This window comes from Rhodanobacter sp. FW510-R10 (genome assembly GCF_058781105.1).
Genome location: NZ_JBYSWL010000001.1, coordinates 2,006,481 through 2,237,166, shown reverse-complemented (window position 1 = coordinate 2,237,166; position 230,686 = coordinate 2,006,481). Strand labels below are relative to the sequence as shown.

The 230,686-nt window shown below is 65.2% G+C and carries 186 protein-coding genes, 4 tRNA genes and 1 other RNA gene (2 of these 191 only partly in view); 57 read left to right on the top strand and 134 right to left on the bottom strand.

From position 1 onward, the window contains the following. The 5 genes from moaCB to AC3WJB_RS09640 form a co-directional block, all read right to left on the bottom strand. On the bottom strand, positions 1 to 727 hold the 5' portion of the coding sequence (gene moaCB, locus AC3WJB_RS09660) for a bifunctional molybdenum cofactor biosynthesis protein MoaC/MoaB (RefSeq protein WP_492681001.1). The gene continues 197 nt to the left of window position 1, outside the view; 727 of the gene's 924 nt are visible here — the first part of the coding sequence; it begins with the start codon at positions 725 to 727; its stop codon lies beyond the left edge, outside the window. 100 nt (positions 728 to 827) lie between these two features. Next, on the bottom strand, positions 828 to 1,082 hold the full coding sequence (locus AC3WJB_RS09655) for a hypothetical protein (protein WP_492680999.1): 255 nt from the start codon (positions 1,080 to 1,082) through the stop codon (positions 828 to 830). Between the two features lie 777 nt (positions 1,083 to 1,859). Further along, positions 1,860 to 4,001: a formate dehydrogenase subunit alpha gene (gene fdhF, locus AC3WJB_RS09650; RefSeq protein ID WP_492680997.1), complete on the bottom strand. Its 2,142-nt coding sequence runs from the start codon at positions 3,999 to 4,001 to the stop codon at positions 1,860 to 1,862. Then, positions 3,998 to 4,708, bottom strand: coding sequence for a 2Fe-2S iron-sulfur cluster-binding protein (locus tag AC3WJB_RS09645; RefSeq protein WP_492680995.1), 711 nt, complete (start codon positions 4,706 to 4,708; stop codon positions 3,998 to 4,000). The genes fdhF and AC3WJB_RS09645 overlap by 4 nt, the downstream gene beginning before the upstream one ends. Continuing rightward, a complete protein-coding gene (locus AC3WJB_RS09640; protein WP_492680993.1) occupies positions 4,708 to 6,390 on the bottom strand; it encodes an NAD(P)H-dependent oxidoreductase subunit E in 1,683 nt (560 codons plus the stop codon). The genes AC3WJB_RS09645 and AC3WJB_RS09640 overlap by 1 nt, the downstream gene beginning before the upstream one ends. Before the next feature lie 330 nt (positions 6,391 to 6,720). Between AC3WJB_RS09640 and AC3WJB_RS09635 the strand changes: the two genes are divergently transcribed. Then, positions 6,721 to 8,706: a sigma-54-dependent Fis family transcriptional regulator gene (locus AC3WJB_RS09635; protein WP_492680991.1), complete on the top strand. Its 1,986-nt coding sequence runs from the start codon at positions 6,721 to 6,723 to the stop codon at positions 8,704 to 8,706. Positions 8,707 to 8,804: 98 nt separating this feature from the next. On the opposite strand, the gene AC3WJB_RS09630 is transcribed toward AC3WJB_RS09635, so the two are convergent. The 18 genes from AC3WJB_RS09630 to AC3WJB_RS09545 form a co-directional block, all read right to left on the bottom strand. After that, positions 8,805 to 10,946: a TonB-dependent receptor family protein gene (locus AC3WJB_RS09630; RefSeq protein ID WP_492680989.1), complete on the bottom strand. Its 2,142-nt coding sequence runs from the start codon at positions 10,944 to 10,946 to the stop codon at positions 8,805 to 8,807. Between the two features lie 276 nt (positions 10,947 to 11,222). Then, entirely contained in the window at positions 11,223 to 13,574 is a 2,352-nt protein-coding gene (locus AC3WJB_RS09625) for a TonB-dependent receptor (protein WP_492680987.1), read from the bottom strand. A gap of 237 nt (positions 13,575 to 13,811) precedes the next feature. Beyond that, the gene (locus tag AC3WJB_RS09620; RefSeq protein ID WP_492680985.1) at positions 13,812 to 15,008 is read right to left on the bottom strand and encodes a porin; all 1,197 of its coding nucleotides are present in this window, start codon (positions 15,006 to 15,008) and stop codon (positions 13,812 to 13,814) included. A gap of 106 nt (positions 15,009 to 15,114) precedes the next feature. After that, a complete protein-coding gene (gfa, locus tag AC3WJB_RS09615; RefSeq protein WP_492680983.1) occupies positions 15,115 to 15,690 on the bottom strand; it encodes an S-(hydroxymethyl)glutathione synthase in 576 nt (191 codons plus the stop codon). A 34-nt stretch (positions 15,691 to 15,724) separates the two neighbouring features. After that, positions 15,725 to 16,849 (bottom strand): S-(hydroxymethyl)glutathione dehydrogenase/class III alcohol dehydrogenase, encoded by a 1,125-nt coding sequence (locus AC3WJB_RS09610; RefSeq protein WP_492680981.1) that lies wholly within the window; start codon positions 16,847 to 16,849, stop codon positions 15,725 to 15,727. A 411-nt stretch (positions 16,850 to 17,260) separates the two neighbouring features. Next, positions 17,261 to 18,076, bottom strand: a complete 816-nt coding sequence (locus tag AC3WJB_RS09605; protein ID WP_492680979.1) for an ABC transporter permease — start codon at positions 18,074 to 18,076, stop codon at positions 17,261 to 17,263. A gap of 130 nt (positions 18,077 to 18,206) precedes the next feature. Continuing rightward, positions 18,207 to 18,938 (bottom strand): ABC transporter ATP-binding protein, encoded by a 732-nt coding sequence (locus AC3WJB_RS09600; RefSeq protein WP_492680977.1) that lies wholly within the window; start codon positions 18,936 to 18,938, stop codon positions 18,207 to 18,209. 133 nt (positions 18,939 to 19,071) lie between these two features. After that, positions 19,072 to 19,872 carry an ABC transporter ATP-binding protein gene (locus AC3WJB_RS09595; protein WP_492680975.1) on the bottom strand — a complete coding sequence of 267 codons (801 nt, stop codon included), beginning with the start codon at positions 19,870 to 19,872 and terminating at the stop codon, positions 19,072 to 19,074. Then, positions 19,869 to 20,585: an ABC transporter permease gene (locus AC3WJB_RS09590; RefSeq protein WP_492680973.1), complete on the bottom strand. Its 717-nt coding sequence runs from the start codon at positions 20,583 to 20,585 to the stop codon at positions 19,869 to 19,871. The genes AC3WJB_RS09595 and AC3WJB_RS09590 overlap by 4 nt, the downstream gene beginning before the upstream one ends. Before the next feature lie 131 nt (positions 20,586 to 20,716). Then, entirely contained in the window at positions 20,717 to 21,757 is a 1,041-nt protein-coding gene (locus tag AC3WJB_RS09585) for an ABC transporter substrate-binding protein (RefSeq protein WP_492680971.1), read from the bottom strand. A 619-nt stretch (positions 21,758 to 22,376) separates the two neighbouring features. Continuing rightward, entirely contained in the window at positions 22,377 to 23,117 is a 741-nt protein-coding gene (locus AC3WJB_RS09580; RefSeq protein WP_492680969.1) for a c-type cytochrome, read from the bottom strand. 78 nt (positions 23,118 to 23,195) lie between these two features. Beyond that, positions 23,196 to 24,188: a PQQ-dependent catabolism-associated beta-propeller protein gene (locus tag AC3WJB_RS09575; RefSeq protein WP_492680967.1), complete on the bottom strand. Its 993-nt coding sequence runs from the start codon at positions 24,186 to 24,188 to the stop codon at positions 23,196 to 23,198. Continuing rightward, positions 24,185 to 25,429, bottom strand: coding sequence for an ABC transporter substrate-binding protein (locus tag AC3WJB_RS09570; protein WP_492680965.1), 1,245 nt, complete (start codon positions 25,427 to 25,429; stop codon positions 24,185 to 24,187). The genes AC3WJB_RS09575 and AC3WJB_RS09570 overlap by 4 nt, the downstream gene beginning before the upstream one ends. Then, positions 25,426 to 27,288 (bottom strand): ankyrin repeat domain-containing protein, encoded by a 1,863-nt coding sequence (locus AC3WJB_RS09565; RefSeq protein WP_492680963.1) that lies wholly within the window; start codon positions 27,286 to 27,288, stop codon positions 25,426 to 25,428. Before AC3WJB_RS09565 ends, AC3WJB_RS09570 begins: the two co-directional genes overlap by 4 nt. A 149-nt stretch (positions 27,289 to 27,437) precedes the next feature. After that, positions 27,438 to 29,297, bottom strand: a complete 1,860-nt coding sequence (locus AC3WJB_RS09560) for a PQQ-dependent dehydrogenase, methanol/ethanol family (RefSeq protein WP_492680961.1) — start codon at positions 29,295 to 29,297, stop codon at positions 27,438 to 27,440. Between the two features lie 1,130 nt (positions 29,298 to 30,427). Next, on the bottom strand, positions 30,428 to 31,276 hold the full coding sequence (fghA, locus tag AC3WJB_RS09555; RefSeq protein WP_492680959.1) for an S-formylglutathione hydrolase: 849 nt from the start codon (positions 31,274 to 31,276) through the stop codon (positions 30,428 to 30,430). Between the two features lie 402 nt (positions 31,277 to 31,678). Then, on the bottom strand, positions 31,679 to 32,848 hold the full coding sequence (locus AC3WJB_RS09550) for an OmpA family protein (protein WP_492680957.1): 1,170 nt from the start codon (positions 32,846 to 32,848) through the stop codon (positions 31,679 to 31,681). Between the two features lie 340 nt (positions 32,849 to 33,188). Next, a complete protein-coding gene (locus tag AC3WJB_RS09545; RefSeq protein WP_492680955.1) occupies positions 33,189 to 34,640 on the bottom strand; it encodes a bifunctional 2-methylcitrate dehydratase/aconitate hydratase in 1,452 nt (483 codons plus the stop codon). Positions 34,641 to 34,918: 278 nt separating this feature from the next. On the opposite strand from AC3WJB_RS09545, the gene AC3WJB_RS09540 reads away from it, so the two are divergent. Together AC3WJB_RS09540 and AC3WJB_RS09535 are read left to right on the top strand one after the other, a co-directional pair. Next, positions 34,919 to 35,620, top strand: a complete 702-nt coding sequence (locus AC3WJB_RS09540; protein ID WP_492680953.1) for a TerC family protein — start codon at positions 34,919 to 34,921, stop codon at positions 35,618 to 35,620. 148 nt (positions 35,621 to 35,768) lie between these two features. Then, a complete protein-coding gene (locus AC3WJB_RS09535) occupies positions 35,769 to 36,377 on the top strand; it encodes a glutathione S-transferase family protein (RefSeq protein WP_492680951.1) in 609 nt (202 codons plus the stop codon). A gap of 93 nt (positions 36,378 to 36,470) precedes the next feature. Here the strand turns inward: AC3WJB_RS09535 and prpC are convergent, their stop codons facing one another. Further along, a complete protein-coding gene (prpC, locus tag AC3WJB_RS09530; RefSeq protein WP_492680949.1) occupies positions 36,471 to 37,622 on the bottom strand; it encodes a bifunctional 2-methylcitrate synthase/citrate synthase in 1,152 nt (383 codons plus the stop codon). A 61-nt stretch (positions 37,623 to 37,683) separates the two neighbouring features. Next, entirely contained in the window at positions 37,684 to 38,574 is an 891-nt protein-coding gene (gene prpB / locus AC3WJB_RS09525; RefSeq protein ID WP_492680948.1) for a methylisocitrate lyase, read from the bottom strand. Between the two features lie 174 nt (positions 38,575 to 38,748). On the opposite strand from prpB, the gene AC3WJB_RS09520 reads away from it, so the two are divergent. From AC3WJB_RS09520 to ahpF, 3 genes are all read left to right on the top strand, one after another. After that, positions 38,749 to 40,068, top strand: coding sequence for a dicarboxylate/amino acid:cation symporter (locus AC3WJB_RS09520; protein WP_492680947.1), 1,320 nt, complete (start codon positions 38,749 to 38,751; stop codon positions 40,066 to 40,068). Between the two features lie 161 nt (positions 40,069 to 40,229). Continuing rightward, entirely contained in the window at positions 40,230 to 40,793 is a 564-nt protein-coding gene (gene ahpC / locus AC3WJB_RS09515; protein WP_492680946.1) for an alkyl hydroperoxide reductase subunit C, read from the top strand. A 121-nt stretch (positions 40,794 to 40,914) separates the two neighbouring features. After that, a complete protein-coding gene (gene ahpF / locus AC3WJB_RS09510; protein ID WP_492680945.1) occupies positions 40,915 to 42,522 on the top strand; it encodes an alkyl hydroperoxide reductase subunit F in 1,608 nt (535 codons plus the stop codon). Between the two features lie 93 nt (positions 42,523 to 42,615). On the opposite strand, the gene AC3WJB_RS09505 is transcribed toward ahpF, so the two are convergent. The 4 genes from AC3WJB_RS09505 to AC3WJB_RS09490 form a co-directional block, all read right to left on the bottom strand. Continuing rightward, a complete protein-coding gene (locus tag AC3WJB_RS09505; protein WP_492680944.1) occupies positions 42,616 to 43,602 on the bottom strand; it encodes a malate dehydrogenase in 987 nt (328 codons plus the stop codon). Positions 43,603 to 43,717: 115 nt separating this feature from the next. After that, a complete protein-coding gene (locus AC3WJB_RS09500; RefSeq protein WP_492680942.1) occupies positions 43,718 to 44,917 on the bottom strand; it encodes an aminotransferase class I/II-fold pyridoxal phosphate-dependent enzyme in 1,200 nt (399 codons plus the stop codon). A 90-nt stretch (positions 44,918 to 45,007) separates the two neighbouring features. Then, positions 45,008 to 45,517: a peptidylprolyl isomerase gene (locus tag AC3WJB_RS09495; protein ID WP_492680940.1), complete on the bottom strand. Its 510-nt coding sequence runs from the start codon at positions 45,515 to 45,517 to the stop codon at positions 45,008 to 45,010. Positions 45,518 to 45,620: 103 nt separating this feature from the next. Beyond that, a complete protein-coding gene (locus tag AC3WJB_RS09490) occupies positions 45,621 to 46,856 on the bottom strand; it encodes a M28 family metallopeptidase (RefSeq protein ID WP_492680938.1) in 1,236 nt (411 codons plus the stop codon). A 254-nt stretch (positions 46,857 to 47,110) separates the two neighbouring features. On the opposite strand from AC3WJB_RS09490, the gene AC3WJB_RS09485 reads away from it, so the two are divergent. Then, complete coding sequence (locus AC3WJB_RS09485) at positions 47,111 to 49,252, top strand: S9 family peptidase (protein WP_492680936.1); 2,142 nt, start codon at positions 47,111 to 47,113, stop codon at positions 49,250 to 49,252. On the opposite strand, the gene tadA is transcribed toward AC3WJB_RS09485, so the two are convergent. Then, a complete protein-coding gene (gene tadA, locus AC3WJB_RS09480; protein WP_492683154.1) occupies positions 49,224 to 49,709 on the bottom strand; it encodes a tRNA adenosine(34) deaminase TadA in 486 nt (161 codons plus the stop codon). The genes AC3WJB_RS09485 and tadA overlap by 29 nt on opposite strands. 182 nt (positions 49,710 to 49,891) lie before the next feature. Here tadA and AC3WJB_RS09475 point away from each other — a divergent pair, with 182 nt between their 5' ends. Together AC3WJB_RS09475 and AC3WJB_RS09470 are read left to right on the top strand one after the other, a co-directional pair. After that, positions 49,892 to 51,142, top strand: a complete 1,251-nt coding sequence (locus AC3WJB_RS09475; protein WP_492680934.1) for a diaminopropionate ammonia-lyase — start codon at positions 49,892 to 49,894, stop codon at positions 51,140 to 51,142. Between the two features lie 55 nt (positions 51,143 to 51,197). Beyond that, complete coding sequence (locus tag AC3WJB_RS09470) at positions 51,198 to 52,421, top strand: PQQ-dependent sugar dehydrogenase (RefSeq protein WP_492680932.1); 1,224 nt, start codon at positions 51,198 to 51,200, stop codon at positions 52,419 to 52,421. Positions 52,422 to 52,436: 15 nt separating this feature from the next. Here the strand turns inward: AC3WJB_RS09470 and guaA are convergent, their stop codons facing one another. From guaA to ndk, 10 genes are all read right to left on the bottom strand, one after another. Continuing rightward, a complete protein-coding gene (gene guaA / locus AC3WJB_RS09465) occupies positions 52,437 to 54,032 on the bottom strand; it encodes a glutamine-hydrolyzing GMP synthase (RefSeq protein WP_492680930.1) in 1,596 nt (531 codons plus the stop codon). Between the two features lie 148 nt (positions 54,033 to 54,180). Continuing rightward, entirely contained in the window at positions 54,181 to 55,641 is a 1,461-nt protein-coding gene (gene guaB / locus AC3WJB_RS09460; RefSeq protein ID WP_492680928.1) for an IMP dehydrogenase, read from the bottom strand. Between the two features lie 70 nt (positions 55,642 to 55,711). Continuing rightward, complete coding sequence (folD, locus tag AC3WJB_RS09455) at positions 55,712 to 56,581, bottom strand: bifunctional methylenetetrahydrofolate dehydrogenase/methenyltetrahydrofolate cyclohydrolase FolD (protein ID WP_492680926.1); 870 nt, start codon at positions 56,579 to 56,581, stop codon at positions 55,712 to 55,714. A gap of 100 nt (positions 56,582 to 56,681) precedes the next feature. Then, positions 56,682 to 58,085, bottom strand: coding sequence for a ribosome biogenesis GTPase Der (der, locus tag AC3WJB_RS09450; protein WP_492680924.1), 1,404 nt, complete (start codon positions 58,083 to 58,085; stop codon positions 56,682 to 56,684). A gap of 156 nt (positions 58,086 to 58,241) precedes the next feature. Further along, complete coding sequence (bamB, locus tag AC3WJB_RS09445) at positions 58,242 to 59,459, bottom strand: outer membrane protein assembly factor BamB (protein WP_492680922.1); 1,218 nt, start codon at positions 59,457 to 59,459, stop codon at positions 58,242 to 58,244. Beyond that, positions 59,456 to 60,124, bottom strand: coding sequence for a YfgM family protein (locus tag AC3WJB_RS09440; RefSeq protein ID WP_492680920.1), 669 nt, complete (start codon positions 60,122 to 60,124; stop codon positions 59,456 to 59,458). Before AC3WJB_RS09440 ends, bamB begins: the two co-directional genes overlap by 4 nt. Before the next feature lie 174 nt (positions 60,125 to 60,298). Continuing rightward, positions 60,299 to 61,294 carry a helix-turn-helix domain-containing protein gene (locus AC3WJB_RS09435; RefSeq protein ID WP_492680918.1) on the bottom strand — a complete coding sequence of 332 codons (996 nt, stop codon included), beginning with the start codon at positions 61,292 to 61,294 and terminating at the stop codon, positions 60,299 to 60,301. A gap of 5 nt (positions 61,295 to 61,299) precedes the next feature. Beyond that, the gene (gene pilW / locus AC3WJB_RS09430; protein ID WP_492680916.1) at positions 61,300 to 62,088 is read right to left on the bottom strand and encodes a type IV pilus biogenesis/stability protein PilW; all 789 of its coding nucleotides are present in this window, start codon (positions 62,086 to 62,088) and stop codon (positions 61,300 to 61,302) included. Next, positions 62,078 to 63,223, bottom strand: a complete 1,146-nt coding sequence (rlmN, locus tag AC3WJB_RS09425) for a dual-specificity RNA methyltransferase RlmN (protein WP_492680914.1) — start codon at positions 63,221 to 63,223, stop codon at positions 62,078 to 62,080. The genes pilW and rlmN overlap by 11 nt, the downstream gene beginning before the upstream one ends. Before the next feature lie 66 nt (positions 63,224 to 63,289). Further along, positions 63,290 to 63,715, bottom strand: coding sequence for a nucleoside-diphosphate kinase (gene ndk / locus AC3WJB_RS09420; RefSeq protein WP_492680912.1), 426 nt, complete (start codon positions 63,713 to 63,715; stop codon positions 63,290 to 63,292). A 232-nt stretch (positions 63,716 to 63,947) separates the two neighbouring features. On the opposite strand from ndk, the gene AC3WJB_RS09415 reads away from it, so the two are divergent. The 3 genes from AC3WJB_RS09415 (at position 63,948) to AC3WJB_RS09405 (ending at position 68,286) form a co-directional block, all read left to right on the top strand. Next, a complete protein-coding gene (locus AC3WJB_RS09415) occupies positions 63,948 to 64,622 on the top strand; it encodes a TetR/AcrR family transcriptional regulator (RefSeq protein ID WP_492680910.1) in 675 nt (224 codons plus the stop codon). After that, on the top strand, positions 64,619 to 67,006 hold the full coding sequence (locus AC3WJB_RS09410) for a 3-hydroxyacyl-CoA dehydrogenase/enoyl-CoA hydratase family protein (protein WP_492680908.1): 2,388 nt from the start codon (positions 64,619 to 64,621) through the stop codon (positions 67,004 to 67,006). Before AC3WJB_RS09415 ends, AC3WJB_RS09410 begins: the two co-directional genes overlap by 4 nt. A gap of 74 nt (positions 67,007 to 67,080) precedes the next feature. Then, positions 67,081 to 68,286: an acetyl-CoA C-acyltransferase gene (locus AC3WJB_RS09405; RefSeq protein WP_492680906.1), complete on the top strand. Its 1,206-nt coding sequence runs from the start codon at positions 67,081 to 67,083 to the stop codon at positions 68,284 to 68,286. A 158-nt stretch (positions 68,287 to 68,444) separates the two neighbouring features. On the opposite strand, the gene AC3WJB_RS09400 is transcribed toward AC3WJB_RS09405, so the two are convergent. The 4 genes from AC3WJB_RS09400 to AC3WJB_RS09385 form a co-directional block, all read right to left on the bottom strand. Then, entirely contained in the window at positions 68,445 to 69,005 is a 561-nt protein-coding gene (locus tag AC3WJB_RS09400) for a cytochrome b (RefSeq protein WP_492680904.1), read from the bottom strand. Continuing rightward, positions 69,002 to 70,093, bottom strand: a complete 1,092-nt coding sequence (locus AC3WJB_RS09395; protein ID WP_492680902.1) for a catalase family peroxidase — start codon at positions 70,091 to 70,093, stop codon at positions 69,002 to 69,004. Before AC3WJB_RS09395 ends, AC3WJB_RS09400 begins: the two co-directional genes overlap by 4 nt. 151 nt (positions 70,094 to 70,244) lie before the next feature. Further along, entirely contained in the window at positions 70,245 to 70,901 is a 657-nt protein-coding gene (locus AC3WJB_RS09390; RefSeq protein ID WP_492680900.1) for an NrsF family protein, read from the bottom strand. Between the two features lie 4 nt (positions 70,902 to 70,905). Then, positions 70,906 to 71,487 (bottom strand): RNA polymerase sigma factor, encoded by a 582-nt coding sequence (locus AC3WJB_RS09385; protein ID WP_492680898.1) that lies wholly within the window; start codon positions 71,485 to 71,487, stop codon positions 70,906 to 70,908. Between the two features lie 209 nt (positions 71,488 to 71,696). Here AC3WJB_RS09385 and AC3WJB_RS09380 point away from each other — a divergent pair, with 209 nt between their 5' ends. From AC3WJB_RS09380 to AC3WJB_RS09360, 5 genes are all read left to right on the top strand, one after another. Next, positions 71,697 to 73,418 carry a cytochrome c biogenesis protein DipZ gene (locus AC3WJB_RS09380; protein WP_492680896.1) on the top strand — a complete coding sequence of 574 codons (1,722 nt, stop codon included), beginning with the start codon at positions 71,697 to 71,699 and terminating at the stop codon, positions 73,416 to 73,418. A gap of 39 nt (positions 73,419 to 73,457) precedes the next feature. Further along, entirely contained in the window at positions 73,458 to 74,060 is a 603-nt protein-coding gene (gene msrB / locus AC3WJB_RS09375; protein ID WP_492680894.1) for a peptide-methionine (R)-S-oxide reductase MsrB, read from the top strand. A 53-nt stretch (positions 74,061 to 74,113) separates the two neighbouring features. Further along, on the top strand, positions 74,114 to 74,821 hold the full coding sequence (gene msrA, locus AC3WJB_RS09370) for a peptide-methionine (S)-S-oxide reductase MsrA (RefSeq protein ID WP_492680892.1): 708 nt from the start codon (positions 74,114 to 74,116) through the stop codon (positions 74,819 to 74,821). Between the two features lie 141 nt (positions 74,822 to 74,962). Further along, the gene (locus AC3WJB_RS09365) at positions 74,963 to 75,517 is read left to right on the top strand and encodes a hypothetical protein (RefSeq protein ID WP_492680890.1); all 555 of its coding nucleotides are present in this window, start codon (positions 74,963 to 74,965) and stop codon (positions 75,515 to 75,517) included. Positions 75,518 to 75,621: 104 nt separating this feature from the next. Beyond that, positions 75,622 to 76,752 carry a trans-sulfuration enzyme family protein gene (locus tag AC3WJB_RS09360; RefSeq protein ID WP_492680888.1) on the top strand — a complete coding sequence of 377 codons (1,131 nt, stop codon included), beginning with the start codon at positions 75,622 to 75,624 and terminating at the stop codon, positions 76,750 to 76,752. A gap of 77 nt (positions 76,753 to 76,829) precedes the next feature. On the opposite strand, the gene AC3WJB_RS09355 is transcribed toward AC3WJB_RS09360, so the two are convergent. From AC3WJB_RS09355 to AC3WJB_RS09345, 3 genes are all read right to left on the bottom strand, one after another. Then, positions 76,830 to 77,912, bottom strand: coding sequence for a prephenate dehydrogenase/arogenate dehydrogenase family protein (locus AC3WJB_RS09355; RefSeq protein WP_492680886.1), 1,083 nt, complete (start codon positions 77,910 to 77,912; stop codon positions 76,830 to 76,832). A 216-nt stretch (positions 77,913 to 78,128) separates the two neighbouring features. Beyond that, positions 78,129 to 81,065, bottom strand: a complete 2,937-nt coding sequence (locus AC3WJB_RS09350; protein WP_492680884.1) for a TonB-dependent receptor domain-containing protein — start codon at positions 81,063 to 81,065, stop codon at positions 78,129 to 78,131. Between the two features lie 308 nt (positions 81,066 to 81,373). Beyond that, the gene (locus AC3WJB_RS09345; RefSeq protein ID WP_492680882.1) at positions 81,374 to 83,395 is read right to left on the bottom strand and encodes a gamma-glutamyltransferase family protein; all 2,022 of its coding nucleotides are present in this window, start codon (positions 83,393 to 83,395) and stop codon (positions 81,374 to 81,376) included. Between the two features lie 225 nt (positions 83,396 to 83,620). Here AC3WJB_RS09345 and AC3WJB_RS09340 point away from each other — a divergent pair, with 225 nt between their 5' ends. Beyond that, positions 83,621 to 84,568, top strand: a complete 948-nt coding sequence (locus AC3WJB_RS09340; protein WP_492680880.1) for an MBL fold metallo-hydrolase — start codon at positions 83,621 to 83,623, stop codon at positions 84,566 to 84,568. Between the two features lie 45 nt (positions 84,569 to 84,613). Here AC3WJB_RS09340 and AC3WJB_RS09335 read toward each other — a convergent pair whose 3' ends face one another. The 10 genes from AC3WJB_RS09335 to cmk all read right to left on the bottom strand — a co-directional run bounded on the left by AC3WJB_RS09335 (position 84,614) and on the right by cmk (position 94,563). Further along, positions 84,614 to 84,970: a tRNA-binding protein gene (locus AC3WJB_RS09335; protein WP_492680878.1), complete on the bottom strand. Its 357-nt coding sequence runs from the start codon at positions 84,968 to 84,970 to the stop codon at positions 84,614 to 84,616. Beyond that, positions 84,967 to 86,256, bottom strand: coding sequence for an NAD(P)/FAD-dependent oxidoreductase (locus AC3WJB_RS09330; RefSeq protein WP_492680876.1), 1,290 nt, complete (start codon positions 86,254 to 86,256; stop codon positions 84,967 to 84,969). The genes AC3WJB_RS09335 and AC3WJB_RS09330 overlap by 4 nt, the downstream gene beginning before the upstream one ends. A 66-nt stretch (positions 86,257 to 86,322) precedes the next feature. Continuing rightward, positions 86,323 to 87,207: a UTP--glucose-1-phosphate uridylyltransferase GalU gene (gene galU, locus AC3WJB_RS09325; RefSeq protein ID WP_492680874.1), complete on the bottom strand. Its 885-nt coding sequence runs from the start codon at positions 87,205 to 87,207 to the stop codon at positions 86,323 to 86,325. After that, positions 87,208 to 89,103 (bottom strand): polysaccharide biosynthesis protein, encoded by a 1,896-nt coding sequence (locus AC3WJB_RS09320; protein ID WP_492680872.1) that lies wholly within the window; start codon positions 89,101 to 89,103, stop codon positions 87,208 to 87,210. Next, on the bottom strand, positions 89,090 to 90,109 hold the full coding sequence (locus AC3WJB_RS09315; RefSeq protein ID WP_492680870.1) for an MraY family glycosyltransferase: 1,020 nt from the start codon (positions 90,107 to 90,109) through the stop codon (positions 89,090 to 89,092). Before AC3WJB_RS09315 ends, AC3WJB_RS09320 begins: the two co-directional genes overlap by 14 nt. Position 90,110: 1 nt before the next feature. Then, positions 90,111 to 91,283 (bottom strand): lipopolysaccharide assembly protein LapB, encoded by a 1,173-nt coding sequence (lapB, locus tag AC3WJB_RS09310; protein ID WP_492680868.1) that lies wholly within the window; start codon positions 91,281 to 91,283, stop codon positions 90,111 to 90,113. Next, positions 91,280 to 91,540 (bottom strand): lipopolysaccharide assembly protein LapA domain-containing protein, encoded by a 261-nt coding sequence (locus AC3WJB_RS09305; RefSeq protein ID WP_492680866.1) that lies wholly within the window; start codon positions 91,538 to 91,540, stop codon positions 91,280 to 91,282. Before AC3WJB_RS09305 ends, lapB begins: the two co-directional genes overlap by 4 nt. A 109-nt stretch (positions 91,541 to 91,649) precedes the next feature. After that, positions 91,650 to 91,949 carry an integration host factor subunit beta gene (locus AC3WJB_RS09300; protein WP_492680864.1) on the bottom strand — a complete coding sequence of 100 codons (300 nt, stop codon included), beginning with the start codon at positions 91,947 to 91,949 and terminating at the stop codon, positions 91,650 to 91,652. Between the two features lie 73 nt (positions 91,950 to 92,022). Continuing rightward, complete coding sequence (gene rpsA, locus AC3WJB_RS09295) at positions 92,023 to 93,705, bottom strand: 30S ribosomal protein S1 (protein ID WP_492680862.1); 1,683 nt, start codon at positions 93,703 to 93,705, stop codon at positions 92,023 to 92,025. Between the two features lie 168 nt (positions 93,706 to 93,873). Further along, positions 93,874 to 94,563 carry a (d)CMP kinase gene (gene cmk / locus AC3WJB_RS09290; RefSeq protein ID WP_492680860.1) on the bottom strand — a complete coding sequence of 230 codons (690 nt, stop codon included), beginning with the start codon at positions 94,561 to 94,563 and terminating at the stop codon, positions 93,874 to 93,876. A gap of 134 nt (positions 94,564 to 94,697) precedes the next feature. On the opposite strand from cmk, the gene ykgO reads away from it, so the two are divergent. Further along, positions 94,698 to 94,823, top strand: a complete 126-nt coding sequence (gene ykgO / locus AC3WJB_RS09285; protein ID WP_492680858.1) for a type B 50S ribosomal protein L36 — start codon at positions 94,698 to 94,700, stop codon at positions 94,821 to 94,823. A gap of 243 nt (positions 94,824 to 95,066) precedes the next feature. Here the strand turns inward: ykgO and greA are convergent, their stop codons facing one another. Genes greA through carA form a run of 3 tightly spaced genes read right to left on the bottom strand, consistent with a single transcriptional unit; the run spans position 95,067 to position 99,896 of the window. Beyond that, positions 95,067 to 95,543 carry a transcription elongation factor GreA gene (gene greA, locus AC3WJB_RS09280; protein WP_492680856.1) on the bottom strand — a complete coding sequence of 159 codons (477 nt, stop codon included), beginning with the start codon at positions 95,541 to 95,543 and terminating at the stop codon, positions 95,067 to 95,069. Continuing rightward, the gene (gene carB / locus AC3WJB_RS09275) at positions 95,540 to 98,767 is read right to left on the bottom strand and encodes a carbamoyl-phosphate synthase large subunit (RefSeq protein ID WP_492680854.1); all 3,228 of its coding nucleotides are present in this window, start codon (positions 98,765 to 98,767) and stop codon (positions 95,540 to 95,542) included. Before carB ends, greA begins: the two co-directional genes overlap by 4 nt. Continuing rightward, positions 98,760 to 99,896: a glutamine-hydrolyzing carbamoyl-phosphate synthase small subunit gene (gene carA / locus AC3WJB_RS09270; RefSeq protein ID WP_492680852.1), complete on the bottom strand. Its 1,137-nt coding sequence runs from the start codon at positions 99,894 to 99,896 to the stop codon at positions 98,760 to 98,762. The genes carB and carA overlap by 8 nt, the downstream gene beginning before the upstream one ends. Before the next feature lie 212 nt (positions 99,897 to 100,108). Between carA and AC3WJB_RS09265 the strand changes: the two genes are divergently transcribed. Further along, on the top strand, positions 100,109 to 100,804 hold the full coding sequence (locus AC3WJB_RS09265; protein WP_492680850.1) for a 2OG-Fe(II) oxygenase: 696 nt from the start codon (positions 100,109 to 100,111) through the stop codon (positions 100,802 to 100,804). A gap of 19 nt (positions 100,805 to 100,823) precedes the next feature. Here the strand turns inward: AC3WJB_RS09265 and pdxY are convergent, their stop codons facing one another. From pdxY to hrcA, 6 genes are all read right to left on the bottom strand, one after another. Then, on the bottom strand, positions 100,824 to 101,729 hold the full coding sequence (gene pdxY, locus AC3WJB_RS09260) for a pyridoxal kinase (RefSeq protein ID WP_492680848.1): 906 nt from the start codon (positions 101,727 to 101,729) through the stop codon (positions 100,824 to 100,826). Further along, on the bottom strand, positions 101,729 to 102,544 hold the full coding sequence (gene dapB, locus AC3WJB_RS09255; protein WP_492680846.1) for a 4-hydroxy-tetrahydrodipicolinate reductase: 816 nt from the start codon (positions 102,542 to 102,544) through the stop codon (positions 101,729 to 101,731). The genes pdxY and dapB overlap by 1 nt, the downstream gene beginning before the upstream one ends. A 51-nt stretch (positions 102,545 to 102,595) precedes the next feature. Next, positions 102,596 to 103,717 (bottom strand): molecular chaperone DnaJ, encoded by a 1,122-nt coding sequence (dnaJ, locus tag AC3WJB_RS09250; RefSeq protein WP_492680844.1) that lies wholly within the window; start codon positions 103,715 to 103,717, stop codon positions 102,596 to 102,598. 131 nt (positions 103,718 to 103,848) lie between these two features. After that, entirely contained in the window at positions 103,849 to 105,771 is a 1,923-nt protein-coding gene (gene dnaK / locus AC3WJB_RS09245) for a molecular chaperone DnaK (RefSeq protein ID WP_492680842.1), read from the bottom strand. Between the two features lie 127 nt (positions 105,772 to 105,898). Beyond that, positions 105,899 to 106,435, bottom strand: coding sequence for a nucleotide exchange factor GrpE (gene grpE / locus AC3WJB_RS09240; protein WP_492680840.1), 537 nt, complete (start codon positions 106,433 to 106,435; stop codon positions 105,899 to 105,901). A gap of 82 nt (positions 106,436 to 106,517) precedes the next feature. After that, positions 106,518 to 107,579: a heat-inducible transcriptional repressor HrcA gene (gene hrcA, locus AC3WJB_RS09235; RefSeq protein ID WP_492680838.1), complete on the bottom strand. Its 1,062-nt coding sequence runs from the start codon at positions 107,577 to 107,579 to the stop codon at positions 106,518 to 106,520. 143 nt (positions 107,580 to 107,722) lie between these two features. Between hrcA and recN the strand changes: the two genes are divergently transcribed. Next, complete coding sequence (recN, locus tag AC3WJB_RS09230) at positions 107,723 to 109,396, top strand: DNA repair protein RecN (protein ID WP_492680836.1); 1,674 nt, start codon at positions 107,723 to 107,725, stop codon at positions 109,394 to 109,396. Between the two features lie 42 nt (positions 109,397 to 109,438). Here the strand turns inward: recN and fur are convergent, their stop codons facing one another. Further along, entirely contained in the window at positions 109,439 to 109,861 is a 423-nt protein-coding gene (fur, locus tag AC3WJB_RS09225; RefSeq protein WP_492680834.1) for a ferric iron uptake transcriptional regulator, read from the bottom strand. A 74-nt stretch (positions 109,862 to 109,935) separates the two neighbouring features. On the opposite strand from fur, the gene AC3WJB_RS09220 reads away from it, so the two are divergent. Next, the gene (locus tag AC3WJB_RS09220) at positions 109,936 to 110,400 is read left to right on the top strand and encodes an outer membrane protein assembly factor BamE (RefSeq protein WP_492680832.1); all 465 of its coding nucleotides are present in this window, start codon (positions 109,936 to 109,938) and stop codon (positions 110,398 to 110,400) included. A gap of 17 nt (positions 110,401 to 110,417) precedes the next feature. Here AC3WJB_RS09220 and AC3WJB_RS09215 read toward each other — a convergent pair whose 3' ends face one another. Then, positions 110,418 to 110,699, bottom strand: coding sequence for an RnfH family protein (locus AC3WJB_RS09215; protein WP_492680830.1), 282 nt, complete (start codon positions 110,697 to 110,699; stop codon positions 110,418 to 110,420). Continuing rightward, positions 110,692 to 111,123, bottom strand: a complete 432-nt coding sequence (locus tag AC3WJB_RS09210) for a type II toxin-antitoxin system RatA family toxin (RefSeq protein WP_492680828.1) — start codon at positions 111,121 to 111,123, stop codon at positions 110,692 to 110,694. Before AC3WJB_RS09210 ends, AC3WJB_RS09215 begins: the two co-directional genes overlap by 8 nt. Before the next feature lie 105 nt (positions 111,124 to 111,228). On the opposite strand from AC3WJB_RS09210, the gene smpB reads away from it, so the two are divergent. Continuing rightward, positions 111,229 to 111,720, top strand: a complete 492-nt coding sequence (smpB, locus tag AC3WJB_RS09205) for an SsrA-binding protein SmpB (protein WP_492680826.1) — start codon at positions 111,229 to 111,231, stop codon at positions 111,718 to 111,720. Positions 111,721 to 111,740: 20 nt separating this feature from the next. Here the strand turns inward: smpB and AC3WJB_RS09200 are convergent, their stop codons facing one another. Both AC3WJB_RS09200 and nadA read right to left on the bottom strand, forming a co-directional pair. Next, the gene (locus AC3WJB_RS09200; RefSeq protein WP_492680824.1) at positions 111,741 to 113,201 is read right to left on the bottom strand and encodes an L-aspartate oxidase; all 1,461 of its coding nucleotides are present in this window, start codon (positions 113,199 to 113,201) and stop codon (positions 111,741 to 111,743) included. Continuing rightward, on the bottom strand, positions 113,198 to 114,223 hold the full coding sequence (gene nadA / locus AC3WJB_RS09195) for a quinolinate synthase NadA (protein ID WP_492680822.1): 1,026 nt from the start codon (positions 114,221 to 114,223) through the stop codon (positions 113,198 to 113,200). The genes AC3WJB_RS09200 and nadA overlap by 4 nt, the downstream gene beginning before the upstream one ends. Positions 114,224 to 114,555: 332 nt before the next feature. Between nadA and AC3WJB_RS09190 the strand changes: the two genes are divergently transcribed. After that, the gene (locus AC3WJB_RS09190) at positions 114,556 to 115,842 is read left to right on the top strand and encodes an O-acetylhomoserine aminocarboxypropyltransferase/cysteine synthase family protein (protein WP_492680820.1); all 1,287 of its coding nucleotides are present in this window, start codon (positions 114,556 to 114,558) and stop codon (positions 115,840 to 115,842) included. 20 nt (positions 115,843 to 115,862) lie between these two features. Here the strand turns inward: AC3WJB_RS09190 and yut are convergent, their stop codons facing one another. Then, on the bottom strand, positions 115,863 to 116,861 hold the full coding sequence (gene yut / locus AC3WJB_RS09185) for an urea transporter (protein WP_492680818.1): 999 nt from the start codon (positions 116,859 to 116,861) through the stop codon (positions 115,863 to 115,865). 75 nt (positions 116,862 to 116,936) lie between these two features. Next, positions 116,937 to 117,291: a transfer-messenger RNA gene (gene ssrA / locus AC3WJB_RS09180) on the bottom strand. Positions 117,292 to 117,591: 300 nt separating this feature from the next. Here ssrA and AC3WJB_RS09175 point away from each other — a divergent pair. Both AC3WJB_RS09175 and AC3WJB_RS09170 read left to right on the top strand, forming a co-directional pair. Next, entirely contained in the window at positions 117,592 to 117,915 is a 324-nt protein-coding gene (locus tag AC3WJB_RS09175; protein ID WP_492680816.1) for a c-type cytochrome, read from the top strand. A gap of 18 nt (positions 117,916 to 117,933) precedes the next feature. Next, positions 117,934 to 118,290 (top strand): c-type cytochrome, encoded by a 357-nt coding sequence (locus AC3WJB_RS09170; protein WP_492680814.1) that lies wholly within the window; start codon positions 117,934 to 117,936, stop codon positions 118,288 to 118,290. Positions 118,291 to 118,368: 78 nt separating this feature from the next. On the opposite strand, the gene AC3WJB_RS09165 is transcribed toward AC3WJB_RS09170, so the two are convergent. Next, positions 118,369 to 118,977: an NfuA family Fe-S biogenesis protein gene (locus AC3WJB_RS09165; protein ID WP_492680812.1), complete on the bottom strand. Its 609-nt coding sequence runs from the start codon at positions 118,975 to 118,977 to the stop codon at positions 118,369 to 118,371. 126 nt (positions 118,978 to 119,103) lie between these two features. Here AC3WJB_RS09165 and AC3WJB_RS09160 point away from each other — a divergent pair, with 126 nt between their 5' ends. Continuing rightward, the gene (locus tag AC3WJB_RS09160) at positions 119,104 to 119,445 is read left to right on the top strand and encodes a 4a-hydroxytetrahydrobiopterin dehydratase (protein ID WP_492680810.1); all 342 of its coding nucleotides are present in this window, start codon (positions 119,104 to 119,106) and stop codon (positions 119,443 to 119,445) included. Here AC3WJB_RS09160 and AC3WJB_RS09155 read toward each other — a convergent pair. Further along, entirely contained in the window at positions 119,402 to 120,433 is a 1,032-nt protein-coding gene (locus AC3WJB_RS09155) for an RluA family pseudouridine synthase (RefSeq protein WP_492680808.1), read from the bottom strand. The two genes, AC3WJB_RS09160 and AC3WJB_RS09155, sit on opposite strands and share 44 nt — an antisense overlap. Before the next feature lie 336 nt (positions 120,434 to 120,769). Here AC3WJB_RS09155 and AC3WJB_RS09150 point away from each other — a divergent pair, with 336 nt between their 5' ends. After that, positions 120,770 to 123,913, top strand: coding sequence for a ribonuclease E/G (locus AC3WJB_RS09150; RefSeq protein WP_492680806.1), 3,144 nt, complete (start codon positions 120,770 to 120,772; stop codon positions 123,911 to 123,913). 98 nt (positions 123,914 to 124,011) lie between these two features. Here the strand turns inward: AC3WJB_RS09150 and AC3WJB_RS09145 are convergent, their stop codons facing one another. The 7 genes from AC3WJB_RS09145 to orn form a co-directional block, all read right to left on the bottom strand. Further along, positions 124,012 to 124,665, bottom strand: coding sequence for a response regulator (locus AC3WJB_RS09145; RefSeq protein WP_492680804.1), 654 nt, complete (start codon positions 124,663 to 124,665; stop codon positions 124,012 to 124,014). Positions 124,666 to 124,954: 289 nt separating this feature from the next. After that, a tRNA-Leu gene (locus AC3WJB_RS09140) sits at positions 124,955 to 125,039 on the bottom strand. 14 nt (positions 125,040 to 125,053) lie between these two features. After that, positions 125,054 to 125,518 (bottom strand): preprotein translocase subunit SecG, encoded by a 465-nt coding sequence (secG, locus tag AC3WJB_RS09135; protein ID WP_492680802.1) that lies wholly within the window; start codon positions 125,516 to 125,518, stop codon positions 125,054 to 125,056. A 24-nt stretch (positions 125,519 to 125,542) separates the two neighbouring features. Next, positions 125,543 to 126,292, bottom strand: coding sequence for a triose-phosphate isomerase (gene tpiA / locus AC3WJB_RS09130; RefSeq protein WP_492680800.1), 750 nt, complete (start codon positions 126,290 to 126,292; stop codon positions 125,543 to 125,545). Positions 126,293 to 126,442: 150 nt separating this feature from the next. Next, the gene (glmM, locus tag AC3WJB_RS09125; RefSeq protein WP_492680798.1) at positions 126,443 to 127,810 is read right to left on the bottom strand and encodes a phosphoglucosamine mutase; all 1,368 of its coding nucleotides are present in this window, start codon (positions 127,808 to 127,810) and stop codon (positions 126,443 to 126,445) included. A 67-nt stretch (positions 127,811 to 127,877) separates the two neighbouring features. Next, positions 127,878 to 128,789, bottom strand: a complete 912-nt coding sequence (folP, locus tag AC3WJB_RS09120; RefSeq protein WP_492680796.1) for a dihydropteroate synthase — start codon at positions 128,787 to 128,789, stop codon at positions 127,878 to 127,880. Between the two features lie 30 nt (positions 128,790 to 128,819). Next, on the bottom strand, positions 128,820 to 129,386 hold the full coding sequence (orn, locus tag AC3WJB_RS09115; protein WP_492680794.1) for an oligoribonuclease: 567 nt from the start codon (positions 129,384 to 129,386) through the stop codon (positions 128,820 to 128,822). Between the two features lie 72 nt (positions 129,387 to 129,458). Here orn and sbcB point away from each other — a divergent pair, with 72 nt between their 5' ends. Then, a complete protein-coding gene (gene sbcB, locus AC3WJB_RS09110) occupies positions 129,459 to 130,925 on the top strand; it encodes an exodeoxyribonuclease I (protein WP_492680792.1) in 1,467 nt (488 codons plus the stop codon). Positions 130,926 to 131,019: 94 nt separating this feature from the next. Continuing rightward, positions 131,020 to 131,706, top strand: a complete 687-nt coding sequence (locus AC3WJB_RS09105; RefSeq protein ID WP_492680790.1) for a DUF2461 domain-containing protein — start codon at positions 131,020 to 131,022, stop codon at positions 131,704 to 131,706. A gap of 30 nt (positions 131,707 to 131,736) precedes the next feature. Here AC3WJB_RS09105 and epmA read toward each other — a convergent pair whose 3' ends face one another. The 3 genes from epmA to rnk are packed head-to-tail and all read right to left on the bottom strand — an operon-like array spanning position 131,737 to position 135,532. Then, a complete protein-coding gene (gene epmA, locus AC3WJB_RS09100; RefSeq protein ID WP_492680788.1) occupies positions 131,737 to 132,687 on the bottom strand; it encodes an EF-P lysine aminoacylase EpmA in 951 nt (316 codons plus the stop codon). Beyond that, positions 132,684 to 135,068, bottom strand: a complete 2,385-nt coding sequence (ligA, locus tag AC3WJB_RS09095) for an NAD-dependent DNA ligase LigA (RefSeq protein WP_492680786.1) — start codon at positions 135,066 to 135,068, stop codon at positions 132,684 to 132,686. The genes epmA and ligA overlap by 4 nt, the downstream gene beginning before the upstream one ends. 53 nt (positions 135,069 to 135,121) lie before the next feature. Further along, the gene (gene rnk / locus AC3WJB_RS09090) at positions 135,122 to 135,532 is read right to left on the bottom strand and encodes a nucleoside diphosphate kinase regulator (RefSeq protein WP_492680784.1); all 411 of its coding nucleotides are present in this window, start codon (positions 135,530 to 135,532) and stop codon (positions 135,122 to 135,124) included. A gap of 225 nt (positions 135,533 to 135,757) precedes the next feature. On the opposite strand from rnk, the gene AC3WJB_RS09085 reads away from it, so the two are divergent. Continuing rightward, entirely contained in the window at positions 135,758 to 137,149 is a 1,392-nt protein-coding gene (locus tag AC3WJB_RS09085; protein WP_492683152.1) for an MFS transporter, read from the top strand. Between the two features lie 104 nt (positions 137,150 to 137,253). Further along, positions 137,254 to 138,630: a sodium:proton antiporter NhaD gene (gene nhaD / locus AC3WJB_RS09080; RefSeq protein WP_492680782.1), complete on the top strand. Its 1,377-nt coding sequence runs from the start codon at positions 137,254 to 137,256 to the stop codon at positions 138,628 to 138,630. 102 nt (positions 138,631 to 138,732) lie between these two features. Here the strand turns inward: nhaD and AC3WJB_RS09075 are convergent, their stop codons facing one another. The 12 genes from AC3WJB_RS09075 to AC3WJB_RS09020 form a co-directional block, all read right to left on the bottom strand. Then, positions 138,733 to 139,296 carry a lipid-binding SYLF domain-containing protein gene (locus AC3WJB_RS09075; RefSeq protein WP_492680780.1) on the bottom strand — a complete coding sequence of 188 codons (564 nt, stop codon included), beginning with the start codon at positions 139,294 to 139,296 and terminating at the stop codon, positions 138,733 to 138,735. Between the two features lie 179 nt (positions 139,297 to 139,475). After that, positions 139,476 to 139,715: a DUF167 domain-containing protein gene (locus AC3WJB_RS09070; RefSeq protein ID WP_492680778.1), complete on the bottom strand. Its 240-nt coding sequence runs from the start codon at positions 139,713 to 139,715 to the stop codon at positions 139,476 to 139,478. A gap of 2 nt (positions 139,716 to 139,717) precedes the next feature. Beyond that, positions 139,718 to 140,368: a pyroglutamyl-peptidase I gene (gene pcp, locus AC3WJB_RS09065; protein ID WP_492680776.1), complete on the bottom strand. Its 651-nt coding sequence runs from the start codon at positions 140,366 to 140,368 to the stop codon at positions 139,718 to 139,720. 4 nt (positions 140,369 to 140,372) lie between these two features. Continuing rightward, complete coding sequence (locus AC3WJB_RS09060; protein WP_492680774.1) at positions 140,373 to 141,341, bottom strand: 5-oxoproline transporter, DUF979 family subunit; 969 nt, start codon at positions 141,339 to 141,341, stop codon at positions 140,373 to 140,375. A gap of 1 nt (position 141,342) precedes the next feature. Then, positions 141,343 to 142,044 (bottom strand): DUF969 domain-containing protein, encoded by a 702-nt coding sequence (locus AC3WJB_RS09055; RefSeq protein ID WP_492680772.1) that lies wholly within the window; start codon positions 142,042 to 142,044, stop codon positions 141,343 to 141,345. Continuing rightward, the gene (locus AC3WJB_RS09050) at positions 142,038 to 142,808 is read right to left on the bottom strand and encodes a LamB/YcsF family protein (protein ID WP_492680770.1); all 771 of its coding nucleotides are present in this window, start codon (positions 142,806 to 142,808) and stop codon (positions 142,038 to 142,040) included. Before AC3WJB_RS09050 ends, AC3WJB_RS09055 begins: the two co-directional genes overlap by 7 nt. Next, a complete protein-coding gene (locus AC3WJB_RS09045; protein ID WP_492680768.1) occupies positions 142,805 to 143,773 on the bottom strand; it encodes a 5-oxoprolinase subunit C family protein in 969 nt (322 codons plus the stop codon). Before AC3WJB_RS09045 ends, AC3WJB_RS09050 begins: the two co-directional genes overlap by 4 nt. After that, positions 143,770 to 144,489: a 5-oxoprolinase subunit PxpB gene (gene pxpB, locus AC3WJB_RS09040; RefSeq protein WP_492680766.1), complete on the bottom strand. Its 720-nt coding sequence runs from the start codon at positions 144,487 to 144,489 to the stop codon at positions 143,770 to 143,772. The genes AC3WJB_RS09045 and pxpB overlap by 4 nt, the downstream gene beginning before the upstream one ends. A gap of 160 nt (positions 144,490 to 144,649) precedes the next feature. Further along, on the bottom strand, positions 144,650 to 145,258 hold the full coding sequence (locus AC3WJB_RS09035; RefSeq protein ID WP_492680764.1) for a hypothetical protein: 609 nt from the start codon (positions 145,256 to 145,258) through the stop codon (positions 144,650 to 144,652). After that, complete coding sequence (locus tag AC3WJB_RS09030) at positions 145,255 to 145,872, bottom strand: SCO family protein (RefSeq protein ID WP_492680762.1); 618 nt, start codon at positions 145,870 to 145,872, stop codon at positions 145,255 to 145,257. The genes AC3WJB_RS09035 and AC3WJB_RS09030 overlap by 4 nt, the downstream gene beginning before the upstream one ends. Then, on the bottom strand, positions 145,844 to 147,343 hold the full coding sequence (locus AC3WJB_RS09025; protein ID WP_492680760.1) for a cbb3-type cytochrome c oxidase subunit I: 1,500 nt from the start codon (positions 147,341 to 147,343) through the stop codon (positions 145,844 to 145,846). The genes AC3WJB_RS09030 and AC3WJB_RS09025 overlap by 29 nt, the downstream gene beginning before the upstream one ends. Before the next feature lie 2 nt (positions 147,344 to 147,345). Then, positions 147,346 to 147,891, bottom strand: a complete 546-nt coding sequence (locus AC3WJB_RS09020; protein ID WP_492680758.1) for a cytochrome oxidase — start codon at positions 147,889 to 147,891, stop codon at positions 147,346 to 147,348. Between the two features lie 191 nt (positions 147,892 to 148,082). On the opposite strand from AC3WJB_RS09020, the gene AC3WJB_RS09015 reads away from it, so the two are divergent. The 5 genes from AC3WJB_RS09015 to AC3WJB_RS08995 all read left to right on the top strand — a co-directional run bounded on the left by AC3WJB_RS09015 (position 148,083) and on the right by AC3WJB_RS08995 (position 153,902). Next, positions 148,083 to 148,292 carry a hypothetical protein gene (locus tag AC3WJB_RS09015; protein WP_492680756.1) on the top strand — a complete coding sequence of 70 codons (210 nt, stop codon included), beginning with the start codon at positions 148,083 to 148,085 and terminating at the stop codon, positions 148,290 to 148,292. Continuing rightward, on the top strand, positions 148,262 to 149,320 hold the full coding sequence (locus AC3WJB_RS09010) for a DMT family transporter (RefSeq protein ID WP_492680754.1): 1,059 nt from the start codon (positions 148,262 to 148,264) through the stop codon (positions 149,318 to 149,320). Before AC3WJB_RS09015 ends, AC3WJB_RS09010 begins: the two co-directional genes overlap by 31 nt. A 241-nt stretch (positions 149,321 to 149,561) precedes the next feature. Further along, positions 149,562 to 150,593, top strand: coding sequence for a YncE family protein (locus tag AC3WJB_RS09005; protein WP_492680752.1), 1,032 nt, complete (start codon positions 149,562 to 149,564; stop codon positions 150,591 to 150,593). Between the two features lie 106 nt (positions 150,594 to 150,699). Continuing rightward, positions 150,700 to 152,028: an aspartyl/asparaginyl beta-hydroxylase domain-containing protein gene (locus AC3WJB_RS09000; RefSeq protein WP_492680750.1), complete on the top strand. Its 1,329-nt coding sequence runs from the start codon at positions 150,700 to 150,702 to the stop codon at positions 152,026 to 152,028. Between the two features lie 17 nt (positions 152,029 to 152,045). After that, positions 152,046 to 153,902, top strand: a complete 1,857-nt coding sequence (locus tag AC3WJB_RS08995) for a tetratricopeptide repeat protein (protein ID WP_492680748.1) — start codon at positions 152,046 to 152,048, stop codon at positions 153,900 to 153,902. A 93-nt stretch (positions 153,903 to 153,995) separates the two neighbouring features. On the opposite strand, the gene AC3WJB_RS08990 is transcribed toward AC3WJB_RS08995, so the two are convergent. From AC3WJB_RS08990 to AC3WJB_RS08940, 11 genes are all read right to left on the bottom strand, one after another. Continuing rightward, positions 153,996 to 154,586 (bottom strand): group II intron maturase-specific domain-containing protein, encoded by a 591-nt coding sequence (locus AC3WJB_RS08990; protein ID WP_492683150.1) that lies wholly within the window; start codon positions 154,584 to 154,586, stop codon positions 153,996 to 153,998. Further along, positions 154,573 to 155,004: a hypothetical protein gene (locus AC3WJB_RS08985; RefSeq protein WP_492678548.1), complete on the bottom strand. Its 432-nt coding sequence runs from the start codon at positions 155,002 to 155,004 to the stop codon at positions 154,573 to 154,575. The genes AC3WJB_RS08990 and AC3WJB_RS08985 overlap by 14 nt, the downstream gene beginning before the upstream one ends. A 451-nt stretch (positions 155,005 to 155,455) precedes the next feature. Further along, positions 155,456 to 158,350 carry a TonB-dependent receptor domain-containing protein gene (locus AC3WJB_RS08980; protein WP_492680746.1) on the bottom strand — a complete coding sequence of 965 codons (2,895 nt, stop codon included), beginning with the start codon at positions 158,348 to 158,350 and terminating at the stop codon, positions 155,456 to 155,458. A 760-nt stretch (positions 158,351 to 159,110) separates the two neighbouring features. Beyond that, positions 159,111 to 159,869 carry an SDR family NAD(P)-dependent oxidoreductase gene (locus AC3WJB_RS08975; RefSeq protein WP_492680744.1) on the bottom strand — a complete coding sequence of 253 codons (759 nt, stop codon included), beginning with the start codon at positions 159,867 to 159,869 and terminating at the stop codon, positions 159,111 to 159,113. Positions 159,870 to 160,287: 418 nt separating this feature from the next. Next, a tRNA-Ser gene (locus AC3WJB_RS08970) sits at positions 160,288 to 160,377 on the bottom strand. A 27-nt stretch (positions 160,378 to 160,404) separates the two neighbouring features. Next, on the bottom strand, positions 160,405 to 160,803 hold the full coding sequence (locus AC3WJB_RS08965) for an LrgA (RefSeq protein WP_492680742.1): 399 nt from the start codon (positions 160,801 to 160,803) through the stop codon (positions 160,405 to 160,407). A gap of 67 nt (positions 160,804 to 160,870) precedes the next feature. Continuing rightward, complete coding sequence (serS, locus tag AC3WJB_RS08960) at positions 160,871 to 162,151, bottom strand: serine--tRNA ligase (protein WP_492680740.1); 1,281 nt, start codon at positions 162,149 to 162,151, stop codon at positions 160,871 to 160,873. A 362-nt stretch (positions 162,152 to 162,513) separates the two neighbouring features. Continuing rightward, positions 162,514 to 163,863: a replication-associated recombination protein A gene (locus AC3WJB_RS08955; RefSeq protein ID WP_492680738.1), complete on the bottom strand. Its 1,350-nt coding sequence runs from the start codon at positions 163,861 to 163,863 to the stop codon at positions 162,514 to 162,516. A 171-nt stretch (positions 163,864 to 164,034) separates the two neighbouring features. Continuing rightward, positions 164,035 to 164,700, bottom strand: a complete 666-nt coding sequence (gene lolA, locus AC3WJB_RS08950; protein WP_492680736.1) for an outer membrane lipoprotein periplasmic chaperone LolA — start codon at positions 164,698 to 164,700, stop codon at positions 164,035 to 164,037. 115 nt (positions 164,701 to 164,815) lie between these two features. Next, the gene (locus tag AC3WJB_RS08945; protein ID WP_492680734.1) at positions 164,816 to 166,528 is read right to left on the bottom strand and encodes a SulP family inorganic anion transporter; all 1,713 of its coding nucleotides are present in this window, start codon (positions 166,526 to 166,528) and stop codon (positions 164,816 to 164,818) included. Between the two features lie 59 nt (positions 166,529 to 166,587). Further along, entirely contained in the window at positions 166,588 to 168,909 is a 2,322-nt protein-coding gene (locus tag AC3WJB_RS08940) for a DNA translocase FtsK (protein WP_492680732.1), read from the bottom strand. A 215-nt stretch (positions 168,910 to 169,124) separates the two neighbouring features. On the opposite strand from AC3WJB_RS08940, the gene trxB reads away from it, so the two are divergent. Next, positions 169,125 to 170,084, top strand: coding sequence for a thioredoxin-disulfide reductase (trxB, locus tag AC3WJB_RS08935; protein WP_492680730.1), 960 nt, complete (start codon positions 169,125 to 169,127; stop codon positions 170,082 to 170,084). A 659-nt stretch (positions 170,085 to 170,743) separates the two neighbouring features. Here trxB and AC3WJB_RS08930 read toward each other — a convergent pair. Further along, positions 170,744 to 172,690, bottom strand: a complete 1,947-nt coding sequence (locus tag AC3WJB_RS08930; protein WP_492680728.1) for a formylglycine-generating enzyme family protein — start codon at positions 172,688 to 172,690, stop codon at positions 170,744 to 170,746. Between the two features lie 115 nt (positions 172,691 to 172,805). Here AC3WJB_RS08930 and AC3WJB_RS08925 point away from each other — a divergent pair, with 115 nt between their 5' ends. Together AC3WJB_RS08925 and AC3WJB_RS08920 are read left to right on the top strand one after the other, a co-directional pair. Then, positions 172,806 to 173,921, top strand: a complete 1,116-nt coding sequence (locus AC3WJB_RS08925) for a ribonuclease D (protein ID WP_492680726.1) — start codon at positions 172,806 to 172,808, stop codon at positions 173,919 to 173,921. A gap of 68 nt (positions 173,922 to 173,989) precedes the next feature. Continuing rightward, positions 173,990 to 174,065, top strand: a tRNA-Ala gene (locus AC3WJB_RS08920). A gap of 48 nt (positions 174,066 to 174,113) precedes the next feature. On the opposite strand, the gene ppk1 is transcribed toward AC3WJB_RS08920, so the two are convergent. The 5 genes from ppk1 to amaB all read right to left on the bottom strand — a co-directional run bounded on the left by ppk1 (position 174,114) and on the right by amaB (position 180,538). Further along, positions 174,114 to 176,234, bottom strand: a complete 2,121-nt coding sequence (gene ppk1, locus AC3WJB_RS08915; RefSeq protein WP_492680724.1) for a polyphosphate kinase 1 — start codon at positions 176,232 to 176,234, stop codon at positions 174,114 to 174,116. Positions 176,235 to 176,390: 156 nt separating this feature from the next. Beyond that, positions 176,391 to 177,416, bottom strand: a complete 1,026-nt coding sequence (gene murB, locus AC3WJB_RS08910; RefSeq protein ID WP_492683148.1) for a UDP-N-acetylmuramate dehydrogenase — start codon at positions 177,414 to 177,416, stop codon at positions 176,391 to 176,393. A gap of 52 nt (positions 177,417 to 177,468) precedes the next feature. Next, on the bottom strand, positions 177,469 to 178,530 hold the full coding sequence (locus tag AC3WJB_RS08905; protein WP_492680722.1) for a quinone-dependent dihydroorotate dehydrogenase: 1,062 nt from the start codon (positions 178,528 to 178,530) through the stop codon (positions 177,469 to 177,471). A 5-nt stretch (positions 178,531 to 178,535) separates the two neighbouring features. Then, positions 178,536 to 178,826, bottom strand: a complete 291-nt coding sequence (locus AC3WJB_RS08900) for a DUF4190 domain-containing protein (protein ID WP_492680720.1) — start codon at positions 178,824 to 178,826, stop codon at positions 178,536 to 178,538. Between the two features lie 116 nt (positions 178,827 to 178,942). Then, complete coding sequence (amaB, locus tag AC3WJB_RS08895) at positions 178,943 to 180,538, bottom strand: L-piperidine-6-carboxylate dehydrogenase (RefSeq protein WP_492680718.1); 1,596 nt, start codon at positions 180,536 to 180,538, stop codon at positions 178,943 to 178,945. A gap of 168 nt (positions 180,539 to 180,706) precedes the next feature. Here amaB and AC3WJB_RS08890 point away from each other — a divergent pair. Further along, a tRNA-Arg gene (locus tag AC3WJB_RS08890) sits at positions 180,707 to 180,783 on the top strand. 53 nt (positions 180,784 to 180,836) lie between these two features. Here the strand turns inward: AC3WJB_RS08890 and AC3WJB_RS08885 are convergent. The 9 genes from AC3WJB_RS08885 to AC3WJB_RS08845 form a co-directional block, all read right to left on the bottom strand. Continuing rightward, a complete protein-coding gene (locus AC3WJB_RS08885) occupies positions 180,837 to 182,396 on the bottom strand; it encodes a protein adenylyltransferase SelO (RefSeq protein WP_492680716.1) in 1,560 nt (519 codons plus the stop codon). Between the two features lie 53 nt (positions 182,397 to 182,449). Further along, the gene (locus AC3WJB_RS08880) at positions 182,450 to 183,151 is read right to left on the bottom strand and encodes a pseudouridine synthase (RefSeq protein WP_492680714.1); all 702 of its coding nucleotides are present in this window, start codon (positions 183,149 to 183,151) and stop codon (positions 182,450 to 182,452) included. Continuing rightward, on the bottom strand, positions 183,148 to 184,221 hold the full coding sequence (locus AC3WJB_RS08875; protein ID WP_492680712.1) for a class I SAM-dependent methyltransferase: 1,074 nt from the start codon (positions 184,219 to 184,221) through the stop codon (positions 183,148 to 183,150). The genes AC3WJB_RS08880 and AC3WJB_RS08875 overlap by 4 nt, the downstream gene beginning before the upstream one ends. Before the next feature lie 19 nt (positions 184,222 to 184,240). Then, positions 184,241 to 185,107, bottom strand: a complete 867-nt coding sequence (locus AC3WJB_RS08870; RefSeq protein ID WP_492680710.1) for an AcvB/VirJ family lysyl-phosphatidylglycerol hydrolase — start codon at positions 185,105 to 185,107, stop codon at positions 184,241 to 184,243. Positions 185,108 to 185,124: 17 nt separating this feature from the next. Continuing rightward, positions 185,125 to 187,731: a bifunctional lysylphosphatidylglycerol flippase/synthetase MprF gene (gene mprF, locus AC3WJB_RS08865; protein WP_492680708.1), complete on the bottom strand. Its 2,607-nt coding sequence runs from the start codon at positions 187,729 to 187,731 to the stop codon at positions 185,125 to 185,127. 349 nt (positions 187,732 to 188,080) lie between these two features. Beyond that, positions 188,081 to 190,078 carry an OPT family oligopeptide transporter gene (locus AC3WJB_RS08860; protein ID WP_492680706.1) on the bottom strand — a complete coding sequence of 666 codons (1,998 nt, stop codon included), beginning with the start codon at positions 190,076 to 190,078 and terminating at the stop codon, positions 188,081 to 188,083. Between the two features lie 104 nt (positions 190,079 to 190,182). Continuing rightward, positions 190,183 to 191,070, bottom strand: coding sequence for a pseudouridine synthase (locus AC3WJB_RS08855; RefSeq protein ID WP_492680704.1), 888 nt, complete (start codon positions 191,068 to 191,070; stop codon positions 190,183 to 190,185). A 41-nt stretch (positions 191,071 to 191,111) separates the two neighbouring features. Next, positions 191,112 to 192,338 (bottom strand): MFS transporter, encoded by a 1,227-nt coding sequence (locus tag AC3WJB_RS08850; protein WP_492680702.1) that lies wholly within the window; start codon positions 192,336 to 192,338, stop codon positions 191,112 to 191,114. 228 nt (positions 192,339 to 192,566) lie between these two features. Beyond that, positions 192,567 to 192,872 carry a hypothetical protein gene (locus tag AC3WJB_RS08845; protein WP_492680700.1) on the bottom strand — a complete coding sequence of 102 codons (306 nt, stop codon included), beginning with the start codon at positions 192,870 to 192,872 and terminating at the stop codon, positions 192,567 to 192,569. 184 nt (positions 192,873 to 193,056) lie between these two features. On the opposite strand from AC3WJB_RS08845, the gene AC3WJB_RS08840 reads away from it, so the two are divergent. Further along, on the top strand, positions 193,057 to 193,305 hold the full coding sequence (locus AC3WJB_RS08840; RefSeq protein ID WP_492680698.1) for a hypothetical protein: 249 nt from the start codon (positions 193,057 to 193,059) through the stop codon (positions 193,303 to 193,305). Between the two features lie 30 nt (positions 193,306 to 193,335). Beyond that, on the top strand, positions 193,336 to 194,328 hold the full coding sequence (locus tag AC3WJB_RS08835; RefSeq protein ID WP_492680696.1) for an NAD(P)H-quinone oxidoreductase: 993 nt from the start codon (positions 193,336 to 193,338) through the stop codon (positions 194,326 to 194,328). Between the two features lie 49 nt (positions 194,329 to 194,377). Here the strand turns inward: AC3WJB_RS08835 and AC3WJB_RS08830 are convergent, their stop codons facing one another. Together AC3WJB_RS08830 and AC3WJB_RS08825 are read right to left on the bottom strand one after the other, a co-directional pair. Continuing rightward, complete coding sequence (locus AC3WJB_RS08830) at positions 194,378 to 195,970, bottom strand: M20/M25/M40 family metallo-hydrolase (protein WP_492680694.1); 1,593 nt, start codon at positions 195,968 to 195,970, stop codon at positions 194,378 to 194,380. Positions 195,971 to 196,164: 194 nt separating this feature from the next. After that, a complete protein-coding gene (locus AC3WJB_RS08825) occupies positions 196,165 to 197,637 on the bottom strand; it encodes an amidohydrolase family protein (protein ID WP_492680692.1) in 1,473 nt (490 codons plus the stop codon). An 86-nt stretch (positions 197,638 to 197,723) separates the two neighbouring features. Here AC3WJB_RS08825 and AC3WJB_RS08820 point away from each other — a divergent pair, with 86 nt between their 5' ends. After that, positions 197,724 to 198,218, top strand: a complete 495-nt coding sequence (locus AC3WJB_RS08820; protein WP_492680690.1) for a PH domain-containing protein — start codon at positions 197,724 to 197,726, stop codon at positions 198,216 to 198,218. Between the two features lie 87 nt (positions 198,219 to 198,305). On the opposite strand, the gene AC3WJB_RS08815 is transcribed toward AC3WJB_RS08820, so the two are convergent. Continuing rightward, entirely contained in the window at positions 198,306 to 199,145 is an 840-nt protein-coding gene (locus AC3WJB_RS08815) for an endonuclease/exonuclease/phosphatase family protein (RefSeq protein ID WP_492680688.1), read from the bottom strand. Between the two features lie 263 nt (positions 199,146 to 199,408). Here AC3WJB_RS08815 and AC3WJB_RS08810 point away from each other — a divergent pair, with 263 nt between their 5' ends. Both AC3WJB_RS08810 and AC3WJB_RS08805 read left to right on the top strand, forming a co-directional pair. After that, positions 199,409 to 200,665, top strand: coding sequence for an aminotransferase class I/II-fold pyridoxal phosphate-dependent enzyme (locus AC3WJB_RS08810; protein ID WP_492683146.1), 1,257 nt, complete (start codon positions 199,409 to 199,411; stop codon positions 200,663 to 200,665). A gap of 205 nt (positions 200,666 to 200,870) precedes the next feature. Next, positions 200,871 to 201,614, top strand: a complete 744-nt coding sequence (locus AC3WJB_RS08805; protein WP_492680686.1) for a DUF4097 family beta strand repeat-containing protein — start codon at positions 200,871 to 200,873, stop codon at positions 201,612 to 201,614. Positions 201,615 to 201,662: 48 nt separating this feature from the next. On the opposite strand, the gene AC3WJB_RS08800 is transcribed toward AC3WJB_RS08805, so the two are convergent. Beyond that, complete coding sequence (locus tag AC3WJB_RS08800) at positions 201,663 to 203,462, bottom strand: amidase (protein ID WP_492680684.1); 1,800 nt, start codon at positions 203,460 to 203,462, stop codon at positions 201,663 to 201,665. 253 nt (positions 203,463 to 203,715) lie between these two features. Between AC3WJB_RS08800 and AC3WJB_RS08795 the strand changes: the two genes are divergently transcribed. Next, positions 203,716 to 204,558 (top strand): class I SAM-dependent methyltransferase, encoded by an 843-nt coding sequence (locus AC3WJB_RS08795; protein WP_492680682.1) that lies wholly within the window; start codon positions 203,716 to 203,718, stop codon positions 204,556 to 204,558. A gap of 466 nt (positions 204,559 to 205,024) precedes the next feature. Here the strand turns inward: AC3WJB_RS08795 and AC3WJB_RS08790 are convergent, their stop codons facing one another. Further along, on the bottom strand, positions 205,025 to 206,866 hold the full coding sequence (locus AC3WJB_RS08790; RefSeq protein WP_492683144.1) for an ABC transporter ATP-binding protein: 1,842 nt from the start codon (positions 206,864 to 206,866) through the stop codon (positions 205,025 to 205,027). 216 nt (positions 206,867 to 207,082) lie between these two features. Here AC3WJB_RS08790 and AC3WJB_RS08785 point away from each other — a divergent pair, with 216 nt between their 5' ends. From AC3WJB_RS08785 to AC3WJB_RS08760, 6 genes are all read left to right on the top strand, one after another. Continuing rightward, positions 207,083 to 207,340: a type II toxin-antitoxin system Phd/YefM family antitoxin gene (locus AC3WJB_RS08785; protein ID WP_492680680.1), complete on the top strand. Its 258-nt coding sequence runs from the start codon at positions 207,083 to 207,085 to the stop codon at positions 207,338 to 207,340. Positions 207,341 to 207,354: 14 nt separating this feature from the next. Next, positions 207,355 to 207,816, top strand: a complete 462-nt coding sequence (locus AC3WJB_RS08780) for a type II toxin-antitoxin system VapC family toxin (RefSeq protein ID WP_492680678.1) — start codon at positions 207,355 to 207,357, stop codon at positions 207,814 to 207,816. 116 nt (positions 207,817 to 207,932) lie between these two features. Continuing rightward, on the top strand, positions 207,933 to 209,630 hold the full coding sequence (locus tag AC3WJB_RS08775) for an N-acyl-D-amino-acid deacylase family protein (protein WP_492680676.1): 1,698 nt from the start codon (positions 207,933 to 207,935) through the stop codon (positions 209,628 to 209,630). Positions 209,631 to 210,639: 1,009 nt separating this feature from the next. Beyond that, a complete protein-coding gene (gene hsdR, locus AC3WJB_RS08770) occupies positions 210,640 to 213,111 on the top strand; it encodes an EcoAI/FtnUII family type I restriction enzme subunit R (protein WP_492680674.1) in 2,472 nt (823 codons plus the stop codon). Positions 213,112 to 213,220: 109 nt separating this feature from the next. Further along, on the top strand, positions 213,221 to 214,702 hold the full coding sequence (locus AC3WJB_RS08765; protein WP_492680672.1) for a class I SAM-dependent DNA methyltransferase: 1,482 nt from the start codon (positions 213,221 to 213,223) through the stop codon (positions 214,700 to 214,702). Then, positions 214,699 to 216,438, top strand: coding sequence for a restriction endonuclease subunit S (locus tag AC3WJB_RS08760; RefSeq protein ID WP_492680670.1), 1,740 nt, complete (start codon positions 214,699 to 214,701; stop codon positions 216,436 to 216,438). The genes AC3WJB_RS08765 and AC3WJB_RS08760 overlap by 4 nt, the downstream gene beginning before the upstream one ends. Before the next feature lie 916 nt (positions 216,439 to 217,354). Here the strand turns inward: AC3WJB_RS08760 and AC3WJB_RS08755 are convergent. Beyond that, the gene (locus tag AC3WJB_RS08755) at positions 217,355 to 220,165 is read right to left on the bottom strand and encodes an HsdM family class I SAM-dependent methyltransferase (protein ID WP_492680668.1); all 2,811 of its coding nucleotides are present in this window, start codon (positions 220,163 to 220,165) and stop codon (positions 217,355 to 217,357) included. Between the two features lie 218 nt (positions 220,166 to 220,383). Next, positions 220,384 to 220,830, bottom strand: a complete 447-nt coding sequence (locus AC3WJB_RS08750; RefSeq protein WP_492680666.1) for a PIN-like domain-containing protein — start codon at positions 220,828 to 220,830, stop codon at positions 220,384 to 220,386. Between the two features lie 255 nt (positions 220,831 to 221,085). Here AC3WJB_RS08750 and AC3WJB_RS08745 point away from each other — a divergent pair, with 255 nt between their 5' ends. Further along, a complete protein-coding gene (locus tag AC3WJB_RS08745; protein ID WP_492680664.1) occupies positions 221,086 to 223,332 on the top strand; it encodes a prolyl oligopeptidase family serine peptidase in 2,247 nt (748 codons plus the stop codon). Positions 223,333 to 223,428: 96 nt separating this feature from the next. On the opposite strand, the gene AC3WJB_RS08740 is transcribed toward AC3WJB_RS08745, so the two are convergent. Genes AC3WJB_RS08740 through AC3WJB_RS08730 form a run of 3 tightly spaced genes read right to left on the bottom strand, consistent with a single transcriptional unit; the run spans position 223,429 to position 226,007 of the window. Next, positions 223,429 to 224,037 (bottom strand): peroxiredoxin, encoded by a 609-nt coding sequence (locus AC3WJB_RS08740; RefSeq protein WP_492680662.1) that lies wholly within the window; start codon positions 224,035 to 224,037, stop codon positions 223,429 to 223,431. A 57-nt stretch (positions 224,038 to 224,094) separates the two neighbouring features. Then, a complete protein-coding gene (locus tag AC3WJB_RS08735; protein WP_492683142.1) occupies positions 224,095 to 225,270 on the bottom strand; it encodes a DmpA family aminopeptidase in 1,176 nt (391 codons plus the stop codon). Beyond that, entirely contained in the window at positions 225,270 to 226,007 is a 738-nt protein-coding gene (locus tag AC3WJB_RS08730) for an oxygen-binding di-iron domain-containing protein (RefSeq protein ID WP_492680660.1), read from the bottom strand. Before AC3WJB_RS08730 ends, AC3WJB_RS08735 begins: the two co-directional genes overlap by 1 nt. Before the next feature lie 291 nt (positions 226,008 to 226,298). Here AC3WJB_RS08730 and AC3WJB_RS08725 point away from each other — a divergent pair, with 291 nt between their 5' ends. Beyond that, positions 226,299 to 226,769, top strand: coding sequence for a carboxymuconolactone decarboxylase family protein (locus AC3WJB_RS08725; RefSeq protein ID WP_492680658.1), 471 nt, complete (start codon positions 226,299 to 226,301; stop codon positions 226,767 to 226,769). 84 nt (positions 226,770 to 226,853) lie between these two features. After that, positions 226,854 to 227,345 (top strand): peroxiredoxin family protein, encoded by a 492-nt coding sequence (locus AC3WJB_RS08720; protein ID WP_492680656.1) that lies wholly within the window; start codon positions 226,854 to 226,856, stop codon positions 227,343 to 227,345. Between the two features lie 181 nt (positions 227,346 to 227,526). Here AC3WJB_RS08720 and AC3WJB_RS08715 read toward each other — a convergent pair whose 3' ends face one another. Beyond that, on the bottom strand, positions 227,527 to 229,584 hold the full coding sequence (locus tag AC3WJB_RS08715; RefSeq protein WP_492680654.1) for a S9 family peptidase: 2,058 nt from the start codon (positions 229,582 to 229,584) through the stop codon (positions 227,527 to 227,529). 304 nt (positions 229,585 to 229,888) lie between these two features. Between AC3WJB_RS08715 and AC3WJB_RS08710 the strand changes: the two genes are divergently transcribed. Then, a protein-coding gene (locus AC3WJB_RS08710) for an NTP/NDP exchange transporter (RefSeq protein WP_492680652.1) crosses the window boundary here: on the top strand, positions 229,889 to 230,686 show its 5' portion. 555 nt of this gene lie beyond the right edge of the window; 798 of the gene's 1,353 nt are visible here — the first part of the coding sequence; it begins with the start codon at positions 229,889 to 229,891; the stop codon falls past the right edge of the window.

The window sequence follows — 230,686 nt, the reverse complement described above, 5'->3', positions numbered from 1 at the left end:
GTGCGGTTTCCGCCACGCCCGGTAGTTTCCGCTCCAGTATGCCTTCAATGGCATCCACGGTCGTGTCGCGCGGCGAGATCCCGGTCCCGCCGACCGTCAACACTAGATCGGCGTTCTTGCACTGCTCGCGCATGACGCGCTGCAGCTGGGCCGGCTCATCCGGCAACAGGATGGGCCCGGTGACATCAAATCCGGCAGCAACCAGACGCTCGCACGCACGTGCACCGGAGACGTCCTGGTTTGTCCCGGCAGAGACCGAATCCGACAGCAGCACCACGGTCGCCCTGCGTGGCCGCGTCAGACGGCGGAGATATTGCGATTTGCCGCCGGTCTTCTCGATCAGTTTCACCTCTCCAATCACGATGCTGGTACCTGCGTGCGGCTTGAGCATGTCGTACAACGTGATCGCGGCCACGCTGGCCGCAGTGATCGCCTCCATCTCGGCGCCGGTGGCGGCGATGGCCTGCACATGGGCGATGACGGTAACCTTGGTTGCCGCGAATTCGTAGTCAATGGTCACCACCGACATCGCAATCTGGTGACAGAGCGGTATCAGTTCCCAGGTGCGTTTGGCCGCCATCGTGCCGGCAAACCGCGCTGCCTCAAGCGCATCGCCTTTTTCGGTCAGGCGCTTTTCGAGCAGCTCAATGTATTCCGGCGCAGATTCCAGTACGGCCTGGGCAGTTGCACTACGCAACGTCTCCGGCTTCGAGGTGATGTCTTTCATTCAGGCTGCATCCCTTGACGTAACTATGGATACCATTCCAATCGCTCGGCATGAGCGTTCCGCACCCAGGGTCCAGCCACAGGGTGTCTGTCCCATGGGCTCAACCGCCGATCTGCCACATTTCCGGTCGCTTGGACAACATATGACAACGGGTGATCCGCGTAATCTCCTCAAACGTCAGCAATTGCATCGACGGCATGAATTTGTATGACGCGCCGAACACTTCTTTCGGCATCCAATAGCGACAGCGCAGGTTGCAGCGATCGGTGACCGAGATCCTGAGATCATGCAGAACCCTCCCGTAGCGGTCAGCAACGGCGCCGTGCCGATCGGCCGATGCTTGTGACAGTTGCATAGGAACCGTCCTGCCCATTTGGTACACCTCGGATATTCGACCTTGGCATTGCAGACGATGAGCTCAAGCTGACGAGCTCAGAAACATGTTCGATGCGCTGTTGCAGCTGAAATAGGCGTGTGGCGACGAATGCTTGCCTGGCCATTCACCAAACTTCGGACCACGCCAGCCGACCGCATTTTTTTGCGTACAGCCAAGAGTGTACGCGGCAGTGCCGAGCGCGGCGAAGTCAAGCGGCGCGGTAGGCCGCCATCAATTGCCTACGCGCAAGGCGACCATGGCGATCAAGGCTATGTTGTCCGGCCTGTTCGGTATCCCCCTGGCGTGGCTGGCATCGCAGTGCTGTTCGCATGCGTCGGTGGGGCTGCTGGGTGACCCGCTGCTAGAGATGTTCGGCATCAGATTCCGGCGCTCACCCCCCCTGGCATCGTCGTGGCGATGCTTTTCGTCAGCGCCCTCTCTGGCGCGGCGCGCATCGCCTTCGACGGCGTCGACCGACGCCTGGAAAAGGTGGCCCGCAGTCTGGGCACGGCCCCGTGGAGCGCGCTGTGTCGCATGGTCTTGGCCATGAGCTGGCGCGGCCTGCAGGGCAAAGGTTGGACCCAGTCTATCGGGAGATTTCAACGTGATGTGTCGGCAGCGCCGGACCCACTCGAATTGATGGGTCGGGCCCGGAACCATGCGGCGCCTCCACGCTGCACGCAGTTGGTGGCGGGGACTCTATTCAGCGTCTTGCACACGGCCACCACATGTCGCCCACTCGATTTCCCGGCCCGTTTACACCACGGCTTCACTCGGCAAGACTGCCTGCGTCGCGAACCCCGTCCGCGTTGCTGGAACTCCGCCCGCTTTCACGCGCACGCCACAGTACTTGAGACTCGGAATTTTCGCCTCCGGATCCAGCGTCGGGTTGGTCAGCAGATTAGCCGCCGCCTCGTAAAAGCAGAACGCCATGAACACCTGCCCCCTGGCGACCTTCGAGTCGGCGCGTGCGTAGGCTACGATCGTGTTGCGGCGGGTTTCCAGCGTGATTGGGTCCCCCGGTGCAATGCCGGCTTCCTGCAAGTCCTGCGGGTTCAGGTGGCATACGGGATCCGGTTCAATGGCATCGAGCACCCTGGAGCGCCGGGTCATGGTGCCGGTGTGCCAATGCTCCAGCTGACGACCTGTCAGTAGCACAAACGGATACTCGGCATCCGGACGTTCATCCGGCTCGACGATCTCACAGGGCACGAACAGCCCTTTTCCACGCGGGAAATCGTTGACGAAGGTTACGGCCTCGCCGGGATCACCTTCATGCAGGCACGGCCAGACGACGGAGCCCTCACGCTCCAGCCGTTCCCAGGTGATTCCGGCCATATTGGCCGACGCCTTGCGGATCTCCCCAAACACATCGGCGGGCCCGGCGTAATGCCAATCCAGTCCGATGCGATGGGCAAGTTCCTGGATGATCCACAGATCCTGCCGCGCTTCCCCCGGTGGATCCAATGCCTGGCGCCCAAGCTGTACCCAGCGGTCCGTATTGGTGAAGGTGCCGGTCTTCTCGTAATACATGCTGGAGGGCAAAACGACATCGGCGTTGTAAGCCGTCTCGGTCAGGAAAATGTCCTGCACGACCAGATGCTCCAGGTGTGCAAGCCCCATGCGCGCGTGGTACGCATTGGCATCTGACATGGCTGGGTTCTCGCCCATGATGTACATGCCCTGGACGTGTTCGGCAAGGATCTCGTCCATCATCTCCATCGAGGTCAAGCCCTTCTTCGGATCCAGCTTGCAACCCCAGAGCTGCTCAAACCGTTGGCGCTGCTCAGGGTCCTCTACGCTCTTGTAATCCGGGAAGCGGCTAGGCATCAATCCCATATCGGAGGCGCCCTGCACGTTGTTCTGGCCGCGAATCGGATGCAGGCCGGCGCCAGGACGCCCAACCTGACCGGTCAGCAATGCCAGCGTGATGATGCAACGGACGTTGTCCGAGCCGTGCTGGCTCTGGGAGGAACCCATGCCCCAGATGATCATCGACGCCCTGGACTTGGCGTAAGTCCGTGCCGCCTTCTTCAGATCCTCCGCCGGTATGCCACAAATCGGGGCCATCGCCTCCGGACTGTAAGCCTGAATGTGGCGTTTCAACTCCTCAAAGCCTTCGGTGCGATCGCGGATGAACGCATCGTTGGTCAGGCCCTCATCAATGATGGTGTAGATCATCGCGTTGAGAAGAGACACATCGGCGTCGGGCGCAAACTGCAGATGCATGAAGGCGCGCCGTGAAAGGGCCTGCAGACGCGGATCGACAATGATCAGCTTCGCGCCATTTTGATCGATCGCATTCTTTATCCAGGTCGCGGCGACCGGATGATTGATGGCCGGGTTGGCGCCAATGAGCAAGACCGTTTCAGCCTTCATGACATCACGCACCGGCAGCGATACCGCGCCAGAACCCAGACATTGCATCAACGCCACCACCGACCCGGCGTGGCACAACCGCGTACAGTGGTCGATGTTGTTGCTGCCGAAGCCTGTACGCACGAGCTTCTGCACCAGATACGCTTCCTCGTTGCTGCCTTTGGCACAGCCCAGGGCGACCAGTGACTTCGGGCCATGCTGGTCGCGAATGCGCTTGAGACCTCCCCCGGCAAAGTCCAACGCTTCGTCCCAGCTGGCCTCGCGGAATGCCTCCAGGGGATTTGCCGGATCCAACACCAGATCGGCTGATTTGGGTACGTCATGTCGTCGGATCAGTGGTTTGGTCAGCCGATTCGGATGTCTGTAAAAGTCGAAGCCGTAGCGCCCCTTGACGCATAGGCGGCCTTCATTGGCAGGGCCATTCGCACCATTGACCGCAATGATGTGGTTGTCCCGAACGTCCAGCTTGACCCGACAACCGACACCGCAGTACGGGCAGACCGTAGTGACTTGTTTCATCTTTCCACCTCCGATTCCTGCCCCTGCCACGCCCACTGCTGACGCGGATCGACATTGGTAATCGACAACGCACCGGTCGGGCATGCGGCCACACACTCGCCACAACCGACGCAGGTACTTTCGCCCATGGGGTCATCCATGTCGAACATGATGTGGGAGTCACCGCCACGCAGCGCATAACCAATCACGTCGTTGCCTTGCACTTCGCGGCACGCACGCACGCACAACGTGCACTGGATGCACGCTCCCAGATTTACGGCAATCGCCGCGTGCGAAAGATCCGGCTTCGGCTCCTCGCGCCGGCTGAACCGGGGCTTGCCTACCTCAAGCTGTCGCGCCCAAAAGTCCAGACGCGAATCTGCCACATAGGATTCATCCGGCATGTCGGCCTCCAACAGCTCCAACACCATCTTCTGGGCGTGGACGGCGCGCTCATTGCGGGTGTTCACTTTCATGCCTTCGCTTGGCTTGCGCCAGCACGACGGCTGCAGCTGGCGTTCGCCTTCGATTTCACACATGCAGACGCGACAGTTGCCGTCCGGACGCAAACCCACTTGATCCGGCTTGAAACATAAGTGCGGGATCACGACGCCATGCCGGCGTGCCGCCGCCCAGATGGTTTCTTCCTCGTATGCACCAATCGGCTGTCCATCGAGCGTGAAGTGGACAGTCTCGGCGCCTGGCACATCTTGCGGTTGGGCCGCCATCACATCACCTCATTCGGAAAGTACTTGAGCACGCAGTTCATGGTGTTCGGTGCCGCCTGACCCAGACCGCAAATCGATGCATCCACCATGACCCGCGACAAGTCCGTCATCAGTGCCGCGTCCCAGTGTTCGGCGCCCATCAACTCCGTCGCCTTGACCGTGCCCACGCGGCAGGGGGTGCATTGGCCACAGGATTCGTGCGAGAAGAAGCGCATGGCGTTGCGCGCCAGGTCGCGCGCCTTGTCATGTTGTGAAAACACGATGATCGCGGCCGACCCGATGAAGCACCCGTAGGGCTGAAGCGTATCGAAGTCCAGCGGCACATCCGCCTTCGAGGCTGGCAGCAGGCCGCCGGACGCGCCGCCTGGAAAATAGCCGTACAACTCGTGGCCATCCTGCATGCCGCCACAGTACTCGTCGATCAATTCGTGTAACGTTATGCCGGCTGGTGCCATGTATACGCCGGGCTTCTTGACCCGCCCGCTCACCGAAAATGTGCGCGCCCCCTTGCGACCGTGACGCCCCTGCGAGGCGAACCACGCACCGCCCTTCTCCAGAATGTCGCGCACCCAATGCATGGTTTCCATGTTGTGCTCAAGCGTCGCCAACCCAAACAGCCCGTTTCGCGCAACATAGGGAGGGCGCAAGCGCGGCATGGCCCGCTTGCCCTCGATGGACTCGATCATCGCTGACTCTTCGCCTGCGATATAGGCACCTGCACCACGGCGCAGGTAAATGGCCGGCAATGCCGCAGGTGGGTCAGCCTGCAACGCAGCAATCTCGCGCTCCAGCATCAGGCGGCACGCCGGATACTCGTCGCGCACGTACAGGTAAACCTCATGGCTCTCAATCGCCCACGCAGCGATCAACGTGCCTTCAAGAAAGCGGTGCGGGTCGCGTTCGAGGAAATAGCGATCCTTGAACGTACCTGGCTCGCCTTCGTCGATATTGATCGCGACCACGCGCAGACCAGGCTCCTTGCCAACAAGGCGCCACTTGCGCCCGGCCGGGAATCCGGCACCGCCCAGCCCGCGCAGGCTGGAATCTTCCATCGCCTTGATCACCGACTCGCGGGTGCGCGTGCCGTTCACGCACTCAAGCCACGTCGCGTAGCCCCCATTCCGGCGATACGCGGCATAGTTCACTGGGGTCAGGGACTCCGGAAGCACCTCGTGTGCCGCCACGGCCGCGGCCACACGCTCGGCAGTGGCTGCCAGAACCGGTTTCTGGCCACAGATCGCGACCGGCGCCTCTGCGCAGCGCCCGACGCAGGGCACGCGCTGAACACGCACGCTGGACCCCAGCGTGCCCTCCAGCGATTCAATAAGGCTGTCCGCACCGCACATCGCGCAGGTCACCGAGTCGCAGACACGTACCGTAATCGCGGGCGGTTCCGTGGCAGGGTCCCTGACAATATCGAAATGGTGGTAAAACGACGCGACCTCGTACACCTCGGTCAGCGCCAGCCGCAACTCGTCGGCCAGCGCGGTCAGATGCTCGACACGCAGGCAACCATAGCGGTCGTTGATGCGATGCAAGCCTTCGAGCAGCATATCGCGCCGGCGTGGCATCCCGCCTAGTACCTCCTGCACCGCCGCCAGCGAAACTGGATCCACCTGTCGGCCCTTGGGCTGCGCGCGTCTACGTTTGCGACGACGCATGGATACCTCTGGTGTGTTCACGGCCCCCACTCCTCGCGACCTACGGCAGTGCGTAGCGTGCGCATGCGCAATACATGAATCGGCACTGCACCACCAATCTTGTTTTCATATACCGTTATACGAAAACTTGCAACGCCGAGCGGCTCGAAGTTTCTTCAACTCCGATTCTCACAGGGCGTCGCGCCAAGTACGGTAACGAAGTACTAACGCGGAGGCCCCGATGCTTGGTTGGGACGTGCCTGCTCAACACGAACTGAGAAGGCCGCCGCATATTTGCATGTGGATACAACGCGGCGCACACTTGGTGTTGATGGGGTGTCCCAAGCCAGCTGATGTATGGGGAGGGCCGTGATGCCAGACATATCAGGCGATACGCCGCACGCAACGCAGGTGATGCGGATGGTGCGAACCGGCCTTGATGCTGCTGGTATCACCCCGGAAATTGGCCGGTCGTGGAATCGATGCGTCAACGAGTTCGGCATCTACCCGCACAGCCGCCGCGATACCGCTGTGCTGACGGCGAGTCAATTGCGCGAGAGCCAGCAGCGGCTCGGTAACGTGTTCGGCGTCGCACACTGTGAGATAGAAAACCTCTACGAACTCATCGCCGGTACCGGCTATGCGGTAGTTCTATCCGACGCAAGCGGGGCGATCCTCGACGCCATTGCCGATCCGACTTTGAAGCGCGAATTCCGGCAGTCCGGGCTATGGCTTGGAGCATTGTGGGACGAGCGCCACGAAGGCACCAACGGCGTCGGGACTTGCCTCGCAGAATGTAGCCCGACGACTGTGCACCGCGAAGAACACTTCCGCGATTGCCACATACGTCTTTCCTGCTCCGGCGCGCCCGTGTTGGATGCATATGGCGCGTTGCTCGGAGTACTGGACGTCTCCTCGCTCAACAGTTCCGACACTCGCGAGATCCAGCGGCATACCATGGCGCTGGTCAACATGTCGGCCAGCCTGATCTCGCGCTACCAGTTTCTCGCCGAATTCCCCGAAGCGTGGATTCTGCGTTTTCACAGTCGCCCCGAATTCGTGGGGCTGCTGCATGAGGCGTTGGTCGCCGTCGATGGCGGTGGTCAGGTGCTGGCAGTGAACGAGAATGTGTTATGTCAACTGGGGCTGAACGCGCGTGCACGGGTGGTGGGGCACTCCATCGGCGAAGTCTTCCGCTTCACGGCGGGCACGCTCCGCCAACGCGGCATGCGCGACGCCGCGACGATCTGGCCGATCCGCGATGTGGCGCGCGGGCGGCGTTACTTTGCGCTCGTGCAGCCGCCATGTGCACCGCACTCGGCCGCGCCAGCGAAGAAACCCGCCGTGCACACCAATGCGCGCGCCACTGCAGCGTCGGACACCCAGGTCGATGCAGATGATTCACAGATGCGCCGCAACCTGGCCAGCGGCCACCAGTTATTCGCCAAGCAGGTGCCGATCTTGCTGTTTGGCGCAACCGGCACCGGCAAGGATGTATTTGCGCACGCACTGCACACCGCTAGTCTGTGGTCGGATCGTGCCTTCGTCGCCGTCAACTGTGCGGCCATCCCCGAGAACCTGATCGAGAGCGAGCTGTTTGGCTACCGCCCCGGCGCATTTACCGGTGCCACGCGCGAAGGCCGAGTCGGCAGGATCCTGCAATCAAGTGGCGGCACCCTCTTCCTGGATGAAATCGGCGACATGCCGCTCTTGCTGCAGGCGCGATTGCTGCGCGCACTTGAGGCACGCGAAATCTTGCCGGTGGGAAGCGATGAACCCGTCGCAGTCGACTTGCACATCATCAGCGCGACGCACCACGACCTGCGTCAGATGGTTGCCCGGCGCGAGTTCCGCGAGGATTTGTATTACCGCATTGCCGGGATCACTCTGGAGCTTCCACTGCTCCACGACCGCCAGGACAAGCGGCAGTTGATACATTCGATTCTGCGCGAGGAATGTGGGGAAGGTGAGCTGGTCGACATTGCCGAAGATGCCTTCGAGCGACTGCTGGCCTACCGCTGGCCGGGAAATATTCGTCAGCTACGCAACGTGTTGCGCACTGCGGCCGCGCTGTGCAACAACTCTGTCATCCGCCTTTCCAACCTGCCACAAGAGATAGTGGATCCTGAAGAGCCCGCCGCTTCGGCAGCTGCAGCCGGCATCACCGCTGCGATTCCCGAAGACCCACCCATCGCAGCCGGAGCGGCGCTGCAGACTGCCGAGCGTGTTGCGCTGCTCCAGGCGCTTGCGCAACAAGGTGGCAACATAACCCATACCGCCCGTGCTCTCGGCGTGAGTCGCAACACCCTGTATCGCAAGATGCGCAAACGCAGCATTGACGTGCGGCGTGAGCACTGACACTCCGCGCATCAAACACGTTCCCACGGCGCGCGCCACAAGGCCGGCGGTCACGCAAACGACTCCCACCGGCAACCACACACTGCCTGGCGGGCAGATCAAAACGCGTAACTGGCGCTCAAACCGAGCAAGAAATTGCGACCCGGTTCGGGCTGAAAGTACCGGCCGTTACTGGAATTAACTATAACGGCGCCAATGTAATGGCGATCGAAAAGGTTGTTGACGCCTGCAAACTCGCTGAATTGCCAACTACCGGCGTTCTGTTTGAACTCCAGGCGATAATTCGCCACGACATAGCTGTCTGCAAAGTCCGTGTTTTCGTTGTTGACATAAACGCGATCGCGCCACTGCGCGCTTAGCGAGGTCGTAAAACCGAGCGGACGATACTGCCAATCGAGTTCGCCGTATAGCATTTGCCGCGGCACGCCAGGCATGCGGTCACCATCGAGTACCCCGCCGTCGAAATGCGCTTGCAGATAACTGTAGGCCAGGTAGGTGCTGAAGCCTCCAGAGAACGCTTGCTGCACGTTCAGTTCCAGGCCATGCCGCTTCGTGCTCCCGGCGTTAACAAAACTGTCGCGACCTTCGTTGGATACGCCAACGACAATATCGTTCGTGGTCGCTATGTTAAACAGGGCCAACTCGAATGTTGTCGAGTTCCAGCCTCCTTTGAGCCCCGCCTCATAGTCGCGGCTCTTGCTTGGCTGCAAATCCAGATTGAAGCCAGCCTTGCCATCCGGCCGATAGGCGAATTCGGAGAGCGTCGGGGTTTCGAAACCCTGGCCATAATTCGCGTATAGATTCAGATTCGGATTGATCTTGTAAAGCACGCCTACGACTGGGTTGGTGCTCGAAAAATTCTGCTTGCCGCTATCGTCGGGATCTTCGGCTGTCACGTAGTGGTCGTCACTTCCGAACTTGACGCGCGAATGACGCAAGCCGGCAACGATGCTCCAGCGACCGGGTTTCCATTCGGCCTGGACGTATTCCCCCGCCTGGCTGGAGACGTCATTCTCGTTGCGACGCAGGTCGCCCTCCACGCCCATAGCATTGACCCAACCCTCGCGCAGCTCGTGCAGGTGGTCGTACTCGACACCTGCAATCAAGTCGAGCGGTGTCGAGGCGAGCGAAAAGCTGTGGGTCCAGCGCGCATCACCACCCTTGGACCGGTTTTTGAGGTCGACGACCGCGCCGCCGCCATTCGGAGAACCGCCGGGAAACGGCAGGAACTGGACTACGCGTCGGGTGCCGGCGTAGCCTGTGACGTGCAGGTGGTCGTCTTCGCCGAACTGCTGCTCGTATACGGCTCCGAGTTGACGATCACGGTGGCTTTCGCCCGAGCCGAACTTGAAAACGCCCGGCACCGCGAAGCGCGGATCTTCCCGTGCCTGTTCCTTGGTCAGGCCCGAAGGGTCCTCCGCGTACGGTTGGTTCTCGCCGTTGAAGAGCATCGTCAGCGAAGAATCCTTGCTGATGTCGTAACGGAATTTCGCGCGCAGATTGTTGCGTTCGGCTGCGCTGTGCTCGCGGTAGCCGTCGGTACGAAAATGCGTGCCATCCACCACGTAGTTGAAGTTACCCGAAGTGCCGCCAGCGTCAAGCCGTTGGATACGGGTGCCATAGCTTCCGAACAGCGTGGAAGCCCCGAACGTTGGCTGCGCTGGCCCGTCCTTGGTGAAAACCTGGATTACACCACCTGCGGCATTGCCGTACAGTGCCGAAAACGGCCCGCGCAACACTTCGATGCGCTGGGCGGTGGCGAGATCGAAGATATCGGTCTGCCCTTGCCCATCGGGTCCGGATACCGGGATGCCGTCCACCAAAAGGCGGATGCCGCGTACGCCAAAGGAGGCGCGCGAACCGAAGCCGCGAATGGAAATCTGCGAATCCTGCGCGTAGCTCTGGCGATTCTGCGCAACGACACCAGGTATCCGCGCGAGCGACTGCGAAAGACTGAATGCCGGCGCGCCGTCGACGATGTCATCTTGCGCGACCGCCCCAACGGCAGCAGGCACGTCAAAGTTGGCTTGCGGTATGCGGGTCGCGGTCACCACAATCGTAGGCAGTGTTGCCTGCTCAGTATCATCCGGTTCAGCCTGTTGCGCGTGAACAACAGGCAGGACGAGGAGAGCAAGCGCCAGCGCCGCCGGGAGATCGCGCCACGCGTAGGCTTGCGCAACACAATTCCTGTTCGTGCCAAAGACGGTCTGGTCGCCGCGGTTTTCAAAGTGCCCGATCATCGACATCACTCCTCAAGACAAAAATCACCGCGCAGAATGAAAAGTAGCCACACCTTGCACGTGAGGTATCGAGCGTTGCCATAGCGCGCTCACCATCGTCGGCTTAAACGAATCGGCGTATCAAACAAATACGCTGCGGGTTACGCGATAAAAGATAGCAGCTGTATTCGCCTGCCATACAGACCTAGATCAAGCCCGCAAGCACAGCAACATTATGTTGCGTTCCGGACCATCACCGACTCCGCCGGGCTGGCGATTGCAAACCCAGATGTTTGCTCACCCGTCCACCGCGCCGAACTCGTAGCGAAGACCGACGAAGTAGCCACGCGGCGCGCCCGGCGCCACGAACAATGTGGAAGCGCCACGGCCGCTGATATTGATCAGGCGGTTCGGCGTATTGAATACGTTGTTACTCAACGCGCCGCTGATGAAATAGCGATGATCGAACACGTTGTGGATTTCGGCAAAGAATGACAGAGCGCGGGTCGGCCGATAATGCAGATCCAGATCGAGGATTACATACCCAGGTACGGCACCGTGACGGTCCTGATTATTCTCGTCTCCGATCGCGTACTGGTTTGAATAGGCACGCACGTTGCCGCCAAACGACCAAGCGTCGGTGAGGTGGTATCCACTGGCAAAGGTGAATGCATTGCGTGGCACGCCGGGCATGCGGTCTCCCTTGCGCACCTGGATCGCGCCTTCATCGCCGGCGCTGGAGTTGTCCGCGGCCAATTCCTCGAACGCGGCGTCGTAAGTGGCGGCGACGTGACTGTAATTTGCCTGCCATTCGAGCCGGCCAAGCTGGCCGCCGAGGCCCAGATCCACGCCCTTACGCAAGGTCTTCGGGACGTTGGCGAAGTAGCCCTGAGAGCTGCCGCCGGTGAAAATGGTCAGGATGTCGTTATCGACGCGGCTTGCATAGAGCGAAACGTTCCAGCGCAACCGACCGCCAGCAAGAGCGCCGCGCAGCCCCCCACTCAACGTGTGCACGACCACAGGCTTCAGCGGTGGATCACCGGTAAAATCGTTGGGCAGCGCACAGGGAGCCTCGGGGTTGGCGCATTCGACCTCGATCGGCGTCGGCGTGCGCATGCCTTCGTCGTAGTTGATGTAGGCGCCGAGCTGCTTGCTGACCGCCCAGGTAAAGCCCAGGCTGGGATTGAAGCGGCTGAAGCTTTGCCGACCGTTGATGTCCGGTGCGCGGCCTGACAGGTCGCTGACGCTCAGGCGGTTCTGGTTGTAACGCCCGCCAGCGCTCATGTGCACGGTGTCGGCCAATGCCACCACGTCCATGAAATACACGCCGTAGCTGCGACTCACCGAGCCCGCATTGGTCATCGGATCCTGGGCAAATGGCTGCAACCCCAGCGCGACACCGCGCAAGTCCACCTCGTAGGGGAAAAACGCCGGCTGGCCAGACTGATTGAATACACTGTCGCCTACATCCAGGCTCACTCCCAGGGCGAGCTGGTTGGCGTGGCCCGCCAAGCTGCCGTTGACGACTGCCTGCAAGGATCCCCCGAAGCCGCGCGTGTACACGTTGCCCAGTACGTTGGAAGCAACCACGTTGTTGATCGTCGCCGCCGGGTTATGTGGATCGTAAGCCGGGCTCAGGCCGACGTAGTAATACCGGCCCAGCGAGTGCGGATCGAATGGCCCCCCTGGCATGTAGCCCAGGGGTCCATCCTCGTCAGCGTCATATTCGTCAAAATCATTGGTGTTGCTGTTGAAGCTGCGGCTTTGGGAGATGCGCAGATAGGCATTGGCCTGGAGCGCCCAATCTTCATTGAGCTGACGCGAGCCCTGCAGATTGAACTGGCTGAGATTGTTGACGAAGAAGTCTGGCCAGGTAAAGGCAGCCGCAGGTTTACTCGCCCATTCGATCGGAAGGGCCTGGGTGCCATACAGCTTGGCGTGCGCGCCGGTGTAGCTCAGCGCGATGCTGGTGGCCTCATCCGGCCGCCAGTCCCCACGCAGGAATGCCTGCTGCACGCGGCTTGACGAGTAGTCGCGCCAGCCGGTCTCGTAGCTGCTGCCAATACCAGCATAAAACCCAAGATTTCTGCCGTGAACACCGAAGTCCGCGTCGGTCTGGATGCGTCCCCAGGATCCGCCTGAAACGTCAAGCGAACCACCCTTATCCGTAAAGCCGTTCTTCGTCGTCAGCAACAGCGCGCCACCAAGTGTGTTCAGGCCATACAGTGGGCTGGAACCAGGAATCAGCTCGACGTTGCGGATGGCAAAATCGGGGATCGCCTCCCAGTTCATCGTCCCGGCAAAGGGTTCGTTCTGGCGCACCCCGCCCATGTACACGGATATGCCCGAGGGCGAGCCGAGCAGCGGCGACAACGTGAAGCCACGGAAGAACAAGTTGCCTTGCCAGGGATTGCCCTGCGATTGGGTGACATTCACTCCCTGGAAGTTGCGCTGCAGCAAGTCGGTCACGGACTGACCGTGTATTTGCTCGACGTCGTCGGCCTGTGCACTTTGCACATTCAACGGCACTTGCCCCGGCGGCACGTTCAAGCCGGGCAACGGCGTAACCCCGATCACCATGATCTCGCCCAGCTGCTGCACTGGTGGGGTGGCAAGCACCACAACCGACACCATCGAGAGAATCGTCATTCCCAGCGCGCCACCGATCGATCCGACCCGGCAACGAGTACGGTGCGAATCCAGGATATTCAGCGACACATCTACACGCTCCGCGCCACCAGAAAACGGACGGAGTTTGCGATACCTACAATACCGACCCAAAGCAACATTACTCTATGCGAACTTCGCTTTGCGACGTGCATTGCCTATGTGCCGTGAACTCTCCTGGTTGGACAATCCAATTGACCGATGGAAATACTGCAATCATCAGAAAAAGATGATACCGCCGAGGGATATGCCGTTCATGCGTGCGTTGCCGCCGAGATAATCCTTGGATCGGGTCTGGCTCAGCTCAAGGTCAAGCGTCACGCTCTTGGTCAGCGCGTAGTAGCTGCCGGCAGTAATGTTGCTGTTGGATTTGAAGTCGCCGGCGGCCGGCAGATCGTCACGATTGCGGCTGAGTCCTCCACTCAAGCCGAGCTTGAGCTTTTCCGTTGCCTGCCAAGTGCCCTGCAACAAATAGTTGACGCCCTTCGCGTCACCTTGGTCGCCGTCGGTCAGGATGCCGATGCCGCGGCCGGCCTGTACGTTCGCGAGCAGGCCGAATTGGCCAAGCTTGAAGCTCGCGCCGACTTCGGCGGCGGACATGGTGAAACTAGCCGGATCGAGTTCCGAACCGGCTGGTGCATAGAACCTCTGGGTCTTGGCGCCCACCCAGCCCTTGAAGTTGCCGCTGGAATACGACAACTGCAAATGGATTTGCGGATCGGTGCGTGAGTCGTACATGGCGGTGTTGTTCACCGGACTGAAAACGCCGCCGGTAAAGCTGAAGCCGGACATGTCGGGAGATGTATACGTAATCTGGCCGTAGCTGCCCAGGTAGGTATAGCCCGCTCCGATATGCCCCAACGCCACGCGTCCGCGCTGCGTCGCCTGTACCGGCATGCCGACACCAAGCAAGGTCATGTCGGTGAGAATTGCGTTGGAACCGAATACACCGTAATCACGGCCCAGCTTGACGGTACCGAAATCCGGCGTGCCCACGGTGAAAAAGGCCTGCCGCACATCCACACCGCTGTTTGCCGAAAGTGCATCCGAAGTGGCGGTATGCACCATGATGCCAACCTGCGCATTGATGTCAAAGCCTTCCTGGTTCGTGGTGAACTTGGTGATGAGGGCATTCGGCAACAGGCCGTTGCCGATCGTCGTGCGATCCTTCTGGCCCCCGCAGCCGAGCGCCTCTCCGGCGAGCGCGGTACCGCCGACCGGACCACCCGAACAACTCGTGGTGGTATAGAAAGCATTGACGTATCCGCTCAGGTCCACCGTCCAGCCATTGCCGCTGAACGAGGTCGCGTCCGCAGCCAGCGGGCACCCGGTCACCAGCGCGAGTGCGAGAGCAGCTCGCTGCAGCCTGGCTGTCCGGCGACACGTCGGGTTTCGTTTTGCTGATTTGCGTTGCATGTGCCTTTCCTCCCATGACCCGTTGGCCGCGTACGCGACGGCCGGAAATCCCGGCCACGCACGACCGCGACATCGTCCGCACCAGCCCCAACAGCGCCTGCAGGAGTCAGGCTTGCAGCACGCCCGCCGCCTTCGCCGCGTGGGTCGCGACGATGTCCATCAATTCCGGTGAATAGCAATCGTACGGCTCGATGCCCAGTTCACGTAGACGGGACCGCACTGCATTCATTTGAGTCGGCGCTACCCCACCCTCGATGATCGAGGACACAAATGCCGCGAACGTCGGCGGCGCATACCCCGCTTGCCGAGACAGTTCAGGGTGGATGAATACAAAGCCATGGAATACGTGCGTCGGGTCCGGGACGGTGTCATACATGTGCGTGCCGCAGACCGTGCAGGCATGACGGTGCAACACCGCGTTCTTGTTCACCACTTTCAGCTTTTCTTCGTGTTTGGTGACCTTCACCTTGTCGCTCGGCACCGCCGCAAGCATCGAGAAGTCCGCGCCTTTCGGTTTCCAGCACTTGGTGCAGCCGCACAGATGATTGAACAGAAACTCACTGTCCACCGTCACCTCGACCTGATCGGTGGCGCAATTGCACACCAGGGTGCTGCCGGAAAACCCCGGCTTTCCGGGCTTGACACCGTCATCGACGGCGGGGTGGATCTTCGTGCTGGCCATGTAGTCTCTCCAATTGAAAAGCGGGTTGCCGGTGTTACGCCACGGTGTCGTCGTACTGGATCACCGAGCGGATGACCTTGCCTTCATGCATCAACTCGAAGGCATCGTTTATTTTCTCCAGTGGCAGAACCCTGGAAATGAACTCGTCCACCTTGAGCTTGCCCTGCATGTAGGAGTCGACGTACCCGGGCAACTGGGAACGCCCCTTGACTCCACCGAAGGCGGCACCGCGCCAGACTCGCCCGGTGACAAGCTGGAATGGTCGCGTGCTGATCTCCTGACCTGCCGCCGCGACACCGATGATCGTCGATTCGCCCCAGCCCTTGTGGCAGCACTCGAGCGCCGAACGCATCACGTTGACATTGCCAATGCACTCGAACGAATAATCGACACCGCCGTTGGTCTTGTCGACGATCACCTGCTGGATCGGCAGGTCGTATTCCTTGGGATTGACGAAGTCGGTGGCACCCATGGCCTCGGCCATCGTCCACTTATCTGCATTGACATCGATCCCGATGATGCGAGCCGCTTTCGCCATCACCGCACCCTGAACCACCGCAAGGCCAATGGCGCCCAAGCCGAACACCGCGACCGTCGAACCGGGGCGGACCTTGGCGACGTTCAACACCGCGCCGACACCGGTGGTGATGCCGCAGCCGAGCAGGCAGACCTTTTCAAGCGGTGCCCTGGGGTCGATCTTCGCGATCGAGATTTCGGGCAGGACCGTGTATTCGGAGAAAGTGCTGGTGCCCATATAGTGGTGCAGCGTCTTGCCCTTGAACGAAAACCGCGACGTGCCGTCCGGCATCACGCCCTTGCCCTGCGTCACGCGGATCTTCTGGCATAGATTGGTGCGGCCAGACAGGCAATACTCGCACTCGCCGCATTCGGGCGTGTAGAGAGGAATCACATGATCACCGGGTTTTACCGAAGTCACGCCCGGGCCGATCTCCTCGACGATCGCGCCGCCTTCATGGCCGAGAATCACGGGAAACAGGCCTTCAGGATCGGCGCCGGATAGCGTGTACGCATCCGTATGACAGACTCCGGTAGCGACGACGCGTAGCAATACTTCACCCGCCTTGGGCCCATCCAGATCCACTTCCTCAATGTGGAGCGGCTGGCCCGCCTCCCACGCAACCGCTGCACGCGTTTTCATAGTCAATCGTTCCTCATAACCGTCAACCCTGCGCCGAAGCGGGCTGCCCGGAACGTACCATGCACTTTGGATGCCAGTTTCCGGCGAAGTCTGCAGGCGGCGATTCAGTCACTTGAAGCGACTATGTGGCTACCTGTCACGCGTGCTGTATCAGATTCGTGACAAACGAGTGTGCCGCGTGCGGTACAGCCGCCACAATGGGCATCACTGCACGACTTTCACGATAGGCCTCAGGTAAATTCCTGTCCCTGCCATTGCTGGATGGAGACGACTGGGAAACAGAAAATTCTGTGACTGAACTGCGGCATCTGGACACCTCGCCACAGCAAGCCTTGGCCGACTCCGGATACGCGCGGCCACCGCACGCGGGCGCGCGGAGCGTTATCACTCCGACAGCTTTTCAGGAATTGCTCAGCCGCCTTGGCGCTTGTGCCGCACCGTGCCGCGCTGCGGATCGTAGCCCCATATCGCCAGCCCCAAAAAGGCGACGAGCGTGGCAAGAACCACTCCGCACGCAAGCCAGTTCATCTGCCCGTACATCGCGTAGCGGATCAGATCGATACCGTAGGTGAATGGATTGATGCGCGCCAACTGGTAGATGATTTCGGCCCCGGATTCCTGCAACTTCCACAACGGGTACAGTGCCGGTGACAGGAAGAACATGGGAAAGATCACAAAGTTCATGGCCCCGGCGAAATTCTCGATCTGCTTGATGTAAACGGACACCAGCAGACCCATCGCGCCCAGCATCAGGCCAGTCAGGAACATGGCCGGCAACGCCAGCAGCAGGCCGGGCCACCATGGAAGATCGAGTCTGAATATCGCGCAGACCGCAAAAAATGCGTACGCTTGCAGGATTGACAGAAAGGTGCCCGCGAGCAGCTTGCACGTCAGCAACACCGAGCGCGGCAGCGGTGCGGTTAGCAGCAACCGCATCAATCCCATCTCACGATCGTAGACCATCGCCAGCGAAGATTGCATGCCATTGAACAGCAGGACGATACCCACGAGCCCTGGCACGACGTAGACCGGGTACTCGATATAGGTTGAGTACGGCGGAATCACGGAGACACCGAAGACATCCCGGAAACCGGCCGCAAAAATAAGCAGCCACAGGCTCGGCCGCACCACTGCGGAGAGCAATCGCCCACGCTGGTGCATGAACTTGACCGTTTCGCGCGAGGAAAGCGCCAACAGCGCCTGCACGGCGTGGCCCACGATCGACATGGCGGAGCTCATTGCAGGCTTCCCCGAAGCCGACCTGGCGCAGGTCCCGGTCGAACTGAAGCAGCCAGATCGCGATCCTGCTGCGGAGCGCCGCCGGGTATCTCTCGCAGCGATCCAGGCCTCGCGTGCATCAGACCGCTTCCTCTTTTTCTACCGAAGTTTCCCCGGTCAGGTCGAGGAAGGCGTCCCGCAGCGAACTCTGTCCTGTGCGCTCGCGCAATTCCGCGGCGGTGCCGGAAGCGATCCATTGCCCCTTGTGCAGGATGATGACCCGGTCGGCGGATTCGGCCTCGTCCACCAGGTGCGTCGCCCACAGCACACCGACGTCGCGATGCGTACACAGCGAGTGGACATACTCCACGAGCTGCGCCCGTGAGGCGGGATCAAGCCCTACCGTGGGTTCGTCCATCAGCAGTACCACCGGGTCGTGCAGCAGCGCACGGGCCAGTTCGACCCGGCGGCGATTGCCGCCAGAAAGCGCCCGCGCCCGATCTCCGGCCCGCGCGGTCAAGCCGATACGCTGCAGCTCCGCATCGATGCGGGCGCGCCCTGCACGTCCCATGCCGTGCAGCCGCGCATGGAAACGCAGATTGGCAACGACGCTCAAGTCCAGGTCCAACGTCGGCTGCTGGAATACCACGCCCAGGCACGCGAGCGCCCGCCGCGCCTGATGGCGCATGTCGAAGCCCGCCACCTCGATGCGTCCGGCGTCGGGTACGAACAATCCGGTTAGCAGTTGAAACAGCGTGCTTTTCCCCGCACCATTCGGTCCGAGCAGGGCCACGAACTCGCCGCGTGCGACGTACAGGGACAGTCGGTCCAGCGCTTTGATTGAGCCGTAGGACTTGCTGACCTCGTCCACCGCGAGTGCGAGTGTGGCCTGTCCCGGTAGGCGCGACGTGGGTGTGGATGTCCCACTGGGTACGTTCATCACGGCACACCGGGGCGCGGGTACGCGGCACACCCCGCCAACGTCCACACCAAGGCGCCAGACCTCACAACCCCTCCTGACCACGCCGGCCTGCGTCCACGTCAGCACCGACTACTTCGGATAGCAGCCGTTGATGGTGTGCCAGCAGCCGGCGGCTTAGAGCAGCTATCTCGGGACTGTTCATATCGTGACTACCTGTTTGCTCGACACGATAGTCCAGCACAACGCGGGCTGGCCTATCACCCAGAAACAATATGCGATCGGCGAGCACCAGTGCCTCAGTTAAATTGTGGGTAACAAACAATACCAGTGGCCGCACCCGCGCGCACAGCCGCCGCAGCAACTCGCGCAGCTGGTCAGCGGCCGGCAGGTCGAGCGACACGAACGGCTCATCCATCAGCAGCAACCAAGGCTCGATCACAAATGCCCGCGCCAGCGCGGCGCGACGCTGCATGCCGCCAGAGAGGTGGCTCGGCCACGCATCCCGAGAAGTGCGCAGGCCGACCTCATCCAGCAAGCTGTCTGCGCGCGAAACATAGCTGCGATCGCGCGCCAGACGCGCTGCTTCCGCCAGCCGCACGTTGTCGCTGACCGTGAGCCATGCCATGAGCCGTGGCTCCTGGAATACCATGCCCAAGCCGGGAGGCGACTGGCCGGGCTCGGCCAACGGCGCTCCGTCGTAGCAAATCGCACCCGCATAGTCGGCGTCCAGACCGGCAACCAGGCTCAGCAGTGTGGTCTTGCCCACACCGGATGGCCCGACGATGGCGACAAATTCACCTGCGTTGATGGTGACATCGATATCGGCCAGCACCGGCACGCCGTCGAAACGCTTTTCGATGACATGGATGTTCAACCCGTTCATCCGCGCCACCGCGTCAAGCGCTTTTCAAGAGGCCGCATCACACCCGCTTCAATGGCCATGACGACAGCAGCAAACGCGAGTGTGTACGCCAGAATACTGGTGATATCGAAAAACTGGAAAAATACGGACAATTCAAAACCCACGCCATTGCTGCGCCCAAGCAGCTCGGCAACCAGTACGATCTTCCAGATCAGCGCCAGGCCGTTGCGCGCAGAGGCGATGAGGTACGGGTAAAGCTGCGGCAGTACCACCCGATGCAGCGTCACTGTACGCGGAACGTGATACACCTGCGCTACCGCCAGCAAGCGCAGGTCGATGGCCCGCGTCCCTTCGCGCGTTGTCACCACCACGACCGGGATCTTGTTGAGGGCCACGGCCACGATCACGGCGACTTCCGTGAGCCCGAGCCATAGGTAACACAAGATGATGATGACCAGCGCCGGGATGTTGAGTGCAAGCACCAGCGGGCCATCCAGTAACAGGTTGAGCTTGCGCGAGCAGCCCATCATGAAGCCGATCGCGGTACCGACGGCCATGGCCACGATGAACGCAGCGGCCACCCGCGTCAGCGTGATCCCCAACTCCAGCGGAAGCTGGCCGCTGCGGGTATAGCGATACACCGCGGCGAGCACCGCAACCGGCGTCGGCAGCATGTTGCTGTCCGCGAGTCGTGCCGCGATTTCCCAAATCACCACCAGGGCGACGAGCGACACGCTCCGCCACAGCCAACTGCGCCCCAGCGCTAATCGAACCCCGCGCCAATACGCCGGCGCCGCCGCGCGTGGCTCCCTCCTGCCAATGATTCGGGGCACGTCGCCCGGGCCAAGGCGACGATGAAAGAACCTCATGGCCGACGAAATCCGCTCCAAAACACATCCGCTGGCAACTCACTCGTTCCACTGGTGAGTTCGCCGTGGTTTCCATCAGCAATCAGATCGAACAATTGTCCAGCTGCGTGGATTTCGGGCGCGCCGAAGTGCTCGACGATGCCGTCCCGATAACCCTGTCGGATCGCGGCGAAGACCACTTCGTTTTCAGGTTTGACCTTGCTCCTCAGCGGCTGCCAAGCCGCATCCGAGCGGGCCAGCTCCTGCTTGGCATCGTAAGTGGCGGCGATGAAAGCGCGCAAGGCATCGCCGTGGGTTTCCGCCCACCGTTGCGAAAACACCCAACCCAGCAACGGCGGAACGGTCTTGACGCCCAATCCCTTGAGCATCTGCTCCACCGTAATCACCGGCTGCATACCCTGTGCAACAAGGCGGGAGCTGTATTGCCAGAAGTTGATTGCGGCCGGAAGCTCGCCGTCGAGCATCAGGTGGTTGATCAACGGCGGTGCGGCAAACTGTGGTTTCGCGACAGACTTCAGGTCGATGCCGTACTTCTTGCGCGCGTAAGCACGCGCGATCAGCCAACTCTTGTCCACCGGGCCACCAGCGACACCGACCCGTTTGCCCTGGAGGTCGGCGAGCGACTTGATTCCCGCCCCCGGATTGGCGACGACGGCACCGACCGCCTTCGAAAACGGGACAAACTGGTAATCCTGACCGCGGGATCGGAGCGTCGCGACCCAGAACCAGTCCGAGACGACAAGGTCGACGCTGCCACTCAGCAACGCCACCTTCATCGCGTTCTCGGACGCCAGGGGTATCACGTCCAGCCGGATTCCGTGTCTGCCCGCGAGACCCAGCCTCTGGACGGTATCGATCTCCCAGCCGACCGTGCCGAACTCAAGCACCCCGACGCGCAGTTCGGGAACGTCGCGTGCAACCTCCGCGCGCGATGCCGCACTTGGCATCATCGCGAGGAGCACGGCACAAATCAGCGCAAAAACGCGCGTGACGTAGTCAGTCGACGCTATGTTCATTCTCGCCTGCCAGCCCTTCATGGAAGCACCTTCCCCACCAATCCCGGCGAATATTCTGGGCGTTCTCGATCCATGCAGACCTGACTTTCTTGCAGCGTAGCTGACCGCGCAGAACGAGGCGACAGGATCGTCTCACCCAGGTTTCAGGGCAGACACTCCATGTCAAGGTGCACCGGTGAATATCAAGCCGACGCAAGTTCGGATCAAGTACAACGGCGGCCACCGCGCGGCTACGTGGAGGTGACGTGGTTAGCAATGCATCACCGTCGCGTGCCGCCACCATGCGTCACAGGCATACGCACCTGTGTCCTGATTGGCTGCCCCCGCGCGCTGGAAAGCACCACAACCTCGAGCGCGAGCAACGTGGCGCCACTTGAAGAAGGTCAATGATCGCGATCCCGATCAGCACGCGTCCGGCGGCTGCGGCTTCGGTGCGGCATCCACGATGACCGCAACTTTTCACGGACCGCCAGGTTGGGCAACGACCATCCTGCGTTCCCACCACGCAGCTGCACCACGAGCGACCGGTAGTATCGCCTGCCAAACCAGAGCTGCCGATCAGTCCCGCTCGGTGGGGGCTGTCACCCACGCAGGACCGTCGAGAGCCCCGAAACCGGATCGGGGCGCCTCCCATGCTCGTCTAGCCGCTCTTCTTCGCGTTCATTGACTTGATCCACGTGATGATCTTCCAAAGGTCGCCAGCTTTTGTCAGGGTCGTGCCGCCTTGCTGCGGCATCAACGCGGGGGTTTCCGGGCTTATCCGCGAGTATCCCGCCGCCTGCAATTTCTCACTACCCAGGGTGACAAGCCGGTACAAAGTGTCATCGCTCTCGCCGTAGATCCATACGCCATTGTTGAGTGGCGGACACATGCCCCCGCCGCCATTGCCACCATGGCAGGCATTGCAACCGTGATTGAGAAACTGCTGGTGACCCTCAGCGACCACGGTGCTGTTCGCGGGATCGTAGGGGTTCGTCAACGTGCCTTTCGGCGCGTTCTTGACCACGTCCACCGGGTCTTCATCGTACCCTTTTATTTCCTTTACGACTTCCAGCTTGGGCACCGCGTTGGTCCAGGTCCCGTCTGCGACTTTTTCCCGTAAATCCAGGTATTCGACGCGATCCAACTGACCATCACCGTTTGTGTCGGCGGCTTTGAAGTTCAGATTCGGCATGGCGGCCAGGGCTTCCTTTTCTGTCACCATTCCGGTGTGGCTGGTGTCCATTGACTCATACGTCGCCGGCACACGGATGCTTGCGGCGCTGGCCGGAGTCGCCGCCGAACTCACCGGGCCGCTGCTGGCAAGCACCAAGCCGATACCGGCAACGGCAGCGACAACGGCGGCAGCACTGGTAAAGCCATACGCAGTCTTGCGAAACATTTGACTCTCCTTCAAGTACCAGTTAAACATCTGGTGGTGCTTCCACACCCCGGCACCGCCCCATCACCGAACAACAGCTCAGGGCACGAGCGCTATGCCCCACGGCAGGCGACCGACAGGCACCGAAACCTCGGGCTTGAGTGATTTGACATCGACCACCGTCACGTCATTGGTGAAGCCGTTAACGACGTAAAGCTTCGAGCCGTCGGGAGACAGCGCCATGTGCCAAGGCCGCTGCCCCACGATGATGTAGTCACTCACTTTATAGGTCTTGGTGTTGACGACGGCAACGTGGTTCGCGGGACCGAGCGCGACAAACGCCTCCGAGCCGTCCTTCGACATCGTGATGCCGACTGGCTGGATGAACTCGGCACGCATCCCAGGAATCGCAAAGCCGATCTTTTGCACGAGCTGGTGGGTACTCACGTCGACCACCGACACCGTGCCACCGACCTCCGAGGACACCCAGACATGGCTGCCGTCGGGCGTGAACGTGGCCACGCGTGGACGCGTATCCACGAGCACGCTGGCCACCAGTTTGAGTGCCTTGTTGTCGATGAAATGCACCATGCTGGTGCCTTCGGAGGTTGCCGCCGTGAGCTGGTTGTCCGGACTGACACGCATGCCCTCGGGTTCCGTGCCAACGGGAATCTCCGCAAGCAGTTTGCCCGTCTCCGCATTCAGCACGGTGACCATGGCGTTGTTTTCGTTGGCGATGTAGACCCGCGTGCCATCGTTGCCCACAGCCATCAATTCCGGGTCTGGCCCCGAGGGCAGCTGACGCGTGACTTCAAGCTTCGCCACATCGATGACATCGATCCGGTTGCTGTCACCCACGCACACGTACACCCACTTCCCATGAGGCCCCGCCACGATGCCGCGCGGCCGCTGGCCGGTTGGTATGGTCTTGATCGTCTTGAGCGTATTGCTGTCCAGCACGGTCACGGTATTGCCGCGCTCGTTGCTCACAAACAGCATCGCGGCCGACACGGATGGTGCCGCAAGGGCCACCAGCAGCAAACACGCGGTGGCAACCCGCGTGCGCAGCCCGTTGTGGTTGAACGTTCTCATTTGGAGAACCTGCACAGGCTTCGAGGTTGGTCGAACCCAAGGGTATCGGTCGTGTACACCGGGTGCAGAAAACCCGGTTGGGGCGACATCGAAACCAGGGTCAGTGGGTCCATGAGCAGGATCGGTTGTCGCAGCTGATGATCCCACGAGCGGAAGTTCATGCCCTGACCCTTGTACCCCGAGAGCTTGAGATTGTCCGAAGTGATGTAGTTCCGGATCGCGTCGACATTGTTGTTCTTGTCGTACATCACGGCCATCCCCAGCAGATGGACCGCAAGCCATCCCTCATAGTCGCGCACCGTGATCTCACGGTGCGCGAATTTCACAAAGTGGTCATGCAATGGCTCGGCACCGTATGACTCGTATGCCGCACCCCAAGCCGTCGCCACCAAGCCATCCGTACCCACCACGGGCCGTGGATCGGTGGTCCTATATTGCAGGTAGAGTCCGAACGAATTGGTCTCGTCGGCCACGAAGGCGACGTCGTAGTCCGGTACGCCGCGCGTCAGCATCGGCATTTGCGTCTGGATTTCCTGGAAGCCGGTATCCACGCGGCGCGCCCCGGTTTCGAGCTCATACGCGCGCTCCGCCACGATCTTGGCACCGTAGAGCTTGGCTGAACGCTTGATGGCGTTGGCGTACTCGACGTCGGCCGGATGCTTGCCACGCACGAGAAACCACCGCGTCCACTTCTTCCACACCAGATACTGTGCCAGTGCGTCGGTGAGCATTGCATCGCCCGGAATCAGGTGGAAAACGTTGCGGCGACACTGGGTCTGCCGCAGCACGTCGTCCCGTGCGCGCATGTTCAGGATGATCGCGTCTTTTGCCTGTGGCAAATCTGCAACCGCGAGCAAATCCGGGGCTTCCAGATTGGCGAGGATGAGGCGCTGACCGGCCGCCAGCAGTTTTTTTGCTGCCGCAACCACGTCGCCGCCCTGCGGCACGACCGTCTCGTCGAGGACAAACTGTTGTCTCAAAAATTTTCCGGCAACATTGTTCTCGTTGGTCCCAAGGCGCGCGCCTGCCAGGCCCTCGTCGGGAATAACGGCAGGTTTGAGCAGCGACAGTGGCGGCGGTTCCCGGTATTCCTTGCCAAGATACGCATAATGCGTGACGAGCGTGCCGCTGCTTCCCGCGCCTTTACTCTTGCCCTGCGCACTGGCGGGTGAGGCAAAACTGGCCGCTGCCAGCATCAATGCCAGCGCACCTGCAGCAACGGTGACACCGCACACCTTCATTGCAGCGGACGCTGCACGGGAGCAGCCGGACCTTGCGGCGAGGCGAACCGCGTCATCAACTCGAGCGTCTTTGCTGCCGTATCGTTGCCGTTGTCTTTGGCTATATCAAGCGCGGTTTTGCCGTCCTCGGAATGGACGTCGATTTTCGCCCCGGCCTGAATCAGCAAACCGATCAGAGGCGCGTTGTCGTACCCGGCCGCTATCATGAGCGCCGTAACCCCGCCCCGGCCCCGGGCATTCACATCGGCACCCTTGCTGACCAGCAACTGGCCGATCTCGACGGGGGAAACTCCGTCGCTCAGGTAGCGGTCGCCATCGACCGGAACGTTGCCGCTCTGCTCAGCCTTCTCATGCGTCGCCACGATCATCAACGGCGTCAGCCGATTGCGGCCACATTGCACGTCGGGCGAGGCACCCGCCTTGATCAGCGTCGAGGCGGCCAGGAAGCTGCGGGTGTCGAGCGCGCTGCAGAGGGCTGTCAAGTCTTCGGGATTCTTCATGGTCAGGCTGGCGCCGTGTTGCAGGAGCGCTTCCACTGACGGCACGTGATCGCGGTAAGCCGCCTCCATCAGCGGCGTCAAGCCATCCGCGCTGCGTGCGTTGGCATCCGCGCCGAGATCGAGTAGCAGCTTGACAGTCGCCGAATCGCGAGCACTGGCGGCACTGAACAACGGTGTCGCACCCATGGAGTCGCGTGCGTTCAGCTCTGCCCCATGTGCAGCCAGAAACTTGATGCGCGCCGGGTCAGATGCCACCACTGCTTGCGCCAGCTCGGCGTTCAGATTGGCGCCCGCCGCAAGCGATTTCTTCACGTTTTGTACCGTGACGAATTCGCCTGGAGCCACCTGGGACTGGTCGATGTGAACCAGGTCCTCATCCAGCGGCTGCGTGTACCGCGCATAGGCACTGGCTCCCGTTGAATAGGCGCCGTGCGAGGGGAGGTTGCCCTGGACGATGCACTCGCTGCATTGGACCAACGGAACGCCGAAATCCTCGAGAATCGCCTTGATCTTGCTTGCCGAGGCCTCCAGAGCGTTGTCCAACGCATATTTCAGAACCACGTCGTTTTCGCGCACGCCGATGGCCATGGCGTATTCCAACTGCACGTCGTTGGACATCAGGTTGACCGGTTGCAGCACGATCGGCGCGTCCTTCTTGGCCTTGGCATAACCGGCAAACGGGCCCCACACCCCCACCACGTCGAGTTGGCCGCCCCCTATCTGTTCAACCTGCCGCCACTGCTGCTGGGCGCCGCCGTTGCTTGCGGTGTCGTAGCTGACCGTAAGGACGTGGATACCATTCTTGAGCCCGTTTTCGGCGAGCGCCTGGCGCAAAGCGGAGGTTTGGTACACGCCGACGCGGAGCTTCCTTAGGGCAGGGTCGGTGAGGCTCTTGATATGGATCCCGCTGTCCTGGCCATAAGCGAAAACGTATGTCGACCGGTAGATCGGCTCAGTCATCAGCACGCCCGAAACACTGGCCGGGATGTCGACCACGAGATCGCAGTTTCCCAGCGGCTCGGCCGCGTTCCCGAACGCCCGTCTCAAGAACCCGTGCTCTATGTACGACATCCAGTAGAACCCCACCGTGGTGTGCATGGCACTCGCCAGCACCTTGACGATCTGGTTGTCGATGCCGTCGCCATTGCGGTCCGAAAACGGCATGTTGGCGGGGTCCGCACAGGCCGTCAGCGGCCGTAGCTGCTGATGTAGCGCGGCCTCTTTCGCGGCGTTCCGTTCGGGCGCCGTCATCTCGCTGAATTTCAGGTCGAGGTTGTAATAGGTCTTTTCCTGCGCCCACGCCAACCCAGCCACCATCAGCGCAAGACATCCAACGAATATTGCGATACCAAATTTCATGTCATGCAGTGCACTTCGAAAGAACCTCGCACGTTTGCTGCCGACTCCACATCTCAGCATCAATGCCGGGGTTGCACCTGGCAACCCCGGCAGACTTCACGATGCAAAGGTGGTTGGTACACCTCTACAACTCAACGATAGACACGCCGTCACTTCGTGCCATTGGTGTCCGCGACGTTCTGGTGCTGCGGTCCACCCAGGCGGAACGTATACAAGGTGCCACCCTGCGGCACGAGGTTCAGGTTGGTGGACTTGGCCATCGCGGTGGCACCGATCGCGCCGAACTTGTCGTTGAAGTTCAGACCAGCGGCAACCGGCAGTCCGGCCCAGCCACCCAGCCCGGCGAACACCGCTACATACTGTTGGCCGTTGACCTGGTAGCTGATCGGGTTGCCGATAATCCCCGAACCCAGCTTGCGCATCCACAGGACCTTGCCGGTCTTGGCGTCCACAGCCCGGAAGTTACCCACCATATCGCCATAGAAAACCACGCCGCCAGCCGTGACCAGCGCACCACTCCAAGTCTGGTACTTGTTCGGGATCTTCCAGAGGATCTTGCCGGTGTTGACATTGAAGGCCTGGAACTGGCCCACAAGGCCAGGCGTGCTTTCGTACATGTACACATTGGCAAACGCGTAACCCGAGCCCTGTTGCGTACTGGTGCGCTTCAGCGGGGTGTCCTCCATGCACCACTGATTGGTCGGCACGTAGAAGACCTCCGGGTTGGCCGGATCCACGGCTACCGGCTGCTGGTCCTTGCCGCCCATGGCCGACGGGCACGCCTGCACGGCCTTGTCGATGCTGAAGGGTGCGTGCGCCTTGACCTTGATCGGGCGATCAGTCCCGCCGACGTCGATCTTCTCGGCCCAGTTCACAGGAACGTAGTTGTGTGCGCGCAGCACTTGGCCGGTTTTGCGGTCCAGTACATAGGCAAAGCCGTTGCGATCGAAATGCACCAGTACAGGGCGATTCTTCTGGCCATCGATATCCATGTTGACCAGGATCATGCCGTTGACACCGTCGTAGTCCCACTGGTCGAACGGGGTCATCTGGTATGCCCAGACCAGCTCACCCGTCGACGCATTGCGCGCCATGATCGACAGCGACCACTTGTTGTCCTGGGTACCGTCGTTGCACTTTTCAAACGTGTCGTATTTGCAGCGATACGTAGGGCTCCACGTGCCGGGGTTGGCGGTGCCGTAGTAGACCAGGTTCAGATTCGCGTCATAGCTCATCCAGCCCCAGACGGTCGCACCGCCGCGCAGGTGCTCATCGCCTGGATACTCATCAACGCCACGATAGGTCTTCAGGGTGCCGTGCTTTGGAACTGCCTTGTTGGTGTTCGCGGTCATGCCAACGTCCTTGGCGCTGCCGTTGTTCCAGAAGCTCCAGACCTTCTTCCCGGTGGCGATCGAGAAGGCAGCGATGTCGCCGCGCGCCGCAAGCTCAGAACCACCGTAGCTGATGATCACGTTGTTGCCCGCAATCACGCCCGCCTGAGTCATGGTCTGGCCTTTCTCCGGGTAGGCGACCTTCACGGTCCAGTCCACCTTGCCGGTCGAGGCATCCAGTGCGATCAGGTAACCGTCCAAGGTATGGAAGATCACCTTGCCGTCGGCATAGTTGAGGCCGCGGTTGACGGTGTCGCAGCACGCGATACCGACGGCGCTGTTGTCACGGCCGTCCTTCTTGAGGTAGTTCCAGACAGCCACCGGGTGGTCCGGGTCGGACAAATCCAGCGCCTGCACGACGTTCGGCCAGCCACTGACCAAATACATCATCGGTTTGCCGCCAACCTCCACGACGAGTGGCTGACCTTCCTGGCCGCGCAACGAGCTGAGCGACTGACTCCACGTGAATTGCAGGTCGCCCGCGTTGCTGGTGTTGATCTGCTTCAGCGGGCTGAAACGCGTCAGGTGATTGTCGCGACCCGGTGCGGGCCACAAGTTGGGGTTCTGTGCGCGCTTGGCAATGGCTTCGGACGCGCTCGCTTCGCTTGTCTGGGCCATTGCCTGGGCCACTGCCGTTGCACCGACAACCAACCCCAGGCAGGCGAGCATCGTGATGCAAAACCTGGACCGGCGTGACTGGCTTCTGTTTTGAGAACTCATGGCGATCTTCTCTCCTCTGCATGTCACTGAACAATCATTCTGGACATTCATCCAGGGATAGCGGGACATTCATCCAGGCATAGCCAAATACCGGCCTTTGGTTCCTGTCGCGCCCCGACTGCACGGCTAACCACCTGTTATGCGAGGGCAATTTCGTCAACGCGGCAGGCTCTGGTCTCGCGTAGACGGATCGATGGCGGCATACACGCGTCTCCGTACTGTGTCAAGTGCGCTGATCGAGCCTCCGAAATCCAGCGATTGCGGCGAGTTGAGCCGCGGGAGCGTAACCGGATGGCCTGTTCTTCGGATCGGCCTTAACCCAGCGACCTTCCCCGCAGCCGCTGGTTGGTCAGGTCGGTAGTTGCAGATCGCATGCCAGGTTCCGGTATTGAAACAGCACGTAGATTCAATGCTTTGGAGGTAGCAAATCTGTGGTTGTCACCTTGAGTGTCACGGATCCGGTACATCGTTGTACCGGCCAGATGACACTACGAGAGTAGTGGTGGCTGAGTTTGAACGCTGACCTGCAACGCCCACGCTCGTCGCCGCGAATGCGCCCACCATTGCCGAGAAAACATATCGCGAACGTTGCGCGATTCATGCCGCAGAGACGGCCGAAAACGGCCTGTCGTTTCCTCTGACTCAAACCAGCTCCCCAAGGCAAAATCCTCGAGGTGCATTCGGCGTGAGGCGGCAATGGTCTTTGCCTCTTTGGATCAGGTTCGATTGCTACCCGATCGGTTCACGATGCATGTCAGGGTAGTTGTCGCCCCGCTACTCACGCAGCTTTGGCCAAGGTCGAATTGATCTTGCCCCCGAGAGACGTACCCCTTGTCATGTGATTCAAGCCACGCAAGGATAACCACGACGGAGGCAACGCGAACACACCACACCCTGGAATTCAAGCCAGAGGCAGTACGACTGGTCGAAGCTTGTCGGAACCAAAGCCGCCGTGGGCATGACGCGGGAACTGCCAGACCAGACCCCGTCTCGCGTCGAGGCGGTCGCCCGCGCGGACTACCAGGAGGTCAAACACACAACACTGCGGCGTGGTGTCGCAGGTGGTCCTCGATAAATGACTGGATGAACCAGTAGCTATGGTCGTACCCGGGTTGCATGCGCAACTCCAGCGGTTGACCTGTTTCGTGGCAAACCTGTTCAAAGAGTTCCGGGCGCAACTGCTCGCGAAGGAAATTATCGGCAGCACCTTGATCAATCAGGATCGTGCCAGCGAAGCGCTTGCCGGCGCGAACCAGTTCGCAGGCGTCGTGCCCGGCCCACACCGCAGGATTGTCACCAAGGTAACGAGGCAACGCCTTGCGTCCCCACGGGACCTTCGTTGGCGCGACGACCGGGGCGAGCGCGGACACCGAGCGATACCGGCCCGGATGTCGCAGTGCCAGCGTCAAGGCACCGTGACCGCCCATTGAGTGTCCCATGATCCCCGCGTGGGCAGGTTCTGCGGCGAAGTGAGTCTCGATCAACGCGGGCAACTCTTCGACGACGTGGGTTTCCATATTGAAACGCGCGGCCCACGGCGTGCGGGTCGCATTGAGATAGAAACCGGCGCCTTCGCCAAATTCCCAATCACCGGTGGCACCCTCCAAGCCGGTGTCACGTGGGCTGGTGTCGGGTGCGACCAATAGCAATCCAAGCTCCGCCGCGATACGTTGCGCACCGGCTTTGATCAAGAAGGTCTCCGCTGTGCAGGTCAACCCAGCAAGGCAGTACAGCACGGGCAACCTGCCACGCGCAGCCTGCGGCGGTGCGTATACCCCGAATGTCATCGGCCCCCCGCAGGCATCCGAAACGAACCGGTAGAATCCTTGTACCCCGCCGTAGCAGCGTTGTTCCGATAACGTTTCAATCTCGCTCATGTCCATTTCTCCTTTGTACGAATACACCGGGTTGACCCGCCGGCCAGCGTCGACAGCAGACCGCGACCGAAGCTCGACTTGCCACGTCACTGAGGCGGCGGGGTATCGCGAGCGAGGGGCTTCGGCGCAGCACCGGCACGAGCACTGGCCCTATCAATTATGCACTTGGCTCGCCCCAAATTCCGTGCACGAGGCTCCCGGCGGAGCCGCTGCGCTTTGCAGTGCCAGTGCTAGTTTCCGCGCGCCTAGAACCCGGGCTGACGAACCGCTGGAGGTCGATACCACGCTACGCGTGCGCTTGGCCGCCGGTTCCCTGTGTGCAGGGTCTGACACCATCTATATCCTGCACGCAAAAAAAGCCCGGCCGAAGCCGGGCTTTTTCATACGCGGGAAAGCAGCCTATTACTGCTGGACTTGCAGCTCGGTACGACGGTTCTGCGCACGACCCGAATCGGTCGCGTTGTCGCCGATGGGGTCGCTCTCGCCATGCCCAATCGGGCCTTCCAGACGGCTGGCGTCAATGCCATGGCTGGTCAGGTAGTCGTAGACGATCTTCGCGCGACGCTCCGACAGGCCCTGGTTGTACGCATCGGTGCCGACTGAATCGGTATAACCAGCCACGGTGACGTGCACTTGCGGATAGCGCTGTAGAGTATCAACGGCCTGGCTCAGGATCGCCATCGAATCCGAAGTCGGCACGGCCAGGGACTTGGAAATGTCCGTCTCGCCCTTCTTCGGCCGGTCGAACTTGAAGTTGACACCGCGCAGATCGATCACCACCTTTTGTGCGCAGCCATCCGGGCCGACGATCGTGCCGGCAGTGGTATTCGGGCACTTGTCGAGGCAATCGTTGACGCCATCGCCATCCGCATCCAGGGTCGAGCAATCCGGAGCTGCGGGCGCCGGAGCGGCTGGCGGTGCCGCGGGTGCCGGCGGCGGCGGCAAGCTACCGAGCCGGGCGACGACGCTCAAACCGAGGAACCAGTCGCCATAACCATTCTGGTTGCGCTGGGTCTTGTCATCCCAGTCATAGCGATAACCGGCTTCCAGACGCACATCGGAGCTGTCGGTGATGGTCTTGGAAAGACCGGCGCCCAGTTCCGCGGCAGGTGACCAGCCATTGTCGCCGGAATTATTGTGGTGACTGCCCATGATTCCAGCCAAGGCATAGGGCCGCCAGGAGTTCCAATCGCCGGCATAGAAACGGGCGGCAATACCCGTGGTGTTGTTGGCCCAATTCTGGGTCGACGAATGGCCTCCACCCGCCGCAGGGCCGCGATCACGATCGCGCTTGGTACGATCGATAAAGAGATCCAGTGAAATATTCGGATTGATGAACTTGCCGATGCCCAGCCCGTAATAGAACTGGCGGCTGTTCGTGTTGCGGTCCGTATCGTTGTAATAACCGCCGACAGTGGGCGCTACGTACCAACGACCGTCAAAGCTCGGCGAAACCGCATCGCTGCTCGAGCTGTCGACTGGAGTGGCCGGCGCCGCCGCATCCTGGGCATGCACGGCCCCTACGCCGCCCAAGGCCAGCGCGATCAAAAAATACAAACCCTTACGTTTCATCGGTTTCTCCTCAGGTGAAGGTTCTCGCGTCCGTCCGAACCTCGACCAGGTCGCGTTGCAACAAACGGAAGCCCGTTTTCTCCTTCACGCTGCTTGCAACTCGCACCTGGTGGTTCTACAACAAGCGGGACAGAGTGTAGCAAAATCGTTAATTTCCTCGCATAAACCAAAGCTGGTTTCGTTCTCGTTGGTGAGGCTTCATTCAGGAAGCCTCGCGTGCGGACGACGATCCCAGCCTCACGACGAACGACGTTGTGCCCCGTCCTCCCGCCACTGCCGCCCCGGCGACCCCATAAAAAACTCGCGCGCCAATAGGGGCCATCTTCCATTTGGCTTGTCTCTACAACGTGAAGAGGCGCATGAAGTCTTGCACCGGCATCGCATCCAGGCGATCTGGATCGGCCGTCGCCCGCATGATGGTCTGAACCTGGTGCGCCGGCAGGTGGCCACGCATTGCCACCTCGAATTTCTGCAAAAGCACCGGGATGCCCTCGGCGCGCCGTTTGCGATGACCGATCGGGTAATCAATCGAGACTTTGTCGGTGCTGCTGCCATCGGTGAAAAACACCTGCACCGAATTGCCGATATAGCGCTTGGTCGGGTCGAAATAGTCGCGCGTGAACTGCGGGTTCTCCGTCACCTCCATCTTTTCACGCAAGCGGTCGATGCGCGGATCGGCGGCCACCTCGTCGCTGTAATCCTGGGCCACCAGGCGGCCGAAGATGAGCGGCACCGCCACCATATACTGGATGCAGTGGTCGCGATCGGCGTAGTTGGCCAAGGGACCGGTCTTGTCGATGATGCGACAGCCCGCTTCCTGGGTCTCGATGCTGATCCTGGCGATCTGGTCCAGGCGTCCGGCCACTTGCGGATGCAGGCGGATTGCACATTCCACCGCGGTCTGTGCATGGAATTCGGCGGGATAGCTGATCTTCAACAGCACGTTTTCCATCACGTAGCTGCCGAACGGGCGTTCGAACTCGAACGGCTTGCCGTTGAACGCCACGTCGTAATAGCCCCAGGTGCGGGCACTGAGCGCCGACGGATAGCCCACCGCACCACGGTACACCGCGTTGATGGCGTGGGTGACAGCGCGCCGGCACGCGTCGCCGGCGGCCCAGCTCTTGCGCGGCCCGGTATTCGGTGCATGCCGGTAGGTGCGCAGCGCCCCGTTGTCGATCCAGCTGTTGGAAACCGCCGCGATGATCTGTTCCTTGCCGCCGCCCAGCATCGCCGTAGCGACGGCGGTGGAAGCCAGGCGCACGAGGATCACATGGTCCTGCCCTACCCGGTTGAAACTGTTGAGCAGCGCGTAGCAACCCTGGATTTCATGCGCCTTGATCGCATAGCCGAGTACGTCGCGCACACTCAGCGGCGTGCCACCCTCGCGCGCCGCCTTGCGGCTGAGGTAATCGCCCACCGCGAGAATGGTGCCCAGGTTGTCCGACGGATGGCCCCACTCGGCGGCCAGCCAGGTGTCGTTGAAGTCGAGCCAGCGAATCTGCGTGCCGATGGCAAAGGCGGCCTGCACTGGATCGAGCTCATGGCTGGTGCCAGGTACGCGCGCGCCACCGGGCAGGGTTGCGCCTGGCACCAAGGGACCGAGATGTTTCACGCACTCGGGGAACTTCATCGCCAACATCGCCGTGCCCAACGAATCGAGCAATACGTAACGAGCCGTGTCGTACGCCTCGCCGGAATGGATGCGGTAGTCGACGACGTACTCGGCTATGTCCACCAGCGGCTGGTCAGGATCGGGGCGCTTGGCGGAGCGGATATCAACATCGGTCATGACACATCCTGGCTGGCGGAGACTCACTATTTTAGCCGAGCCCTGCGGAGGCAGGCGACCGCGGCTTGACCATGACCCAGGCACTCCCCACAATGCCTGCGCACGTCAAAAGGGAGTAGTTCCCGGCACACGCCTAATGCGCGCCGGTATGACGGTCGTCAGCACGGGTGAAGCATCGCCCCGGCCCCATGGCAGCTTCTTGCGAACGAGACTTTCGGTGGTCATGAACCGCGCGGGTTCGTGTCGGCCACAGCCTTTGCCGCGTCTGGAAGTACGCCATGGAACTTGCCTTCAGCGAATTTTTCTCCGGCCTGCTGGCCGTCATCCTGCTCGACCTGGTACTGGCCGGCGACAATGCGCTCGTCATCGCCATGGCGGCCAGCCGCCTGTCACGGCAATTGCAGCGCAAGGCGATCTTCTGGGGCACGTTCGGCGCGGTCGCCGTGCGTTTCACGCTGACCGCGATCGTCGTTTACCTGCTCAAGCTGCCAGGCTTGATGCTCGCTGGTGGTGCGCTGCTGCTGCCGATTGCGTGGAACCTGCTGCGCCACGACGACAGTGACGATCCGCAGGTCAAGGCCACCGCCACATTCTGGGATGCACTACGCACCATCATCATCGCCGACGCGCTGATGGGCATGGACAACGTGCTGGCCATTGCCGGCGCGTCAAAGGGCCACCTGGGCCTGGTCCTGCTTGGCCTTCTGGTGAGCGTGCCCCTGGTGGTATGGGGATCCACGCTCATCCTCAGGCTGATTGCGCGCTTTCCAATCATCATGTACGTCGGCGCGGCGATGATCGCGTTCACGGCCGGCCGCATGATTGCGCATGACGACTGGCTGCACGGCTGGTTCGACTCCCACCCCGCCATGCGCTACGTGTTGGATGCGCTCCTGCTCCTGGGTGTTTGCGGCGGTGGCTGGCTGGCACGACGGCGCCCATATCCGCACGCCAGACGGTCATCTCCGCCGGCAGCCTGAGCACGCCGCGCGTCATTGCCGCCACCACCGGCGCCGACAACACGCCACGAATGGACGGCTGATCCCAAGCCACCGAGCTGCGCCGCCTTGAAGCTGGCACGATGCCGCGCCACACTGAAAACCTTCTCCCGTTGAACCTGGAGTGGCCATGAAGCTTTATTACATGCCGGGCGCCTGCCCGCTGGTCGCGCACACCGTGCTGGAATGGATCGGCGCGCCCTTTGAGATTGCCGAAGTCAAACGCGAGGCACTTAAATCCCCCGAGTACCTGCGCCTGAACCCGGCTGGCGTGGTGCCGACCCTGGTCGACGGCGACTTCGTGCTGAACGAGAACGTGGCGATCCTGCACTACCTTGCCGACCTGCACCCGCAGGCCAAGCTCGCCGGTGAGGGCCCGCGCGGTCGCGCCGATGTCAACCACTGGCTGGGGTTCCTCAATTCCGACGTGCACCAATCGTTCAAGCCGATGTTTTCCCCGGAACGCTATCTCGCCGACAGCAGCCAATACGACGATCTGGCGGCGCACGCCAAGCGTCGCTTGCAAGTGCTGTTTGCGGTCGCCGACACGCCGCTGACCAAGCATGACTGGCTTGCCGGCGCCGGGCGCTCGATCGCCGATCCCTACCTGTATGTCCTGCTGCGTTGGGCGAAGGCCAAGGAGATCGACCTCGGCGCCATGGATGGCCTGCAGCGCTTCTTCAAGCGCATGCAAGCGGATCCCGGCGTCAAGGCAGCGGAGCACGCGCAGGGCCTATGAGCCGCCGCGCGGGCGTGCGGCTTCAACGCGCTGGCGGACCGCAAAGCCCAGGGCATGCGGCCAGGGCACCGTACCGATGCCCTGGCCGGGTCTTCAACGCTTGTCGATCGGCGCGTAGACCTGGTCTTCGGGGCCGATGTAGTTGGCACTCGGCCGAATGATCTTGCCATCCTCGCGCTGCTCGATCACGTGCGCGCTCCACCCGGCCGTACGCGAGATCACGAACAGCGGCGTGAACATTGCCGTGGGCACCCCCAGCATGTGGTAGGTGCTGGCGGAGAACCAGTCGAGATTCGGGAACATCTTCTTGATCTCGGCCATCACCTTTTCGATGCGTTCGGAGATGTCGAACAAGACCGGGTTGCCGCCGTCCGTGCACAGCTTGCGTGAGATCTCCTTGATGATCTCGTTGCGCGGATCGGAGACGGTGTACACCGGATGTCCGAAACCAATGATGATTTCCTTGCGTGCCACGCGCTCGCGGATGTCGGCCTCGGCCGCGTCGGCGCTGCGGTAGCGCGAGATGATCTCCATCGCCACTTCGTTCGCGCCGCCGTGTTTGGGGCCGCGCAGCGCGCCAATGGCACCAGTGATTGCCGAATACAGGTCCGAACCGGTGCCGGCAATGACGCGTGCGGCAAACGTCGAGGCGTTGAACTCGTGTTCGGCGTAGAGGATCAGCGACTTGTCCAGGGCCTGCGCGTGCAGTTCGCTTGGCGCCTTGCCGTGCAGCAGGTGCAGGAAGTGCCCGGCAATCGAGGCGTCTTCGGTCTCGGTCTCGATGCGCTTGCCGTTGTGGCTGAAGTGGTACCAGTACAGCAGCATCGAGCCGAAGCTCGCCATCAGGCGGTCGGCGATGCCCCGCGCCTCGCTGACGTCGTGGCCCGCGCCTTCGGGCAATACCGTGCCGAGCATCGAGCAACCGGTACGCAATACGTCCATCGGGTGCGTGGCGGCTGGCAGCAGTTCCAGCGCCGCCTTGACCGGCGCGGGCAACCCACGCAGGCGTTGCAGGCGCGCGCGGTAGCGCTTCAACTCGGCCCAGGTCGGCAGCACACCGTAGACCAGCAGGTACGCCACTTCCTCAAACGTGCCCTTGGCTGCCAGCTCATGGATGTCGTAGCCGCGATAATGCAGGTCGTTGCCGCTGCGCCCGACCGTGCACAGCGCCGTGTTGCCGGCAGCCACTCCGGACAAGGCCACCGACTTCTTGGGCTTGGGTAAGGTTTGCGTCGTTTCAGCCATGCGTACCATCTCCATTTGAAATGCGCGTCAATCTTTCGGCGTCGCGCCGAGGGCCGAAGGGTCAATCAGTACCGCCATTGGCGAACAACTGATCCAGTTTGCGTTCGTAAGCGTGGTAATCGAGAAAATCGTAAAGCTCTTCCCGCGTCTGCATGTTCGGCAACGCTGCCTTTTGCGTGCCGTCGCGGCGCACGGTCCGGTAGAAATCCAGCGCCGCCTTGTTCATCGCCCGATAGGCGCCACAGCAATACAGGATGATGTCGACGTTCGCGCTGGCCAGCTCGTCGCGGGTGAACAGCGGGGTCATGCCGAACTCTGTGATGTTCGCCAGTATCGGAACCCGTGCTGCCGCCCGGAACTCGCGGTATTGCGCAAGGGTCTGGATCGCCTCGGGGAAAATCATGTCCGCACCGGCCTCCACGCAGGCCAGCGCACGCTCGATCGCGGATTCAATCCCCTCGACGGCAATGGCATCGGTCCTGGCCATGATGACGAACTGCGCATCGCTGCGGGCATCGACCGCCGCCTTCACCCGGTCGACCATTTCCTGCCTGGACACGATCGCCTTGCCGGGGCGATGGCCGCAGCGCTTGGCCGCCACCTGATCCTCGATGTGCATCGCGCCGGCGCCAGCCTTGATCAGCGAGCGCACGGTGCGCGCGATATTGAACGCGCCGCCCCAACCGGTATCGGCATCGACCAGCACCGGCAAGTCGCAGGCATCGGTGATGCGGCCGACGTCGGTGAGCACGTCCTGCAGCGCGCTGATGCCCAGGTCCGGGGTACCCAGGGAGTTCGCGGCCACGCCGCCGCCCGACAAATACAAGGCCCGGAAGCCGGTGCGCTGCGCCATGCGGGCGACATACGCGTTGATCGCGCCGACCACTTGCAGCGGCCGCTCGGCCGCGACGGCCGCGCGAAAACGCTCGCCGGCGGATTGATGGCTACTCATGTCGACTCCGGGGCAAAGCGTCATTTTAGCCCATCGCCAGCCACGGCCCCCGGGCCCAAAAACGCCAGTGGCGACGGCCCGGAATCACCGGTCAAATTCGCCGGCACAGGGTGCCCGGCCGAACAACCGACATGGGAGGTGACGAAACGCCCCGGCTCCCGTACATTCGGCACGATGAGCGCAACCAACTCGCTGGCAAAACGCATCCTGTGGGGTCTGGTCATCGGCGTCGTCGCCGCCGTACTCACCCTGAGCATCGGCTACCTGCATCCGGCAACGCTGGAGCTGATGCGGAAAATCTCCACCGCGGTATTCGATCCGTTCGGGCAGATTTTCCTGCGCATGCTGTTCTTTGTGGTGATCCCGCTGGTGTTCGCGTCGCTGGCTTCGGGCGTCGCCCAGCTCGGCCAGCTGAGCAAGCTTGGACCGCTGGCCGGGCGCACGTTCGGGCTCTTCTTCGCCAACATGTTCATCGCGGTGATGATCGGGTTGGTGATGATGAACACGGTGCAGCCCGGCCACCACCTGGATGAACAGGCACGTACGCAACTGATGCAGGAGTACGGCGGTGGTGCGCAGCAGAGCATTGCCACCAAGGCCGCGCAGCCCAGCATGAGCTTCGCCACGCTGGTGGAGATGTTCATGCCCCGCAACCTGGTTGGCGCGGTCGCGGGCTCGAGCCGCGATGTGCTGGGCGACGTGTTGCCCCTGATCCTGTTCGCGATCCTGGTCGGTGCCGCCGCGACCCAGTTGCGCGGCAAGCAACGCAAGCGGGTGCAAGGCGCGCTGGACACGGTCACCGAGCTGATGACACGGATCGTCGGCTATGCGCTCGAACTGGCGCCCTATGCGGTACCGGCAATGATCTACAGCGTGATCGTGAAGGTCGGGCCCGACGTACTGCTGGCGTTGTCGGTATTCGTCGTCGGCTGCGCGGTGGCACTCGCGGTGCATCTGTTCGGCACCATGTCGCTGTGGCTGAAGTTCCTCGCCAAGCGCTCGCCCCTGCGCTATTTCCGCCAGATCGAGGCACTGCTGGTCACCGCCTTCTCGACCAGTTCCAGCAATGCCTGCCTGCCCGCCTCGCTTGCTGTCGCCCACGACGAGCTCAAGCTCTCACCCAGCACCGCAGGTTTCGTGCTGCCGCTCGGCGCCACCATGAACATGAGCGGCACGGCCTTGTTCGAAGGCTGCGTCGTATTGTTCGTCGCCCAGACCTTCGGCATCGAGCTGGCGCTCGGCCAGCAATTCATCCTGATGCTGATGTCGGTATTGAGCGCCGTCGCCGTCGCCGGCATCCCGGGCGGTTCCCTGCCGATGATTGCCGGGCTGCTCGCCACCTTCGGCGTGCCGCCTGAAGGCATCGGCATCATCATTGGCGTGGACCGCATCCTGGACATGATGCGCACCACGGTCAACGTCGGCAGCGACATCGTCGTTGCCACCGTGGTCGATACCCAGATGCGGCGTAGCGGCAACCTGTCGGCATCTTGAGGCGCATTCCGCACGGCCTGCGAAGGCCGCGTCCGCGGTGCCCGATGTGATGGTCGCGCCATAGCCCCATCGAATCAATCTTATTCCCACAATCAATTGGACTGATGATATGGGCCCGCCTTATGCTTGACCTCGCAGTTCAATCATCACAGGAGAAACCCATGTCCCTGATCAATACGGAAATCAAGCCATTCAAGGCTCAGGCATTCAAGAACGGCAAGTTCATCGAAGTGACCGACGCCGACTTGAAAGGCAAGTGGTCCGTAGTGTTCTTCTACCCGGCAGACTTCACCTTCGTGTGCCCGACCGAACTCGAGGATCTGGCCGAGAACTACGCCGCGTTCCAGAAGCTTGGCGTGGAAATCTACAGCGTCTCGACCGACACGCATTTCGCACACAAGGCCTGGCACGACAGCTCCGAGGCCGTCGGCAAGATCAACTACACCATGGTTGGTGACCCGACGCAGGCGCTGTCGCGCAACTTCGAAGTCCTTATCGAAGCCGACGGCGTTGCCGATCGCGGCACCTTCGTCATCGATCCGGCCGGCAAGATCCAGATCATCGAGCTCAACGCCGGAGGCATCGGGCGCGACGCGCTGGAACTGCTACGCAAGGTCAAGGCTGCGCAATACGTCGCTGCCCATCCGAATGAGGTCTGCCCGGCCAAGTGGAAGGAAGGCGAGAAGACCCTGAAACCCTCGCTGGACCTGGTCGGCAAGATCTAAAGCTGCACCTGCCCTGCCCACGGGCCCGGGTGTGCCCGGGTCCGCTCTCGAACATGGTGCCGGAGGGCGCCTGCCTACCGCGCGCACCCCGGCATCCCAGGAATTCACCGCGGAGTCCGTCATGCTGGATGCCACTCTCACCGCCCAGTTGCAGGCCTATCTGGAAAAACTCAAGCAGCCGATCGAGATCGTCGCGGCACTGGATGACAGCGCGAAATCGGCCGAGCTCGACGAATTGCTGCGGGAAATCGCCGCGCTGTCGACGCGAATCACCTTGAAGCGTAGCGACGACGACGATGCGCGCAAGCCGTCGTTTGCGATCAAGCGCACGGGAACCGCCATCGGCGTGCGGTTCGCCGGCATTCCCATGGGCCATGAATTCACCTCGCTGATCCTGGCCTTGCTGCAGGTGGGCGGCCACCCGGCCAAGGTCACGCCCGAGGTGGTCGAACAGATACGCAACCTCGAGGGCCCCGCCCCCGACGGCGTGTTTCGCTTCGAGACTTATTTCTCGCTGTCCTGCCAGAACTGCCCGGACGTGGTCCAGGCCCTGAACCTCATGAGCGTGCTCAACCCGAAGATCCAGCACGTCGCCATCGACGGTGCGTTGTACCAGGACGAGGTGGCCACGCGCCAGGTGATGTCGGTGCCGGCCGTATTCCTCAACGGCGAGCCGTTCGACCAAGGCCGCATGAGCCTGGAGCAGATCCTGGCCAAGCTGGACAGCGGCAGCAGCGCGCGCGAGGCGGAAAAGCTCAGGGCCAAGGAGGCGTTCGACGTGCTCGTCGTCGGCGGTGGCCCGGCCGGCGCGGCCGCGGCCATCTATGCGGCGCGCAAGGGCATCCGTACGGGACTTGCGGCTGAGCGCTTCGGCGGCCAGGTGCTTGACACCATGTCGATCGAGAACTTCATCTCGGTCAGCGCCACCGATGGCCCACGGATGGGCGTGGCCCTGGAGCAGCACGTCAAGGACTACGACGTGGATATCATGAACCTGCAACGCGCAGTGGAGCTGATACCGGCCGCGGCGACGGGTGGCCTGACCCAAGTACGCCTGGCCAACGGCGCGACGCTGAAGGCGAAGACCGTGATCCTCTCGCCGGGCGCGCGCTGGCGGCACATGAACGTGCCAGGCGAGGACGAATACCGCAACAAGGGCGTGGCCTACTGCCCGCACTGCGACGGGCCGCTGTACAAGGGCAAGCGCGTGGCGGTGATCGGTGGCGGCAACTCCGGCGTGGAGGCGGCCATCGACCTGGCGGGCATCGTGGCCCACGTCACCCTGGTTGAATTCGACGGCAAGCTGCGCGCCGATGACGTGTTGCAGCGCAAGCTGTGCAGCCTGGCGAACGTCGACATCATCGTCAACGCGCAGAGCACGGAGATCGTCGGGGACGGCCAGAAGGTCGGTGGGCTGGTCTACCAGGACCGCGCCGACGGCAGCACGCATACGCTCGAGCTCGAAGGCATCTTCGTGCAAATCGGATTGCTGCCGAACACGGAATGGCTGCAGGGCACGTTGGAATTGAGCCCGCGCGGCGAAATCGTCATCGACGGCCGTGGCCGCACCTCCCTGCCGGGGGTATTTGCCGCCGGCGACGCCACCACGGTGCCGTACAAGCAGATCGTCATCGCCATGGGTGCCGGCTCGACAGCGGCGTTGAGCGCGTTCGACCATCTCATCCGCGCCCCCATCCCCGCGCCCGCCATGGAAACGGTTGCCGCCTGAGGCGGAGCGCGTCAGGCACGGCGTCGCGGCGCCGGGCAGCATGCACACGAAGGGCCGGCGCAAGCCGGCCCTTCGTCCATCATGGTGTGCAGCTCATTTCTTGGCGAACAAGTGCTCGACGCTGGCGCGCTCGCCGCGCAGTTCGTGGTCGCTGGCATCCATGTGCGCACGCGAAAACTCACTGATATCCAGGCCCTGCACGATGTGGTACTTGCCGTCGCGGCAAGTCACCGGATAGCCGTAGATCACCCCTGGCGCGATGCCGTAGGAGCCATCAGACGGCACCGCCATGGACACCCAATCACCCTCGGCCGTGCCCAGCGCCCAACTGCGCATATGGTCGATGGCCGCGGCCGCTGCGGACGCCGCCGAGGACGCGCCGCGCGCCTTGATGACCGCCGCCCCGCGCTGCTGCACGGTGGGAATGAACTCCTTCTCGTACCAATCCTGGCCGACCAGGTCCAATACCGGCTTGCCCGCGACGGTTGCCTGCGACACGTCCGGATACTGCGTGGAACTGTGGTTGCCCCAGATGATCATCTTGCGCACGTCGGTATTGTGCTTGCCGGTCTTTTCGGCCAGCAGCGACTTGGCGCGATTGTGGTCCAGGCGCACCATGGCGGTAAAGCGTGCCGGATCGAGGTCAGGCGCATTCTGCTGCGCAATCAATGCATTGGTGTTGGCAGGATTGCCGACCACCAGCACCTTGACCTTGCGGTTGGCGTGGGCATTGAGGGCCCGCCCCTGCGGCCCAAAGATGCCGCCGTTGGCCTGCAGCAAATCCTTGCGCTCCATGCCTGGGCCACGCGGGCGGGCACCGACGAGCAGCGCGTAGTCCACGTCCTTGAACGCCACGTTGGCGTCATCGGAGGTGACGACACCGGCCAGGGTGGGGAACGCACAATCGTTCAACTCCATCACGACGCCCTGCAAGGCCGGCAGTGCCGGCGTGATTTCCAGCAGATGCAGGATCACCGGCTGATCAGCGCCCAGCATGTCGCCTGCGGCAATACGGAACAGCAAGGCATAGCCAATCTGGCCAGCGGCACCGGTAACGGCAACTCGAACAGGGGCTTTCATCAGCTACAGACTCCTCAAGGATGGATATGGAGATTCCTCAAGCCGACCGGCCGGCAAACTGCGCGGCCAGCGCCGAGGCTTGCCGTCGCCGGGCGAGCCCGACAACAGCCCGCTTTCAGCCCAGCTCGGCAAAGAAATCGGTGATGCGCTTGAGCCCTGGCTCAAGTTGGGCAACCGGGCAGGTATAGGAAATGCGCATGGCACGCGCTTCGCCAAACGCCGAGCCGGGCACACAGGCCACGCCCTTGGCCTCCAGCAGCGCCGCGCAAAAACTGACGTCATCGTCGATGTGCATGTCGCCGTGGCGCCTGCCGAAGGCCACGGAAATGTCCGGGAAGGCGTAGAACGCGCCTTGTGGGCGCGGGCATACGACACCGGGAATCGCGCTCAAGGCGCCGTACACCACGTCGCGCCGGGCGGCAAAGTCCTGGCACTTGGCGCGGGTGACGTCCTGCGGGCCGGTCAAGGCAGCGACCGCCGCGGCACTCACCACTTCCGGCAAACTGGTGATGTGACTGGAGTTCAACGTGGTAATCGCCTTGGCGACCACCACCGGACCGGCCAGGAAACCGACTCGCCAGCCGGGCATGCCATAGGTCTTGGATACGGAGTCCACGAAGACCAGCCGATCGCGCAATTCCGGCCGGGCGTGGACGAAGTTGTGGTAGCCGATGCCGTCGAAAACCATGGCCGCGTAGATGTCGTCGGTGACGATCCAAGTCTCGGGGTGGCGCACCAGGACGTCAGCGAGCGCGGCAATTTCGCCGGCGGTGTAGACCATGCCGGTCGGGTTGGCCGGATTGTTGAACAGGAACACCTTGGGCTTGCGTGCCAGGGCGGCATCGAGCTGCTCCGGCGTGAGCTTGTAGTTGTGCCGCGGTCCGCAGGGCAAGGGATTGATGCGCGCCCCGACGATGTCGGCAATGTCGCGATAAGTGGTCCAGTATGGCGCGGCAAACGTGATCTCGTCGCCCTCGTCGAGCAGTGCCTCGGCCAGGTTATACAGGACCTGTTTGGCGCCGATGCCGATCGCCACGTTGGCGCGCTGGTAACCGTGGAAGCCCAGCGCCTCGATGTGCTGCAGGAACGCGTCCTGCAGCGCCTCGGAGCCGCGGTTGTTGCCGTATTGGCCGCTGTCGTGCGCCAGCGCTTCACGTGCCGCCGCGTACACGTGTTCACCGGGCAGGAAATTCGGTACGCCGACCGAAAAACTGATGATGTCGCGCCCGGCGGCCTTGAGCTGCCTGGCTTTCTGGGCAATCACCATGATGGTGCTGGGTTTGGCGCGACCGACGCGTCCGGCGAGTTGCGGCATGGCTCTCACACTTCGAGCGAGGACTAAAGACGGCTATTTTATCACGGCCACCGGCCCCGCTCCGGGCTGGCGATGCTACTCGCCAGGCACCTAGACGCGCGCGTCGAGGGTGGCGTTCCACTCCTTGACGCGGTCGGCCTGGGTGGCCAGGAATGCATCGACGTCATCTTCCACCACGACCTTCTCGATCGTGTCGCCCTGCTGGATGGCATTGACCACGGCCATGTCTGCCGCGTCCAGCACTTCGCCAAACACGCTGTGCTTGCCATCCAGCCACGGCGTCGGGCCATGGGTGATGAAGAACTGGCTGCCGTTCGTGCCGGGGCCGGCATTGGCCATGGACAACACGCCCGGCTTGTCGTGTTTCAACCCGGGATGGAATTCGTCTTCGAAACGGTAGCCAGGGCCACCCCGTCCGGAGCCCTCCGGGCAACCGCCCTGGATCATGAAGTCGGCAATCACGCGATGGAAGGACAAGCCGTCGTAATAGCCACGGCGCGCCAGGTTGACGAAGTTGGCCACCGTGATCGGCGCCTTGTCCCCGTGCAGGCGCAAGTGGATCGGCCCGCGGTTGGTGGTGAAGGTGACATGGATGGTCATGGCGCGTCCTCTGGTTCGATGACTGTTTGCCGCCGATCGGCGGACAAGCCGCCAAGCATACGCGATGTCATTGCCATCCACGCCGGGGCGCCACGGTCCGCGCTCACTTCTCGAGCTTGGCACCAGCCAGCTTCGCCACCGCACCGAGCGTGGTCTGCGCCGCATTCAGGCCGAGGCGGAAGTCCGCATCACTGTAGGTCGAGTACAGGTCAGTCGGCTGGTGCCACTGCGGATCCCAGCCCGCGCCAATCTGCGCACCACGCTCGTTCTCGCGGACGCTGATCGATGGCGCCAGGTCCTGGAACGGCGCCGAGTCGGTATTGGTCATGTGCTGGCCGACCTGTGCCGGGTAGTCGGTCGCGTACTTGTCGTTTGCGTCAGCCAGCGCCCAGGCGAGCTTCTGCGAGTCGGCGGCGAACTTAGAATTGGACTGGAACTCGATATTCACGTCGGCCTCCGGGCGCTGCACCTTGCTGACGCTGCCGTCGGCCCGGGGCATGCCGTGGTCGAACATCATCATGTCGTGCTGGATGACGCCGAGCCATTTGGGCTCCGGATACTTGCCCGAGCCCACCGGATCCTCCTTGCCCTGCAGCGCGGCGCGCTGCTCGACATAGGCACGCGAGCCGTTGAGCCCGGTCTCCTCGTTGTTCCACAGGATGAAGCGGATCGAGCGGTCGGTCTTCACGTCCGGCGAGCTCAGCACACGCGCCAGCTGCAGCACCAGCGCCGTCCCCGAACCGTCGTCGTTTGCCGCCTCGCCCCAGCCAATACCGTCCATGTGCCCGCTGACGATGTACATCTCGTCCGGATGGGTGGTGCCGACCTTCGTGCAATACACCTCCTGGCGTTCACCCGGCACGCTCGGCGGCGTATCCAGCGCGCGCAGCTTCGCATCCGGCTGCTTCATCGGGTCCGTGTTCACTCCGGTCGCCGCAACGTTGCCGCGCAGGCGCGAGCCACCCGGGCCTTTGCGCGCCTGCATGAAGCGCAACTGGGCCTGGTGGATTTCCTCAGGCGTCCGCGCCGGCCGCGGGCGCGGCTGGAAATCGTAGGTGATGCGTGCGGTGGGCGTGCAGCCATAACTCTTCAGCTGTGCCTCGATCCAATCGACTGCATCCCGGTTGCGTTGCGTACCTTGGCGGCGGTCGCCAAACTTCGTGAGTCCCTTGACGGTGGCCTTGTATTGCGCCAGGTCCAGGCGGTCGACCAGGACCTTCACCGGGTCGACGGCCGCTTGGGGACTATCTGCCCCAGGCGCTTGCGCGCCGACGGACGTCCCGGCCATCCCGCCCATGGCGACCACACCGGCCACCGCCAACAACCGAGTCCAAGACATGCTCATCATCTGCCCCCAAAACCCAGCGCAGCGCGCAGTCTACACCTCGACGCCGGACCGGCTGGTGGCCTGGCACTCCGGCCGGGGCGCGGCGCGGCAAGACCAGGCATGGGCGCACCCGCTGCGGGAATGCCGGCAAACACAAACCGCCGCATGCGAAATTCCTGGAAGCCGGGTGACCATGGACGAATGGCACTCCGCCGTCCCGAATCGCTGGTGCTAACTTCGACGCTTTCCTGCAACCGCCGCCCGCCATGAATCGTGTCTGCCTGCTTCTTGCGTCGCTCGCCAGCCTGCCCGCCCTGACCGCCAGCGCCGCCGCAACCCTCGACACGCCGAGTGATACCGGCGCCAGCGCTGCCACCAAGACCCACATCACCGAGCTTTTGCAGCGGATCGACCAGACCCATCGCTTTGCCGGCGTCGCCATCTCACCGGACGGCAAGCGGGTGGCCTGGACCCTGGACCTCGGCGCGGGCCCGCGCGTGCAGTTGGCTGATGTGGACGGCAAGCGCGTGGCCGGCATCACCCTCGCCGACACCCACAAGGGCTGCAGCCAGAACCACCCGGCCTGGTCGCCAGACGGCAAGCGCCTGGCGCTGCTGAGCAATTGCGGCAACGGCAAAAATACCGTCCAGCAGGACATCTACCTGGTCGACGTCGGGGCCGGGCGAGCCGAGGCCCGGCGCCTGACCCATCTGGATGGCTACGCCCACGACCTTACCTGGACCCCGGACAGCCACAAGCTCGGCATCCTGTATGTCCCCGGCGACACGCATCTCATCGGTGCCACTGCCGCCACCAAGCCCCGCGTCGGCGTGATCGGCGTGACCGGCGTCGAGCACCAGGCCGTGGCGCTGGTGGATGCCGGCGATGGCGGCGTGCGCACGCTGACGCCCGCGTCCCTGTTTGCCTACGAATACAGCTGGTCGCCGCGCGCCGACCAAGTCGCCTACGTGGCAGCAGCGCCACCGGGGACGAACAACTGGTGGGTGGCGCAAATCTACACGCAAGCCGTCCAGGGCGATGCCCAGCCGCGTTCCATCGTCGACCCGAACAAGCTGGCCGGATCGCTGCACGGACTGCAGGTCGCCCTGCCGCGCTGGTCGCCGGATGCGACGAAGATCGCGTTCATTGGCGGCCTGATGAGTGACCAGGGCGCAACCGGGGGCGACATCTACGTCGTCGCCAGCGACGGCGGCACGCCGCCAGTCGATGTCACTCCAGACATCCACACCACCCCCGCATGGTTGACCTGGACCGGGAACCGGCAATTGCTGGTGTCCTCGATCGCCGGCGGCTCCTCGCGCCTGTCCCTGTTCAGCCTGCAAGCCGGACAGGCCGCCATCGAATCCGTGCTGACCAGCGTGCCGGCGTCGATCACGGCCGGCACCGCTGCCGCCTCCATTGCACTGTCGGCCAACGCCACGCGCTACGCCTTCGTGCACTCAAGCTTCACCGAGGCGCCCGAGATCTACGCCGGCAGCTTCCGCCTCAGCGACGGCCAACCGAGTCAAGGCGCCGCACCCGCGCAGGCGATCACCTGGATCAACGCCGCGTTCAAGCCCATGTGGGGCCATGCCGTCTCCGTAAGCTGGCGCAACGAAGGTTACGACGTGCAAGGCTGGCTGCTGTTCCCGGCCGACTATGACCCGCACCAGCACTATCCAATGATCGTCCAGGTGCATGGCGGCCCCTCCGCCGCCGTAGTGCCGCGCTGGGGTGGCGGCGAGATGGCAGCCATGGGTTATTTCGTGCTGATGCCAAACCCGCGTGGCAGCTTCGGCCAGGGCGAAAAATTCACCCAGGCGGTACGCCGCGACATGGGTCACGGCGACCTGCGCGACATCCTTGCCGGCGTCGACGCCGTCGAGAAATCCTACCCCGTCGATGACCAGCGCCTCGGGCTGACCGGCTGGAGCTACGGCGGCTTCATGAGCATGTTCGCGCCCACCCAGACCCAACGTTTCCGCGCCGCAGTCGCCGGCGCCGGCCTGTCCAACTGGCAGAGCTACTACGGCGAGAATTCCATCGACCAGTGGATGATCCCGTTCTATGGCGCATCGGTCTATGCCGACCCGGCGGCCTACGCGAAGAGCTCGGCAATCAATTTCATCACCCACGTCCGGACCCCGACCCTGATCGTGGTCGGTGAGCTCGACGCGGAATGCCCGGCGCCGCAGTCCTTCGAGTATTGGCACGGCTTGCGTGCCATGGGCATACCAACCGAGCTCGTCGTCTACGCGGGTGAGGGCCATGGCTTCCACAAGAAGGAAGACCAGCGCGACGTGCTCGAGCGCTCGCTGGCGTGGTTCGCCAAGTACCTCGCGCCGGGGGCGACGCACAGCGACACCGCCAAGGCCGCCGCTAGCGTCGGGCCTGGAAGAACTCCCTGAGCAGGGCCGCCGATTCCTCGGCCAGGACGCCGCCGACCAGCTCCACGCGATGGTTGTGCTCGGCGCTCAGCAAGGTATCGAACTTGCCACCAGCGGCGCCGGTCTTGGGATCGGTCGCCGCGTAGACCAGCCGGGCGATGCGGGCATGGATCATGGCCATGGCGCACATCACGCAAGGCTCCAGCGTCACGTATAGTGTGGTGCCGCACAAGCGATGGTTGCCGAGCCGCGCGCCAGCGGCTCGCATGGCCAGGATTTCGGCGTGTGCGGTCGGATCATGCAGCGTCAGGTTGCGGTTCCAGCCTTCGCCAATGACCACTCCCTCGTGCACCAGCACCGCCCCCACCGGCACCTCGTGCTCCGCGTCGCGGGCATGCGCCGCCAGTTGCAGCGCGTGGCGCATGTACCGCACGTCGTCGGCCGAGGGCACGGCCTGACCGGACTCCGCGCCGCTCATGCGCAGCGGCGGTGCGCGCACGCACGCCCCCGGCCCTGCCAGTCGTCCGCATGGACGCCAAATCGGTACATGCTGCAATCTCGCTCTATGACAAGGCGTAAAAATAGCAGCGGATGGGATCCGATTCGACAAGACATGCTCGCCCCCTGTATCCACAGCCGACCTGCCCGCCCGGGACCGCCATGCTGTTCACCAATCCACGCGCGACGCGCACACCCTACCCTGCCACGCTGCAGGCGATCCTGAGCATCGCCCGCGCCGAGGAAAGTCGCCGCTGGCTGTCCACCTGGCCTGGCGTCACCAGCCCCACGCCGCTGCGCGAGCTGCCGGACCTGGCCCGCGAACTGCGGGTTGCCCGCCTCAGCGTCAAGGACGAATCCCTGCGCTCGCCACTGGGCAGCTTCAAGGCCCTGGGCGCACCGATCGCGCTGCTCCGGCAGATCCTGCGCCTGCATCCCGGCTTCCGCCCCCAGGACGTCCTCGCCGGCTGCCATGCCGGCACGCTTGCGGACTACACCGTGATCACCGCCACGGATGGCAACCACGGCCGCAGCCTGGCCGCCGCTGCGCGCGACGCCGGCTGCTGCTGCGTGATCGTGCTGCATGCCCACGTGAGCCGCGAGCGCGAGACGGCCATCGCCGCCTACGGCGCGCATATCGTGCGCGTCGCCGGCAACTACGATGCCGCGGTCGAGGAAGCGGCCCGCCTGTCAGCGGCAAATGGCTGGCAGGTCGTCTCCGACACTTCCTACGCGGGCTACGAGGACATCCCGCGCGACGTGATGCAGGGTTACGGCAGCATTGCCGCTGAGGTCACCGAGCAGACCGGAGCCAGGCGCGACGGCGAGTGTGGGTATACCCACGTCTTCCTGCAAGGCGGCGTCGGCGGCCTGACTGCCGGGGTGGCCAGCTGGCTGTGGGAATACCACGGTGAACAGCGGCCAAGCTTCATCGTGGTGGAACCGGAGCAGGCGGACTGCCTGCTGCAAAGCGCGATCCAGGGCCACGCCGCCAAGGCGACCGGCTCGGTGGATTCGGTGATGGCCGGGCTGGCCTGCGGCGAAGCCTCGCCGCTGGCCTGGCGCTTCCTCGACCCCCTCATCGATCACTGCGTGACCATTGCCGACGACGAGGCCATCGAAGCCATGCGCCTGCTCGCCCGCGGCAGCGTCCGCGACACGCCCATCGTCGCCGGGGAATCCGGCGCGGCAGGCCTGGCCGGGCTGCGGACGTTGCGTCGGCGGGCTGCGCTGTCGGCCCAGGCCGGCCTGGACGCGCACTCCCGCGTGCTGGCCATCAACACCGAAGGCGCGACCGACCCGCGGATGTACGAGAAGCTGGTCGGCACCAGCCCGACGGCAATCACCCGTAAGACTCGTGCGTTCGCTGCAGATACGAGCCGAGACGTCCACCGCACGCGGGCGGACGGGTAGACGACCGCCAGTGCTAGGATGCCTGCGACCACTCGGACGCCAGGGAAACTTGCAGATGCCTAGACTGACCAACGCGGTCCTCCTGCTGGCCTTGCTCTCGAGCGTGGCCTATGCCCAGACCAACGCCGGCGAACAGAAATCCGATCCCAATCTGCCCTTCACCATGACCGAAGTGGCAAGCTTCGACCTGCCCTGGCGCATCGCCTTCCTGCCCGATGACCGCATGCTGGTGACCGAAAAGGTTGGCCGGGTGCAGCTCGTCACTCCGCAGGGCGCCAAGACCGAACTCAAGGGCGTTCCGCCCAGTTACTACAAAGGCCAGAGCGGCATGCTGGGCGTCTTCCTGTCGCCCCATTACGCCACCGACCACAATGTGTATCTCACCTATTCCGAACCGGGCAGCTATGGCGGCGGCCTGGCGCTCGGCCGGGGCCGGCTCGTGCTGGACGACGGGCAGCCCAGGCTGGATGCCTTCGAGGTGCTGTGGCGCCAGATGCCCAAGGGCAAGGGCGGCCAGGAAGGCGCACAGATCGCCTTCTCGCCAGATGGCAAGTATCTCTTCCTCACCGTCGGCGAACGCCAGCGCTTTACCCCCGCGCAAGACCCCAGCCAGCCGGAAGGCAAGATCCTGCGCCTGACCTTGGACGGCAAGCCCGCGCCCGGCAATCCGTGGGCCGGCAAGACCGGCGCGCGCACCATTCCCCTGATCGATCCGCCGCGCGATACCGAGGCGGCCAAGACGGCGCCCGTGGTCAGCACCTATACCTTCCCCGGGCCGAACCTGACCCCGGCGGAAACCTGGAGCACCGGGCATCGTACGCCGTACGGCCTGGCCTTCGCCCCCGATGGCCGGCTGTGGGAGGTCGAGCATGGTCCACGCGGCGGCGACGAGCTGAACCTGATCGAGCGCGGCAAGAACTACGGCTGGCCGCTGGTTTCCTACGGCATGAACTACGACGGCGTGCCCATCCCCAGCCCCGATACGCGGCCTGATCTCGCCAAGCCCGTGATCTATTGGGTGCCGGTGATCGCGCCAGGCAATCTCATGTTCTACAAGGGCCGCGTCTTCCCGCATTGGAACGGCAGCGCCTTGATCAGCGGCCTGGCCAGCCAGGCCATCATCCGCGTCACCTTCGACGGCAAGGGCGGCGCGACCGCGGCCCAGCGCTGGGACGTCGGCAAGCGCGTCCGCGACATCGAGGAGGCGCCGGACGGCTCGCTGTGGATGCTGGAGGATGCCGAGCCCGGCGGCCTGTACCACCTCACGCCGAAGAAATGATCCGACCGGTCCGCGTCACTCCCACTCGATCGTGGCCGGGGGCTTGCCGCTGATGTCGTAGACGACGCGCGAGACGCCGCGTAGCTCGTTGATGATGCGCTCGGATACGGTGCCGAGGAACTCGTACGGCAGATGCGCCCAGTTCGCGGTCATGAAGTCGATTGTCTCCACCGCGCGCAGGGCGATCACCCATTCGTACGCCCGCGCGTCGCCCACGACGCCCACTGACTTGACCGGCAGGAACACGGCAAACGCCTGACTGGTCTTGTCGTAGAGGTCGGCCTTGCGCAGTTCGTCGATGAAAATCGCATCGGCGCGAGCCAACAGCTCGGCATGCTCGCGCTTCACCTCGCCGAGAACGCGCACGCCCAGGCCCGGACCGGGGAACGGATGGCGGTACACCATCGCGGGCGGCAGGCCGAGCGCCACGCCGATGCGGCGCACCTCGTCCTTGAACAGCTCGCGCAGCGGCTCCAGCAATTTCAGCTGCATGTGTTCCGGCAGGCCGCCGACGTTGTGGTGGCTCTTGATGACGTGGGCCTTGCCGGTCTTGCTGCCGGCCGACTCGATGACGTCCGGGTAGATCGTGCCCTGCGCCAGCCACTTGACCCCGGCGCCGTCGGCAGAGGCGAGCTTGGCTGCTTCCTCGTCGAAGATCTCGACGAAGAGGCCGCCGATGATCTTGCGCTTGGCCTCAGGGTCGGTGACCCCGGCCAGGGCCGCGAAATAGCGGTCAGCGGCATCGACGCGGATCACCTTGATACCGATGCCGTGCTCGCTGGCCACCGCGGCCATGCTGGCCATGACCTGGTCGCCTTCCTTCCAGCGCAGCAAGCCGGTGTCGACGAACACGCAGGTGAGGCGAGGCCCGATCGCCCGGTGCAGCAGCGCGGCCACCACGGAAGAGTCCACGCCACCGGACAGGCCGAGCAGCACCTGATCGTCGCCGACCTGCCCGCGGATCCGCTGCACCTGGTCGTCGATGATGTTGTCGGCAGTCCACAGCGACTGGCAGCCGCATACGTCACCCACGAAGCGCCGCAGCAGCGCCGTACCTTGGGTGGTGTGCGTCACTTCCGGGTGGAACTGCACGCCGTACCAGCGCTTCCCGGAGTGCTCCATCGCCGCAATGGGAATCTGCGCCGTGCTCGCCGTCACCACGAAACAGGGTGGCACGGCAGACACGTGATCGCCGTGGCTCATCCAGACGTTCAGGCGTTGCGCGCCCGCCACGTCGGTCAGGCGGCCGAACAGTTCGCTGTCGCGCAGCACATCGACCTGCGCATAGCCAAATTCGCGCGTGCCGGTGGCCTCAGTCGCGCCGCCAAGCTGCACCGCCATGGTCTGCATGCCGTAGCAGATGCCAAGCACCGGTACCCCGGCCTCGAACACCTCGGCCGGCGCCCGTGGCGCATCGGCCAGCGTGGTCGATTCGGGGCCGCCGGAGAGAATGATGCCCCGCGGCGCAAAACCAGCAAGGTCGGCCGGGTCGTGGTCCCAGGGCCAGATCTCGCAATACACGCCAATCTCGCGAATCCGGCGCGCGATCAGTTGCGTATATTGCGCGCCAAAATCAAGGATGAGGATCTTGTCGGTGTGCAGGTCGGTCATGGGCGGTCGAAACTAAAGATGCGAACGTTGGGAAAGGCCCAAGCTGGTACCCGCGGGCCGGAACCACACGGCGCTTCCACCCACCTGCCACGGATAGCCGCCGCCATCCGCCAGGGTCGATGCCGTCGCCGCCACACGGGCAACCGGCTCAGGAGTGCAGGCGGTAATTGGGCGCTTCCTTGGTGATCTGGATGTCGTGTGGGTGCGCCTCGGTGACGCCCGCCGTGGTCACGCGCACGAACTCCGCCTTGTGCCTCACATCCTCCACCGCGGCCGCGCCGAGATAGCCCATCGACGCCCGCAAGCCGCCCACCAGCTGGTGGATGATGTTCCGCAGCGGGCCGCGATAAGGCACGCGACCCTCGATGCCTTCGGGCACCAGCTTGTCGGCGTTGTCGATATCGTCCTGGAAGTAGCGGTCGCGCGAGCCGTGCTGCATGGCGGCGATCGAGCCCATGCCGCGATAGGTCTTGTACGAGCGGCCCTGGAACAATTCGATCTCCCCAGGTGATTCGTCCGTGCCGGCAAACATCGAGCCGAGCATGACGCTGGACGCGCCGGCAGCCAACGCCTTGGCTATATCGCCCGAATAGCGGATGCCGCCATCGGCGATCAGCGGAATCTCGTCCTTGAGCACGGTGGCGACCATATCGATCGCGGAGATCTGCGGCACGCCGACGCCGGCAACCACGCGCGTGGTGCAGATGGAGCCGGGGCCGACGCCCACCTTGACCGCGTCCACGCCCGCGTCGCGCAGCGCACGCGCGGCATCGCCGGTGACGATGTTGCCGGCAATGAGCTGCACCTGCGGATAGTGCTTTTTCACCCATGCGGCACGGTCGATCACCCCTTGTGAATGCCCATGCGCGGTGTCGACCACGAGGACATCGACGCCAGCCTCGACCAGCATTGCCACGCGCTGCTCGGTATCACCACCGACCCCGACTGCCGCGCCGACCAGCAGGGTGTCGTGTTCGTCCTTCGCCGCATGTGGGTTGTCGCGGGCCTTCTGGATGTCCTTGACCGTGATCAGCCCACGCAGCTGGAACGCGTCATTGACCACCAGCACCTTCTCGATGCGATGTTTGTGCAGCAACACCAGCACATCATCCTGGCTCGCCCCCTCGCGCACCGTGATGAGCTTGTCCTTGCGCGTCATGATGTTGCGCACCGGGTCGTCGTGCTTGCGCTCGAAGCGCATGTCGCGGCTGGTGACGATGCCGACCAGCTGTTCGCCCTCCACCACCGGCACGCCGGAAATATTGTGCGCGTGGGTCAGGCGCAGGACCTCGCTGATCGAGGTATCAGGGCCCACGGTGATGGGGCTGCGGATCACTCCAGCCTCGAATTTCTTCACCAGCCGGACTTCGGCGGCCTGCTGCTCCGGGGTCATGTTCTTGTGGATGATGCCGATGCCGCCGCACTGGGCCATGGTCACCGCCAGGCGGGCCTCGGTCACGGTGTCCATGGCTGCCGACACGATCGGCACGTTCAGGCGCAGGCCGCGCGTCAATCGCGAGGAAGTGTCCACGTCACGTGGCAGAACCTGCGAATGCGCGGGAAGCAGATACACATCGTCGTAGGTGAGTGCCTCGGCGAGAATGCGCATACACGGATGTCCTACTGCAAAGCGCGATTATACGCGGGCAGCCGTACCCTCGCCAGGCATTGGCGCTGACTCAGTCGGCCGCATCCCGCGCATCGCTGGCGCACGCCGCCTCCAGCGTGTTCTCCATCAGCGTGGCCACGGTCATGGGGCCAACGCCGCCCGGCACCGGGGTGATCCAGCTCGCGCGCTCGACCGCGCCAGCAAAGTCGACATCGCCCACCAGGTGCCCGTCGGCGAGCCGGTTGATGCCGATGTCGATGACCACGGCGCCGGGCTTGATCCAGTCGCCCTGCACCAGGCCCGGCCGGCCGACCGCGACGATCACGATGTCCGCCTGGCGCACGTAACCAGGGAGATCGCGGGTGAAGCGGTGGCATGCGGTCGTCGTGCAGCCGGCAATCATCAGCTCCAGCACCAGCGGCCGGCCGACATGGTTGGATACGCCAATCATCACCGCGTGCTGTCCGCGCACCGGCCGATCCGTGTGCCCGAGCAGGGTCATGACCCCCTTCGGCGTGCACGGTCGCAAGCCAAAGCGGCGCAAAACCAGGCGGCCGACGTTGACGGCGTGGAATCCGTCCACGTCCTTGCGCGGATCGATGCGATCGACCAGGGCGTCCTCGTCGATGTGCGCTGGCAAGGGGGACTGCACCAGCATGCCGTGCACGGCGGGATCGGCATTGAGCCGATCGATCAGGGCAAACAGCTCGGCCTGCGAGACCGCAGCCGGCAAGTCGTAATCGAAGGAGCGGAACCCAACCTGCTGGCAGGCCTTGCGCTTGTTGCGCACGTACACCGAAGAGGCCGCGTCGTCCCCGACCAGCACGACCGCCAGGCCGGGCGGCGCCAGACCCCGCGCGACGCGGCTGTCGACGCCCACGCGGACGCGCTCGAGCAGCTCGTGCGCTATGCGTTTGCCATCGAGGATGCGGGCGCTCATGATGGGTCTGCCTGGGTGCGGAGCCGACCATTATCGAAGCTGCGCGCCGACGGTACAAACGCTGGCGGATCGCCCGGTTTCGCCGTGTCGGAGCGACGATTCATCGCGTGCGCTTGATCAAGCGGGTGACCCGGCGCCTGGCCTGCTGCGCCTGTTCCTTGCTCAGCACCTTCTTGCGTCCGGCAAACGGGTTTTCGCCCTCGCGGAACACGATGCGCACCGGCGTGCCCTCGAGCCTGTAGCGGCTGCGGAAGAAGTTCTCCAGGTAACGCTGGTAGGCGGCGGCAATATGCCGGGTGCGCGTACCGTGGATGACGATCGTCGGCGGGTTGCTCCCGCCCGGATGGGCAAAGCGCAGGCGCGGCGCATGTCCTTGCACCAGTGGCGGCTGATAGGCTGCGTAGGCCTGCTCCAGCGTCCTGGTCAGGTCCGAGCTGACCAGTTCGCGGGTCGCCGCGGCATGCGCGCGGACCACGGCACGCATCAATTCGCGCAAGCCCGAACCATGCAGCGCCGACAGCGGGATCTGCTTGGCCCAAGGCACGAAGCCCAGCCGCCGATCCAGCTCGCGGGTGCATGCCTCACGCTGCTGCCGGTCCAGGCCGTCCCACTTGTTGATGGCGATCACCAGGGCGCGGCCGGCCTCCAGCACCTGTCCAATGAGGCTCAGGTCCTGCTCGGCCAGGTTCTCGCGCGCATCGATCATCACCACGACCACTTGGGCTGCGGCAATCGACTGCAGGGTCTTGATGACGCTGAACTTCTCCACGGCCTCAGCGGCCCGGGTCTTGCGCCGGATGCCAGCGGTGTCGATCAGGGTGTAGCGACGGCCATCGCGCTCGAGGCTGACTTCGATCGGGTCGCGCGTGGTGCCGGCGACGTCGGACACAACCAGGCGCTCCTCGCCAAGCAGCCGGTTGATCAGCGTCGACTTGCCCGCATTCGGCCGGCCGACAATGGCCACCCGGATGCTGTCATCCTCGGCCTCGGTGGCAAGGGCATCGGTGCCCGTTGGCGGCAGGGCCTGTTGCAGCGATGCAAGCAGCTCCGCAGTTCCACGATTGTGGGCTGTGGCCAGGGCGACCATGTTACGCATGCCGAAGGCCGAGAACTCGGCGAGCGCATGATCCTGGTCCACGCCGTCAATCTTGTTCACGGCCACGATGACCGGCTTGCCGCTGCGGCGCAGTTCACCGAGGATGGCATGGTCCTGCGGCAACGGGCCATCGCGCGCATCCACCACGAACACCAGCACCTGCGCCTCGTCGATGGCGACACGCACTTGCCTGGCGGTAAGTGCGTCCATGGCCTCATCGAGCCCGGACAGGCCGCCTGTGTCAACCACCAGGAACGGCTGCTCGCCCAGGCGACAGGTGCCGTAATGGCGGTCGCGGGTCACCCCGGGCACGTCGGCCACCAGCGCATCGCGGCTGCGCGTCAGCACGTTGAACAAGGTCGACTTGCCAACGTTCGGACGACCAACGAGTGCAACGACGCTCAACATGCTGGGCCAGCCCGGCTGAAGTGGGATTGCAAGTGCCGGGACATTTTGCCGGCAATGCCTTGAAAACGCCCGCCACGGGCGCCGGTACAGGCTACATGGCCACGGCAGCCGGCGCCGGCCCGGGCCGGCGCACCCTCGTCGATGCGTGCGCCAGTCTCAGCGCGGGGCGAGGCGAAACGCCCCGATGCGGCCTTCCACGTCCTCGACGTAGACCACGTCGCCGACCACCAGGGGTTGCGCGCGGATGGCATGCTTGGAAAAGCGCTCACGCGCGGCCAGCGCGCCGTCGCCAATCTGCAGCCAGTGCAGATAGCCTTCCGCATCACCGACCACGACGTACTTGCCCTGCACTTCCGGCGCGGTCAACCAGCGGTACTTGAGTGCGGCGTTCTTCCAGATGTCGGCGCCGCCCTCCTTGCCGAAGGCCCATACCTGGGACTGGTCGTCCACCGCGAAGACCGCTTTGTCGTCGGCTGCCAACGAGACGTAAGTCGAGAACGGATGCCCCCACAACGGGCGCCCGCTTGGTCCATCCACCGCGATCAGGTTGCCATGGTAGGCCGCCGCGTACAGCGTCTTGTCCTGCAGCAGGATCGCGCCATCCGCGTCATCCAGGCGATCGATCTCGGTGCGCCCTTCGCCGCTGGCCAGCTTCTGCTCCCACAGCTTGCTGCCATTGTCCTGGCGCAAGGCGATGATCTTGCCGTCATCGGTGCCCATGAACACCACGCCGTTGGCCACCAGCAGTGAACCATTGCCACGCAGGCTGAGCACCGGCACCTCGGTCTGGTCATAGACCCAGCGCTGGTCGCCGTTGGCGGCATTGAGCCCGTAGACGCGGCTGTCCTGGGTACGCACCACGACCAGATCGCCGACGATGCTCGGCACGGCCAGCACCGACGCGCTCAAGGTGACATCCCAGCGCCGGTTGCCGTTCTTGGCATCCACCCCGTAGACATGGCCGTCCAAGGTACCCACCACCAGCAGGTCGCCAGCCACGGCCGGCCCGCCGGCATAGAACGCGTCTGTCCGCTTCTTGTCGCCCCAGCCAAACCAGCCATGCGTGCGCGAACTCTTGGACCAGAGTTTCTTGCCGTCGGTCACGTCGAATGCGGCCAGCGTGCCGTCGGTACTGTCGGCATACAGCACGCCATCGACCACGGTGGGCCGCAGCCGGACACCACTCTTGCCGGCGCCGCCACCCACGCTGGCGCGCCACAGCCGGGTGACCCCGACGCTGGGCTGGAAGTCCTTGGCCAGCGGTGTCGGCGGCTGCACGTTCTCCTTCTTGAAGGAATGGCAACCACCGAGCACCAAGCCAAGCGTGGCGAGCAGCACCACAGCCAAGGTGGATTTTGCCGACGTCCGACTCATGCTTCGGGTTTCCCGGGCTGCGCTGATTCCCCGGGTACCGCCAAGTCATCCAGTTTCATCTTCAGTGCACCGCGTTCGGGAGCATCCGCAGCGAGCGCGGACATGGCGGCCGTATAGGCCTTGCGCGCGTCATCGGCGCGTCCCAGCTTGACCAGGGCGTCTCCCCGAAGTTCCTGCACCAGGCCGACGAAACCTCCTGCCGGGACCGCATCGAGCGTGGTCAGCGCGGTCTTGCCATCGCCGCGCGCCAGCTCGACCCGGGCCAGGCGAATCTGCAGCAGGGACTTCAAGGGTTTGTCGCCCACATGCTCGATCGCCCACTGCAGGGAGCTGCCCGCCTTGGCGAGATCGCCAGCACCGGACTGCTCGCGCGCCAGGTCGCTGGCGGCAAATACCGCATAGGTGGACTTGGGATATTGCGTCATGAGCTCGCCAGCCACGCGGGTGACCATATCGGCCTGATTGGACGCCAGGGCATTCTGGACTTGCTGGTACAACCCGGCGGCTGCGGTTTCCGTGCGCACCTGATGCGCACGCCATTGCTGCCAGCCAAAGATGCCGACCAGGCCGATGACGATGCCGATGACGATGGACAGCCCGTTCTCGCGCAACCATTTGACCACGCGCTCGTTCTGTTCGTAGTCGTCGTAAACCTCGAATGCCATGCTGTCACCTTTCGGGAAAACCGGATGGGCCGCAACCCACCAACGTTTGAACTGCGGTGGTTTGACCGCTTGGTCCGCCCAAGCCTGCCGACCAATGGACATGCCTGCCCGGCAGCGGATGCGCAGCGGGCAAGCATAACCGAAATGCAGGAATCGACGCGCTAGCGCAGCGTCTCAGCGGACCGCCACGCTGGCCTTGCCGTCGTCAATCTGCACGCGCAGGCGTGCAACGTTGCTGTTGCGCGCATCGGCCAACGCCACCGGACTTCCATCCAGACTCAAGTTGGCGCCACTGACGTTGCCGATCAGCACGTCGACCGGCTGGTCGGTGTAATAGGTCTTGCTGCTGCCCGCAGGCAGCAAACCGTATTCCAATCGCGCGCCGTCGCTGCCGACCACTTCGACCCAGCTTGGCGCACTCAGGGTCAGGTTCAGGCGATGGTCGCCCTCAGGCGTCTGCGCAGGCTGGGCACTGGCCGCGGCCTCCGGCACCGTGTCGTAGCCCAGGTTCGGGAACGGTGCCATCGATGCCATCAGCGGCTGCTCGTTCACCATCGGCACCACTACGCCGGGTGTGTTCAGGCGCAACGAGGTCACCGTGGGGACAGCCCGGGTGGCAACCTCCTGCTGCGCCACGGGCGCCGCATCGAGCGGCGCCAGGTTACTGAGGTCGCGATTCAGCGTGCCGTGCACGCCAAGCCAGATCATCGGCACCACGATCACCGCGGTCAGCACGACATAGGTCGCGGCCGTGGCATAACGGTCGAGCAGGAAGCGTGAACGCGACACGCCTCCCGTGACGACCAGCGGCACCTCGGCATGTCGAGTCTGCTCGAGTTCCCGCTCGATGGCTGCCGCGTCCACTCCGAGGTAGGCGCCGTAGCTGCGCAGGTAGCTGACAAGGTAGACCCGCGAGTCCATACCCTCGTACGCATCTGCTTCCAATTGGCGCAACACGCGCGCGGGCAAATGCAGCGCACTCGCGCAAGCATCCAGATCCTGGCCGCGCGCTTCTCGCGCCGCACGCAATCGCGCACCGAAACTCTCGGGCATGGCCGCATCTTTGCGCTCGTCCTGCACGGGCGGCGCCATTTCCGGCGACGATGCACCGGTCTCCGGGCTGACGGCTGGCAACAGCCCGGCGTCGTGTCCATACATGTCTTGGTTCACGTTTGTCATCGACTGGCAGTATTGTTGATGGCTTGCGCCTGTTCCGAATCCGGGAACAGTTCGTGCAAGCGCTTGGCATAAGTCGCGGCACCTTCATGGTGTCCGAGTCGGGACTCGATATCGTAACCGAGCTTGAGCATGGCGGGAGTCGGCTGATTGAGCGCATCGAGCCGCTGCATGAACGCGCTGGCGCCGAAGGCATTATTGTTGGCGTACAGCATCCGCGCCAACTGGAACAAGGCCTCCACATTGTCCGGGTTGCGTTCCAGCGCGCGACGGAAGTCGGCCTCCGCCGCCGCTTCCGATCCGCCCTTCAACTGGCAGACCCCGGCGTTGGACAAGGCCACGTCCGGCGTCGCGTAGAATGGATCGGCGATGGCCTTTTCGAAGTAGCCCTGGGCTTCCTGGAACTTGCCGACGCTGCACAGGAACTGGCCAAAATTGTTGTTCGGGCCGCCCTTGTCCGGCTCCAGGGCCACAGCCCGACGATAATGCTCTTCGGCCTTCGCCGGCTCCTTTATGCGCTCATAGAGCACGCCCAGGACGGTATGTGCCGGCGCGTAGTTGGGATCGAATTTCAGCGCCAGCTGCAATTTCTCCAGCGCCGTCTGCAAGTCGCCCTGGGCCATATAGTGCTGGCCGAGCTCAGTGTGTACACGCGCCGCGTCCTGGGCCTTCTGCGCACTGCTGGTCGCCGGCAGGTTCTTGGCCAACGTGTCCGAACCCGAGTGGGTCGTGACGCATCCGGCCAGCGAGCTGGCCAGCAGCAAGGGCAAGAGACGGTCACAGCGCATGCACGGCACCCTCCGCCTGGCGCTGGCTGCGCAGCGTGGCACTGCGCCGCGTGCGATCGACGACCTGGCCGGCAAGTTGGCCACAGGCCGCATCGATATCGTCACCCCGCGTGCGCCGCAGCATGGTCAATACTCCGGCATTGATCAGCACGGCCTGAAACGCCTCGATCATGCTTGCCGGCGAACGCTTGAACTGTGTCCCCGGGAATGGGTTGAACGGGATCAGGTTGACCTTGCAGGTCGGGAAGGCGCGCATCAACTTGATCAGCTCGCGCGCATGCACCGGCTGGTCGTTGATGCCATCCATCAAGGTATATTCAAAGGTGATCGAGGTCCGCGGCTTGCGCGCAATCCAGCGGGTGCACGCGGCGAGCAATTCGGTGAGCGGATAGCGCTTGTTGATCGGCATCAACTCGGTACGCAACGTGTCATTGGCGGCATGCAGGGAAACCGCCAGCGAGACGTCGATCTCGGCCGAGAGCTTGTCGATCAGCGGCACCAGGCCGGCCGTGGACAAGGTCACCCGTTTTGCCGCCAGGCCGAAGCCCAGGTCATCGCGCATCAGGCGCATGGCGATCAGTACGTTGTCGAAATTCGCCAGCGGCTCGCCCATGCCCATCATCACGACGTTGGTGATGCGCCGGTTCTGGTGCGTCGCTTCGCCGAGATATTTGGCCGCGACCCAGACCTGGCCGATGATCTCGGCCGGCGACAGGTTACGGTTGAACCCCTGCGCCCCGGTGGAACAGAAGCGGCAGTTCAGCGCGCAGCCGATCTGCGACGACACGCACAAGGTACCGCGCGTGGGCTCGGGGATGTACACGGTCTCGATTGCATTGCCGTGATCCATGCCCAGCAGCCACTTGCGCGTGCCGTCGGTCGCCACCTTGTCCAGCAAGGTGGCCGGCGGGCCGATGCGGCAAACCTCAGCCAGTTTGGCGCGCAGGGCCTTGCCCACGTCGGTCATGTTCGCGAAGTCGTCTTCCAGGCCGTGGTAAATCCACTTCATGACCTGCTCGGCGCGGTAGGGCTTCTCGCCGAGTTCCTGGAAAAAATTGCGCAGGCCCGCCCGATCGAGATCAAGCAGGTTGATCTTCGCGGTCGCATCGGATGGAATGGCGGATACCTGATTCATCTTCTTGTTGACCGGCGCCCCACGCTCCAGGTCGTTGTTGTTGCGGTCATGGACCGGGTGTACGGCTCACCTCGCAAGCACCTCGGTCGCCGCGAAGAAATAGGCGATTTCCGTGGCTGCGGTTTCCGGCCCGTCGGAGCCATGCACGGCATTGGCGTCGATGGATTCGGCAAAATCGGCGCGGATCGTCCCTGGCGCCGCTTCCTTCGGGTTCGTCGCGCCCATCAGCTCCCGATGCCGGGCGATCGCATTGTCGCCCTCGAGCACCTGGACCATGACCGGCCCGGAGATCATGAACTCGACCAGCGGCTTGAAGAACGGGCGCTCGCGGTGCACGGCGTAGAACCCCTCGGCCTCGCGGCGCGACAACTGCCGCATGCGCGCGGCAACCACCTTCAGGCTAGCCTTCTCGAAACGGGAATAGATCTCACCGATGACATTCTTGGCCACGGCATCGGGTTTGATGATGGACAGCGTGCGCTCCAGCGCCATGCAGGTTGCTCCAAAGAATTAGTGGTCATGTCGGCGCGGATTGCCCCGACTAAAGGGTGCGGCAACAGAACCCGACGCAAATCGGGCACTTGCTTCACAAGACGTTGACGGATTCTAACCCATCTGAATCCCATGTGTTTTGTGCGTCAACGCATGGTTTGACGCACTCGGAAGCCGCCGCGTATGATCAAACGATCGTTTGAATCGCTTTCGTGCGGAGTGCCCACCCAACATGCCCACCACGGTAGCTACCAAGGATCGGATCCTGCGGGCGGCCGAAGAGCTGTTTGCACGGCGCGGCTTTGATGGCGCCTCGCTGCGCGAGCTCACCTCGGCTGCCGGTGTAAATCTTGCCGCGGTCAACTACCACTTCGGCTGCAAGGAAAAGCTGATCGAGAAGGTACTGCGGCGACGCCTGGACGTGCTCAACGCCCAGCGCATGGCCGCGCTGGACAAGGTCGAGGGCCGGCCCGACATCACACTGGATCGGGTGTTGGACGCTTACATCCGCCCGGCGCTCGAAATCTCCTATGACGTTGGCGGCGAACTCTTCATGCGCATGCTGGCCCGTGCATTTGCCGAGCGTGACGAACGCCTCCGCGAACTACTGTCCCAAAACTATGGCCACGTGATGCGCCGCTTCGCCGCCGAGTTCGCACGCCTGCTGCCCCATCTGGACAAGGTGGAACTGTACTGGCGGATGGACCTGGTCACCGGCGCGCTGACCCTGGCCATGTCCGGCTTCGGCATGATCCAGCGCGCCGAAAACGTCAGCGAACAGGCGCATCACGAGCAAACCACCCAACATTTGATTCGTTTTGCGGCTGCCGGACTGGGCCAACGCGGAGCTTGCCCGCCATACCCGCCAATGACGACCGCGTTCGCAACATCCGGAGAAAACACATGACCACAGCGTCGCGACCTACCTCCACACTGCGCATCCGCAAGGCCGCCGTACTCGGAGCCGGCGTCATGGGCGCCCAGATCGCCGCCCAGCTCACGAACGCCGGCGTGGAAACCGTGTTGTTCGACCTGCCTGCCAAGGATGGCCCGAAGAGCGGCATCGCGCTCAAGGCCATTGCCAACCTGCAAAAGCTCTCGCCGGCGCCACTGGCGGAAACCAGCCTGGGCGGCGCCATCTTTCCGGCCAACTACGACGACGACCTGGAGCAGTTGCACGGCGTGGACCTGGTGATCGAGGCGATCGCCGAACGCATGGATTGGAAGCTCGATCTGTTCCGCAAGATCGCCGGCCATCTCTCGCCGGCCGCGATCATTGCGTCCAACACCTCAGGCCTCTCTGTCAACACCCTGGCCGAGGCGCTGCCGGAGGAGATGCGCCATCGTTTCAGCGGTGTGCACTTCTTCAATCCGCCGCGCTACATGCACCTGGTCGAGTTGATCCCGACCCGGCTCACCGACCCGGCCGTCATTGAAGGCCTGGAAGCGTTCCTGACCACGATTGTCGGCAAGGGCGTGGTGATCGCCAAGGACACGCCAAACTTCATCGGCAACCGCATTGGCGTGTTCTCGCTCCTTTCAACGATGCACCACACCGACCAGTTCAAGCTCGGCTTCGACACGGTCGACGCGCTGACCGGCCCGGCGATTGGCCGCCCGAAGAGCGCGACCTACCGTACCGCCGACGTGGTCGGACTGGACACCATGGCCCACGTCATCACGACGATGGCGGAGACCTTGCCGGATGATCCGTGGCATGCGTACTTCAAGAGCCCGGCCTGGCTCACTGCCCTGATCGAGAAAGGCGCGCTGGGGCAGAAGACCGGCGCCGGCTTCTACCGCAAAGTCAAGAAGGACATCCTGGTGCTTGACCTCGCGAAGCAAGATTACGTCCCGGCTGAGCAGAAAGCCTCGGATGCAGTCGCGCAAATCCTCGCCATCAAGGATCCAGCCGAGAAGTTCGGCAAGCTGCGGGCTTCCGCCGATCCGCAGGCACAATTCCTGTGGGCCATCTTCCGTGACCTGTTCCATTACGCCGCCTACCACCTGGCCGACATCGCCGATACCGCGCGCGACGTGGACCTCGCCATCCGCTGGGGCTACGGCTGGAAGCTCGGCCCCTTCGAGACCTGGCAGGCCGCTGGCTGGCGGCAGGTCGCGCAGTGGATCAAGGAAGACATCGAGGCTGGCAAAGCCATGAGCGAGGTGCCGCTGCCGGCGTGGGTCGCCGATGGCCGCGAGGGCGTGCACGGCAAGCAGGGTTCGTGGTCCGCCGCCGATGGCAAGCACAAGGCGCGTTCGCAGCATCCGGTCTACCGGCGCCAACTGTTCCCCGACCCGATCCTGGGCGAACGCCACGACCGCGGCGCCACCGTGTGGGAAAACGACGGCATCCGCCTGTGGACGCTGGGCGACGATGGCATCGGCATCGTCTCATTCAAGACCAAGATGCACACGGTCAACGACCATGTGCTCGACGGCATCCAGCACGCGATTGGTATCGCCGAACAACAGCTCAAGGCGCTGGTGATCTGGCAGACCGGTGAACCGTTCTCTGCCGGCGCCGACCTCAAAGGCGCGCTGGGCCTGCTGCAAACCAACCGCTACGACGATTTCGAGCAGATGGTCGCGAACTTCCAGCGCACCAGCATGCGCATCAAGTACTCGCTGGTGCCAGTAGTCGCCGCGGTGCGTGGCCTGGCCCTGGGCGGCGGCTGCGAATTCCAGATGCACTCGGCGCGCACCGTGGCCGCGCTGGAAAGCTATATCGGCCTGGTCGAGGCCGGTGTCGGCCTGCTGCCCGCGGGCGGGGGTCTGCACGAGCTGGCGATCCGCGCTGCCCACGCGAATCCGACCGACCCCTTCGAGGCTTTGAAGAAGGTGTTCGAGACCGTCGCCATGGCCAAGGTTTCAGCGAGCGCGCTGGACGCCAGGCGGCTTGGCCTGCTGCGCGACAGCGACGTCGTGGTGGCCAACGTCGACGAGCTGCTGTACGTGGCCAGGCAGGTCGCCGGCACCCTGGCCGAAACCGGCTATCGCCCGCCGCTGCCCGCCCGCGCCATCCCGGTCGCCGGCGACGTCGGCACGGCCACGTTCAAGGCGACCCTGGTCAACATGCTGGCCGGCCGTTTCATTTCCGAGCATGACATGGACATCGCCACGCGCATCGCCGACACCTTGTGTGGCGGCGTGATCGAACGCGGCTCGCTGGTCGACGAGACCTGGCTGCTCGACCTGGAGCGCAAGCACTTCGTCGCGCTTGCCAGGACCCAGAAGACGCAGGCGCGCATTGCCCACACCATGGCCACCGGCAAGCCCTTGCGCAACTGACCCTCCTGTCACCTGGAATGATGAACAACCAAGACGCGTCGCCGCTCCCAGCGCGACGCCACGGAGCAAGAACCATGAGCAAGCAAGTCCAAGACGCCTACCTCGTCGCCACTACGCGCACACCGGTCGGCAAGGCACCGCGCGGCGTGTTCCGCAACACCCGGCCAGACGACCTGCTCGCCCACGTGATCCGCGCCGTGCTCGCGCAAGCACCGGGCGTCGATCCGGGCCGCATCGAGGACGTCATCATCGGCTGCGCCATGCCCGAGGCCGAGCAAGGCATGAACGTGGCGCGCATCGGCCTGCTGCTGGCTGGCCTGCCCGACCACGTGCCCGGCGTCACCGTGAACCGCTTCTGTTCCTCCGGCCTGCAGTCGGTCGCGATGGCGGCCGACCGCATCCGCCTCGGCGAGGCGGACTTGATACTGGCCGGCGGCACCGAGAGCATGAGCATGGTGCCGATGATGGGGCACAAGGTCGCGATGAACCCGGCCATCTTCAATGACGAGCACATCGGCATCGCCTATGGCATGGGTATCACTGCCGAGAACGTCGCCACGCGCTGGAAAATCAGCCGCGAGGCGCAGGACGCCTTTGCCGTGGAAAGCCACCGCCGCGCCCTCGCCGCCCAGGCCGCCGGCGAGTTCAAGGCCGAGATCACGCCATTCCAGATCGACGATCACTATCCCGACCTCGCCCACCGCAGCATCCGGACTGACGGTCGCCTCATCGAGAACGATGAAGGCCCGCGCCCCGGTACTACGCCCGAAGTGCTGGCCAAGCTCAAGACCGTGTTCCGCAACGGCCAGCTCGGCGGTACCGTCACGGCGGGCAACTCCAGCCAGATGTCCGACGGCGCCGGTGCCGTGCTCTTGGCCAGCGAGCAGGCGATCAAGGACTACGGCCTGCAGCCCCTCGCCCGCTTCGTCGGCTTCTCCGTCGCCGGCGTGCCGCCGGAGATCATGGGCATCGGGCCGAAGGAAGCGATCCCCAAGGCGCTCAAGCAGACCGGCATCAGCCAGGGCCAGTTGGATTGGATCGAGCTCAACGAGGCGTTTGCCGCGCAGGCATTGGCCGTCATCCATGACCTCGACCTCGATCGGGCCAAGGTCAATCCGCACGGCGGCGCGATCGCGCTCGGCCATCCCCTGGGCGCCACCGGCGCAATCCGCATCGCGACCATGGTGCACGGCATGCGCGCGCGCAAGCAGAAATACGGCATGGTCACCATGTGCATCGGCACCGGCATGGGCGCCGCGGGCGTCTTCGAGATGGTGTGACATTTCGGCGCGACGTCACGGCACGAGCCCACCCGCGGGCCATGTCCTTGGCCTCGCGCGGACGCCTGGACCCGCCAAGACGATTGGGTCAGGACCGCGGCGCATTCATGCGACGCCGTTTCCCGTTGCGCAGTCCAGCGCCATGCGGCACGCTGGCTTCAATCGTCCGTTGCGCCACGTGCACGGCGACGCCACGTCATGCTCGACAGCACGCCATCGCGGCGAATCAGCCCGTGGTACAAGGCCGCGGTCATATGCGCGAGGAAGGTCGCGAACAGCAGCAGCGCGAGCCAGGTGTGCAGGTGCCGCAGGACCGCGAAACCAACCGGACCGGCTGGAAAGATCGGCGGCAAGCGCAGCGAGGAGCCGAGCATGACCGGGTAGCCGCCCGCCGAGAGCATCGCCCAACCGACCAGCGGCAGCGCCAGCATGAGGAGATACAGCAGCCAGTGCGATGCATGCGCGGCCAGCTTCTGCAGCACGGGAAGATCCGCCGGCAAGGCAGGTGGCGGATTCCGCCAGCGCACCACTACGCGCACGAGGACCAGCAGCAGGATCGCGATGCCGAGCGGCTTGTGCAAATTCACCAGCCAGTCGTGGCGTGCGGATACCGACGCAACCATGCCGATGCCGACAAACAGCATCGTCAGGATCATCGCCGCCAGCAACCAGTGCAGAACGCGCGCAATGGGCACAAACATCTGTGAGTCGGACCTCATGGCTGGTGCTCCGGCTGCGGGCGGACGGCTGGGGTGCCGGGCCAATGCGCCTCCTCGCTGGTGCGGCGCAAGTAGGAGTTCGCGTAGACGGCGGAGCGCGCCGCGAGCAATGGATCATCGGACCCGGCGATGCCATCAGGCAGCACCAGTGGGTCGAAATTGACGTCGCGGCAGCTGCCACTGTCCTGCGGCTCGGCGCGGACGAGCACGAGCGTGCCGGCGTCGATTGTGCGGCGATCGCCCGGCCACGCCTTCGACGCGTCGTTGGTCGGGTCGCCCGGATTCGCCAGCGTGATCTGCAGCTTCCAGCGCTGCGGACCCTGCGCCAGGCGCCGACCCAGGTCGGACGCCAGATAGTCGGCATCCCCCGCCTCGCGTGTGACATCGTCCGTTGCCACTGCTTCCGGCACCATGCGCCAACGCACCGCCTGGCGCTGGCCGTGGGCATCGGTGAGCACGAACGCATCGAGGCTCCAGTAGCTCTCCGTGACATAGCTGGCCGACGGCCTGGCGGTCTTTGCCCAGGCGCGAAACGGTCCGGTCTCTGGATGCGCAGCGAAGAACGCCGCCACCTTTGCCGGGTCCGGCTCGCCAGTTGCGGCGGTCGGCTGCATCGCCTGCAACTGCGCGTAGAAGGCCTCCGGCGTGCCCACCGCGAACACCGGCATGCTGTTCATGCCGGTGCGCCATTGCTGGCCGTTTGCCTGCGTGAAGCGCAAGGCCATGCTGCGGATCGGCACGCTGCTGTCCGCGGCATACGGGTTGCCGCCGGGGATCGCGAAGCGGCCTTCCACCGGAGTACGCCCGGGTGCGAAGACCTGCGCCACGGAATACGCCTGCGCCGCGCCATTGCTGTCGAACCAGCCGCTCACGCACACGCCTTTCGCGTGATTGCGACGGAAGCCGGCAAACGTGCCGGCGTTGTCCTGCAACTGGTTTACCAGACGGTCGGGAGTGAGCCGGCCCGGCGCCAGCCAGCCGCCGACGTAGGCGAACGCAGCGGCAGTCGCCAGCACTGCTCCCGTGATCAGCAGCCACGCACCGGTGCGATGGCGTGGTGGTGCGGATGTCGTGGGTGAATCCTGCATGATCATCTCCAGGCCGTCTGGCCGTTGTCCGCACGTGAGGAGTGCTGCCTGCCGCCCCGGAGTCGTGGAGATATTCGCCCCGCGGTGCCGTCGGGTTACACCGGATGTGTGGCTGTCTGGGGCAACACGCGACGCGCGCGCTGCACAGGCATCACGCCCGGGAAAGCAGCCGTCCGCCCATTGCGGCGTTGACGGCCACGACCAGCGCCACTGCCAGCGCATGGGTCAACAGGTCCGTCGCCGCGGAGGCCTCGGCATGCCCGATTTCCAGCAGGCAGGCCGATGCCGCCGCGCTGGCGAGTCCGATCATCACGGCCGTCAGCACCGGGCGCAGCGGACAGGCGCGGCGCACCAGGAGGATCAACAGCGCGGACAACGGGATCGACAGGCCGACGATGAAGACCAGGCAGTCGGCGGATTGCGCCAGCGCGGCAACCTGCGGGTCCGGCGTAAACCACACACGCAGACAGCCGAGTCCGCTCGCGCCCATCCACAACACCACCCCGGGCAACGGCAGCCACGCCCAGAGCGCGCGACGCCCGGGCACACTCAGGCTCAACGCGGCCCACGCGGCGCAGATCGCGGTGAGCGCCGCGCCAAGGCCCGCCCACCCCAGGTCCGGCGCCGCTGCCCAGCGCTGCAGCATGCCGTCCGGGCTGTAGTGTGCGAACAGCGCCAGCGCGATCACGGCGACGACGAGCAGCCAGCCAAGCAGCCGCCGCCATGGTGGGGCGAGGCGCTGCACCGGCACCAGTGCGCCACCGAGGCGCTCGATCAGTACGCTGTGCGAAGACGTCGATACGGACATGGTTTCAGGATTCTCCGTGGAAGCGCTCGCGCAGCGTCTTCAACGCCCGATGCAGGTTGACCTTCAACGCGCCGGTGCGGCGCCCGGTCGACTCGGCCACCTCGCGCAGCGAGTGTTCACGCAGGCCGAGCTGCTCCACCGCCTCGCGTTGGCCAGGGGGCAGCTCGGCGATCGCCAGGCGCAGGCGTCGCGCACGTTGCGCAGACTCGGTCGCGGCGCTGGCGTCATCGCTGTCGGGATGCCGCTCCAGTGCGAACTCGTCGTGCACTTCCCGGCGGTCGCGGCGACCGCGGCGGCGCAAGGCGTCGATCGCGCGACGCTGCGCGATCGCTACGAGCCAGGCGTCGTACGTGCGCGTCGGATCAAACGTGTGGCGCACGCGATGCACGGTAAGCAGCGTTTCCTGCACCACGTCATCGACATGGTCGGGCGCCACGCCGGCACGTCGCGCCGCCACATGGATCAGGGCAATCGAGTCGGCCAACAGCCGTTCGTAGGCACGGCGATCGCCGGCCTGGGCCGCAACCATCCACACCGTGCGGCGCTGGCTGGGACTCTCATTGGCAGCGTTGGACTCGACGGGCATGTGCGGGTCACTCACCCGGCATGGCGATGCATCATCAAAGACCATAGTGCCCGTGGTGGTCAAGCTGCACGGCATCGCCGCTCCACAGTGGCAGGTACCTTGATCCATTCGCCACAGCGAACGCTGCGGTTACGTCGACCATGGCATAACGGTGTAACCGGCACGGACCCGCCGGCGAACAACCAACAAGTCCGCATAGATCTCCCGCCATGCTGATCCTGTTCATCGCCTACTTCGGTGGCATTCTCACCATCCTCAGCCCGTGCATCCTGCCCGTGCTGCCGTTCGTGTTCGCGCGTGCCGACCGGCCGTTCCGGCGCAACGGGCTGCCCATGCTCATCGGCATGGCACTCACCTTCGCCGCGGTTGCCACGCTTGCCGCCGTCGGTGGCGGCTGGGCGATCCACGCCAACCAGTACGGACGTTACGCGGCGCTGGTCGTGCTGGCGATACTCGGTGCCACACTGCTGTCGTCGCGGCTGGCGGCGTGGCTGAGCCGCCCTTTCGTCGCGCTCGGCAATCGCCTCTCGCAACGTTCGGCCAACGACGGCGATTCGGTATGGGGTTCCGCCGGGCTTGGCGTGGCCACCGGCTTGCTGTGGGCACCCTGCGCCGGGCCTATCCTGGGCCTGCTGTTGACCGCGGCGGCGCTGTACGGTGCAAGCGTGCAGACCACCTTGCTCCTGTTCACCTATGCGGCCGGCGCGGCAACTTCCCTGGGCGTGGCGCTGTTGCTCGGAGGCAAGGTGTTTGCTTGGATGAAACGCTCTATTGGTACCGGAGAATGGCTGCGCCGGGCGCTGGGCGTATTGGTGCTGTGCGGCGTGGCGTCGATTGCCCTGGGGCTGGACACCGGCGTGCTCACCCGCGTCTCGCTGGCTGCCACCGGCGGCCTCGAGCAGCACCTGATCGATGCCGTGCGCCCCGCGCGGGCTGCCGAACCCACGCGGCAACCCGGCCAGGAGCTGCCATTCGAGGGCGAAATGCCCTCGCTCGCCGGTGCCACACAGTGGTTCAACAGCCGACCGCTCACCACCCGGTCGCTGCGCGGCAAGGTGGTGCTGGTCGATTTCTGGACCTACTCCTGCATCAACTGCCTGCGTGCCATGCCGTATGTGCGCGGCTGGTACGACAAATACAAGGACCACGGCCTGGCCGTCATCGGCGTGCACTCGCCTGAGTTTGCCTTCGAGAAGGATCCGAAGAACGTCGCCAAGGCAATCAAGGATCTGGGCGTGGATTATCCGGTGGCGACGGACAATGACTACGCGATCTGGCGCGGCTTCAACAACCAGTATTGGCCGGCGCACTACTTTATCGATGTGCACGGGCGGATCCGGCACCACCACTACGGCGAAGGCGCCTACCGGCAGAGCGAGGACATCATCCGCGAACTCTTGACCGCCGCAGGCCAGAAGAACCTCCCGGGAGGCTACGTCAGCGACAACCGCGGCGGCGTGGAGGCGGCGCCATCGGGTGACATGACCATCTCGCCCGAGACCTACGTCGGCTATTCGCGGGCAGAAAATTTCGCCGGTGGCCAAGTCGCGCACAACGACCCGTGGAACTACCGCACTCCCGCCAGCTTGCGAACCAACCAGTGGGCGCTCGACGGGCGCTGGACGGTCGGCCGCCAGGATGCGCGACTGGAGCAGGCCGGTGGGCGCATCATCTACCGCTTCCGCGGCCGCGACCTGCACCTGGTGCTCGGCCCCGGCAGTGACGGCAAGCCCGTGCGATTCCGCGTCACCCTCGATGGCAAGGCACCCGGTGCCGACCATGGCATGGATACCGACGCCGACGGCAACGGTGTCGTAACCGGACAGCGGCTATACCAGTTGGTGCGGCAGGCCAACGGCAGCGGCGAGCGACTGTTTGAAATCGAGTTCCTGGACCCCGGTGTACGGGCCTACGCGTTTACTTTCGGTTGACGCAGGCGGTCTCCCGCTGCGTTCCGGATGGAGGTAGCCATGTCGCGTATTGATGAAACACTGCGCAGTGATCGACGCCACTTCCTGCAGGCCGCGCTTGCCGGTGGCTCGCTGCTGGCCCTGGGCGCGCTGGCCGTGGTGCCACGCCTGCGCGCAGCCGCGAACACGCCTACCGACGTGCCGGGCAACGTGCTGCTGGAAATCTTCGGCGACGACGGCCGTGACCTTGGCACGCGCGAGGTGCCGCGCCTGGTGCTGACCGAGGCCCAGTGGCGCGAGCGGCTTTCGCCAGCGGCGTATTACCAGATGCGCCTGGCCGCCACCGAGCGGCCATTCACCGGCAAGTACTGGAACTTCTACGGCCGCGGCATTTTCCGCTGCGCCGCGTGCGCGACGGCACTCTACGACGCCGACACCAAGTTCCATTCCGGTACCGGCTGGCCCAGCTTTTACCAACCCATGGCCCGGCGCAACATCATCGAAACCACCGACTACAGCTTCGGCATGACCCGCATCGCGGTGTCCTGCGCCGGCTGCAACAGTCATCTCGGGCATGTCTTCAACGATGGCCCACAGCCCACCGGCTTGCGCTATTGCATGAACTCGCCGGCGCTCCACTTCGTGCCTCTGGCCAGGGCGTGAACGATGTCGTGCCTGCGTTGCCCGCAACTTCACACACGGCCGGGAGACCAGCCATGAACGCCGCATCGTTGCTGCGCATCCTGGTCGGCCTAGCGTTGGCACTGGCACTTGCCGCATGCACCGCCGTATCCGCTGCGAACGACGCGCAGGTCATGCCGCCGCCGGCGCTCGACCAAGCCCAGGTCCAGGGACCCAAGGAGGAGGTTGCCGTGTTTGCCGGCGGGTGTTTCTGGGGCATCGAAGCCGTGTTTGAGCGCATACGGGGCGTCGACCAGGCCGTCGCCGGATACGCCGGCGGCAACGCCGCCACGGCCCACTACGCCATGGTCAGCCAGGGCAACACCGGCCACGCCGAATCGGTCCGGGTGAGTTTCAACCCGGCGCGCGTCAGCTATGGCATGCTGCTGCGGGTGTTCTTCTCGGTGGCGCTCGACCCGACCCAGCGCAACCGGCAGGGGCCGGACGTCGGCAGCCAATACCGCTCGGTGTTGTTCTATACCACTGAGGAACAGCGGCGGATCGCCACCGCATACCTCGCCCAACTCGCCGCGGCCAAGGTCTTCGCGCGGCCCATCGCCACCGCGGTCCAGCCGCTCGCGGCGTTCTACCCGGCCGAGCCCTACCATCAGGGCTATTTCGACGAGCACCCGGACGCACCCTACATCGTCATCAACGACCGACCAAAGGTCACGCACCTGCAGCAGCTGTTTCCAACCCTGTATCGGCCGCCGCGGCAGTTCGTGCAAGTCCAGTTGCAATGAGTCGCCTGCCGGCAAAAGGATCACAATGGATTCCGACCCTGGAGGCGGCGCTGCAGGAGGACGCATAGGCCGCTGCCAGATGGCTCCGCGCCATGCACGGATCCTCACCGCACCAGGCCAACGAAACACGGAGGCTGTGCCATGAAACCACTCCAGACCATCGCGTTATGCGCAGCCTTGGCTGCCATCACCGGCAGTGCCTTGGCTGGCGGTACTGGCTCGCTCAACGAATTCCCGTCGAAGGTCCTGCCGGTCCTGGTGTACGTGAACGCCCAGGGCAAGGTTACCGACGCCTCGCCGGCCACGCGACTGCCGCCGGCCCTCAATCGGCTGCTGCTGGCCGACCTCAGCGAGCGCATCACGGGCCCCGCCATCGTCCATGGCAAGCCGGTGCCCAGCCAATTCGTGATGAACCTCGCGCTCGTCACGACGCCGCGTCCAGGCGGTGATTACGACGCCCAGTTCGCCTACGTATCGACTTCGCCGGTACCGCCGGGCTCCTGGTACTGGGTACATATCGATGGCCATCGCCTGGCCTTGGCCAACCGGAGCAGCCTCCCTGGCACGCGGCAACCTAGTCCGCTGTTCCAGCACCGGATACTGCTCTTCACGCCGCCGAAGCCGGTGTACGCGCCGGATCCGGGATCGCCGTCCGGTATCCGCAATGCGACCCCCCGCATCCCGCGCATCAACTGACCCGTACGGCGACGGCCGGACGCGCCTGCCCCGACGCAGGCGGGCCGGGCTTTGGGCTATCGTGGAGAACAGAATGGCGATTGGTACGCCACGGAGAGGGAATGATGAGCTTGAAATTTGACACGCTGGCCGTGCACGCCGGCGCCGAGCCTGATGCTGAAACCGGTGCCGTGGCACCGCCGATCCACCTGTCCACGACATTCACGCACGACCCGCAAGGCGAGAAGCCTGGCGCCTTCAGTTACCAGCGCGATGACAATCCGACCCAGCGGCGCCTGGAATCGGCGCTGGCCGCACTCGAAGGCGGTGCCTGCGCGCTGGCCTATGCCTCCGGCATGGCGGCCATTGCCGCCGTGCTCGACCAATTGCAGCGCGGTGAGCGCGTAGTACTCCCTGAGGACTGCTATGTCGGGCTACGCGCGTTCGCCAGCGAGGTGCTGCCTGCGCGCGGCGTCGAGGTCGTCACCATCGACACCACCGACCTCGAGGCAGTACGCAGCGCCTGCGCGCCAGGCCTCGCCCTGCTCTGGGTCGAATCGCCGTCCAACCCTTGCCTGCGGGTCAGCGACATAGCCGAACTGGCGCGCGTCGCCCATGCCCATGATGCGCTGTGCGTCTGTGACAACACCTTCGCCACGCCGGTGCTGCAGCAGCCATTGGAACTTGGCGCCGACATCGTCATGCACTCGACCACCAAGTATTTCGGCGGCCACAGCGACGTGCTGGGTGGGGCTTTGGTGTTCGCGCGCAACGACGCCCGGCATGCCGCCATCCGCGCACGGCGCCTGTTGTCCGGCGCCATCCTCTCGCCCTTCTCCGCCTGGTTGATCCTGCGTGGCTGCCGTTCCCTGCCGGCACGCGTGGCCCTGCACTGCGCGAACGCCCACCGGCTGGCCACCGCGCTGGCCGCCTTCCCGGCGGTGGCGCGCGTGCACTACCCGGGCCTGCCAGGCCATCCGGGGCACGCGTTGGCCACCCGCCAAATGCGCGATTTCGGCGCCATGCTCAGTATCGAGTTGCGTGGCGGTTACGCCGCTGCCGCCGCCGCCGTGCGCAAGGTCAAGGTCTTTACCAACGCGACGTCGCTGGGTGGCTGTGAATCGTTGATCGAACACCGCGCTGCCGCCGAGGGCGAACACAGCAAGTCACCGCCGGGGCTGTTGCGGCTCTCGATCGGCCTGGAAGATGCCGACGACCTGATCGCCGACTTGCAACAGGCGCTCGTCGACCCCTGAGTTTCCGCTGCGGCACCTCGCACGCGCAAGCGCCACACCGGTGCCTGGGATACCGCCTGTCCAGTCGCGCGTACCGTTCAGCGATCCGCCGACTGCACTGCGCCGGGTGGCACGCCTCCTTGCGCGCGGCACAAGGCGAGGACTTGGCGGAAGACGGCACGCAGATGCTCCGGCGGCAGGTCGCCGGCATTCGCCACCCCAAGGCGTGCAAGCAGTTGTTCCACGCCTTCGGCATCCGACCCGGTCGCCGCCGGTGTCGCATCTGGCAGCGCCGCCGCGCGAGCGCACAGTTCGCGCCGACGTTGCAGCAGGTTGAGCAGATCACGATCCACCTCGTCGACACGTTCCATCGCATCCCGCGCCGCGCCGGCTTCGGCGCCGCCGCTGCGGACAGCAGGCACGGACAGCACACCCAGGTCCACTGGCGCCGCCAACACGCGCTGGTCGATCAGGGTCAAGGCCTCGATCAAGCGCTTGCGGGTCGCCGCGGCATAGGGATTCTCCCGTTGGATCGCGTTGAACAAGTGTCCGGCGTCGGCCCGCACCGCGGCAATCGACGAGGCCAGGGCGGCAAAGCTCGGCGGTGTCCAATGCAAGTCTTCGCCGACGCCGAGTTCCAGGAGGCCGCGCGCCAGGAAAAACGCCATGGCATGAGTCATGGCCATGTGGCGGTCGTGCTCGGCTGGCGTCATCTCCGCGATCTCGCTGCCGATCGAGGCGAAGAACTCCCGTGCCTGCGTCGCGGTTCCGGGGTGACGTGGACTCGGGCAGATCACGGTGCGCAGCGGTTCGGCGCGGGCAATGCTGAGCGGGCCGAAGAGCGGATGGCAGCCGACATGCGGGATGTCCGCCCCCAGCACCTCGTCCATCAGCGCGCAGGGGCCCTGCTTGACGCTGCACACATCCAGCACTTGGTGCCGCGCGCTGAAATGCGGACGCAGATCGCGCAGTACCGTGGCAAACACGCTCACCGGCACCGCAATGACCACGATATCGGCACCGGCCAGCAAGTCGGCTGCGTCACTCGCAGCATGCGGCCCGGGTACCGACGGGCCCGCGTCCCAGGCGCGCCATGGGTAATGATATTCGGCCAGCAAGCCGGCAAGTGCCGCCCCAAAACGCCCATGGCCAAGGATGCCGACACGCAACGCTCGATTCATTCGCCGACCCACCGTCAATCGTGGCCCCGCCGCCCGCCACTTACCGCAGATGGGCGGTGGGGCACCCTTCAGGGGTCTATCGTACCGGCAAGCGCCTCGGCCAATGGCACTCGGGCGTTGCACGCGAACCCGGGAGTTGCGGCAATGCATGCGCGGCGCAGGCTGGCTGCGCCGCGTTCACCTACGGGCACGGACGAACACGCCCAAGCCGCTGGCTCAGAACCGGTAAGTCAGCCGCGCCCAATAAAATCGCCCGATCGGATCGAAGTAATTGGTTGCCGTGTTGCCGTTGCCCGCTCCACCATTGTTTTCATACAGCATGGGGGGTTGCTTGTCCGTCAGGTTGTTCACGCCCACATCGATCCGCGTGTTTATCGCCTTGATCTCATAACCTGCGGATACGTCGTTGTAAACATATGCTCCGTAGCGCAGCACCTGCGGATTATCCGGTTTGTACCCGGGAATGCCGCTATAGCCACGCGACGGGTCATGCGAACCCAAATTGAACGGACCCATGTAGCGTATGCGCCACGCCGCATTCCACGGCCCCAGATTCCACGTCAGGTTGGCCAAGCCCTGGACCCGCGGCATGAGGCTGTTGTCCGTGTCATAGTTGATATTGCCAGCCTGGTGGATGACCTGATTGCCTTCCAGCCCGGGCGCGGTCTCCAAGTCGTAGCGCGTGAGGTAAGTCGCCTGCACGCTGGCCACGAATTGCCCAAACGGCAACTCGGGCAGTCGATATGTGGCCTGCAAGTCCGTACCTGAAACGTCGACCCGTCCGAGATTCACCGTGGGCAGCAACATGCGGATGAACTGTCCCGGGTTTTCAGTGGTCGCGCCAAAGCGCTGTATCAGGGGGCAGAACTGGCTGACGCCGTTGAAGCAGGCGCTGAGCACGGTCTGGCCAGAAACATTCGTGATGACATCCTTCAGGTAGATGCGCCATGCATCGACGCTGGCCGAGAAGCCCGGCAGGTAGTCCGGTGAATACACGGCGCCAAAGTCAAATGACTTGCCCTGCTCCGGCTTGAGCGGGAATCCCGCAAATGCGGAGCCAGAGGCCAAGACATTGGTCTGCTGATGGCTGGCTACTTGCTGGTTCACGAACGTCCCATCGAGTGGCACGCCGATACAGGCCGCGTTTGCCACCGTCGTATGGTCGCATGGGTCGGCGTTGATGACTTGACCGAATGCACCGGGTGCCGCGAACAGATTGCCAATCGTCGGCGCACGAAACACCTTGGCCACGGTCCCGCGCAGCAACAAGTCGCGAATGGGTCGATATTCAAGACCGACCTTCCAATTGCTGGTGCTCCCGAAGTCGCTGAACTTCGAATAGCGGTCGCCGACATCCAGGTTCAAGGAGTACACCAGCGGCAATTCCTTGAGCACCGGAACGAACAGCTCGCCATATGCTTCCTTGACGCTGAATCCGCCATGCAGTGGCGAACTGCACTGGCTGCTGAACGTGCAGGTCCCCAGGTCGTTGATGAGCAGCACCGGGTCCACCTTGCTCGTGGTGTATTCGGAGCGCCACGACGCACCGAGGGCCAACTGCGCCGTTCCGGCCGGCAAGTCGATCAAGCCACCGCTCACGTCAACGTGCTTCACCCTCTCGATCGACATCAGGCTGTTGCCCGCTGGCGAAGTGGCAGAACTTTGTACCTTTTCCGAGGCGGGGTTATTCAAGTTGAACGTATCCCATGGGGTGCAACCCGCAATCGCCGTGCTCGGGTCACCGGCGGTACCCACGCAGGTAGGCACGCCGTTGATAAACATGGACGGCCCCAAGCCCGGGTTCAACACTTCCAGATTCGCCAAGCCCCGAACCGACCGATCCTGGCTGATGTGGCCGAAGTTGTAGCCGACATCCCAAGTCCAATCCTGGTCGAATACCGTCAGATTGCCCTTGAGGGCGAAATTCACCTGGTCCGTCGTGGTCGTGATGGCGGTAAACCGATTACCCATCGGCACGAGGCGGGAACGGAAGATGTTTCCGTTGGTCGGCGTGTAGTCGATCCCAAACGGATTGTAGATGCTGTCCTTGGACAGGATCGCGCCGACATTGTTGCCCCACACCGGCGGGCCCAACTGGAAGCCGGAACTCGTCTTGTTGTGTGTGTAGGTCAGCGTGGCGTCAATATTGCTCGTCACGTGGTACAGCCCCTTGAAGAACGCGCTGGTCCGTTCCTGTGGCGTCGTCAGCGGCCGATAGGGCGAAAAGCTGAAACGGTCCGCCTCAGGGTTGAAGCAATGGTAGTCAGCCAAGGTCGTCGGCCCGCTGCTGCCCACCGCCGATGGATTCAGCGATACGGTCTTGCAGCCGAATTCACCCTGCAGCGATTTCGGCAGCACGATGGAGCCTCGTGGGGTGAAACTTGATCCGCCAAAAAAGACGTGTGGCGGCGTATTGGTGCTGCCGGCAATGGAGACGGTGTTCTTCGAAACGTCGCGTGCAGTCTCCGGGATGGCGTCGATCTTGTTGTAATCGACCCCAGCCATGACACTGCCGGTATCCGTCGTCTGTCCGAAGACGAAATTCCCGCCACGCGTCTTGCTGTCGCCACGGCTGGAGATCCCGTCATTGAGCTGGAGCTGTGCGCCTTGGTAGTTCGACTTCAGCAACACGTTTATGACGCCGCCAATCGCATCTGATCCATAGATCGACGACGCACCACTGGTCAGCACTTCAATATGGTCGACCGCCGATGCGGGAATCGCGTTCAGGTCGTTGCTGATGACGCGCTGTCCGTCAACCAGCACCAGCGTCCGGTTGGGCCCAAGGCCGCGCAAGCCGAGCCGCACGGCACCATCGCCGGCCGCATTGTTGATGTTCGGGCTGGAGTTGGTGCCCGTGATCGACGGCAGACTTTGCACGACATCACCGAGCGTGACGGACCCCGTTTGCTGGATGAGTTCGGGGGTCACGGTGACGATCGGGTTCGACGTCTCGATGTCGACACGCCGGATACGTGATCCGGTGACCACCACGGTCTTCAAGGTCTGCGCTGCTGCCGGATTGGCATTGGCCTGATCGGCTTGTCCCTGGTCTTGTGCCAAGACCGGCACGGCGCCACCCAGGGCAAACAATGCACCAAGCGACAACGCGGCCCGCACCGCGGTGCTGAGTTCACTTCGCCTAAAGTTCATGTTCGTTCCCAATAACCGCCGCGTGCGGGAGCGCGAGTACATGCCCGTACCCGCGTCTACTCACGCACACGTCACTTGCGACGCTTGGTCGCATGTTCTCGGGTGAGATCTGCAATCGCAGATCGGGCCAGCGAGTCCGCCGCGCCCGCGCTGCCTCCTCGCCTTACGAGGCAGCGTCGGCTCGTATACCGTGCGGCCACTCTACTCGCACATATGGACGGCCACAATCATGACTTACGGCATGGGTGCCTTTGTGGATAGACGTCCAAGCTGCCGCCGCGTTCCGCGTGGCGTGTCGCGCCGTGTGGTCACCACGCGATGCCGTAGTCCTCGCCGTGGTTGCTCGAGCCGCCCCACATGCTGTGGTGCTTGATGTCGAACTGGATCGCGTTGATCGGCCCCGACGTGCGTTGCGCGTACTCGAGTTTATAACCCATCTCCTGCAGCGCCGCTCGCGTGGCCTCGGGCAGGGAGGTGGCCACCAGGATGCGGCCGGGCTCGGCCTCGTGCAGGCCGAATGAGGAGCGCATCTGGTAACTGTTGAAGTTCGGCGCTTCGCTCGCCTGCTGCACGGTCATGCCGAACTCGGCGACGTTGAGGAAGAACTGCAGCAGGTTCTGATCCTGCGAATCGCCGCCCTGTACGGCCATGGCGAGATAGGGTGCGCCATCCTTGAGTGCGAGCGTCGGTGTCAGTGTGACGCGCGGGTGCTTGCCCGGCTCGATCACGTTGAACGGGCCATCTTTTGCGTCCGTCACGAAGCTCTGCGCCCGCTGGCTGAGGCCGATGCCGGTATGCCCGGCAATCACCGCTGGCACCCAGCCGCCGCTGGGCGTGACCGACACCACCCAGCCCTCGGCGTCCGCCGCCTCGATCGAAGTGGTGCCCGCATAGAAATCCTCGGCAAACGCGGCCTGCTCCGGTGTTGCGTGGTCGGGAATGAACTCCGCAGCCCCAGACGTGCGCGTGGTCTCAACAAGACCATCGCCCTTCTTCGCCGGCAGCGCATCCTGCTGCCCACTGCGCGGTTGCGATTTCGCCGGTGCAAACTTCGCCGGAGTCCACTCGGCGAGGAGTTGCTTGAACGGATTGGTCGCGCCCTGGTACGGGTACGGATCACCCGGCTTGACGTTCGGATCGTTGCCCTTGGTGTCGATCAGCGCGAAGCGCGCCTTGGCGTAGGCCTTGGACAGCAGGCCGTGGACCGGCTCGACGGGCGGGAAGTACGGGTCGCCGTAATAAAAGTCGCGGTCGGCAAACGCATAACTCATCACCTGGTACAGCGTGTTGATGTACTGCGGCGAGTTGTAGCCCAGGCTCTTCACATCCGTGTTCTCGAGCATGTTGAGCGCCTGCAGCAAGGCCGGCCCCTGTGTCCAGACCTGGAGCTTGTAGACCTCGATGCCCTTGTAGTTCGTGTGCAGCGGCACCTCCCAGCGCACTTTCCAGTTGGCGAGATCCTGCAGCGTGAATAGGCCACCTTGCTCCCGCATGCCGCGTACCAGCTCGCGTGCGATGTCGCCCTTGTAGAAGCGGTCGTACGCGGCATAGATCGCCTGCTTGCGCGTCTTGCCCTGCTCCAGGGCCTGCTGCTCGGCCTCGACCAGTTTGCGCCAGGTGGCGGCGAGGTCCTTCTGCACGAAGATTTCCCCCGCTTCCGGCGCCGGATGCGCGGTGTCCGGATGGGTCAACATGACCTCTCGCGAATACTTCCACTGCGACAGCTCGCCCTGGAAATGCTCGATCGTGTTCGACAATTGCGCTTCCATGGCGTAGCCGTCGGCCATCTGGATCGCCGGCGCGAGTACCTGCTTCAGCGACAGCTTGCCGTATTCGGCCAGCATGGTGAGCAGGCCGCCGACCGTGCCTGGCGTCACTGCCGCGAGCGGACCGTACTCCGGCGGGAAGCGGTAGCCCTTGGCATGGTAGTAGGCCGCGGTCGCCCCGCTCGGCGCCACGCCCAGCGCGTTCAAACCGATGACCGTTTTCGTGTGCGGGTTGTAGATGAGCGCCTGGGTTTCGCCGCCGCATGAAAGCGTGTCCCACATCGTGCAGCCAGCGGCGAGCATCGCCGCCGCCGCATCGACTGCGTTGCCACCTTCGGCAAAGATCAAGGCCCCGGCGGTTGCCGACAAGGGCTTGCCGGTGATCGCCAGCCAGTGCGTGGCGTGGAGTGGCGGCTTTTCAGTCTGCGAATAGCGGGGATCCTCGGCTTGCCGCGCCTGGAGCAGCGGTGGGGATTGGGCCTGCTGCGGGGCGGAATGCACCTGGGCCGGAAACAAGGCAATGGCCAGCACGACTGCGGCAGCAGTCCCAATTAATCCAGACATGCGGGTGCCTCCAGCAAACACGATGATGATCCCGGGGTTCGTACTGCAGCACGGTCAAGCCAGGACTACCGGCTCCCCTGCAACCGACATGGGCCTGGAGTATAGCGCCGGCCGGCGTAGCGACTGCACGCCACGCACGCGCGGTCGACGGCACGCCGCCAGCGGCAGCGACGTCGGGCCACGGTAAAACCATTATCCTCGCATGACAGCGCAACGAGGCTCGCCATGCACACGGACACAGGCATCCATACCATCGACACCGGCTTCGTGCGGCCAGGGTTTGACGCCGCCTACCTGATCGTCGAGCGCGGCCATGGTGCCTACATTGATTGCGGCACAGGCTTTTCCGTACCGCGCCTGCTGGCGGCGCTGGAGCCCGCCAGGCTGACGAGCGCCGACATCGACTGGCTCATCCTCACCCATGTGCACCTCGACCACGCGGGCGGCGCTGGTGCGCTGATGGCGCAACTGCCCAACGCCCGCCTGCTGGTGCACCCGCGCGGCGCGCGGCACATGATCGACCCGACGCAACTGTGGGCCGGCGCCAGTGCCGTGTACGGCGAGGTGGAGATGAAACGCGCGTACGGCGAGCTGCTGCCAGTCGCACGCGAGCGCGTCGTGGAATCTGTGGATGGGCAGGTCATCGACCTGGCCGGTCGGCCGCTGCGCTGCCTGCACACCCCGGGCCACGCCAAACACCACCAGGCCATCTACGACGTCCGGGCAAACGTCTGCTTCACCGGCGACGTCTTCGGCCTGTCCTATCGCGACTTTGACACCGCGGCTGGCCCCTTCATCCTGCCCACCACCTCGCCTGTGCAATTCGACCCCGCGGCCCTGCATGCATCGATCGACCGCCTGCTCTCTCTGCAACCGGCTGCCATGTACCCGACCCACTTCGGCCGGGTGGAAGACGTCGAGCGTCTCGCTGCCGACCTGCACACGCAAATTGACGCCATGGTGTCACTGGCCCGCGACGCCGACGGCGCCCCGGATCGCCACCAGCGGCTGACTGCAGCCCTGACCATGCTGTACGCGCAACGCGCCACCGCACATGGCTGGCGCGGCAATCACGCGGCGCTGACCGACCTGCTGCACACCGATATCGAGCTCAACGCGCAGGGTCTGGAGGTCTGGCTGGACCAGGCACGCCGCCACGCCAACAACCCTTGAGTGTGGGCCGCCGGCGCTGACAGCGCGCAGCCACCCAGCCCGGCGTCAAGCCATGCGCGTGCCATTCGGCACCGGCCGCTCGACCGTGCTGATCACCACGCCTGCGGCGGTGGGGAAGCCGGTCAACAGGAACTCGGAGCGGAATGGCCCGATCTGCTTGACCGGAAAGTTGATTACACCGATGACCTGGCGTCCGGGCAAGTCCTCGGCCCTATACAGTTCGGTGACCTGCGCGCTGGTTTTTCGCACACCGTACGCACCGAAGTCCACCCAGATCTTCCACGCCGGCCGGCGTGCCTCGGGAAAAGCTTCCACGCGCGTCACGGTGCCGGCCACGAGCAACACCTTGGCAAAATCGCTCCAGGCTATCGTGCCGGTGGCATCGGCCGTGTCCATGCTCATCCTTCCAATTCCTTCTTCAACCAATCGCGGCCTTGCTGCCACCAGTAGCTGGCCTGGGCCGCGACATAGCCGAACGGGCGCCTGGCGCTGTCCAGGCCAAATGGCGCGAACTGGGTCCAGCGGTCGTCACCCTCGGCCAGGGCCGAAGCCAGCAACTCGCCGGCAGCACAGGTGGGCCCCAGGCCATGGCCGCCAAACGCCTGAGCCCACCACAAGCCTTGCCCATCGCCGCCAATCTGCGGCATCTGGTGCCGCGCGTAACTCATGAGGCCCGACCATGCGTAGTCGATCCTCACCTCGCCCAACTGGGGAAATACCGCCAGCAGATCCTTCCGCAGCAGGCGCTGCACCGCGCGCGGCGCGCGGTTGTGGACGGAAATACGGCCGCCCCACAGGAGCCGGGTATCCGGCAGCGAGCGATAATAATCGAAGGCAAAGCGGGTGTCGTACACCGCAGCACGCGTACGCAGGCAAGCATCCAGCCGCTCGCCCAGGGGCTCGGTGGCCATGACATAGGTGGCGATCGGTAACACCGCCCGGTCCACCTGCTTGTGCAGGGCTGACAGGTAGCCACCGCAGGCCAGCACGACCTGGTCGGCCAGCACCTCGCCGTTCGCCGTGCGCACCTGCCATTGCGTGCCCTGGCGCCGCACCGAAACCGCCCCGCTGTGCTCATGGACGCCAACGCCGCGCGCCACCGCCGCGCCGGCCAGGCCAATGGCGTAGTTGAGCGGATGCAGGTGCAAGGCATCCTGCTCGAAGAGGCCACCGTGGTAGCGCCCGCTGCGCACGATTTCACGCAACTCCTCGGCATCCAGCCGCTGCCATTCGACACCATAGTGCTCAGCGAGCAGATTCTGGCGCCGGGTCAACACCTCCGGGTCACGAAACCAGTTGGCCCAGATCACGCCACGATCGACCGCGTCACAGGCAATGGCGTAGTCGGCAATGCGCTTGCGGATCAGCTGCACGGCGTCGCGGGTCAACTTGAACAGCGCTGCGGCGCGCGCGGCATCGAGCTGCTGCAAGAGCGCCAGCTCACCCAGCGAATAGCCGGCAAACACGAATCCGCCGTTGCGCCCGCTGGCCCCGAAGCCCACCTGCTCGCGTTCCAGTACGAGCACGTCGTGGACACCGCGCTCGGCCAGCCCGAGCGCAGTGTTCAACCCGGCAAAGCCGCCGCCAATGATCACGACCCTCGCCTGCGCGCGCCCGCCCAGTGGCGCGTAAGGCGCATAGACGGTCGCGGTATCACGGTAGTAGTGCGGTGCTGCGGTCTGCTTCATCGCCACCCACGCCACATAGTCACGCCGTGTCCCCTGACACACGACCGGCGGCCACTCCCGGACCGATCACGCCTCTTGCAGCATCGAGCGCACCACCGCCGCGAGCTCCGGGTCCTGCATGGCCATGTGCATGGTCGCACGGACCAGGCCTGCCTTGTTGCCGCAATCGAAGCGCGTGCCCTCGAAGCGGTAGGCCAGGACCTTGCCCCGCTCGCGCAGCAACGCCTCGATCGCGTCGGTCAGCTGAATCTCTCCGCCGGCACCGGGCGTGGTCGCTTCCAGCAGTTGGAAGATGCGCGGCGGCAGGACGTAGCGGCCGACCACGCCGAGGTTGGATGGTGCGTCGGCAGGCTTGGGCTTTTCCACCATGTGCTGGATCATTCCGCTGTGCGCGTCGATCGGCAGGGCATCGACGATGCCGTACTTGTCCGTGTCCTGCGCCGGCACCTGCTCGACGGCAATCACGCCGGCCTGCTGCGCATCGGCCAGCTCGGCCATCTGCCGCAGCGCGCCCTTACCGGTGCCAGTCGGGCCGTTCCAGATCAAGTCGTCGGAAAGTACCACGCCAAACGGTTCATCGCCGACCACCGGTCGTGCGCACAGCACCGCGTGCCCGAGGCCCAGCGCTTCGGGCTGGGTAACGAAGATCGCGCGCACATGACGCGGTAGCGTGCCCTGGACCAGCGCGAGCAAGGCTTCCTTGCCGCGTTCGTGCAGCTTGGCTTCCAGCTCGTAAGCCTTGTCGAAATAATCGGCGATCGCGTGCTTGTAGCGGTTGGTGACGAAAATCAGTGTGTCCGCGCCGGCATCCACGGCCTCGTCCACGGCGTACTGGATCAATGGCCGGTCGAGCACCGGCAACATTTCCTTGGCGACCGCCTTGGTTGCCGGCAAAAAACGCGTGCCCAGACCGGCCACGGGAAACACCACCTTGCGCAACGGCTTGCTCACTCAACTCTCCCCGACTTCATTGCGACGGATCGACACCACGTTGTCCGGCTGCGCCGCTTCGCTCCAACGGAACGACGGCAGCAGGCTCGACACGCAGCGCCGCAACTCTTCTTCATCAAACACGGCCACGGCGTCGCTGGCCTTGTCCAGCAAGGTCTGCAGCAGCTCCCAGGACACTTCCCGATGGCGCGCCAGGAAAATCTTCGCGTGCCGCGTGCTGCTGTAGTTCTCCAGCGGGTGGAACAGCTCCTCGAACAGCTTCTCGCCGGCGCGCAGCCCGGTGTAGACGATCGGAATCTCGCTGCCCGGCTTCTTGCCGGCCAGGCGGATCATCTGCTCGGCAAGGTCGCGGATACGTACCGGCTCCCCCATGTCCAGGGCGAAGATCTCCCCGCCGGAACCCAGCGTGGCCGCCTGCAGGATCAGCTGGCAAGCTTCCGGGATCAGCATGAAATAGCGGGTCATCTCCGGATGGGTGACCGTCACCGGTCCACCGGCGCGAATCTGGCGGCGAAACAGCGGCACCACCGAGCCGGCCGAATCCAGCACGTTGCCGAAGCGCACGGTGATGAAGCGGGTCTTGGAACGCGCATCCAGGTTCTGGCAATAAATCTCGGCCGTGCGCTTGCATGCGCCCATCACGCTGGTCGGGTTGACCGCCTTGTCGGTCGAGATCAGCACGAAACACTCCACACCGGTCGCCGCGGCGATATCGGCCACGGTGCGCGTGCCCAACACGTTGTTGCTGAACGAGGCGCGCAACTGTGCTTGCAGTAGTGGTACATGCTTGTACGCCGCCGCGTGGAACACGACCTGCGGCATGCTTTCGGCAAAGGTGCGCCGCATCGCCACGGCATCGCCGCAACTGGCCAGCACACCGTCGACGATCAGTTCGGGAAAATCCGCGCGCAGTTCCTGCATGATGCGATACAGGTTGTATTCGCTGTGCTCGACCACGGTCAGCGAATGCGCGCCCAACCGGGCGACCTGCCGGCACAGCTCCGAGCCGATCGACCCGCCGCCGCCGGTGACCAGCACACGACGCGAACTCAAGGCGCCATGGATCGCCGCCCAATCCAGTTCGACCGCATCGCGGCCAAGCAGATCCTCGATCGCCACTTCCTTGATCTCATTGTCCTGCGCCCGCCCGGCCAGCACGTCCTGCAGGCGCGGCACGGTGCGATACGGCAGGTCGGCCTCGTCGCACAAAGCCACCACGCGGCGCATCTCGCCGGTGCTGGCCTCGGGCAGGGCAATCAGCAACATCTGCGCCGCGGTCTCCCGGGCCAGGGAACGCAGCTTCGAGGTCGGCCCCAGCACCGGATGGCCGTTGATGACGGCGCCGCGCAGGCTCGGCCGGTTGTCGACGAAACCCACCACGCGGTAACTGCTGTCGCGCTGCAGGTTGCGCGACAGCACCTCGCCGGCGCGATCGGCGCCGATGATGATCACGCGCTTGGCGTCATCGGACCCAGGACGTGCGCTGCGGCTGTCTTTCCAATAGCGGTAAGCGAGGCGCGGGCCGCCCAGCAAGGCGGCCAGCAACACTGGATACAACACCAGCGTCGCCCGCGGCACCCCATCCAGGCGGTCGTAGACAAACAGCGCCACCGCGACCGCCACGGTGCCCACGATCACCGCCTTGAGGATGTTCCACAGGTCCGGCAGGCTGGCGAAACGCCAGACGCTGCGGTACAAGCCGGTCCAGCGCAGGGCCAGGCCCTGCACCAGCAGCACCAGCGGGAATTCCAGGGTATGGAACAACACCATCTCGTTGGGCTGCAGCGCATACCGCAGCATCTTCGCCAGCCACCATGCCAACGCCACCATGGCCAGGTCGTGACCAACCACGGCCAGGCGCGGGTGGATGCGGGCAACAGCGTTACGCAGCAGCATGACGGACCTTTCGCGGGGAACGATGGACCAGACGGCGCTTCAACAGCAACCACGCTATCCCGGCAAGCACATAGGCGCCCATGGTAAGCGCGATGCCGCTGGATGGGTGAACGAGCGCCAACCATGCCAGTGGCGCAACTACTACGACATTCCATGCCAGATAACCGCCATCGACCTGGCCATGCGTGGCAACGCGCCGCACCAGCCACTGATAGACGTGCTCGCGATGTGCAGCGTACCAGCGCCGGCCGTGCAGCATGCGTGAGAGCAAAGTCAGTCCGGCGTCGACGACGAACACGGAGGATAGGACCAGCGCCGGCCAGATCAGGTCCGGGTCAGTCCGCCACGCCATCGCGGTGAAGGCGAAGATGGCCCAGCCGACGCTGCCGCTGCCGACGTCACCCATGAAGATGCGTGCCGGCGGACGGTTGCAGACCCAGAACCCCAGCGCCGCAGCCGCCAGGGTCGCCATCGCCAATGCCAGCCCCGACGCCCCACGCGACCATGCCAGCAGCGCCAGACCGGTGGCGACAAACAGCGCCTGCAGCGCAAGCAGGCCGTCGATGCCATCCATGAAATTGTGCAGGTTGATGCTCCAGACGCCGGCCGGCACCAGCAGCAGCAACCACCACCAGGACGCCGCCCCGGACAGCAAAACGGCGGAAAACCACCCGACCGCCAATACTTGCACTGCGAGTCGCGGCAAGACCGGCAAGCTGTGGTGGTCGTCCAGCCAGCCGACCGACGCCACCAGCACCAAGCAGGCCATCCAGCTGCCCAGGAGGCCAGACGGCCAGACGCCCGCTAGTGCCAGCGGCGCGCCCACCAACAAGACAACGACGATGCCGATGCCGCCGCCACGCGGCGTCGGCACGCGATGCGAGCGCCGGTGCCCAGGTCGATCGAGCAGACCGCGCCAATTGGCGTAGGCGATTGCAGCGCGCGCCAGCAACAGCGCGATCGCGAACGCGGCGAGCAGCCAGGCGCATGCGGCCAGCACGGCCATGTCACTCGCTGGCCACGCCATGGATCGGCCGGATGGTGCTCCAGCTCTTGCAGCTGGGGCATTGCCAGTGATGAGCCTTGGCGCCAAATCCGCACCGGCTGCAGCGATACATCGCCTGCCCCTCGAGCAGCTTGGTGGTGAGGTCGCGCAGTATCAGGAAATTCTCATGGGCCTCGCCTTCCACCTTGTCCATGGTGGCATCGATCAGCGCCATCAGCCCACGCACCGATGGACGCTGGCGCAACTGCGCGGTGAGAAAATCGATTGCGGCCCGTTCGCCATCACGCTGGCGATACAGCCGGGCCAGGGCGAGCACCGGCGACACCCCGTGGTAGCGACCAAGCAGGCTGCTCAGGAATCTTTCGGCACGATCCATCTGGTGCGAACGCGCATAGCTCGCCAGTAGCGGCGGCAAGATTCCCGGCAGGAACGCGCTGTCGGCCTCGATCGCGGCCTCGTACGCATCCACCGAAGCGGCATGATGACCGTCCTCAGCTTCCAACTGGCCGGTCAACATGAACGCACGCACGCAGGCCGGTTGACAGGCAAATGCCTGCTGCAGGTACTCGCGTGCCTCGGCCCGTGCGCCATGTTGTCTAGAGCGGTCGGCCAGCTCGCAATAAAACTGCGCGATGGTGGCCGCCTGGTCCTCGCCGGTCATGGCCTCGAGCCGCCGTGCATGCTCGATTGCCTTGTGCCAGTCGCGCTCATGCTGGTAGATCGCGATCAGGTGGCGCAAGGCTGAAGGCGCGTGCGCCTTCATCGCCACGAGGTCGGAGAACAAGGATTCGGCGCGGTCGAGCAGGCCGGCGCGCACGTAATCCTCGCCCAGTTCCAGCAAGGCGATGGTCTTCATCGCATCCGACAGGCCGGAGCGCGAAACCAGGTGCTGATGCACGCGGATCGCCCGGTCGACCTCGCCGCGGCGACGAAACAGGTTGCCCAGCGCGAGATGGGTTTCCACCGTGTCGTGGTTGTATTCGGCCAGCCGGAGGAAGACCTCGATGGCCTTGTCCTGCTCCTCGTTGAGCAGATAGTTCAGGCCGCGGAAGTAATCCGACGACAGTTCGCTGACCTGGGCGCCGGAACGCTGCGCCACTGCACGACGCGACGCCCACCAGCCGACGCCGAAGGCAATCGGCAACACCACGACGAGCAGATAGAGGAAATTCATGGCCGCGGCGGAGCGCTCTTGCCGCTGACCCGCTGGAGCTCACGACGGCGCCGGCGCGCGCCCAGGCTCACGCCGAGCCATGCGGTCAGCCCGCCAAGCAGCCAGCCCACGACGAGGGCACCGAGCAACGCGGCACCCTTGGGCCAGTGCAACTGGAAAAACGCAAAGTCGTAGCCGACCGATTCGGCATTGAGCGCGCCCACCACGACGCCGGCGGCGACAAACAGGGCAAGGATCAGGAAGACAAGCAGGCGCATGCCGAAAACTCTACCCGATTGCTCGACGCAGGCACAGCCAAGCTGGAATTACCGCGGCAGCCTGCGAAGGCAGCACCGTCGGCACAGACCGTCGGAGGCGTGGCGCGGATCAGTCGCCTGCGCCGGATCGACCCTGGTTGATCCGCTCGCGCAGTTCCTTGCCGGGCTTGAAATGCGGCACGTGCTTGCCGGGCAACGCCACCGTGGCGCCGGTCTTGGGGTTGCGGCCAATGCGCGAGGCCCGGTAATGGAGCGAGAAACTGCCAAACCCCCGCACCTCGATGCGCTCGCCGTGGGCGAGTGCGGAACTCATCTGCTCGATCACACTTTTGACCGCCATTTCCACATCCGCAAACGCAAGATGCATCTGGCGCCTCGCAAGCGTCTCGATCAATTCGGATCTGGTCATGGCACCCCAATGTCCCTGACGTTACCGGCAGGGTCGTCTGCGCGACCCTGCCACTGCCCGGCAAAGCCGTCCCCTACTCAGCCTTGTCCAACTGCTCCCTGAGCAAGGCGCCGAGCTTGGTCGTACCGCTCGCCGCCGCCGCATAGTCGCTGCCGGCCGCGGGCGCTTCTGGCACGCCCTCCTCGCTCTTGGCACGGATCGACAGCGCCAGCTGCCGGCCCTTGCGGTCCATGCCGGTGAACTTGGCTTCGACCTTGTCGCCGACCTTCAGGTACTGTGTGGCGTCGTCGATGCGCTCCTTGGCGATATCGTTGGCGCGCAGATAACCCTCGACGCCGTCGCCCAGGTCGATCACCGCACCCTTGGCATCGACTTCCTTCACGATGCCGTTGACGATGCTGCCGCGCGGATTGGCTGCCATGAACTGGCCAAACGGGTCCTGCTCCATTTGCTTGATGCCGAGGGAGATGCGCTCGCGCTCGGGGTCGACCGCGAGGACGACGGCCTCGATCTCGTCGCCTTTCTTGAAGTTGCGCACCAGGTCCTCACCGGACATCTGCCACGAGATGTCGGACAAATGCACCAGGCCGTCGATGCCGCCTTCCAGGCCGATGAACACGCCAAAGTCGGTGATCGACTTGATCTGGCCGGAAACCTTGTCGCCCTTCTTGTGCATGGCGGCGAACGCTTCCCACGGATTGGAACGCGTCTGCTTGATGCCGAGCGAGATGCGGCGGCGCTCCTCGTCCACGTCGAGCACGGTAACCTCGGTTTCGTCGCCGACCTGGACCACCTTGGCCGGATTGACGTTCTTGTTGGTCCAGTCCATCTCGGAGACGTGCACCAGGCCTTCCACACCCGGCTCGATCTCGACGAAGCAGCCGTAGTCGGTGACGTTGGAAACCTTGCCAAACAAGCGGCTGCCGACCGGATAGCGGCGGGAGATGTTGACCCAGGGATCGTCACCCAACTGCTTCAGGCCAAGCGAAACGCGGTTGCGCTCGCGGTCGTACTTGAGCACGCGCACTTCCAGCTCGTCGCCGACGTTGACCACCTCGGACGGATGACGCACGCGCTTCCAAGCCATGTCGGTGATGTGCAGCAGGCCGTCGATGCCGCCAAGATCGACGAATGCGCCGTAGTCGGTGAGATTCTTCACCACACCCTTGAGCACGGCGCCCTCGACCAGGCGCTCCATCAGCTTCTCGCGCTCCTCGGAGAACTCGGTCTCGACGACGGCGCGGCGGCTGACCACCACGTTGTTGCGCTTGCGGTCCAGCTTGATGATCTTGAACTCGAGTTCCTTGCCCTCGAGGTAGGCCGGGTCACGCACCGGACGCACGTCGACCAGGGAACCCGGCAGGAACGCCCGGACGTCCTTGATGTCGACGGTGAAGCCGCCCTTGACCTTGCCGGAAATCATGCCGCTGATCGTCTCTTCCTTGTCGAATGCCTGCTCCAGGTCGTCCCATACCATGGAACGCTTGGCCTTCTCGCGTGACAGCTTGGTCTCGCCGAAACCGTCTTCCAGCGCCTCGAGGGCCACCTTGACCTCGTCGCCGACCTGGACTTCCAGTTCACCCTTCTCGTCCTTGAATTGTTCGATCGGGACAATACCCTCGCTCTTCAAGCCGGCATTGACGACAATCACGTCATTGCGAATTTCCACGACGATGCCCGTGACGATGGCACCTGGCTTCAGCTTGGCAATGGCCTGCTGGCTCTGTTCAAACAGTTCGGCAAAACTTTCAGTCATAAGAGTTCCAATATGGGAACGGAGCGCGGTCATTGCGGTCAAGCTCGAGTCGCAAGGACAACCCGCGTCCACCGGTAAGGGCATTGCGGCCGCCAGTTCCAAGGACGGCGCGCCTTGCCATGGGAGTTCCCTGCTCGGGCAGGGCACAAAAAACGCCGCGCGAACGAATCACGGCCGCACGACAGCAAGAACCTTTGCTACCACCTCTTCGATACCGATGCCGGTGGTGTCCAGCACCACGGCATCCTCAGCTGGCTTGAGCGGAGCGATCACACGCGTCGCATCGCGCCGATCCCGCACCTCAATCTCCCGCTGGAGACCGGCTAGTGTAATGCCCAGTCCCTTTGCCTTCAACTGCTTATAGCGCCTTTTCGCCCGCTCGGCGGCACTCGCCGTGAGGAACACCTTGTAGGCTGCATCCGGGAAGATCACGGTGCCCATGTCGCGCCCATCCGCCACCAGGCCAGGCCGCCGCCGAAAGCCCAATTGCAGGTCGACCAGGGCCGCGCGCACCTCAGGCAGCGCCGCGATCGCCGAGGCGGCGCCCGCGGCCGTTTCCGTGCGCAGCGCCGCGGTGGCATCATGGCCATTGACCATGACCCCGGCCGCGGCGCCATCACCGCCGGCGACAAAGCGCACCCGCATGGCGCGTGCGCAGCGCGCGACCGCCTCGGCATCGGACAAGTCCAGGCCAGCCACGCCGGCCGCGTATCCGGCAGCCCGATACAACGCGCCCGAGTCCAGCAGGTGCCAGCCCAAAGCGGCGGCCACGCGGGCGCTGACCGTGCCCTTGCCCGACCCCGAGGGGCCATCGATCGTCAGCACGGGTACGGCGGATACATTGGGCACTCGATTCATCGCAGACCTGGGCGGGTGTGGAAAAGCGGAAATCCCGCATGCCACAACAGCTTGTGCAGCGGTCTAAGCATTGCTAAAATTGCAAGCTTATCTTCGTTCAATCCCTTGTCTTCATTCAATCCTTGGAGTCCGCCGTGAAGGTGCTCAGCTCGTTGAAATCCGCCAAGGCACGCCACCGCGACTGCAAGATCGTGCGGCGCCGCGGCAAGCTGTTTGTGATTTGCAAGAGTAATCCACGTTTCAAGGCACGTCAGCGCTGAGACGCCGGGCAGCCCGAAAAAAAGAGCCGCGAAAGCGGCTTTTTTTGTGGCCGCCATCCCTGGCAGCCACCCTTCGGGCCATCGCTGCGCGATGTCAAAAATCGTTCCCGACGCTTTTTTGTGGCCGCCATCCCTGGCAGCCACCCTTCGGGCCATCGCTGCGCGATGTCAAAAATCGTTCCCGACGCTTTTTTGTTGTGTGCGGCGCGGATTCGATTGCGCCGCCCGGAAGCGCGCCTGCGCTCACTGGTAACGCACGTCGATGATCTCATAGTGCTTGACGCCATTCGGCGCGGTGAACTCGAAACTGTCGCCCACGTGCTGGCCGATCAGCGCACGCGCGATCGGCGACGATACCGCGATCAGGTGCTGCTTGATGTCCGCCTCCAGGTCACCAACGATCTGATAGGTCACGCGCGTACCGGCATCCTCGTCCTCGAGGTCGACGGTGGCACCAAACACGATGCGATCGCCTGGATTGAGCCGAGTGACGTCAATGACCTCGGCCGTGGAAAGCAGGGCCTCCAGCTCGGCAATCCGGCCTTCAATGAAGCTCTGCTCCTCGCGCGCGGAATGGTATTCCGCGTTTTCCTTGAGGTCGCCGTGCGCGCGCGCCTCGGCAATGGCGGCGATGATGCGCGGCCGGCTGGTGAACTTCAGGCGCTCGAGCTCGGTGCGCAACCGGATGGCGCCAGTGTTGGTGATGGGCGGACGATTCATGTGTTCAACTCCTGATGCAACTCCTGCAGGCTGTGCACGGCACCGTCGCTGCGGAAGTCCATCGAATGCACCAGCGCCCGCGCCCCAGCCAGGGTGGTCGAGTAGGTGACGTGGTGCTGCAGCGCCTCACGCCGGATCGAGAACGAATCGGCAATGGCCTGCTTGCCCTCGGTGGTGTTGACGATATAGACGATTTCACCGTTCTTGATCAAGTCCACGATGTGCGGACGCCCCTCGAGCACCTTGTTGACCCGCGCGCAGATCAAGCCGTGCGCGGTCAGATAGGTTGCCGTGCCGGAGGTGGCCACCAGGTTGAAACCGCGCGAGATGATCTCCCGGGCAATCGGCACCAGCAGCTCCTTGTCCGCGTTGCGCACCGAAAGGAACACCTTGCCCAGCTCCGGTGGCTTGATGCCAGCCGCTTCGTGGGCGCGCGCAAAGGCTGAGCCGAAGCTGCGGCCGACGCCCATGACCTCACCGGTCGAACGCATCTCCGGGCCGAGGATCGGGTCCACGTTCTGGAACTTGAGGAACGGAAAGATCGCCTCCTTCACCGAGAAATAGTGCGGCAACACCTCGGCGCGCGCGCCCAGGCTGGCCAACGAGCGCCCAGCCATGACCCGCGCCGCAACCTTGGCCAAGGGGACGCCAGTGGCCTTGGACACGAACGGCACCGTGCGCGAGGCACGTGGGTTCACCTCCAGCACGTAGACGGCGTCGCCCTGGATCGCGAACTGCGTATTCATCAGCCCACACACCTTGAGCTCGCGCGCCATCAGGGTCACCTGACGCCGCAGTTCGTCCTGTATCGCCTGCGGCAGCGAATACGCCGGGAGCGAGCAGGACGAATCGCCCGAATGCACCCCGGCCTCCTCGATGTGCTCCATGATGCCGCCAATCAGCACCTCGCCTTGCGCGTCGGCAATCACGTCGACGTCGACCTCGACCGCGTGGTCCAGGAAGCGATCGAGCAAGACCGGCGAATTGTTTGACACCTGTACGGCGTCGCGGATGTAGGCGCTGAGGTCTGCATCGTCCTGCACCACTTCCATGGCCCGGCCACCCAACACGTAGCTTGGACGCACGACCAGCGGGTAGCCGATCTCGCGGGCCAGGGTCAGCGCTTCCTCGGCGTTGCGGGCGGTGCGGTTGACCGGCTGGCGCAGGCCAATCCTGGCGATGAGATGCTGGAAGCGCTCGCGGTCCTCGGCCAGGTCGATGCTGTCCGGGCTGGTGCCAATGATCGGCACGCCGGCGGCTTCCAAGGCACGGGCCAGCTTTAGCGGCGTCTGGCCGCCGTATTGCACGATGACGCCCTTGGGCTGCTCCACGTGCACGATCTCAAGCACATCTTCCAGCGTGACCGGCTCGAAGTACAGGCGGTCGGACGTATCGTAATCGGTGGACACGGTCTCCGGGTTGCAGTTCACCATGATGGTTTCGTAGCCATCCTGGTGCAGCGCCAGCGATGCGTGCACGCAGCAGTAGTCGAACTCGATGCCCTGCCCGATCCGGTTCGGGCCGCCGCCCAGCACCATGATCTTGTCCCGCGTGCTGGGTTCGGCCTCGCATTCTTCCTCGTAGGTCGAATACAGGTACGCGGTGCCGGTGGCGAACTCGCCGGCGCACGAATCCACGCGCTTGTACACCGGGCGTATGCCCAGGGTATGGCGCAAGTGGCGCACGGAGGCCTCGTCGGTGGTGAGCAACTCGGCAATGCGCGCATCGCTGAAGCCCAGGCGCTTGAGCGCGGTCATGCGCTCGTGGTCCAGCGCGCTGATACCCTGCGCGGCAACGCTGGCTTCGCAAGTCACGAGGTCCTCGATGGCGGCGAGGAACCATGGGTCAATGTGGCTGAGCTGGAAGATCTCGTCCAGGCTGAGGCCGGCGCGGAAGGCGTCGGCAACGTGGAAGATGCGAGCCGCATGCGGCTCGCGCAGCTCGCGCCGGAGCACGGCCATCCCGTCCTGGCTGGTGTAGTCCAGACCCGTCGGGTTCAGGCCGGTCTTGCCAATCTCCAGGCCACGCAAGGCCTTTTGCAGCGACTCGTGGAAGCTGCGGCCAATGGCCATGACCTCGCCGACCGACTTCATCTGCGTGGTCAGCCGCGCGTCCGCGCTGGGAAACTTTTCGAACGCAAAACGCGGAATCTTGGTGACCACGTAATCGATGGACGGCTCGAACGAAGCCGGGGTCAGGCCTCCGGTGATCTCATTCTTCAGTTCGTCAAGCGTGTAGCCGACGGCGAGCTTTGCCGCCACCTTGGCAATCGGGAAGCCGGTGGCCTTGGACGCCAGGGCCGATGAACGCGACACGCGCGGATTCATCTCGATCACCACCACGCGGCCATCCGCCGGGTTGATGCCAAACTGTACGTTGGAACCGCCAGTGTCCACGCCGACCTTGCGCAGCACGGCAATCGAGTAGTCGCGCAGGCGCTGGTACTCCTTGTCGGTCAAGGTCTGCGCCGGCGCCACGGTGATCGAGTCGCCGGTGTGTACGCCCATTGGATCGACGTTCTCGATCGCGCAGACGATGATGCAGTTGTCCGCGGTATCGCGGACCACTTCCATCTCGAATTCCTTCCAGCCCAGCACCGATTCGTCGATCAGCACCTCGTGCACCGGCGACATCTCCAGCCCACGGGTCACGATCGCCTCGAATTCCTCTACGTTGTAGGCGATGCCGCCGCCAGTGCCGCCGAGCGTGAACGAGGGCCGCACGATGCAGGGATAGCCCAGCGTGACCTGCCCTGCGCGCGCGTCCTCCAGCGAACGCGCGATTGCCGAACGCGGCGAAGCCAGCCCAATCTCGTCCATCGCGTTGCGGAACAGCTCGCGATCCTCGGCCATGCGGATCGAGTCGCGCCGCGCACCAATCAGCTCGACGCCGTATTGCTCCAGCACGCCGTGGTCGGCCAGGTCCAGCGCACAATTCAGTCCGGTCTGGCCACCCATGGTCGGCAGCACCGCGTCGGGCCGCTCTTTGGCGATGATGCGGGCCACGGTCTGCCAGTTGATCGGCTCCACGTACACCGCGTCGGCGGTATCCGGGTCGGTCATGATCGTGGCTGGGTTGGAGTTGACCAGGATGACCCGGTAGCCCTCCTCCATCAACGCCTTGCAGGCCTGGGCGCCGGAGTAGTCGAACTCGCAGGCTTGCCCGATCACGATCGGGCCGGCACCGATGATGAGGACACTCTTGATATCGGTGCGCTTAGGCATGGGAGACGGCCTCCTGCAGCAGCTTCACGAAACGGTCAAACAGGTAATTGATGTCATGCGGCCCAGGGCTGGCCTCGGGGTGGCCCTGGAAACAGAACGCCGGACGGTCGGTGAGCGCGAAGCCCTGCAGCGAGCCGTCAAACAGTGAGTTGTGGGTCACCCGCGTGTTGTCCGGCAGGGTCGACGGATCGACTGCAAAGCCGTGGTTCTGCGAGGTGATCAGGACGCGCCCGTCGTCCAGATCCTTCACCGGGTGGTTTGCGCCGTGGTGGCCGAACTTCATCTTCACCGTGCGCGCCCCGAGCGCCAGCGCCATGAGTTGGTGACCCAGGCAGATGCCAAACAACGGGATCTTCGCCTCCAACAGCTCGCGTGTGGCATCGATCGCGTAAGTGCATGCGGCCGGATCACCCGGGCCGTTGGACAACACCACGCCGTCGGGCTGCATGGCCAGCACTTCCGCGGCCGTGGTTTGCGCCGGCACCACCGTGATCGCGCAGCCGCGCTGCGCCAGCAGGCGCAGGATGTTGAACTTGGTGCCGAAGTCGTAGGCGACCACGCGATGGCGGGGTTGCACGCTGTCGAAGGCGGCGCGGTCGAGGTCGTAGCAGCCGGCGTTCCACTCGTAGCGTTCGCGCGTACTGACTTCCTTGGCCAGGTCCATGCCGTCCAATCCAGGGAAGGCGCGTGCGGCCGCCAATGCAGCTTCGGCGTCCACCTGCTCGCCGGCGACGATGCATCCAGCCAGCGCACCCTTGGCGCGCAGGATGCGGGTCAGCCGGCGCGTATCGATGCCGGCAAGGCCCACGGTCCCGCAACGACGCAGGTACTCGGTCAGGCTTTCGCTGCTGCGCCAGTTGCTGGCAATGCGTGGTACGTCGCGTACCACCAGCCCGGCTGCCTGCACCTGTGCCGATTCGCCATCCTGGGTGTTGATCCCGGTGTTGCCGATGTGCGGATAGGTCAAGGTGACGATTTGCCTGGCGTAGGACGGGTCGGTCAGGATTTCCTGGTAACCGGTCATTGCCGTGTTGAAGACGACCTCACCAACCGTCTGGCCAATCGCGCCCACGGCATAGCCGCGGAACACGCTGCCATCCGCGAGGGCGAGCAATGCAGGAATAGGCATACGGGATACCGCCTTTTTAGATACGACAAAGTCCGCAAGCCGTGGCATAACCGGCTTGTGCGGCTCAGAAAAACCAGCAGGGCGGCTGCAAATCATAAGCGTGGCCAGCCGGCATGTCCACCGTATACGGCATGAACCGCGGCCGACGCCCGCAGTCTCGCGCTGTCACTTGCAGGCTAAACTGGCGCCTGGCCACGACTGCCCGAACATCCATGCACAGTACCGTCCTGCTTGATCCCGCACGCCTCGAACGTGCGGATACCACGATCCAGAAGGAGCCCTTTCCATTCCTGGTGGCACATGGCCAACTGCCCCGCGAAGCCTATGCCGACCTGGACCGCGATTTCCCGCGTTACGGCAGTGCCGGCTTCTTCCCTTACGATCCGGCCGATTGTGGCCCGTCCATCAACCGCCTGATCGACAACGTAACCTCGCCGGAGTTTGCCCAGGTACTTGGCAAGCACCTGGACATCGAGCACCTGGACGGCTATCCAACCTTGGTGACCCTGTGCCGCCTGCTCAACAAGCGCCACGGCACGATCCACACCGACAGCCGCTCCAAGGTCGCCACGGCGCTGATTTACCTGAACGCGCAGTGGCCCGACACCAGCGACGGCTGCCTGCGCTTTCTCGGCAAGGTCGACGACATCGACAGCCTGCTCGCTCCCGAGCTGGTGCCCTTGTACGGCGAGGTCGCCGCGTTCAAGCGTTGCGACAACTCCTTCCACGGCCATCTGCCGTACGCCGGCGAGCGCCGCGTCATCCAGGTCGCCTGGCTGGTAAGCGAGCAGGACAAACTGCGCAAGACGCGGCGCGGTCGGTTTGCCCGGGGCTTCAAGAAACTCTTCGGCGTCCTGGACCGGCAGCTTGGCGCCGGCCGCGACCGCAACGCCTCGCACCCGCGTTGAACGTCCGCCAGCTACCGGCTCAACCCACCCGCGCGGCAATGAAGCGCCTGTCGCCGTCGTCCTCGGCAGCCGGCGCCGCCAGGCGCACTTCGAGCTCCTCCACCTGGGCCCGCAGGGTTTGCTCCAAGGCGACGTGCACGCCGGTCGTGGCTCGTTCCAAGGCCCGCGGCAACGGCTCGCCACGTACCAGGAAGCCGGCCAGCAGGGCGGCAAACACGTCGCCGGTGCCGGTGAGGTCGATCGGCAGCTCCGGCGTGGCCAGGCGCCAGGCTTCGTCGGCGCCCACGGCCAGTACGCCCACACCGCCGCCGGCCAGCTCGATGCCGTGCACCACCACCCATGCCGTGCTGCCGCGCTGCAATGCACGCGCGGCCTCCAGGCACTCTGCCTCCGTCACGCAAGCACGCCCGCACAACAGGCCGAGCTCAAAGGCGTTGGGCGTGAGCAGCCAGGCGTGCGGCAACAGGCGCCGGCGGACGATGTCGACCAGGCCGGCTTCGACATACAGGCCGATGTGCAGGTCGCCAAGTACCGGATCGAGGCAGTAGCGCAACGACAAGTGCCGCGCCGTGACGTGGTCGATCCAATCGGCCAGCGCAGCGCCATTGGCGGCGGTGCCGAGGTAACCGGAAAGCAGGAGGCGGGCACGGGCAGGCAGGCCCCGCTCATCGACGCCGCGCAGCAGCTCCGCCAGCCAATCGGCGGGCAGCACGCGGCCGCGCGTGGTCGGGTACACCGGCGCATTGCTGAGCAGGGTGGTAGGCACTTCGGCCACGCGCAAGCCAAGCTGGCGCAGCGGCTCAGCCGCGGCGCTGTTGCCGGCATGGCCATAGACCACTTGCGACTGCACCGAGATCACGTCGACCGGCGCAGCCCCGGGAGGGCGCGCGCCGCGGCTGTGCACCAGCTTGTCGTCGACAGCCATCAGCCCTCCACGCGCGGCCTGGCCAGCACGTCCTCGAGGCTCCACAGGCCAGGCGGCTGCGCGCCCAGCCAGTACGCCGCATGCAGGGCGCCGCGCGCGAAGACCGTGCGGTCGGTGGCGCGGTGGACCAGTTCCAGCCGCTCGCCGGCCGCCATCAGCATCGCCGTGTGCTCGCCGACCACATCGCCGCCGCGGACTGAGGACATGCCGATCGCACCCTGCACCCGCACGGCATCGAGCGCCTGGCGATTGAACACGTAGGGGGCGACGTCGCAGCCGGTGCCGCGACCCTCGCGCGCCGCCTCGCCCAGGGCCAGGGCCGTGCCGGAAGGCGCGTCGCGCTTGCCGCGGTGATGGGCCTCGACGATCTCCACGTCCCAGTCCGGCAAGGCGGCAGCCGCCTCGCGCAGCAGGCGCCGCATGACCGCGACGCCGAGACTGAAGTTTGCCGCGCGCAACAGCGCAATCCGTCCGCCGGCCGCGCGCAGGCGCTGGTCCATGGCGGCGTCGTAACCGGTGCTGCCCGCCACCAGGGCCACGCCCGCCCCCAGGCAGTGCGCAAGCGCGGCACCGAGCGCGGCCGGCGAGCTGAAATCGATGACGACGTCCAGGTCTGGCGCATCGTCCCAGCCGGTCACATAGCGCAACGCTTGGCCACCTTCGACCGGCACCGGCGCGCCAAGGCTCGGGGACTGCGGCGACACGACGGCGCGCAGCAGCGTGAAGCGCGGGTCGGCGGCCAGGAGGCCACACAACGGCATGCCCATGCGCCCGGAGGCCCCGTTGACGGCGACGCGGATCACCGGCCCAGCCACGTCAAGCCCGCCCGGGCTGCAGTCCGGACTGCAACAGCTGCCGGGCGGCGCTCACGCCGTGACCCGCGACCAGAACTGGCGCACGCCCGCCAGCCAGCCCTTGGCCCGCGGCGTGTGCGTGCAAGCCTCGTCGTCCTCGAACGTGGCCTCGAACGCGGTCAACAGCTCGCGTTGCTGGCGGGTCAGGCGCACCGGGGTCTCCACCACCACGCGGCAGATCAGGTCGCCGTGTCGCTTGTTGTGGGCCGACTCGACGCCACGCCCACGCAGGCGAAACTGGGTGCCGGTCTGGGTCTCTGGCGGAATGTTGATCGGCACCTCGCCTTCCAACGTGGGCACCGCCAGGGTCACGCCCAGGGCAGCCTGGGAGAAGCGGATCGGCACCTCGCAGTACAAGTCGTTGCCGTCGCGCGTGAAGATCGCGTGCTCGCGCACCCGCACCTCGACATACAAGTCGCCAGCGGGCGCGCCGGCAGGCCCGGCTTCGCCCTGGCCGCTGAGACGGATCCGGTCGCCGTTGTCGACACCAGCGGGAATCCGCACTTCCAGGGTGCGGGTTTCCTCGACGCGCCCCTCGCCGCGGCAATGCCGGCATGGCTTTTCAATTGTCTTGCCGGCACCGCCGCAAGTGGGGCAGGTCTGCTGGATGGAAAAGATGCCGTTCTGCATGCGCACGCGGCCGTGCCCACGGCAGGTGCTGCACGTGACGACCTTGCCGTCTTCCGAGCCGCTGCCGTGGCAATGCTGGCAGCTGACCATCGTGGGTATCTGGATTTGCCGGCCGACCCCGAACACCGCTTCTTCGAGATCGAGCTCCATGATGTATCGCAGGTCGGCGCCTCGCGCCGGACGTCCCCGCCCGCCGTGCTGCCCGAAGATGTCGCCAAAGATGTCGCCGAACACGTCGCCCATGTCGGCAAAGCCGGCACCGCCGCGGCTGCCGCCATTCTCGAACGCGGCGTGCCCGTACTGGTCGTACATCGCGCGCTTGCGTTCGTCGCCGAGGATCTCGTAAGCGTGCTTGGCTTCCTTGAACTTGTCCTGCGCGGTGGGATCGTCGGGGTTGCGGTCCGGGTGGTACTTCATCGCCAGGCGACGAAACGCCGTCTTCAGCTCTGCCGCACCAGCATCGCGGCGGACCCCCAGCACCTCGTAATAGTCACGCTCACTCATGACCCCATCCACGCCATCGCATACACCCCTGCGCAAAACCGCGCCATGCCATTCCACGGCAACCACACAGCCCGCGCCGGAAACCTCCAGTCACGGGCTGCGTTGTTCGCCACCGACGCTGCCAGCCGTCCTTATTTCTTGTCGTCCTTGACCTCGGTGAACTCGGCGTCGACCACGTCATCGGCGGCGTCGCCGCCCGGGGCCGCTTGCGGGCCGGCACCGGCTTCGGCGCCAGCGCCACCCTGGGCAGCTGCAAACAAGGCGTGGCTGACCTCCTCGAGCTTGGCCACCTTCGACTCGATCGCCGTCTTGTCGTCACCGTCCTTGACCTTTTCCAGATCCGCCAGCACACCCTCGATGGTGCTGAGCTGATCCGGCGGCACCTTGCCACCGTGCTCCTTCAGCGCGGTCCGCGTGGCGTGCACCAGCTGGTCGGCCTTGTTGCGCGTCGCCACCAGCTCGCGGAATTTCCTGTCCTCTTCCTTGTTGGCCTCGGCGTCGGAGACCATGCGCTGGATCTCCTCGTCGGACAGGCCGGACCCGGCCTTGATCTCGATCTTCTGCTCCTTGCCGGTGTGCTTGTCCTTCGCGGACACGTGCAGGATGCCGTTCGCATCGATGTCGAACGTGACGTCGATCTGCGGCATGCCGCGCGGCGCCGGCTCGATGCCCTGCAAGTCGAACTTGCCCAATGACTTGTTAGCGCTGGCGCGTTCGCGCTCGCCCTGCAGCACGTGCACGGTCACCGCGGTCTGGTTGTCATCGGCCGTGGAGAAGGTCTGCGAGGCCTTGGTCGGCACCGTGGTGTTCTTCTCGATCAGCTTGGTCATCACGCCGCCCATGGTCTCGATGCCGAGCGAAAGCGGGGTGACGTCAAGCAGCAGCACGTCCTTGACGGTGCCGCCCAGCACGCCGCCCTGGATTGCCGCGCCGACAGCAACGGCCTCATCCGGGTTGACGTCCTTGCGTGGCTCCTTGCCGAAGAATTCCTTGACCGCCTCCTGCACCTTGGGCATGCGCGTCTGGCCGCCCACGAGGATAACCTCATGGATGTCCGATACGCGCAGGCCGGCATCGTTGAGCGCCACCCGGCACGGTTCGACCGTGCGCTTGACCAGATCCTCCACCAGCGCCTCGAGCTTGGCCCGGGTCAGCTTGATGTTGAGGTGCTTCGGGCCCGAGGCGTCGGCCGTCACGTACGGCAGGTTGACCTCGGTCTGGTGGCTGCTGGAGAGCTCGATCTTGGCGCGCTCGGCGGCGTCCTTCAGGCGCTGCAGTGCCAGCGGATCCTTGCGCAGGTCGATGCCCTGGTCCTTCTGGAACTCGTCGACCAGGTAGTCGATGACGCGACGGTCGAAGTCCTCGCCGCCCAGGAAGGTGTCGCCGTTGGTCGCCAGCACCTCGAACTGCTTCTCGCCGTCGACTTCGGCAATCTCGATGATCGACACGTCAAACGTACCGCCGCCGAGGTCGTACACGGCAATCTTGCGGTCGCCACCCTTCTTGTCCATGCCGTAAGCCAGGGCCGCGGCGGTCGGCTCGTTGATGATGCGCTTGACGTCCAGGCCGGCGATCCGGCCCGCGTCCTTGGTGGCCTGGCGCTGGCTGTCGTTGAAGTAGGCCGGGACGGTGATGACGGCCTCGGTGATGGTCTCGCCGAGATAATCCTCAGCGGTCTTCTTCATCTTCATCAGCACTTTCGCGGAGATTTCCTGCGGCGCCATTTCCTTGCCGTCGGCGGTCTCCACCCAGGCGTCACCGTTGTCGTGCTTGACGATGCCGTAGGAGACCACGCCCAGGTCCTTCTGCACTTCGGCATCACTGAACTTGCGCCCAATCAGGCGCTTCACCGCGTAAAAGGTGTTCTTCGCGTTGGTGACGCCCTGACGCTTCGCCGAGGCCCCGACCAACACTTCGCCGTCCTTGGTGAAGGCGACGATGGACGGCGTAGTGCGGTCGCCTTCCGAGTTTTCGATGACCTTGGCGGTATTGCCATCCATGATCGCGACGCAGGAATTGGTGGTGCCCAGGTCAATGCCGATGATCTTGCCCATGTGATTGCTCCGAAATTACGGCAGCCCTGCGGGCCGCGATTGATTTTGAGATGGGGTTGGGTCCAGGCGATTCAATGCCGGCCCTTCCGTTGGATGAAGCGTCCGGCCACTGCGCCCTCGCGCGCGGTCAGTTACCTGATGCCACGACCACCAGCGCGGGGCGCAACAAGCGGTCGTTGAGCACATAGCCTTTCTGCAGCACGTTCACCACGGTGTCCGCCTTGTGGCCCGGCGCATCGACCACGCTCACCGCATGATGCAGTTCCGGATTCAGCACCTCACCCAGCGGATCGACCTGCACCAGTCCGTTGTTGCCGGCGATGCGCAGGAGCTCCTTCAGGGTGAGGCCGATGCCTTCGCGCATGCCCGCCACGTCGTCGGTCTCGATCGCCAGGCCACGCTCCAGACCGTCGTACACCGGCAGCAGCTCGCTCAGCAGCTTCTCGTTGGCAAAGCGGCGCGCCTGTTCCATGTCACGCTGCTGGCGCCGCCGCTGGTTTTCAAGCTCGGCGCGCTCGCGCAACAGCGTGTCGCGCGATTCCAGCGCAATGGCCTGGGCCGCTGCCAGTTCCTTGCGCAAGACTTCGAACTCGGCCGCTGCCGGGGTCGACACGTCGCCCTCCCGTGGGTCTTCGCCAGGCAGGTGGGGATCGCTGTCATGCATGAACACGCTCCATGGATTGGAAAAGACGGAACACAGCCGCGCCCTGGGCGACCTCAGTGGAAACGGCGCCAGATGAGGCCGGTTATGAGGTCGCGGCGACGCGATTCAAGGCATCGCTGAGCAATCCGGCCGTGGCTTGCACCACCGGAATCACCCGCTCGTAGGCCATGCGCGTCGGACCAATCACGCCCAGCGCGCCCAGCACCTGCCCGTTGGCGCCATAACTGGCGCTCACCAGGCTGCAGCCGTCGAGCGCCGTGAACCCGGACTCCTCGCCGATGAACAAGCGCACGCCCGGCGCCCGGGCGCACACCTCCATCAACTGCAGGAGCTCGCTCTTGCGCTGGAAGGTATCGAACAGATCGCGCAGGTGGCAGATGTCGGCCAGTTCGGCACAGGCCATCAGGTTGGTTTGCCCGCTCACGAGCACGTCGTCGTGGCCCATGGGTACGGCAAACGACTCGACCGCCAGCTCCACCGTGCTCGAGAGCAGGCGGTTCAGCTCGCCACCGGCCTCGCGCATCTCCGCCAGCAGACGGGCGCGGATGTCGTCCATGCGCAGGCCGGCAAAGTTCTCGTTGAGGTAATTGGCAGCCAGCACCAGGTCGCGATCGCGCACCGGCCTGCTCAACTGCACGACGCGGTTCTGCACCTGATGGTCGGCCAGCACCAGGATCACCAGGACCCGGGACTCCGGCAGCGGCACGAAATCGATGTGCCGCAACGGCAGATCGACCCGGTGCGGGACGGTGACCACGCCGGCAAAGCGGGTCATGGCCGAGAGCAGGGTCGACACGTCGCCGAGCAGGCCCACCGTGCTCGAGGCTTCCTGCGCCAAGCCCTGTTTGAGCCGGGCCAGCTCGTGGCGCGGCAAGGGCTGCAGTTCAATCAGGCTGTCGACGAAGAGACGCAGGCCGCGGGGGGTCGGCACCCGCCCCGCCGAGGTATGCGGCGAGGACACCAAACCGGCATCCTCCAGGTCGGACATGATGTTGCGCACCGTAGCCGGGCTGATGTCCAGGCCGGACGAGCGTGACAAAGTGCGCGAACCCACCGGCTCGCCTTCCACCAGATATTGCGAGATCAGGGCGCGCAACAGCCGCCGCGAGCGTGCATCCAGGTCTGGGTCAGGGGAAGTAGTCATATGCCTGTCGATTCAGCCGTGGCCATACTTCGTACACCTTCTAAATAGGGACCACCGGCATTCCTTGCAAGGCGCCGCCTCGACGGTACCGTAGCGGCCGGCCGCAACCGTTACAATCCCGCCATCCCCAGCCGCTGCAAGCCATGCTCACCTCGCTTGATGTCCGCCATTTTGCCGTCGTCGAGGGCGCGGAGGTTGCCTTCGGCCCAGGCCTCACCGTGATCAGCGGCGAGACTGGCGCCGGCAAATCCCTGCTCGTGGACGCCCTGATGCTGCTCGGCGGCGCGCGCACCGATGCCGGCATGGTGCGGGCGGGCAGCAACCGGGCCGAGCTTGCCGCGGAGTTCGACGTGGCCGGGTTGCCGGCAGCCCGCGCCTGGCTGCAAGGCGAGGAACTGGATGACGGCAATACCTGCCAGCTACGCCGCGTCATCCGCGCCGAGGGTAGTTCCAAGGCCTGGATCAACGGCCGGCCGGCCAATGCCCGGCAACTCGGCGAGCTCGCCGCCTTGCTCGTGAGCATCCACGGCCAGCACGAGCACCAGGCGCTCTTGTCGCGTTCGCACCAGCTCGACTTGCTGGATGCCTACGGCGGCCACGGAGAACCGCTCGAGCGCGTGCAGGCAACGGCCAGGCAATGGCGCGAGACGGGTTCGCGCATGCGCGAGTTGGGCGGCGGTGGCGATCGTGCCCAACGTATCGAGCTGCTGCGCCATGAGATCGACGAGTTACAACAATGGGCCCTGCCGGCCGAAGCGCTGGCGGAGCTGGGGGCCAGCCACACCCGACTGGCCAATGCGGAGCGGCTGGCCACCGGCGTGGCCGGCATTGGCGAGCAACTCGATGGCGACAGCGAATTTGCCGCGCAGCGCACGCTGCACCGGGCGCACGAGGAACTGTCCAGGCTCGCCCAGCTCGATCCACAGCTGCAACCGGCAGCCGAGTTGCTGCAGAGCGCCGCCATCCAGATCGATGAAGCGAACGACCAGCTGGGCCGCTATGCGCAGGACGTCGACCTCGACCCACAGCGCTATCAGCAGGTGGACGACCACCTGACCCACCTGCACGACCTGGCGCGCCGCCACCGGGTCGCCGAGGACGAGTTGCCGGCGCGGCGCGACGCCTTGTGCAGCGAGCTCGCCGCGCTCGAGGAGGCAGGCAGCGAGCTTGAATCCCTGGCCACCCGGCGTGCGCAACTGCGCACCGAGCACGCCGCTGCCAGCAAGCGGTTGAGTGCCGCCCGCATTGCCGCGGCCCGGCGGATGGAGGAGGCGGTCAACGCCCTGCTGGCCGAGCTCGGCATGGCTGGTGGGCGCATCGTGGTCGAGCTGCAGGCCACGGGCGAGGCAGAGCCCGATGCGCAAGGCGCGGAGCGCTGCGAGCTGCTGATCACCACCAATCCGGGCCAGCCGCCACGACCCTTGCGCAAAGTGGCCTCAGGCGGCGAGCTGGCGCGCATCAGCCTCGCCCTCGAGGTCGCCACCCTGGGCAAGAACACCACCGGCAGCATGGTCTTTGACGAGGTCGACAGCGGGATCGGCGGCGCGGTGGCCGAAGTCGTCGGACAGAAACTACGGGCGCTGGGCAAGCGCTGCCAGGTGCTGTGCGTCACCCACTTGCCGCAAGTCGCGGCGCAAGGTCATCAGCACCTGCGCGTGATCAAGCAGACTGACGGCGACAGCACCCACACCCGCATCGAGATCCTGGGCGTCAAGGCACGTGGCGAGGAGTTGGCGCGGATGCTGGGCGGCATTGACATCACGCCCGAGACCCGCGCCCACGCCCGGCAGATGCTGGCGAGCGCCCAGGCCGACTGAACGCCGTTCTCCAACCGGTGGGAGCCTGCGCGCAACCGCGCCTCAGGACTTGCGCACCTTCGGCTTGGGGCGCACGTAAAGCACCAGGCTGTGGGCTTCGATCAGGTAGCCGTGCTTGGCGGCGATTTCATCCTGCAGGCGCTCGATCTCGTCGCTGACGAACTCGATGACCTTGCCGGTGTCCAAGTCGATCATGTGGTCGTGGTGTTTGCCGCGATCAAGCTCGTAGACGGCCTGGCCACCCTCAAAATTGTGCTTGACGATGATGCCGGCGGCTTCGAACTGGGTCAGGACGCGATAGACCGTGGCCAGGCCAATTTCTTCCTGATGGGCAAGGAGGCTCTTGTAGACATCTTCGGCGGTGACGTGCTGAGTGCCCGAATCCTCGAAGATCTGCAGGATGCGCATGCGCGGATGCGTCACTTTCAACCCGGCACGCCGCAGCTCTTTGCTTCCCTGTTCCATGACGACACCGCCTGGGCAGCACAATCCAAGCCCTAGTGTATCATTCAAGCCTTCAGCGATCCGGATCCCACAGCATGGCAAAGCTGGCCAACTTGTTGATTTTCCCCACACTGGCACTGACCCTGGCGGGCTGCCACCTGGTCTACACGCCCGACGTGCAGCAAGGCAACCTGCTGGACAAGGCGATGGTCAGCGAGCTCAAACCGGGCATGACCAAGCATCAGGTGCTGTTGCTGATGGGAACGCCCTCGGTCACCTCACCATTTGAGCAGAACCGCTGGGATTACGTGTCCACCCAATCGCGGCGCGGTGGCCCGATGGCGGTCCACACCTTCACGTTGACATTCAACAACGACACCCTGGTGAGCACCGCGGGCGACTTCTTTGCCCAGGATGCGGAGCAGTTGATCAAGGAAAGCCGGAAGTACAAGGCCAGTACGCCGGCGGACGAAGGGCGCAGCGACAAGAATGCAAAGCCCGACGACAAACAGGACGGCGGCGACATGGGCGGCGATTCCGGAACCGGCGACGGCGCTTGAGCGCGATGCTGGCCTGATCAGCCGCCGCGGGCACGCTGCCGCCGCGCCACCATCGGATCGAGCAGCAACGGCCGGTAGATTTCCACCCGATCACCTGAGTGCAGGATCTGTCCAGGCGGTACCCGGCGGGCAAAGATGCCCAAGCGCTGCGGATCGAAGGCGCCGGCCGGCACCAGCTTCGCGATCCCCGAGGCCTCGACCGCCTCCAGCGCTGTGCTGCCAGCAGGCATGTGCAGCGTGCGGCTGATGTGCGTCGGCCCCGCGTAGCACACCTCGACGAGGATCTCGCCTTCAGCCATAGACGCGTGCGGCCTGGCGACAAAAATCGTCCACCATGCGGTTGGCCAGGCCCTGGAAACCAAGCTTCAAGGCGCCACCGCCAAAACGCCCGGCATAGTCGAAGTCCAGCGCCAACGCCACCTTGCAGCCGGCGTCACCGAGGGCGATGAAGTCCCAGCGCCCTTCCAGGCTGTGGAACGGTCCTTCCACCAGCGACACCTGGAGATGGTGCGGCGGTTCCATGGTATTGCGCGTGGTGAAACTGTGCCGCAGACCGGCAAACTTCAGGTCCAGGCGCGCCAACAGCACGTTGTCGCCCTGGGAGATGACCGTCGCCGCCGTGCACCAGGCGAAGTGCTTTGGGTATGCTGCAACGTCATTCACCAAGGCAAACATCTGCGCGGGCGACCAGCGTACCAAGGCACTGCGGCGGATTTCGATCACGACAATGGCTTCCTACCACGCAGGGTTGACATGCAGCGCCGGGGCTACGACGCGGCGCGCGCCTGACATCGACCGGCGACACGACCGCCTCCGAGTTTAACGGACATGAACAAGACCAAGGACAAGGGTGCCAAAGGCACGGGCACCATAGCGCTCAACAAGCGCGCCCGCTTCGACTACCACATCGACGAGCGCTACGAGGCCGGCATCGCCCTGCAGGGCTGGGAACTGAAGGCATTGCGCAGCGGCCGCATCAACTTTGGCGACAGCTATGCACTGGCCAAGAATGGCGAGGTGTTCCTGATCGGCACCTCGATCCCGCCGCTCGCCAGCGCCTCCACCCACGTGGTCGCCGAGGAGCGACGTACGCGCAAGTTGTTGCTGCACCGTGGCGAAATCGATCGCCTGCTTGGTGCCATCGAGCGCAAGGGCTACACCTTGGTGCCGACCGCCATGTACTGGAAGGGCAACCGGGTGAAGGTGGAAATCGGCCTGGCCCGCGGCAAGCAGGAACACGACAAGCGCGACACCATGAAGCAGCGCGACTGGCAAATCGAGAAGCAGCGCACGCTGCGCTCGCACAACCGCGAAGGCTGAGCGCCGCCGCCACGGCACGCTCAGGTGCCGCAGGTGCGATCCTGGCGATAGTGGGCGCCGAGGCTGACCCGCCGCAGCCGTGCCGCTCGCAACAGGGCCAAGGCCAGGCGCATCTGCCAGCCCCGCTCGGCGGCAGCGCGACAAACGGCCCAGGCAGCGCGCAGCTCCCCGCCTTCGCGTACCGGCCCGGCCGCGCGCCACAGCAAGTCCTGCAGCGCCGCCAGCGCATCCGGGTCGAGACCAGGGCCGCGCTCGATCCAGCGATAGTGCCCGGTGCTGCCCGCATGACCACCGCCGTCGCCGCCCATTCGGGCCAGCACCGCACCGAGCCGCCGTCCGCAGGCCACCGCTTCCAGCAACGAATTGCTGGCCAGGCGGTTCGCGCCATGGATGCCGTTGCACGCCGCTTCACCCACTGCAAACAAGCCAGGCAAGGAAGTGTGGCCGTCCAGATCGGTGGCGACGCCGCCCATGTGGAAGTGGGCCGCCGGCGTGACCGGCAAGAGTTCGCGTCGCGGATCCAGGCCATGGGCAAGGCACGCCGCGAGCACCGTCGGGAAACGCCGCTGCCAGTCACCTTCGATGGCGCGCGCGTCCAGCCAAGCCTGCCCGTCCGTACGCAGCGCCAGCCAGACTTGGCGCGCAACGACGTCGCGCGGCGCCAGGTCGGCCAGCCGATGCAGGCCGCGCATCAACGGCCGCGCCTGACCATCGAGCAGGTGCGCCCCCGCACCGCGCAGCGCCTCGGTCAGCAGCGGCAACGGCCGATCGCCGGTCGCCAATGCCGTGGGATGGAACTGCACGAATTCCAGGTCACGCACCGCGGCCCCAGCCGCCAAGGCCAAGGCCAGGCCGGCACCATCGGCACCTGAGGGGTTGCTGGTACGCGCAAACAGCGCACCCACGCCGCCGGTGGCCAGCACGGTGGCGGCGGCCGGAATTTCCGTTCGGCGACCCAGTGCATCGTGCGCCCGCACGCCGTGTACGCAACCGCCACGGAGCAGCAGCGCGTCGACATCGAGACCATGCAACGCCTCGATATGGCCAGCCGTGCGGACCCTCGCGCGCAGCGCCGCCACAAGCACCGCTCCGGTCGCGTCACCACCGGCGTGCACGATGCGCGCCACGCGATGGCCGCCCTCGCGGCCAAGCTCAAGCTGGCCCCCTGGCACACGGTCCCAGGCCACGCCTTGCTGCTGCAACCATTCGATGGTCCGCGGCGCTGCCGCGGTCAACCAGGCGACGGCAGCACGGTCATTGTGGTCGGCGCCAGCCGCCCAAGTGTCTTCGGCGTGGGCCTCGACGCTGTCGCCAGCGCCGACGGCGGCCGCCATGCCGCCCTGGGCCATGGCGCTCGCGCCGCCGTCACCGTCGCAACCGCGGCCCAGCAACAACACCTTGGCCGGCGCCGCGGCCAGCGCGGTGCTCAGGCCGGCCACGCCGTTGCCGACTACGACGATGCGGGCATGCTGGGCGGTCACACTGGTTCGTGCCGCCCCACCTGCAGCATGCGTTCCAGTGCCCGGCGCGCGCCACCCAACACGGCTTGCGGGATCTCGATCGCATGCTTGAGGTCGCGCAACGCAGTGTAGATGTTCTGCAGCGTGATCCGCTGCATGTGGGGGCACAGGTTACATGGCTTGATAAACTGCGTCGCCGGAAACCGGGCGCGCAGGTTGTCGGCCATCGAACACTCGGTGATCAACGCCACGCGCGCCGGCTGCGCGCGCTGCAGCCACGCACCCATGGCCGTGGTCGAGCCGACGAAATCCGCTTCGGCCAGCACCTCGGGGGAGCACTCGGGATGTGCCGCCAAGGCGGCGTCAAACCGCTCGCGGGCATGCCGCGCCTGCCGTGCGGTGAACTTCTCGTGTACCTCACAGCGGCCGTGCCACAGCACCAATTCCACGGCAGTCTGGCTGGCCACATGCCGGCCAAGGAATTCGTCGGGCAGGAAGATGACCTTGTCCACGCCGAGTGATTCCACAACCCGCACCGCGTTAGCCGAAGTGCAGATGACATCGGACTCGGCCTTGACCGCAGCGGAGGTGTTCGCGTAGCTCACGACCGGTACGCCAGGATGCTCCGCGCGCAAGGCCCGTACGTCTGCGGCCGTAATCGATGATGCCAGCGAACAACCTGCCTCCAGGTCAGGGATGAGCACCATTTTTTCAGGCGCCAGGATCTTCGCGCTCTCAGCCATGAAGTGCACGCCGCACACTACGATCAACTCGGCATCGCACGCGGCTGCGGCCTGGGCCAGGCCCAGCGAATCACCGGTGATGTCTGCCACGCCGTGAAAGATCTCCGGGGACTGGTAACTGTGCGCCATGATGACCGCGCCGCGCTCGCGCTTCAGCCGGTTGATGGCGTCAATCCATGGCAGGTGCAGCGGAATTTCCAAGCATGGCACCAGCGGTTCGAGACGCGCCGCCAATGCCGCGTACTCGTGCTCCAGCTCGTCACGCCATTCGGGCATCGGCAAATCGGTGCTGACGTTCATGACCACTCATCCGCAAACAGTGAATCCATTGCGCAGGCGCGGGGGTGGAATCCCTTGTGCCGGAGCCAGCCTACGCGCCTACCGGAAGAACGCAGCATCATCGCCGAAGCAGCCTGCTGAACGTGTTGACCAGGATCAACTGCCGCACGCGCGCGTCATTCCAGGCCGCCCGATCCCGGCCATCGGCCCGGAGCTCCGCCGGCTCCATGCCAACCCTATTGCCGGCGCCATGCGCTCCGCCGATCGACTCCCATCACCGCATACAATCGGTTATAAATATATATGGACATCTAAACGTTTAGCGATCCACTCCAGCCGCCACAGGAATCCCCATGAAATTCGAAACGCTCGCCGTACACGCCGGCTACTCCTCCGACCCGACGACCCGCGCCTCGGCAGTACCGATCTACCAGACCGTGGCCTACACCTTCGACAGCGCGCAGCACGGCGCCGACCTGTTCGACCTCAAGGTTCCCGGCAACATCTACACGCGCATCATGAATCCCACCGAGGACGTGCTGGAGCAGCGCGTGGCGGCATTGGAAGGCGGCATCGGCGCACTCGCCCTGGCCTCGGGCATGGCCGCGGTAACCTATTCGATCCAGACCATCGCCGAAGCCGGCGACAACATCGTGTCGGCTGCGACCCTGTATGGCGGCACCTACAACCTGTTCGCGCACACCTTTCCGCAACAAGGCATCGAAACCCGCTTTGCCGACGCGCGCCGGCCTGAAACCTTCGGCGCCTTGATCGACGCGCGCACCAAGGCCGTGTTCTGCGAATCCATCGGCAACCCGCTCGGTAACGTCACCGATATCGCCGCCCTGGCCAAGGTGGCACATGCGCACGGCGTGCCACTCATCGTCGACAACACCGTGCCAAGCCCCTACCTCTTCCGGCCAATCGAGCATGGCGCCGACATCGTGGTGCACGCGCTGACCAAGTACATCGCCGGCCACGGCAACAGCATCGGCGGCGCCATCATCGACAGCGGCAAATTCCCCTGGGCTGAGCACAAGACGCGCTTCCGGCGGCTCAACGAGCCGGACCGCTCCTACCACGGCGTGGTCTACACCGAAGCCCTGGGACCGGCGGCCTACATCGGGCGGGCCCGCGTGGTGCCGCTGCGCAACACCGGCGCGGCCATTTCACCGATGAATGCATTCCTGATCCTGCAGGGTATCAATACCCTGGGCCTGCGCATGGACCGTACCTGCGACAACACCCTGGCCATCGCCCAGCACCTGCAGCAGCACCCGAAAGTGGCTTGGGTCAAGTATGCCGGCCTGGCCGACCATGCGGATCACGCGCTGGTGCAGAAATACATGGGGGGCAAGGCTTCGGGCATCATGTCGTTCGGGGTGAAGCCCGCCGCGGGCGACGCGCCGCGCGCAGCCGGCGCCCGCCTCCTCGATGCGCTCAAGCTCTTCTCGCGCCTGGTGAACATTGGCGACACCAAGTCGCTGGCCACCCACCCGGCGTCCACGACGCATCGGCAGCTCAACCCCGGGGAGCTGGCCAAGGCCGGTGTGAGCGAGGACATGATCCGCCTGTCCGTCGGCATCGAGCACATCGACGACCTGCTCGCCGACCTCGACCAGGCCCTGGCCCAGGTGTGAAGCGCCGCGCTGCGAAAACCTCAAATCCGTGCCGTATCATCCGGCGCCCCGAGGCGCCGGAACGCGGTGCGCGCCCAGAGGAAAACCCAGGTCACCAGCACGAAGGGCAAGGTCAGGCCGGGCAGGCCGACCGGCTGCACGGCCGCCGACACAGCCGCGGCGACCAAGACGACAACCACGGTGGCCAAGAGGACGTAAAGCATGGACGCGCGGCCGGGAATGCGGAACGTGCTGCCCAACGCAATCGCGACCAGCACGCCGTTGAAGCCGAAAATGCCGGCCCGGATCGCGGTCTCGGCCGCGCCCAGCCACCATGCGACGAGCATGCCCACGAGCGAGCCCACCAGGGCGGCGACACCGGCACGCCATGAACCGATGAACAGGCCAAGCGTGAACAAGATGCCGGCGGCGATGCTTTGTTGGAAAAACACCTGGGCCACGCCGTTGAACAAGCCGTCCGTCAGCGTGGTGATCGAGACCACGCCGTCCACGGTAGCCGCCCGGGGCAACATGGCCGCCGGCAGCAGGCCCGTGGGCTCTAGGCGCCCCAGCTGCGCGGTGGCAAGGAAGAAGCACCACGAGGTCAACACGAAGGGCGCCGTGAGCGCCGGCACGCTCCAGCCTTGCAGCAGCTTCGCCGCGGCTGCCGTGACCACGGTCGAGGCGGCCGCGGCAAACACCACGTAGCCCCACGTCGACACGGTGGGCTGCAGGAACACCAGCAGCGCAATGGCCACGAGCGCGCCGTTGAAGCCATAAAGACCGTCACGCAGCTGGCCACGGTCCACTCCCAGCCAGGCCGCTGCGGCCGTACTCACCGTGGTGCCGAGCACGGCAGCCAGGGCGAACATCGGCGAGGCGACGACCAGGCCCAGCACGAACAACAACCCGGCGTAGCGGTTGTCCTGCAGCATTACCTGGCCCATGCCTCGCAATACTGCATCGGCGAAACCGGGCACCGGCGCGCGCGCTCGCAGTGGCGTGGTACCGCTTGCACCTGCCGGCAAATCCGGGTTCATCCAGCGTCCTCCGTGCCGCCGCCGGCACCGATACGCATGAAAAACCCCGACTGGCGACAGTCGGGGTCTGGTTGTTGGTGGAGGTGGCGGGAGTCGAACCCGCGTCCGAAGATGTTCAACGCCCGGATCTACATGCTTAGCCCGCCGTTCAATCTCGTTCCGCGGCAAGTACGGTGGACAAAACGCACCGCGGAACCAGCCTGATTGATCTTGCCTACGACCGCCAGGCGACAGTCTTCAGCGATCCCATGATAATGACCCTACACCGACGAGCATGAGCACAAGTGGGTTCGGGGCTTACGCCTTAAGCGGCGAGAGCGTAGTTGTCGTCGTTGGCAACTATATGTTTGCCGCTGGATTTACGAGGAAAGCTGCCCCCTCGGCATGCACCAAGTCATCTCACTACCCCCGTCGAAGCCAGAACACCCCCGCGGAAGAACGACCTGATACCGGTCCAGTATATGGGGTTGGATCGGGCATTTACAACGACCCTCGCGGCGATCCTATGGCGACCCAAAGCCCTGTCCAAAAGGCCATGCTGGATGCACCCCGGCGAAGCGCGATCACGGCCGTCTTGGCGGCCATGCAGGCGACCTGGCGGTGCCGCAAATGGACACGCAGCACGTCATGAAGCAGGGTCGCTGGCCGCAAGTGTTGTCCACGCTCAAACGCAGCGACTATACTGGGGCGATTCCTCGCGACAGATCGTCGCACCAACGAGAGTGATGCAATGACTCGACTGCAACTGCTCGGCGTCGCTGTCGCGGCAGCCTGTTTGGCCAGCGTGAGCGCGTACGCCGAAGGTAACAAGGCGGCGGGCGAGAAACTTGTCTACACCTGCTCCGGCTGCCACGGCGTGCCGGGCTACACCAACGCCTACCCGCAGTATCCGGTGCCGAAGATTGCCGGGCAGAACGAGCAGTACATCATCAGCGCGTTGCAGGGCTACAAGAGCGGTGGCCGCAAGCACCCGACCATGGACGCGCAGGCTGGCAGCTTGTCCGATACAGACATCCAGGACATTGCGGCCTACCTTTCCAGCCTCGCCAAGTAGTCAACAAGGATTCCGCACATGAAACGTGCTGCAACTCTGCTCTCGCTCGGCGCTGCGCTGGCGATGCTCTCCACCACGCTGTTCGCCGCCCAGGGCAACGCCGAGCGCGGCAAGCAAAAAGCCGCCACCTGCTTCGCCTGCCATGGCGTGGACGGCAACGCGGTCGATCCGCAATACCCACGCCTCGCCGGGCAATACAACCTCTACATGCAATTCGCCTTGCATGAATACAAGGATGGCAAGCGCGACAACCCGATCATGAAAGGCATGGTCGCCACGCTGTCGGAACAGGACATCGAGGACATCGCCACCTACTTCTCGGGTCTGCCGACCAAGCTTGGCACCTTGAAGGGACACGTCGGCGGCGAGCCGTAAACCAGCCCCATCCCGCTGACTGGCAGGCCTGCTCACGCGGGCGTGTTTGCATGCGCAACGGAGCCCTGACGAACGGGCTCAGGCCATCGCCGACTTGCCTTCATGCTTCTTGTAGTAAGGCTTCTTGCCCGTCGAGTGATCGGTGGCGTCGCGCACCGCGGCAATTTCCGGGATGTGCTCGCGCAAGGTTTTCTCCACGCCCTGCTTGAGCGTGACGTCCACCATGCCGCAGCCGTGGCAGCCGCCGCCAAACTGCAGCACGACGGTGGCATCGGCCTCGATCGACACCAGCTTGACTTCGCCGCTGTGCGCGGCCAGCTTCGGATTGACCTCGGAGGCCAGGACGTAGCGCACCCGTGCCACCAGTCCCGCGTCCGGGCCGGGAATGTCGCCCTTGATCTTCGGCGCGCGGATATTGAGCAGCCCGCCCGTGTTGGTCGGTTCGAAATCCATCGTCGCGCCCTGCATCCAGGACACGCTGTCGCGCTGGACGTGCAAGTCAAAGCCCGTGCAATGGACGACTTCCTCGTCACCGAGCAGGTCGGCCGGCTCGCAAAACTCGAGTTCGCACGCGGCGGCGGGCGTACCCGGAGACGTCACCCGCACGAGGATGCCCAGGCCCTCGATGCCTTGCTGGGTGAGCAGGCGGGCAAAGTGACCCTGTGCACGTTCGGAAATGTCAATCATCTTCAGCCCCACAAACCGGATGCCTTGCGCTTAATCAGCACCATTTTAGTCCAGTTTAAGCCAATGCATCGGTTTTGACTTTTCGTCCCCTGGGCACGACGCTTCCGGCAACGGAGGATCGAACGCATGAACCAACAAGACCTTGTCCACGAACATTGCGTCGCCCAACGCGGCCGCGCGCCACTGGATGCCACGCAGATCGGGAAGCTGCTGGAGCAGGTGGCGGGATGGCGGTGCGACACCGCCGCACGCACGCTGAGCAAGGAGTTCCGCTTCCCGGACTTCCATCACACGCTGGGCTTCATCAATGCGGTGGGCTTCATCGCCAACCAGCAGGACCATCATCCCGACCTCGAAGCCGGATACGGGCGCTGCACGCTGCATTGGTCGACCCACGACGTGGGCGGCTTGTCCCGCAACGACTTCATTTGCGCCGCGCGGGTCGACGCGCTGGTGGCGGCGGCGTAGGCACCACGCGGGACCGACGCGGGCGCGCTGCCTGCCCTTGCGCCGCCAGGGTATCCAGGAAGGCCTTCAGCTCCTCAGGCAAGGGAGCGGAAAAACTGTAGGTACGCCCGTCGAGGTCGAAACCAAGGTGGGCGGCGTGCAGGAACATGCGGTGCAGACCCAGCTCACGAAAGCGCTTGTTGGCCTCGCGATCCCCGTATTTCGGGTCCCCGGCCAAGGGATGGTCAATGTACGCGGCATGCGCACGGATTTGGTGGGTCCGGCCCGTGGCCAGCGTGGCCTGCATCAGGCGGGCTCCCGGATAAGCCTCGACTTCGCGGAAAAACGTCAGTGCCGGCTTTCCGTCGTCGTCCACGCGGACCATGCGTTCGCCACCCTGCAGCACCGACTTGCGCAAGGGCACGTTCACATCGAACTTGGCCTTGGCCGGCTGTCCCAGCATGAGGCACAGGTATTGCTTGGTCACCGCGCCATCACGAATCGCGGCCTGCAGCCCAACCAGTCCAGCACGCGTGCGAGCCAGGACGAGTACGCCGCTGGTATCGCGATCGAGGCGATGGACCAATTCGAGATGCTCCTGCGGCCGCGCCGCACGCAGCAGTTCAATGGCCCCATGGCTGATTCCACTGCCGCCATGGCTGGCCACCCCGGCAGGCTTGTCGATCACCAGGAAATGCCGGTCCTGGAAAATGATGCTGTCCTCGAGCTCAGCCAGTTGCGCGGACGACGGTGCCGCAGCACCGGCCTTCTCGGCCGAACGGACGGGCGGAATGCGCAGAGTATCGCCCTCGACGAGGCGGGTCTCGGGTTTGGCCCGCCTGCCGTTCACGCGTACCTGGCCGGTACGCAACAATCGGTAGATCATGCTCTTGGGGACCCCTTTCAACAGGGTCAGCAGCGCATTGTCGATACGCTGACCGTCACGTTCCGGGCCGACCTGGACTTGACGCACACCTTGAGCAGGATGAAGGGAAGCTGCGGTTTGCATTGAAAAAAAGCCACTGGGATAGGATACTGGGCAGGCGTGACTTGCGCCCGTGTCATCACTGAACCGGGCCGAGAGTCCTCCGTTACTGCGGCGAGGATCGTGCCGGCACCCTAGAGGATCTGGTTGCGAGCTCCCTTCATCGTAACGGTTGTGGCGGGCGTTGTCCGTTGCCTCAAGGGGCGCGGGCGGCCCACGTGAGCTGACCGAATCGTCCGGACACCGGCAACGGTGTCGTCTTTTTGCCGCTGCCCACTGCGGCGCGATCCACGGCAGGCCGCCCACCCGAAGGTGGCGCCACCGCGGCACGCGACGCGTGGCAAGCCGAGGAATACCACCATGAAGCGCATGCTGATCAACGCGACTCAACGCGAAGAGTTGCGAGTGGCCATTGTCGATGGCCAAACCCTGTACGACCTGGACATTGAAATCCCTTCGCGGGAACAGAAAAAGTCCAATATTTACAAAGGCCGCATCACCCGCGTTGAGGCGTCACTTGAAGCATGCTTCGTCGAGTACGGTGCCGAACGCCACGGTTTCCTGCCGCTGAAGGAAATCACCCGCGACTACTTCACGCCGGGCCTGGATCCACACAAGGCGAACATCCGCGAGCTGGTCAAGGAAGGCCAGGAAGTGGTCGTGCAGGTGGAAAAGGAGGAGCGCGGCAACAAGGGCGCGGCGCTCACCACCTTCATCAGCCTCGCCGGCCGCTACATGGTGCTGATGCCGAAGAACCCGAAGGCGGGTGGCGTCTCCCGGCGCATCGAGGGCGAAGATCGCCAGGCATTGAAAGAGGCGCTGGCCCACGTCACCGTGCCTGACGACGTCGGCCTGATCGTGCGCACCGCTGGGCTCGGCCGTGACGCCGAAGAGCTGCAGTGGGATCTCGATTACCTGATGCAACTGTGGAAGTCGATCTCCGAGGCCGCCGACAAGCAGAGAGCGCCGTTCCTGATCTACCAGGAATCGAAGCTGTTCATCCGCGCCCTGCGCGACTACCTGCGCAGCGACATCGGCGAGATCCTGATCGATGACGAGCCGTTGTACAACGACGCGCGCGAGTTCATGCAGCAGGCCATGCCCAATGCCTTGCGCAAGCTCAAGCTGTACTCGGACGACACCCCGCTGTTCACCCGCTACCAGATCGAGACCCAGATCGACAGCGCGTTCGACCGCCAGGTGCGGCTGCCGTCCGGCGGCTCCATCGTCATCGACCAGACCGAAGCGCTGACTGCAATCGACGTCAACTCGTCCAAGGCCACGAAGGGCAGTGACATCGAGGAAACCGCGTTCAATACGAATTGCGAGGCCGCCGTGGAGATTGCCCGCCAGGCGCGTATCCGCGATGCCGGTGGCCTGCTGGTCATCGATTTCATTGACATGGACAGCCCCAAGCACCAGCGTGAGATCGAAGAGCGCATGAAGGAGGCGCTCAAGCTCGACCGGGCACGCGTGCAGGTGGGGCGCATTTCCCGTTTCGGCCTGCTCGAGCTCTCGCGCCAGCGCCTGCGTCCCAGCCTGGGCGAGGCCAGCCAGGTCGTATGCCCGCGCTGCGATGGCCATGGCGTGATCCGTGGTGTCGAATCGTTGTCGCTCTCGACCTTGCGCCTGATCGAAGAGCACGCGATGAAGGACAACACCGGCGAAGTCCTGGTGCAGGCGCCTCCCTCCGTGGCCAATTTCCTGCTGAACGAAAAACGTGCCAGCGTGGTCGAGATCGAGCTGCGCCACAAGGTGCACGTGATGATCGTCGCCGACGAGCACCTGCAGACCCCGCACATTCAGATCCAGCGCATCCGCGAAGCGGACATGGGCGAGTACAGCAAGCCCAGCTACGAACTGCTGACCGCGGTTGAGCCGGACCCGGTCCGCAAGCTCGGCCAGACCCTTGGCAGCGGCGAGCACCCGGCCGTGAGCGGCATCGTACCGGCCAGCCCTGCCCCGTTCCGCGAACTGCCTACCGCCACGACCGAAGAAGCGCCGGATGCCAGGCCGCCACGGCAAAGCGCCGCGCCGGCCGGGCCGACCCAGGCCAGCACGAAGGGCGGCATCTTCGCCCGCATCCGCAGCTGGTTCGCCGGTCCGGCGGAGGCCGCCAACGACGCCGTGCCCGCCCCGGCACGCAGCAGCGGCCGCCGTGGTACCGAAAGCAGCGGTAACCGGCAACGTGATGGACGCAATCCACGCGGCACCGCGAGCAGCACTTCCAGCACCGCACGCCAGGGTTCGCGCACCCGCGCTCCACGCCGCAGTCCCAACCCGCGCAGCCAAGCCCCGACAAGGCCCAGTGAGCAGGCAAACGGCAGGCAAGCCCGCCAGCCGCGCCCGCAGCAAGCCGAGACTGCCACACAGGGCGGCGCGGCGGCTACGACCACCGCCACTGCCACGCATGAAGTCAAGCAGCCTATCGCTGAAAACGTCGCGTTGACTGCCGCCACGGTGGCAACGGCGGCGCTGGCGGCCAACCTGGATCGTGAAGCCGCGCCCCAAGCCAGCAACGATCACGTGATGCTGCAATCGGAAGTCCAGGCCATGGCCGAATCCGAGTCCGCCGCACCCGCAAACGAGGACGAACACGTCCATGACGCGGCAGCCGAAACAGAGGGTGCCAGCTCGCGGCGCCGCCGTGGACGCCGCGGTGGGCGTCGGCGCCGGCGGCACGAAGAAACTGCTGGCGAGACGCTGCAGGCACTCGGTGAGCAAAGCTCGGCCGAGTCCTCGTCGGCTTCCAGCCCGGCGGCTTCGAGCCATCCCCACGCCGACGCGGACACCAGCCCAGCGACAGACGCGCCAGCTCGCCGCGGCAACGCTGCCGGTTCCTCAGCCAAGCCGACCGCGCCCGAGGTGTCAGGTGTCCACTCGCCAGCCAACGCGACGCCGGGCACTGCTGCGGCAAGCCTGGTGGCCACCTTGACCACCTCCGGCTTTCAGTTGCCGGTACTGCCTCCCATCCCCGGGACGATCGAGTTGCCGCGCACGGAAGCTGCTGCCCACTCGCCGTCGGTCTACGGCCAGCCGGCTATCCACGCCGCAACCACGAACGGCATCCCACCAGCCCACGAAAACCCCCAACTCGCGGATGACAAGGCTGACGCGGACGACCTGAGCGCTTCACGGCAGCCTGCGCCAGCGACCGCGGTCGCCTACCCCGCGGCGACGAATGGCAACGCCGCCAAACCCATGAACGGTACGACCACGACGCGCCTGGACACGGCAACCACGACGCACATCAACGTGGCCTTGCCGCAGCGCGTCGACGCTGCACCCTCCGCCAACGACGCACCAACCGTAGCCAGCGCGACGGTTTCGAGCACGCCGGTGCCGGCGTCATCGGAAGCGACGGCCCGGGAATTCACCCAGCAAGGCGATTTGCTCGCGGTGGCGGCAGTGGCTCCGGTCGCTGGCGACGGCGTGACCGTAACCGCACCAGCCCAGGTCGAAGATCCGACCGCACCAGCGTCCAAGGACGAGCGCGCCAGCTGAACTCCCCGCCATCGAAACAGTGCGGCCAGGCGTGCAAGTGCCTGGCCGCGCAGTTCTTGCCGTTCGTCGCGCTACGCCCGACTTTGCTGCCCAGGCTCCTACGAACAGAGCTGGGATTCAGATGCGTCCAGCAAACCGTGTGTGGTCATCAACCGCGACAGGCCCAACACATGGTCGACGCGCAGCTTGTCCATCAGGCGCTGCTTGTAGGTCGACACGGTCTTCGGGCTCAAGTTGAGCTGCTCGCCAATCACCGTCAGCGCCTTGCCGCGTACCAGCATCATCGCGACCTCGAGTTCCCGGCTGGAGAGCGCGTCGAACGGCGACACCCGTCCATCCAGCGTAGCCAGGGCCAGCTGCTGGGCGACGCCGGGCGCCAGGTAACGCCGCCCGCCCGCAACCTGGCGGATGGCGGTGATCAGCTCGTCCGCGCTGCAACCCTTGGTTAGGTAGCCGAGCGCGCCGGCGTCCAGTAGCCGCTTGGGAAACCGCGCGTCGGTCATGACCGTGGCAATCACCACGCGAGTGGAACTCTTCACCCGACATACACGTTCGGTCAGCTCGATGCCGCTCATTCCCGGCATGTGAACGTCCACCACGGCGATATCCGGCTTTAAGTTGCGAATCAGGCGCAAGCCCTCCTCCGCACTCGCCGCCTCACCCACCACCTCGATGTCCGGGCACTGCGCCAGGATCAGGCGAAAGCCGGCACGCACCAGCTGATGATCGTCCACCAGGATGACACTGATCATGTCGAATCCCCTGCACCGCTTCGGTATAGGCCAGCATGCCGCTGTCCCGGTTCGCCGTCTGTAGGCAAAAACCGACACCCCTGTGCGCCTAGGCCAGTCGCCAAGCACACTGTAGGCAGCCCGATACAATCGGCGCAACCCAGCGCAAGGCAAGTCCAGCCGTTGCAGGCGATGGCGGCCCTGCGGCCGCGTTGCATGTAGGCCCTCGCCCACAAGAAAAACCCGCCAAATGGCGGGTTTTTCTTGTGTTCTTAGAATCCAACCATGGATACCTTCGAACCATTGCAATTGGTGCCCAAGGCGGGACTCGAACCCGCACGACTTGCGTCGCTACCACCTCAAGGTAGTGCGTCTACCAGTTCCGCCACCTGGGCAAGGTGTTGCCGGCTCAGCGCCCGGCGTTTGGCGCTCCGCCTGCCGGGGCCGCGCCGCCACCCGTCCCGGCCGCGGCCGGAGCGGTCGCACGCGCGGCATCCGGGCTGGTCGGCGCGGCCGGAGCCACCGGCACTTCGCCGCCAGCCGGCGCCGGCTTCGCCGCCGGCACTGCGTTGTTGGCGGCAGGCTTCTCCACCATGGTGCTCATCACACCCAAGCCTTCGGCCTGGGTCTGAGTGCGGTTGCCGCTGCCGTTGAGCGCGATCCCCATGGCAATGCTGAGGATGAAGAACAGGGCCGCCAGCACGCTGGTGGCGCGGGTCAGGAAGGTGGCCGAGCCGCGCGCACCAAACACCGTGGCCGACGCACCCGCGCCGAACCCGGAGCCCGCGTCCGCGCCGGCGCCATTCTGCAACAGGATCAGCACGATCATCGTCGCGGCAATCAGGATGTAAAACACGCTGAAAATGACGAACATGATTTTTTCTTTGAGCCTGTTGCGCTATTGCGCCGCAGCGCAGATTCCAAGAAAGTCGGGCGCGGCCAGGGACGCTCCACCGATCAGCCCGCCATCCACGTCAGGCTGGGAGAACAACTCGGCGGCATTCGCCACTTTCACGCTGCCACCGTAAAGCACTCGGGTCAGACCGGCAATTGTAGCATCCTCATTTTGCAGTTGGCTACGAATGAAGGCGTGCACTTGCTGCACGTGCGCCGGCGTGGCGGTCTTGCCGCTGCCGATCGCCCACACCGGCTCATAGGCAACGACCGCAGTGCGGAAACTGGCGATGCCGCTGCGCGCAAGCACCGCCCCGAGCTGGCGGCCAATCACATCCTGGGCCTGCCCAGCCTGGTGCTGCGCGGCAGTCTCACCCACGCACAGGATGGGGGTCAGGCCAGCGCCCAGCACCGCCGCGAATTTCTCGGCCACCACCGCGTTGTCCTCGCCGTGGTATTCACGGCACTCGGAATGGCCAACCAGCACCCAGCCGACGCCAACGTCGGCCAGCATGGACGCGGAAACCTCGCCGGTGTACGCGCCCGGCTCAGCATGCGCACTCACATCCTGCGCGCCCACGCCAAGCACGGCCCGCGGATGTCGCGAGGCCAGCTCGGCCAGATAGGGAAAGGGCGGGAACACCAGCACCTCGACCGCCTCCGGCTTGCCGCCGGCGACGGCATCCACCAGCGATGCCGCCATGGCGCGGCTGCCGTTCATCTTCCAGTTGCCGGCGACGAGTTTCCTGCGCATGAATCCTGCTCCGTGCTCAAAGGGCCGAGCTTAGTGTCCTGCCGCGGCAGCGGCAACCGGTGTCCCTGTGGCTATGAACAACGGCATTCGAGACCAGCGGCCCTGCTGGAAACCAGGCTTGCCGCGCCAACGTACGGCGGATCGGCTCCCTCAGGAGGTCCGCGCCACATGCGCGCCGGCAGCCATCTGCACGGCATCGGCCAGCGTCGAGGCCAGCCGTTGGACTTCGGCTGCATCCTCACCTTCCAGCGTCACGCGCACCACCGATTCGGTGCCGGAGGCGCGCAACACCACGCGCCCGCGACCGCGTAGTTGTTCTTCCACCGCGGCCAACGCCTCGCGTACCGAGTCATCATCCAGCGCCTCGCGCGCCCCTGCCGTCCGCACGTTCAGCATAACCTGCGGCAGCTTGCGCAAGCCGGCGCGGGCCTGCACCAGATCCTCGCCGAGGCAGGCCAGGCCCTGCAGCACCGCCAGCGCAGCCACGATGCCGTCGCCAGTGGTGGCGCGGTCCAGGCACAGGATGTGGCCCGAGGTCTCCCCTCCGAGCACGCCACCGTGCTGCTTCAATTGCAGCAGGACGTGGCGGTCGCCGACCTGGGCGCGGATGAACGGCACGCCAAGCTCGGAGAGCGCCTGCTGCAGGCCGAAGTTGCTCATCGCGGTGCCGACCACCGGCCCCTCGAGCCGGCCTTGCGCGCGCATGCTGCGCGCCAGCACGTAGAGGATGTCGTCGCCATCGGCAATCGTGCCGGTGCGATCCACCAGGATCACCCGGTCGCCGTCACCATCGAAGGCAATACCCAGTTGCGCACCCTGATCCAGCACCGCTTGTTGCAGGGCTTGCGGGTGGGTCGAGCCCACATCGTGGTTGATGTTGAAACCATCCGGACGGTCGCCAATCGCCGCCACTTCGGCGCCGAGCTCGGCAAACACCCGCGGCGCCACCTGGTAAGTGGCGCCATGCGCACAATCGAGCACCAGCCGCATGCCGCCGAGGCTGAAATGCTCCGGCACCGTCGCCTTGCAGTATTCGACGTAGCGTGCCAGGGCGCCAGAAACGCGGCTGGCCTTGCCGAGTTCGTCGGAGGCCACAGTGACGAAATCGGCATCCACTTCCCGCTCGATCGCCAGCTCGACCTCGTCGGACAGCTTTTCGCCATCGGCGGAAAAGAACTTGATGCCGTTGTCAGCATGCGGATTGTGCGAAGCGCTGATGACGATGCCGGCCTGGGCACGCAGCGAGCAAGTGAGGAAGGCCACCGCGGGCGTGGGAATGGGGCCCAGCAAGCCGACATCCACGCCGGCGGCGACCAGCCCGGCCTCGAGCGCCGACTCGAACATGTAGCCCGATACCCGCGTGTCCTTGCCAATCAGCACCTGCGGGCAACCCGTGCCGCGGCGACGCAACACCGCGCCGAGCGCCCGCCCCAGGCGCAGCACGAAGTCCGCGCTGATGGGCCACTCGCCGACCCGGCCACGGATGCCGTCAGTGCCGAAATATTTGCGTCCGTTCACCGGCCCGACACTCCCGCGCCGCGGCCATGCGAAACGGCAACTGGGCACGGTATGCGGCGCACGACGCTCAATCCTCGTCCGGCCAACGTGGCGCCGCTGGCGGCGCATCCTTGCGCCGCGGCACCTGTTCCTGCGCTTCCACGGCGCGCCACACCGCCAACGCTTCCACCGTCGGGGCCACGTCGTGCACGCGGATCATGCGCGCGCCACGCTCGGCAGCCAGCACTGCCGCAGCGACCGAACCAGCCACGCGCTCCGCTGGCAGCTTGCGTCCGGTCAAGGCGCCTATCATGGACTTGCGCGACAGGCCCACGTACAGGCCGGCGCCGAGATCGCAGAAGCGCTCCAGGGCGGACAGCAGGGCGACGTTGTGTTCCAGAGTCTTGCCGAAGCCGAATCCCGGATCCACCAGGATCTGCTTCCGATCCAGACCTGCCAGCTCGCAGGCAAACAAGCGGTCGGCGAGGAAACGATGGACTTCGCCGACCACATCGTCGTAATGCGGGTCGGCCTGCATGCTGCGCGGATCGCCTTGCATGTGCATCAGGCAGACCGGCACGCGCAGCTCGGCGGCGGCTTCCAACGCGCCGGCGGCGCGCAGGGCACAGACGTCGTTGATCATCCCGGCGCCGGCGGCCACGGCAGCCCGCATGACCTCCGGCTTGGAGGTGTCAATCGCCACCGGTGCCGTGCCGCGGGCAACCAGCTGCTTGATCACCGGCAATACGCGCTGCAGCTCCAGCGAGGCAGGAACCTCAGGTGCGCCCGGGCGAGTGGATTCGCCGCCGACATCGAGCATGTCGGCACCCTCCTGCAACATGCGCAGCCCTTGGGCCACCGCGGCCTCAACGTCATCCCCGAGGCCATCGGCGGAAAACGAATCCGGGCTCAGGTTGACGATGCCGACCACCCGCGGCCGGTCGAGGGTGAGCGCGCGACCGGCGCAATCGAGCACTGGCGCGAACAGCTCGCTCAGCATGGAAGGCGGCATCCGGGCAGCAGGCGGCGGCTAGGCATCGGAACTCCCCGCAAACGCGCCCATGTAGCCGCGGTAATACTGGAGCTCGGCAATCGAATCGCGAATGTCCGACAGCGCGGTATGCGCCGACTCCTTGGTAACGCCGCGCGCGATACCGGGCGACCAGCGCCGCACCAGTTCCTTCAAGGTGGAAACGTCGAGGTTGCGGTAGTGGAAATAGCGCTCCAGGCGCGGCATCTGCCGATGCATGAAACGGCGATCCTGGCAAATCGAGTTGCCGCACAGCGGCGACTTGCCAGGTCCCACCCATTCGCGCAGGAACTCGATCGTGGCGTGCTCGGCCATGGCGTGATCGACTTCCGAAGCCAGCACCTGGTCCCACAGGCCCGACTTGTGGTGCTGGTTGGAATTCCAGGCGTCCATGGCCTCCAGGCGATCCACCTCGTGGCGGATCGCGAACACCGGGCCATCGGCCAGCACGTTGAGGTTCTTGTCGGTGACCACCGTGGCAATCTCCAGGATGGAATCGTGGTCGGTGTCCAGGCCGGTCATCTCCAGGTCCACCCATACCAGGTTGTCGTCGTCGACTACGCTCATGCGCCCTCCTTGATCAGCCGCAGTCTAGCAGCGTTGCCGGCCTCCCCTGTCCCCATGCGATCATGCCCTTCCATGCAGACCCTGTTCTGGCACGACTACGAAACCACGGGTGCCGACTCGCGGCGCGATCGCCCGGTGCAGTTTGCCGGCCTGCGCACCAGCCTGGACCTGCAGCCGATCGGCGAGCCGGTGATGTTCTATGGCGCCTTGGCCGGCGATATCCTGCCCCACCCTGACGCCTGCCTGATCACTGCCATCAGCCCGCAGGACGCGGCGCGCGAGGGCGTAACCGAGTCCGAGTTTGCCGCCCGCGTGCACGAGCAACTGGCTGCACCAGGCACCTGCACCGTCGGCTATAACTCCCTGCGTTTCGACGACGAGTTCACCCGCCACCTGCTGTACCGGAACTTCTACGATCCCTACGCGCGTGAGTGGGAGCACGGCAACTCGCGCTGGGACCTGATCGACCTGGCGCGCATGTGTCACGCGCTGCGCCCGCAGGGCATCACCTGGCCGCAGCGTGACGATGGCACGCCCAGCTTCCGCCTCGAGCACCTTGCCCAGGCGAACCACCTGGAGCAGGAACACGCGCACGACGCGCTGTCGGACGTACACGCACTGCTCGACCTGGCCCGCCTGATCCGCCTGCGCCAGCCGCGCCTGTGGGACTGGTACTATGCGCTGCGCCGCAAGCAGAAGGTCTACGACCTGCTGGACCTGGTGCAGCAGACGCCGGTGGTGCACGTGTCTTCACGCTATCCGGCCAGCCGCGGCTGCCTGAGCGTGATCGCCCCGCTGGCGCAACACCCGGCGCGGCCAGGCGAGATCATCGTCTACGACCTCGGCACCGATCCGCGCGAATGGCTGGAGCTGGATGCCGAGGCGATTGCCGACCGGGTCTTCACCAGCCGTGCAGACCTGCCCGAGGGCGTCTCGCGCATCCCGCTGCGCACGGTGCGCGCCAATCGCGTCCCGGCACTGGCGCCGCTGTCGGCATTGCAGGGCGTCGACACCGCACGCCTGCAGCTCGACCTGCCGGCCTGTCTGCGGCATGCCGAGTTGCTGCGTGCTGCCAGCGGGATCGTCGATACCGTGTGCCGGGTGTTCGAGCAGGCCGCGACCTTGCCTGCGCCCGAAGATCCAGAGCTCGGCCTGTACGGCGGCGGTTTCCTGGCCGATCGCGACCGCGCCCTGCTGGCCACGGTGCGCGCCACGCCGCCAGGGCAATTGCGTGGCCTGGCCACCGCCTTCCACGACCCGCGCTATGCCACGTTGCTGCTGCGTTACCGCGCGCGCAATTGGCCCGAAACACTCGACGCCGACGAACAAGCCACATGGCAGGCGTTTCGCCGTGCGCGGCTGACCCGCCACACGCCGCTCACCAGCCTGACGCTGGAGGAATATTTCAGCCGCATCCGCGAGCTGCGCGGCGAGGCGTCAGCGCAGCGGCAATTGCCGTTGCTGGACCAGCTCGAGGCTTGGGGCGAGGGAGTAGCAGCCGATCTGGGCACCGGCGTCCACCTCGAAGACGAGGCTTGACCGTACTCCCGCGGGAGCTCGCTGGCGATCCCGGGGAAACCCTTGTGGGTGGGCGATGCTTTAGTATCCCCGCGCACCTTTGCGATCCCCGGCCATGCCACAAACCTACTTCACCACCGCCACCTTCCGCTTCATGCGCGCCCTGGACCGGCACAATGAACGCGCCTGGTTCCACGCCCACAAGGACGACTACGAACGCCACGTGCGCGAGCCGTTCCTGCGCTTCATCGCCGACATGCAGGAACCGCTGCGCACGATCAGCCCGCATTTCCGCGCCGACCCGCGCAAGGTCGGCGGCTCGCTGTTCCGCGTCTACCGCGACACGCGCTATGCGCACGACAAATCGCCATACAAGCCGTGGCAAGGCGCACGCTTCGGGCACGAGCGCCGGCGTGAGATTGACGCGCCCTCGTTCCACCTGCACCTGCAACCCGGCAACTGCTTTGCCGGCGGCGGCATGTGGCAACCCGAAGCCGACGCCTTGAAACATATCCGTGAATTCATCGTCGACAATCCGTCGGCGTGGAAGCGCGCCACGCGCAGCCGGCAGTTTCGCGCCCACCTCGCGCTTGGTGGCGACTCGCTGGTGCGTGCGCCGCGCGGCTACGATCCGGCACACGAGCTGATCGACGACTTGAAGCGCAAAAGCTTCGTTGCGCTCACCGATTTCGACGAAGAGTTGGCCTGTTCCCCACAACTCCTGGCCTGGACCGTAGCCACCTTCAAGCAAGCCGCGCCGCTCGTCGACTATCTGTGCGCGGCGCGGGAGCTGGAGTTCTGAGGACCGACCCCGGCGTGACTGCCGCGAGGCTCAGGCCTCGGCAAACGGAAAGGCCAGCACGTCGGCAATGGCCCTGGTATCCCGCATGGCCATCAGCAGGCGCTCGATGCCCAGTGCCACGCCCGCGCAATTGGGCAAGGCGTCGAGGACGGCCAGCAGCGGTTCATCGAGCGGCAGTTGCCGCTGGCCACGCTCGGCGCGACGCTGGTTGTCGTGCTCGAAACGCGCGCGCTGCTCGGCCGCGTCATTCAATTCGTGGTAGCCGTTGGCCAGCTCCAGCGACCCGAGGTAGAGCTCGAAGCGCTCGGCCACGGGCGGGTCGCCCGCGCGAATGCGCGCCAGTGAGCACTGCGTGGCGGGGTAGTCGTAGATCACCGTGATGACGTCGCGCGCAAAATTCGGCTGCAGGCGGTGGGTCAGCAGCAGGTCCAGCCAGTCGTCGCGCGTCAGCCCGGCCGGATCGATGTGCTGCGCGGCCAATGGCGCCTGCAACATCGCCAACGGCGCCAGCATGGGGTCGATGTCGAGTTCCTCCAGGAACAACTGGCGGAAGCCAACGATGCGCACGGCTACGCGCCGCTGCACCAACTTCAGGGCCGCCTCGACCAAGGCGATGGTCTCACCCATCAGGCGGCGATCGTCCCAGCCCACGCGGTACCACTCGAGCATGCTGAACTCGGGGTTGTGCCGGCCACCGGCCTCGCCATTGCGGAACACGCGCCCAAGTTCGTAGCAATCTCCGATCCCCGCGGCAAGCAGGCGCTTCAGCGGAAACTCGGCCGAGGTGCGCAGCCAGCGCTCACGCGCGCCAGCGTCGACGTGGCCGGAAAATTGCGTGCTGAAGCTGTCGATATTGGGCTCGGTATTGCCGGCCGCCGAAAGGATCGGCGTCTCCACTTCCAGCACGCCACGCTCGCGGAAGAACTCGCGAATGAGCCGGTACAAGCTTGCCCGCAAATGCAAGGCGGAAAGGCGGGTCATGCTTCGTGCTCGGCCAACAAGGCGAGCAAGGCAGCTTCGTCCCATATGGCCACGCCGAGCTCGGTCGCCTTGTCGAGCTTGGATCCGGCCGCCTCGCCCGCCACCACCACACTGGTCTTCTTCGACACCGAACCGGCAACCTTCGCCCCCAAGACTTCGAGGCGTGCCTTGGCTTGGTCACGGCTCAGGGTGGACAACGACCCGGTCAGCACGAAGGTCTGCCCCGCCAGTGGCGCCGCGGCTATCCCGGCATCGGCGGGAATCTGCGCCAGCAAGCCCTGCATCGCCGCCTCGTCGTGGCGCAGGGCCGCAAGCTGCTCGGCATCGGCCAGCAAGGTTTCGAGGTTGGCGGCAGCCGTGGCAGGCAGGCCGGCGTCCACCCAGGCTGCAACACCCGCCGCGAGCATGGCATCGAGCGTGGGGTAGCGGGAAACCAGTGTGGCCGCACGCGCCGGACTGAGCTGGGCAACGTGCCGGCCACCCAAGAGGATGCCGAGATCCAGCCGTTCGCGCAGAGCCGGCGAAGGCGTGGTCTCATCCCGGCAATGCACGCCCGCATCCAGCAGCCCGTCCACGGCCCGCTGGTTGCCGGGCTGGGCGAAGAAGCCGGCAATCGATTCGGCCACCGCGTCGCCGACGTCAGGCAGCACGCGCAATACGGCCGCCGGCATGCTGCGCACATTGGCGAGTCGCCCCAGCCACGCGGCCAGCATCTTTGCCGTGCTCTCGCCAATGTGCATGATGCCGAGCCCGAACAGGAAGCGCGCCAGCGTGGTGTCGCGGCTGGCATCGATTGCGGCCACCAGATTTTCCGCCCAGCGCGTCGCCACTTTCCCGCGCTTGACTGTCTCCGGCGTCGTCCCGTCGCGCTCGTCGATGGCCTGCTTCATGGCGACGAAGCGCTCCACGGTCAGCGCGTAGAGATCGGCGGGAGCACGCACGATACCCTCCTCCACCAACGCATCGACGTAGCGCTCGCCGAGGCCGTCAATGTCCAGCGCCCGGCGCGAGGCAAAGTGCACCAGCGCCTCGCGACGCTGCGCCGGACACACCAGGCCGCCGGAACAACGCCAGGCGCTGACGCCCTCCTCGCGCAACAGCGCCGAACCGCACACCGGGCAGGCCGCCGGCATGTGCCAGGGCACGCTGTGCGCCGGGCGCCGCTCGGGCAGCACGCGCACCACCTCGGGGATGACGTCGCCGGCACGGCGCACAATGACCGTGTCGCCCACGCGCACGTCGAGGCGCGCGACCTGGTCGGCGTTGTGCAGCGTGGCGTTGGCGACCATTACCCCGGCCACCGGTACCGGGGTCAGGCGCGCCACCGGGGTCGCGGCTCCGGTGCGGCCGATCTGGATCTCGATGGCCTCGACCGTGGTCAGTTGCTCCTGCGCCGGAAACTTCTGCGCCAGCGCCCAGCGCGGCGCACGGGCGACGAAGCCCATCGCCTGCTGCCCGGCATAATCGTCGAGCTTGTAGACCACACCATCGATGTCGTAGGGCAGCGCATCGCGCTTGGCGCCCAGTCGCCGGTAATAGGCAACCAAGCCGGCAAACCCGCGGGCTAGGTCCACCTCTGGCGAGACGGGGAAGCCCCACTCGCGAAACAACTGCAGCGTCGCGTAGTGCGTGTCCGGCAGCCTGCCGCCCTCGACCACGCCGAGCGCATAGGCAAAGAAGCTCAGCCGCCGCCTGGCCGTGACCGCCGGGTCGAGCTGGCGCAGCGACCCGGCCGCGGCGTTGCGCGGGTTGGCCAGAGGCTTGCCGCCATGGTCCCGCATGCGCGCGTTGAAGGCCTCGAAGTCCTTGCGCAGCATGATCACCTCGCCACGCACTTCCAATTGCCCGGGCCAACCGCTCCCACGCAGGCGCAGGGGAATGGCACGGATGGTGCGCACGTTTGCGGTCACGTCCTCGCCGGACTCACCGTCGCCGCGGGTCGCCGCCTGTACCAGCACGCCGCCCTCGTAGCGCAGGCTCATGGCCAGGCCATCGAGCTTCGGCTCGGCGGCAAACTGCGGATCATGGCGGCCCGTGGTGAGCTCGACCCGGGCCACGAAGTCGGCCAGCTCGGCAAAGCGTTCGCGGTCGCTGTCGCCTGGCTGTTCGAACGCGTTGCTGAGCGAGAGCATCGGCTGCGCGTGGCGGACTTCGGCAAAGCCGCCGTGCGCGCGTACGCCGATCCGGCGGGTTGGCGAATCGGCGGTCACCAGCTCGGGATGCGCGGCTTCCAGGGCTTCCAACTCACGCATCCAACGGTCGTACTCGGCATCCGGCACTTCCGGGTCGTCGAGCACGTAGTAGCAATAGTTGGCCTGGTCGATACGCTGTCGCAATTCCTCGACACGGTCGGCTGCGGCTGGCTCCAGGGGTTTGGACATGACGCCCTCCGACTACGCCCACATGTCGCCAACGTGCTGCACCGCCCGCGCGCTCAGCGGTGGAATTGCCCCGCCGCCTCGGGCTGGTAGCTGATCTCCAGCACGCGCAGGTGGCGCACCCGGCCGTGCGGCGTCGGCCAATCGATCTTCTGGCCTTGCGCCAGGCCCAGCAGGGCGCTGCCCACCGGAGCCATGATCGACACCGTGCCGGCAGCACCCGCGGCGGAGGGATAGACCAGGGTCAAGGTGAGCTTTTCGCCGTTGTCCTCGTCCGTGAACGTCACCGTGGAGTTCATGGTCACGATCTGTGCCGGCATGTCCTTGGGCTCGACCACCTCGGCGCGATCCAGCTCGGCGCGCAGCGCAGCAAGATTGGCGACTTCGGCTGCCGGTGCGCGTTCAAGCAGCGCCTCGATGCGGTCGAGGTCGACGCGGGAAAGAGTGATCGGTGGCTTGGTGCTCATGGTTCATCCTGGGTCGGCGACGGGTATCGCACAAAAGTGCACGCCGGAACGAAAACCGCCCCGGCGTGCCTGGTCGTCGTGACGCTTTTGCAATTGTCCCGCCACGGCAGCAACAAAACTGCGGATAACCGCCGCCAGGGCATCCGCCCGATGGACGCCAACGCAGCAGTTACCATGCTTGGCATGTTACCCGAAGCGCCCGCCGAATCCCAAGCGACCAGCGTCATGACGGGCAGCGCCGGGGCGGAGCCGGCGCAGCTTTCGAGCACGGTGCGCTTTCGCGGCCTGCTGTTCCTGGTGGCGGCGGCGTTCTTCATGCAATCCCTGGACTCGACGGTGGTGAACACCGCCGTGCCGATGATTGCGGTTGGCCTGCAGGTATCGCCACTGGACATGCGCTCGGCGCTGACCAGCTATGTGCTGACCCTGGCCGTACTGATCCCGGCCACCCCCTGGCTGTGCGACCGGCTTGGGACGCGGCGCGTGTTTGGCCTGGCCATCACCATCTTCGGCCTTGGCTCGCTGTTTTGCGGCCTGGCGCAGAACCTGCCACAACTGGTGGCCGCGCGCGTGCTGCAAGGCGTCGGTGGCGCCGCGCTGCTGCCGGTCGGCCGCTACGTGCTGGTACGCACGATCGACAAGCGCGAGTTCGTCCGCGCGATGAGCACGGTGGCCACCTACGGCGTGCTCGGCTCGGTGCTCGGCCCGCTGGTCGGCGGCGCGCTGGTGCAATACACCTCGTGGCGCCTGATCTTCCTCATCAACGTGCCGGTGGCCGTGGTCGGCTATTGGATGAACCGGCATGAGATGCCGGATTACCGACTGCGGCGCGCCCACCGCTTCGACCTGTCGGGCTTCCTGTTGTTTGCCTCCGCCTCCGCACTGCTGCTCACCGGCGCCGAGCTCGCTGGCACGAGTCCGCTGCCGTGGCCAAACATCCTGCTTTGCGCCCTGGGCGCCTTGGCACTGGGCAGCCTCTATGTCTGGCATGCCGGGCGTACCGAGTTCCCCGTCGCCGACCTGAAATTGCTGCGCAAGCGCAGCGTGCAGGTCGCGCTGTCCGGCGGCATCTTCACGCGCCTCGGCATTTCCGGGATGTTCGTGCTGCTCATGTTGTTCCTGCAGATTGGCTGCGGCTGGTCGCCGCTCGCCGCCGGCATGGTCATGGTGCCGCAGGCGATCGGCTCGATCGTGGCCAAGCGCTTGATCAATCGCCTGCTGGTCCATTACGGCTACCGGCGTCTGCTGCTCGGCAACACCTTGATCGTGGCCGCCCTGCTCGGCAGCTTCGCCGTGCTCGGGCCAGGCTCCCCGGTGTGGCTGGTGGGCACGCTGGCCTTCTTCTACGGCGGCTTTGCCGGCCTGCAGTACACGGCAATGAACACGCTGATCTACAACGACTTGGACATCAGCGACGCCTCCATGGCCTCCTCCTTGGCCTCGACCGCGCAATACCTGGCGATGAGCTTTGGCATTGCGCTGGGCATGTTGCTGATGCAGGCTTTGCTTGGTGGGCACGCCAGCGACAACTACGTGGTGGCGTTCCGCTGGACGGTCATCGTGCTGGCGCTGATCACTGCCGGCGCCAGCCGCGTGTTCCGCCAGTTGCCCGAGTGAGCCGCCGCCGCATGCCCTGAGCCTGCCTGTTACTGTAGTCGCCGCTGCAGACGGGACTGCATTGCCGGACAGTGCCCGCGCCGCCGAAATCACCAGGACCTCGCATGTACCTGCTCTCCACCATGCTGGCCGCATCCGGCGCCGCCGACGCCGGCGCCAACCTCCACCTGCTCGGCGATCCGGTGGCCTGGCTGGCGCTGCTGATCTTCGTCATCGCCTACCTTGCGGTGATCTTCGAGGAGCGCATCCACATTGCCAAGTCCAAGCCGGTGATGCTGGGCGCGGCGCTGATCTGGGCCTTGATCGCGTGGCAGACCGACGGCAGCGCCGCCACCCGCGCCGCATTCGACGAGATGTTCCTGGAATACGCGGAGATCTTCTTTTTCCTGGTGGTGGCAATGGCCTTTGTCACCGCCATGGCCGAGCGTGGCGTGTTCGAAGCCTTGCGCGCGCAATTGACGCGGAGCGGCTATGCGTACCGCACGCTGTTCTGGATCACCGGCGTGGTGGCGTTTTTCCTCTCCGCCGTGCTGGACAACCTCACCACCACCCTGGTGATGTCGGCCGTGATCCTGGCCCTTGGCACCGGCAATGCCCGCTTCTGCACGCTTGCCCTGATCAACCTGGTGGTGGCGGCAAACGCCGGCGGCGCCTGGAGCGCGTTTGGGGACATCACCACGCTGATGGTGTGGCAGGCGCACAAAGTCGAGTTCACTGAGTTCTTCGCGATCCTCCTGCCCTCCCTTGTCAACTGGCTGGTGCCGGCAGCATGCATGTTCCTGGCGGTGCCCCGCGGGCGGCCGCAACCACTGGAATCGACGGCACGCATCCGGCGGGGCGGCCTCGCGATCTGCGTGACGTTTGCCTTGACGATCGCGATTACCGTGGCCGGCAAGCAATGGTTGGGCTTGCCCGCCGCATTCGGCATGCTCTCCGGCCTGGCCCTGCTGAGCCTCCTGGCTTCGTACATCGAGCGCCGCGAACAACGCGATCCGCCGGAGCCCGGCATCGCGCCCGTGGCCTACTCCATCTTTCGCGTCATCGCCCGGGCCGAGTGGGACACGCTGCTGTTCTTCTATGGCGTCTTCGGCTGCGTCGGCGGATTGGCAGTCATTGGCTACCTGGACCTGGCCTCGCAACATCTGTACGGCGGGCTGGGCTTCACCCTCGGCAACACGGCCATGGGCGTGCTCTCGGCGGTGGTGGACAACATTCCGATCATGTTCGCCGTGCTGAAAATGAACCCACCCATGGACCATGGACAGTGGCTGCTGATCACGCTTACCGCCGGGGTCGGCGGCAGCCTGCTGTCAATCGGCTCAGCTGCCGGCGTGGCGCTCATGGGCGTCTCGCGCGGCATGTACAGCTTCGCTTCGCACTTGCGTTGGACCTGGGCCATCGCCTTGGGCTACGTCGCCAGCATCGGCACGCACCTGCTGCTCAATGCCCAGCATTTCACCGGCGGCACAGGTGGCCTTTAGGCGCCCTCCGCGCCGGTGGCGGCGTCATGTCACGCCATCCGTGGACCCCAGGCGCAGCTACGATGTGAGTGCGCCTGGCCTTGGGCCATCTGGTCCACGCGATTATTTCGGGGTGTAGGTGAACTTTTGTCCGGCGATGGTGGCGTGGTACATCGCGCCACCCTTGACGATGGTAAAGACGGCCATGCCTTTGTAGTACGTCGCTGCCGTCTTCGCCTTGTCCTTGGTGACGCTCGCGTTGCCGCTGACACCCTTGGTGCCGACGTCGGCACCCGCCGCCGCGGTGATCGCCACCGCACCAGCACCCGCGCCAAACTCAAAATTGCCTTGGGTGAACGTGTCGAACGCCGCCTTGTCCTGGAAGAAGATGATCTGGCTGTATGCCTCGCCGCCCAACTGCGCGCCAATGCTCAGTTGCGTCATCGAGGTGTCGCCGACGTGCTTGCCATGCACATAGACGCGGCCCTCGCCATGCGCCGCCCCCACCACAAGGCCACCCTTGCCGATGGTCGGAAACACTGCGTAACCGTAGGAGTTGGAAAAGAAGGACCGGCTTTGCTCCGAGTGCCGGAACAAGTCGGTCGTATCGCTGTAGGCATCAGCCCAGCTGACCGCCGCCCACAGCAACAGCATCACGCCTGACAGGAGTATCGACGAGCGTTTCATGAGCCACCTCCGAGCGATTGAACTGAGGTCAGCAAGCAGCGAGCCCTGCCAGACCATGTGGCCACGGTAGGGCCGCCGCGGTCAATCCGACGTGAAGCCAGCAAGCCCGTCCACACCCCGCGTCCACCCCCATCCCCGCGCGGGCGGCACCGCGCGAAGCCGCGTCGCGAGCGAGTCGCTCAGTCCGTCTCGATGCGCACCAGCTTGACCCGGCCTGCGGCCCCACTCTTGATGCTGACGGCCGATTGGCTGCAGCCAAACTGCGCGGCCACCAAGGCGATCAACTCCTGGTTTGCCTTGCCCTCGACCGGCGCGGCCTTCAACTGCGCCAACCACCTGCCATCCCCGGCCGGCACCAGCCGGCTTTGCCCGCTGCGCGGCTTCACCCGAACTTCGATGATCGCGACCCGCGGGCTCACGATCAGGCGACCGCGCCGCCGCTGAGGCGCGCGTCGGTGGCGGTAGTCAGCGCGACGCGCACGATGATCCCAACCGCCTGCCGCATCTGCGCGAGCGGCATGCCGGGAGCGACGTGGCGTGTCGCCTGCTCGGGCAACCACGGCACGTGCACGAAGCCAGCCTGGAAATCCTGGCGACGCGCGGCATGCATCAGCGCATAGAACACCTGGTTGCAGACATAGGTGCCCGCGGTCTGCGAGACGCCGGCCAGGATGTCTGACCGCTGCAGGGCGGCAAGCATGGTCTTGATTGGCAGCGTCGAAAAGTACGCGGCCGGCCCGTTGCGCAGCACGGGGACGTCGATGGGTTGCGCGCCCACATTGTCCGGGATACGCGCATCGATCACGTTGATGGCGACCCGTTCAAGCGAGATGCCGGCGCGACCACCGGCAAGGCCAAAGGCAATCGCGAGGCGTGGGCGCACCGCGCGCAAGGCCTGCCGCAAGGCCGGCAGCGCGGCGCCAAATTCAGTCGGCAGCTCCACCGCCACGACGCGATGCCGCGCGATGCGCTTGCCATCGAGCGCCCGCACCGCTTGCCAGGACGGATTCATCGCCTCGCCGGCGAATGGCGCGAAGCCGGTCAGCAGGACCGTGGGCGTGGAGCTGGTCATCGGCTCAGAACCGGAACACCAGGAAGTACATCAGCAGCAGGTTGACGACCAGCAGCACGGCGCCGGTCTTCCACTGCGCGCGGATCACGGCCGACTGCTGCGGCAGTTCCAACAGCGCCACCGGCACGATGTTGTAGTTGGCCGCCATTGGCGTGAACAAGGTGCCGCAATAGCCGGTGACCATGCCGATCGCGCCGAGGATTGCGGGATTGGCGCCATGCAGCCCAATCAGCAGCGGCAAGCCGATACCTGCAGTCAGCACCGGGAACGCCGCAAAGGCGTTGCCCATGATGACGGTGAACAGCACCATGCCGATCCCGTACGCGAACACGCACGCCAGCGCGCTCTCGACCGGAATCACCATGCGCACGAGGTCGGCAAGCGCCGTGCCGACGCCAGTCGCGGCAAAGACGCCGCCCAGCGCGGCGAGCGTGAGTGGCAAGAGCGCGGCCCAGCCCAGCGTGTCGAGCAGGCGCCGGCCCTCGACCAACCCGGCCTGCGGTCGCGCGTCGGTGACTGCCGATGCCGCGATCCACGCCACGACGCAGGCCAGCGCCAGCCCGGTCAACGTCATCTGCGGTTTGGCAAACAGGGCGACGCCATGCACGACGAGCATCCCCCCAAACAGCGCCACCAGCAGCGTCACCAGCGGGATCAGCAGCGCCGGGCCAAACAGCTTGTGGCCCAGACGCTGCGCATCGGCTTGGCGTGCCGCGGCATCGCGCTCGACGAGCTCACCGCGGTGCATGCGCGGTGACAACACCGCGAGCACCAGCACGCCGGCGCCGGCAAGCTGCGCCGGCAATGCGTCATGCGCGGCCGCAGCACGCAGCACCGCATCGCCACCGCCGAGCAATGCAGCCAGCACAGCCCAGAACGCCGCGTGCGACCAGCGCCGCCCGCGCAGGTTCAGCCACGCCGCGCCAGCCAGGAATGCGGCGATCAGCCAATAGGCGTGCTCGATGCGCAGCATCTCAGCGCGATGCCTCGCGGCGCGCATCCGGCGCCGGCCGCTGCAGCCGGCGCGAGAACAGCACCGTGCGCAGCGCGTGGATGATGAACGCCGCAATCGCGGTCGGCAGCGCCCACAAGGCGATATGCAGTGGCGTGAGCTCGATGCCGTGCTGCGCGTAGAAGCCCTGGATCAGCAGCACGCCGCCAAGCGCGACAAACACATCCTCGCCGAAGAACATGCCGACGTTGTCGGTGCCGGCGCTGAACGCGCGCACCGCATGGCGTTCTTCGAGCGTCAGCGGCGTGCCGCGCTTTTCCGCCGCGGCTTCAGCCATGGGCGCGAGCAGCGGCCGCACGGTCTGCGCCTGGCCGGCGACATTGGTCAGGCCGCACATGGCAAGGACCTGGCGCAAGCCAAGATAGGCAATCAGCAGGCGCGGCAAGGTCATTCTGCGCAGCGAGGCGATCCAGTTGCTCGCATGCTCGCGCAGGCCGGCACGCTCGAGCACGCCAATGGCTGGCAGGGTGAGCACGAAGAGCAGGAGCGCGCGCTCGGACACGAAGCTCGTGCCGAGCAAGGCGAGAATGTCGCCCGCGGACTTGCCGGCGGCAAAGCCGCTCACCACGCCCGCGGCCACGACCACCGGCACCGGATTGAAGCGCAGCGCGAAGCCGATGACGACGACCGCAACGCCCAGCAGCGGCAGCCACTGCGTCAGCATGCGTGGGCCGGCCCGGCGGTCACTTGCACGCCGGCCTCCTGCAGCGCCTGGCGCAAGTCCTGGGCGAAACGCGCGGCGTCCGGCCGGTCGCCGTGCACGCACAGCGTATCGGCCTCGACACGCACGGCGGCGCCATCGGCCGTGACCGCCTGCTGGTGCGTCGCAATCGCCACGGCCTGGGCCACCACTTCGGCGCGATCCTCGAGTACCGCGTGCGGCTCCGAGCGAGGCGTGAGCGAACCGTCTGCCCGGTAGCGGCGATCGCAAAAGCCTTCACGCGACACCACCAGGCCCATCGCTCTTCCCGCCGCCACCAGCGCGCTGCCGGCGAGCCCGACCAGGATCAGCCCGCGGTCGAAGTCCGCCACCGCATGGGCAATGGCGTCGGCCAGCGCACGCTCGCGCGCAGCCATGTTGTACAGCGCACCATGTGGTTTTACGTGCCGTAGCCGCGTCCCTGCCGCGTGGGCAAAGGCCTGCAGCGCACCAATCTGGTACAGGGTGTGGGCGTAAACCTCATCCGGGGAAATCCTCATCTCGCGGCGGCCAAATCCCTGCAGATCAGGCAGTGCGGGATGTGCGCCGAGCGCGACGCGGTGACGCACGCACAGCGATACGGTCTGGCGCATGCCCGGCGGATCGCCGGCATGGAAGCCACAGGCGACATTGGCCGAGGTGATCCACGGCATGACGCCGGCATCATCGCCCATGCGCCAGGCGCCAAAGGATTCGCCGAGATCGGCGTTGAGATCGATCTGCCTCATGCGGACAAGCGCGTAGCGATACGGGTTTCGAGGTCGGCAAGCGCGCGTTCGCGCTTTTGCAGCGCGTGCCACGCGTCCGCCAGCGTGCACGGCGCGAAGCGTAGCACGGCGCCGGGACGCGCCTGGGCGAGCCGCGGCAGGTCGGTCGCGGCAACCTGGCCAATCCGCGGATAACCGCCGCTCACCGGGCACTCGACGCCAAACACGATGGGCTGACCCGACGGCGGCAACTGCAGCAGGCCAGGCACGCAGCCTTCGCTGACCATTTCGAGCGGCGCCTGCCATACCAACGACGGCCCCTGCAGGCGCAGGCCGGTGCGGTTCGAGTCGGCTTGCACGGTAAACGCGCCTGCGAACAGGGCGCGGCGCGAGGCGTCGGTCAAGTCGGCCTGGTGGCGGGCGGGCAACAACTGCAGCGGCTGCGCAGCGTCCTCCGCGAACCAAGGTCGCGCGTCCAGCCACCAACCGGATGCCGCGCGCGCGCTCAGCGGCGAATCGACGGCGGCAATCGCCAAGCGATCGCCGGCGCGCAGCGCGCGGCCTGCGAACGGCCCGAGCGCAGCGTGGAGGTCGGTGCTGCGGCTGCCGAGGATCGGCTCCACGTCGAAGCCGCCACGCACGGCGAGATAGCCGCGGCAACCGCGCGGCATGGCGCCCAGGCCGACCCGTGCGCCAGCTGCCACCTGCACCGGTGCCCACCGCGGCAGCTCGCGACCGTCTATCCGCAGCGGGATCGGCGCACCGGTGACGGCGATCCAGGCCGCGGTGTGGAACTGCAGCGTCGGCCCGAGCAGGGTAAATTCCAGGACGCAGGCATCGCGCGCGTTGCCGCACAGCGCGTTGGCGATGCGCAGCGCGGGCGCATCGAACGCGCCGCTGCGGCCGATGCCGAGCTCGGCGTAGCCGCTGCGGCCGCCATCCTGCAGCGTGGTCAGCATGCCGGGCTTGACGACCTCGACGCTCACAACGGGCGCTCCATCAAGGCGGAGAATTCCTCCGCGCTGATCGCGCGGAAACGGACGCGGTCGGCCGGCGCCAGCAGGCACGGCGGGTCACGTCGCGGGTCGAACAAGGCGAGTGGCGTGCGCCCGATGAGGTTCCAGCCACCCGGCAGTTCGCGCGGATAAATGCCGGTCTGCGCGCCGCCAATGGCGACCGAGCCGGCTGGCACCCGCGTGCGCGGTGTGGCGCGGCGCGGCATGTGCAGGGCCGGATCGAGCCCGAGCAGATACGGAAAGCCGGGCGCGAAACCCAGCATCGCGACCGTATAGACGTCCGCAGCGTGCCGCGCGATGACTTCTGCGGGACTCATGCCTGCGTGGGTGGCCAACGCTTCGAGATCCGGGCCATGCGTGCCGCCATAGCACACGGAAATCTCCACGACCCGGCCCTCGGCATGTTCGACGCCAGCTGCTGGCGGCGGTAGCAGCGCGAGTGAGGTACGTAGCACCTGTTCCACTTGCGCATGGGGCGGACGGCCGCTGGCGTCGTCCCAGGCCGCAGGGTCGAAACGCAGCAGGATGCTGGCGTAGGCCGGCACAATGTCCAGCACGCCGCGCAGCGACGCCATGCCCAAGCGTCGCGCCGCAGCCTGGACCTGGGCATTGAGCTCGCTATCGATGCGTTCGCCGAAACGCAGCAGCAGCGTGTCTTCGGACAACGGCTCGACAGCGAAATGCATGAACGGATTTCCGTACGGCAGCGATACGCACCAGGCCGAACTCATCAGCCGGCTACGCGCATGCACGACATTATGAACCCGCGCGGGCATTCCCCCGGCGAAGGTGGGGCCACTTGATTGCCGCCGTCCCCTTGTCCGCGAATGACCGCGGCGTGGCCAGTCAATCGCGCCCGCCCCGGGCATCGTCGCGAGTCGTATGCCTGTTGTCGACGTTTCCCCACATCAGCTTCCAGGCAAGTATCAGCAGCACGACAAAGGCGGCGACGAGGAGGATTCTGCCGAGTCGTTGCTGGTCGTCCAACAGGTAGTTGCTGCACAGGCGTACCGGTGAAATCAGGTAGAGCCAGCCGAGGCGCAGCATCGTGGCGATCATTTCGAGCAGGACGACGCCGCGCACCACGAACCCTGCCCGTGGCCAGCTCAAGGTGATCGGCGCGCCGACCAGCAGCGGCACGCTCAGGAACTTCGCCAGTTCGGCCCGCGGGTCATCGAGCGCCGCGTCCATCGCCAGCGGCAACATCCACACCAGTCCCGCCAGCGAGGCCAGCAGCAGTCCGCTGATGCCGCGATGGTTCCACGCCGACAGCGACCGCTCGAGCCACCGTGGCGTTCCTTTCGCCAGCCAGCCACCGGCCAGCGCCAGCAATGGGATCTGGAGCAGCATGTGCAGGGTCATGGCGGATTCGAGCGCGTGCCGCACGGGAGGCAAGGCGAGTGCCGCCCAGAGCAAGGCGCCGGCCAGGCACAGGCGGCCGGAGAGCGGCTTCATGGTCCGGATGACCCGCTGACGTAACCGACGGCGGCACGCCAGTCGTTCCAGTCCAGTATGGCGACGATCCTGCCGGTCGGATCGACCACCGCGATCGCGGCGTTGTGCACGAAGCCGTCCATGCCGTCCGCCACCGCGACCACGCCGAACCGGTGCAGCAGCTCGTCCAGGCCCGCCTGATCGACTGGGCGTGCCGCGATCCAGCCCGCGCCGCGGTCGCCATGCCGACGCTGGTAATCGGCGAGCGCCGCGGGATCATCGCGGGCCGGGTCGAAGCTGATGCTCAGCAGCGCCACCTTGTCGGCGTCGATCGGTCCGGCCAGTTCGCGTTGCAGGCGCGCAAACTCGCTCCCTTGCACCGAGCAGTAGGTCAGGCAATGCGTGTAGATGAAATCGACCAGCAGCCAGCGCCCGCGCAGCTCCCCGAAACTGGTTCGTCGCCCATCTGCGGTCTGCAACAGCGTGGATGGAACCGTGCGGGGATGCTCGCGGATATCGATGCGGCGGACGGTCTCGCTGGTGTAGGCACGAAATCCGTGGGTGGCGGCGGCCAGTACTCCGAGGCCCGCCGCCAGCAGGAGGAGGCTAGCCAGCAGCGTTCGCAGTACTGCCATCGGGCTCTCCGCGCGCCGGCGCCTTCAGCAGACCCACCGTGATGCGCACCGCGAAGTAGAGCATGCCCAGTACCACCAGCACCGCGCCGATCGAACCCATCTTGTCGGTGGCGATCCACTCTGGCAGGTGCGTCGCCATGCGCCGCGCCACGCTGAGATGCCCGGCATCGAGGAAGGCGAGCGTGAAGATCAGTCCGCCAATCAGGTAGACGGGCAATCCCAGCCGGTCGGCGGCGTTGTTCGGCGGCGCGTCCGCACGCTGGCCGATCACGTGGAACATCAGGGCCAGCGCCATCGGCAGTACGCCGAGCAACAGGTAGAAGTGGAAATGTCCGGGCACCCACTGCGTGTTGTGCATCACCAGGTTGATGCGGATGGTGCCGTCGAGGATGGCCGGCACGATCCCCGCCGCCCAGCCGAACAGCGACAGGACCATCAGCCGCGATGGCATCGTCCAGCGCATGTTCGCGCGATAGATGTTGGTGAGCGCGCCGTACATGGTGACCAGGAACACCGGGAACCCCGCGCCGTACGACACCAGCTGGCCCATGACCGCAAACCAGCGCGGCAAGGCATAGTCCATCAGCAGATGGTGCGGAAACACGATGGTCACGAACAGCGTGCTGAGCGCCCAGGACCACAGGAAAGCCCGGGAGATCGGGTATGGCCGGCCCGAATAGCGCGGCAGCAGCGCGTACACCGCGATCACGCCCATGTAGATGGTGGCGTTGATGTACATGTGGCCAAACCAGTAGATCAGGGTCTTGGCCAGCAGTGCATCCAATGCCATTTCCGGATAGAACGCGTTGACCAGGCTCATCACCAGCACCACGGCACCGGCCAGGATGCCCAGCACGTTGGAGATGATCACCATGGTGCTGGCCACCACGGTCTTCGGGTGATCCGGGTCGATGGTGCCGTGGAACAGCCACTGCAGCCCCAGCGCGCGCCCGAGGTTGCCGTATACCTTGATGATGGCGGCGGCGGCGTCGAGATAGAACACCAGCATGCCCACGCCGATCAGCAGGTAGCCGAGCATGAACACGGATGCGGCGTCGGGACCCCACAGCCCCATGCCGCGCACGGGCAGCGGATAGAGGAATGTCCACAGCGCGCCGTAGCCATCGACGAAAATGGCAAAGATGAGGCACAGCGCGCCGAGGAGGAACATCACGTAATTGGTGACGAACGCCCACAGGTGCAGCTGGACATGCTGGCGCAGGAAGAACCACATCACCGCAGTGGTTGCCAGGCCGGCCGTGCCGACCATGCCGGCGCCGTGCATCGAGAGGATGCGGTAGAAAAGATCGGGTTGAACCGACAGCCAGGTGGCCTGGCCCATGCGCATGACCAGGCCGAGCAACATCATCAGCACGAACAGCGCCACGGCCGAGATGACGTAGAGGTTGAAGGCGACCCGGTTTCCGCCGGCCAGACGTTCGTTTTCGGGGTACATCGTGAGAGCAGCCATGGTCAGCCTCCGCTCGCAGTGACCACCGTGAACTCGGAGGTCATGGGCGCATGCCCAAGACCACAATACTCAAGGCACATCACCCGGTAGGTGCCGGGCTGGGTGAAGGTGTGCACCAGTTTGTTGGTGAAACCCGGCATGGCTTGGGTTTGCGCGGCGATCCGGCCGTCCGGCGCGTAGATGGCAAAACCGTGATTCACGTCCTTGCTGGTCACCCGGAACTCCACCGGGCTGCCGGCGCGTACCGTGTTCGGCGTAATCTGCCATGACCATTGCTGCCCGGTCACGTTCACCACCTGCTGGATACCCAGCGCAGCGTGCTGCGAGGCGATCGGAAAGCGGTGGAGCGTAGCGTAGGTGGCGCCCACGAAGATGACCAGCATGGCGCCGAACAGCCATCGTCGCAGCACGTTGGAGGTGTGCGCGGCCTTGCGCGTCGCCGCATCGTCGGCCGGTTTGCCGGCCTGGCGGATCACGTGGATGAAACCCAACGCGACCAGGCTCATGCCAACCAGCGCAATGGTCCAGACGAGGTCCTGAAGGATCATGACGGTCCCCACCAGTCAAGACGGAGCCACTATGGTCCACGTCGGCCCTGGTGTCAAAGCTCATTCGGGCAGCATGGGCCACCCGATTTCCTCCGCCTGCGGCAACTGTCTCCCTCGCCTACTTCAAGTACCTGATGTTGGTGGCAGTGATCGTGCTTGGCTTGCCAAGCACGGCAGGCGGGTGGCGGGTGATGAACGCGCTGACGCCGGCGCTCGACCGGGTGCTGCTGGAAAATGGAGGCAGCACTCCGGTACAAAGCTTTGGCGGTCCGTTTTCGAACCCACCCCGACGTTTCGCATTACTGCCTCCGGATCGGCAAGCGGATACGTTGACATCAAACTCCTTGTTCGATGCGGCTAATCTGCGCGAATGCGACGCAGCGCATTTTCTCCTTCCATAGCCGCCGCCCTGACGGCAGCGGCATTGTTCGGTGCCAGCACGCCCTTGGCCAAGGCGTTGCTACGGGATCTGTCGCCCGTTTTGCTGGCTGGGTTGCTATATCTCGGCAGCGGCGTCGGCTTGGGCTTAATCCGCATCACACGGGATCATGGCTGGCGCACGCCGCCGCTGGCCAGAAAGGAGTGGTTCTGGCTATTGCTCGCGATCGGCTTCGGCGGCGTACTCGGTCCATTGGCGCTAATGTTCGGACTGATCCGAACTGCAGCAGCGACCGCTTCGCTGCTATTGAACCTGGAAGCGGTATTGACGGCGTTGCTGGCATGGATCGTATTCCGCGAGAACACCGATCGCCGCATCGTGCTGGGCATGGTGCTGATCGTCACCGGTGCCGTGCTGCTGGCTTTGCCGGCCCCGTCGCAACACATGAGCCTTGGTTGGGGTGCATCGCTGATCGCCGCCGCATGTCTGTGCTGGGCGCTGGACAACAACTTCACTCGCAAGGTGTCGGCATCGGACGCACTGTTCCTTGCCGGACTGAAAGGCTTGATTTCCGGCATCGTCAATGTCGGCATTGCGCTGGCACTTGGGGCGCGGCTGCCCGCAATCCCGGTCATGGGCATGGCAATGACGGTCGGATTGCTCGGCTACGGCATCAGTCTGGTGCTGTTCGTGCTGGCCTTGCGGGGTCTGGGATCGGCGCGAACTGGCGCGTATTTCTCTACCGCGCCATTTATTGGCGCGGCGATAGCGATCCTCGCGTTCGGCGAACACGCCTCATGGATATTCTGGCTCGCTGCCGCCGTGATGGGCGCTGGCGTATGGCTGCATCTAACCGAGCGCCACGAGCACTTGCACACTCATGAACCGATCACCCACACGCACCGCCATGTACACGACGAACATCATCAACACGCGCACGATTTCGACTGGGACGGCCGCGAACCGCACGCCCACGAGCACACCCACGCGCCGTTGACCCACAGCCATCCGCATTACCCGGATATCCATCACCAGCACAAGCACGAATGAGTCGCGGCGTGATGCTCAGAGCACGTGCGGCGCAAGGCTCACGGTGGCAGCGATACCACCGGCATCAACCATGCGGAGAGCTTTGCGTCCATGCGGCGTACGCTATGCCAAGGCCATAGATACTACAGACCCATGGGTGCTTCGATGAACGAAGTCGCCGCGGCGCCCGGATCTCAAGCCACTGGAAGAACGGCGAGCGTGATGACGGGCGTATGATCTTTTTCACAACGAGCGCCGGCGAATGCAAACCATCGCAAACCACTTCTGTCGAGGCTGGGCGCCAGGTGTCCTGTTGGCGTTCGCCGTATTCGTGCCGGCGTGCAGCCAAGCCGACGGCCTGGGCAGCCGATTGCCACTGACCACGGTTGCAGACGTGCCGCTACCTGGCAATGCAACGCGCTGGGATTACGCCAGCTTCGACGCAAAGCGTCATCACCTTTTTCTCGCACATCTCGGCGACAGCGCCGTGGTGGTGTTCGACACTGCGCAACGGAAAGTGATCACGACCATCTCCGATGTCAGCCACGTGCACGGCGTGCTCTACGTACCGCAACTGGATCGCGTCTATGCATCGGCTACCGGAACCAATGAAGTGGTCGCAATCGATGCCAAGTCTTTCAAGGTCGTCGCACGCACACCCGGCGGTGATTATCCGGACGGCATGGCCTACGCGCCTGGCGTGCGCAAGTTGTATGTCTCCGATGAGCACGGCGGCACGAATACGGTCATCGACGTCATGAGCAACAAGCGTATTGCCACGATCCCGCTGGGCGGGGAAGTCGGCAATACCCAGTACGACCCAGTGTCACGACACATCTTCGCCAACGCGCAGACGCGTGACCAGTTGGCAGAAATTGATCCGGTCACCGACAAGGTGGTTGCACGCATCGACCTGCCGGGTGCCAAAGGCAACCACGGATTGTACATAGATTCCGCGGCACGGCTCGCCTTCATCGCTTGCGAAGGGAATGACAGGCTGCTGGTATTGGAGCTCGCCAGCCGCAAAGTGCTCGCTTCGTTTGATGTCGCCAAGGACCCGGACGTGCTTGCGTTCGATCCCGTGCTTGACTGGCTGTACGTCGCCGGCGAATCCGGACAGGTCTCCTTATTCAAGGTGCAAGGGAAAACAGTCAGCGCACTCGGAACCGCGCGGCTTGGACCCAATGCCCACGTCGTGGCGGTGGATCCGATGACGCATGAAGCGTTTTTCCCACTTAAACCCGCACACGGAAAACCTGTGCTTCGGATCACGCAACCGGGCCCTGGAGGGTGATGCGCGATTGCTGTCGCGCCGTCCGAGGCAAGCTCGGTTTTACGGATATCCGGTATCATGCCGGGTAGTCGCAGGCTACGCCGACTCATCAACCACGAGTGCGCCGATGGGGAATGAAGCAAACCAGCAGCCCGTTGCGCTTCGTGAGCGCGCCCGTTTCGCCGCCCAGCACAATGATGAGGCCCTGGCGGAGACCGCATACACCCAGCTGCTGGAGAGCCAGCCCGGCGACCTCGAAGCGCTGAAATTCCTTGCGCGATGCCAGTTGATGCGTAGCGCCGGCCACCGTGCCGTCGAATTGATGCAGGTCGCGGTGCGGGCGCATCCGGACGACGCGCCTGCCTGGCATCAGCTCGGCACGTCGCACATGCTGGACGGCAACATGGGGGCGGCATCCGACAGTCTGCGTCGGGCACTGCAGCTCGCTCCCGGCATGTTCGAAGCGCACCTGCGACTGGGGATTGTGCTGGAACGGCTGGGCGATTCCCATCAGGCGCTGATCGAATATTTCTCGGCGATAAACCTTGCCCAGGGACAGGGTCAATGGCTGAATGACGAGACCACCCCTCCCGGCGGGCGTGATGCGGTACAGCATGCCGTACGTTACATCGCCACCGGCCGCCATGCGTTGTTCAATGATGTCCTTGAACCGCTGCGCCAGCGCTATGGCCGTTCCGAATTGGTACGGGTCGCACAGGCACTCGCGGGCTACCTCGGCGAACAGCCAATTGCTTGGCAAGACCCGCGGCAACGGTCGAAGTTTTTCCACTTGCCTGGCGTACCCGCGCGTACCTATTACCCGCGCGACCTGCTTCCGTGGTACGAGGAGCTTGAATCCAAGACCAGCGTGATCCGCGACGAACTGCGCGCCGTGCTGCGGGAATCGCAGAACCTGGAACCGTTCCTGGGCGACAAGATCAAAGACCGGCCGGACATGCTCGCGGCGTTCGGCCCCGGCCGTGCAACCTGGGACGCGTATTTCTTCCATCGCCACGGCAAGCGCCACGACGAGCATTGCGCCCGCTGCCCGCACACGGCGGCCGCACTCGACATGCTGCCGCTGGACCGCGTGCGGAACCACTCGCCCGAAACACTGTTTTCGGTGCTGCGCCCGGGGACGCACATCCTGCCGCATCGCGGCGTCACCAATACCCGGGTGACCTCGCACCTGCCACTCATCGTGCCACCCGATTGCGCCATTCGCGTGGGCGGCGATATCCACGTCTGGGAGGAAGGCCGTTGCGTGACGTTCGATGACACCATGGAGCACGAAGCCTGGAACAAGAGTGGCGAGACGCGCGTGGTGATGATCTTCGACTGCTGGAACCCGGATATGACCGAGGTCGAACGGCTGGCCGTCACCGACCTGGTCGAGGCCATCGGTGATTTCGTCGACGCCTGCCGCGACGCCGTGCAGCCGGGGGCAAAGGATTGAGACCCGGCGAGTCGAGCATGCCCGCCAAACATCCATCACCGCCGTCCCTGCCCGCCAACTTGATGCGCCAATTGGCCATGGCCGAGAGCGCTTTGCGTGCCGGCGACCTCGCCACATCGTCACGGTTGGCGGAAGCCGTTGCCACCCAAGCGCCCGACGCGGTCGCCGCGTGGCATCTGTGGGCGGTATCCCTGGCCCAGCGCGGCATGCACCAGGCTGCGTGTGTGCCGTTCCAGCACGCGCTGGAGCTGACGCCCGACGATCCGCATCTGCTCGCGAATTTCGCCACGGCACTCCGGCGCCTCGACCGCCTGGATGAAGCGGCCAGCTTGTGGCGCCGGGCCGTGGGCCTGGCACCTGCGTTTGGCCAGGCTTGGCTGGACCTGGGACTGGCCGAGCTCGACCGCGAGCGCCACGAAGAAGCCGAAGCCGCGTTCCGGCACGCGACCGCCTGCATGCCCCGCTCCGCCACAGCCTGGCACGGCCTGGCCAGCTCGCTCGATGCACGTGACCGGCCGGTGGACGCCGAAGCGGCATTGCGCAAGGCACTGGCCTGCGACCCCCGGCAGCCGCGCGTCCTCATGCATCTGGGCCATGTCCTGCGCCGGCAGGCGCGAGTGGAGGAGGCGCTCACGTGCTATGAATCGGCACGGGCGGCGGGGGCCGAGACACCGGAGTTGCTCGACGCCGAGGCTGGCGCCCTGCTCGATGCCGGGCAGGTCGATGCGGCCATCGCCGCCGCACGCCAGTTGACGGCCACCTATCCGGACTTCGCGCCGGGACATGGCACGCTTGCCCGGATCCTGTGGGAGTACGGGGATGGCACGGGAACCGACGCCGATCCCATGGCCGACTTTGCTTCCGCAGTCAGGGCGCGTCCGGACGACGCCCCGCTGCGCTATGCGTATGCGCAGCTGCTGCAGCAGGCCGGTCGCGGTGAGGCGGCGCTCGAACAGATGGTGGCGCTGCGCAGCCACAATGATCAACCGCCGTTCCGTCGTTTCGAGGCGGCTGTGCTGGATGCGCTGGGGCGCGCGGAGGAAGCGGGGCGCATCTATGACGAGCTGTACTCGACGACTGCGCTGCGGACGCCGGATTTCCTCAACGCCTGCACCCGGCACCTGCTCCGGACCGGGCAGTGGAAGGCTGCCGCGGCACGGGCCGAGGAAGCATTGGCGCAGGATTCCCGCAACCAGGAGGCGTGGGCATATCTCGGTACGGCCTGGCGCCTGCTTGGCGACGCGCGCGAGTTTTGGCTGTGCGATTACGAGCGGCTCATTACCCTGGTCGATATCGACGCGCCACCCGGGTATGCCGACGTGGGCGAATTCCTGCAGGATCTGCAGACGACATTGCTGCCGCTGCACCGCGCCTCGCGTGAACCCTTGAGGCAGACGCTGCGGCACGGCACGCAGACGCCCGGCAATCTATTCGGGCGCCTGGAGCCCGCCATCCAGGCGGTCGAGCGCGCGATCCAGGAATCCGCCGAGCGCTGGATCGCGACTTTGCCGGATGACGATGGACATCCGTTCCTACGCCGAAAGGTCCCGCACATCGCCATGCGCGGCGCGTGGTCGGTGAAACTCGTGTCGAACGGATACCACGTCAACCATATCCACCACCAGGGTTGGATCAGTTCGGCGTTCTACGTCTTCCTGCCACCCGTGATGGATGACGCGGCGAAGACTGCCGGCTCCATCGGCTTTGGCCAGCCTCCGGTCGACCTCGGGCTCGATCTTGCGCCGAGGCGGATCCTGCATCCACGCGCGGGCAGCCTCGCGCTCTTTCCTTCGTGCATGTGGCACGGCACCGTGCCCTTCACGGACGACGCGTTCCGGCTTACCGTGGCTTGTGACATGGTGCCGGCGCCGTAGCATCCACGCCGTTGGATGAAGAAATCGGGTAGGGAGCCGGAATCCTCCGGCCCCCTCCCACACCACCGTACGTGCGGTTCCGCATACGGCGGTTCACGAGTGACACTGAAGATACCGGCTGGTGTCGAGTAGCGATACCAGTTGCAGCCGGTCGAAGAAGGCTTTCGGAAACGCTTGATTCATGTGGCTGGCACCGCTGTTCCACCACGGGCCTTGCCCGTTGTGGCCGGAGTGCCAGGCCCGCGCCTCCGGCAGCCCTCGTTGGCGCAGCATCGCGGTGCGCCGCTGACGCGTCTTGGCTTGTCGCCACAACAGGCAACGTAGCCGACGCCGCAACCATCCGTCGAGTTCCTTCCACACCGTCTTGCTCTCGCTGAGCTGGAAGTAGCCAACCCATCCACGAAGCACCGGATTCAGTGTTTCGAGAGTCCGAGTCAGGCTGCGCCCGCGTCCCTGACGTAACAGCTCACGCACGCGGCCGGTCAGACGGACCACACTTGGTAGTGCGACCTTGAGCCTGATTCGACCAGCGGCGTGGGTCAGGGTGTAGCCCAGAAACGTGCGCTTCCACGGCCTTGCACATGCACTCTTCGTTGCATTGACTTGCAACTTCAGGCGTTCTTCCAGGAACACCTGCATGGCGGCCATCACGCGTTGCCCTGCCGCTTCACTACGAACATAGATGTTGCAATCGTCCGCATAGCGACAGAACGCATGTCCGCGCTTCTCCAGTTCGCGATCCCAGTGTCCGTACCCCGCCCGAGGGCTTGGGTATGTCCACCGCGCGCACCGCCGATGGCAGATACTGTCCTGCCAACAAGGCCGCTCTCACGCTGGGCCAATGCATCGTCAACCAGTCCTTGAACGATCCCACCGTCAGGCCATCGACCCCCGGTGCGCCACCGTTGCGGACCACTTTCTGATACGCCGACCACACGTTGCTGCGCTCGATCACGGCTTCCATCAGCCGTGACACCTCCGCTTTCGTTTGCCCGGCTGCCGCCGTGATCGACTCGGCACCACACGGCCTGCCCACGGGATACTGTCCCGCCTCTCGGCCCTTGGCCCCGGCTTCCCGGGCTTCTGCCTTCTCGTCGATCATCGAGGTTCAACCGTCCTAATCGCGGTCTCTCATGTTCGGCCCTTCGGTCATGTCGCGCCTACTATGGCCTCTGCTGACTTCTCGCTCCGGTTCACACCGTCGGGCTTTCACCCACAAGGCGAGATCTCCCCGGGTATGACACACCTGCCTTCCCGCTTTTGCCTGTCGGATTTACGCCACGTCGTCTGTGCAAGTACCGGGCTTTGGCCTTTTGGGCTGCCTCACCCCAACGTGTCGCCTCGTATCCGCTTCCTGTTCGTCAGGCCAGCGTTTTGCTTCCGGCTTCCTTCAGACGTCCGGTCACCCGCAACGCCCTTGCCTTCCGCTAACCCTTCCCCTTGCCGGGTGGGTAGAGGACTTTCACCTCCAAGCAGGTGCGCCCTGCCGGGCGCACCCAAAAAAAACGGCGGGCCAATTGGCCCGCCGCCCGGATCAAGTGAAACCGCGTGATCTAGAAGTGCACGCTGACGTTGGTGAAGTAGTAGCGACCCAACTCGTCGTAGCCTCCCGGCGTGTTGGCGTTGTCCACCAACGAGCCACCCACCAGCGGCGGCGCACGGTCGGTGATGTTGTTCACACCCACCGTCAGGTCGACGTGCGTGCCGACATGGAACGTGCCCGACACGTCCAGCCAGTTGTAGGCCGAGATCTTGTGGTCGTGGTTGAACAGGAGCTTGTCCGTGGTCGCGAACGAGCCGTCGTTGTTGACGTACCGCACCTGGCCAAAGTAACGCCAGCGAACGTTCACGCTCCACCAGTCCTTCGAGTAGTTCAGGTTCATCAGGTGGCGCCACTTCGGGCTCGGCGGATTGTTGCAGGACGTGTTGATCTTGCCCGAGCAATCGTACGCGGCCGAATTGTTGACGCCTGGCAGGGGATCCTTGTAGAGGCTCAGCAAGCGGCTTCCCGCCATGTTGACCTCCGCCCGCCCACCCAGCATGCGCCAGACGTAGCTCGCGTTCAGGTCGATGCCACGGGCCTCCTGGTTGCCGAAGTTGCTCGTCAGGTTCACCACGCGGCCTGTGTTCCCTAGCCAGAGGTCACCGGTGACCGGGTTGCGCTTGACGTTGTTGCACAGGAACGGGTTGCCCGTCTGGGCACAAATGCCAAGCGTCGTATTGGAACCGATGGTGCCAATGACGTCCTTGATCTTTACCTGGTAGTAGTCGACCGATGCCTCCAGACCCTGCAGCGGCGTGACCGCAAAGCCGAAGGTGTACGTGTCGGCCTTTTCCGGCTTCAGGTTCGGGTTGCCGCCAGTGAACTCGTTGTACTGGCTCGCCGGACTGTCGGGAACGTGTCCATACTGCGCCGCGGTCACGCCGGTGTTCGCGCATTGCACCGCGCTGTCGGCCGGGCTCGGTCCCGCGCAGGGATCCTCGCCGCTGAAGAGTCCGATTTGCTGGGTGCTGAACAGCTCGTTGATGTTCGGCGCACGCACCGCGCGGTTGTAGCCGCCGCGCAGCCGGAATATGTCATTCACGTTCGCGTTGAGGCCAAACTTGTAGGTATTGGTCGTGCCGATGTTCTTGTAGTCGGAGTAGCGGTAGCCGAGATCCGCACTGAGGGACTTCAGGAAGCCCATGTCCGAAATGATAGGAACGCCCCACTCGGTATAGGCTTCCTTCACCTGGACCTGCCCCGCGATCGGCAAGGTCGGGCCACCCGCACCGGCAAAGTTGCCATGCTGTGAGTTGCTGTCGGCGGTGGAGTCGACGTTCTGCTTGCGCCATTCGGTACCGACCACCACGCTGATCGTGTCAGCGCCGGCCCAGGGCAGGGCCCAGCCGAGATCACCACGCACAAACGCGTTGATGTCCATCAGGCGCGTATGGGTCGGTCGCAAGCTGACGCCGCCGAGGTTGGCTGCGGCCTCGGTCGTTACCCCGTTCGGGGCCCAGACGTTGTACGGAATGCAACCGCTGTAGGAGCCGGCAGGACAGCCGAGCACCGCCGGGACAATGCGGTCGGAGAGGAAATCACCGGTGCCGACGCTCAGGTTGTTGGACTCGCCCATGACGCCGGACACGTCATACGACCAGCGGGTGCTGATGTCGCCTCGGGCACCAGCCACGAAGCGGTACGCGTCGTTGTTGACCATACTGAAACGCGGGCCACCCTCGACGTTGCGCTTGCCGACCTCGACCACCAGGGGTTGCGACGTGTCCAAGCCAAGCAGCGGGCCGACCTGGGTGCAGAACCCGCCGATCACCGCGGCATCCTTGGCGCAGTCGACACTGATGTCGTCGGCAAAGAATGTGCCTGAAGGCGCCAGCTGGAAACTGCCGCGGCGATGCTGGTACATGACATCCATGTACGGCTCGAACGCATCGTTGACGTGGTACTTGATCGACGCGCCAAGGTTGATGCGCGTGCTGGGACGCTGGTAGTAGTTGAGTGGTGCGTAGTTGTAAGGGGTGCTGGCACCGGAAAGCCACTGGCCGGTGGTTGGATCCATATGGACCTCGTCGCCAGCGCCAGTGTGGTCGAAGACGAAGAAGTTCGGATTGGCCGCGGTACCGGAGCCACCGCAGGCCGTGCCTGCGTTGTTCAGGGAGCACGCAGAGTAGTCACGCGCGTCCGACATTACGGCCTGGGTCTTCTGCGCCGAGATCCAGCCCATGGCATGACCATCGCCATCGGAGAAATGACCGCCGAAGATCGCGTCCGCCTCCTGGGTCCTGCCATTGAAGCCGCTGTTGCCGTCTGGAGCCGGGTAGTTTTTCTTGGCTTCCAGGCCCTGCATGTACGTGTTGCGGTTGTCGTGGTTGTAGCCCGAAAGCTTGTAGTCGAACTGCACGCCCTCGAAGTCGTGGTTGAGCACGAAGTTCACGACGCCGGCCACGGCGTCGGCGCCATACACTGCGGAGGCACCGCCAGTGAGGATATCCACCCGCTGCACGAGCGCGCTCGGAACCTGGCTCAAGTCCACCGCGCCGCTGCTGCCAGCGGGCTGGACGCGCTGGCCGTCGATAAGCACCAGCGTACGATTGGTGCCCAGCCCGCGCAGGTCGGCGGTCGGGTAGCCGGTGGCGCCGTTGTTCTGGAACTGGTCGAAATATGGACTCAGCTGTGGCAACTGGTTGACCAGCTGGTCGACGCTGGTGGTGCCCGTCACGGTCAACGCCTGCGCATCGATCGTAGTGACCGGACTAGACGCGGTGATGCTCACGCTCGGCAGGCGCGAGCCTGTCACCACGACTGCCTTCAGTGTCTGTGCCTGTTGTTCCGCTGGCGCGGCGGCATCCTGCGCGAGTGCTGTGCCCGAGGCACCCACTGCAATAACCGCACCCAGCGAAAGCGCCAGGCGGACGGCCGTAGAAAGCTTCTTTACCCCAACATTCATGAAGATCTCCTCCAGTTGATTACCGTGGATCAGGATGGGTACTGCCGAATTGGCTGCAACTTGGCAACACCCACCCCTACCCCAAGCTATTAGCCTGAAAGCTTCTACTCCCAGCTGAGACCAGGAGCCTGTAGTACCGATGAATAATGCCTACGCCGCTGTTCTTGCCGCCGTGATTCATAGGCATGCGTCCGGGCGTTCGATGAACATTCGACGGCCGCTTTCACCCTGGTCCCCACCCCGAAATTACGCTCTTTTTACTCATTGTCAACAACTGGTTCCCGTCCAGTGCCACTGAAATTGAGTAGGCGCTCTCGAAGACCGGCAATCCTTCGCCAGCAACCGTGGATAACCGAGCGTTTCAAACACCTTCAAATACCGCAGCGGCACGAGCCATGCGGTACGGCATGTTCTGCGGATTCAACCCGGCCACCACAGAGATATGCGTGTCACAGTCCTTTGATAATTGGCCAATTCTGCCGGCTTCAAATAACTCGACAGCCAGACCATACGCAGCCGCATGGCCCAGCTAGCGACCCCTTGGCTGCGCAAATACGCAGGTCGGCATTCGCTGATAATGATTCCGTTTACTCGACTACCAATGGCGCAGCGGCACCGACCATACGACGCCGAACATATCCAAGCGCCAGTCCGCTAGGAAAGGCCTGAATAATTGCCGTCATCCCCGCGAGGCGCTCTTCAACAGCCGAAGGCTGGTCAAGCGGGAATGACGATCAAGAGCGAATTGTTCAGAGCTTCCCTAGCTTCGCAGGTATGAAGCGCCGTTGATGTCGAGGATGCAGCCGGTGGCAAACATCATGCCGTCGGCGGTGAGGCGGACGACGGCCTGCGCAACCTCATCCGGCGTGGCGACGCGGCCGAGTGGGCTCTGCTTGCGGATGCCCTCGCCTTCGGGACCGTCCAGCAAGGCGGCGGCCATGTCGGTGTGGACGAAGCCAGGAGCGACCACGCCAACGAAAACGCCGTGCGGCGCCAGCGCCTGGGCGAGCGATTGGGACATCTGGTTGAGCCCCGCCTTGGCCGCGCCATACGGCAGCGCGTCGGGCTCGCCACGGAAGGCACCACGCGAGGAAATGTTGATGATCTTGCCGCCGCCTTGCCGGATCATGGCCTGGGCCGCGAGATAGCAGAGATTGGCGGGAGCCACGAGGTCGACGGCGAGCGTGCGGGTCCAGGTTTCCTGCCAGGCAGCAAAATCGAGGTCGGCCAGTGGCTTGACTTCGAAGATCCCGGCATTGTTGACCAGGATATCCAGGTGCCCGTGATGGACGAGTACTTGCGCAATCAGCTGCTCGCACGCCACCGGATCTGTGAGGTTGGCGCCGAACGCCTGGTGCCCAGTCCCCGGCAACGATGCAATCAACCGCACGGCCTCGTCGCGACTGTGGTTGTAATGGACGGCCACCGTGCCGCCCAGTTTTGCAAACGCGACCGCCGTGGCGCGGCCAATACCGCGTGCGGCTCCCGTGATCAGGATTACTTTGCCGGAAAAGTCCATTAACTCGTTCCCCTTGGCGTATTGCCCGTAATTCCAGAAGATTGCTTTACTTCCGTTTTCCCAGTCTACATTTCAACGGCGATGGCCAACCACCCTGGCAGGTGCGGCCACTTGCCATCAGCACAAGCACTGGACCAACCACTGCATCCCCCGATCACGCGATCGTTATTTGGACGTCTGGATAGCCGTAATGTGACCCCCAGGAAGGGCCATGGTTCTTTGAATGGCTCGGCGGGAATGGGACCTCAGGTGCGATCTCGCCAAGCCGACCTTGGATTATCTCGTCGGACGTCCGGACGGCCGCGATATAGCCCCTCCCCTGGCTTTGCCGGGGAGGGGTTCCAGTCTATTGATGGAGTTCCCACCCCGCCCTCACCAACACAAACAAAAAGCGCCCCGCTGGGGCGCCTTGTATTTCTGGCGGAGAGAGTGGGATTCGAACCCACGGAAGGTTTGACCCTTCGCCGGTTTTCAAGACCGGTGCCTTAAACCACTCGGCCATCTCTCCGTTGTCTGCACAACCGTGGTCATGCTATCAGGAACGCGGTGGTGACTGACCAGGGCGGCCCTTGTGTGCGAGGGCGATGAGGCAGCCGACCAGGATGGCGACCGGGATCAGGCCGCCGAGCAGCGGGAACAGCAGCACGGGCTCGCGCACGACCATCGGCACCAGCTGGGTGGCGCCGGCAAACGCGATGGCGCCCAGGCGCAAGCCACGACGGGTTCGGGCCAGCCAGAAGCTTGCCAGCACCACGACGAGTGCCACGGCGCTCAGGTCGAAGTCGAGCCTGGGCATCGGCCAGACTCCCGAAAACCCGAGGCGCATGCCGAGCACGCACAGGAGCACGGTCAGCAGGAACAGGCTGGCGCCCTTCTCCACCTGGTTCCACGAGCGGGCCGGCACGAGTGTCGGCTGTACGGCCGGGGTGTTCACGCCGCACGCTCCCATGCCGGCATGCGGCGTGCGTGATGCGCAGGGCGCCGCTCGCGACACACCGCGTTCACGCGATGCGCCCCAGCCCCGCCATGTACGGACGCAGCGCGGCTGGAATATTGATGGCCCCGTCGGTGTCCTGGTAGTTCTCCATTACCGCGATCAGGGTGCGGCCGACCGCCAGGCCGGAACCGTTCAAGGTATGCACCAGCTCGGGCTTGCCGGACTCGGGGTCGCGCACGCGCGCCTGCAGGCGACGGGCCTGGAAATCCTCGCAGTTGGAGCAGCTGGAAATCTCGCGATAGGTCTGCTGGCTCGGCAGCCAGACCTCGAGATCGTAAGTCTTCGCCGCGCCAAAGCCCATGTCGCCGCTGCACAGCAGCACCTTGCGGTAAGGCAGCTCGAGCTTGCGCAGGACGGCCTCGGCGTGGCCGACCATTTCCTCCAGTTGCGCGTAGGACTGCTCGGGGCGCGTCACCTGCACCATCTCGACCTTCTCGAACTGGTGCTGGCGGATCATGCCGCGCGTGTCGCGGCCGTAGCTGCCAGCCTCGGCACGGAAGCACAAGGTGTGCGCGGTGAGCCGCAGCGGGAGCGCCTCGGCCTCCTGGATGGTGTCGCGCACCAGGTTGGTCAGGGCGACCTCGGCGGTGGGGATCAGGTAGCGCTTGACCTCGTTGACGCGGGTGGAAAACAAGTCTTCCTCGAACTTTGGCAGTTGGCCAGTGCCCTGCATGCTCTCGGCATTGACGATAACCGGCACGTTGCACTCGAGGTAGCCGTGCTCGGCCACGTGCAGGTCGAGCATGAACTGGCCCAGCGCGCGATGCAGCCGCGCCAACTGGCCGCGCAACACGGTGAAGCGCGCACCGGAAAGCTTGGCACCGGCCTCGGCATCAAGCCAGCCGTGCCGCTCACCGAGCTCGACGTGGTCCTTGACCGCGAAATCAAACGCCCGTGGCGTGCCCCACCGCGCGACCTCGACGTTGTCGTGCTCATCCTTGCCCACCGGCACCGAGGCATGCGGCAGGTTGGGAATGCCGAGCGCGACGTCGGCAAGCTTCGCCTGCACTTCGGCCAGGGCTTGTTCGTTGGCCTTGAGCTGGTCACCGAGGCCGGCAACCTCGGCCAGCAGCGCGGCAATGTCCTCGCCCTTGGCCTTGGCCTGACCAATGGCCTTGGAGCGGGTGTTGCGCAGGTTCTGCAGATCCTGGGTCTGCTTGGACAGGCGCTTGCGCTCGGTCTCGAGCGTCTCGACCGCGGCGACATCCAGCGCGTAGCCGCGCTGCTCCCGCAGGCGCGCCGCGGTCTCGGCCAGATGTGAGCGCAGCAGTGCGGGGTCCAGCATGATCGGCTTCCGGTACGGACATGAATGGCTGATTATCCGCGCTCGGCCATATATGCCGCAACGCAGCGCCGATTGCAGTTCGCTTCCCTGTCGTCATTCCCGCGAGGCGCTCTTCAACAGCCGAAGGCTGGTCAAGCGGGAATCCAGTGCCTTTGGCAGCCCTACCGCGTTCAAGAGCCTGGATTCCCGCTTTCGCGGGAATGACGACGGACGGTGTTTCGACATCCCGGCACGGTACCGTGGATGAGGCAAAGGCAGTTCCGGAAGCGTTCCGGACAACAGTGCGCTTTCGCGGGGATGACGATGGAACGTAACGTCGGGTGCAAGGTGGAAGAGTAAGCCGATGCATTTTGAGTGAGACGCTACGGCGAGCCTCCGTCGCCCCGGCGGGCCTTCTCGCGCGCGGCACGCAGGGCCAGCAACTTCTCGCGCAACTGGCCTTCCAGGCCGCGCGTGGTCGGCTCGTAGAACACCGTGCCGACCAGTGCGTCGGGCAGGCATTGCTGGTCCAGCGCGACACCGCCTTCCACGTCGTGGTCGTACTGGTAGCCCTTGCCATAGCCCAGGCCCTTCATAAGCTTGGTCGGCGCATTGCGCAGGTGCATCGGCACCTCCAGCGTGCCACCGGCGCGGATGGCGGCGTTGACCCGGTTGAACGCGGCATACACGGCATTGCTCTTGGGCACGACGGCCAGCCAGATCACCAACTGCGCCAGGGCGAGATCGCCTTCCGGGCTGCCGAGACGCTCGTAGGTGTCCCAGGCATCCAGCGCCATGCGCCAGGCGCGCGGCTCGGCCAGGCCGACATCCTCCACCGCCATGCGCGTCATGCGCCGCGCCAGGTAGCGCGGGTCGACGCCACCGTCGAGCATGCGGCACAGCCAGTACAGCGCAGCGTCCGGGTCGGACGAGCGCACGGATTTGTGCAAGGCCGAGATCTGGTCGTAGAACTGCTCGCCCTGCTTGTCAAAGCGGCGCGTGCGGTCGGCGAGAACCTGGGCCAGGGTGTCCTCGTCGATGCGGCCGTCGGTGGCCAGCTCCGCGGCGATTTCCAGCAGGGTCAGCGCGCGCCGCACGTCGCCATCGGCAGCCTGGGCAATCGTCGCCAACGCGGTGTCGGCCACCTGCAGTTGCAGCTTGCCCAGGCCACGTTCGGCGTCGGCCAGCGCACGCTTGAGCGCGACCACAATGTCGTCGGTGGACAAGGGATCGAGTACGTGCACGCGGCAGCGCGACAGCAGCGCGGAATTCAATTCAAAGGACGGGTTTTCCGTGGTGGCGCCAATGAAGATGATGACGCCGCGCTCGATGTGGGGCAGGAAGGCATCCTGCTGGGTCTTGTTGAAGCGGTGCACCTCGTCGACGAACAGCACGGTGCGCCGCCCCTGGGCAAAGTTCGCCTCGGCCTCGGCCAGCGCCTTGCGCACCTCGGGCAAGCCGGACAGCACGGCCGAGATGGCGCGGAATTCGGCATCGGCATAACGCGCGACCAGGAGCGCCAGCGTGGTCTTGCCGGAGCCCGGCGGCCCCCATAGCACCATGGAGTGGATGGCCCCGGCTTCCAGCGCACGCCGCAGCGCGCGGTCCGCGCCCACCAACCGCGGCTGGCCCACCATTTCATCCAGGGTCCGCGGGCGCATGCGTTCGGCGAGCGGCTTCAGCGCCTCGGCACCGGCATCGGCAAACAGGTCGGACGTGGGGTTGCGGGGCATGTGCGGCATCATAACCCTGGTTGGCGGGCGCTCATCTCGTCCGCACGGAGTTGTCCGCATCGCCTGTACGACACACCGCAAGCGCCGGTGAGTATCTGCGTGATCAGCAGCTTGTCCGCCTGTATACACACGAACAATGCGGCAACCGTGGAAGCATGGGCGTGAGCGCGCTCAGCCCTTGATCGGCCGCACCGACATGACCGGCGCGTCGCCGATCACGTCCACGCCCTTGGGCGGCACGAAGTTGAACGTACCCGCCGGAATCTCGACGTTGCGCTTCCAGCCGGAGAAGCGGATGTCCGTGGTCGCGCCCAACTGGTCGCGGAAGGTCATCCGCGCCAGCCCGTCGGCGCTGAAGCCGAGGTCGGCGTGGTCGAACTGCGGGTCGGCCGCGCGGGACACCAGGCGTAGCCACAGCAGGCCGTCGCGCGAACCCTGCTCGGTCACCTTGAAGTCCTGGTCGAGCTGCTTGACGTTGGTGAGCACGGTCAGCGGGCTGTGCGCCTCCTCGGTGCTCTGCACACGCACCGTGACCTGCTCGAGTTCCGGGTCGTACATCCACACCCGGCTGCCGTCGGCGACGATGGTCTGCCGATAGGGCTTCAGCGTCTCCCAGCGGAACTGCCGCGGCGCCTGCAGGGCCAGCGTGCCGCTGCTGGTCTTGCTGTCACGGCCGTTGAGGTCGGTGACGGTCTGCTGGAAGTTCCCGGTCAGCGCGTGCAACCCGGAAGCAAACGCATCGAGCCGTGCCCGGGCCTGGCCGGTAACGCCCTGGGCAGCCGCGCCCGACGTGAACAGCAATGCCGCGATGGACAGCACGAAGGCAAGCGATTTCATTGAGTTTCCAACGAATGGTGGAAGCGATGGATTATGGGAACTGCCGCCTTAACCAAGCCGGAGGGGCAGATCCCGAACCAGGACCCGGCACAGAGCCACTCTCCTCGGGTTGGCATCAGGGCTGTCGCGGCGCCGGCGCGAGCGTCGGACCCGGCTCCCCCAGCATGGCGATGGCCTGCACAAAATCATCGGCATAGCGCAGCGTGGTGCCGTCGGGGACGATGTGCATGGCCTCAAGCACACGTGCCGGCTGCGGCTGCAGACCAGTGAAGATCAGGGCGATACCCTGGCGGCGGCAGCGTGCAACCAGATTGCCAATGGCCGTGGCGCCGGAGGCATCGATCATGGGCACCTGGCGCAAGCGCAGGATGAAGACACGCGGCGGACGGCCGAACGCCCGCAGCACATCGTCGATGCGGTTGGCCACGGCAAAGAACAGCGGGCCGGAAACGCGATAGGCCTCGACGTCATCCGGCAGGCTTGCCCGCTGGTCCGACGGGCGAGAGCCGTCGACGACGTCCTCGTCGTATTCGACCAGGTCGACGTGCGATTCCAGGGCGACGATCTCACTCATCCGGTGCATGAACAGGAACGCCGCCAGCACGACACCAAACTCGACGGCCACGGTGAGGTCGACCGTCACTGTGAGTACGAAGGTGACCACCAGTACCAGGCGATCGCCGATCGGCGAGCGCAGCAACTGCCGGATACGTTCGATCTCGCTCATGTTCCAGGCCACGATCAGCAACAACGCCGCCATCGCCGGCAACGGCACCTGGTTCGCCAGCGGTGCGGCCGCGACCATGAAGATCAGGATGAACACGGCATGCGCCATCCCTGCCACTGGCGAGCGGGCGCCGGCGCGTACATTGGTGGCCGTACGGACAATCGCACCGGTCGCCGGCAAGCCGCCGATCAGTGCGGAAGCACCATTGGCCACGCCCTGTGCCACCAGTTCGCAATTGGAGCGATGACGCCCATCGATCATGCCGTCGGAAACCACGGCGGACAGCAGCGACTCCACCGCACCCAGGAACGCGATGGTGAATGCACTCGGCAGCAGCTCGTGCATGCGCGCAAGATCGAACGATGGCAGGTGCGGCAGCGGCAATTCGCGCGGTATCGGGCCGAAGTGCGACACAATGGTTTCCACTGGCAGCTTGAACAGCATCGTCGCCAGCGTGGCCAAGGTCAGCGCGATGAGGAATCCCGGCCAATTGGGCCGATAGCGGCGCAGCGCGATCAACAACGCCAGTGTCGCCAGCGCCAACGCAGCCGCAGCCGGATTGACGCTGCCGGCATGCGCCAGGTAGCTCTGCCAGCGCGCGAAGAACTCGGCCGGCAACGTGGCGATGTCCAGCCCGAACAGGTCCTTGATCTGGCTGCTGAAGATGCTCACGGCAATGCCGGCGGTGAAACCGGTGATGACCGGTTGCGGCATGTACCTGACCAGGGTGCCCAGGCGCATCAGGCCGGCCAGTATCAACATGGCCGCGGCCATCAGCGTGGCCACGATCAGCCCGTCGTAGCCGTACTTCGCGATGACCCCGAACACGACCGGGATGAACGCTGCGGTCGGCCCCCCGATCTGCACGCGCGACCCACCCAGCAGCGAGATCAGGAAGCCGGCGACGATGGCCGTGTGCAGCCCCACGGCGGGCGACGCCCCGGAGGCAATGGCCAAGGCCATCGACAATGGCAGGGCAACGATCGAGACCGTCAGCCCCGCCATCACGTCCCGGCGCAGGTCACCGAGACCGTAGCCGGAACGCAGCGCCGTAACCAGCTTGGGCACATAGAGGCGCCAGGTGAAAGCACGCTCTGACATATGCGACCGGACCCAATGCGGAAATTCGCGAGTATCGCAGAACTGCGACGGAAGCTGGCTCAGTTTTTTGGCGGCGGCGGGGCAAGCACTTCGCGGTTGCCGTTGTGCTGCGGGGCGCTGACCACGCCATCGCGCTCCATCTGCTCCACCAGGCGCGCGGCGCGGTTGTAGCCGATGCGCAGGTGGCGCTGCACGCCCGAGACCGAGGCGCGTCGGGTCTGGGTAACGATCGCCACTGCCTTGTCGTACAGCGCGGCCTCGGCGTCGCCGCCTTCCTCGCCATCCATGGGCAGGCCCGCATCGCTGATGAACTTGCCATCGCCGGTGGGCTGCACTTCCTCCAGCACGCCCTCGACGTAGCGCGGCGCGCCCTGGGCCTTGAGCCAGGCGACCACGTTGTGCACCTCGTGATCGTCCACGAACGCACCATGCACGCGCTCCGGCGTGGCCGTCCCCGGCGGCAGGTAAAGCATGTCGCCGTTGCCCAGCAGGGTCTCCGCCCCGGACTGGTCAAGAATCGTGCGCGAGTCGATCTTGGAGGACACCTGGAAGGCGATGCGCGTAGGGATATTGGCCTTGATCAGGCCAGTGATGACGTCCACCGATGGACGCTGCGTGGCCAGGATCAGGTGCACGCCGGCGGCACGGGCCTTTTGCGCCAGACGCGCAATCAGCTCCTCGACCTTCTTGCCGACGATCATCATCATGTCGGCGAATTCGTCGATGATGATGACGATGTTGTACAGCGGCTCCAGCGGCTCGGCGCCAAGGTTTGGCATTTCCGGATTCGGCTGGAACAGCGGGTCGAGCAGCGGCTGGCCGGCGTTCTGCGCCTCGCGCACCTTCTTGTTGAAGCCGGAGAGGTTGCGCACGCCGACCGCAGCCATGAGCTTGTAGCGCCGTTCCATCTCCGCCACGCACCAGCGCAGGGCGTTGGCGGCCTCCTTCATGTCGGTGACCACCGGCGCCAAGAGGTGAGGGATGCCCTCGTACATCGAGAGCTCAAGCATCTTCGGGTCGATCATCAGCATGCGCACGTCGCTGGCGCTGGACTTGTAGAGCAGCGACAGCACCATGGCGTTGACCGCCACGGACTTGCCCGAACCGGTGGTGCCGGCCACCAGCAGGTGCGGCATCTTCGCCAGGTCCACGACCACCGGCCGGCCGCCAATGTCCTTGCCCAGGGCAAGCGCAAGCGGCGAGCGCTGCTGGTCGTATTTGTCCGAGCGCAGGATTTCGGAGAGGTACACGATCTGCTTGCGCGTGTTCGGAATCTCCAGGCCGATCACGCTCTTGCCCGGGATCACGTCGACCACGCGCACACTGACCACGGACAGGCCGCGCGCGATGTCCTTGTCCAGGCTGGACACCTGCGAGCCGCGGATGCCCGCGGCTGGCTCCAGCTCGAAGCGCGTGATCACCGGCCCCGGATACACGCCGACCACCTTGGCCTCGATGCGGAAGTCACGCAGCTTCAATTCCACCTGGCGCGAGAGCACCTCGAGCGTCTCATCCGAATAGCCGGCTTCCTGCTCCGGTGCCTCGTCGAGCAGCGACAACGGCGGACGTTCGCCGGGGGTGGCCGGGCCGGCAAACAAGGGGATTTGGGTTTCCAGCCGCGCCCGTTCGCTCTTCTTCACCGGCGCCGGCGGTGCCTCGATGCGCACCGGCTCGCGCCCGGCCTGGCGCACGGCCTCGGTCTTCTTCACCACGTCACGGCGAGCACGCTCCTGGCGCGCCGCAAGCTCCTGCGGCAGCTCGCGCAGCCGGCCGCGGACCCAAGCGGCCAGGCGCAGCACCGCCTGCCCGGTCCAGTCCATCACCTTGAACCAGGACAGGCCGGTGGCAAATGTCACCGCCACCAGGAACACCGCCAGCAGGAGCACCGGCGCACCCTTGATGCCGAAGGTGTCGAGCAGGCCGTGGCCCACCCACATGCCGACGATGCCGCCCACGCCCTGCGGCAACACCGGGCTGTCGAAGTTGAGGTAGAACAAGGCTGGCGTGGTGATGAAGAAGAACACCCAGCCAATCAAGCGCAGCGACGGCTCCCAGGGCCGCGTCGTGCGTTCGCCACGCTGACCCAATACCTGCACGCCAAGCAAGAGCAGCAGCAAGGGGAAGAAATATGCGGCCAGACCAAAGACGTAGCGCAGCAGGTTGGCGATATTGGCCCCGACCAGGCCGCCGAAGTTGCGCACCTGCTCCGAACTGCCGGCGTGGCCCCAGCTCGGATCCTGATCGTCATAGCTGAACAGGCACAGCAGCAGGTAGGCCGCCAGCGGGATGAGCAGCAGCGCGCCAGCTTCGCGCAGGCGACGCCGGGTCTCCTCGCTCAGGCGTTCCTTGGGCTGTTGCCTGGCGTTTGCGCTGTGCGCCACCTTCGATAGCTTCCTTCGCCTGCGATCCACGCGCAAAGCATACCTTGCCACGTCGCGCAAAATGGTCGCAGGGTCGGTGAAAGCCGCCGGTCAGCCTTGAATCGCCGCCGGCCATTCCCCATCCTTGACGAGCTGTGGGCTACGGTCGCACCGCGCCCATCGATCGCTCCACGCACGCGCAAGTCGCTTACTGCCCAACGCAAGGTATATTAATCATGTCCACGCCCACGCACAGCCGCCTGCTGATCCTTGGCTCCGGCCCGGCTGGCTACACCGCCGCGGTGTACGCCGCACGTGCCAACCTCGAGCCGACGCTGATCACCGGCCTCGCCCAGGGCGGCCAGCTCATGACCACCACCGACGTGGACAACTGGCCAGGCGACGTGGAGGGCCTGCAGGGGCCGGCCTTGATGCAGCGCATGGCCGAACATGCCGAGCGTTTCCACACCAAGATGATCTTCGACCATATCCATATGGCGGACCTGGCGCAGCGCCCGTTCCGCCTGAGCGGCGATTCCGGCGAGTACACCGCCGACGCGCTGGTCATCGCCACCGGCGCCACGGCGAAGTACCTCGGCATCGCCAGCGAGGAAAAGTTCAAGGGCAAGGGCGTGTCCGCCTGTGCCACGTGTGACGGCTTCTTTTTCCGCGAGCAGGACGTGGCGGTGATTGGCGGCGGCAACACCGCCGTCGAGGAAGCGCTGTACCTGTCGAACATTGCACGCAAGGTGTACCTGGTGCACCGCCGCGACCAGTTGCGCGCCGAGAAGATCATGCAGGACAAGTTGTTCGAGAAGGCCGCCGCCGGCAAGATCGAGCTGGTGTGGAACCACACCGTGGACGAAGTGCTCGGCGACGACAGCGGCGTCACTGGCCTGCGCGTGAAGGAAGTCGGCTCCGGCTCCACACGCGACATTGCTGCCACCGGCTTCTTCGTGGCGATTGGCCACACGCCAAACACCGGCATCTTCCAGGGCCAGTTGGAAATGCACGACGGCTACCTGAAGATCCACGGCGGCCAGGAGGGCATGGCCACGATGACTTCGGTGCCCGGCGTATTCGCCGCCGGCGACGTCGCCGACCACGTTTACCGCCAGGCGATCACCTCGGCCGGCTTCGGCTGCATGGCGGCCCTGGATGCCGAGCGCTGGCTGGACCAGCAGACGCCCGCCTGAGTGCGGCCCGCCGGCCCGCGCTGCACCCGGCGCGTCGAGTGCTGCCTGCCGGCCGGACCGCATCTCTCCCCGCCATCCCCGTACCGCCACGTCGTCATCCCATACCCACCATGTCGTCATCCCCGCGCAAGCGGGATCCAGTGCATCTGGGCGCCAGTAAAAGCCAAGGCACTGGATTCCCGCTTGCGCGCACTACTGTCCGGAACGTTTTTGGGACCGCCTTGGCCTCGTCCACGGCATCGCGCCAGGACGCCGAAACCACCCCGGCGTCATTCCCGCGAGGCGCTTTTCAACGGCCGAAGGGCCGGTCAAGCGGGAATCCAGTGCTTTTGGCCCTTACTGGTCGCCTGAAAGCACTGGATCCCGCTTTCGCGGGGATGACGCCGAAAGGTTGCGGTCCAGGGCGAGACAAGAGATGTGAGCCACCATTTTTGAGTCCGGGTTGCACGCGACAGCCATTTGGCTATGTGGCGCAATGTTTTGGTCTCGAGATACGAATTTATTCCGGACAGCAGTGCGCTTGCGCGGGAATGACGACGGGCGGTGTCTCGACGTCCGGCGCGATGCCGTGGGCGAGCAAACGCCGCGCCGAAGACGTTGCGGACAGCGGCGCGCAACAGCGGGATGGCGGACCGTGGCGAAGCTGGGCGACTGTTCAATCAATCACCGGCACGCAAGTCGCGGGCGACGCGGAAGCCGACCCGCGCGCTGCGCACGTCGGCGCTCACACCCTGCCGGTAGCCCGAATTGACCTGCTCGGGCGAGCTGCCCCACGAGCCGCCACGCACCACGTGCGCCGCGCAGCCGGGATTGAGCCAGGCACTTCCGTCGCCTGGCGCATGCACGTAGTTGTCGTGCCAGCAGTCGGCCACCCATTTGGACACGTTGCCATCCATGTCGTACAGGCCAAACGGGTTGGCGGTAAAGCTCATGACTGGCGCCGGGCCCCAGTAGCCGTCGCCATAGCCCTTGAACGCATGGCTCCAACGCCGTCCCTGGGGTGACTTGTCTTCCGAGCCGGTGAGGTTCTCAACCTTGCCCTTGGGAGTGCCATCGCCCCACCAGTAGCGCGTCGTAGTCCCCGCCCGCAGCGCGTACTCGAACTCGGCCTCGCTGGGCAGGCGATAGGGCTTGCCGGTGCGCGCGCTGAGCCATTGCACGTACGCCATCGCGTCATTCCAGGAGACGTTGATGACCGGCAGGTCGTCGGCCGCCTTGGCGCCCACGTAGTCGCTGCTCCAGCTGGCTCCCGGATCGGCACGCAAGGCGCCGCTGCGTTCGTCGTAGACGCTGCCGCCGCCGAGCTTCACCGAGTCGGGCACATAGCTGCTGGCGCGCACGAACTGGCGGAACTCACCGACGGTGACGTCGCTGCGCGCCAGGGCGAAACCTTGGGCAATCGTCACCGGGTGCTGTGGCACCTCGGCGCTGCGGCCGCCCGCGCTCGACGGCGAGCCCATGCGGAACTCGCCCGTCGGGATCACCACCATGGCCGGCGCGCTGCCGGCCATGTCCACGAAGCGGTCGACAAAGACCTGACCCGGCTGGAAGTCCGCGTACAGCCGAGCGTTGTTCAGGCGCACATCGAAGCGGGCCAGGGCCTCCAGTTGCGGGTTCAGCTCCCGCGCCTGGTCGGCGAGCTTCCCCGCCAGCGCAAGGTTGCCGCCATCCAGCGCGGAACCCGCCTGGGACAGGAAGCCCAGTGCACGCTGTTCGCGCATCTGTTCGACGCGCGAGCGCGTGTCGCGCCATTGCGGCGAATCGGGGACAATCCGGGTCGCCTCGGCCAGTGCCTGGTCGGCGCCCTTGAAATCGTTTTGGGCAATGGCCGCCAGCGCCCGATCGAGGACCACGTGCTGCACGTTCAACAAGCCTTGCGCCGCCACCGCATTGTTGGGGTCGAGGGTTTGCACCTGGCGATACACGGCCAGCGCGTTGTCGCTGGCCGGCCGGTCGGCCCGGCCCTGCTGCAGGAGGTTCGCGGCGTGGGCCAGCATCGGCCGCACCTTGATCAGGGTCTGCAGCTTCGCCTCCAACTGCGCGACCTCGTTCGCGGTGTTTGGCAAGGTACGCAATGCCTCGAGCACACTGCTCGCCGAATGCTCATCGCCAGTGGCGAGATCGCGATCCACCTCGGCCACCAGGCGGGCGCGCACGTCGAGCAGGCCCTGCGCTGCCCTGCGGCTGTCCGGCTGCTGCCGCAGGGCTTCGGCGTACAGCGCGGCTGCGCTCTCCTTGCCCCCAATCAGCTGCCCGGCGCGCAGCGCGTTGGCGGCACGGCCGAGCAAGGCCTGTACGGCCGCGCTATCCTTGCCCTGCTGCTCCGGCAGATTCGCAGCAGCGCCGACGCGGGCCGCGATGACTGCAGTCGGTGCCAAGGTCAACGGCGGTCCGGCATTGAGCTCGGCAGCGGCCGAATCATTCCGCGACGATCCCACTCCAGGCGGCGGCGACGCGCCGAAGCTCAGGACCCGGTACGGCGCGCGCTCGGTATCGACGTGCAGGGCGCGCGGAAAAAAGTGGTAGGTCAGCGCAAATGCCAGCACCAGTACGCCCAGCGCGCCGCCGGCCGCACGCTGATGGCGCAGGAGTGCATTTTTCGGCATGGATGGCGCCCTCTGCGCGACCTGTCGTGATCCGTCCGTCACCATAGGCACAAATGGCCATGAGGGCAACGCCGTCCCGGCCCGCGATACCACCTATCATCTTTCAGGAACCTGCATGACCAATGACAACAGCCGCAACGCCACCTGGATCGAGCAGCCCGAGGTGCTGCAGGAGTGGCTGGCCGCGCTGCCGCCTGCGGCGGCCGTGGGCGTGGATACCGAGTTCATGCGCACACACACGTTCTTTCCCGAGCTCGCCCTGCTGCAGCTGGGCTACGGCGCGCACCAGGCGCTGGTCGATCCGCTGGCCTGCAAGCTGGACGGACTGCTGCAGTCCTCGCTCGGCGGCGCATCGATGGTCACCATCATGCACAGCGCCAGCGAGGACCTGGAAGCGCTGGCACCTGCCCTGCCGCAAGGCCCCGGCACCCTGTTCGACACCCAACTGGCCGCGGCCCTGGTGGGCATGGGCCTGGGCGTGAGCTACCGGGCCCTGGTGCAGGCGCTGGCCGGGGTCGAGCTGGACAAGGGCGAGACCCGCTCAAACTGGCTGCAGCGTCCGCTCACCCCCGCGCAGCGCAGTTATGCCGCGCTCGATGTGGTCTACCTCGACACTTTGCACGAACAGCTGTCGGCCCGCCTGGAGCAGTGCGGGCGCAGCGCCTGGCACGCCGAGGAATGCGCGCGGCTCAAGCAACGCGGCGCCAGCCAGGATCCCGACCCGCAGCCACAGCGCGCCATGCGCGCGGCGGCAGATTGGCCGTTGCCGAAGCAAGCCCTGCTGCGCCGCCTGCTGCTGTGGCGCGACGCCACGGCCCGCCAACTCGACGTGCCGCGTCCGTGGCTGCTGGCTGACGCGCTGGCGCTGGATCTCACCCACGAGCCGCCGACCACATCGATAGCATTGGAACAGCGCAGCCGTGGCCAGCGCGCCTTGCGCTCGGCGCAGCGCAAAGACTTGCTGGAAGTGCTCGGTCGCCCGCTGGAGGACGCGGAAATCGAAACCACCGCCCCCATCGTCGGGCACGCCCAAGGCGCCAGCAAGGCGGCGCTCAACGCGATGAAGCAGCACGTCGACACCGTGGCGAAACAGTTGGACCTGCCCTCCGGCCTGCTCTGCCCGCGCAAGGTATTGGAGGAATTCGCCGTCACCGCGGCGTGGCCCGCGTTCCTCGACGGCTGGCGCCACGACCTGCTGCACGACCGCCTGACGACGCTGCTGCCCGACTGAACCGGGCCCCCTCGCCGGAAAAGCCTTGGCGGGCCCGCCCGCCCACTGGTAACATGCGCAACTCGCGTGGGGCGGTAGCTCAGCTGGGAGAGCGTCGCGTTCGCAATGCGAAGGTCGGGAGTTCGATCCTCCTCCGCTCCACCAATTCCCCTGGCGACGAAGTTGGGCTGACCAGCGGCAGATGGCGCATGGTCAAGCCGCTCCGCCGTCCTCGACTGCGCTGCTGAAGCGGGCCAGCAACTCGGCCTGCACGTCGTGCATCTCGTCGCCCTCGACGGGCGTGGCGTGCACATAGCTGCCATCGGGCTGCATCAGCCAGGCGCTGACGTTGTCGTCCAGGTACAGCTGCAGCATGCCGCACACGCGGGCCTGCAGGCGCTTGCCGGTGATCGGGAACGCGGTCTCCACGCGCCGGTCGAGGTTGCGTTCCATCAGGTCGGCGCTGGACAGGTACAGCTTGGGCTGGCCGTCGTGGGCAAACCAGTACACCCGGTTGTGCTCGAGGAAGCGGCCCACGATCGAGCGCACGCGGATGTTCTCCGACACCCCTGGCAGGCCCGGCCGCAGGCAGCAGATGCCACGCACAACCAGGTCCACCTGCACCCCGGCACAGCTGGCGCGGTACAGGGCGCGCATCAGCTCGGGCTCGTTCAACGCGTTGACCTTGATGATGATGCGCGCCGCCTTGCCCGCCTCGGCAAAGGCAATCTCCTGCGCAATCAGCTCCAGCAGGCCGCGCTTCAGAGTGAACGGCGAGTGCAGCAGCTTGCGCATGCGCAGTTCCTTGCCCATGCCGGTGAGCTGGCGGAACAGGCGGTGCACGTCGTCACACAGCACCGCATCGGCGGTAAGCAGGCTGTAGTCGGTGTACACGCGCGCATTGCCGGTATGGTAGTTGCCGGTGCCAAGATGGGCATAGGACGCCAGCCGCCCGTCCTCGCGGCGCTGGATCAGCAGCACCTTGGCGTGGGTCTTGATGTCGACCACGCCATACACCACCGTAGCTCCGGCCTGCTGCAGGCGCGCGGCCAGCGACAGGTTCGATTCCTCGTCGAAGCGCGCGCGCAGCTCGACCACGGCCGTCACTTCCTTGCCCACGCGCGCGGCCTCGACCAGGGCGTCGACCACTTCCGATTTCGCATTGGTGCGGTACAGGGTCTGCTTGATCGTCAGTACCTGCGGGTCCTTGGCGGCCTGGCGCAGCAGGTCGACCACCGGCGCAAACGATTCGAACGGATGCAGCAGCAGGACATCGTGGCGACTGACGACCTGGAACAGGTCGTCGGCCTGCTTGAGCACCTTGGGCAAGGCGGGAGTGAAGGCTGGATAGCGCAGCCGCGGATGGTTGGCCTCGCGCACGATGCGGAACAAGCGCGACAGGTTGACCGGACCCTTCACCTCGTACAGGTCGGCGGCGGCCAGGCCGAATTGCCGCAGCAGGTGCTCGGCAAGATCCGGTGGGCAGTTGTCGGCCACCTCCAGGCGCACCGCGTCGCCGAAGCGCGATGCGTACAGCTCGCCACGCAGGGCGAGCGCCAGGTCCTCCACATCCTCCGGCTCCAGCGACAGGTCGGCATTGCGGGTCAGCCGGAACTGGTAGCAGCCAAGCACGCGCATGCCGGGAAACAGCTCGTCGACATGCGCATGGATGATCGAGGACAGCAGCACGTAGTTCTCGCCGTCCTCGCAGACCTCGGCCGGCAGCGGGTTGAGCCGCGGCAACACACGCGGCGCCGGCACGATGGCCAGTCCCGAATCGCGGCCAAACGCATCCACGCCTTCCAGGCGCACGATGAAATTCAGGCTCTTGTTGACCAAGAGCGGAAACGGATGGGTCGGATCGAGGCCGATCGGGGTCACCAGCGGCACCACTTCATGCTGGAAGAAATGCCGCACCCAGGTCGCCTGCTGGTGCGTCCACTGCGAGCGGCGCACGATGCGGATGCCGTGGCCGGCCAGTTCCGGCAACAGCTGCCGGTTGAGGATCGCGTACTGGCGGGCAATCTCGCGGTGCGCGATGACGCTGATTTCGGCCAGCGCCCGCCGCGGCTGGATGCCGTCGGGGCCAACGAATTCGTGGTCCAGCGCGATCTGCCGCTTCAGTCCGGCGACGCGGATCTCGAAGAACTCGTCCATGTTGCTGGAGAAGATCAACAGGAACTTCAGCCGCTCCAGCAGCGGCACCCGCGGGTCCAGCGCCAGGTCGAGCACGCGGATATTGAACTGGAGCTGCGAGAGCTCGCGGTGCAGGTACAGCGCGCTGTCACTGAACCCGGCCATTGCCGGCCCGGCCACCGCGTCGTCTGTGGGCATGCTTGCCGCCGCTGCTTCAGGCAGCGGCGAACCGTGGTGCACAGGCATGGTCATCGATTCCGCATCCGGCCAAATGAACAACGATGCCTGCATGGTACCCCGGCATGCGTTGCGGACTCATGTACGCAAGGTCACCAACGCATGGCTGTCGCGCCCTCAAGCGCCGACGATCACCGGCTCGGGCACGAGGGTGATGCCGAAGCGCTCGTGCACGCCGCGCATCACCTGCTGCGCCAGGGCCCACAACTGCGGCCCGCTGGCGTGGCCATGGTTGACCAGCACCAAAGCGTGCCGATTCGAGACGCCGGCATCACCCTCGCGCAGGCCCTTGAAGCCACAGCGCTCGATCATCCAGGCAGCCGACAACTTGCTGTGCCCATCGCCGGCTGGCCAGGCCACCAGGTCCGGATACGCGTACTTCAGCCGCGACGCCTCGGCCGGCTCGACCAGCGGGTTCTTGAAGAAGCTGCCAGCATTGCCGATCACTGCCGGGTCGGGCAGCTTTTGCGTACGCAGGCGCACCACGGCCTCGGCGACGTGGAACGGCGCCGGTCGCTCCACGCCCATGCGCTGCAACTGCTCGGCGATGCCGGCGTAATCGGTGCGCACCGGCCGTTCGCGCGGCAGGAGGAAGCGCACGGCGCTGACGATGTAGCGCTCCGGCTCGCGCTTGAACACCGAGTCGCGATAGCCGAACGCACACGCCGTGCGATCCAGGGTAGCCACGCGACCGGCGGCCCGGTCCCAGGTTTCCACGGCTTCCACGAACTCGGCGACCTCGCTGCCGTAGGCGCCGATGTTCTGCACCGGCGCGGCGCCGACGCTGCCGGGGATCATGATCAGGTTCTCCAGACCGGCATAGCCCTGGGCCAGCGACCAGCGCACGAAATCGTCCCAGCGCTCGCCGGCCGCGACCTCGATGTGGTCGCCCGCGGCGTCGCTCTCCACGTGCACACCGCGGGTGGCCATGACCAGCACGTTGCCGGGGTAATCGCCGGCGAACAGGACATTGCTGCCCTCGCCCAGCACCAGCAGCGGACGGTCCGGCAGCAAGCCGAACTCCAGCACGGCAGGCAGGCTGGCCACATCGCGAAGTTCCACCAGCCGCCCGGCGCGCGCGGCGACGCGCAAGGTGTTGCGGGCCCCCAGGCTGGCGCCGTCCAGCAGCATATAGCCACCCATATCCACGCCGGCCGCCGGTGCACGGGTCTCGACACCATCAGCATCGAATGGCTCATGCGCCATGCTGGCCCACCTCCAGGGTACCGGCGCGCTGCCGGCGGATTTCGTCCACGCATTCACCCACCAGGTCCGGCCCGCGATAGATGAGTCCCGAGTAGAGCTGCACCAGTGACGCCCCGGCATCGAGTTTCTCCGCCGCGTCGGCACCATCGAGGATGCCGCCCACGCCAATCAGCGGGATACGTCCCTGCAGGCGCTCGTACATGCCAGCCAGCACCGCGGTGGAGCGCGCGAACAGCGGCTTGCCGGACAAGCCGCCGGCTTCGCCGCCCAGCGGATCGGCCTCGACCGCCGCGCGCTCGAGCGTGGTATTGGTGCAAATCACGCCGTCGATGCCGGTGCGCAGCAACACCTCGGCTATCGCATCCATTTCCGCCGCGGAGAGGTCCGGGGCAATCTTCAGCAACATTGGTTTGCGCCCGCCGTGCTGCGAGCCCAAGCGCTCCTGCGCCACGCGCAACATGGCGATCAGGCGATGCAGCGCCGCCCGGGCCTGCAGGTCACGCAGGCCGGCGGTGTTCGGCGAGGAGACATTGATCACCACGTAGCTGGCGTGTGCATAGACCTTGCCCAGGCACATGAGGTAGTCATTCCCCGCCTGGTCGTTTGGGGTGTCCTTGTTCTTGCCGATGTTGATGCCAAGCACGCCGCGGTACGAGGACTCCTGCACGTTGCGCACCAGCGCATCCACGCCGGCGTTGTTGAAGCCCATGCGGTTGATGATGGCCTCGTATGCGGGCAGGCGGAACAGGCGAGGCTGCGGGTTGCCCGGCTGCGGGCGCGGCGTCACCGTGCCAATCTCGATGAAGCCGAAACCCAGCGCGGCCAGCGCATCGAGATGCTCGCCATTCTTGTCCAGGCCGGCGGCGAGGCCGACCGGGTTTGGGAAGCGCAAGCCGAACGCCTCCACCGGCAAGTCCGCCGGCACGCGGCTGATCCGGCGCGTCAGCCGGGTACGCTGCACCACGTCCAGCGCGGCCAGCGTGAGGCCATGGGCACGCTCTGCATCCAGCTTGAACAGCAGCGGACGCAAGCAATCGTAGAAGCTCGGCATGCGGCTCAGAGCCAGAACAGGTGCACGCCGACGAACAATGCACCCAAGACGAGCAAGATCGCGAGTGCGCAAAGCGCCAGGTGCACATAACCCAGCACCAGCCCGGCCAAGGCCATGCCGTCGCCGGCCTGCGGCGGGGCACGCCGAATCTCGCCGCGGGCCAGGTGCCCGCAGATCACCGCGACCAGGGCGCCGACAAAGGGCAACAGGAACCAGGTCAAGATACCGAAGACGAGGCTGACCACGGCCAATGCATTGGTTGGCGCGCTCAGCGACGAAGCGACTGGCTCGGACATGGCGGCAGCACTCCTGGCATCGTGGCAACGGGCCTGCAATGTCCCGGATGGGACACCTGACAATGCGCCGGACCGGTACCTGGCCGCAGCCATCCATGGCATACGGCAAAGGCCGGCTAGACGTCGAACTTGATGCCCTGGGCCAGCGGCAGCGCATCCGAATAATTGACCGTGTTGGTCTGCCGACGCATGTAGACTTTCCAGGCATCGGACCCGGATTCACGGCCGCCGCCGGTTTCCTTCTCGCCGCCGAACGCGCCGCCAATCTCCGCACCGCTGGTGCCAATGTTGACGTTGGCGATGCCGCAATCGGAACCCGCCGCAGACAGGTACTGCTCCGCTGCCTTCAGGTCGCGCGTGAAGATCGCGGAGGACAGGCCCTGCGGCGCGTCGTTCTGCATCGCGATCGCTTCGTCCAGCGTCTTGAACGGCATGACGTAGAGGATGGGCGCAAATGTCTCGGTCTGCACGATCGCGTCGGAATTCCTGAGCCCGGTGATGATCGTCGGCAGCACGAAGTTGCCCTGGCGCTCGCCGAGCACCTTGCCACCGCTGCGTACCACGCCGCCGGCCGCCTTGGCCGTATCGATCGCCGCGGCATACGCGCGTACCGCGTCCGCGCTGTTCAGCGGCCCCATCAAGGTGGTGGACAGCGTCGGGTCGCCAATCTTGGCCTCGACCTGGTGATAGGCCTTGACCAGGCGCGCGACCACGTCGTCGTGGATCGACTCGTGCACGAACACGCGCCGCGTGGTCGTGCAGCGCTGGCCCGCCGTGCCGACCGCGCCAAACACGATGGCCGGTATCGCCAGCTTCAGCTCGGCGCTCGCGTCGACGATGATCGCGTTGTTGCCGCCCATTTCCAGCAACGAGCGGCCCAGGCGCTTGGCTACGCGCTCGCCCACCGCGCGGCCAACCTTGGTCGAACCGGTGAAGCTGATGAGGGCGATGCGCCGATCATCGACGAAGGCCTTGGCCAGCGCATCGCCGGCATCGTTGAACAGGAAGAACAGGTCCGGGAAACCGTGCCCGGCAAGCGCCTCGTTGCAGATGCGCATGGCCGCCACGGCCGACAGCGGCGTCTTCGGCGAGGGTTTCCAGATGCAGATGTCACCGCACACTGCTGCCAGCATGGCGTTCCAGGCCCACACCGCAACCGGGAAGTTGAACGCGCTGATGATGCCAACCAGACCGAGTGGATGGTACTGGTCGTACATGCGGTGACCCGGCCGCTCCGAGTGCATGGTGTAGCCATACAGCATGCGGCTCTGGCCGACGGCGAGATCGGCAATGTCGATCATCTCCTGCACTTCGCCATCGCCTTCGGGCTTGATCTTGCCCATCTCCAAGGCCACCAGGGAACCCAGTGCATCCTTGTGCTTGCGCAGCGCCTCGGCGCACAGCCGCACCGCCTCGCCGCGCCGCGGCGCCGGCGTGGCACGCCACAGCGCAAACGCCGCCTGCGCGCGCTCGACCAGCTTGGCGTAGTCCGCCGCGCTGGAGGCATAGACCGCCGCGATCACCTCGCCAGTGGCAGGGTTGATGGGCCGCAGCACGCCGGCGTCGGTGGTCTGCGACCACTCGCCCTGGCCCAGATAGGTACCGGACTGCTCGCTCGCCAAGCCCAGTGCGGCAAGGATGGCATGGTGCGCCCCACCCTCATAGGCGGTGTGACCGCTCGACTCGACTTCGGAAAGGACTGCATTGGACATATCGACTCCTGAAACTGGCCCGCGCCCAGGGCGCGATGAACTGGAATTCACTGTCGCCATTCTAGCAGTTCGCCCCCCGGGTTCCCCGGACCGGACTCGCCTGGCAGCCGCGCCGTCGTGCCAACGTTTCAATTTGCCAGGTCCCCTTTAATATAGGGTCGGCATTGCGCCCTCGTAGCTCAGTTGGATAGAGCGGTCCCCTCCTAAGGGACAGGTCGGACGTTCGAATCGTCTCGAGGGCACCAATCCCACTTGCGCTACCCCGGCTGCCATACCGGCCGGCGCGTGCCGTACCGGCTCAGGAGCTGCAGGAAAGCATGGAGCTGCCAGCGCGGTGGCGGGCCCAGTCCGGACGCTTGCCCGCGTAAGCCTCGCGGCCGGGCTGCTCGTCGTAAGGATGGCGCATGACCTCCAGCAGCTCATGCACGCCGCCCAGGTCGCCAGCCGTGGCGCGATCGATCGCCTGCTGGGCCAGGTAGTTGCGCAGCACGTAACGCGGGTTGGCCGCATGCATCTGCGCCTGGCGTTGCGCGCCCGACTGCGGGTCGGTCGCGAGTCGCGCGGCGTAGCGGGCGAGCCAATCGTTGAGTGCCGGCCCAGCGCTCCGGCGCTTGGCCGCGTCGTAGAAGGCATCCTCCATCGGCGCCAGCGACGGCGCCCGTGGCTCCACCTCGGCCAGGGCGCGAAACCACAGCGTCATGTCGATCTCGGCCGAGTGCATGAGCGAGTGCAGGTCCTGCATCAGGGCCAGGTCGTCGCCACGGCACTCGGCCAGGCCCAGCTTGGCCGCGACGTGCCCGCGCTCGGCGGCGGCATAGGCCTGGGCATAACGGTCCAAGCCGGCCTGCAGCGGGGCCGTGCCCGCAAACAGCGGGGACAGGGCGCCGGCCAGGCAGCCCAGGTTCCACCAGGCGACTTCGCGCTGCTGGCCGTAGCGGTAGCGCCGGCGCCTGGCGTCGGTGGTGTTCGGGGTCCAATCGGGATCGTAATCATCGACCCAGCCATACGGGCCGTAATCCATGGTGAGGCCCAGGGTCGACATGTTGTCGGTGTTCATGACCCCGTGCACGAAGCCCACGCGCATCCACTGCGCAACCATCTGCGCCGTGCGCTCGCACACCTGGCCAAACCATTCGGCATACAACGCCTCGCCGCTGCCGCCGAGCTCCGGGGCGTCACGGCGTATCGTGAAATCGAGGAGTTGGCGCAACAAGGCGACGTCGCCGCGCGAGGCCGGCAGCTCGAAACTGCCAAAGCGGATGAACGAGGGCGCGAGCCGGCACACGATCGCGCCCGGCTCGGGTGCGCGGTTGCCGTCATAGAACATGTCGCGCACCACCTGCTCGCCGGTGCCAATCAGGCACAGCGCGCGCGTCGTCGGCACGCCCAGGTGATGCATGGCCTCGCTGCACAGGAACTCGCGGATGGAGGAACGCAGCACCGCGCGTCCGTCCGCACCGCGCGAGTAGGGCGTGCGCCCGGCACCCTTGAGCTGCAGCTCCCAGCGCTCGCCCGCGCAATTGACCACCTCGCCCAGCGTGAGCACGCGTCCATCCCCAAGCTGCCCGGCCCAGTTGCCGAACTGGTGCCCACCATAGTTCGCGGCATAGGGCTGCATGCCATCGAGCAAGGCGTTGCCGCCAAACACCTGGGCAAATTCCGGCGTGGCGAGGTCGGCCGCGGTCAAGTCGAGCAGCACCGCCGCGTCGGCCGAAGTCGCCAACACGGTAGGTGCCCGCACCGGGGTGGGCGCGACTGGCGAATACATCGCAGCTTCCACGAGGCGCGGCCCAGCGCCCTGCCCGGTGTCGGCAGGCAGTTCACGGACGAAACGGTTGTCAAATTGCAGCGTGCGCATGTCCTGCCTATATGCCGGCGCGGACCTGGCCATGCAAGGGCGCGCGGATCGCCTCAGCGTGCGAATACCCTGGCCAACTCCGCCGCTGCCAGCTGGCGCCAGTTGCCGGGTGGCAGTTCGCCAAGTACGAGGTCGCCGATGGCGGCGCGGTGCAAGGTCTCGACGCGATTGCCGAGGGCGCCGAACATTCGGCGCACCTGGTGGTAGCGCCCCTCGGTGAGCGTCACCCGCGCCGTGTGCGGGCCCATCGCCTGGAACTTCGCGGGGGCCAGCGGCGTGGCTTCACCATCCAGCAGCAACGTGCCGCTGGCGAACACCGCGGCCTCATCACCGCGCAGGTCCTGCGCCAGGGTGGCAACGTAGACCTTGCGCACTTGCGAGGTGGGCGCGATGACCCGGTGCAACAAGGCGCCATCGTCGGTGAGCAGCAGCAGTCCGCTGGTATCGCGGTCGAGCCGGCCGATGCTGGACAATGGCGGCCGGCGCCAGGCAAAGCGTGGCGGCAGCAAGTCGTAGACCAACTGGCCCGGGTCGCGATGCGAGCAGGTATAGCCCACCGGCTTGTGCAACATGAGGACCAGCCCGCAGCCCGGGTCGAGCGGCGCGCCATCGACACGGATCGACGCCGCCTCCACCTGGTCATCGGCGTACAACACCTCGCCATCCGCGTCAGTCACGCGGCCAGCACGGAACATCTGCGCCACTTCCTTGCGGCTGCCGTAGCCGAGGTTCGCGATCAGCCGTACCAGCCTCATGGCCTGGGCCCCTGCGCGCTGATCGCCTTGTAGCCGTCGCGCTCGGCGAGTACGTGAACCTCACCGAAGCGTGCACGCAGCAGTGACTCGTAGGGCAAGTGCCGGTTCGCCACCAGGAGCAGGCGACCACCGGCGCCCAACGCGTCGGCGGCACTGGCGATGAACGCCTGGCCGAGTTGCGGCAGGTCGGCGCGGCCCTGGTGGAACGGCGGATTGCTGACGATGGCGTCGTAGCTTTCAGGCAGACCAAGCGTCACGTCGTGCCAGCGCACGTCGCAGCGCACCGCCCGCCCCTGACCGCGCGCCTGTGCCTGCTGCAGGTTTTGCCGCGCCGGGTCCAGCGCACGCCGTTCGGCTTCGTACAGGTGCAGCACCTCGACGCGCGGACAGCGCGCCAGCACCTGCGCGCCGAGGTAGCCGTAGCCCGCGCCCAGGTCCGCGACACGGCCGGAGAGATCGGCCGGCAGCCATTCGGCCAGCAGGGCCGAGCCGCGGTCGATCCGGTCCCAGGCAAAGAGCCCGGGTCGGCTCCAGTAGCCGGCGACGGTGATCCGCGGCACATCGAGTGCCAGCCACGCATCGAGCAAGGTGCGGTCGATCGCGACCGGCTCAGGTGCGACCCAGAACACCCGGCACTTGTGTTTGGACAGATGCTGCGTCGCGCCGGCAAGCCGAGCCAGATCGGCCTCGACCGACTTCGCACCGGCATTGTTGGCAACGCAGGCGAGGAGCGTGCCGCCCGGCGCGAGATGCGTCAACGCACGCGCAAGCAGCGCACGGGTTTCCTCGCGTTGGCGGCGCGGCAGCAGCAAGACCAGCGGAAAGATCTCGTCCACGGCCGGTTCGCCCACGCGCAGGCCGCAGCGGCTGAGCTCAGCGGCAAACGGCGCAAAGCCTTGTTCGCACAGCCATCCCGGCTGCGCCAGCTCGCGCACGCGCGTGCCAGCCCGCGCGCCAAGAAACAGCACACGGCCATCAGATGGCAACTGCAGCGCGCGCCCGGCAAAGGGCAGGAACAACGCCGCGAGTGCCGCATCGGGTGCGGCGTCGGCAAAGCCGACCGCCATCACGACCTGCCCTCGCCTGCCCTCATGGCCAGCCACGCGCGGCGGTGGTCGCGGCAGCCGGCGCGGACGATGCCGCAGGCAGGCTCGCTGCGCCAGGCAGCGCGGCCGGCGCCGGCGCCGGCGTCGACCCGGCGCGCGCCGGCAACTCGGCCAGCATCTGCGCCGCCAGCGGGACGTAGCCGCCATCGAAGTGGTGGTCGCCGTTCTTGGCGTGCACCTGCACCCAGGGCGGCAGATCCGGCACCGTGCACAGGCTGTCGTCGGCGTCATCCTTGCCGTAGTAGCACACCACCGGGAACTGGTCCTGCAGCGCCTGCACGGGCGGCAGCGCCGGGTAGTCCGGCACCTTGCTGAACTTCTCCAGCAGACGCTTGGCGAACGCCAGGAAGCGGCCGCGCGCGACCATGTAGCCCTCGAACTTGATCTCGTAGCTGTAGTCGCGGCCGGGCGAGAGCAGCACGAGCTGGGCAATGCGCGCGCGGTTCGCCGGGCTCAGGCGATCGACGATGGAAGGCAGCACGTCGGCGCCGAAGGAGTACCCCACCAGCCAGATGCGCTGCTTGTGCCAGCGTGCCAGGTTCTCGGTCAGCAACGCATCCAGTTGCGCGGCGGATTCCTCGCCACTGCGCAGGCGCCAGTAATATTTGAACGCATTGACGCCCAGCACCGGCAGGCCATGCGCCGCGAACGCCCCGCCCAGCTGCTGGTCCAGGTCCGCCCAGCCGCCATCACCGGAATACACCACGACCAGCACGTCGTCGTGGCCCGACACCGGCGCCACCTGCCCCGCCGGCGGCACGACGACCGTGGCACGTTCCAGGCTGATCCGGGTGAATGGATTCCAGATGACCGCCAGGCCAAGCACGACCGCGCCAAATCCTGCCAGCATGAGTCTGCTCCTGCGTCTCACCGGCGCACCACGCCCGACAGGCCGCCGCCGATCAGGCTGGCCACGTTGGCCAGGATCATCGGCAGCGCAATGCCACCCGGTACGGCCATGTAGCGCGGCTCCCACTCCGGGTCGAACTTGTCCTTGTACTGCTGCAGGCCGCGGAAATTGTAGAAGTGCCCGCCACGGCCAAACACCATGGCGCCAAACTTGTTCCACAGCGGCGCCTGGCGCCGGTTGTGCAGGCCAGCCAGCGGCGCCATGCCGAGGTTGAACCACTCGTAGCCTTCGCCGCGCGCCCACAGCATCAGTTCGACGAAGAGGAAATCCATGATGCCGGCGGGTCCGTCCGGCAGATGGCGCATCAGGTCCACCGACGCCTCGTACTTTGTCTCGCCGAGGAACAGGTTGGCGAATGCGATCGGCCGGTCACCCTGCCAGACCACCGCCATCGGTGTGCGCACCAGATACGTCGGATCGAAGGCGCCCAGCGAGAAGCGCTTCTCGCGCACGTGCTTGTCCCGCAGCCAGGCGTCGGAGATGAGCTTCAACTGCGGCAGCAGGGGCGCGACACCTTCCGCCGGGACGATCTCCAGGCGCAGCCCATCACGGGTCAGCTTGTTCACCGTGTTGCGCAGCACCTTGCGCGACTTGCCGTCGAGGTTGAACCGCGCCAGGCGCACGCGTGCCTGCTCGCCAATCTTGAGCAGGCTCAGGCCTACCTCGAGGTACAGGTCGAGGTCGGCCTGGCTGACCTGGTAGAACACCGGCCAGCCGCCCGCACGCTCGCATTGCTCGAGGAAGGTCCACACCAGTTCACGGCGTGCCGCCTCGTCGGTGCCGACCGGGTCGCCCATCGCCACCCAGCTGCGGCCCGCGACGTCGTACATGACGAAGGCGGCATGCGTGGGATCGAACAGCAGGGTCTTGTCGCCCATGAGCGCCAGGTAGGCCTGCGTGTCCGGCGAGCGCCGGATCAAGGGCAGGGCAGCCTCGAGCTGCGCCTCGCTCGGGGCCGCCTGGGGCGGCTGGACCTGGCGGATCAGGCTGGCCAGCGCAAACAACAGGCCGGCGGCGGCGGCGGCCACCAGCGCGCGCAAGGCCCGTGGCGCGCCGCCCTGGTGGAAGCTGAATTCCCACCACAGGTCCGCGCTGTAATCCACATGTTTGTAGCTGAACAAGACCAGCCACGTCGCACAAACCAGCACGGCGACGATGGCCACGATCCAGCCAATGGAAAACCTCGTGTTGAACAGCGAGGCGCGCCGGTAGAACAGGTTGTGCGCCGGCGCGAGCGCCATGGCCAGCAGCACCAGCAGCGTGGCCTCTTCGTAATCGATGCCCTTCAACAGGGAGAACGCCGCGCCGGCGATCAAGAGCGCCAGGGTCAGCACGTAGGCCGCATCCAGGCGCCGCTGCAGGCCGCGGGCCAGGATCAGCAGCAGCATGCCGATGACGCTGGCCAGCAGGTGCGAGACTTCCAGCACCGAGAGCGGCAACACTTCGCGCAGGATGTCCATGCGCTCGGGCAACGCGCGCGTGGCGCCGGAAAACAGCAACACGGCCCCGGAAACCAGGGTCAGGCCGGCAAAGAACGAGGGCAGCAGCGCCGTGAACCAGGGCGCCCACAGCGATTTCCGGTGCAGGCTGCGTGCCTCGCGCTGCAGCACCAGCACCACCGCCGCGCACAGTGGCAGCAGGTAATAGATCACGCGGAACGCCGCCAGCGCGCCGAGCACCGGGGCGGCCAGCGCCTGGTGCCCGGTGGCGCCGAAGCCGGCCAGCATCACCGCCTCGAATACACCGAGCCCGCCCGGCACGTGGCTGACCAGGCCGGCGATCTGCGCAATGACGAAGATTGCGAGGAAATGTCCGAAGCCGTTGTCCAGCGAATCCGGCATGAGCACGTACAGCACCGCCGCGGCGAGTCCCCAATCCAGCGCGCCGACCACGATCTGGCGCACCCCCATGCCCAAGGTGGGAAAGCGCAGTTGCCAGCGCCACAGGCGCAACGGCTGGCGCAGCCACGCGGCCGCTGCCAGCCACGCGAGCGGCACCAGGGTGAGGGCGATGCCGAGGGGCAGGCCAATCCGTGCAAACGGAAGATCGGGTGGCAGGGGCACCAGCAACAAGGTCACGCCGGTCAACGCCAGCAGGCCCAGCCAGAAACTCAGCGCGCAAAACAGGACCACGCGCGCAATCTCGCCGGTCGACAACCCGTTCTGGATGTAAAAGCGATAGCGGATCGACCCGGAGACCAGCAAGGCCATGCCAATGGCATTGCTGAACGCATAGCTGATGAACGAGATCAAACCGACGCGTCGCCACGACAACTTGCGTCCAATCGAGATCACCGCATAGCGGTCGTACTGCGTCATCACGCCGTAGCCCAGCGCGGTGAGCAGCGCCGCCAGCAGGAAGCGCCCGCGCGGCAGGCCCTGCACGTATTCGCGAATCTGGTGGTAGTTCACGTCGCGCGTGAACAAGTGCAATGCCCACAACGCCAGGCACAGCATGGCAATCGACAACAATGGCGCGGCGACCCGGCGCATGAGCACCATGCCCTGTCCGGATGCCTCGACCACCGGGGCTTCGCCCCCACCTTCGACTTGCTGTATTTCCACGGTCGACCCAGTACGAAAAACGCGGCTAGTGTAGGGCCCCGCAGGCCTCCCGGCTGATTCACCCTTGCGGGCGCTGCTTTCGCTGTTGGGTCGCTGCGGTGACGCTGGCCAAGAGCTTTCGTGCGCCTGTCGGCGCGCGAGTCACTTTCTCTTTGAGTGGCCAAAGAGAAAGTAACCCAAGCGGGGTGCCCCTCTCTTTGGTTACCTTTCTCTCGGGCAAGCGAGAGAAAGTAACTCGCACGCCGGAGGCGCACGAAACGCTCTTGACCTTAGAAGACCGGCGCATGCCGAAACGAGAGCATCGCCCGTCAGCGGGCTCCCGCCCGGGATCGAGGAGGCGCGGAGCCAGTCAGGCGGCGGCGCGCACCTGGCCCAGGCGTGCCACCCAGCGGTACAGCGCCACGTTCACCGCGATGAACACCAGGCCGCCGATCCAGATCGACGCGGTGTGGAAGCCTGGGCCGGCGATGGCCAATGGCGCCGCCTCGCCGGAGAACACCACGATGGCGGCAATCACCACGCCGAGGATGCTCTCGCCCACGATCATGCCGGAGGCCAGCAGCACGCCGAGCTGCTTCACCGCCTCGGGCTTCGCCGTGCGCTCCGCGCGCCGGTCGTAGTACCAGCCGACTACCGCGCCCACCACGATCATCAGCGTGGTCGAGGTCGGCAGGTAGATGCCCAGGCCGACGGCCAGCGGCGGCAGGCGCGCGGTTTGCGCCGTGCGCCGCAGGATCTGGTCGAGCACGATCAGGCCGACGCCGATTGCCCCGCCAATGAAGATCAGGCTCCAGTCGATGTTGTCCTGCAGGACGCCCTGCGCCAGGGCGGAAATCAGGCCGGCCTGTGGCGCCGGCAACGCGCGGGCCGGATCGACACCCGGCGTACCGAGGAAACCGTAGGCCTCGTTCAACAGGTCCAGTACCGGCGGGATCACCGCCGCGCCGACGATGACGCCTACCACCAGGGCCGCCTGCTGCTTCCACGGCGTGGCATCGACCAGCTGCCCGGTCTTGAGGTCCTGCAGGTTGTTGTTGGCGATCGCGGCGACGGCAAACACCACCGAGGTGATGAACAAGGCAAAGGCGACCAGCCCCTTGCCGGAATCCGCCGAGGCCTGGGCCTGGATGCCGCCGATCAGCAGCAGGGACGCGACGATCACCACCAGGATGCCGACTCCGGACAGCGGGCTGTTGGAAGAGCCGATCAGGCCGGCCATGTAGCCGCACACCGCCGAAACCAGGAAACCCATGATCACCACGAAGACCAGGCCGCCCCCCACCAGCAGCCACAGGTGCGCACCGAGTCCGGTCTGGATGCCGAAGCTGCCAAGCAGCCAGCCGATCGGGAACAGGCATAGCAGGCTGATCAGGCTGACGATGCCCATTGGCATGTCGAGCTCGGTACGCGGCAGGGACGCGCCTTGCCCGGACTTGCGCGCCCGCGACGACGCCATGGCCGCCGCCAGGCCGCCCACCACCGGTTTGACCAGGGTGCCGAGCGTCCAGATCGCCGCCACGCCTATCGTGCCCGCGCCAATGAAGCGCACCTTGGTGCTCCACGCCGCCTGCGCGACCTCGGCCGCGCTGCCGGCCGCCGCCGCGAGCATGGTGTAGTGCGGCGCCGCCCAGCCCCACGCGATCACCGCGCCAAGCAACATGGCCATGCCGACCCGCAGCCCGACCAGGTGGCCGACCGCGAACAAGGCAAACGACAGGCTAAAGTCGTAGCCGGTGGCCGCACCGCGGTCGCCGACATGGAAATACTGCGTGACGCTGGCCGCGAACAGCTTGGTGGCTACCACGACGGCGAACACCGCCGACACCACGGTGCCGCCCACCACGGCGAGCAGGCCGGCGCGGCCACCCTCCGCGTCGGCATCGGCCTGGTGGCTGTCGCCCACCTTCAGCACCTCGGCGCAGGCCACGCCCTCGGGATACGGCAGGTCCGAGTCGGTGACCAGGGCGCGGCGCAACGGGATGGTGTACATCACGCCGAGGATGCCGCCGGTGGCGCAGATGCCGAACGTGACCCAGAACGGGAAACCGGTCCACCAGCCGACCATGATCAGGCCCGGCAGGACGAAGATGATGGAAGACAGCGTGCCGGCCGCCGAGGCCACCGTCTGCACGATGTTGTTTTCCTGCACCGTGGAATCACGCATCTTGCGCAGGATGGCCATGGAAATCACCGCGGCCGGGATCGAGGTGGCGAACGTCAGCCCAGCCTTCAGTCCAAAGAAGACGTTGGCCGCAGTGAACACCAGGGTGATCAGGATGCCGATGATCAGGCCGCGCACGGTCAATTCGGTGCGCGGTTCCACGCTGGACGGCTGTTGTGCGATCACGCGGGACCCCTGGTAGCGGCTGGATGGGCGAACAATAGCGCGTCGGCCTCCGCCGCGCGCACCTCCAATCGCCGAAGGCTTATGTCTCCGGCCCTCGATGCGGGCTACAGCGTGCGACGGCTCGCGAACTGACGCAGCTCGCCGCCCAAGGGATCGGTGAACGCCAGACCCTGGGCCAGCAGGCGCAGCGGATGGGCATGGTCGTCCGGCCGGGAGGCGTCCAGTTGCGGATACCAGGGATCGTGGCGGATCGGGGCGCCGAGCGCGGCCATGTGCACGCGCAACTGGTGCTTGCGCCCGGTGACCGGAGACAAGGCATAGCACCAGTCGCCAGGCCCGCGTTCGAGCACCTCGATCCGGGTCTCGCTGTTTGGCGCACCGGCCACTTCGGCCATGCGGAAGAACGGCTCACCACGGACCAGCCGCGAACGGCGCAGCAGCGGAAATGCCAGCCCCGGCAAGGCTGGCGCCAGGGCCAGGTAGCGCTTGGCCACCCGGCGCTCGCGAAACAAGGCCTGGTAAGCGTCACGTGTGCGCGGGTCCACTGAAAACAACACCAGCCCGGCGGTCAGGCGGTCGATGCGGTGCAGTGGCACCAGGTCGGCGATTCCAGTCTGCCGCAGCAAGCGACGCAGCAGGGTCTGCTCCACGTAATTGCCGCTCGGCATCACCGGCAGGAATGGCGGCTTGTCCGCTACCAGCAGGCGCTCGTCCTGGTACAGCACGGCCACCGCGCCGGGGATCGGCTGCTCATCCGGCACGTCCCGGTAGTAGCGGATGCGCATGCCGGGGCGGCAAGGCGTCTGCGGCGTGATCGGGATGCTGTCGGCATCCAGCACGCGGCCGTGCCGGATGCGCTCGAGCCATACCGCCTCGCCCACGCGCGGGAAATACGCGACCAGGGCAGCCCACACCGTCGGCCACGGGCCGGGGCGCAGGTGGACCGTGCTCTGGCGCGGGTCGTGCTGCACGGTGGCGGCAGGCGGGCTCATGGCCTTGCAGTCTAGTGGCGGCGAGCGGCATCCACACCCCTTCAGGGCAGGTGCTTGTCGGTCGCCTTTTGTCGCAAGGCGTTCAGCGCGGTTTGCACCAGGGGCACAAAATTGTCGTCTGCGGTGACCACGCGCTTGCGGCGCGCAAAGCGATTCAGCGCATAGGCCGCGAGCAACGCGTTCAAGACGGCAAACCAGGCAAACAGCGACCAGGGCTGCCACCAGCTCATCAGCGCGCCGGCCACCAGCGGACCCACGGCCGAACCGGTGCCGTTGACCAGCAACACGGTACTCGAGGCCGACAAGAGCTCGTCGCGATCGACGTAGTCGACCAGGTGGGCGACGGCAATCGGATACAGGGCAAAGGCCACGCCGCCAAAGGCAAACACCATCACGATGGCCAGCGCGCGGTTGTCGGCGGGCAGCATCACGTTGGCCAGGGCGACCAGCGCGGCGCAGCCGCTGATCAGGGCGATCGCCAGGCGCCGGTCGATACGGTCGGAAAACCGCCCCAACGGCCATTGCATCACCACGCCGCCGAAAATTGCGGCAGCCACATAGGTGCCGATCTCACCCGCGGCAAGGCCACGAGCCTGGGCGTAGATCGGCAGCAGGCCCCACAACGCGCCCAGCGCCAGGCCGGAAATCACCGAGGTCACCAGCGCGGTCGGGGCCAGCCGATACAGGCGGCGCAGTTGGACCTTGGGCAGGGCCTCCATGGTCGGCTGCGCCTCGCGGGTGGCGATGACCGGCAGGCCGGCGACGCAAAACAGCATGGCGACCACGCAGAACAGCACGAACGGCTCGCCCGGCAGGCGCAGGAACTGCTGGGCCACCGCCGCCGCGCCAAGGTTGAGCATCATGTACACCGCAAACACCGAACTGCGGTGCTGGCGATCGGCAGACGCATTGAGCCAGCTCTCAATGATGGCGTACAGGCCGACCAGGACCAGGCCCTGCAGGATGCGCATCAGCAGCCAGACCAGGTAGATCGAGGTGACGGCTTGCACCAGTGCGCTGAAGGTCACCAGCACGATGCAGAAGGCAAAGCTGCGGATGTGACCAATGCGGTGGGTCAGCCGCGGCACGGCATAGGTGCCCGCCAGGAAGCCGGTGTAATAGGCGGACGTCAGCACGCCAATCATGGCCACCGAGTAGCCCAGCGCATGACCATGCAAGGCCACCTGCGAGTGCAGCAAGGCCACACCCATGAGCAGGAAGACCGTGCTTGAGAGCAGCGGGGAAACGGCACGAATGATTGACAGCATGGTGCAGGCAGCGACGGGCTCCAGCGGCCATCACCCTGGCGGGCGGCGACGGGCGCGGGAGCAGGAAAGGGGCAATGGGTGGAGCTTGCCATGCGACGACCCCATGCGGGGCAGGCTCGCATGCGGACGATCGTAACGCGTCTCCGGCCGATCCGGGCAATCCCTCGGCGGCCAACGCGTGTGCACCATAGCAAGGGTGCGGACAACTCGCCCTGAATCCCGCCCGCATCACGCCCGGCGCTGCCACGCCCGCCGCATCAATGCGTCGCTGACCTCCAGCACGTGCCCGCACGTGTCCGCGCCGCCACTGTCCGCCCTGCGCGCCGCGGTGTCCGCGGACACCAGGCGATGGCGGCATGTCGCCGCACAAACGGCCGTGGAATGGGCTTGGGCGGCCCTGGCGCCAGTTGGCACAGGCCTTGCCATATTTCCCGTGAACACCTCGCCACACCTTCCAAGGAGCACCGCCATGAAATTCGAAACCGTCATGTTGAACAGCCTGTTTTGCGCCTGCCTGGTGATCTGCATCTCCACGCTGGGCTCGATGGTCCTGTAAGCCGGCGGCGAACTCCGCCGCCGTGCCGCGGTCGTCATATCACTGCCACCATGTCGCCAAGCCGACGTGGTGGGCCTCCACCCGCATCAACGAGGAGGGCTCATGCCCACCAAGCCATCGTGGCAACGTGGTCCCCATCCATCCACTCGCCCGGGGATGGAAGTGTCCGTTGCATCGGGCTGCGCGGATCTGGCCCAGTTCGTAACGCGCGCACGGGAACTGCTCGAGGCCAGCGACGAACAGTACCGCCAGCAACTCGAGACCGAAGTCCTGCGGCTGGCGGTTGCACTCCATGCCGCCGGCGTATTCGAGATCCTGAACATCGCGCACCCTGCCCTGGCGACCATGGTGCGCGACCACCTCGATGAAGCCGCGACGCCCAACGTGGGCTCCTGGCATCGGCAACACTGAAGGCACGGCGGTCACCAGGGAGTCATCATCATGAGCAGCATGCGGGTCGTGGCAATCACCCGGCCGGGCGGACCCGAGGTCCTCCAGATCGGGGAACGCGAACGACCCGATCCCGGCCTGCACGAGGTGGTGATCCGGGTCCGCGCCGCCGGCGTCAACCGCTCCGATCTGTTGCAGCGCGCCGGACGCTATCCGGTGCCGGCCGACGCCTCGGACCTGCCTGGCCTGGAGGTTGCCGGCGTGGTCGAGCAAGTGGGCAGCGCCGTCACGGCGTGGCGCCCCGGCGACGCCGTGTGTGCCTTGTGCAACGGTGGCGGCTACGCCGAATACGTCGCCGCGCCGGCCGGCCAATGCCTCCCGCTCCCGCGGGGCATGGACTGGGCATCGGCCGCCGCGCTGCCGGAGGCGGCGTTCACGGTGTGGTTCAACGTCTTCCAACGTGCCGGCCTCGCGGCTGGCGAGTCACTGCTGGTGCACGGGGGTACGAGTGGCATCGGCACCCTCGCCATCCAGATGGCCAGGGCGCTCGGCGCCACGGTCTATGCCACGGCCGGAACCGCGGACAAGGCGGCTGCCTGCGAGCGCCTGGGCGCCACGCGCGGCATCGACTATCGACGCGAGGATTTCGTCGAGGTGGTCCGGGCTGCCACCGATGGGCGCGGCGTCGACGTCATCCTGGACATGGTCGGTGGCGATTATTTCCCGCGCAACCTCGAGGCGCTGGCCGAGGATGGACGCCTGTCGCAGATTGCCACGCTCGGCGGCAAGGAGGCCCCGCTGGACCTCTCGAAGATGATGCGCAAGCGCCTGACCCTGACCGCCTCGACCTTGCGTCCCCTGGATGCCGTGCGCAAGGCCGCCATCGCCGCCGAACTGCGCGCCACGGTCTGGCCGCTGATCGATGCCGGCCGGATCCGCCCCGTGATCCATGCCCAGGTTCCCCTGGAGGAAGCCGGCCGCGCGCACCAGCTCATGGAAGCCGGCGGCCACATCGGCAAGATCGTGCTCACCGTGGCAGGCTGAGCGCCGCTTTGGGAGAGTCCACAAAGGACTCCCCAAAGCGGGCGGGTGCCTACTCTTCCAGCAAGGGCTTGCGCGGCAGCATCTGCCCACGCATGGCCGCCGCGTAGACGAACGAAGCCACGATTGCCGCCGCCTGCTTCAGGTCCTCGGGCTCGGCGTGGTCCAGCGTATCGAGGTCGGTGTGGTGCACGTTGCTGGAATAGTCCAGCGGATCCTGGATGAACTGGAAGCCAGCCAGGCCCACCCGGTCGAAGGAAATGTGGTCGGTGCTGCCGGTGTTGCGCGACACCACGGTGGTGGCGCCGACGTCACGGAACGGTTCCAGCCAGGCCTGGAAGATCGGCACCACGGCGGCATTTTCCTGGGCGTAGATGCCGCGCAGGCGACCCGAGCCGTTGTCGACGTTGAAATACGCGGCCAGGCGCCCGTATTCGGGCGTGGTCTGCAAATTGCCGCTGGGCTTGCGCAGGAACTCCGGCAAGGCCTTCTGCGCCGGGTCGGTGGGCTCCGGATACTTCGCGAAATGCTTGGCCACGTACGCACGCGAGCCGATCAAACCCTGCTCCTCGCCGCTCCACAGCGCCACGCGGATGGTGCGATGCGGTTTGGCACCGACGGCTTTCAGGATGCGCATGGCTTCCATCATCACCGCGACGCCGGCACCGTTGTCCGAGGCGCCCGTGCCCGCATGCCAGGAATCCATGTGCGCGCCCAGCATCACCACTTCCTTGGCATCGCGACCGCTGCCCGGGATCTCGGCCAGGGTGTTGTAGCCCGGCTGGTTGGTTTCATCGGTGAAGCGTGCCTGGACGTCCACGCGTAATTTCACCGGCTGCTTGGCCGCGACCAGGCGCGCCAGCTCGTTGTAGCGCTCGGCCACCATCACCAGCGCCGGCACACCCACCGACTCGCCCGCCCGGCGCGAGCCACCGGCGCCGACGCGCAGGATGCCATTGTCCAGGCTGCTGATGTTGAGCGTGGCCAGGACACCCTCGGCGGCGAACAACTCATTCGTGGCCTTCGTCAGCTCCATGCGTTCGCCGTACTTTTCCAACCGCTCGGCCAGCTTCTTCCTGTCCGCATCGGTGGGCAGCGCGAAATCCTGCATGTCATCCAGGTTGGCCTCGCTGTAGCGCCGCGAATCAGGCGTGTCGCCACGCTTGTAAGGACGCACTTCGTCCAGCAGCAGGATCTTGCCGGCCAGCTTGCCCTTGTATTGGGCAAGGTCGGCCACCTTCTTGATCTTCACCGCCATCACCTCGCCCTCGACCGGGCCCTTGGTGCCGGGCGTCCAGGCCAGCGGCAACGCGCGCAGTGGTACCGGGTGCGGCCCCAGCAGCAGCACGCTGGCGTTGCTGAATTCCCAGCCCCGGCCGAAATCGTCGAAGGCCTCGTCGTGGACGTTGGCCAGGCCCCACTCGCTGAACTTGCTGCGGGTCCATTCATTGGCCTCGCGCATCTGGGGCGAGTTGGTCAGGCGCGGACCGATGCGGTCGGTCAAATGCGCGAGCGTGTCCATCACCTGCGAGCGATGGAAGGATTCCTGGCGGATCCGGTTGACCATGTCGAGGTCCACCGGCTCCTGGGCCATGGCGACGCTGCTGATTCCCAGGCATACCAGCATCAGGCACTGTTTGAACATGGAAGTCCCCACTTTGGATAGACGGCGCACTTGCCGAACGCTGCGGGAATGCCGTAGCGGATCAGTTCGGGCCACACGGGATTGGATTGGTCGGCGCCCGCCGCGGATCCCCCGCGACACGCGTGCCTGTCCGGAGTCTACCGGCTGATGCCGCGTTTGGGGAATCATCGGCGGCCAAGCCAAAGATGGCTGGCTCAGCGCAATCCCACCGTACCGTTTGCAGCCGCGGCAAGTTTCGCCGGGTCGTAGCCCACGCCGTCCTTGAAGACCAGGACGACGTGTTCGATGTCCTGGATGTTCCGGGCAGGATTGCCATTGACCAGCACCAGGTCGGCGCTCTTGCCCGCCTCGACCGAACCGGTCTCGGCATCCACGCCCAGGAACCGTGCGCCATTCAAGGTGGCGATGCGGATTGCCTGCACCGGCGCAAAGCCCGCTTCGACCAGCAACTCGACTTCGCGCTGGTCGCCGTAGCCGGCGATGACGCCGCCGTAACCGGTGGGATCCAGTCCCGCCAGCAACGTGCCGCCGGCATCGACAAAGGCGCGTTCGAAAGCCATTTCCAGCGCGAACGCCCGCGGCCAGGGCGAATCCTTCGTCGCCGCCACGCGCGCGCGCGCCTTCAGGTATTCGTCGCGCGTCTGCGGCAGCATCGCGTCGAGCACGCGCGCGTCCTGTGGCGCCCGGCCGGGCACGAAGGTCTCGAACACCGGCAACGTGGAGGTCACCGCGACACGCTTTGCCACCAGGTGCCTGATCAGCGCCTGGACCGCCGGGTCCTGCACGGTCAACGTCGCCAGGTGCGCGACGGCGGCCTTGGTGTCGGGACACACGTCCGGCTGCTTGCCGGCGGTGAATTCAGTATCCACGAACAAGCCGTGCTCGAGGTCGTCGATACCCAGGTCCGCCGCCTCGGTGAAGCCGATCGAACACAGGTGGCCGGTCACCTTGATGCCCTTGGCGTGCGCCGCGGCAAGCGCCGCCGAGAGCTCGGCACGCGTGATGTGCATGTACGCCTTGAACGAGGTCGCGCCCTCGCCGATCCAGTAGTTCACCGTGTCGCGCGCATCGGTGGCATCCGCCAGCTCGTGCATCTGCGGCGTATAGCTGCCCTTGCCTTCCAGGTAGGGCCCCGTGGTATGCATCTTCGGCCCGGGAATCAACCCGGCGTCGATCGCCTTTTTCAGCTGCAGGTCGGTATAGGGCTCGATGCTGCCGGTGGTGCGCACGGTGGTGACGCCACCGGCCAGATACAGCTTGGGGAAGCTGGAAGCCTGCTCCGGATAGAGCGCCGCCCGCGCTGCCGGATTCACCCTCGGCGCAGGATAGAACATGTGATCGTGCATGCCGACCAGGCCGGGAATCAGCGTCTGCCCGCGGCCATCGATCACCGTCGTGCCCTTGGGCAACGCCAGCCGTTGGCCGACCGCGGCAATGCGCCCATCGCGCAGCAGCACGGTCTGGTCGTCCCTCGCCGCAGCGCCAGTGCCGTCGATCACGCGCACATGCGTGATGGCGAGCACCGGCTCGGCATGTGCCACGTAGGCACGCACCTGTGCCGACAGCGTGGGCATGGCCGCATGCGGCGCGGCGGTGGCCGCCATGCCGGCAGCACCAAATACAGCCACGCATGCCACGCGCAAATAACCGCCAAGCCGATCATGCATGTCGAGTCCCCCGGGCATGGAACAAGTATGGTCCAGTTCGCCGCCGCCCGCGTGTACCATGCCGACGAGCGCGCCTGGAGAAGCCCATGTCCTACCTGATGCAATCGTTGGCGCCGGACGAAGTGATCGTTGCGACGTTCAAGCTGCACTGGTCGATGTGGGTGAGGTTCTGGGTCGTCGTCGGGCTGGGTCTCGTTGCCGTGATCGCGTTTGTCGCCGCGCACGTGCCCTGGGGAACATGGGCAGCGCTGGCCGCGGCCATCCTGACGATCCTGGCCGCCGGCTACCAATGGTTGTGGCTGCGCGGCATCGAACAAGGCGTGACCAACCGGCGCGTGGTGCGCAAGCTCGGCATCGTGTCGCGGCAGACCACCGAGTTGCGGCTGGCTTCCATCGAAACCGTCGACCTGCACCAGAGCTTCTGGGGCCGCGTGTTGGGATATGGCGACGTGCGGATCACCGGCCGCGGTGAAACGGCCATGGTCCTGGACCGCATCGCACGTCCGATCGACGTGAAACGCGAGATTGAAAGCGCCTACTCCTCCCACATCGAGGCGCATGGGCCCCGCGGCAACACCTGAGCACGGCGCACGGACCCGGCATCCACGCGCTGCCACCTCATGCCGCAGCCAAGGGCGCCCTGATCAACCTGCCGAAGCAGACCTCACCTAAAACACCAGGTCGGCGACCACGGGGAAGTGGTCGGACGGGTAGCGCGCGCCTTCGTGCGTGGTCACCGTCTGCACATCCAGCACCTTGAAGCCGCGGCTCAGGATCCAGTCGATGCGCTGATCGGGGATACCGGTGAAATCATGGAACGTTTTCCCGGGACCGGAGCGCGCCGGAGCCGCTTCCCAGGCATCGCGCAGCGACTGGGTCAGTGCGGCGTGTACCGATGTGTCCGGACTGCAATTGAAGTCCCCGGCCAGGATCACCCGGGCCGTCGCCGGCAAGCGGCCGATGCGTCCCAGGATTTCATACGCACTGAGCAGGCGCGGGCGGACATCCTCCGGCCGATACGGGAAATGCGTGTTGAAATAATGGAACTCCCCACCTCCGTCGCGCCGCCGGAACCGGGCCCAGGTGACCATGCGCGGATACGGTTGCCCCCAGGTCCGGCTGCCCGGCACCTGCGGCGTGTCGGACAGCCAGAAGTCGCCGGAGTCCAGCACCTCCAGCCGGTCCGTGCGATAGAACACGCCCATGTGCTCGCCCTTGCTGCCGCCGTCCCGGCCCTGGCCGAACCAGGCATAGCCGGGCAGATGCGCGGCGAGGTATTCGCCCTGCTCCTCGGTCAGCTCCTGCGTGCCCAGCACGTCCGGATGCGCAGCCCGGATCACCTGCACCATCAACCCACGCCGGCCGGCCCAGGCGTTCACGCCCTGGTCGACCGGCACGCGCACGTTGAACGTCATGATCCGCAGCGCTACGCCGGCCGCCGTGCCGGGACCGGCCGCAGCCACGGCCAACGCCGCGGCGATGCCCAAAACCCATTGACGCAAGCTCATCCTGCAACTCCATGCGCGAGGCAAGTGGCCAGGATGGTCCGGGCGCCCACGCCGCGCCATAGGGCCTGCCGTGCCGCGACGTCGAACTGTAGTCCCTTCACCCAAAGTTCGTGCCGCTGGCTATAGTGCACGCGCGCGTACAACGCTTCGTTGATTCCCTGGTGGCGACACGTGCACACCACCTGCGTCCCGGCGGCGATCCCAGCGACGACCACCACCATCCAGCCATCCACACTGCCACACAGGAAACGCACTTGTTCTTCCTGACCCCCAATGCCCGCCTCGCCAGCGTGCGCTATGAAATCCGCGGCGCGCTCACGCGCCGTGCCCGCGCCATGGAAGCCGCCGGGCAGCACATCATCAAGCTCGACATCGGCAATCCCGGCCGTTTCGGCTACGCCACGCCGCCGCACCTGCGCAAGGCAATTGCGGAACATCTGGGCGAAAGCGAAGCCTACGGCCACGAACAAGGCCTCGAGGTCGCGCGCGAAGCCGTCGCCGAGCAGCAGCGCGCGAATGGCGCGCGGAACGTCGCGGTCGAGCGAATCTTCATCGGCAACGGCGTCAGCGAACTGGTCGACATCTCCCTGCGTGCGCTGCTGCAGCCTGGCGACGAAGTGCTGGTCCCCACCCCCGACTATCCACTGTGGACCGCCGCCACCATCCTCAACGGCGGACAGCCGGTGCATTACGGCTGCCCGGCGGCCAACGCGCACTTGCCCGATCCGGCGGAAATCGAGGCGCTGGTCACGCCGCGAACGCGCGCCTTGGTTGTGATCAACCCCAACAATCCGACCGGCGCGGTATACCCGCGCGTCCTGTTGGAGCAGATGGTGGCAATCGCGGCACGCCATCGCCTGTTGCTGCTGGGCGATGAGATCTACGCCAACATCCTCTACGACGGCGTTCGCTTCCAGCCGCTGGCGGAGATTGCCGGCGACGTCCCGTGCCTGAGCTTCTGTGGCCTGAGCAAGTCCTATCTTGCCTGCGGCTACCGCGTCGGCTGGATGAGCCTGTCCGGCGACGTCGCCGCCAGCAAGGCTTATCGCGACGCGATGCAATTGCTGGCCGCGCTGCGCGTGTGCCCGAATGCACCGGTCCAATGGGCCATACCGGCCGCATTGCATGGCCCGCGGACGATGGACCAGCTCACCGCCCCGGGCGGACGCCTGCATGAAGCGCGGCGCATCGTGCTCGATGGCGTCGCGGCCAGTCCCTATCTCGACCTGGTCGATCCGGCTGGCGCGCTGTACGCGTTCCCGCGGATCAGCGCGGAGCGGATCGACACGTTCGACGACCAGGCGTTCGCGCTGCGGCTGCTGGAAGAAGAGCAGGTGCTGGTGGCCCCGGGCGCGAGCTTCAATGCGCCAGACCAACGGCACTTCCGCATCACCCTGCTGCCCGAGGCGCCACAATTGCGCGAAGTGTTCGTGCGCCTGGAACGCGTGCTGCAACGCATGGCTGCGGAGAGCCGGCCGGCCATTGGCCTGGCCTCGACCGCGCCGACGGCCTCGGCCTGAGCCGCCGTGGTGCACAGGCGCGCCAGGCAATACGGTGGCCCGCGCGCAGCCATGCCTTGGACGGCTTGACGGGCCTTCCAGCAAACGGACCTCGCGCGTGGCTCGACGCCTGATCCTGAACCCGCGCGATGCCGGCCAGATGACGCTTGGCAACGCACCGCTTCCGGCGCCATCATCCCGCTACGCACCCACGCAGGAGACTTCCATGCGATCCGCACGATTCTGCATCTACGCTGCCGGCCTGCTGGTCTTGCCACTCGCGCTGGCGGCCTGCGACACGGGCCCGGGACACGACAAGGTCCTGGGTTCGGTCAACATCCCCTCTGGCAGCAGCGTTTCCGACGCCAATACCGTCAATGGCGCAGTCAACGTCGCGAGCAAGGCCAAGGCGGGCGACGCCAACACCGTGAACGGCTCGATCAATATTGCCGCTGATGGCCAGGTCGGGGACGCCGAGACCGTCAACGGCAGCGTCAAGCTTGGCGAACGCGCCGTCGCCAGGAAGGCCACCACGGTCAACGGTTCGGTCACCCTGGACAAGGGCGCCACGGTCAATGGCGATGCCACCACGGTCAATGGCGAACTCCGGCTTGCCCCTGGTGCCACCGTCCATGGGTCGCTGACCAACGTCAACGGCCACATCACCGTCGATGGTGGCCACGTCGGGGCGGGCATCACCACCGCCAACGGCGACATCGATATCGCTGGCAACGCCGTGGTCGATGGCGGCATCAAGGTCACGGAGTCGAAAAGCAACGGGTTCCTCGGCATCCACTTCGGCAACGACAAGCCGCCGCGCATCGTCGTTGGCCCCGGAGCGACGGTGAACGGTCCGCTCGACTTCGAAAAGCCGGTCAAGCTGTACATCAGCGATCAGGCCCACGTGGCGGGGCCGATCACCGGTGCCCAGGCAGTGAAGTTCTCCGGCGCGACGCCGCCGGTGTCCTGACCGCACCGGTACAGCTGAAGCCGGCGTCGGCCGTGATCGGGGCTCCAGTCAAAACCCTGGCGGCCGTTCAGCGCCCACCTGCGCTGCGCGCTCGAGCGCGCCACCCACGCGGCCAAGCACGCCTTCCGCAAACAGACGGCCGATCAGGGTGACGCCATATGGCACGCGCCGCGGCGTGGTAAACGTCGGCAACGGATGCGCCGGGTCGGGCGCCCAGTCGCTGCGCGCCCGGGTTACCTCGACGAAGCCGGTACGCAGGGTGAGCGACGGCTGCCCGGTCATGTTGGCGATCACCATCATCTCGTCGCGCAGCGACGGCACCAGCAGCAGATCCACCTCGGACATCACGCGCGCCATCTCGACCGCCACCCTGCGCCGCAGGCGGTCCGCCTGCACGAAGTCCACCGCCGAAAGGAAGCGTGCCTCGCGGAACAGGTTGGGCCAGGCGTCGGGCGTCTGCATGCGCAGTTCGTCGGCGCGGCCGGACAAGGTCAGTTCCTCGAACGCGGCGGCGGCTTCGGCAAACAGCAGCAGGTTGAGCGAGTCGTAGGGCCAGTCCGGCAGGGAAACCGGTACGGGCGCCAGACCAAGCCCGCGCAGGCTGTCGAGCGCCGCGCGGTCCAGCGGGGTGGCCGGCGCCTGGTTCAGCCACGCCGGGAAATAACCCACCTTGAGTCCCTCGATCGGTTCGCTGGCGTCGTAGTCGAGCCGGCTGGGCAGGCTGGCCACATCGCCCGCATCCGGCCCGCTGATGGCGTTCAGTACCAGGAGGGTGTCCTCGACCGAGCGGGTGATCGGGCCCAGCTTGTCCATGCTCCAGCACAGGGTCATGGCGCCGGTCCGCGGCACGCGGCTGAAGGTCGGACGCAGGCCGATGGTGCCGCAGCGCATGCACGGTCCGATGATGCTGCCCTGGGTTTCGCTGCCGATCGCAAAACCCACCAACCCCGCTGCCGTGGCGGCGGCCGGGCCGGCGCTGGAACCGCCGGAGCCCTCCTCCAGCAACCATGGGTTCATGGTCTGGCCGCCAAACCAGACGTCGTTGAGCGCCAGCGCGCCCATGCTCAGCTTGGCCACCAGCACGGCGCCGGCCGCGTCGAGGCGACGGACCACGGTGGCGTCGGCATGGGGCACGCGGTGGCGGAACGGTTCGGCACCGAAGGTGGTAGCGATGCCGGCCGTGTCGAGCAGATCCTTCGCACCCCACGGGATGCCGTGCAGCGGGCCGCGATAGTGGCCGCTGGCGATCTCGCGATCGGCCTGCCCGGCCTGCTGCAGGGCGTGCGCCTCGCACAGGGTGATCACGCAACGCAGCTTGGGATCCAGGCGCTTGATGCGCGCGATATAGATGTTGGCCAGGCGCATCGCGCTGAGTTGGCGCGTGCGTATCCATTGACCCAGTTGGGCGACGCTGGCATAGGCAATGTCCTCGTCGCGCGCCGGCAGCGGCGCGGGCTGCACCGGCGCGGGCACGAAGCGGTCGCGCGTGGGCCCGGCACCATGTCCGCCCAGGACCGGATTCCACACCGTGGCCGGGGCCAGGTCGTCGGCCAGGGCCACCTTGTTCGGACCGGTGCGGCGTTCGAGCAGGCCGGCCATCGAGGTGGGCCAGCTGGCCGCGGCCATGCTGCGCTGGGCGCCGGTCAACACGACCTGCTCGAGCTTCTCCGCCTCGGCAAAGGTTGCGGCGGACAACCTCGGGCCGACCGCCGGCGCAGTGTTGAACGCGCCGGGTGATCCGGGCGGCGGCGTCGGGGTCTGGCCGGTTTGCGCTGCCGCGCGGGATGCCAGCATGGCGCCGAAGACACCAAGCGGAGCCTGGGTGAGAAATTCGCGACGTGTAGTCATTGGTCCCCTCCAAACGCGCGCCGAGCATGCGCCCACGCAGCGGGCGATACCAGCGGCAAATCCGCTGCCGCCCTTGACGGCCCTTTCCATGTCCCCGGGAGGAGTACGCTGCGCCAAGCATCCGCCCACCCGGCCCGACCAGGACAAATGGTTGGCACGCCGGCCGAGACAGGGCCTCCAGACACTGGCGCGCCCGGCTTGCCGACCGGCGTGGCTGGTTACCATGACGACTGGCCTGGGAGGATTGCCAGCTGTGTCGCACTACGCCGGGCCCCTGCTCACCCGCCCGACCGCCGCAGCGTTGCTTGCCGCGCATGCCGCGGGCGCCGACGTGTGGACCGGTTCACTGGATTTGGGCCGCTCGACCGGCGGCGCACGGCTGCACAACGACGCCTGGCATTGGCGCGGTGAGCGCTACCCCTACCCGGCATCTCTCAAGGATCGCAGCATCCACTACTGGGACGGCGGGGCCTTTGCGCCGGCCGCGCGCTTTTCCGGCTCACTGATCAAGCTGGTGCCGACGGATTGGGGCGTACCGACGTTCGAGATCGACGGCATCAAGATGCTGCCGACGGCCAAGACCTCGCCACTCGACGACGCCCGGCGCAAGGTGGCGCTGGTCGAGCCGGCCGGCAAAACCGTGCTGGACACCTGCGGCGGCCTCGGCTATTTCGCCGCCTGCTGCCTGGAGGCAGGCGCCGCCCACATCCATTCCTTCGAGAAGAACGCCGACGTGCTGTGGCTGCGCACGCTGAATCCGTGGTCGCCCGATCCTGACCTGCCGGGGAATGCCGGCCGTCTGCAACTCCGTCATGCGGACGTGACCGCCGCCATCGCCGGGCTCGCCGACGCGTCGATCGACGCACTGCTGCACGACCCGCCACGCTTCGGCATCGCCGGCGAGCTGTACTCACTGACGTTCTACCAGCAACTTGCACGCGTGCTGCGTCCCGGCGGCCGCCTGTTCCACTACACCGGCAGCCCGAACAAGCTCAGCCGCGGCCGCGACCTGCCGCGCGAAGTGGCGCGACGCCTGCAACAGGCAGGCTTTGCGGCCGAGCCCAAATTGGACGGCATACTCGCCGTGCGCCGCTGAGGATCGTTGGTCGTCATTCCCGCGCACGCGGGAATCCAGCGTGTCCAGAAATCAACCAGCTTCGACAAGGGCTCTGGATTCCCGCTTGCGCGCACTGCTGTCCGGAACGTTTCGGAAACGCACTCACCACACCACTCCGTCGTCATTCCCGCGAAAGCGGGAATCCAGTGCTTTGGCTGTCACGGGCACCTAAAGGCACTGGATCCCCGCTTTCGCGGGGATGACGGTGGAGGGTGAGGTCCCGGCAAGGTGGCAGGGTGAGCCGGTATTTTTTGAGTCGACGTTGCGCGCGACAGGCGCCCAGTCTTGCACCGCAACGCCTCCGGCGTCGAGGCACGAATTTATTCCGGACAGCAGTGCGCTTGCGCGGGAATGACGGCTTAATAAAGGCACTGGATTCCCGCTTTCGCGGGAATGACGATCTGGATTCCCGCTTGCGCGGGAATGACGATCGGAAATGCCAGCGTCAACCCGCCGCGTCCTCCGCGGCCACGAAGCCACCGGTCTGGCGCCGCCACAGGCGCGCATACAGGCCATCGCGCGCGATCAGCTCGGCGTGCGTGCCGGATTCCACGATGCGGCCCTTGTCCAGCACCACCAGGCGATCCATGCGCGCGATCGTCGAGAGCCGGTGCGCGATGGCAATCACGGTCTTGCCCTGCATCAGCACGTCCAGGCTGTCCTGGATCGCCGCCTCGGCTTCGGAATCGAGCGCGCTGGTGGCCTCGTCCAGCACCAGGATCGGCGCGTCCTTGAGCAGCACCCGGGCAATCGCGATGCGCTGGCGCTGGCCGCCGCTGAGTTTCACCCCGCGCTCGCCGACCAGGGCGTCGTAGCCCGTGCGGCCCTCGCCATCGACCAGGGTGCCGACGAACTCATCGGCGCGCGCCTTGCGCACTGCCTCGGCAACCTGCGCCGCGCTGGCGTCGGGACGGCCATACAGGATGTTGTCGCGGATCGAGCGATGCAGCAGGGACGTGTCCTGGGTCACCACGCCAATCTGCGAGCGCAGGCTTTCCTGGGTCACCTGGGCGATGTCCTGGCCGTCGACCAGGATGCGCCCGGACTCCAGGTCGTACAGCCGCAACAGCACATTGACCAAGGTGGACTTGCCCGCGCCCGACGGGCCGACCAGGCCGATCTTCTCCCCCGCGCGCACGGCCAGGTCGAGCCCGGCAATCACCCCGCCGTGCTTGCCGTAGTGGAAGTGGATGCGCTCGAATTGCACGGCACCGTTGGTCACTTCCAGCGGCATCGCGCCCTCTCGATCCTGCACCGTGCGTGGCTGAGCGATGGTGGTGATGCCGTCCTGCACCGTGCCGACATCCTCGAAGATGCCGTTGACCACCCACATGATCCAGCCGGACATGTTGTTGATGCGGACCACCAGCCCCGTGGACAGCGCGATCGCGCCCACCGTCACCCGACCCTCGTTCCACAACCACAGCGCCAGGCCCGAGGTGATCACGATCAGGAAGCCGTTGAGCACCATGATGCTCACGTCCATCGCCGTGGTGATGCGCGTCATGCGTGCCAGCTTGCTGGTCTGCTCGGCCATCGCCTCGGCTACATAGCCTTCCTCGCGGCGGGTGTGCGCAAACAGCTTCAACGTGAGCACGTTGCTGTAGCCGTCGACGATGCGACCCATCAGCTTGGAGCGCGCCGCCGAGGCCTGCCACGAACGCTGCTTGAGCCTGGGCACGAAGAACCACAGCAGGCCGACGTACAGGAACACCCATACGAACAGCGGCAGCGCCAGCCACACGTCGGCCCGCGCAAACAAGGCGATGGCGCTGCCGGTGTAGATGACGACGTACCAGATCGCATCGACGATCTGCACCGCCGAGGAGCGCAGCGAGGCGCCAGTCTGCATGATGCGGTTCGCGATGCGGCCGGCGTAGTCGTTCTGGAAGAAGCCCAGGCTCTGGCGGATCACGTAGCGGTGGTTCTGCCAGCGGATGCGGTTGGTCAGGTTGGGCACGATGGACTGGTTGACCAGCAGGTCATGCAGGCCGTTGAACAGCGGCCGCGCGACCAGCGCGACCAGTGCCATGCCCAGCAGCTCCCAGCCGTGCACGCGAAAGAAATCCGCCGCCGGCAGGCCCTTGGCCAGGTCCACGATGCGGCCGATGAAGCCGAACAGCGCCACCTCGATGATCGCGACGATGAAGCCGACCACCATCGCCGCCAGGAACACCGGCCAGACCTGGCGCAGGTAGAACGCGTAGAAACGCCAGGTCGACTGCGGCGGCATGCCGTCGACCGGTTCCCTGAACGCATCGATGAGTGACTCGAACCAGCGGAAGATCATGGCATCGTGGCGGCGAAGCGGGCCGCCAGCGTGATGGGCGGGCCGCAGGTTGGCAAGAGAAACCGATCGGTGCCGAACCTCGATACCTGGTGGTTGAACCGGCTCTGGCCCGTCATTCCTGCGAGTGGAGGAATGGCGACCAACATCAGCCGGATTGCTTGTGTCCAAAGGTCGTAGTAACGTTACTACATTGTCTGGGAGAGAGGTTTCCCGATGACCACGACGACACTCTCGAGCCGCGAACTCAATCAGGACATCGGCCGTGCCAAGCGTGCGGCGCTGGAGGGGCCGGTGTTCATCACCGATCGCGGCAGGCCCGCCCATGTGCTGCTCAGCATCGAGCAATACCGGCGTCTGACCGGCGGCCGGCGCAATCTGCTCGACGCACTGAGCATGCCTGGCATGGCGGACATCGATTTCGACCCACCCAAGTTGGACATCAAGCTGCGCATCCCTGATTTCGGCGATTGACCGGGCGGCAAGCCATGTATCTGTTGGATACCAATGTCGTGTCCGAGCTGCACAAAGCCATTCGTGGCAAGGGTGATCCCCGTGTCACGGCCTGGTTGGCACAGATGGACATAGCCGTTTGCTTCTTGTCTGCGGTGACCATGATGGAACTGGAAATCGGCGTACTGCGCATGGAACGACGCGACGCCAGCCAAGGCGCGCTGCTGCGTGCGTGGCTGGATCAGCGCGTGACGCTGGAGTTCTCCGGGCGTGTGCTGCCGGTGGACGAGGCGGTGGCAAGGCGATGTGCGCGCCTGCACGTGCCCGATCCGCGCCCTGAACGCGACGCGCTGATTGCCGCCACCGCGCTGGTCCATGGCCTGACGGTGGTGACACGCAATCTGTCCGACTTTGCGCCGACTGGCGTATCGCTGTTCAATCCATGGCAACCGTGGACCGTGCAGGAAGCGACGGGCCACTACGTTGTCGATGGCTGACTTGTCACGGAAATCGCATCGAAATCGCGGCAGGTCGCCACCTGTCACGGTCGTTCACGGATTGCTGCGTGAACATTTGCGGATGACTGCCGTCATGCACCTTGGGGGAAACTGACATGAACATGCGCCTGCGCCTTGCCTGCCTGCTGCTCGGCCTGTGTCCGCTGCTTGCCGCTGCGGCGCCAACACCTGCGGAACCCAGCTACGACCTCATCATCCGCAACGGCCACATCATCGACGGCACGGGTTCGCCGTGGTATGCGGCGGACCTGGCAATCAAGGACGGCCACATCGCGGCGATCGGCCAGCTGGCCGGCGCCCATGCCACACGCAGCATCGATGCGCACGGCATGGTGGTGGCGCCTGGCTTCATCGACATGCTGGGGCAATCGGAGACTTCCGTGCTGGTCGACCCGCGGCTGCCCTCGAAGATCTACCAGGGCATCACCACCGAGATCACCGGCGAGGGCGAGTCCATCGCGCCAATCAACGATGCCATCCTGAAGGCCAGGCAGCCCGGGCTCGACCACTACCACCTCAAGGCCGACTGGCGCACCTTGGACGGCTATTTCGCGCGCCTGCGCAAGCAGGGCATCGGCATCAACATGGGCACCTACATCGGCGCCACCACGGTGCGCGAGATGGTCCTGGGCTACGGCGACCGCACTCCGAACGCGGACGAGCTGAAACGCATGCAGGCACTCGTTGCCGATGGCATGCGCCAGGGTGCGATGGGGCTGTCGACCGCGCTGCAATATGCGCCGGCGCCTTACGCCAAGACCGATGAACTGGTCGCGCTGGCGAGCACCGCCGCGCAATTCGGCGGCATCTACGCCACCCACATGCGCAGCGAGGGCAAGGCCGAAAATGCCGCGCTGGATGAAACCTTCCGCATCGGCCGCGAGGCGCACATCCCGGTGGAAATCTTCCACCTCAAGGCCTCCGGCAAGTCCAGCTGGGGCACGATGCCGAAGATCGTCGCGCGCATCGAGGCGGCGCGTGCATCCGGCATCGATGTGGCCGCCGACACCTACGCCTATACCGCCTGGCAGAACTCGTTCTCGGCAATCATTCCCCCGTGGGCCCACGATGGCGGCGACGCCAAGTTGCTCGGACGCCTGAAGGACCCGGCCACGCGTGCCCGCATCCGCAAGGACATGACCACGCCCGATGCGAGCTGGGACAACGAATGGCTGGAGATCAACGGGCCGCACGACATCCTGATCAGCGTGGTCGTCAACCCGCAGCTGGCCAAGTACCAGGGCATGCGCATCGACGAGATCGCCAAGGAATGGCATGAAGACCCGATCGACACGATCATGGACTTCCTGCTCAAGGACCGCGCCGCCACCTCGGTGGTGATCTTCGGCATGGACGAGCACGACGTGGCGCTGGCGCTCGAGCAGCCGTGGGTGTCGATCGACAACGACTATGCCGGCACCTCACCCGAGGGCATCCTGGGCAAGGATCATCCCCACCCGCGCGCCTACGGCACGTTCCCGCGCATCCTGGCCAAGTTCGTGCGTACTGGAAAATTGCTCACGCTGCCAGATGCGATCCGCAAGTTCAGCGCGCTGCCGGCGCAACGCATGCATCTCAACGACCGTGGCGTGCTCAAGCAGGGCATGTGGGCCGACGTCGTGGTGTTCGACCCTGAAACCATCCACGATGTCGCCACCTACGAAAAACCGAACCAGCTCTCGATCGGCATGCGCTATGTGCTGGTCAACGGCGTCCCGGTCATCGACGAGGGCAAGATGACCGGCAAGCTGCCGGGCCAGGTGCTGCTGGGGCCGGGCTACGCAGGAAACTGAGGTAACGCTGATCAACGGCACTTTTGCTTGTCATTCCCGCGGAGGCGCACTGCTGTCCGGAACGTTTTTGGGACCGCCTTGGCCTCGTCCACGGCATCGCGCCAGGACGCCGAAACCACCCCGGCGTCATTCCCGCGAGGCGCTTTTCAACGGCCGAAGGGCCGGTCAAGCGGGAATCCAGTGCTTTTGGCCCTTACTGGTCGCCTGAAAGCACTGGATCCCCGCCTTCGCGCACTGCTGTCTGGAACGTTTTCGGAACCGCTTTTGCTTCATCTACGGTATCGTGCCAGGACGCCGAAACCCTACCTGGCGTCATTCCCGCGAAAGCGGGAATCCAGTGCTTTGGCCTTCGCAGACACCTAAAAGCACTGGATCCCCGCTTGCGCGGGGATGACGATGGAGGTTCGAGGGTCTGCGTAAGACAACGGGGTGACCACCTTTTTTTGAGTCCAGGTTGCGCGTGACAGCCGTCCAGCCTTGCGTCGCCACGTCTTCGGTGTCGCGGCACGAATTTATTCCGGACAGCAGTGCGCCTTCGCGGGGATGACGCCGAAAGGTTGCGCTCCAGGGCGAGACAAGAGATGTGAGCCACCATTTTTGAGTCCAGGTTGCACGCGACAGCCATTTGGCTATGTGGCGCAATGTTTCGGTCTCGAGATACGAATTTATTCCGGACAGCAGTGCGCGAAGGCGGGAATCCTGGGTCTTCGTTTTCAATGGCTTGAAGGCATTGGATCCCCGCCTTCGCGGGGATGACGACATTGTTCAGCGTTGCCCTAGGGCCCAGGCAAAGACCGCTCGCGGTTGCGGCTTCCGCCGGCGGACGCCAGCCGGCTGGATGACGAGAACTTCCCCTCGAACAGTGGTTGCCCAGGACGCTTGAGCACCTCCGACCCAGCGGCTTTCCCTTGCCACGGCACGCCACCTTCTGCCCATCTACTGGCCGCAAGCCAATCGACGCCGTATGCTCGACCAGGTGCCAGCGGGGGAAGCGCCAGAATCATGTGGCATGGATAAGAAGAAGCTGTCCGAGGCGGATATCTGCCTGAAATTCATCACGCCCGCGCTGGTCGCCAGCGGCTGGGACGTGGACGCGCAGGTGTTCCAGGAATTCACCCTCAAGGCGGGCCGCATGGTGGTGCGCGGCCAGCACGCCGCCCGCGACAAGGCCAGTATCCGCCGCGCCGACTACATGCTGTGCCGCCGGGCGGACCAACCGCTGGCAGTGATCGAGGCGAAGGACAACACCCACGCCCTGCACGCCGGCATGCCGCAGGCGATCGAATACGCCGAACTGCTGGATGTGCCGTTCGCGTTTTCCAGCAATGGCGACGGCTTCATCTTCCGCGACCGCACCCTTGGCGACGGCGTGCTGGAACGCGAGCTGACGCTGGATGAATTCCCCAGCCCCGACGAGCTGTGGCAGCGCTATTGCGCGTGGAAAGGTTGGCCGGCAGAAGTGCGCACTGTGGCCGAGTCGGCCTGGTATCCGGGCAAGACCCCGCGCTACTACCAGATCGCCGCGGTCAACCGCACGGTCGAGGCGATCGCCGGCGGGCGCGACCGCGTGTTGCTGGTGATGGCCACCGGCACCGGCAAGACCTTCACCGCGTTCCAGATCATCTGGCGGCTGTGGAAGTCCGGCGCGAAGCATCGCATCTTGTACCTGGCCGACCGCAACATCCTGATCGACCAGACCATGGTCAACGACTTCAAGCCGTTCAAGGGCAAGATGGCGAAACTCAGCTCCAACCGAAAGGGTGTGGAGCGAGTCGACGCCGAAACTGCGCAGCGTTTCATCGAAGGCCTCGACCTGGCCGTCAACAAGACCACCAAGCTGGTCGACAAGTCCTACGAAATCTACCTCTCGCTGTACCAGGCCGTGTCCGGCCGCGAGGAAGAGGACAACATCTACAAGCAGTTCACGCCGGATTTCTTCGACCTGATCGTGGTCGACGAGTGCCACCGCGGCAGCGCCGCCGAGGATTCCGCCTGGCGCGAGATCCTCACCTACTTCACCCATGCCGCGCAGATCGGCCTGACCGCCACGCCCAAGGAAACCGAGCACGTTTCCAACAGCGACTACTTCGGCGAGCCGCTGTACACCTACTCGCTGAAGCAGGGCATCGACGACGGCTACCTCGCGCCGTACAAGGTCATCCGCATCGACATCGACCGCGACGTGGTCGGCTGGCGCCCGAGCGCCGGCATGACCGACAAGTACGGGCATCTGGTCGAAGACCGCATCTACAACCAGCGCGACATGAACCGCTCCCTGGTGCTCGAAGCCCGTGATGTGCTGGTCGCCGAAAAGATCACCGCCTACCTGAAAGCCACCGACCGCTACGCCAAGACGATTGTCTTCTGCGAGGACATCGACCACGCCAACCGCATGACCCAGGCGCTGGCCAACGCCAACGCCGACCTCTGCGTCGACCAGCCGAAATACGTGGTGCAGATCACCGGCGACAGCCCGCACGGCAAGCTGGAACTGGACAACTTCATCGACCCGGAAAAGCCGCTGCCGGTGATCGTCACCACCTCGCGGCTGATGTCCACCGGCGTCGATGCGCAAACCTGCAAGCTGATCGTGCTGGACCAGACCATCAAGTCGATGACCACGTTCAAGCAGATCGTCGGCCGCGGCACCCGCCTGCGCGAAGACCTGGGCAAGACCTGGTTCGCCATCATGGATTTCAAGCGCGCCACCGAACTGTTTGCCGACAAGGATTTTGATGGCGACCCGGTGCAGATCTACCAGCCCGGCCCGAATGACCCGGTCGATCCGCCTGAACCGCCACTCGGACCATCACCGACCGGCGGAACGCAGGAAGAACCCGGCCCGTGGAATATCGAGAGTGATGATTCCCCGACCACTGCAGGTCCCGGCGAAGGCGGCGAAGCCATCAAACGTTTCGTCATCGACGGCAAGCGTGTGCCGGTCAGCATCGCCAAGGAACGCGTGCAATACCTCGACGGCGACGGCAAGCTGATCACCGAAAGCCTGCGCGACTACACCCGCATCAACATCAAGAAACAGTACGAATCGCTGGACGCCTTCCTGCAGGCGTGGTCCGGCGCCGAACGCAAGGCCGCGTTGATCGCCGAGCTGGACGACCGCGGCGTCTTCCTCGATGCGCTCGCCGACGAAGTCGGCAAGGATCTCGATCCGTTCGACCTGGTGCTGCACGTGGCCTACGACATGCCGCCGCTGACCCGCGCCGAACGCGCCAACCACGTGCGCAAGCGCAACGTGTTCACCGAATACGGACCCGTCGCGCGCCAGGTCATCGCCGCGCTGATCGACAAATATGCCGACAGCGGCGTGCAGACGCTGGAAAGCATGGACGTGCTGCGCGTGCCACCGATCAACCACCTCGGCACCCCGCTCGAACTGGTCGCCGCGTTCGGCGGCAAGCCAAAATACCTTGAAGCGCTGCGCACGCTGGAAGCGGAGCTATACCGCCCGCCCACCGTGTAGAAGCGCACTTGTGCGCGATACTTTTGCGAAGCCCATCCGCAGAACATCGCGCACAAGTGCGCTCCCACAACACCTGCTACATCACACTCGTTTCGACACAGAACCAACCATGTCCAACCTCAGCTCCATCATCAAATCCACCCAGGACATCATGCGGCCGGACACCGGCGTCGACGGAGATGCCCAGCGCATCGGCCAGCTCACCTGGCTGTTCTTCCTAAAAATCTTCGACGCCTACGAGCTGCAGCAGGAAACCCTGCACGACCACTACCGCTCGCCGCTGCCCGAGCACCTGCGCTGGCGTAACTGGGCCGCCGACCCGGAAGGGCGCACTGGCGAGGCGCTGCTCGAGTTCATCAACATCCAGTTGTTTCCCACGCTGAAGGAACTGCCCGGCGACCTGAAGCGCAACCCGCGCGCCTACGTCATCCACGCCGCGTTTGAAGACACCTTCAACTACATGAAGTCCGGCCAGTTGCTGCGCCAGGTGATCAACAAGATCAATGGCATCGACTTCAACCGCCAGGCCGACCGCCACCAGTTCAACGACATCTACGAAAAATTGCTGCGCGACCTGCAGTCGGCCGGCAACGCAGGCGAGTTCTACACCCCGCGCGCCGTTACCCAGTTCATGGTCGACATGGTCGATCCGCAGCTCGGCGAGACCGTGCTCGACCCCGCCTGCGGCACCGGCGGTTTCCTGGTCTGCGCGCTGGAACACCTGCGCGCGCAAGTGCGCAGCACCGACGACGAAGCCACCCTGCAGCGCTCCATCCGCGGCGTGGAAAAGAAACAGCTGCCGCACCTGCTGTGCGTCACCAACATGCTGCTGCACGGCATCGACGTGCCCAGCAACATCGCCCACGACAACACGCTCACCCGCCCGCTGCGCGACTACGCCGCCAAAGACCGGGTCGAGGTGATCATCACCAACCCGCCGTTCGGCGGCACCGAAGAGCCCGGCGTGGAAGCGAACTTTCCCGCCGACGTGCGCACCAAGGAAACCGCCGACCTGTTCCTGGTGCTGATCAAGCACCTGCTCAAACCCGGCGGCCGCGGCGCCGTGGTGCTGCCCGACGGCACCTTGTTCGGCGAAGGCGTGAAATCGCGCATCAAGGAACAACTGCTCACCGAGTGCAACCTGCACACCATCGTGCGCCTGCCCAACGGCGTGTTCAGCCCCTACACCGGCATCAAGACCAACCTGCTGTTCTTCACCAAGGGCCAGCCGACCCAGCACGTCTGGTACTACGAACACCCCTATCCGGCGGGCGTGAAAAACTACAACAAGACCAAGCCCATCCGCATCGAGGAATTCGCCGCCGAAAAAGCCTGGTGGGGCAGCGCCAGCGACAACTACGCCAGCCGCGTCGAAAACGCACACGCCTGGAAAGTCGACATCGACACGATCAAGGCCAGCGGCTACAACCTCGACCAGAAAAATCCGCACACGGGCCCGCAGATCAACCACGATCCGGAAGTGCTGCTGGCCGACTACCAGCGCCTGCAAGCCGAAGCGCAAGTTATCCGCGAGCAGCTCAAAGCCCTCCTCAGCGAAGCACTCACCGGCACCAGCGGGCCGCGCGCATGAGCGTCGTGAAACAAGTCCGCGAGCCGCGTGCTGACTATCTGGCGCTCGAAGAACCGGCGCTGCTGCGTGGGTTTGAGTTGCTGGCGACGGCGGAAGGTGGCGGGGCGAAGTTAAGGAGCCTGATTCATTCTTTGGCGGTGCGTGGTTTGCTCGTACCGCAAGACAAGAATGACGAATCGGCGCATCAACTTCTCACGAACATCGGTACTGCCAAGAATTGTCTTGTCGCTGAAGGAAAGCTCCGACCAGACAAATTCTCACCGAATGTCCCAGAGGCAGATCAGCCGTTTACCATTCCTCCGAGCTGGACATGGGCGCGCTTCGGTAGCGTGAGCATCAATCGTGATGGGGAGCGCGTCCCCGTATCCTCCGAAGATCGACAGCAGCGCGCCAAAGTCTTTGACTACTACGGTGCATCAGGGGTCATCGACAAAATCGACGGCTACCTTTTCGACAAGACGCTGCTACTCATCGGTGAGGACGGCGCTAATCTCATCAATCGCGCAACGCCAATCGCGTTCCTTGCATCAGGGAAATATTGGGTCAACAACCATGCGCACGTCATCGACACGACGCATCCAGGCCTGATGGAATATCTCTGCCTCTTCATCAACGCTATTTCGCTTGAGCCGTACATAACCGGGACAGCTCAACCGAAGATGAACCAAGCGAAGATGAATTCGATTCCAATCGCTTTGCCGCCCCTCTCCGAACAACACCGCATCGTCGCCCGCGTCGAAGAACTGATGACACTCTGCGACGAACTGGAAGCCTGCGGTCGACTGGCCGACGAACAACACGCCCGTCTTACCACCACCCTGTTCGACGCCCTCACCGCCAGCGACTGCGCCCAGACACTGGCCGACAACTGGCAACGCATCGCCACCCACTTCGACCTGCTGCTCGACCGCCCCCAAGCCATCGACGCCCTCGAACAAACCATCCTCCAACTCGCCGTCCGTGGCCTGCTGGTACCGCAGGATCCAGACGATGAGCCGGCAGTTACTTTGCAAGATCGAATACGGGCTGAACGACGTAGCCTCTTAACTAATGGCACCACAAAGCAGAACAAAAACCTGCCGTCGGCGGATGTGAGCGGGCATGCCTTTCAACTTCCCGACAACTGGGTATGGGTTCACTTCGACGAACTTGTACGCGCAGACAAGCCAATCGCTTACGGTGTTCTTGTACCCGGCGTTGACACCGTGGATGGCGTACCTTTCGTCCGTTTGGCGGATCTTTCGCTGGATAGTCCAGCTGTGAAGCCAGAAAAATCCATCGCGCGCGACGTCGACGCTCAATTCCTGCGAACTCGTCTGGAGGGAGGAGAGATTCTCATGGGAGTCGTCGGTAGCATCGGGAAGCTGGGCATAGCCCCGGATTCGTGGAAGGGCGCAAATATCGCCCGTGCCGTCTGCCGAATCGTGCCAACATCTCTGGTCAGCAAGACATACGTTTTGCAGTTGCTCCAGTCCGACTTCATGAAATCTCGATTCGTTGGTGATACCCGAAAGCTGGCGCAGCCAACACTAAATATCGGACTGATCCGAGCCTGCCTAACACCCCTCCCGCCCCTCGCAGAGCAGCACCGCATCGCCGCTCGCGTGGAACACCTGCGCCGCCTCTGCGCCGACCTACGCGAGCGGCTGAACAAGGTTCGAGCGACACAGACCCATCTCGCCGAGGCTCTGGTGACAGAATCCGTTCAACCGCAGAGGGGTGTCAGATTGAGCTAAATGTTATGCGCCGAGGCAAATGCATCACCGAACCGATCTTCGATGATTAGACCACTGACGAATATGATCGTCTCTCGGGGGGCGTAGGAGGGCGGCGTCCGATCCGAAGCGGACCTTCTGCGAACAGTGAAACTCTAAGGCGCCAATCGCATTCAGAACTGATGGCATATCGCGAAACTAGTACGTCAGTGTCGGATGTGTACGTGGGCCCGACGTGTCGCAGAGAGGACGTAATCTTCAGGCAACGAGTTTTGCTGGAACCAGCAACCATAGGTGCGTGAGTACCACGTCCACGCAGGGCGACGCGAGTGTTTGGCGTGGATGGCGCGTGGAGCATATGTCCTTGGTTTGTCCCGGCGTTATCGCTGTTGCACCATGCAGCGGAAGGTGGGGGCTGAGGCTGGCGATCGGTTCTCTGTTGCCGCGCACGTACGCAAGCATCATCCCGGATGGCATCCGGGCCGCATACTCACCACTGGCAAACCGCTGAATACCGTTGTCACTGTAGGATGCAACTGTGCGAGAGCCATGGCCATCTTCAATAAGCTTGCATTCGACGAAGCAACCCCAACAAATGGTATTCGTCACGCGCGGATAGTGGGACGTTGGTGGTCTAAAGGTCAGATCGGGTTGCTTCTCGATACGACCGTCAGACGTACGCTGCTTTGCACCCCGAACAGGATGGTCAAAGTCTTTGAGGCCTGGTGCGATGCGACGCCCACGTTCCATTCGGCCGAGTTGGGTTTCGATTGCTGTAGTGAGAGCCTCCTCCGAGCCACCATGCAGCGTGGTGTCATTCGCAGCGATGAGTTGCTGCCACGCCCATCGCAGTGCTCCCTCAATGGCTCTCTTATGAGCAGGTGACAGATCGGGTTCCGCTGCGAGCAGCGCGGGTGGCTCCGCAAGGGAAAGGCGTCTAGCCATCGCCGAGCGGTCCTCCGAGAAGATCATGTGCAAGAAGCACAGCTTGCGTTCTCGTCCAATACCGATATCGGTCGGGCAGACCAACAAAGACATGCGACTTACTCATGGGGAGCACAACAAGACTTGCGCCCGATTCATCAGCCTCCTTGAGCAGTGCATCCATAGGGAAACGCTTTACTGGCGTAGGGCGACTAGCGATTGAAAGCACTCGCCACGGGATACTCCCAACCAGCACCTCTTCGATCGTCGCCTGAAGATGCGATGCTTGAAGCACATCGTCGAGTGAATCCTTCAGTGCGACGAGGAACCTCGTGCGCTCAACCTCGGTAGGTGAGGCAACCGCCCGTCTTACCGAAGCGGGGGTTGGTCCCCGCGTTTCGAGCGTATCCTCAATAGCCTGTCGCTCGACAATCCCAAGTTCGTAAAGGTCGAATACAAACAGATTCAGCCTTTCGAACAGTAATTTGTCGAGGCCCTTCTCCATCTCCTTCGAAATCTGCCGCATTTGCGCAAGTTGATCCTTCGTTAGACGATCCAGCGGGATGATTGGGAATGCATCAAAACTCTCCTTGTAGAGGGTTTCTCGCTCGACGCCGTAAAGCGCATCTGTCAGCAATGAGACGAAATGCCCAAGACGCGACTGCAGGAGGATCTGCAACACCCGCGCATGATCGTCACCTCGTCCTATCCCCTTGAACGATAAACCGTGAAACGACTCATGAAAGGCTACCGCCTCCCTGGAACGCATCGCGCGAGGAGTTAGTGGATCGGCAGGAACCATCTTCCGTACAAGCAACAGCGGAGCTTCGTATATCGCTGGTCTACGCGAAAAAAGCAGCGTCTGCCTTCGGAATTTCGGGAGCGCCGAAGCCTCAAGCAAAAACTCGTCCGAGGACGAGCCCTTTAGGTCCGGCATCCCATACATGTGCCTCGCCGACAGCTGCTTCCCAGCCTTGCCGCCCACTTGGTAACCGTTCCAAAACTGGAGTCCGGGCCTCAGCGTGTTTAAGTAATTGCCCAACGGGACGCCAGTCGCCCGCATCACCTCGAATGCGCGACGCGCCAGTGAATCACCTCGGAAGCGAGCCTTTAGCGCCCACGGCGTGGATCGAACTTCCTCATGCAAAACGACTTGTGCGTCGGCCCAGTCCACCCGAAGAACCGCCTGCTCCTTTGTATCATTGGCTTCCACGAATGGACTGACGAACTGGAACGTGCCGCCTGGTAGCGCGGCTTCATTGCGCGCAAAGACAAGGCAAAAAGGAGCAGTAACGTTTGGCCACACCTTCGTCTGGCGCAGTGCGGCGCCGTTCAATACACCCGTCATGTTGAACGCAGTGAAAAGCCAACTGCGCGCCTTGAGCAACCGTTCAGATATTCCGAACAGCCAGCGCGCATGAACGACGAGCGCAATCTGGGCTCCGGGCTTCGCCCACTCACCAGCACGCCACAAGAACGCCAAGTCGGGATTGGCATCTGGTAAATCGAACGAATCGGCATCCGCCCCGAGTCGTTCTAAAATGGCCTCACCTGTATTCGCGATCCAGCGCTTCTTTGCGACGTTGTCATGGCCGGTCCATGGCGGGTTGCCCACAACTAGGTCGAACCGCCCGGCGTCCTCTTCCGCTACAGCAGCAAGGCTCCCATCGGTCTCGTTCCGCAGACGTAGCACAGCTTCAAGATTGTCGAATTTCAGGTCCTCCACAGGCGTCGGACTCGGATCGAGTTCTAGAGCAGTGAGATAGAGCCCAAGCTGCGCTAGGCGTAACGCACGCTTGTCGACATCAAACGCGGAAAGCTGATTTGAAAGGATGCGCCGAATCTGTCGCCGCTTTGGTCGTGTCTGAGTCTTCTCCCACTCACGCTGTACGAGATGGCGGAACGCTGCTATGAGAAACACGCCCGCACCAACCGCGGGGTCAAGTATGCGCGGACGGTCGATGTTCTGAATACTGCTGAGCGCCTCACCAACTACGAATTCAGCGATGTGCCGAGGCGTGTAGTGGATACTTCGCTTCTTCGCCGCAGGGGCATCGAGTGTCGTCGCGAACGCCTCGTAGACTTCACTAAGGAGCCCCACTGGGACGTGAGAAAAATTTATTTCATCCCAGTCGGTAGGTAGGCGAAGCTGACCTTGTGGTGTAGCGCCCGCCGCAATATTTCCAAGTACCTGCGAGAACACTTCGGGAACGTAGCTTTTGGGCGAAGTCTCGAACGGTAGCAGACCTCCATTGAAGGTTGCGTCCAACCACTTGAGCGTCGTGAGGGCACGGCCTTTGGTACTGAGGCAATCAGTCCACGACTCGGCACCGTCCGCGATATCGCCTGGCTTTTTGCCCACGAGCAGGTTGCGGTCAACGAGAAAACGCCAAAAAAGTCCCCATCCGACGAGTGATACAGCGTCAATCGGCGACACGCCAAAATTAACAGCCTGTCGCATCGATTCCGAGAGCAGATTCTTGAGGTACGCGCGCCGGGGTAAGTCGGCGGCGCCACTACGTACGTCGTGAATGAACCGCGTAAGCCCTCCGGAACCTGGGGCAATCGATTCTTTCGAGGTGACAACGTCTTTGCCTTGAATCTCGAACGAGAGAATATCCAGCCGTCCGGGGCGAAGAATCGCAGTCCACGCTGGATCTCCGCGTAGAAGAATCCGACGACACCATTGATCAATGACAGGCTGAGAAACCTCGCCGGATTTGGTTCGACCGTCAAAAACGAATACCCGAGGAACATGCTCATGCTCTGCGACGACTGGTGGCGACCAGATCGCGTCCCCATTTTTCAGGTCGGCGTAACGCAACGTCCGAGGCGAGCTACCAGCGAGCTCGACTAGTTGGTCCGACTGCGCGCCGTAGGAGAGCAGAGTTTGGGCGAGAGTGAGAGACACAATGCAGTTTACGTTCCGTTCGGGATGACATGTGCTTGGGTCACGGAAGCTATGCGTCCCCAGCCTCATGAGCTGAGACTATAGCTGAGTGTCCGCTTTTGGTCGGTTGCAACCGATGGGTTCGGGGTCGATCAATATGCCGGCGAGCTGATCACAGACGGTCGGTTCAGGTGACCAAGTTCAGCGGCGTGCGCTGCTTCAAAGGGTGATCTGGTCAAACTGACCTTTACCGCTGAACTTCCAGCGCGCACGAAACGTCGCTCCACCGCGCATGCGCTCGGCCTGCCCACAATGCTTGGCCACCAGCGCGCAAGGTTCTCTGCCTTGGCCCAGAACGCCTGGTTCTTCCAGCTTTTGTCGAGCAGGAAAACCTTGATTGCCGCACGCTTCAGAACTTCGCGCTCCGCACCCTTGTTCAGGCGACCGTGCGTCACCACGGTCCAGTCGCCCTCTTGCGAGAGCGCGGTGATCCAATCCGTGTCGGGGGTGGCCGCGGGAAAGCGATCGCGCAAGGCGACAACCTGCCTTTCCCTTGAATTGAGTTCAACCGCTGCGTGGTCGCCTGTCACCTGCGACATCGTGCCCATCCCGGCGCGGATACCTTCACCGAGCCCAGCCACTGGCGGGACAAGACCTTGCGCCGCGCGCTCCGGCGCAGACCATTACGCCGGCAGCAACCCGGATCCCACCAATGTGATGCACATGGACGGTGGCTGCCCTGACGCGCCGCTCGCGCCCTCTGGCTCTACTGCCATCGTTCGTCGCATCCCGCTTGACGGCACTGCCCGCGCCTGACAACTTCTACGGTCTCCTCCTCCGGATCCACCGACACCATGAACTTCCGGTATCGATTGCCATTGGCCTGCGTGATGTTTTGCGGGCTCATGCTGGCGTGGCCGGCGAGTGCCGGCAACCAGGCAACTGCCAACGCCGCAGCGTCGCGGACCATGACCATCGACCGGTTGTACAGCCTGCCGTGGATCATCGGTACGGCGCCGCAGGCACCCGCGTGGTCGCCGGACAGCAAGCGGCTGGCGTTCCTGTGGAACGACGAAGGCATGCCCTTCATGGATGTCTGGATGGCCGACGCCGCCGGTGGCAAGCCGGTGCGGGTGACGCGCATGCCGCGTCCGGACAGCCCGGCCGACGCGGGCAGCGGCATCGCCAAGCTGGAACAGGTCGAGCGCGCCGAGAACGACCATGGCGTCTCGCAGGTGATCTGGGCGCCCGATGGCCGGCACCTGGTGTTCAACCTGCATGGGCGCCTGTACCGGGCTTTGCCGGGGCAAGCGCCGCAGCCGATCACGGGAGCTGATGTAGCCGCCACCGATCCGGCTGCTTCTCCGCAGGCCAAGGCCATTGCCTACCTCGCGTCCGGTGGCCTATGGGTGGTGGAGTCCGGCATGGACACGCCGGAGCCACGCCAGGTCCGTGCGCCCGGAGGCCACGAAGCCGGCGTCGAATCCTTCACCTGGTCGCATGACGGCAAGCGGCTGGCCTTCGTCGAGGCCGACAGCAGCAAGGTGCCGACGCGCGGCATCCCGGATTACCTGGGCGCGGAGACGCGGCTGGTCGAGGTCAAGCGCCCGTATCCTGGCGAACCTTCGCCGGCGCGGCGCGTCGGTGTGATCGCCGCCAGCGGCGGCGCGGTGCGCTGGATGGATCTCGGCCCGGACCTGCTGGACCAGATCTTCAGCGTGCGCTGGGCGCCGGATGACAGCCGGCTGCTGGTGGACAAGAGCGACCTGTACGTCAAGGATCGCCGCCTGCTCCTGCTCGATCCCGCCAGCGGCACGGCACAACTGCTGGTGCGCGAGCGCGATCCAAACAACGTCAGCGCCGACTGGTGGGCGGACTGGGCGCCGGACGGGCGAGGCGTGTACTTCACCTCGGACCGCGACAACGACTATCACGTCTACTACCAGCCGCTCGCCGGCGGCCCGCCCAAGGCAATCACCGCGGGCGACTGGGCCGTGTTCTCGGCGACGGTTTCGCCCGCGGCCCGCGCGCTGTTCGTGGTCAGCAACGCCGGCAACACCGAGTCGCGGCGCGTCTACCGCGTGCCGCTTGCCGGCGGCGCGATGCAAGCGTTGACGCCGGCCGAGGGCGCCCACCACCCCACGGTATCGCCGGACGGCCGCCACTTGGCCGACCTGTATTCCAATGACGTCACACCACCGGACCTGTACCTGCAGGGCGCCGGCGCTGCCAGCAACCGCCGCCAGGTCACGCATTCACCGCTGCCCGAGTTCAGCGACTACCACTGGATCGCGCCGAAATATGTAGTGTTCGCCAACGTCAACGACGGCACCCCGCTGCACGCGCGCTTGACGCTGCCGCCCGACTTCGACCCCACAAGGAAATACCCGGCGATCCTGGGCTCGGTGTACAGCAACACCGTGCACAACGAATGGGGCGGGCGCATCTACCACCCGACCTGGGGCCTGGACCAGTTGCTGGCCCAGCGCGGCTTCGTGGTCATCAACGTGGACATCAGCGGCAGCTCCGGGCACGGCAAGGCGTTCCGCCAGCGCATCCGCGAGGACTATGGCGGCGTCGACGTCGACGACCTGTACAGCGCCACGCGCTACCTGGTCGCGCAAGGCTACGTCGACCCGGCACGCATCGGCATCTGGGGCAGCAGCTACGGCGGCCTGCTGACCGCGATGTCGATGTTCCGCTATCCGGACGTCTATCAGGCCGGCGTGGCCGCCGCGCCCGCCACCAGCCTGTTCCACGCGCTGACCGGCGAGATGCAGGTGATGATGATGCCACAAGGCCACGAGGCGCAGTACGCCAAGTCCTCGGCGTTCCTGCACTCCGGCGGCCTGAAGGGCCACCTGATGCTGCTGCACGGCATGCGCGACGAGGTCGTGCTGTTCAAGGATTCGGTAACCCTGACCCAGCGCCTGATCCTGCAGGGCAAGCATGTCGACCTGGTGCCCCTGCCCAACGCCCCGCACAGCTGGGACACGCAGGGGCTGGCGCAAACGCGCTACGGCTACCACAAGCTGGTGGACTACTTCGAACGCTACCTGGGTGCGCCACAACAACCGGCCCCGCCGCCGGCCCAGGACTGACCCTATCCTCGGATATACGAGATCCCATGTGGCGCCCGCGCCGCCTACTCCCTCTCCCCCCCGGCGAAGCCAGGGGAGAGGAGGCCAAGGCCGTCGCTACGGGGTTGGGCCGGCCTGCAGGCGCTTCACGATGGCCAATGACTCGTGCACGTGCTGGTCCGGGCGCAACTTGTCCGCCTCCGACGACAGCGTGGCCACGACCCTGCCGTCCTTGGCAATCACGAACGTGGTGCGCGGGAAGAACATGTGGCCAATCTCGACGCCGCGCGTGTCCTTCGCCCCCGGCTTGGCCGGCGCCGGCTTCAAGTCATAGGTGGCCGCCACTTTGCCGTCCGGATCGGACGCCACGGGGAACTTGCCGGCGCAATAGTTCGGATCCTTGGAGAACTCGTTCAGGCGCTCGATGCTGTCGGCCGACACGCCGATGATCGTGGCGCCGGCGGCATCGAACTTTTCCTTCTCGGTGGCGAACGTGTGCGCCTCGAGGTCGCACCCTGAGGTGTACGCCGAGGGGTAGAAATACACCACGACGGGGCCCTTCTGCAGCGCCTGCTGCAGGGAGAAGGTGAAGTCGTTGCCGGCCAGGCTGGCGACGGCACTGAAGTCCGGCGCAGAGGCCCCGGGCTCGAGCGCGGCCGAGGCCGGCATGGCGAGCAGCAAGCCCAGCGCTGCCGCGGCAAGGGATCCTGCAACGTGCTTGTTCATACCCGCGCTCCTCATCGATGGGACCAACAGACCCACAGCGTACATCGCCCGCGGCCCCTAGCGGGATGAAACCTTGTAGCGGGCGAGGATCCCGCGCACCTGGTCCAGCGGTATGGCCTTGACGGTGTGGCCGTTGCCGGTGACCGTGGTGGCCATGAACAGGGAGTTGTAGATCGCTTCCTCGGTGGACTCGATGACCGCCTCGAACAGCGGCGACATGTCGTCGTTGGCGACTTCCCGGGAGCCGCGCAGCGCGTCGCGGCCGACCGACGCGGCGACCCCGGCCGGATCGACATGGCGACGCACCTGCAGTGCGGTCGAGAAGGCGATCACGTAGTCGCCCGAACCGTTGGATGCGCTGGAGCCGGTACGCCCCAGGCCCAGCATCGCGCGTGCCGCCAGGCGCTTCAGGTTGCGATCGGACAACGGCGCGTCGGTGGCGACCACGATCATGATGGAACCGTCGCCGCGCTCGCGCTGCACCGCGTCCTTGAACGCGTATTGCCCAAGCTCGCGGCCGACCGGCGCGCCCAGCACCTGCAGCACGCCGCCAAAGTTGGACTGCACCAGCACGCCGACAGTCCAGCCGCCGAGGCTCGCCGGCAGCACGCGCGACGAAGTGCCGATGCCGCCCTTCCAGCCGAACGCGACCGTCCCCGCGCCGGCGCCCACGCTGCCCTCGGCCACCGGTCCCGCCGTGGCCGTGGCCAGCGCGTGATGGACATCCGCCGGCGTGATCGGACGCTCGCGGATCGCATTCAGGATGCCGTCGTTGGTTTCGCCGACCACAGGATTGATCGAATGCACGCCCTGCATGCCGGGCATGGCCAGCAGCTCGGCCACCATGGCGTCCGCGGCGCGCCACACACACAGTGTGCAGGTCAGCAGGATCGGCGTCTCCAGCTCGCCGAGCTCCTGCACCTGGGTGACGCCGACCATCTTGCCGAAGGCGTTGCCGACGAACACCGCCGCCGGCACGCGGTCGAAAAACAGGTTGCCGCCATGCGGCAGAATGGCAGTCACGCCCGTGTACACATCGCCCTTGGCGACCGTCGTCTGCCCAACCAGTACACCGGCGACGTCGGTGATCGCGTTCAACTTGCCCGGCGTGAAGATGCCCGGCGCCACGCCGAGCGCGCGGGCGCGGACCCGCGCCTCCTGCGCATGCAGGCCGGGTGGAACGAGCAGCCCCGCGAGGCCGGCGAGCAGCAGCGTACAGGCAAGCGGTCGCATCACGCCGCCACCTGCCCGCCATCCACGACCGCTGCCTGCAGCCGCACCGCATAGCCCTCAGCCAGCCCACGCAGCGCCAGCGCGCCGTCGCCATGGAAGGCCGGGCCGTGCATCAAGCCCAGGACGACCGGCTTCAGCGCGGCCAGGCGGCGCATGGTCGGTGCCGTGGCCGGTGTCAACGCGCTGGCATGGTGCCGATCCTCCAGCAGCAGCGCCGGCGCCACGAGGTCGGCGGTGGTGATCGCCGGGCCATTGCCGGATTGCGTGAACAGGTCGCCGCACAGCAGCGTGCCCGTGGTCTCCTCATACAGCAGGCCGGCATCCCAGCAATGCGGCACGTGGGGCGTGGCGAGATAACGCACCCGCTTGCCGCCCAGGTCCAACACCTCGTCGTCGGCCAAGGCGCGTGGCGGGCGGAGTGCCAGGTCATTGGCCGCGATCATGCAGCCAATGGTGCCGACCGCGACGCCCGCCGTCGGCGCTGCGGCCAGCCAGTCGTTCATGGCACCCGATTCGTCCGCCTCGAAGTGGCCATACGACACCCAGCGCAGCCGCTCCACCGGCAGCACCCGGGACAGCGCCGCGCGTACCGAAGGAAACAAGTGGTGCTGCCCGCAATGGAACAGCAAGGGCTGCTCGGCAAGGATCAGATACTGGTTGAAGCGCAGGTCCGCCGGTGCGACATAGGTCGACAACTGGAAGATTCCCGCCGCAATCTCGGTGACGATCGTATCCATCGTGCCCCCGCTCCCAAGCAGCCGTCGCCGTGCCTTTGGCAGTCTACAACCGGCTACAGGCGGTCGGTTGGACATCGCCTCGGCGCCAGGCGAAGATGGCACTTGCATCCTCGCCTCATCGTCCGCACGTGATTCGTGCGAGGCGCCGATCCTGCGTCCATGGCCGCTTCCGCAAGCGCCTGCGCGATGCCCTTGCGCCGCGCGCCGTGGCCAACCCGCGACCACCGCCATGCGTCCGGCCGCGACCGGCCGAGGCATGGCTGCACCAAAGACTTCTGCAAGGAGTACGAAATGACCCAACGAATGAACTACACCCAGGCCGCTCCGGGCGGCTTCAAGGCGCTGCGCGACCTGCAGGCCTATGTGGAAAGCTCCGGGCTGGAGCACCCGCTGCTGGAGCTGGTGAAGATGCGCGCCTCGCAGATCAACGGCTGCGCCTACTGTCTGGACATGCACAGCAAGGATGCGCGCGCGGCCGGCGAGACCGAGCAACGCCTGTACGTGTTGGACGCCTGGCGCGAGGCGCCCTTCTACAGCCCGCGCGAACGCGCGGCTTTGGCCTGGACCGAGGCGGTGACCCGCGTCGCCGACAGCGACATTTCCGATGAGCTGTACGCCGAGGTCCGCCAGCAATTCAGCGAGAAGGAGTTGGCAGACCTGTCGTTTGCCATCATCGCCATCAACGGTTGGAACCGCCTGGCCATCCCGTTCCGTTCCGAACCCGGCCATTACCGGCCGCAAACAGCAACCAAGGCTGCCTGAGCCACGCATCCGCCGCCACCCGCTGGCCGGGTTGCGGCGCGATGTGGCTGGGCTGGCACCCCCTTGTCCGAGCGGAGCATGCCGATGAGCTTCCCGATGGCCCCACCCTGGCAGACCGGCACCTGGCTCAATACGCCACAACCGCTGCAGCTCGAACAACTGCGCGGCAAGGTGATCGTGCTGCACGCCTTCCAGATGCTGTGCCCGGGATGCGTCGCCTACGCGCTGCCACAAGCCAAGCGCGCCGCGCAGCTCTTCGCCGGCAACCCCCGACTGGCAGTGATCGGCCTGCACACGGTGTTCGAGCATCACGCGGTGGCCGGGCCGGAGGCGCTGCGCGCCTTCGTCCATGAATACCGGCTGGCGTTCCCGATCGGCATCGACTTGCCCGGCGAGGACGGTGACCCGCTGCCGCGCACCATGCGCGCCTACGCCATGCAAGGCACGCCGACCACGATCCTGATCGATGCCGCTGGCCGCCTGCGCCAGCAGGTGTTCGGCGCCTGCGATGACCTGTGGCTAGGCACCGAGATCGGCTCCCTCCTCGCCGAGGCCGTGCCCTCCCCCCGCTCCTAGGGAAGCTCTGAACAATTCGCTCTTGATCGTCATTCCCGCGAAAGCGGGAGGCGCTTTTCAACAGACGAATGTCTGGTCATCCAGTGTCTTTGATTTCAACGACTTAGCCTCACTGGATCCCCGCTTTCGCGGGGATGACGGCAATTATTCAGACCTTCCCTAGGGGTGGGCGGGGGTGAGACTAGGGTGTGGGTGGGAGGTATTTGGCGAACCAGGCCAGCGCGCGCTGCAGCACGTCGCGCTGGTGCGCCGGGTCGACGAAGTGGTGGCCCTCGTTGGGATAGACGACCAGTGAGGTGGGCACATCCTGCGCGCGCAAGGCGTGCCACATCTCGAAGGACTGTGGCGCCGGGCACTCGGCGTCGCGGTCGCCGACCACGATCAGCATGGGCGTCCTCACCTGCTTGATGAAGTTGATCGCCGAGCTCTTGGCGTACACCGCCGGATCGTCGTACACGGTGGCGCCGAAGAACGGCGGCATCCACTGGTCGATCAGGTTCTGGCCGTAGTAGCTCTGCCAGTTGGAGATGCCGGCGCCGGCGACCACGGCGCGGAAGCGCCGGGTCTGGGTCGGCGCGAACATGCTCATGAAACCGCCGTAGCTCCAGCCGGTGAGGCCCAGGCGGTTGTCGTCCACGGGATATTGCTTCTCCACCGCGTCGATGCCGGCCAGGGTGTCGCGCAGGTCGCCATAGCCGAAGTCGCGGCGGTTGGCCTGCACGAACTTCTCGCCCTGGCCGTAGCTGCCGCGCGGGTTGGGCATGAACACGAAGTAGCCCAGCGCGGACAGCGGCGGCCCACCGTAGCCGACGCCAGGCCAGCGCGGCTGCACGGCGCTGGCCGGTCCGCCGTGCACCACCACGACCATGGGGTAGGTCTTGCCCGGGTCGTAGTCGGCCGGATACAGCAGCCAGCCCTGCACGTGGAAGCCTTCGTTGTCCCATTCCACCGATTCAGCCTTGCCCCAGGCCGGGCGCAAGGCGGCGTTGATCGTGGTGACGGCCGCCGGCGGCTGGTTGCCGAGCTTGCCGGCATGGACTTCCGGTGCCTTGGCGAAGGAACTTTGCACGTAGGCGACATGGGTCGCGCCATGCGACAGCGACAGGCCCATGGCGGCGCTGCCATCGCCGATGCTGGCCGGCACGCTGAAGCGCAGGTGCCGCTGCGTGGCGGCGCTCGCGGCCACCGCGTAGTCGGCCACTTCGCTCTGGCCGTTGCGGATCTGGCCGACCAGCAGCGCGTCGGGCGCGGTCCAGGCCAGCCAGCGCGGCGTGACCAGGATGCCGGGGGTGAGATTCACCAGCTTGCCGCCGTCGGCGGGTACGGCGTAGATGTCGCCACCGGTGCTGCCCTGGTCGCTCATCAGCCCACCGATGAAAACGATGCGCGAGCCGTCCGGAGACCAACGCGGCAAGGCAATCTGCAAGCCACGCAGCGTATCGCTGGCGGCCTTGGCGGGGTCGACCAGGACGCTGGCTTGGGCATCGGCTTGGGCCGGCTGCACGTAGAGCTTCGCCACCCACCAGTTGTTGTCGCCCGGCGGCTGGGCGGCGGTGTAGGCGATGCGCGTGCCGTCGGGCGACCAGTTGAATTCATAGGCGTACATGCCCGCGGGGGTCAACTCCTGCAGCGTGCCGCTGGCGACCTCGACGCTCGCCACGCGTTGCACTTCCACGCCGCTCACGCCCACTTCGCCCGTCAAGGGCTTGGCCGCGGCCACCGCGCTGGCGTGGCGGGTGGCGCCGCGCACGAAGAGGAAGCCGATGGACTTGCCGTCGGCCGTCCATTGCAGGGCGCGCACATAACCGGGAAGCTCGGCCAGGCGCACCGGTGCCGTATCCGTGCCGGTGTCGGCCAGGTAGATCTCGTTGTGCATCGGCTGCGTGCTGGTCAGGTCGATGCGGCAGTTGGAGATGAAGGCCAGGTGGCGCGAATCCGGCGCCCAGGCAATGCCGGACTCGTTGCAGGTCCCCGGCTGGGCCGCCGCGGTCACGCTGCGCGTATGCGTGCCGTCGGCGGCGGCCACGGTGATCGCGCCCTTGCCTTCGCGCTGGATCACCCACGCCAGTTGCTTGCCGTCGGGCGAGATCGCCGCGGACTCGATCGATTGCGCCTTCGCCAGGTCGGCCAGCAACGAGGCGATGCGTGGGTCCGCGTCACCCGCGGCGGCCATGGCAGCCGTGCTCAGCATGCCGGCCAACGCCAGGAGTGCGAGGCGACGAAACGGGGATGGCGGCATGTACTGATCTCCATGGCGTGCGGATACCGTGGTCAGGATGGGATGGATGGCGGGGCCGGAATGGCGGGTGGCAGGCGGGAGATTGTCTCCCCATGCTTTTCGTCCGGGCCTCGCGCAGCGCCGCCGAGTGTAACAGTGCCGACCCGGCCCACCGTCGCCCCGAGGCAAGGCGGAGAGCGCCATCCGCGGCTCCGTCGGTGCCAGCCGTGCCGGAACGCGGCGTCGCTGCTGGCGGTCGCCACGAGTCCCTTTTTTCCCCGTGACCGGGTACGGTAGACATCTGCCTAGATTCCCGGGTCGCACCATGCGCGCAGCCATCCGCCGCCTGTTCGACATCCGCCGCGGGGAAGTGGTGCCAGTGCTGCTGGCCATGGCGTTTTTCTTTTGCATCCTCACCGCGCTGATGGTGCTGCGGCCGGCGCGCGATGCGCTGGGCATGCAGCGCGGGATCGAGGCCGTGCGCTGGCTGTTCGTCGGCACGGCGCTGGTGACCCTGCTTGCCAACCCGGTGTTCGGCTGGCTGGTCAGCCGTTACCGGCGCCTGCGCTTCATCACCGTGACCTACCTGTTCTTCGCGTTGAGCCTGCTCGGCTTCTACCTGCTGCTCGTCGCGGCGCCGGCAGCGGTCGGCACGGCCAGCGGGCAGGTGTTCTACGTCTGGTTCAGCGTCAGCAACCTGTTTGTCACGATGGTGTTCTGGGCGCTGCTGGCGGACCGCTTCACGCTGGAGCAGGCGCGGCGCTGCTTTGCGCTGATCGCCGTGGGCGGCACGCTGGGCGCGATCTTCGGCCCCTGGCTGGCCGCGACGCTGGCGCGGCCGCTGGGCACGCCGGCGCTGTTGCTGGTCGCGATCGGCTGCCTGCTGCTCGGCGTGGCCTTTGCCTGGGCCCTGGCGCTCTGGCCGCGGCGTGGCGCCGATGCCGCTGCCGTCGCATATCTGGATGGCCATATCCACGACGAAGGCCGCGCCATCATCGGCGGCAGCGCCTGGCAGGGCTTCAAGGCGGTGTTCCGCTCGCGCTACCTGGCAGGTATCGCCGGCTACCTGGTCATCATGACCATCATGAGCACCTTCCTGTATTTCACGCGCCTGCAACTGGTG

Excerpts from the sequence above, each read along its gene's own strand:
- AC3WJB_RS08900 (WP_492680720.1), bottom strand. The coding sequence starts at position 178,826 with ATGTCCGAGCCAGTCGCTTCGTCGCTGAGCGCGCCAACCAATGCATTG.
- AC3WJB_RS09145 (WP_492680804.1), bottom strand. The coding sequence starts at position 124,665 with ATGATCAGTGTCATCCTGGTGGACGATCATCAGCTGGTGCGTGCCGGC.
- AC3WJB_RS09605 (WP_492680979.1), bottom strand. The coding sequence starts at position 18,076 with ATGTCGATCGTGGGCCACGCCGTGCAGGCGCTGTTGGCGCTTTCCTCG.
- AC3WJB_RS09540 (WP_492680953.1), top strand. The coding sequence starts at position 34,919 with ATGGAACTTGCCTTCAGCGAATTTTTCTCCGGCCTGCTGGCCGTCATC.
- AC3WJB_RS08730 (WP_492680660.1), bottom strand. The coding sequence starts at position 226,007 with ATGGATACGATCGTCACCGAGATTGCGGCGGGAATCTTCCAGTTGTCG.
- AC3WJB_RS08735 (WP_492683142.1), bottom strand. The coding sequence starts at position 225,270 with ATGCGACCGCTTGCCTGTACGCTGCTGCTCGCCGGCCTCGCGGGGCTG.
- tadA (WP_492683154.1), bottom strand. The coding sequence starts at position 49,709 with ATGAGCGGCGCGGAGTCCGGTCAGGCCGTGCCCTCGGCCGACGACGTG.
- AC3WJB_RS08800 (WP_492680684.1), bottom strand. The coding sequence starts at position 203,462 with ATGACTACACGTCGCGAATTTCTCACCCAGGCTCCGCTTGGTGTCTTC.
- AC3WJB_RS08740 (WP_492680662.1), bottom strand. The coding sequence starts at position 224,037 with ATGAACAAGCACGTTGCAGGATCCCTTGCCGCGGCAGCGCTGGGCTTG.
- AC3WJB_RS08775 (WP_492680676.1), top strand. The coding sequence starts at position 207,933 with ATGAACATGCGCCTGCGCCTTGCCTGCCTGCTGCTCGGCCTGTGTCCG.
- AC3WJB_RS09345 (WP_492680882.1), bottom strand. The coding sequence starts at position 83,395 with ATGTCTGGATTAATTGGGACTGCTGCCGCAGTCGTGCTGGCCATTGCC.
- AC3WJB_RS09385 (WP_492680898.1), bottom strand. The coding sequence starts at position 71,487 with ATGCCCGTCGAGTCCAACGCTGCCAATGAGAGTCCCAGCCAGCGCCGC.
- AC3WJB_RS08785 (WP_492680680.1), top strand. The coding sequence starts at position 207,083 with ATGACCACGACGACACTCTCGAGCCGCGAACTCAATCAGGACATCGGC.
- AC3WJB_RS09365 (WP_492680890.1), top strand. The coding sequence starts at position 74,963 with ATGAAACCACTCCAGACCATCGCGTTATGCGCAGCCTTGGCTGCCATC.
- hsdR (WP_492680674.1), top strand. The coding sequence starts at position 210,640 with ATGGATAAGAAGAAGCTGTCCGAGGCGGATATCTGCCTGAAATTCATC.
- AC3WJB_RS08985 (WP_492678548.1), bottom strand. The coding sequence starts at position 155,004 with ATGATCGACGAGAAGGCAGAAGCCCGGGAAGCCGGGGCCAAGGGCCGA.
- ahpF (WP_492680945.1), top strand. The coding sequence starts at position 40,915 with ATGCTGGATGCCACTCTCACCGCCCAGTTGCAGGCCTATCTGGAAAAA.
- AC3WJB_RS09015 (WP_492680756.1), top strand. The coding sequence starts at position 148,083 with ATGAACGCGCTGACGCCGGCGCTCGACCGGGTGCTGCTGGAAAATGGA.
- AC3WJB_RS09490 (WP_492680938.1), bottom strand. The coding sequence starts at position 46,856 with ATGTCTTGGACTCGGTTGTTGGCGGTGGCCGGTGTGGTCGCCATGGGC.
- AC3WJB_RS09320 (WP_492680872.1), bottom strand. The coding sequence starts at position 89,103 with ATGCTGCTGCGTAACGCTGTTGCCCGCATCCACCCGCGCCTGGCCGTG.
- guaB (WP_492680928.1), bottom strand. The coding sequence starts at position 55,641 with ATGCGCATTCTCGCCGAGGCACTCACCTACGACGATGTGTATCTGCTT.
- AC3WJB_RS08760 (WP_492680670.1), top strand. The coding sequence starts at position 214,699 with ATGAGCGTCGTGAAACAAGTCCGCGAGCCGCGTGCTGACTATCTGGCG.
- AC3WJB_RS09400 (WP_492680904.1), bottom strand. The coding sequence starts at position 69,005 with ATGAGGTCCGACTCACAGATGTTTGTGCCCATTGCGCGCGTTCTGCAC.
- AC3WJB_RS09500 (WP_492680942.1), bottom strand. The coding sequence starts at position 44,917 with ATGCCGCAACTCGCCGGACGCGTCGGTCGCGCCAAACCCAGCACCATC.
- murB (WP_492683148.1), bottom strand. The coding sequence starts at position 177,416 with ATGGGTGGCTATATGCTGCTGGACGGCGCCAGCCTGGGGGCCCGCAAC.
- AC3WJB_RS09025 (WP_492680760.1), bottom strand. The coding sequence starts at position 147,343 with ATGGCTGCTCTCACGATGTACCCCGAAAACGAACGTCTGGCCGGCGGA.
- tpiA (WP_492680800.1), bottom strand. The coding sequence starts at position 126,292 with ATGCGCAGGAAACTCGTCGCCGGCAACTGGAAGATGAACGGCAGCCGC.
- orn (WP_492680794.1), bottom strand. The coding sequence starts at position 129,386 with ATGAGCGTAGTCGACGACGACAACCTGGTATGGGTGGACCTGGAGATG.
- ahpC (WP_492680946.1), top strand. The coding sequence starts at position 40,230 with ATGTCCCTGATCAATACGGAAATCAAGCCATTCAAGGCTCAGGCATTC.
- recN (WP_492680836.1), top strand. The coding sequence starts at position 107,723 with ATGCTCACCTCGCTTGATGTCCGCCATTTTGCCGTCGTCGAGGGCGCG.
- secG (WP_492680802.1), bottom strand. The coding sequence starts at position 125,518 with ATGTTCGTCATTTTCAGCGTGTTTTACATCCTGATTGCCGCGACGATG.
- AC3WJB_RS09035 (WP_492680764.1), bottom strand. The coding sequence starts at position 145,258 with ATGAAGCCGCTCTCCGGCCGCCTGTGCCTGGCCGGCGCCTTGCTCTGG.
- smpB (WP_492680826.1), top strand. The coding sequence starts at position 111,229 with ATGAACAAGACCAAGGACAAGGGTGCCAAAGGCACGGGCACCATAGCG.
- AC3WJB_RS08855 (WP_492680704.1), bottom strand. The coding sequence starts at position 191,070 with ATGAGCCCGCCTGCCGCCACCGTGCAGCACGACCCGCGCCAGAGCACG.
- AC3WJB_RS08925 (WP_492680726.1), top strand. The coding sequence starts at position 172,806 with ATGACCAATGACAACAGCCGCAACGCCACCTGGATCGAGCAGCCCGAG.
- AC3WJB_RS09305 (WP_492680866.1), bottom strand. The coding sequence starts at position 91,540 with ATGCGCCTGCTTGTCTTCCTGATCCTTGCCCTGTTTGTCGCCGCCGGC.
- AC3WJB_RS08995 (WP_492680748.1), top strand. The coding sequence starts at position 152,046 with ATGCCCGCCAAACATCCATCACCGCCGTCCCTGCCCGCCAACTTGATG.
- ligA (WP_492680786.1), bottom strand. The coding sequence starts at position 135,068 with ATGTCCAAACCCCTGGAGCCAGCCGCAGCCGACCGTGTCGAGGAATTG.
- folD (WP_492680926.1), bottom strand. The coding sequence starts at position 56,581 with ATGAGCGCCCGCATCCTCGATGGCAAACGCATAGCGCACGAGCTGCTC.
- AC3WJB_RS09520 (WP_492680947.1), top strand. The coding sequence starts at position 38,749 with ATGAGCGCAACCAACTCGCTGGCAAAACGCATCCTGTGGGGTCTGGTC.
- AC3WJB_RS09030 (WP_492680762.1), bottom strand. The coding sequence starts at position 145,872 with ATGGCAGTACTGCGAACGCTGCTGGCTAGCCTCCTCCTGCTGGCGGCG.
- AC3WJB_RS09150 (WP_492680806.1), top strand. The coding sequence starts at position 120,770 with ATGAAGCGCATGCTGATCAACGCGACTCAACGCGAAGAGTTGCGAGTG.
- AC3WJB_RS09535 (WP_492680951.1), top strand. The coding sequence starts at position 35,769 with ATGAAGCTTTATTACATGCCGGGCGCCTGCCCGCTGGTCGCGCACACC.
- AC3WJB_RS09485 (WP_492680936.1), top strand. The coding sequence starts at position 47,111 with ATGAATCGTGTCTGCCTGCTTCTTGCGTCGCTCGCCAGCCTGCCCGCC.
- fur (WP_492680834.1), bottom strand. The coding sequence starts at position 109,861 with ATGGAACAGGGAAGCAAAGAGCTGCGGCGTGCCGGGTTGAAAGTGACG.
- AC3WJB_RS09565 (WP_492680963.1), bottom strand. The coding sequence starts at position 27,288 with ATGAAATTTGGTATCGCAATATTCGTTGGATGTCTTGCGCTGATGGTG.
- msrB (WP_492680894.1), top strand. The coding sequence starts at position 73,458 with ATGTCGCGTATTGATGAAACACTGCGCAGTGATCGACGCCACTTCCTG.
- grpE (WP_492680840.1), bottom strand. The coding sequence starts at position 106,435 with ATGCATGACAGCGATCCCCACCTGCCTGGCGAAGACCCACGGGAGGGC.
- AC3WJB_RS09405 (WP_492680906.1), top strand. The coding sequence starts at position 67,081 with ATGAGCAAGCAAGTCCAAGACGCCTACCTCGTCGCCACTACGCGCACA.
- AC3WJB_RS09020 (WP_492680758.1), bottom strand. The coding sequence starts at position 147,891 with ATGATCCTTCAGGACCTCGTCTGGACCATTGCGCTGGTTGGCATGAGC.
- AC3WJB_RS08820 (WP_492680690.1), top strand. The coding sequence starts at position 197,724 with ATGTCCTACCTGATGCAATCGTTGGCGCCGGACGAAGTGATCGTTGCG.
- carB (WP_492680854.1), bottom strand. The coding sequence starts at position 98,767 with ATGCCTAAGCGCACCGATATCAAGAGTGTCCTCATCATCGGTGCCGGC.
- prpB (WP_492680948.1), bottom strand. The coding sequence starts at position 38,574 with ATGAGTAGCCATCAATCCGCCGGCGAGCGTTTTCGCGCGGCCGTCGCG.
- AC3WJB_RS09315 (WP_492680870.1), bottom strand. The coding sequence starts at position 90,109 with ATGGCCGTGCTGGCCGCATGCGCCTGGCTGCTCGCCGCGTTCGCGATC.
- AC3WJB_RS09170 (WP_492680814.1), top strand. The coding sequence starts at position 117,934 with ATGAAACGTGCTGCAACTCTGCTCTCGCTCGGCGCTGCGCTGGCGATG.
- AC3WJB_RS08745 (WP_492680664.1), top strand. The coding sequence starts at position 221,086 with ATGAACTTCCGGTATCGATTGCCATTGGCCTGCGTGATGTTTTGCGGG.
- AC3WJB_RS09620 (WP_492680985.1), bottom strand. The coding sequence starts at position 15,008 with ATGCAACGCAAATCAGCAAAACGAAACCCGACGTGTCGCCGGACAGCC.
- ppk1 (WP_492680724.1), bottom strand. The coding sequence starts at position 176,234 with ATGCCCACAGACGACGCGGTGGCCGGGCCGGCAATGGCCGGGTTCAGT.
- lolA (WP_492680736.1), bottom strand. The coding sequence starts at position 164,700 with ATGAAATCGCTTGCCTTCGTGCTGTCCATCGCGGCATTGCTGTTCACG.
- ndk (WP_492680912.1), bottom strand. The coding sequence starts at position 63,715 with ATGGCGCTGGAGCGCACGCTGTCCATCATCAAACCCGATGCCGTGGCC.
- guaA (WP_492680930.1), bottom strand. The coding sequence starts at position 54,032 with ATGACCGACCTGCACACCGACAAGATCCTCATCCTTGATTTTGGCGCG.
- AC3WJB_RS08955 (WP_492680738.1), bottom strand. The coding sequence starts at position 163,863 with ATGCCCCGCAACCCCACGTCCGACCTGTTTGCCGATGCCGGTGCCGAG.
- AC3WJB_RS09000 (WP_492680750.1), top strand. The coding sequence starts at position 150,700 with ATGGGGAATGAAGCAAACCAGCAGCCCGTTGCGCTTCGTGAGCGCGCC.
- AC3WJB_RS09495 (WP_492680940.1), bottom strand. The coding sequence starts at position 45,517 with ATGACCATCCATGTCACCTTCACCACCAACCGCGGGCCGATCCACTTG.
- AC3WJB_RS09360 (WP_492680888.1), top strand. The coding sequence starts at position 75,622 with ATGAGCTTGAAATTTGACACGCTGGCCGTGCACGCCGGCGCCGAGCCT.
- AC3WJB_RS09645 (WP_492680995.1), bottom strand. The coding sequence starts at position 4,708 with ATGGCGGCCCAACCGCAAGATGTGCCAGGCGCCGAGACTGTCCACTTC.
- AC3WJB_RS09105 (WP_492680790.1), top strand. The coding sequence starts at position 131,020 with ATGCCACAAACCTACTTCACCACCGCCACCTTCCGCTTCATGCGCGCC.
- epmA (WP_492680788.1), bottom strand. The coding sequence starts at position 132,687 with ATGACCCGCCTTTCCGCCTTGCATTTGCGGGCAAGCTTGTACCGGCTC.
- AC3WJB_RS09010 (WP_492680754.1), top strand. The coding sequence starts at position 148,262 with ATGCGACGCAGCGCATTTTCTCCTTCCATAGCCGCCGCCCTGACGGCA.
- fdhF (WP_492680997.1), bottom strand. The coding sequence starts at position 4,001 with ATGAAACAAGTCACTACGGTCTGCCCGTACTGCGGTGTCGGTTGTCGG.
- rlmN (WP_492680914.1), bottom strand. The coding sequence starts at position 63,223 with ATGAATCAGGTATCCGCCATTCCATCCGATGCGACCGCGAAGATCAAC.
- fghA (WP_492680959.1), bottom strand. The coding sequence starts at position 31,276 with ATGAGCGAGATTGAAACGTTATCGGAACAACGCTGCTACGGCGGGGTA.
- AC3WJB_RS09005 (WP_492680752.1), top strand. The coding sequence starts at position 149,562 with ATGCAAACCATCGCAAACCACTTCTGTCGAGGCTGGGCGCCAGGTGTC.
- carA (WP_492680852.1), bottom strand. The coding sequence starts at position 99,896 with ATGCCTATTCCTGCATTGCTCGCCCTCGCGGATGGCAGCGTGTTCCGC.
- AC3WJB_RS09410 (WP_492680908.1), top strand. The coding sequence starts at position 64,619 with ATGACCACAGCGTCGCGACCTACCTCCACACTGCGCATCCGCAAGGCC.
- AC3WJB_RS09635 (WP_492680991.1), top strand. The coding sequence starts at position 6,721 with ATGCCAGACATATCAGGCGATACGCCGCACGCAACGCAGGTGATGCGG.
- AC3WJB_RS09055 (WP_492680772.1), bottom strand. The coding sequence starts at position 142,044 with ATGCTGACGCAGTGGCTGCCGCTGCTGGGCGTTGCGGTCGTCGTCATC.
- AC3WJB_RS09265 (WP_492680850.1), top strand. The coding sequence starts at position 100,109 with ATGCACAGTACCGTCCTGCTTGATCCCGCACGCCTCGAACGTGCGGAT.
- AC3WJB_RS08835 (WP_492680696.1), top strand. The coding sequence starts at position 193,336 with ATGAGCAGCATGCGGGTCGTGGCAATCACCCGGCCGGGCGGACCCGAG.
- hrcA (WP_492680838.1), bottom strand. The coding sequence starts at position 107,579 with ATGACTACTTCCCCTGACCCAGACCTGGATGCACGCTCGCGGCGGCTG.
- AC3WJB_RS09085 (WP_492683152.1), top strand. The coding sequence starts at position 135,758 with ATGACGGGCAGCGCCGGGGCGGAGCCGGCGCAGCTTTCGAGCACGGTG.
- AC3WJB_RS09075 (WP_492680780.1), bottom strand. The coding sequence starts at position 139,296 with ATGAAACGCTCGTCGATACTCCTGTCAGGCGTGATGCTGTTGCTGTGG.
- amaB (WP_492680718.1), bottom strand. The coding sequence starts at position 180,538 with ATGTCCAATGCAGTCCTTTCCGAAGTCGAGTCGAGCGGTCACACCGCC.
- trxB (WP_492680730.1), top strand. The coding sequence starts at position 169,125 with ATGTCCACGCCCACGCACAGCCGCCTGCTGATCCTTGGCTCCGGCCCG.
- rpsA (WP_492680862.1), bottom strand. The coding sequence starts at position 93,705 with ATGACTGAAAGTTTTGCCGAACTGTTTGAACAGAGCCAGCAGGCCATT.
- AC3WJB_RS08750 (WP_492680666.1), bottom strand. The coding sequence starts at position 220,830 with ATGTCGCAGGTGACAGGCGACCACGCAGCGGTTGAACTCAATTCAAGG.
- AC3WJB_RS09440 (WP_492680920.1), bottom strand. The coding sequence starts at position 60,124 with ATGGCATTCGAGGTTTACGACGACTACGAACAGAACGAGCGCGTGGTC.
- AC3WJB_RS08725 (WP_492680658.1), top strand. The coding sequence starts at position 226,299 with ATGACCCAACGAATGAACTACACCCAGGCCGCTCCGGGCGGCTTCAAG.
- AC3WJB_RS09625 (WP_492680987.1), bottom strand. The coding sequence starts at position 13,574 with ATGACGATTCTCTCGATGGTGTCGGTTGTGGTGCTTGCCACCCCACCA.
- AC3WJB_RS08715 (WP_492680654.1), bottom strand. The coding sequence starts at position 229,584 with ATGCCGCCATCCCCGTTTCGTCGCCTCGCACTCCTGGCGTTGGCCGGC.
- msrA (WP_492680892.1), top strand. The coding sequence starts at position 74,114 with ATGAACGCCGCATCGTTGCTGCGCATCCTGGTCGGCCTAGCGTTGGCA.
- pdxY (WP_492680848.1), bottom strand. The coding sequence starts at position 101,729 with ATGGCTGTCGACGACAAGCTGGTGCACAGCCGCGGCGCGCGCCCTCCC.
- AC3WJB_RS08905 (WP_492680722.1), bottom strand. The coding sequence starts at position 178,530 with ATGCCGAGCTTCTACGATTGCTTGCGTCCGCTGCTGTTCAAGCTGGAT.
- AC3WJB_RS09060 (WP_492680774.1), bottom strand. The coding sequence starts at position 141,341 with ATGCTGCGCATCGAGCACGCCTATTGGCTGATCGCCGCATTCCTGGCT.
- AC3WJB_RS09560 (WP_492680961.1), bottom strand. The coding sequence starts at position 29,297 with ATGGCCCAGACAAGCGAAGCGAGCGCGTCCGAAGCCATTGCCAAGCGC.
- AC3WJB_RS08765 (WP_492680672.1), top strand. The coding sequence starts at position 213,221 with ATGTCCAACCTCAGCTCCATCATCAAATCCACCCAGGACATCATGCGG.
- lapB (WP_492680868.1), bottom strand. The coding sequence starts at position 91,283 with ATGAATTTCCTCTATCTGCTCGTCGTGGTGTTGCCGATTGCCTTCGGC.
- AC3WJB_RS09655 (WP_492680999.1), bottom strand. The coding sequence starts at position 1,082 with ATGCAACTGTCACAAGCATCGGCCGATCGGCACGGCGCCGTTGCTGAC.
- AC3WJB_RS08945 (WP_492680734.1), bottom strand. The coding sequence starts at position 166,528 with ATGTCAGAGCGTGCTTTCACCTGGCGCCTCTATGTGCCCAAGCTGGTT.
- AC3WJB_RS09340 (WP_492680880.1), top strand. The coding sequence starts at position 83,621 with ATGCACACGGACACAGGCATCCATACCATCGACACCGGCTTCGTGCGG.
- nhaD (WP_492680782.1), top strand. The coding sequence starts at position 137,254 with ATGTACCTGCTCTCCACCATGCTGGCCGCATCCGGCGCCGCCGACGCC.
- AC3WJB_RS09470 (WP_492680932.1), top strand. The coding sequence starts at position 51,198 with ATGCCTAGACTGACCAACGCGGTCCTCCTGCTGGCCTTGCTCTCGAGC.
- AC3WJB_RS09585 (WP_492680971.1), bottom strand. The coding sequence starts at position 21,757 with ATGAAGGGCTGGCAGGCGAGAATGAACATAGCGTCGACTGACTACGTC.
- AC3WJB_RS09380 (WP_492680896.1), top strand. The coding sequence starts at position 71,697 with ATGCTGATCCTGTTCATCGCCTACTTCGGTGGCATTCTCACCATCCTC.
- AC3WJB_RS09415 (WP_492680910.1), top strand. The coding sequence starts at position 63,948 with ATGCCCACCACGGTAGCTACCAAGGATCGGATCCTGCGGGCGGCCGAA.
- AC3WJB_RS09355 (WP_492680886.1), bottom strand. The coding sequence starts at position 77,912 with ATGAATCGAGCGTTGCGTGTCGGCATCCTTGGCCATGGGCGTTTTGGG.
- AC3WJB_RS09395 (WP_492680902.1), bottom strand. The coding sequence starts at position 70,093 with ATGCAGGATTCACCCACGACATCCGCACCACCACGCCATCGCACCGGT.
- AC3WJB_RS08975 (WP_492680744.1), bottom strand. The coding sequence starts at position 159,869 with ATGGACTTTTCCGGCAAAGTAATCCTGATCACGGGAGCCGCACGCGGT.
- AC3WJB_RS09575 (WP_492680967.1), bottom strand. The coding sequence starts at position 24,188 with ATGAGAACGTTCAACCACAACGGGCTGCGCACGCGGGTTGCCACCGCG.
- AC3WJB_RS09335 (WP_492680878.1), bottom strand. The coding sequence starts at position 84,970 with ATGAGCATGGACACGGCCGATGCCACCGGCACGATAGCCTGGAGCGAT.
- AC3WJB_RS09330 (WP_492680876.1), bottom strand. The coding sequence starts at position 86,256 with ATGAAGCAGACCGCAGCACCGCACTACTACCGTGATACCGCGACCGTC.
- AC3WJB_RS09505 (WP_492680944.1), bottom strand. The coding sequence starts at position 43,602 with ATGAAAGCCCCTGTTCGAGTTGCCGTTACCGGTGCCGCTGGCCAGATT.
- AC3WJB_RS09300 (WP_492680864.1), bottom strand. The coding sequence starts at position 91,949 with ATGACCAGATCCGAATTGATCGAGACGCTTGCGAGGCGCCAGATGCAT.
- AC3WJB_RS09580 (WP_492680969.1), bottom strand. The coding sequence starts at position 23,117 with ATGTTTCGCAAGACTGCGTATGGCTTTACCAGTGCTGCCGCCGTTGTC.
- rnk (WP_492680784.1), bottom strand. The coding sequence starts at position 135,532 with ATGAGCACCAAGCCACCGATCACTCTTTCCCGCGTCGACCTCGACCGC.
- AC3WJB_RS08830 (WP_492680694.1), bottom strand. The coding sequence starts at position 195,970 with ATGTTCAAACAGTGCCTGATGCTGGTATGCCTGGGAATCAGCAGCGTC.
- AC3WJB_RS09350 (WP_492680884.1), bottom strand. The coding sequence starts at position 81,065 with ATGAACTTTAGGCGAAGTGAACTCAGCACCGCGGTGCGGGCCGCGTTG.
- gfa (WP_492680983.1), bottom strand. The coding sequence starts at position 15,690 with ATGGCCAGCACGAAGATCCACCCCGCCGTCGATGACGGTGTCAAGCCC.
- pxpB (WP_492680766.1), bottom strand. The coding sequence starts at position 144,489 with ATGCATTTCGCTGTCGAGCCGTTGTCCGAAGACACGCTGCTGCTGCGT.
- prpC (WP_492680949.1), bottom strand. The coding sequence starts at position 37,622 with ATGGCTGAAACGACGCAAACCTTACCCAAGCCCAAGAAGTCGGTGGCC.
- AC3WJB_RS09570 (WP_492680965.1), bottom strand. The coding sequence starts at position 25,429 with ATGAAGGTGTGCGGTGTCACCGTTGCTGCAGGTGCGCTGGCATTGATG.
- AC3WJB_RS08880 (WP_492680714.1), bottom strand. The coding sequence starts at position 183,151 with ATGAGGCTGGTACGGCTGATCGCGAACCTCGGCTACGGCAGCCGCAAG.
- AC3WJB_RS09610 (WP_492680981.1), bottom strand. The coding sequence starts at position 16,849 with ATGAAAACGCGTGCAGCGGTTGCGTGGGAGGCGGGCCAGCCGCTCCAC.
- dnaK (WP_492680842.1), bottom strand. The coding sequence starts at position 105,771 with ATGGGCAAGATCATCGGCATTGACCTGGGCACCACCAATTCCTGCGTC.
- AC3WJB_RS08825 (WP_492680692.1), bottom strand. The coding sequence starts at position 197,637 with ATGCATGATCGGCTTGGCGGTTATTTGCGCGTGGCATGCGTGGCTGTA.
- AC3WJB_RS09390 (WP_492680900.1), bottom strand. The coding sequence starts at position 70,901 with ATGTCCGTATCGACGTCTTCGCACAGCGTACTGATCGAGCGCCTCGGT.
- AC3WJB_RS09475 (WP_492680934.1), top strand. The coding sequence starts at position 49,892 with ATGCTGTTCACCAATCCACGCGCGACGCGCACACCCTACCCTGCCACG.
- AC3WJB_RS08805 (WP_492680686.1), top strand. The coding sequence starts at position 200,871 with ATGCGATCCGCACGATTCTGCATCTACGCTGCCGGCCTGCTGGTCTTG.
- AC3WJB_RS09595 (WP_492680975.1), bottom strand. The coding sequence starts at position 19,872 with ATGAACGGGTTGAACATCCATGTCATCGAAAAGCGTTTCGACGGCGTG.
- AC3WJB_RS09545 (WP_492680955.1), bottom strand. The coding sequence starts at position 34,640 with ATGACCGATGTTGATATCCGCTCCGCCAAGCGCCCCGATCCTGACCAG.
- der (WP_492680924.1), bottom strand. The coding sequence starts at position 58,085 with ATGTTGAGCGTCGTTGCACTCGTTGGTCGTCCGAACGTTGGCAAGTCG.
- cmk (WP_492680860.1), bottom strand. The coding sequence starts at position 94,563 with ATGAATCGAGTGCCCAATGTATCCGCCGTACCCGTGCTGACGATCGAT.
- serS (WP_492680740.1), bottom strand. The coding sequence starts at position 162,151 with ATGCTGGACCCCGCACTGCTGCGCTCACATCTGGCCGAGACCGCGGCG.
- yut (WP_492680818.1), bottom strand. The coding sequence starts at position 116,861 with ATGAACCCGGATTTGCCGGCAGGTGCAAGCGGTACCACGCCACTGCGA.
- AC3WJB_RS09630 (WP_492680989.1), bottom strand. The coding sequence starts at position 10,946 with ATGATCGGGCACTTTGAAAACCGCGGCGACCAGACCGTCTTTGGCACG.
- pilW (WP_492680916.1), bottom strand. The coding sequence starts at position 62,088 with ATGCGCTGTGACCGTCTCTTGCCCTTGCTGCTGGCCAGCTCGCTGGCC.
- AC3WJB_RS09050 (WP_492680770.1), bottom strand. The coding sequence starts at position 142,808 with ATGAGGCAGATCGATCTCAACGCCGATCTCGGCGAATCCTTTGGCGCC.
- AC3WJB_RS09215 (WP_492680830.1), bottom strand. The coding sequence starts at position 110,699 with ATGGCTGAAGGCGAGATCCTCGTCGAGGTGTGCTACGCGGGGCCGACG.
- AC3WJB_RS09175 (WP_492680816.1), top strand. The coding sequence starts at position 117,592 with ATGACTCGACTGCAACTGCTCGGCGTCGCTGTCGCGGCAGCCTGTTTG.
- folP (WP_492680796.1), bottom strand. The coding sequence starts at position 128,789 with ATGCTGAGCGAGCTGTTCGCGCCAGTGCTCGATTGCGCCGGTCGCGCG.
- AC3WJB_RS08930 (WP_492680728.1), bottom strand. The coding sequence starts at position 172,690 with ATGCCGAAAAATGCACTCCTGCGCCATCAGCGTGCGGCCGGCGGCGCG.
- AC3WJB_RS08980 (WP_492680746.1), bottom strand. The coding sequence starts at position 158,350 with ATGAATGTTGGGGTAAAGAAGCTTTCTACGGCCGTCCGCCTGGCGCTT.
- AC3WJB_RS08885 (WP_492680716.1), bottom strand. The coding sequence starts at position 182,396 with ATGCGCACGCTGCAATTTGACAACCGTTTCGTCCGTGAACTGCCTGCC.
- dnaJ (WP_492680844.1), bottom strand. The coding sequence starts at position 103,717 with ATGAGTGAGCGTGACTATTACGAGGTGCTGGGGGTCCGCCGCGATGCT.
- greA (WP_492680856.1), bottom strand. The coding sequence starts at position 95,543 with ATGAATCGTCCGCCCATCACCAACACTGGCGCCATCCGGTTGCGCACC.
- AC3WJB_RS08870 (WP_492680710.1), bottom strand. The coding sequence starts at position 185,107 with ATGCTGGCAGGATTTGGCGCGGTCGTGCTTGGCCTGGCGGTCATCTGG.
- bamB (WP_492680922.1), bottom strand. The coding sequence starts at position 59,459 with ATGAGTCGGACGTCGGCAAAATCCACCTTGGCTGTGGTGCTGCTCGCC.
- AC3WJB_RS09550 (WP_492680957.1), bottom strand. The coding sequence starts at position 32,848 with ATGAAACGTAAGGGTTTGTATTTTTTGATCGCGCTGGCCTTGGGCGGC.
- nadA (WP_492680822.1), bottom strand. The coding sequence starts at position 114,223 with ATGAACGTCAGCACCGATTTGCCGATGCCCGAATGGCGTGACGAGCTG.
- AC3WJB_RS09165 (WP_492680812.1), bottom strand. The coding sequence starts at position 118,977 with ATGATTGACATTTCCGAACGTGCACAGGGTCACTTTGCCCGCCTGCTC.
- AC3WJB_RS08780 (WP_492680678.1), top strand. The coding sequence starts at position 207,355 with ATGTATCTGTTGGATACCAATGTCGTGTCCGAGCTGCACAAAGCCATT.
- AC3WJB_RS08815 (WP_492680688.1), bottom strand. The coding sequence starts at position 199,145 with ATGAGCTTGCGTCAATGGGTTTTGGGCATCGCCGCGGCGTTGGCCGTG.
- AC3WJB_RS09155 (WP_492680808.1), bottom strand. The coding sequence starts at position 120,433 with ATGCAAACCGCAGCTTCCCTTCATCCTGCTCAAGGTGTGCGTCAAGTC.
- AC3WJB_RS09190 (WP_492680820.1), top strand. The coding sequence starts at position 114,556 with ATGAAATTCGAAACGCTCGCCGTACACGCCGGCTACTCCTCCGACCCG.
- AC3WJB_RS08720 (WP_492680656.1), top strand. The coding sequence starts at position 226,854 with ATGAGCTTCCCGATGGCCCCACCCTGGCAGACCGGCACCTGGCTCAAT.
- AC3WJB_RS08850 (WP_492680702.1), bottom strand. The coding sequence starts at position 192,338 with ATGCTGTCAATCATTCGTGCCGTTTCCCCGCTGCTCTCAAGCACGGTC.
- AC3WJB_RS09220 (WP_492680832.1), top strand. The coding sequence starts at position 109,936 with ATGGCAAAGCTGGCCAACTTGTTGATTTTCCCCACACTGGCACTGACC.
- sbcB (WP_492680792.1), top strand. The coding sequence starts at position 129,459 with ATGCAGACCCTGTTCTGGCACGACTACGAAACCACGGGTGCCGACTCG.
- AC3WJB_RS09160 (WP_492680810.1), top strand. The coding sequence starts at position 119,104 with ATGAACCAACAAGACCTTGTCCACGAACATTGCGTCGCCCAACGCGGC.
- pcp (WP_492680776.1), bottom strand. The coding sequence starts at position 140,368 with ATGACCAGCTCCACGCCCACGGTCCTGCTGACCGGCTTCGCGCCATTC.